The 226,459-nt window shown below is 72.6% G+C and carries 193 protein-coding genes, 1 tRNA gene, 15 pseudogenes and 1 riboswitch (2 of these 210 only partly in view); of the genes and pseudogenes, 111 read left to right on the top strand and 98 right to left on the bottom strand.

The features are described 5' to 3' along the window. Positions 1 to 369, top strand: partial view of a Fur family transcriptional regulator gene (locus AC4IHM_RS18075; RefSeq protein ID WP_490868051.1) — the 3' portion only. The gene continues 69 nt to the left of window position 1, outside the view; the window shows 369 of its 438 coding nt (coding positions 70-438); its start codon lies off the left edge, out of view; it ends in the stop codon at positions 367 to 369. 9 nt (positions 370 to 378) lie between these two features. Next, positions 379 to 1,344: a CAF17-like 4Fe-4S cluster assembly/insertion protein YgfZ gene (ygfZ, locus tag AC4IHM_RS18080; protein WP_490868052.1), complete on the top strand. Its 966-nt coding sequence runs from the start codon at positions 379 to 381 to the stop codon at positions 1,342 to 1,344. A 4-nt stretch (positions 1,345 to 1,348) separates the two neighbouring features. Here the strand turns inward: ygfZ and dtd are convergent, their stop codons facing one another. Next, positions 1,349 to 1,774, bottom strand: a complete 426-nt coding sequence (gene dtd / locus AC4IHM_RS18085; RefSeq protein ID WP_490868053.1) for a D-aminoacyl-tRNA deacylase — start codon at positions 1,772 to 1,774, stop codon at positions 1,349 to 1,351. A gap of 171 nt (positions 1,775 to 1,945) precedes the next feature. Here dtd and AC4IHM_RS18090 point away from each other — a divergent pair, with 171 nt between their 5' ends. From AC4IHM_RS18090 to AC4IHM_RS18105, 4 genes are all read left to right on the top strand, one after another. Further along, positions 1,946 to 2,569 carry an RsiG family protein gene (locus tag AC4IHM_RS18090; protein ID WP_490868054.1) on the top strand — a complete coding sequence of 208 codons (624 nt, stop codon included), beginning with the start codon at positions 1,946 to 1,948 and terminating at the stop codon, positions 2,567 to 2,569. 90 nt (positions 2,570 to 2,659) lie between these two features. Beyond that, positions 2,660 to 3,661: an asparaginase gene (locus AC4IHM_RS18095; RefSeq protein ID WP_490868055.1), complete on the top strand. Its 1,002-nt coding sequence runs from the start codon at positions 2,660 to 2,662 to the stop codon at positions 3,659 to 3,661. A gap of 91 nt (positions 3,662 to 3,752) precedes the next feature. Continuing rightward, positions 3,753 to 5,009, top strand: a complete 1,257-nt coding sequence (locus AC4IHM_RS18100) for a GNAT family N-acetyltransferase (protein ID WP_490868056.1) — start codon at positions 3,753 to 3,755, stop codon at positions 5,007 to 5,009. A 403-nt stretch (positions 5,010 to 5,412) separates the two neighbouring features. Beyond that, positions 5,413 to 6,324 carry a FadR/GntR family transcriptional regulator gene (locus AC4IHM_RS18105; protein ID WP_490868057.1) on the top strand — a complete coding sequence of 304 codons (912 nt, stop codon included), beginning with the start codon at positions 5,413 to 5,415 and terminating at the stop codon, positions 6,322 to 6,324. A gap of 11 nt (positions 6,325 to 6,335) precedes the next feature. Here AC4IHM_RS18105 and AC4IHM_RS18110 read toward each other — a convergent pair whose 3' ends face one another. Then, the gene (locus AC4IHM_RS18110; RefSeq protein ID WP_490868058.1) at positions 6,336 to 6,524 is read right to left on the bottom strand and encodes a hypothetical protein; all 189 of its coding nucleotides are present in this window, start codon (positions 6,522 to 6,524) and stop codon (positions 6,336 to 6,338) included. A gap of 148 nt (positions 6,525 to 6,672) precedes the next feature. Here AC4IHM_RS18110 and AC4IHM_RS18115 point away from each other — a divergent pair, with 148 nt between their 5' ends. After that, positions 6,673 to 7,548, top strand: coding sequence for a GntR family transcriptional regulator (locus AC4IHM_RS18115; protein ID WP_490868059.1), 876 nt, complete (start codon positions 6,673 to 6,675; stop codon positions 7,546 to 7,548). Then, positions 7,497 to 8,288 (top strand): HAD family hydrolase, encoded by a 792-nt coding sequence (locus AC4IHM_RS18120; protein WP_490868060.1) that lies wholly within the window; start codon positions 7,497 to 7,499, stop codon positions 8,286 to 8,288. The genes AC4IHM_RS18115 and AC4IHM_RS18120 overlap by 52 nt, the downstream gene beginning before the upstream one ends. 7 nt (positions 8,289 to 8,295) lie before the next feature. Here AC4IHM_RS18120 and AC4IHM_RS18125 read toward each other — a convergent pair whose 3' ends face one another. Beyond that, positions 8,296 to 8,478, bottom strand: coding sequence for a hypothetical protein (locus tag AC4IHM_RS18125; RefSeq protein WP_490868061.1), 183 nt, complete (start codon positions 8,476 to 8,478; stop codon positions 8,296 to 8,298). A gap of 171 nt (positions 8,479 to 8,649) precedes the next feature. Here AC4IHM_RS18125 and AC4IHM_RS18130 point away from each other — a divergent pair, with 171 nt between their 5' ends. After that, positions 8,650 to 9,525, top strand: coding sequence for a winged helix-turn-helix domain-containing protein (locus tag AC4IHM_RS18130; RefSeq protein ID WP_490868062.1), 876 nt, complete (start codon positions 8,650 to 8,652; stop codon positions 9,523 to 9,525). Here the strand turns inward: AC4IHM_RS18130 and AC4IHM_RS18135 are convergent. Further along, on the bottom strand, positions 9,509 to 10,270 hold the full coding sequence (locus AC4IHM_RS18135) for an HAD family hydrolase (protein WP_490868063.1): 762 nt from the start codon (positions 10,268 to 10,270) through the stop codon (positions 9,509 to 9,511). The two genes, AC4IHM_RS18130 and AC4IHM_RS18135, sit on opposite strands and share 17 nt — an antisense overlap. A 163-nt stretch (positions 10,271 to 10,433) precedes the next feature. On the opposite strand from AC4IHM_RS18135, the gene AC4IHM_RS18140 reads away from it, so the two are divergent. The 4 genes from AC4IHM_RS18140 (at position 10,434) to AC4IHM_RS18155 (ending at position 15,882) form a co-directional block, all read left to right on the top strand. Then, positions 10,434 to 11,477: a phosphotransferase gene (locus AC4IHM_RS18140; RefSeq protein ID WP_490868064.1), complete on the top strand. Its 1,044-nt coding sequence runs from the start codon at positions 10,434 to 10,436 to the stop codon at positions 11,475 to 11,477. 147 nt (positions 11,478 to 11,624) lie between these two features. Then, entirely contained in the window at positions 11,625 to 13,139 is a 1,515-nt protein-coding gene (locus tag AC4IHM_RS18145) for an aminoglycoside phosphotransferase family protein (RefSeq protein ID WP_490868065.1), read from the top strand. Further along, complete coding sequence (locus tag AC4IHM_RS18150; RefSeq protein ID WP_490868066.1) at positions 13,117 to 13,722, top strand: TetR family transcriptional regulator; 606 nt, start codon at positions 13,117 to 13,119, stop codon at positions 13,720 to 13,722. Before AC4IHM_RS18145 ends, AC4IHM_RS18150 begins: the two co-directional genes overlap by 23 nt. A gap of 90 nt (positions 13,723 to 13,812) precedes the next feature. Continuing rightward, on the top strand, positions 13,813 to 15,882 hold the full coding sequence (locus AC4IHM_RS18155) for a HelD family protein (RefSeq protein ID WP_490868067.1): 2,070 nt from the start codon (positions 13,813 to 13,815) through the stop codon (positions 15,880 to 15,882). A gap of 35 nt (positions 15,883 to 15,917) precedes the next feature. Here the strand turns inward: AC4IHM_RS18155 and AC4IHM_RS18160 are convergent, their stop codons facing one another. Next, positions 15,918 to 16,748, bottom strand: a complete 831-nt coding sequence (locus AC4IHM_RS18160) for a class I SAM-dependent methyltransferase (RefSeq protein WP_490868068.1) — start codon at positions 16,746 to 16,748, stop codon at positions 15,918 to 15,920. Positions 16,749 to 16,821: 73 nt separating this feature from the next. Here AC4IHM_RS18160 and AC4IHM_RS18165 point away from each other — a divergent pair, with 73 nt between their 5' ends. The 6 genes from AC4IHM_RS18165 (at position 16,822) to AC4IHM_RS18190 (ending at position 23,887) form a co-directional block, all read left to right on the top strand. Continuing rightward, positions 16,822 to 17,409 carry a TetR family transcriptional regulator gene (locus tag AC4IHM_RS18165; protein ID WP_490868069.1) on the top strand — a complete coding sequence of 196 codons (588 nt, stop codon included), beginning with the start codon at positions 16,822 to 16,824 and terminating at the stop codon, positions 17,407 to 17,409. Between the two features lie 468 nt (positions 17,410 to 17,877). Continuing rightward, positions 17,878 to 18,681, top strand: a complete 804-nt coding sequence (locus AC4IHM_RS18170; protein ID WP_490868070.1) for a class I SAM-dependent methyltransferase — start codon at positions 17,878 to 17,880, stop codon at positions 18,679 to 18,681. Positions 18,682 to 18,982: 301 nt separating this feature from the next. Beyond that, positions 18,983 to 19,741 (top strand): TnsA-like heteromeric transposase endonuclease subunit, encoded by a 759-nt coding sequence (locus tag AC4IHM_RS18175; RefSeq protein ID WP_490868071.1) that lies wholly within the window; start codon positions 18,983 to 18,985, stop codon positions 19,739 to 19,741. Positions 19,742 to 19,956: 215 nt separating this feature from the next. Next, a complete protein-coding gene (locus tag AC4IHM_RS18180) occupies positions 19,957 to 21,978 on the top strand; it encodes a transposase (protein ID WP_490868072.1) in 2,022 nt (673 codons plus the stop codon). After that, the gene (locus AC4IHM_RS18185; protein ID WP_490868073.1) at positions 21,968 to 22,603 is read left to right on the top strand and encodes a hypothetical protein; all 636 of its coding nucleotides are present in this window, start codon (positions 21,968 to 21,970) and stop codon (positions 22,601 to 22,603) included. Before AC4IHM_RS18180 ends, AC4IHM_RS18185 begins: the two co-directional genes overlap by 11 nt. A 105-nt stretch (positions 22,604 to 22,708) precedes the next feature. Further along, positions 22,709 to 23,887, top strand: coding sequence for a tyrosine-type recombinase/integrase (locus tag AC4IHM_RS18190; RefSeq protein ID WP_490868074.1), 1,179 nt, complete (start codon positions 22,709 to 22,711; stop codon positions 23,885 to 23,887). 248 nt (positions 23,888 to 24,135) lie between these two features. Here the strand turns inward: AC4IHM_RS18190 and AC4IHM_RS18195 are convergent, their stop codons facing one another. After that, entirely contained in the window at positions 24,136 to 25,515 is a 1,380-nt protein-coding gene (locus AC4IHM_RS18195) for a hypothetical protein (RefSeq protein WP_490868075.1), read from the bottom strand. On the opposite strand from AC4IHM_RS18195, the gene AC4IHM_RS18200 reads away from it, so the two are divergent. From AC4IHM_RS18200 to AC4IHM_RS18215, 4 genes are all read left to right on the top strand, one after another. Continuing rightward, complete coding sequence (locus AC4IHM_RS18200; protein ID WP_490868076.1) at positions 25,481 to 26,509, top strand: tyrosine-type recombinase/integrase; 1,029 nt, start codon at positions 25,481 to 25,483, stop codon at positions 26,507 to 26,509. The genes AC4IHM_RS18195 and AC4IHM_RS18200 overlap by 35 nt on opposite strands. 108 nt (positions 26,510 to 26,617) lie before the next feature. Then, a complete protein-coding gene (locus tag AC4IHM_RS18205; RefSeq protein ID WP_490868077.1) occupies positions 26,618 to 27,094 on the top strand; it encodes a hypothetical protein in 477 nt (158 codons plus the stop codon). 41 nt (positions 27,095 to 27,135) lie between these two features. After that, positions 27,136 to 27,930, top strand: coding sequence for a hypothetical protein (locus AC4IHM_RS18210; protein ID WP_490868078.1), 795 nt, complete (start codon positions 27,136 to 27,138; stop codon positions 27,928 to 27,930). Positions 27,931 to 27,995: 65 nt separating this feature from the next. Then, positions 27,996 to 29,210, top strand: a complete 1,215-nt coding sequence (locus AC4IHM_RS18215) for a TniQ family protein (protein ID WP_490868079.1) — start codon at positions 27,996 to 27,998, stop codon at positions 29,208 to 29,210. A 76-nt stretch (positions 29,211 to 29,286) separates the two neighbouring features. Here the strand turns inward: AC4IHM_RS18215 and AC4IHM_RS18220 are convergent, their stop codons facing one another. Next, the gene (locus tag AC4IHM_RS18220) at positions 29,287 to 29,910 is read right to left on the bottom strand and encodes a histidine phosphatase family protein (protein ID WP_490868080.1); all 624 of its coding nucleotides are present in this window, start codon (positions 29,908 to 29,910) and stop codon (positions 29,287 to 29,289) included. Between the two features lie 515 nt (positions 29,911 to 30,425). Between AC4IHM_RS18220 and AC4IHM_RS18225 the strand changes: the two genes are divergently transcribed. The 4 genes from AC4IHM_RS18225 to AC4IHM_RS18240 all read left to right on the top strand — a co-directional run bounded on the left by AC4IHM_RS18225 (position 30,426) and on the right by AC4IHM_RS18240 (position 33,013). Continuing rightward, positions 30,426 to 30,974, top strand: coding sequence for a DinB family protein (locus tag AC4IHM_RS18225; protein WP_490868081.1), 549 nt, complete (start codon positions 30,426 to 30,428; stop codon positions 30,972 to 30,974). A 439-nt stretch (positions 30,975 to 31,413) separates the two neighbouring features. Beyond that, entirely contained in the window at positions 31,414 to 31,887 is a 474-nt protein-coding gene (locus tag AC4IHM_RS18230) for a helix-turn-helix domain-containing protein (RefSeq protein ID WP_490868082.1), read from the top strand. Positions 31,888 to 31,967: 80 nt separating this feature from the next. Further along, positions 31,968 to 32,582: a hypothetical protein gene (locus AC4IHM_RS18235; RefSeq protein ID WP_490868083.1), complete on the top strand. Its 615-nt coding sequence runs from the start codon at positions 31,968 to 31,970 to the stop codon at positions 32,580 to 32,582. 95 nt (positions 32,583 to 32,677) lie between these two features. After that, entirely contained in the window at positions 32,678 to 33,013 is a 336-nt protein-coding gene (locus AC4IHM_RS18240; RefSeq protein ID WP_490870858.1) for a DUF2516 family protein, read from the top strand. 33 nt (positions 33,014 to 33,046) lie between these two features. On the opposite strand, the gene AC4IHM_RS18245 is transcribed toward AC4IHM_RS18240, so the two are convergent. From AC4IHM_RS18245 to AC4IHM_RS18255, 3 genes are all read right to left on the bottom strand, one after another. Next, entirely contained in the window at positions 33,047 to 34,585 is a 1,539-nt protein-coding gene (locus AC4IHM_RS18245) for a PP2C family protein-serine/threonine phosphatase (RefSeq protein WP_490868084.1), read from the bottom strand. Positions 34,586 to 34,856: 271 nt separating this feature from the next. Further along, positions 34,857 to 35,990 carry a C40 family peptidase gene (locus tag AC4IHM_RS18250; RefSeq protein ID WP_490868085.1) on the bottom strand — a complete coding sequence of 378 codons (1,134 nt, stop codon included), beginning with the start codon at positions 35,988 to 35,990 and terminating at the stop codon, positions 34,857 to 34,859. A 249-nt stretch (positions 35,991 to 36,239) separates the two neighbouring features. Beyond that, positions 36,240 to 37,043 (bottom strand): class I SAM-dependent methyltransferase, encoded by an 804-nt coding sequence (locus AC4IHM_RS18255; protein WP_490868086.1) that lies wholly within the window; start codon positions 37,041 to 37,043, stop codon positions 36,240 to 36,242. 367 nt (positions 37,044 to 37,410) lie between these two features. Here AC4IHM_RS18255 and mshA point away from each other — a divergent pair, with 367 nt between their 5' ends. Next, positions 37,411 to 38,784 (top strand): D-inositol-3-phosphate glycosyltransferase, encoded by a 1,374-nt coding sequence (mshA, locus tag AC4IHM_RS18260; protein ID WP_490868087.1) that lies wholly within the window; start codon positions 37,411 to 37,413, stop codon positions 38,782 to 38,784. Next, the gene (locus AC4IHM_RS18265) at positions 38,777 to 39,277 is read left to right on the top strand and encodes a type III secretion system chaperone family protein (RefSeq protein WP_490868088.1); all 501 of its coding nucleotides are present in this window, start codon (positions 38,777 to 38,779) and stop codon (positions 39,275 to 39,277) included. Before mshA ends, AC4IHM_RS18265 begins: the two co-directional genes overlap by 8 nt. Before the next feature lie 6 nt (positions 39,278 to 39,283). Here AC4IHM_RS18265 and AC4IHM_RS18270 read toward each other — a convergent pair whose 3' ends face one another. Beyond that, a complete protein-coding gene (locus tag AC4IHM_RS18270) occupies positions 39,284 to 40,099 on the bottom strand; it encodes an AraC family transcriptional regulator (protein WP_490868089.1) in 816 nt (271 codons plus the stop codon). Positions 40,100 to 40,148: 49 nt separating this feature from the next. Between AC4IHM_RS18270 and AC4IHM_RS18275 the strand changes: the two genes are divergently transcribed. Further along, a complete protein-coding gene (locus AC4IHM_RS18275; protein ID WP_490868090.1) occupies positions 40,149 to 40,592 on the top strand; it encodes a DUF2000 family protein in 444 nt (147 codons plus the stop codon). 21 nt (positions 40,593 to 40,613) lie between these two features. Here the strand turns inward: AC4IHM_RS18275 and AC4IHM_RS18280 are convergent, their stop codons facing one another. Beyond that, positions 40,614 to 41,933, bottom strand: a complete 1,320-nt coding sequence (locus tag AC4IHM_RS18280) for an MDR family MFS transporter (protein WP_490868091.1) — start codon at positions 41,931 to 41,933, stop codon at positions 40,614 to 40,616. 169 nt (positions 41,934 to 42,102) lie between these two features. Between AC4IHM_RS18280 and AC4IHM_RS18285 the strand changes: the two genes are divergently transcribed. Then, on the top strand, positions 42,103 to 42,864 hold the full coding sequence (locus AC4IHM_RS18285) for a phosphoglyceromutase (RefSeq protein ID WP_490868092.1): 762 nt from the start codon (positions 42,103 to 42,105) through the stop codon (positions 42,862 to 42,864). Between the two features lie 43 nt (positions 42,865 to 42,907). On the opposite strand, the pseudogene AC4IHM_RS18290 reads toward AC4IHM_RS18285, so the two are convergent. After that, a pseudogene (locus AC4IHM_RS18290) lies at positions 42,908 to 42,994 on the bottom strand (GntR family transcriptional regulator); the annotation flags it as partial. Between the two features lie 96 nt (positions 42,995 to 43,090). On the opposite strand from AC4IHM_RS18290, the gene AC4IHM_RS18295 reads away from it, so the two are divergent. The 3 genes and pseudogenes from AC4IHM_RS18295 (at position 43,091) to AC4IHM_RS18305 (ending at position 46,365) form a co-directional block, all read left to right on the top strand. After that, entirely contained in the window at positions 43,091 to 43,522 is a 432-nt protein-coding gene (locus tag AC4IHM_RS18295; RefSeq protein ID WP_490870859.1) for an NUDIX hydrolase, read from the top strand. A 307-nt stretch (positions 43,523 to 43,829) separates the two neighbouring features. Continuing rightward, positions 43,830 to 44,938: pseudogene (locus AC4IHM_RS18300) on the top strand (DUF1152 domain-containing protein). Between the two features lie 4 nt (positions 44,939 to 44,942). After that, a pseudogene (locus AC4IHM_RS18305) lies at positions 44,943 to 46,365 on the top strand (ATP-binding protein). Positions 46,366 to 46,481: 116 nt separating this feature from the next. Here AC4IHM_RS18305 and AC4IHM_RS18310 read toward each other — a convergent pair. Further along, positions 46,482 to 46,919 (bottom strand): annotated as a pseudogene (locus AC4IHM_RS18310) (ATP-binding protein). 68 nt (positions 46,920 to 46,987) lie between these two features. Here AC4IHM_RS18310 and AC4IHM_RS18315 point away from each other — a divergent pair. Continuing rightward, positions 46,988 to 47,786: pseudogene (locus tag AC4IHM_RS18315) on the top strand (GntR family transcriptional regulator). A 174-nt stretch (positions 47,787 to 47,960) separates the two neighbouring features. After that, complete coding sequence (locus AC4IHM_RS18320; protein ID WP_490868093.1) at positions 47,961 to 48,485, top strand: DUF6083 domain-containing protein; 525 nt, start codon at positions 47,961 to 47,963, stop codon at positions 48,483 to 48,485. A gap of 114 nt (positions 48,486 to 48,599) precedes the next feature. Here AC4IHM_RS18320 and AC4IHM_RS18325 read toward each other — a convergent pair whose 3' ends face one another. The 3 genes from AC4IHM_RS18325 to AC4IHM_RS18335 all read right to left on the bottom strand — a co-directional run bounded on the left by AC4IHM_RS18325 (position 48,600) and on the right by AC4IHM_RS18335 (position 51,569). Continuing rightward, on the bottom strand, positions 48,600 to 50,114 hold the full coding sequence (locus AC4IHM_RS18325; protein ID WP_490868094.1) for an AAA family ATPase: 1,515 nt from the start codon (positions 50,112 to 50,114) through the stop codon (positions 48,600 to 48,602). 62 nt (positions 50,115 to 50,176) lie between these two features. Continuing rightward, positions 50,177 to 50,710 carry a TetR/AcrR family transcriptional regulator gene (locus tag AC4IHM_RS18330; protein WP_490870860.1) on the bottom strand — a complete coding sequence of 178 codons (534 nt, stop codon included), beginning with the start codon at positions 50,708 to 50,710 and terminating at the stop codon, positions 50,177 to 50,179. Positions 50,711 to 50,732: 22 nt separating this feature from the next. Continuing rightward, positions 50,733 to 51,569, bottom strand: a complete 837-nt coding sequence (locus AC4IHM_RS18335; protein WP_490868095.1) for an alpha/beta fold hydrolase — start codon at positions 51,567 to 51,569, stop codon at positions 50,733 to 50,735. A gap of 157 nt (positions 51,570 to 51,726) precedes the next feature. Between AC4IHM_RS18335 and AC4IHM_RS18340 the strand changes: the two genes are divergently transcribed. Further along, complete coding sequence (locus AC4IHM_RS18340; protein ID WP_490870861.1) at positions 51,727 to 52,263, top strand: TIGR03086 family metal-binding protein; 537 nt, start codon at positions 51,727 to 51,729, stop codon at positions 52,261 to 52,263. A 30-nt stretch (positions 52,264 to 52,293) separates the two neighbouring features. Here the strand turns inward: AC4IHM_RS18340 and AC4IHM_RS18345 are convergent, their stop codons facing one another. The 3 genes from AC4IHM_RS18345 to phoU form a co-directional block, all read right to left on the bottom strand. After that, positions 52,294 to 52,638 carry an SCO4225 family membrane protein gene (locus AC4IHM_RS18345; RefSeq protein ID WP_490868096.1) on the bottom strand — a complete coding sequence of 115 codons (345 nt, stop codon included), beginning with the start codon at positions 52,636 to 52,638 and terminating at the stop codon, positions 52,294 to 52,296. 107 nt (positions 52,639 to 52,745) lie between these two features. After that, entirely contained in the window at positions 52,746 to 52,901 is a 156-nt protein-coding gene (locus AC4IHM_RS18350; RefSeq protein ID WP_490868097.1) for a hypothetical protein, read from the bottom strand. 126 nt (positions 52,902 to 53,027) lie between these two features. Then, positions 53,028 to 53,717 (bottom strand): phosphate signaling complex protein PhoU, encoded by a 690-nt coding sequence (phoU, locus tag AC4IHM_RS18355; RefSeq protein ID WP_490868098.1) that lies wholly within the window; start codon positions 53,715 to 53,717, stop codon positions 53,028 to 53,030. Between the two features lie 213 nt (positions 53,718 to 53,930). Between phoU and phoR the strand changes: the two genes are divergently transcribed. Together phoR and phoP are read left to right on the top strand one after the other, a co-directional pair. Continuing rightward, on the top strand, positions 53,931 to 55,202 hold the full coding sequence (gene phoR, locus AC4IHM_RS18360) for a two-component system sensor histidine kinase PhoR (protein ID WP_490868099.1): 1,272 nt from the start codon (positions 53,931 to 53,933) through the stop codon (positions 55,200 to 55,202). 5 nt (positions 55,203 to 55,207) lie between these two features. Further along, entirely contained in the window at positions 55,208 to 55,879 is a 672-nt protein-coding gene (gene phoP, locus AC4IHM_RS18365; RefSeq protein WP_466113876.1) for a two-component system response regulator PhoP, read from the top strand. Positions 55,880 to 55,970: 91 nt separating this feature from the next. Here the strand turns inward: phoP and AC4IHM_RS18370 are convergent, their stop codons facing one another. Beyond that, positions 55,971 to 56,624: a copper chaperone PCu(A)C domain-containing protein gene (locus AC4IHM_RS18370; protein ID WP_490868100.1), complete on the bottom strand. Its 654-nt coding sequence runs from the start codon at positions 56,622 to 56,624 to the stop codon at positions 55,971 to 55,973. A gap of 653 nt (positions 56,625 to 57,277) precedes the next feature. On the opposite strand from AC4IHM_RS18370, the gene AC4IHM_RS18375 reads away from it, so the two are divergent. The 7 genes and pseudogenes from AC4IHM_RS18375 (at position 57,278) to AC4IHM_RS18405 (ending at position 64,773) form a co-directional block, all read left to right on the top strand. Further along, on the top strand, positions 57,278 to 57,760 hold the full coding sequence (locus AC4IHM_RS18375; protein ID WP_490868101.1) for a CarD family transcriptional regulator: 483 nt from the start codon (positions 57,278 to 57,280) through the stop codon (positions 57,758 to 57,760). A gap of 302 nt (positions 57,761 to 58,062) precedes the next feature. After that, on the top strand, positions 58,063 to 58,881 hold the full coding sequence (gene ispD, locus AC4IHM_RS18380) for a 2-C-methyl-D-erythritol 4-phosphate cytidylyltransferase (protein WP_490868102.1): 819 nt from the start codon (positions 58,063 to 58,065) through the stop codon (positions 58,879 to 58,881). Continuing rightward, positions 58,871 to 59,374 carry a 2-C-methyl-D-erythritol 2,4-cyclodiphosphate synthase gene (gene ispF, locus AC4IHM_RS18385; protein WP_490868103.1) on the top strand — a complete coding sequence of 168 codons (504 nt, stop codon included), beginning with the start codon at positions 58,871 to 58,873 and terminating at the stop codon, positions 59,372 to 59,374. The genes ispD and ispF overlap by 11 nt, the downstream gene beginning before the upstream one ends. Positions 59,375 to 59,549: 175 nt before the next feature. Continuing rightward, positions 59,550 to 60,950, top strand: a complete 1,401-nt coding sequence (gene cysS, locus AC4IHM_RS18390) for a cysteine--tRNA ligase (protein WP_490868104.1) — start codon at positions 59,550 to 59,552, stop codon at positions 60,948 to 60,950. Positions 60,951 to 61,081: 131 nt separating this feature from the next. Next, positions 61,082 to 62,024 (top strand): annotated as a pseudogene (gene rlmB / locus AC4IHM_RS18395) (23S rRNA (guanosine(2251)-2'-O)-methyltransferase RlmB). A 139-nt stretch (positions 62,025 to 62,163) separates the two neighbouring features. Next, the gene (locus AC4IHM_RS18400) at positions 62,164 to 63,834 is read left to right on the top strand and encodes a DoxX family protein (protein WP_490868105.1); all 1,671 of its coding nucleotides are present in this window, start codon (positions 62,164 to 62,166) and stop codon (positions 63,832 to 63,834) included. A gap of 492 nt (positions 63,835 to 64,326) precedes the next feature. Then, positions 64,327 to 64,773, top strand: coding sequence for a Pycsar system effector family protein (locus AC4IHM_RS18405; protein WP_490870862.1), 447 nt, complete (start codon positions 64,327 to 64,329; stop codon positions 64,771 to 64,773). A gap of 672 nt (positions 64,774 to 65,445) precedes the next feature. Here AC4IHM_RS18405 and AC4IHM_RS18410 read toward each other — a convergent pair. The 3 genes from AC4IHM_RS18410 to msiK all read right to left on the bottom strand — a co-directional run bounded on the left by AC4IHM_RS18410 (position 65,446) and on the right by msiK (position 68,052). Further along, the gene (locus AC4IHM_RS18410; protein WP_490868106.1) at positions 65,446 to 66,183 is read right to left on the bottom strand and encodes a nucleotidyltransferase family protein; all 738 of its coding nucleotides are present in this window, start codon (positions 66,181 to 66,183) and stop codon (positions 65,446 to 65,448) included. 42 nt (positions 66,184 to 66,225) lie between these two features. Further along, positions 66,226 to 66,681 carry a hypothetical protein gene (locus tag AC4IHM_RS18415; protein WP_490870863.1) on the bottom strand — a complete coding sequence of 152 codons (456 nt, stop codon included), beginning with the start codon at positions 66,679 to 66,681 and terminating at the stop codon, positions 66,226 to 66,228. A gap of 234 nt (positions 66,682 to 66,915) precedes the next feature. Continuing rightward, the gene (gene msiK / locus AC4IHM_RS18420; protein WP_490868107.1) at positions 66,916 to 68,052 is read right to left on the bottom strand and encodes a diacetylchitobiose ABC transporter ATP-binding protein MsiK; all 1,137 of its coding nucleotides are present in this window, start codon (positions 68,050 to 68,052) and stop codon (positions 66,916 to 66,918) included. 219 nt (positions 68,053 to 68,271) lie between these two features. Here msiK and AC4IHM_RS18425 point away from each other — a divergent pair. Continuing rightward, positions 68,272 to 68,345: transfer RNA gene (locus AC4IHM_RS18425), tRNA-Thr, on the top strand. 92 nt (positions 68,346 to 68,437) lie between these two features. On the opposite strand, the gene AC4IHM_RS18430 is transcribed toward AC4IHM_RS18425, so the two are convergent. The 12 genes from AC4IHM_RS18430 to AC4IHM_RS18485 all read right to left on the bottom strand — a co-directional run bounded on the left by AC4IHM_RS18430 (position 68,438) and on the right by AC4IHM_RS18485 (position 83,334). After that, complete coding sequence (locus AC4IHM_RS18430) at positions 68,438 to 69,949, bottom strand: zinc ribbon domain-containing protein (protein ID WP_490868108.1); 1,512 nt, start codon at positions 69,947 to 69,949, stop codon at positions 68,438 to 68,440. Next, the gene (locus tag AC4IHM_RS18435) at positions 69,946 to 70,455 is read right to left on the bottom strand and encodes a phage tail protein (protein ID WP_490870864.1); all 510 of its coding nucleotides are present in this window, start codon (positions 70,453 to 70,455) and stop codon (positions 69,946 to 69,948) included. The genes AC4IHM_RS18430 and AC4IHM_RS18435 overlap by 4 nt, the downstream gene beginning before the upstream one ends. A 59-nt stretch (positions 70,456 to 70,514) precedes the next feature. Then, positions 70,515 to 72,473: a putative baseplate assembly protein gene (locus AC4IHM_RS18440; protein WP_490868109.1), complete on the bottom strand. Its 1,959-nt coding sequence runs from the start codon at positions 72,471 to 72,473 to the stop codon at positions 70,515 to 70,517. Continuing rightward, a complete protein-coding gene (locus AC4IHM_RS18445) occupies positions 72,473 to 72,925 on the bottom strand; it encodes a GPW/gp25 family protein (RefSeq protein WP_490868110.1) in 453 nt (150 codons plus the stop codon). Before AC4IHM_RS18445 ends, AC4IHM_RS18440 begins: the two co-directional genes overlap by 1 nt. Then, positions 72,925 to 74,919 (bottom strand): VgrG-related protein, encoded by a 1,995-nt coding sequence (locus AC4IHM_RS18450; RefSeq protein ID WP_490868111.1) that lies wholly within the window; start codon positions 74,917 to 74,919, stop codon positions 72,925 to 72,927. Before AC4IHM_RS18450 ends, AC4IHM_RS18445 begins: the two co-directional genes overlap by 1 nt. Then, positions 74,919 to 75,638: a CIS tube protein gene (locus tag AC4IHM_RS18455; protein ID WP_490868112.1), complete on the bottom strand. Its 720-nt coding sequence runs from the start codon at positions 75,636 to 75,638 to the stop codon at positions 74,919 to 74,921. Before AC4IHM_RS18455 ends, AC4IHM_RS18450 begins: the two co-directional genes overlap by 1 nt. Positions 75,639 to 75,666: 28 nt before the next feature. After that, positions 75,667 to 76,089: a phage tail protein gene (locus tag AC4IHM_RS18460; protein ID WP_490868113.1), complete on the bottom strand. Its 423-nt coding sequence runs from the start codon at positions 76,087 to 76,089 to the stop codon at positions 75,667 to 75,669. A 47-nt stretch (positions 76,090 to 76,136) separates the two neighbouring features. Beyond that, on the bottom strand, positions 76,137 to 79,832 hold the full coding sequence (locus tag AC4IHM_RS18465; RefSeq protein WP_490868114.1) for a hypothetical protein: 3,696 nt from the start codon (positions 79,830 to 79,832) through the stop codon (positions 76,137 to 76,139). A gap of 669 nt (positions 79,833 to 80,501) precedes the next feature. After that, positions 80,502 to 80,660 carry a DUF6760 family protein gene (locus AC4IHM_RS18470; protein ID WP_007450918.1) on the bottom strand — a complete coding sequence of 53 codons (159 nt, stop codon included), beginning with the start codon at positions 80,658 to 80,660 and terminating at the stop codon, positions 80,502 to 80,504. Beyond that, on the bottom strand, positions 80,657 to 81,178 hold the full coding sequence (locus AC4IHM_RS18475; RefSeq protein WP_490868115.1) for a hypothetical protein: 522 nt from the start codon (positions 81,176 to 81,178) through the stop codon (positions 80,657 to 80,659). Before AC4IHM_RS18475 ends, AC4IHM_RS18470 begins: the two co-directional genes overlap by 4 nt. Beyond that, on the bottom strand, positions 81,178 to 81,624 hold the full coding sequence (locus AC4IHM_RS18480; RefSeq protein ID WP_031038304.1) for a phage tail protein: 447 nt from the start codon (positions 81,622 to 81,624) through the stop codon (positions 81,178 to 81,180). The genes AC4IHM_RS18475 and AC4IHM_RS18480 overlap by 1 nt, the downstream gene beginning before the upstream one ends. 102 nt (positions 81,625 to 81,726) lie before the next feature. Next, entirely contained in the window at positions 81,727 to 83,334 is a 1,608-nt protein-coding gene (locus AC4IHM_RS18485) for a phage tail sheath subtilisin-like domain-containing protein (RefSeq protein WP_490868116.1), read from the bottom strand. A gap of 1,119 nt (positions 83,335 to 84,453) precedes the next feature. Here AC4IHM_RS18485 and AC4IHM_RS18490 point away from each other — a divergent pair. The 5 genes from AC4IHM_RS18490 (at position 84,454) to AC4IHM_RS18510 (ending at position 91,897) form a co-directional block, all read left to right on the top strand. Further along, positions 84,454 to 86,520, top strand: coding sequence for a hypothetical protein (locus tag AC4IHM_RS18490; RefSeq protein ID WP_490868117.1), 2,067 nt, complete (start codon positions 84,454 to 84,456; stop codon positions 86,518 to 86,520). Between the two features lie 194 nt (positions 86,521 to 86,714). Beyond that, positions 86,715 to 87,329: an eCIS core domain-containing protein gene (locus AC4IHM_RS18495; protein ID WP_490868118.1), complete on the top strand. Its 615-nt coding sequence runs from the start codon at positions 86,715 to 86,717 to the stop codon at positions 87,327 to 87,329. Positions 87,330 to 87,422: 93 nt separating this feature from the next. Continuing rightward, positions 87,423 to 88,853, top strand: coding sequence for a hydrolase (locus tag AC4IHM_RS18500; protein ID WP_490868119.1), 1,431 nt, complete (start codon positions 87,423 to 87,425; stop codon positions 88,851 to 88,853). A gap of 74 nt (positions 88,854 to 88,927) precedes the next feature. Next, the gene (locus tag AC4IHM_RS18505; protein WP_490868120.1) at positions 88,928 to 90,355 is read left to right on the top strand and encodes an RICIN domain-containing protein; all 1,428 of its coding nucleotides are present in this window, start codon (positions 88,928 to 88,930) and stop codon (positions 90,353 to 90,355) included. A gap of 99 nt (positions 90,356 to 90,454) precedes the next feature. Beyond that, on the top strand, positions 90,455 to 91,897 hold the full coding sequence (locus AC4IHM_RS18510) for an RICIN domain-containing protein (protein WP_490868121.1): 1,443 nt from the start codon (positions 90,455 to 90,457) through the stop codon (positions 91,895 to 91,897). A 24-nt stretch (positions 91,898 to 91,921) separates the two neighbouring features. Here the strand turns inward: AC4IHM_RS18510 and AC4IHM_RS18515 are convergent, their stop codons facing one another. The 3 genes and pseudogenes from AC4IHM_RS18515 to AC4IHM_RS18525 form a co-directional block, all read right to left on the bottom strand. Then, complete coding sequence (locus AC4IHM_RS18515; RefSeq protein ID WP_490868122.1) at positions 91,922 to 93,964, bottom strand: ATP-binding protein; 2,043 nt, start codon at positions 93,962 to 93,964, stop codon at positions 91,922 to 91,924. Beyond that, positions 93,961 to 94,638, bottom strand: a complete 678-nt coding sequence (locus AC4IHM_RS18520; protein WP_490868123.1) for a Pvc16 family protein — start codon at positions 94,636 to 94,638, stop codon at positions 93,961 to 93,963. Before AC4IHM_RS18520 ends, AC4IHM_RS18515 begins: the two co-directional genes overlap by 4 nt. A 172-nt stretch (positions 94,639 to 94,810) precedes the next feature. Further along, positions 94,811 to 95,495, bottom strand: a pseudogene (locus AC4IHM_RS18525) (helix-turn-helix transcriptional regulator). A 355-nt stretch (positions 95,496 to 95,850) separates the two neighbouring features. Between AC4IHM_RS18525 and AC4IHM_RS18530 the strand changes: the two are divergent. Further along, on the top strand, positions 95,851 to 98,877 hold the full coding sequence (locus tag AC4IHM_RS18530) for a helix-turn-helix transcriptional regulator (RefSeq protein ID WP_490868124.1): 3,027 nt from the start codon (positions 95,851 to 95,853) through the stop codon (positions 98,875 to 98,877). A 25-nt stretch (positions 98,878 to 98,902) separates the two neighbouring features. Here AC4IHM_RS18530 and AC4IHM_RS18535 read toward each other — a convergent pair whose 3' ends face one another. The 4 genes from AC4IHM_RS18535 to AC4IHM_RS18550 form a co-directional block, all read right to left on the bottom strand. Beyond that, the gene (locus tag AC4IHM_RS18535; protein ID WP_490868125.1) at positions 98,903 to 104,029 is read right to left on the bottom strand and encodes a hypothetical protein; all 5,127 of its coding nucleotides are present in this window, start codon (positions 104,027 to 104,029) and stop codon (positions 98,903 to 98,905) included. A gap of 130 nt (positions 104,030 to 104,159) precedes the next feature. Then, a complete protein-coding gene (locus AC4IHM_RS18540; RefSeq protein ID WP_490868126.1) occupies positions 104,160 to 105,062 on the bottom strand; it encodes an aminoglycoside phosphotransferase family protein in 903 nt (300 codons plus the stop codon). A 36-nt stretch (positions 105,063 to 105,098) separates the two neighbouring features. Next, positions 105,099 to 106,601: an MFS transporter gene (locus AC4IHM_RS18545; RefSeq protein ID WP_490868127.1), complete on the bottom strand. Its 1,503-nt coding sequence runs from the start codon at positions 106,599 to 106,601 to the stop codon at positions 105,099 to 105,101. A gap of 103 nt (positions 106,602 to 106,704) precedes the next feature. Then, entirely contained in the window at positions 106,705 to 107,685 is a 981-nt protein-coding gene (locus AC4IHM_RS18550; protein WP_490868128.1) for a zinc-binding dehydrogenase, read from the bottom strand. 129 nt (positions 107,686 to 107,814) lie between these two features. Here AC4IHM_RS18550 and AC4IHM_RS18555 point away from each other — a divergent pair, with 129 nt between their 5' ends. Both AC4IHM_RS18555 and AC4IHM_RS18560 read left to right on the top strand, forming a co-directional pair. Then, complete coding sequence (locus AC4IHM_RS18555) at positions 107,815 to 108,507, top strand: pentapeptide repeat-containing protein (protein ID WP_490868129.1); 693 nt, start codon at positions 107,815 to 107,817, stop codon at positions 108,505 to 108,507. Between the two features lie 68 nt (positions 108,508 to 108,575). Further along, positions 108,576 to 108,704 carry a DUF397 domain-containing protein gene (locus AC4IHM_RS18560; RefSeq protein WP_490868130.1) on the top strand — a complete coding sequence of 43 codons (129 nt, stop codon included), beginning with the start codon at positions 108,576 to 108,578 and terminating at the stop codon, positions 108,702 to 108,704. Between the two features lie 114 nt (positions 108,705 to 108,818). On the opposite strand, the gene AC4IHM_RS18565 is transcribed toward AC4IHM_RS18560, so the two are convergent. Then, complete coding sequence (locus AC4IHM_RS18565) at positions 108,819 to 109,319, bottom strand: hypothetical protein (protein WP_490868131.1); 501 nt, start codon at positions 109,317 to 109,319, stop codon at positions 108,819 to 108,821. Positions 109,320 to 109,487: 168 nt separating this feature from the next. Here AC4IHM_RS18565 and AC4IHM_RS18570 point away from each other — a divergent pair, with 168 nt between their 5' ends. Then, positions 109,488 to 111,230 (top strand): protein kinase domain-containing protein, encoded by a 1,743-nt coding sequence (locus AC4IHM_RS18570; protein WP_490868132.1) that lies wholly within the window; start codon positions 109,488 to 109,490, stop codon positions 111,228 to 111,230. Between the two features lie 14 nt (positions 111,231 to 111,244). On the opposite strand, the gene AC4IHM_RS18575 is transcribed toward AC4IHM_RS18570, so the two are convergent. Next, positions 111,245 to 111,832: a TetR/AcrR family transcriptional regulator gene (locus AC4IHM_RS18575; protein WP_490868133.1), complete on the bottom strand. Its 588-nt coding sequence runs from the start codon at positions 111,830 to 111,832 to the stop codon at positions 111,245 to 111,247. A gap of 92 nt (positions 111,833 to 111,924) precedes the next feature. On the opposite strand from AC4IHM_RS18575, the gene AC4IHM_RS18580 reads away from it, so the two are divergent. Further along, entirely contained in the window at positions 111,925 to 113,007 is a 1,083-nt protein-coding gene (locus AC4IHM_RS18580; protein WP_490868134.1) for an NAD(P)-dependent alcohol dehydrogenase, read from the top strand. Positions 113,008 to 113,041: 34 nt separating this feature from the next. Here AC4IHM_RS18580 and AC4IHM_RS18585 read toward each other — a convergent pair whose 3' ends face one another. Beyond that, the gene (locus AC4IHM_RS18585) at positions 113,042 to 114,454 is read right to left on the bottom strand and encodes a M1 family metallopeptidase (protein ID WP_490868135.1); all 1,413 of its coding nucleotides are present in this window, start codon (positions 114,452 to 114,454) and stop codon (positions 113,042 to 113,044) included. Positions 114,455 to 114,613: 159 nt separating this feature from the next. Continuing rightward, entirely contained in the window at positions 114,614 to 115,189 is a 576-nt protein-coding gene (locus AC4IHM_RS18590; protein WP_490868136.1) for a TerD family protein, read from the bottom strand. A gap of 200 nt (positions 115,190 to 115,389) precedes the next feature. Here AC4IHM_RS18590 and arfB point away from each other — a divergent pair, with 200 nt between their 5' ends. Further along, complete coding sequence (gene arfB / locus AC4IHM_RS18595) at positions 115,390 to 115,827, top strand: alternative ribosome rescue aminoacyl-tRNA hydrolase ArfB (RefSeq protein ID WP_490868137.1); 438 nt, start codon at positions 115,390 to 115,392, stop codon at positions 115,825 to 115,827. An 86-nt stretch (positions 115,828 to 115,913) separates the two neighbouring features. On the opposite strand, the gene AC4IHM_RS18600 is transcribed toward arfB, so the two are convergent. Then, entirely contained in the window at positions 115,914 to 116,405 is a 492-nt protein-coding gene (locus AC4IHM_RS18600; RefSeq protein ID WP_490870865.1) for a flavin reductase family protein, read from the bottom strand. Between the two features lie 429 nt (positions 116,406 to 116,834). On the opposite strand from AC4IHM_RS18600, the gene cdgB reads away from it, so the two are divergent. Beyond that, complete coding sequence (gene cdgB / locus AC4IHM_RS18605; protein WP_490868138.1) at positions 116,835 to 118,496, top strand: diguanylate cyclase CdgB; 1,662 nt, start codon at positions 116,835 to 116,837, stop codon at positions 118,494 to 118,496. A gap of 119 nt (positions 118,497 to 118,615) precedes the next feature. Next, entirely contained in the window at positions 118,616 to 119,578 is a 963-nt protein-coding gene (locus AC4IHM_RS18610; RefSeq protein ID WP_490868139.1) for a carbohydrate-binding protein, read from the top strand. Positions 119,579 to 119,582: 4 nt separating this feature from the next. Here the strand turns inward: AC4IHM_RS18610 and AC4IHM_RS18615 are convergent, their stop codons facing one another. The 3 genes from AC4IHM_RS18615 to AC4IHM_RS18625 form a co-directional block, all read right to left on the bottom strand. Then, positions 119,583 to 120,515, bottom strand: coding sequence for a 1-phosphofructokinase family hexose kinase (locus AC4IHM_RS18615; protein WP_490868140.1), 933 nt, complete (start codon positions 120,513 to 120,515; stop codon positions 119,583 to 119,585). A gap of 131 nt (positions 120,516 to 120,646) precedes the next feature. Next, entirely contained in the window at positions 120,647 to 121,792 is a 1,146-nt protein-coding gene (gene nagA / locus AC4IHM_RS18620; protein ID WP_490868141.1) for an N-acetylglucosamine-6-phosphate deacetylase, read from the bottom strand. Then, the gene (locus AC4IHM_RS18625; RefSeq protein WP_490868142.1) at positions 121,792 to 122,793 is read right to left on the bottom strand and encodes an ROK family protein; all 1,002 of its coding nucleotides are present in this window, start codon (positions 122,791 to 122,793) and stop codon (positions 121,792 to 121,794) included. Before AC4IHM_RS18625 ends, nagA begins: the two co-directional genes overlap by 1 nt. 128 nt (positions 122,794 to 122,921) lie before the next feature. Between AC4IHM_RS18625 and AC4IHM_RS18630 the strand changes: the two genes are divergently transcribed. From AC4IHM_RS18630 to otsB, 3 genes are all read left to right on the top strand, one after another. Beyond that, positions 122,922 to 124,175: an extracellular solute-binding protein gene (locus tag AC4IHM_RS18630; protein ID WP_490868143.1), complete on the top strand. Its 1,254-nt coding sequence runs from the start codon at positions 122,922 to 122,924 to the stop codon at positions 124,173 to 124,175. Positions 124,176 to 124,211: 36 nt separating this feature from the next. Continuing rightward, entirely contained in the window at positions 124,212 to 124,445 is a 234-nt protein-coding gene (locus tag AC4IHM_RS18635) for a DUF3263 domain-containing protein (RefSeq protein ID WP_490868144.1), read from the top strand. Positions 124,446 to 124,507: 62 nt separating this feature from the next. Next, complete coding sequence (gene otsB, locus AC4IHM_RS18640) at positions 124,508 to 125,365, top strand: trehalose-phosphatase (RefSeq protein WP_490868145.1); 858 nt, start codon at positions 124,508 to 124,510, stop codon at positions 125,363 to 125,365. A 12-nt stretch (positions 125,366 to 125,377) separates the two neighbouring features. Here otsB and AC4IHM_RS18645 read toward each other — a convergent pair whose 3' ends face one another. After that, positions 125,378 to 126,766: an alpha,alpha-trehalose-phosphate synthase (UDP-forming) gene (locus AC4IHM_RS18645; RefSeq protein ID WP_490868146.1), complete on the bottom strand. Its 1,389-nt coding sequence runs from the start codon at positions 126,764 to 126,766 to the stop codon at positions 125,378 to 125,380. A 158-nt stretch (positions 126,767 to 126,924) separates the two neighbouring features. Between AC4IHM_RS18645 and AC4IHM_RS18650 the strand changes: the two genes are divergently transcribed. Continuing rightward, positions 126,925 to 127,650 (top strand): hypothetical protein, encoded by a 726-nt coding sequence (locus tag AC4IHM_RS18650; protein ID WP_490868147.1) that lies wholly within the window; start codon positions 126,925 to 126,927, stop codon positions 127,648 to 127,650. Between the two features lie 3 nt (positions 127,651 to 127,653). On the opposite strand, the gene AC4IHM_RS18655 is transcribed toward AC4IHM_RS18650, so the two are convergent. Further along, positions 127,654 to 128,598, bottom strand: a complete 945-nt coding sequence (locus AC4IHM_RS18655) for a glucosyl-3-phosphoglycerate synthase (RefSeq protein ID WP_490868148.1) — start codon at positions 128,596 to 128,598, stop codon at positions 127,654 to 127,656. Positions 128,599 to 128,740: 142 nt separating this feature from the next. Continuing rightward, positions 128,741 to 128,888: riboswitch (SAM riboswitch) on the top strand. 17 nt (positions 128,889 to 128,905) lie between these two features. Between AC4IHM_RS18655 and thrC the strand changes: the two genes are divergently transcribed. The 6 genes from thrC to AC4IHM_RS18685 all read left to right on the top strand — a co-directional run bounded on the left by thrC (position 128,906) and on the right by AC4IHM_RS18685 (position 136,032). Beyond that, a complete protein-coding gene (gene thrC, locus AC4IHM_RS18660; RefSeq protein WP_490868149.1) occupies positions 128,906 to 130,216 on the top strand; it encodes a threonine synthase in 1,311 nt (436 codons plus the stop codon). Beyond that, positions 130,213 to 130,488: a MoaD/ThiS family protein gene (locus AC4IHM_RS18665; protein ID WP_490868150.1), complete on the top strand. Its 276-nt coding sequence runs from the start codon at positions 130,213 to 130,215 to the stop codon at positions 130,486 to 130,488. Before thrC ends, AC4IHM_RS18665 begins: the two co-directional genes overlap by 4 nt. Before the next feature lie 406 nt (positions 130,489 to 130,894). After that, positions 130,895 to 131,098: a cold-shock protein gene (locus tag AC4IHM_RS18670; RefSeq protein WP_004929928.1), complete on the top strand. Its 204-nt coding sequence runs from the start codon at positions 130,895 to 130,897 to the stop codon at positions 131,096 to 131,098. A 323-nt stretch (positions 131,099 to 131,421) separates the two neighbouring features. Then, positions 131,422 to 133,047 carry a chaperonin GroEL gene (groL, locus tag AC4IHM_RS18675; RefSeq protein WP_490868151.1) on the top strand — a complete coding sequence of 542 codons (1,626 nt, stop codon included), beginning with the start codon at positions 131,422 to 131,424 and terminating at the stop codon, positions 133,045 to 133,047. A 173-nt stretch (positions 133,048 to 133,220) separates the two neighbouring features. After that, on the top strand, positions 133,221 to 134,399 hold the full coding sequence (locus AC4IHM_RS18680) for an NADH:flavin oxidoreductase (protein ID WP_490868152.1): 1,179 nt from the start codon (positions 133,221 to 133,223) through the stop codon (positions 134,397 to 134,399). Positions 134,400 to 134,472: 73 nt separating this feature from the next. Further along, positions 134,473 to 136,032 (top strand): carboxylesterase/lipase family protein, encoded by a 1,560-nt coding sequence (locus tag AC4IHM_RS18685; RefSeq protein ID WP_490868153.1) that lies wholly within the window; start codon positions 134,473 to 134,475, stop codon positions 136,030 to 136,032. A gap of 649 nt (positions 136,033 to 136,681) precedes the next feature. Here AC4IHM_RS18685 and AC4IHM_RS18690 read toward each other — a convergent pair. After that, a complete protein-coding gene (locus AC4IHM_RS18690) occupies positions 136,682 to 137,290 on the bottom strand; it encodes a TetR/AcrR family transcriptional regulator (RefSeq protein ID WP_490868154.1) in 609 nt (202 codons plus the stop codon). Positions 137,291 to 137,383: 93 nt separating this feature from the next. Here AC4IHM_RS18690 and AC4IHM_RS18695 point away from each other — a divergent pair, with 93 nt between their 5' ends. Next, positions 137,384 to 138,133, top strand: coding sequence for an SDR family NAD(P)-dependent oxidoreductase (locus tag AC4IHM_RS18695; protein WP_490868155.1), 750 nt, complete (start codon positions 137,384 to 137,386; stop codon positions 138,131 to 138,133). Between the two features lie 67 nt (positions 138,134 to 138,200). On the opposite strand, the gene AC4IHM_RS18700 is transcribed toward AC4IHM_RS18695, so the two are convergent. The 3 genes from AC4IHM_RS18700 to AC4IHM_RS18710 are packed head-to-tail and all read right to left on the bottom strand — an operon-like array spanning position 138,201 to position 140,768. Further along, positions 138,201 to 138,770 (bottom strand): hypothetical protein, encoded by a 570-nt coding sequence (locus AC4IHM_RS18700; protein WP_490868156.1) that lies wholly within the window; start codon positions 138,768 to 138,770, stop codon positions 138,201 to 138,203. 45 nt (positions 138,771 to 138,815) lie between these two features. After that, positions 138,816 to 139,751 carry an N-acetylmuramic acid 6-phosphate etherase gene (gene murQ, locus AC4IHM_RS18705; RefSeq protein WP_490868157.1) on the bottom strand — a complete coding sequence of 312 codons (936 nt, stop codon included), beginning with the start codon at positions 139,749 to 139,751 and terminating at the stop codon, positions 138,816 to 138,818. A gap of 60 nt (positions 139,752 to 139,811) precedes the next feature. Further along, positions 139,812 to 140,768 carry a MurR/RpiR family transcriptional regulator gene (locus tag AC4IHM_RS18710; protein WP_490868158.1) on the bottom strand — a complete coding sequence of 319 codons (957 nt, stop codon included), beginning with the start codon at positions 140,766 to 140,768 and terminating at the stop codon, positions 139,812 to 139,814. A 55-nt stretch (positions 140,769 to 140,823) separates the two neighbouring features. Between AC4IHM_RS18710 and AC4IHM_RS18715 the strand changes: the two genes are divergently transcribed. Next, positions 140,824 to 141,207 (top strand): DUF8819 family protein, encoded by a 384-nt coding sequence (locus tag AC4IHM_RS18715; protein ID WP_490868159.1) that lies wholly within the window; start codon positions 140,824 to 140,826, stop codon positions 141,205 to 141,207. Between the two features lie 10 nt (positions 141,208 to 141,217). Next, on the top strand, positions 141,218 to 141,505 hold the full coding sequence (locus AC4IHM_RS18720; RefSeq protein WP_490868160.1) for a DUF4031 domain-containing protein: 288 nt from the start codon (positions 141,218 to 141,220) through the stop codon (positions 141,503 to 141,505). Here AC4IHM_RS18720 and AC4IHM_RS18725 read toward each other — a convergent pair. Both AC4IHM_RS18725 and AC4IHM_RS18730 read right to left on the bottom strand, forming a co-directional pair. Further along, positions 141,487 to 142,562, bottom strand: a pseudogene (locus AC4IHM_RS18725) (GNAT family N-acetyltransferase). The gene AC4IHM_RS18720 and the pseudogene AC4IHM_RS18725 sit on opposite strands and share 19 nt — an antisense overlap. 10 nt (positions 142,563 to 142,572) lie before the next feature. After that, positions 142,573 to 143,235, bottom strand: a complete 663-nt coding sequence (locus tag AC4IHM_RS18730) for an HD domain-containing protein (RefSeq protein WP_490868161.1) — start codon at positions 143,233 to 143,235, stop codon at positions 142,573 to 142,575. A gap of 91 nt (positions 143,236 to 143,326) precedes the next feature. On the opposite strand from AC4IHM_RS18730, the gene AC4IHM_RS18735 reads away from it, so the two are divergent. Continuing rightward, positions 143,327 to 144,010: a maleylpyruvate isomerase family mycothiol-dependent enzyme gene (locus AC4IHM_RS18735; RefSeq protein ID WP_490868162.1), complete on the top strand. Its 684-nt coding sequence runs from the start codon at positions 143,327 to 143,329 to the stop codon at positions 144,008 to 144,010. A gap of 98 nt (positions 144,011 to 144,108) precedes the next feature. Further along, a complete protein-coding gene (locus AC4IHM_RS18740) occupies positions 144,109 to 144,798 on the top strand; it encodes a copper homeostasis protein CutC (protein WP_490868163.1) in 690 nt (229 codons plus the stop codon). Positions 144,799 to 144,847: 49 nt separating this feature from the next. On the opposite strand, the pseudogene AC4IHM_RS18745 reads toward AC4IHM_RS18740, so the two are convergent. Continuing rightward, positions 144,848 to 146,924 (bottom strand): annotated as a pseudogene (locus tag AC4IHM_RS18745) (HelD family protein). A 274-nt stretch (positions 146,925 to 147,198) separates the two neighbouring features. Between AC4IHM_RS18745 and AC4IHM_RS18750 the strand changes: the two are divergent. Next, positions 147,199 to 147,384, top strand: a complete 186-nt coding sequence (locus AC4IHM_RS18750; RefSeq protein WP_490868164.1) for a hypothetical protein — start codon at positions 147,199 to 147,201, stop codon at positions 147,382 to 147,384. Between the two features lie 72 nt (positions 147,385 to 147,456). Here AC4IHM_RS18750 and AC4IHM_RS18755 read toward each other — a convergent pair whose 3' ends face one another. The 3 genes from AC4IHM_RS18755 to AC4IHM_RS18765 form a co-directional block, all read right to left on the bottom strand. Beyond that, positions 147,457 to 149,100, bottom strand: a complete 1,644-nt coding sequence (locus tag AC4IHM_RS18755) for a DNA repair helicase XPB (RefSeq protein WP_490868165.1) — start codon at positions 149,098 to 149,100, stop codon at positions 147,457 to 147,459. Positions 149,101 to 149,177: 77 nt separating this feature from the next. Next, complete coding sequence (locus AC4IHM_RS18760) at positions 149,178 to 149,345, bottom strand: hypothetical protein (protein WP_490868166.1); 168 nt, start codon at positions 149,343 to 149,345, stop codon at positions 149,178 to 149,180. 235 nt (positions 149,346 to 149,580) lie between these two features. Then, positions 149,581 to 152,130: a helicase C-terminal domain-containing protein gene (locus AC4IHM_RS18765; RefSeq protein WP_490868167.1), complete on the bottom strand. Its 2,550-nt coding sequence runs from the start codon at positions 152,128 to 152,130 to the stop codon at positions 149,581 to 149,583. A gap of 130 nt (positions 152,131 to 152,260) precedes the next feature. Here AC4IHM_RS18765 and AC4IHM_RS18770 point away from each other — a divergent pair, with 130 nt between their 5' ends. Both AC4IHM_RS18770 and AC4IHM_RS18775 read left to right on the top strand, forming a co-directional pair. Continuing rightward, positions 152,261 to 153,262 carry a hypothetical protein gene (locus tag AC4IHM_RS18770; protein ID WP_490868168.1) on the top strand — a complete coding sequence of 334 codons (1,002 nt, stop codon included), beginning with the start codon at positions 152,261 to 152,263 and terminating at the stop codon, positions 153,260 to 153,262. A 574-nt stretch (positions 153,263 to 153,836) separates the two neighbouring features. Beyond that, complete coding sequence (locus tag AC4IHM_RS18775) at positions 153,837 to 154,499, top strand: HAD family hydrolase (RefSeq protein ID WP_490868169.1); 663 nt, start codon at positions 153,837 to 153,839, stop codon at positions 154,497 to 154,499. Here the strand turns inward: AC4IHM_RS18775 and AC4IHM_RS18780 are convergent. Beyond that, positions 154,448 to 154,726: a hypothetical protein gene (locus AC4IHM_RS18780; RefSeq protein WP_490868170.1), complete on the bottom strand. Its 279-nt coding sequence runs from the start codon at positions 154,724 to 154,726 to the stop codon at positions 154,448 to 154,450. The genes AC4IHM_RS18775 and AC4IHM_RS18780 overlap by 52 nt on opposite strands. 172 nt (positions 154,727 to 154,898) lie before the next feature. Between AC4IHM_RS18780 and AC4IHM_RS18785 the strand changes: the two are divergent. Beyond that, positions 154,899 to 155,276, top strand: a pseudogene (locus AC4IHM_RS18785) (cold-shock protein); the annotation flags it as partial. Positions 155,277 to 155,296: 20 nt separating this feature from the next. On the opposite strand, the pseudogene AC4IHM_RS18790 reads toward AC4IHM_RS18785, so the two are convergent. From AC4IHM_RS18790 to AC4IHM_RS18805, 4 genes and pseudogenes are all read right to left on the bottom strand, one after another. After that, positions 155,297 to 156,152 (bottom strand): annotated as a pseudogene (locus AC4IHM_RS18790) (1,4-dihydroxy-6-naphtoate synthase). Continuing rightward, positions 156,142 to 156,837, bottom strand: coding sequence for a futalosine hydrolase (locus tag AC4IHM_RS18795; RefSeq protein WP_490870866.1), 696 nt, complete (start codon positions 156,835 to 156,837; stop codon positions 156,142 to 156,144). Before AC4IHM_RS18795 ends, AC4IHM_RS18790 begins: the two are co-directional and overlap by 11 nt. Before the next feature lie 23 nt (positions 156,838 to 156,860). Next, entirely contained in the window at positions 156,861 to 157,373 is a 513-nt protein-coding gene (locus tag AC4IHM_RS18800) for a DUF2771 domain-containing protein (protein ID WP_490868171.1), read from the bottom strand. A 58-nt stretch (positions 157,374 to 157,431) separates the two neighbouring features. Continuing rightward, positions 157,432 to 158,823 (bottom strand): MFS transporter, encoded by a 1,392-nt coding sequence (locus AC4IHM_RS18805; protein ID WP_490868172.1) that lies wholly within the window; start codon positions 158,821 to 158,823, stop codon positions 157,432 to 157,434. Between the two features lie 333 nt (positions 158,824 to 159,156). On the opposite strand from AC4IHM_RS18805, the gene AC4IHM_RS18810 reads away from it, so the two are divergent. Together AC4IHM_RS18810 and AC4IHM_RS18815 are read left to right on the top strand one after the other, a co-directional pair. Further along, positions 159,157 to 160,044 carry a DUF3027 domain-containing protein gene (locus AC4IHM_RS18810; protein ID WP_490868173.1) on the top strand — a complete coding sequence of 296 codons (888 nt, stop codon included), beginning with the start codon at positions 159,157 to 159,159 and terminating at the stop codon, positions 160,042 to 160,044. A gap of 168 nt (positions 160,045 to 160,212) precedes the next feature. Next, positions 160,213 to 163,335 carry a sacsin N-terminal ATP-binding-like domain-containing protein gene (locus AC4IHM_RS18815; RefSeq protein ID WP_490868174.1) on the top strand — a complete coding sequence of 1,041 codons (3,123 nt, stop codon included), beginning with the start codon at positions 160,213 to 160,215 and terminating at the stop codon, positions 163,333 to 163,335. Positions 163,336 to 163,353: 18 nt separating this feature from the next. Here AC4IHM_RS18815 and AC4IHM_RS18820 read toward each other — a convergent pair whose 3' ends face one another. Next, complete coding sequence (locus tag AC4IHM_RS18820; RefSeq protein ID WP_490868175.1) at positions 163,354 to 165,747, bottom strand: HAD-IC family P-type ATPase; 2,394 nt, start codon at positions 165,745 to 165,747, stop codon at positions 163,354 to 163,356. 99 nt (positions 165,748 to 165,846) lie between these two features. Beyond that, positions 165,847 to 166,125 carry a DUF2530 domain-containing protein gene (locus AC4IHM_RS18825; RefSeq protein ID WP_490868176.1) on the bottom strand — a complete coding sequence of 93 codons (279 nt, stop codon included), beginning with the start codon at positions 166,123 to 166,125 and terminating at the stop codon, positions 165,847 to 165,849. 188 nt (positions 166,126 to 166,313) lie between these two features. Between AC4IHM_RS18825 and AC4IHM_RS18830 the strand changes: the two genes are divergently transcribed. Beyond that, positions 166,314 to 167,771, top strand: a complete 1,458-nt coding sequence (locus tag AC4IHM_RS18830) for an NCS2 family permease (protein WP_490868177.1) — start codon at positions 166,314 to 166,316, stop codon at positions 167,769 to 167,771. Between the two features lie 25 nt (positions 167,772 to 167,796). Here AC4IHM_RS18830 and AC4IHM_RS18835 read toward each other — a convergent pair whose 3' ends face one another. Beyond that, complete coding sequence (locus AC4IHM_RS18835) at positions 167,797 to 167,985, bottom strand: ribbon-helix-helix protein, CopG family (protein WP_490868178.1); 189 nt, start codon at positions 167,983 to 167,985, stop codon at positions 167,797 to 167,799. 150 nt (positions 167,986 to 168,135) lie between these two features. Between AC4IHM_RS18835 and AC4IHM_RS18840 the strand changes: the two genes are divergently transcribed. The 3 genes from AC4IHM_RS18840 to thpR are packed head-to-tail and all read left to right on the top strand — an operon-like array spanning position 168,136 to position 170,575. Next, a complete protein-coding gene (locus tag AC4IHM_RS18840; protein ID WP_490868179.1) occupies positions 168,136 to 168,573 on the top strand; it encodes a MarR family winged helix-turn-helix transcriptional regulator in 438 nt (145 codons plus the stop codon). Between the two features lie 26 nt (positions 168,574 to 168,599). Beyond that, positions 168,600 to 169,961 (top strand): MFS transporter, encoded by a 1,362-nt coding sequence (locus AC4IHM_RS18845; protein ID WP_490868180.1) that lies wholly within the window; start codon positions 168,600 to 168,602, stop codon positions 169,959 to 169,961. A 41-nt stretch (positions 169,962 to 170,002) separates the two neighbouring features. Then, a complete protein-coding gene (gene thpR, locus AC4IHM_RS18850; RefSeq protein WP_490868181.1) occupies positions 170,003 to 170,575 on the top strand; it encodes an RNA 2',3'-cyclic phosphodiesterase in 573 nt (190 codons plus the stop codon). A 130-nt stretch (positions 170,576 to 170,705) separates the two neighbouring features. Here the strand turns inward: thpR and AC4IHM_RS18855 are convergent, their stop codons facing one another. Further along, the gene (locus tag AC4IHM_RS18855) at positions 170,706 to 171,698 is read right to left on the bottom strand and encodes an aldo/keto reductase (RefSeq protein WP_490868182.1); all 993 of its coding nucleotides are present in this window, start codon (positions 171,696 to 171,698) and stop codon (positions 170,706 to 170,708) included. Between the two features lie 67 nt (positions 171,699 to 171,765). Continuing rightward, on the bottom strand, positions 171,766 to 172,446 hold the full coding sequence (locus AC4IHM_RS18860) for a GDSL-type esterase/lipase family protein (RefSeq protein ID WP_490868183.1): 681 nt from the start codon (positions 172,444 to 172,446) through the stop codon (positions 171,766 to 171,768). Positions 172,447 to 172,546: 100 nt separating this feature from the next. Here AC4IHM_RS18860 and AC4IHM_RS18865 point away from each other — a divergent pair, with 100 nt between their 5' ends. Beyond that, a complete protein-coding gene (locus AC4IHM_RS18865; RefSeq protein ID WP_490868184.1) occupies positions 172,547 to 173,527 on the top strand; it encodes a lactonase family protein in 981 nt (326 codons plus the stop codon). Here AC4IHM_RS18865 and AC4IHM_RS18870 read toward each other — a convergent pair. Both AC4IHM_RS18870 and AC4IHM_RS18875 read right to left on the bottom strand, forming a co-directional pair. Continuing rightward, positions 173,501 to 174,013: a hypothetical protein gene (locus tag AC4IHM_RS18870; RefSeq protein WP_490868185.1), complete on the bottom strand. Its 513-nt coding sequence runs from the start codon at positions 174,011 to 174,013 to the stop codon at positions 173,501 to 173,503. The genes AC4IHM_RS18865 and AC4IHM_RS18870 overlap by 27 nt on opposite strands. A 66-nt stretch (positions 174,014 to 174,079) precedes the next feature. Continuing rightward, a complete protein-coding gene (locus tag AC4IHM_RS18875; protein WP_490868186.1) occupies positions 174,080 to 174,304 on the bottom strand; it encodes a DUF397 domain-containing protein in 225 nt (74 codons plus the stop codon). 175 nt (positions 174,305 to 174,479) lie between these two features. Between AC4IHM_RS18875 and AC4IHM_RS18880 the strand changes: the two genes are divergently transcribed. Both AC4IHM_RS18880 and AC4IHM_RS18885 read left to right on the top strand, forming a co-directional pair. Next, positions 174,480 to 175,247: a DUF6879 family protein gene (locus AC4IHM_RS18880; RefSeq protein ID WP_490868187.1), complete on the top strand. Its 768-nt coding sequence runs from the start codon at positions 174,480 to 174,482 to the stop codon at positions 175,245 to 175,247. An 18-nt stretch (positions 175,248 to 175,265) separates the two neighbouring features. After that, on the top strand, positions 175,266 to 176,114 hold the full coding sequence (locus tag AC4IHM_RS18885) for a helix-turn-helix domain-containing protein (protein ID WP_490868188.1): 849 nt from the start codon (positions 175,266 to 175,268) through the stop codon (positions 176,112 to 176,114). Here AC4IHM_RS18885 and AC4IHM_RS18890 read toward each other — a convergent pair. Together AC4IHM_RS18890 and AC4IHM_RS18895 are read right to left on the bottom strand one after the other, a co-directional pair. Continuing rightward, positions 176,104 to 176,382 carry a hypothetical protein gene (locus AC4IHM_RS18890; RefSeq protein ID WP_490868189.1) on the bottom strand — a complete coding sequence of 93 codons (279 nt, stop codon included), beginning with the start codon at positions 176,380 to 176,382 and terminating at the stop codon, positions 176,104 to 176,106. The two genes, AC4IHM_RS18885 and AC4IHM_RS18890, sit on opposite strands and share 11 nt — an antisense overlap. Further along, the gene (locus tag AC4IHM_RS18895) at positions 176,360 to 176,779 is read right to left on the bottom strand and encodes an ATP-binding protein (protein WP_490868190.1); all 420 of its coding nucleotides are present in this window, start codon (positions 176,777 to 176,779) and stop codon (positions 176,360 to 176,362) included. The genes AC4IHM_RS18890 and AC4IHM_RS18895 overlap by 23 nt, the downstream gene beginning before the upstream one ends. Positions 176,780 to 176,956: 177 nt before the next feature. Here AC4IHM_RS18895 and AC4IHM_RS18900 point away from each other — a divergent pair, with 177 nt between their 5' ends. The 3 genes from AC4IHM_RS18900 (at position 176,957) to AC4IHM_RS18910 (ending at position 178,928) form a co-directional block, all read left to right on the top strand. Then, a complete protein-coding gene (locus AC4IHM_RS18900) occupies positions 176,957 to 177,826 on the top strand; it encodes a helix-turn-helix domain-containing protein (protein WP_490870867.1) in 870 nt (289 codons plus the stop codon). Next, the gene (locus AC4IHM_RS18905; protein ID WP_490868191.1) at positions 177,823 to 178,002 is read left to right on the top strand and encodes a DUF397 domain-containing protein; all 180 of its coding nucleotides are present in this window, start codon (positions 177,823 to 177,825) and stop codon (positions 178,000 to 178,002) included. The genes AC4IHM_RS18900 and AC4IHM_RS18905 overlap by 4 nt, the downstream gene beginning before the upstream one ends. 122 nt (positions 178,003 to 178,124) lie before the next feature. After that, a complete protein-coding gene (locus tag AC4IHM_RS18910; RefSeq protein WP_490868192.1) occupies positions 178,125 to 178,928 on the top strand; it encodes an RpnC/YadD family protein in 804 nt (267 codons plus the stop codon). A gap of 70 nt (positions 178,929 to 178,998) precedes the next feature. Here AC4IHM_RS18910 and serC read toward each other — a convergent pair whose 3' ends face one another. Then, entirely contained in the window at positions 178,999 to 180,117 is a 1,119-nt protein-coding gene (gene serC / locus AC4IHM_RS18915) for a phosphoserine transaminase (protein WP_490868193.1), read from the bottom strand. A 110-nt stretch (positions 180,118 to 180,227) separates the two neighbouring features. On the opposite strand from serC, the gene AC4IHM_RS18920 reads away from it, so the two are divergent. Continuing rightward, positions 180,228 to 183,107 carry an FAD-binding and (Fe-S)-binding domain-containing protein gene (locus tag AC4IHM_RS18920; RefSeq protein WP_490868194.1) on the top strand — a complete coding sequence of 960 codons (2,880 nt, stop codon included), beginning with the start codon at positions 180,228 to 180,230 and terminating at the stop codon, positions 183,105 to 183,107. Between the two features lie 103 nt (positions 183,108 to 183,210). Here the strand turns inward: AC4IHM_RS18920 and AC4IHM_RS18925 are convergent, their stop codons facing one another. Further along, positions 183,211 to 183,663 carry an NUDIX hydrolase gene (locus AC4IHM_RS18925; protein ID WP_490868195.1) on the bottom strand — a complete coding sequence of 151 codons (453 nt, stop codon included), beginning with the start codon at positions 183,661 to 183,663 and terminating at the stop codon, positions 183,211 to 183,213. Positions 183,664 to 183,941: 278 nt separating this feature from the next. On the opposite strand from AC4IHM_RS18925, the gene AC4IHM_RS18930 reads away from it, so the two are divergent. Then, positions 183,942 to 184,922: an EamA family transporter gene (locus AC4IHM_RS18930; RefSeq protein ID WP_490868196.1), complete on the top strand. Its 981-nt coding sequence runs from the start codon at positions 183,942 to 183,944 to the stop codon at positions 184,920 to 184,922. 108 nt (positions 184,923 to 185,030) lie between these two features. On the opposite strand, the gene pdxH is transcribed toward AC4IHM_RS18930, so the two are convergent. Then, entirely contained in the window at positions 185,031 to 185,717 is a 687-nt protein-coding gene (pdxH, locus tag AC4IHM_RS18935) for a pyridoxamine 5'-phosphate oxidase (RefSeq protein WP_490868197.1), read from the bottom strand. 271 nt (positions 185,718 to 185,988) lie between these two features. Here pdxH and AC4IHM_RS18940 point away from each other — a divergent pair, with 271 nt between their 5' ends. Further along, complete coding sequence (locus tag AC4IHM_RS18940) at positions 185,989 to 187,089, top strand: citrate synthase 2 (RefSeq protein ID WP_490868198.1); 1,101 nt, start codon at positions 185,989 to 185,991, stop codon at positions 187,087 to 187,089. A gap of 436 nt (positions 187,090 to 187,525) precedes the next feature. Then, positions 187,526 to 188,930 (top strand): annotated as a pseudogene (locus AC4IHM_RS18945) (PAS domain-containing protein). A 54-nt stretch (positions 188,931 to 188,984) separates the two neighbouring features. Here AC4IHM_RS18945 and AC4IHM_RS18950 read toward each other — a convergent pair. Then, on the bottom strand, positions 188,985 to 189,740 hold the full coding sequence (locus AC4IHM_RS18950; RefSeq protein ID WP_490868199.1) for an SIS domain-containing protein: 756 nt from the start codon (positions 189,738 to 189,740) through the stop codon (positions 188,985 to 188,987). A gap of 200 nt (positions 189,741 to 189,940) precedes the next feature. On the opposite strand from AC4IHM_RS18950, the gene AC4IHM_RS18955 reads away from it, so the two are divergent. Continuing rightward, a complete protein-coding gene (locus tag AC4IHM_RS18955) occupies positions 189,941 to 190,633 on the top strand; it encodes an iron-dependent transcriptional repressor DtxR (RefSeq protein ID WP_490868200.1) in 693 nt (230 codons plus the stop codon). A 557-nt stretch (positions 190,634 to 191,190) separates the two neighbouring features. After that, a complete protein-coding gene (locus AC4IHM_RS18960; protein ID WP_490868201.1) occupies positions 191,191 to 192,078 on the top strand; it encodes an alpha/beta fold hydrolase in 888 nt (295 codons plus the stop codon). Between the two features lie 27 nt (positions 192,079 to 192,105). Here AC4IHM_RS18960 and AC4IHM_RS18965 read toward each other — a convergent pair whose 3' ends face one another. From AC4IHM_RS18965 to AC4IHM_RS18975, 3 genes are all read right to left on the bottom strand, one after another. Then, on the bottom strand, positions 192,106 to 193,755 hold the full coding sequence (locus AC4IHM_RS18965) for a transporter (RefSeq protein WP_490868202.1): 1,650 nt from the start codon (positions 193,753 to 193,755) through the stop codon (positions 192,106 to 192,108). Then, entirely contained in the window at positions 193,752 to 194,546 is a 795-nt protein-coding gene (locus AC4IHM_RS18970) for an ABC transporter ATP-binding protein (protein WP_490868203.1), read from the bottom strand. Before AC4IHM_RS18970 ends, AC4IHM_RS18965 begins: the two co-directional genes overlap by 4 nt. Positions 194,547 to 194,634: 88 nt before the next feature. After that, entirely contained in the window at positions 194,635 to 195,288 is a 654-nt protein-coding gene (locus tag AC4IHM_RS18975) for a bifunctional DNA primase/polymerase (protein WP_490868204.1), read from the bottom strand. Positions 195,289 to 195,592: 304 nt separating this feature from the next. Here AC4IHM_RS18975 and AC4IHM_RS18980 point away from each other — a divergent pair, with 304 nt between their 5' ends. Together AC4IHM_RS18980 and AC4IHM_RS18985 are read left to right on the top strand one after the other, a co-directional pair. Then, complete coding sequence (locus AC4IHM_RS18980) at positions 195,593 to 196,978, top strand: NsdA family TPR-like regulatory protein (protein WP_490868205.1); 1,386 nt, start codon at positions 195,593 to 195,595, stop codon at positions 196,976 to 196,978. A gap of 200 nt (positions 196,979 to 197,178) precedes the next feature. Then, positions 197,179 to 198,744 (top strand): hypothetical protein, encoded by a 1,566-nt coding sequence (locus tag AC4IHM_RS18985; RefSeq protein ID WP_490868206.1) that lies wholly within the window; start codon positions 197,179 to 197,181, stop codon positions 198,742 to 198,744. 62 nt (positions 198,745 to 198,806) lie between these two features. On the opposite strand, the gene AC4IHM_RS18990 is transcribed toward AC4IHM_RS18985, so the two are convergent. Further along, positions 198,807 to 200,123 (bottom strand): ABC transporter substrate-binding protein, encoded by a 1,317-nt coding sequence (locus tag AC4IHM_RS18990; RefSeq protein WP_490868207.1) that lies wholly within the window; start codon positions 200,121 to 200,123, stop codon positions 198,807 to 198,809. 171 nt (positions 200,124 to 200,294) lie between these two features. Between AC4IHM_RS18990 and AC4IHM_RS18995 the strand changes: the two genes are divergently transcribed. Continuing rightward, a complete protein-coding gene (locus tag AC4IHM_RS18995) occupies positions 200,295 to 200,741 on the top strand; it encodes an SCO4402 family protein (protein ID WP_490868208.1) in 447 nt (148 codons plus the stop codon). 70 nt (positions 200,742 to 200,811) lie between these two features. Further along, positions 200,812 to 201,693 carry a formyltetrahydrofolate deformylase gene (purU, locus tag AC4IHM_RS19000; protein WP_490868209.1) on the top strand — a complete coding sequence of 294 codons (882 nt, stop codon included), beginning with the start codon at positions 200,812 to 200,814 and terminating at the stop codon, positions 201,691 to 201,693. A 158-nt stretch (positions 201,694 to 201,851) separates the two neighbouring features. Here the strand turns inward: purU and AC4IHM_RS19005 are convergent, their stop codons facing one another. Both AC4IHM_RS19005 and AC4IHM_RS19010 read right to left on the bottom strand, forming a co-directional pair. Then, complete coding sequence (locus AC4IHM_RS19005) at positions 201,852 to 203,138, bottom strand: zf-HC2 domain-containing protein (protein ID WP_490868210.1); 1,287 nt, start codon at positions 203,136 to 203,138, stop codon at positions 201,852 to 201,854. Next, positions 203,135 to 203,728 carry a sigma-70 family RNA polymerase sigma factor gene (locus AC4IHM_RS19010; RefSeq protein ID WP_490868211.1) on the bottom strand — a complete coding sequence of 198 codons (594 nt, stop codon included), beginning with the start codon at positions 203,726 to 203,728 and terminating at the stop codon, positions 203,135 to 203,137. The genes AC4IHM_RS19005 and AC4IHM_RS19010 overlap by 4 nt, the downstream gene beginning before the upstream one ends. 325 nt (positions 203,729 to 204,053) lie before the next feature. Between AC4IHM_RS19010 and AC4IHM_RS19015 the strand changes: the two genes are divergently transcribed. Continuing rightward, positions 204,054 to 204,434, top strand: coding sequence for an STAS domain-containing protein (locus tag AC4IHM_RS19015; RefSeq protein WP_490870868.1), 381 nt, complete (start codon positions 204,054 to 204,056; stop codon positions 204,432 to 204,434). Positions 204,435 to 204,921: 487 nt separating this feature from the next. Beyond that, complete coding sequence (locus AC4IHM_RS19020; RefSeq protein WP_490870869.1) at positions 204,922 to 205,398, top strand: ATP-binding protein; 477 nt, start codon at positions 204,922 to 204,924, stop codon at positions 205,396 to 205,398. A gap of 364 nt (positions 205,399 to 205,762) precedes the next feature. Here the strand turns inward: AC4IHM_RS19020 and AC4IHM_RS19025 are convergent, their stop codons facing one another. Further along, entirely contained in the window at positions 205,763 to 206,806 is a 1,044-nt protein-coding gene (locus AC4IHM_RS19025) for a GlxA family transcriptional regulator (RefSeq protein WP_490868212.1), read from the bottom strand. Positions 206,807 to 206,877: 71 nt separating this feature from the next. On the opposite strand from AC4IHM_RS19025, the pseudogene AC4IHM_RS19030 reads away from it, so the two are divergent. Next, positions 206,878 to 208,186, top strand: a pseudogene (locus tag AC4IHM_RS19030) (MFS transporter). A gap of 13 nt (positions 208,187 to 208,199) precedes the next feature. Here AC4IHM_RS19030 and AC4IHM_RS19035 read toward each other — a convergent pair. Then, positions 208,200 to 209,402, bottom strand: coding sequence for a flavin-containing monooxygenase (locus tag AC4IHM_RS19035; protein ID WP_490868213.1), 1,203 nt, complete (start codon positions 209,400 to 209,402; stop codon positions 208,200 to 208,202). Positions 209,403 to 209,500: 98 nt separating this feature from the next. Here AC4IHM_RS19035 and AC4IHM_RS19040 point away from each other — a divergent pair, with 98 nt between their 5' ends. Then, positions 209,501 to 210,112 (top strand): GNAT family N-acetyltransferase, encoded by a 612-nt coding sequence (locus tag AC4IHM_RS19040; RefSeq protein WP_490868214.1) that lies wholly within the window; start codon positions 209,501 to 209,503, stop codon positions 210,110 to 210,112. Between the two features lie 18 nt (positions 210,113 to 210,130). Here AC4IHM_RS19040 and AC4IHM_RS19045 read toward each other — a convergent pair whose 3' ends face one another. The 3 genes from AC4IHM_RS19045 to AC4IHM_RS19055 form a co-directional block, all read right to left on the bottom strand. After that, positions 210,131 to 210,799 (bottom strand): pyridoxine/pyridoxamine 5'-phosphate oxidase, encoded by a 669-nt coding sequence (locus AC4IHM_RS19045; RefSeq protein WP_490868215.1) that lies wholly within the window; start codon positions 210,797 to 210,799, stop codon positions 210,131 to 210,133. A gap of 33 nt (positions 210,800 to 210,832) precedes the next feature. Next, complete coding sequence (locus tag AC4IHM_RS19050) at positions 210,833 to 211,258, bottom strand: pyridoxamine 5'-phosphate oxidase family protein (RefSeq protein WP_490868216.1); 426 nt, start codon at positions 211,256 to 211,258, stop codon at positions 210,833 to 210,835. A gap of 272 nt (positions 211,259 to 211,530) precedes the next feature. After that, positions 211,531 to 212,166: a TetR family transcriptional regulator gene (locus tag AC4IHM_RS19055; RefSeq protein WP_490870870.1), complete on the bottom strand. Its 636-nt coding sequence runs from the start codon at positions 212,164 to 212,166 to the stop codon at positions 211,531 to 211,533. A 134-nt stretch (positions 212,167 to 212,300) separates the two neighbouring features. On the opposite strand from AC4IHM_RS19055, the gene kbpA reads away from it, so the two are divergent. Both kbpA and afsK read left to right on the top strand, forming a co-directional pair. After that, positions 212,301 to 213,077, top strand: coding sequence for an AfsK-binding protein KbpA (kbpA, locus tag AC4IHM_RS19060; protein ID WP_490868217.1), 777 nt, complete (start codon positions 212,301 to 212,303; stop codon positions 213,075 to 213,077). A 192-nt stretch (positions 213,078 to 213,269) separates the two neighbouring features. Beyond that, positions 213,270 to 215,651, top strand: coding sequence for a protein serine/threonine kinase AfsK (afsK, locus tag AC4IHM_RS19065; RefSeq protein WP_490868218.1), 2,382 nt, complete (start codon positions 213,270 to 213,272; stop codon positions 215,649 to 215,651). A gap of 84 nt (positions 215,652 to 215,735) precedes the next feature. Here afsK and afsS read toward each other — a convergent pair whose 3' ends face one another. The 3 genes from afsS to AC4IHM_RS19080 all read right to left on the bottom strand — a co-directional run bounded on the left by afsS (position 215,736) and on the right by AC4IHM_RS19080 (position 219,684). Beyond that, complete coding sequence (gene afsS, locus AC4IHM_RS19070; protein ID WP_490868219.1) at positions 215,736 to 215,921, bottom strand: regulatory protein AfsS; 186 nt, start codon at positions 215,919 to 215,921, stop codon at positions 215,736 to 215,738. A 217-nt stretch (positions 215,922 to 216,138) separates the two neighbouring features. Beyond that, positions 216,139 to 219,111, bottom strand: a complete 2,973-nt coding sequence (gene afsR / locus AC4IHM_RS19075) for an SARP-family global regulator AfsR (RefSeq protein ID WP_490868220.1) — start codon at positions 219,109 to 219,111, stop codon at positions 216,139 to 216,141. 102 nt (positions 219,112 to 219,213) lie between these two features. After that, a complete protein-coding gene (locus tag AC4IHM_RS19080; protein ID WP_490868221.1) occupies positions 219,214 to 219,684 on the bottom strand; it encodes a nitroreductase family deazaflavin-dependent oxidoreductase in 471 nt (156 codons plus the stop codon). Positions 219,685 to 219,781: 97 nt separating this feature from the next. On the opposite strand from AC4IHM_RS19080, the gene AC4IHM_RS19085 reads away from it, so the two are divergent. After that, positions 219,782 to 220,612, top strand: a complete 831-nt coding sequence (locus AC4IHM_RS19085) for an endonuclease/exonuclease/phosphatase family protein (protein ID WP_490868222.1) — start codon at positions 219,782 to 219,784, stop codon at positions 220,610 to 220,612. On the opposite strand, the gene AC4IHM_RS19090 is transcribed toward AC4IHM_RS19085, so the two are convergent. After that, positions 220,584 to 220,709, bottom strand: a complete 126-nt coding sequence (locus AC4IHM_RS19090) for a hypothetical protein (RefSeq protein ID WP_490868223.1) — start codon at positions 220,707 to 220,709, stop codon at positions 220,584 to 220,586. The two genes, AC4IHM_RS19085 and AC4IHM_RS19090, sit on opposite strands and share 29 nt — an antisense overlap. A gap of 26 nt (positions 220,710 to 220,735) precedes the next feature. Further along, positions 220,736 to 221,374, bottom strand: a pseudogene (locus AC4IHM_RS19095) (CehA/McbA family metallohydrolase); the annotation flags it as partial. 187 nt (positions 221,375 to 221,561) lie between these two features. On the opposite strand from AC4IHM_RS19095, the pseudogene AC4IHM_RS19100 reads away from it, so the two are divergent. Together AC4IHM_RS19100 and AC4IHM_RS19105 are read left to right on the top strand one after the other, a co-directional pair. Continuing rightward, positions 221,562 to 224,157 (top strand): annotated as a pseudogene (locus tag AC4IHM_RS19100) (bifunctional FO biosynthesis protein CofGH). A 131-nt stretch (positions 224,158 to 224,288) separates the two neighbouring features. Further along, positions 224,289 to 224,852: a hypothetical protein gene (locus tag AC4IHM_RS19105; protein WP_490868224.1), complete on the top strand. Its 564-nt coding sequence runs from the start codon at positions 224,289 to 224,291 to the stop codon at positions 224,850 to 224,852. On the opposite strand, the gene AC4IHM_RS19110 is transcribed toward AC4IHM_RS19105, so the two are convergent. Continuing rightward, positions 224,836 to 225,360 (bottom strand): DUF2165 domain-containing protein, encoded by a 525-nt coding sequence (locus AC4IHM_RS19110; RefSeq protein WP_490868225.1) that lies wholly within the window; start codon positions 225,358 to 225,360, stop codon positions 224,836 to 224,838. The two genes, AC4IHM_RS19105 and AC4IHM_RS19110, sit on opposite strands and share 17 nt — an antisense overlap. A gap of 183 nt (positions 225,361 to 225,543) precedes the next feature. On the opposite strand from AC4IHM_RS19110, the gene AC4IHM_RS19115 reads away from it, so the two are divergent. Continuing rightward, positions 225,544 to 226,459: the 5' portion of an ADP-ribosylglycohydrolase family protein gene (locus tag AC4IHM_RS19115; protein WP_490868226.1), read on the top strand. Its footprint extends 200 nt past the window's final position; only the first 916 of its 1,116 coding nucleotides appear in the window; it begins with the start codon at positions 225,544 to 225,546; its stop codon lies off the right edge, out of view.

Genomic DNA, 226,459 nt, shown 5'->3' on the forward strand with positions numbered 1-226,459 from the left:
GTGCTCGAAGCCGTGGACACCCTGGAGCACGCGACCCCCGACGACATCCTCGGCCAAGTGAGGAAGACGGCGTCGGGGGTCAACATTTCCACCGTCTACCGCACGCTGGAGCTTCTGGAGGAACTGGGCCTGGTCTCGCACGCCCACCTCGGGCACGGCGCGCCCACCTACCACCTGGCCGACCGGCACCACCACATCCACCTGGTCTGCCGGGACTGCACCAATGTGATCGAGGCCGATCTGTCGGTGGCCGCCGAGTTCACCGCCAAGCTGCGCGAGCAGTTCGGCTTCGACACCGACATGAAGCACTTCGCGATCTTCGGGCGGTGCCGGGACTGCTCCCTGAAGGGCCCGGCCGCCGAGTCGTAGGCTAGGCGTATGAAGAGCCCTCTGCTGTCCCTGCCCGGCGCGGTCCCCGCCGAGGGCGTGGACGAAGGCGTCGCCGCCCACTACGGCGACCTGTTCCGCGAACAGCGCGCCCTCGCCGAGGGCAACGGCTTCGTCGACCTCTCGCACCGCGGCGTCGTCACCGTCACCGGCGACGACCGGCTGAGCTGGCTGCACCTGCTGCTCACCCAGCACGTCAGCGAGCTGCCCGCAGGCCAGGCCACCGAGGCGCTGATCCTCTCCGCCAACGGACACATCGAGCACGCCCTGTACCTCGTGGACGACGGCACGACCGTCTGGGCCCATGTGGAACCGGGCAGCCAGGAGGCGCTGATCGCCTACCTGGAGTCCATGAAGTTCTTCTACCGGGTCGAGGTCGCCGACCGCACCGCCGACATCGCGGTCCTGCACCTGCCCGCCGGGTCCATCGCCGAGGCCCCCGCGGGCGTCGCCGTGCGCGAGACGCCGTACGGCAGGGATCTGTTCCTGCCGCGCGACGAGCTGGAGGCGTTCGCGGCCGAGGCCGGGCCGCCGGCCGGGATCCTCGCCCACGAGGCGCTGCGCGTCGAGCACCACCGGCCCCGCGTCGGCTTCGAGACCGACCACCGGACCATCCCGCACGAGCTGGGCTGGATCGGTACGGCGGTGCATCTCCAGAAGGGCTGCTACCGCGGGCAGGAGACCGTCGCCCGGGTGCACAACCTCGGCAAGCCGCCGCGCCGCCTGGTCTTCCTGCACCTGGACGGCAGCGAGGTCCGCCTGCCGCCGAGCGGCGCCGAGGTGCGCCTGGCCGACGACGGCCCCGAAGGGCGGAGGATCGGCTTCGTCACCACGTCCGCCCGCCACCACGAGCTGGGACCGGTCGCCCTCGCCCTGGTGAAGCGGAACATCCCGGTGGACGCCCGGCTGATGGCCGAGGACACGGCGGCGGCCCAGGAGACGGTCGTCGAGCCGTAGCGGCCTAGACCTCGATCAGTACGGTGAACGGGCCGTCGTTCGTCAGCGCCACCCGCATCCGCGCGCCGAAGCGGCCCGTCGCCACCGTCGCGCCCAGGGCGCGCAGCCGGGCCACGACCTCCTCGACGAGCGGTTCGGCCACGGCGCCGGGCGCGGCGGCGTTCCAGGTGGGGCGGCGGCCCTTGCGGGCATCGCCGTAGAGGGTGAACTGACTGATCACCAGCAGCGGGGCCGCCGTGTCGCTGCACGACTTCTCGTCGGCCAGGATCCGCAGCGACCACAGCTTGCGGGCCAGCTGCGCCGCCTTCTCCCCGGTGTCGTCGTGGGTGACACCGACCAGGACGCACAGGCCCTCGCCCTCGATCGCGCCCACGGTCTCGCCGTCCACGACGACGCTCGCGCCGTCCACCCTCTGCACCACTGCACGCATGAGGCCCATGATGCCGTGCGGCCCCGGACACCTCGCGGGCGGGCCGTACGGGGCATTCTTTTCGCTCCGTAACCCCCCATCTGGGGCCGATCATGGGCACTCGGTCACATAGCGGGTACCGGGGGTGGCACGATGCTCTCCGGACGCCGGTCGAGGGGACGGTTGAGGTACATGAGCACACCGAGTACGGGGCAGCAGCCGCCTGGCGCTGTCGCGTTGACATGTCCGGACGGCCTGGAGGCGCCCCGGCCGCCCGTGCAGCGCACGGACAGCCCGGAGCTGCCCGTGGCTCCCCCGGCGCGCGACCTGACCGCACTGAGCCTGCCGGAGCTGCGCACCCTGCGCCGGGACGCCCAGCGCGAGGAGGCCGACCTCAGCTATGTACGGCGGCTGTTGCAGGGCCGTATCGACATCCTGCGGGCGGAGCTGGCGCGGCGCGGTCCTGCGGCCGTGCTGACCACCGCGACGACCGGGCCCGTGGTCGAGCGGCTGTCGGAGATCCTGACCGACGCCCCGGCCCGGCAGCGTTCCTCCGCCCGCCATGTGACGCTGGGCACCCCGCGGACCGAGGAGTGCCGGCGGCTGGCCGCGGAGATGCTCGGCGAGGTGGGGCTGTCCGATCTGACGGCCCGCACCGATGTCGAGCTGACCGCCGGGATGGGCCGCCTCGTACGCTACGAGCAGCAGGTCTCCCGGCGCAGGCAGCGGCTCCAGCGCACCGCCGACGGCTGCGGCGCGGAGATCACGCGCCGGTACCGTGAGGGGGAAGCACAAGTCGACGACCTGCTCGTGTGACACGCGGGGCGGCCCAGCGCGCCGCCCCGCGGGGCCCGGTGATCCCGGGCCGTCGCCGTGGCGGGTCACCCGTCCGGAAGGCCATCGCCGATGCCCGCGCCCCAGCCCCCGCAACCGTCCAGGAACGCGCCCACCTCCGCCCTCTCGCCGGTCGTGGCGCCCGTCCTCGCCGAGGTCGTGCGGTCCGGCTTCGTCGAGGGGCGGCACCGGGGGAGCCTGGTCGTGCTGGGTGCCGACGGGGCCGTGGAGCTGGCGCTCGGAGAGGTGACGGAGCCGGTCTTCCCGCGCTCCTGCAACAAGCCGATGCAGGCGGCGGGCGTGCTGCGGGCCGGCCTCGACCTCGCCGGGGAGCGGCTGGCGCTGGCCGCCGCGAGCCACTCGGGAGAGCCCTTCCACCGGGACCTGGTCCGCAGGATGCTGGGCGAGCACGGTCTGGACCCGGGCCTGCTCCAGTGCCCGGCCGACCTGCCGCTGGACCCCGAGGAGCGGACGACGTACCTGGCCTCGGGGGCGGCGCCCGACCGCATCACCATGAACTGCTCGGGCAAGCACACCGCGATGCTGGCCGCCTGCGCCCTGCGGGGCTGGCCGCTGGAGACGTACCTCGACCCGGACCACCCGCTCCAGCGGATCGTCCACAGGGTTGTGGAGGACGCGGCGGGCGAGCCGGTCGCGGCCGTCGGTACGGACGGGTGCGGGGCGCCGCTGATGGCGATCAGCCTGGTCGGGCTGGCCCGCGCCTTCCGCTCCTTCGTCGGCGCCGAGCCCGGCTCGCCGGAGCGCCGGGTCGCCGACGCGATGCGCGCCCACCCCGAGTACGTCGCCGGCACCCGCCGCGCCGACACCTGGCTGATGCGCGAGGTGCCCGGCACGCTGTCCAAGATGGGCGCGGAGGCCGTCCAGGCGGTGGCCCTCCCGGACGGCCGCGCCCTGGCCTTCAAGGTGGAGGACGGCGCGACCCGCGCCCTCGGCCCGGTACTGTCCCGCGCGCTGACCCTGCTGGGCGTGACGTCCCCGGCAGTCACCCGCATCGGCCACGCACCGCTGCTGGGGGGCGGGGGTGTGGTGGGGGAGATCAGGGCGGCGTTCTGAGGGGCGTGGGGCGGCCGGGTGAGGGGCGCGGTCGTCCGGGGGCCCGAAAATCCGCGCGACCACGGTGCGGTCGTCGACCTACGGTGAGGGCATGACCCGCCGTGCCGACATTGACGTACGTCCCATCACCGAGGCCGAGTTCGCCGACTGGAACCGCGCCCTGAACACCGGCTTCCTGAGACCCCCGAACGTGCCCGAGGAACAACTGGAGGGCCGCCGGGCCCAGTTCGTGCCGGGCCGGCTGCTCGGCGCCTTCGACGGAGAGCGCTGCGTGGCGACCTACCGGTCCTTCGACCAGGAGGTCACCGCCGTCGGAGGCGCGCTCGTCAGGGCCGACGCGATCTCCAACGTCACCGTCACCCCGACCCACCGCCGCCGCGGCCTGCTCACCCGCATGATGGCCCAGGACCTCACGGCGGCGAAGGACCGCGGTGACGTGGTCGCCACCCTGATCGCCGCCGAGTACCCGATCTACGGCCGGTACGGCTTCGGCCCCGCCACCACCGCGGCCGAGTGGGCGGTCGACGTGCCCCGCGCCGGTCTCGACCCGCGCCGGGCGGTCCCGGCGGACGGCGGCCGTATCGACCTCGTGGACCCCGGGGACATCCGCAAACTCGGCCCCGAGCTGCACGAGCGGCTGCGCCGGGCCCAGCCGGGCGCGGTCAGCCGCGCGGACCTGTGGTGGCAGACCAGGACCGGAGCCGTCGCCGTGGACGGCACCCCCTGGGTCGAGCCCTTCTTCGCGGTGTACCGCTCGGCGGCCGGCGAGGCCGAGGGCATCGTCTCCTACCGGACCGACGACCACTGGGGCGACGCCAAGCAGCCGCTGAACACGGCGACCGTCGACTGGCTGGAGGCCGTGACCCCGGCCGCCGAGCGCGCGCTGTGGCACTACCTGTGCTCGATCGACTGGATCGTGACGGTGAAGAGCGGCCGGCGGGCCCCCGACGACCTGCTCCCGCACCTCCTGCCCGACCCGCGCGCGGCCAGGATCACCTCCCGGGCGGACTGGCTGTGGGTGCGGATCCTGGACGTTGTACGGGCGCTGGAGGCGCGGACGTACGAGGGGCAGGGGTCGCTGGTGCTGGAGGTCGCCGACCCGGGCGGACTGACCGGCGGGCGGTGGCGGCTGGAGGCCGGAGCGGACGGGGCGTCCTGCACGCCGACCACCGAGAGCGCCCATCTCGTGCTCGACGTGGCCGAGCTGGGGACGCTGTGGCTGGGCGACGAGTCGGCCGTACGGCTGGCCGCGCTCGGCCGGGTCGGGGAAGAACGAGCGGGCGCCGCCCGTGTGGTCGACGCCCTGCTGCGTACGTCCAGGCGGCCTTGGTGCCCGGACATGTTCTGAGCCGACTCCCTTCTGCCGGTGACGGTCGGGTGTGCGCATCCGTAGCGCGTGCTCTTGCTGCTTTTCGGTTGTGGCCGTGCTTTTCGGTTGTGGCTGTGCGATGTGCCGTATGCGGTTGTGGCTGTGCCTGTCGTGGTGCGTGTGTGCTGTTGTGTTGTGTGGTGCCGACTGACTGTCCGGGCTCCCGGCTCCCCTCCGGAAGGGGGCCCGGACAGCAGTACGCCGGTTCAGCCGGACTGGGCGAGCAGCACGGTGGTCCCTGTCACCGCGGTGGCCAACCCCCCGAAAGGTCTGACCACGTTGCTCAAGTTGGCTGCCAACTTTACTCTCCTTATCTCCACTTGGAAGCGGCTCATAACCACCTTCTTGCGAACTGCCTAAAGATGGCGAGAAGTTGTAGTGTTTGGTCGTGGAGCCGGAACATGCCCCCGTCAAGGGACGGAAGAGACCGCAGCGGCCACAGGCGACACATCGCGAGGTGGCCGACGAACTGCGTGCCCGGATCAGGACCGGCCGGCTGCGGCCGGGCCAGCGCATGCCCACCCAGGCCCAGTTGGCCGACGAGTTCGGCGTGGAGCGCGGCGCCGTCCGCCAGGCCCTGCGCATCCTGCAGTCGGAACGTCTGCTCACCAACGTCTCCAGGGGGAGCCCGGCGACCGTCGCACCGGACCCGCGCGGCGCCCTGACCGGGCCGCAGGCGCCGCCGATGCCCACCACGGTCGCCCTCGCGCCCCGGATCACCGAGGCCTTCGCCGTCCCGCACGTCGAGATCGACGCGGTGTGTCTGACCTCGGTCTCCCTCACTCTCGCCATCGGCGAACCGCTGCGCCAGATCCACGCGGGGCGGCTGAAACCGGCCAAGGTCGATGTCCGCGTCCTGCTGCCGAGCCGCGACATCGACCTGGCCTTCCCGGTGGCGGTGACCGGCGGCGCGGCCGGCGGCCCGCTGCACGAGCGGTGGCTGGCGATGCGCAACGCCCAGGGGCAGGTGCTGCGGCACAACCTGCTGAGCCTGCGCGCCACGCACGGCATCGACGTGCGCGTCTCCTTCCGCGCGCTGCCCTTCACCCCGCTCGTGAAGCTGTACGTGCTCAACGGCACGGAGGCCCTGTTCGCGTACTACACCCTCAGCCGGCGTGCGCAGGAGATCGACCACGAGCGACTGGAGCTGTACGACGCGGAGGGCGTCCGCTCGACGCTGTTCGCCTTCGGGCAGGGCGGCGGCCTGCGCGACGCGGGGTTCGTGAAGCAGTCGGGGCTGTGGTTCGACGCGCTGTGGGGGACGATCAGCTCGGATCTGCTGCTCACCGCCTGATCATCCCCGGGTCACAGCGCGGGCCCCGTGACCAGGAGGGCCAGCAGGACGGCTCCGGCGGAGCTGACGGCCGGGCTCTTGGCCTTGACACCCACGGTGAGCAGCAGCAGACCGACGATGCCCAGGGTGCCGTACCTCCACTGGACGGCCTGTTCAAGGGTGACGACGAGGACCGCGGAGACCAGGGCGAGGACGGGCATGGTCTTTCCCCCTTCGGAAGTCCGGAACGGTAAACTTCCGCCAACTAGACCAGGTTGGCAACCAACTCTCCCTAGGTTGTCCCCACTTGGCTGCTATCTATAAACAAGTTTTAAACAACTTCCTGTAGGTAGGTCGAAGTTGTAGCGTTTGGTCGTGACTCAGGAGAACGTGTCCGTGAACGGCAGCAGAAGGCTCTCGTCGCAGGAGATCGCCGACGTCCTGCGTGAACGGATCCGCGGGGGAGACCTCAAGGCGGGCGACCGCCTGCCCACCCAGGCCGAGCTGGCCGACGAGTTCGGGGTGGAGCGCGGCACCGTCCGCCAGGCCCTGCGGGCACTCCAGGAGGACGGACTGCTCACCAACGTCAGCAAGGGCAGTCCGCCGCGCATCGCCGAGCCCGCCACGCCCCGGGGCGAGCCGCAGCCGACGATGGTGGCGCTCGGACCGCGGCTGGCGGAGGCGTTCTCGGCCCGGCGCGTGCGGGTCGACGTGGTGTGCCACACCTCGGAGACGCTGATGCTGGCCCTCAGCGAGCCGCTCCGGCTGATCCACGAGGGCCGCGTCCACCCGGAGTCCATCGACTTCCGCGTCCTGATGCCGTCGCGGGACATCGACCTGGCCTTCCCCGTCCTGGTCGAGGACGAGGAGGACGACCCGGTCCACCAGCGCTGGCTCCAGATGCGCAACGCCCAGGCCCGGGTGCTCCAGCACAATCTGCACGCCGTGCGCTCCACCCACCACGTCGACGTGCACATCGCCTTCCGCGCCCTGCCCTTCACCCCGCTGACCAAGCTCTACCTGCTCAACGGCGAGGAGGCCCTCCTCGGCCACTATCTGCTGACCCGCCGCGAGGAGGAGTACGAGAGCCGCACCCTGGAGATGTACGACGCCCTCGGCTCCCAGTCGCTGCTGTTCTCCTTCCTGAAACGGGCGGGCCACCGGGACGCGGTCTTCGTGGCGGAATCACAGAAGTGGTTCGACGCCCTCTGGGAAACCATCAGCACGGACATGACACTCTCCTAGTGACTTCTGACGCGACACGGACCACAACGGCGGCGGACACGCAACGGCTCGGGCGCCTGGTGGGCGACGCCCGTTTCGTGCTGTGGGACTTCGACGGACCGATCTGCCGCCTCTTCGCCGGCCACACGGCACAAGGGGTCGCGGCGGACCTCGTCGACTGGCTCGGCAGCCGGGGACTGCGCGGCCTGCTCAGCGAGCCGGAACGCGAGTCGCCCGACCCCCACGCGGTACTCCGCGCGGTCGACCGCCGCCACCCACGCAGCGACCTGGTCGAGGAACTGGAGGAACGGCTGACCCAGGAGGAGCTGCGGGCCACCGCCTCCGCCATGCCCACCGCGTACGCCGACCCGCTGATCCGCACCTGGACGGCCGTCGGGGTGCGGCTGGCCGTCGCCACCAACAACTCCCCGCGCGTCGTGCGCGCCTACCTGGCCGGCCGGGGCCTGCTGCCGTGCTTCACCCCGCACATCTACGGCCGCACCCAGGAACTGCGGCTGCTCAAGCCGGACCCGCACACCCTCGTGCGCGCCCTGAGCGCGATGGGTGCCGAACCGTCGGCCTCGCTGTTCATCGGCGACTCCCCCTCCGACTGCGAGGCCGCCAGGCGCGCCCGGGTGCCGTTCCTCGGCTACGCCCGCAACGACCGCAAGGCAAAGCACCTGCGCGAGGCCGGCGCGGACACGGTCGTGGACTCCCTGGAACCGCTCCTGCACCTGCTGCGGGGCCGACCGGTCGGCTGAGCCGCTCTCACGCCTGGGCCATCAGCAGGAGGAAGAGCACGACGCCCACGGACACGCAGGTCGTGTTCCGGGCCCGCATGCCGATCGCGAGCAGGCACAGGCACAGCAGCCCCAGGGCGCCGTACCGCGAGCCGATCACCTGGTCGAGCCCCATCATGAGGACTGCGGACAGGATCTGTGTGAGCACCATGACTCCCCCAGCGTCACTATGCGAGAAGCGCGCAACATGCGGTCCAATTGGACTGGTTGTCGCTGTCTGGATGCTTCCCGGTCGACGAGATCCCTTAACTGGCCTGCAAAATGGACTGGTTGGTTGACCGGAAGTGGTGTGCTGCCGGACGCGGAGAGGTACGGTCGGTGGGTGAAGGGCGGGAACGCCGGGGACGGCGGAGGCAGGGAGTTCGAGCGCGTCGCGGGAGAGCTGCGGGCGCGCATGACCAACGGCACCTACGGCCTCAACGCGTACCTGCCGCCCCAGCGTGAGCTGGCCGGCCTCTTCGGCGTCTCCCGGGACACCGTGCAGCGCGTGCTCAGGGAGCTGGTGAACGAGGGCTGGATCGAGACGCGCCAGGGCAGCGGTTCCCGAGTCGTCAGGACGCAGTACATCCACTCGCCGACCAGCAGCGGGCGGCCCGACCGCACGGTGACGCTGGGCCCCCTCATCAACGAGGCCTTCGAGCAGAGCGAAGTCGTCCTGGACGTTTACACGCTGACGTCGGAGTCGCTGGAAGCGCACATCCGGACGCAGACCGAGCGCCTGCGGGCCGGGCAGATCGCACCCCGGCGCATCGCCCTGCGCATGCTGCTGCCCTCGGAGGACCTGGATCCCCCCTACTGGCGGACCGGGAACCCCGAGGACGACCGGGCCTTGAAGCAGCGACTCCTGGGCATCGCGCACCGGCACACCCTGTCACTGCGCACCGTGCTGAACGACTGGCGGCAGATGCGACTGGTGCCCTCGGTCGACGTCTCGATCCGCTGGGTGCCGCTGATGCCGACCTTCAAGCTCTATCTGATCAACGAGTCCGCGGCACTGCACGGCCTCTACGAGGTCTTCGAGCGCCCCATCGAACTGGACGACGGCCGGGAGGTCGTGGCCACCGACGTCTTCGGCCTGGGCGCGCGGCTCACCCACCACGTCAAGGACGCCGACCCCCATGCGCAGGACACGGTGTTCGTGGAGGGCATGCAGGCCTGGTTCGACTCCGTCTGGGAGCACCTCAGCGCCGCGCGGTGAGCGACGGACGCCCTGCGGCGAGCGCGCGGGCGGCCTCGGCGAGGGGCCGGTGCGAGGAGACCACCGCGTCCGCCCCGTGGTGCCGCATCTCCTTGGCGCGGACCTCGTCCGCGGTGAACCCGAGAAAGCGCGTCCCGGCCCGGCGGGCGGCTGTCAGATCGGTGATCTGGTCCCCGACCACAAGGCACGCCCCGGCGGGCAGCGAGAGGTGCGCGAGGGCGCGGTGCACACAGTCGGGATGCGGTTTCATGCGGCGGGCGTCTGCGGGGTCCCGGCCGCAGACCGCCTCGAAAAGGCCGTGCATCTCCCGGCGTTCGAGATAGTCGCGGATCGGCCCCTCCGCGTTGTTGCTCACGATCACCATGCGTACGCCGAGGGCGTCCAGCGCGCGGACCAGCGTGGTGAAATCCGGAGTCGGCGCGGCGGAACGGACCGCGGCCAGCTCCTGCGCGGCGACGATGTCCTCCGCGATCGCGAGCGGCCTCGGATCGCCTGCCCGCGGTGCCCGGCGTTCGTACATCGCTCTCAGGAGCCGGAGAATTCCGTGGGAGTCGCGGCAGGCACTCACGTCCGGATCGAGGGAATTCCAGTAACGCCGCGCATTCTCCTTGATCCGGTCGGCGACATCCGCGGTGGAGGCCCCTTTGAAGAGGTCGCACACGGGTCCGTCGAAGTCGAACAGAACGGCTCGTACGGGCGGAATCAGGGCCGCGAGGGCGGCCGTGCCGTCGAAGGCGTCTCCCACAGGTCTCCTTTGGAGGGCCGGGTTCTCCGCGTGCGGTCGAGCACCGTGGAGTAACGTGCATCCCTCTTACCCCATTGGCGCCACCGGGATGGGTAGAACGCACGAAATGGCACCCCGATTGCTCTCGCCCGTCAGACAGCGAGCCGAAGCGCTGAACGACGGCATGTCTCTCGTCAGGGGACCTCTCAAGGGGTACCACCACGAGACGTACGTACTGTCGCCGCCGGGCGGGACCGGGCGCGTCAAACTGCGTGAGCCGCGTGCCACGAGCCTGTGGTTCGACCGCAGGTGCTTCCAGTCGGAGGAGGAACTGCTCCGCGGCCTGAAGGGGCGCGTCGACCGGGTCCCCGATGTCGTCGATGTCGAGGGCATGGGGCTCCAGACGTTCATCGAGGGCCGGACCCTCGGCGCGCACCGGTGGTGGGGCCGGGAGGTGCCCGACGCGGTGTTCGAGCAGATCGTGGGCGTATTCCGGCAAATGGTGCCCATCACCGCCGAGACCCTGCGCGTGGAGCGGCGCTGCTCGCCGCAGGACGCCCCGGACGACGGGGACACTGACGCCTTCCTGAAACGCCTCGTCGTCTTCGTCGAGGAACAGGTCTACGCGGCCAACCGGGCGGAATTCGGCGGGCTCTTCGCGGAACTCGGAGTACGGGAGGAGGCACTCGCGCATCTGGAGAAGAATGTCTCCGGACTCACGGAAAGGCCCTTCTGCCTGCTCCACGGAGATCTGCACCGCGAGAATTTCATCATCGACCCGCAGGGCGGTCTCTGGACCATCGACTGGGAGCTGGCGATGGTGGGGGACCCGCTCTACGACCTCGCCACCCACCTGTATCTGATGCGGTATCCCGCCGGCCAGGAAGAGCGCCTGATCGGGGCATGGCGCGAGGTCGTGGAGGAGATCCGTCCCGGCAGTTCCCGGGCGTGGGAGCACGACCTGCCGCTGATCACCGGCTTCAAGAAGGGCCAGTCCGTCTTCACCGACACGGTCCGCGCCGCCAAGTCCCTGCGCGACGAGGCGGGTTTCCGCTGGGCCGCGCTCCCGCGGGTGGCGGGGAGACTGCGGGACACCCTGGCCGCCGCCGCCGTGCCGCTCGGCCTGGAGGACGTACCGAACCGCCGGCAGGTGATGGCGGCGCTGGTGCGCTGGCACTGTGAGACGGCCGGTGCGCGGGCCGGGGAAACCCGCACCGCGAAGCGCTAGCATCCCCAGTGGCGTTCCCTCTTCCCGGCAACGTTCTCCTCCTCACCGGCGTACCGCGGTACGGGCATGTCGCAACTGCCGCTCGCGTGTACATTCCTCCCGCTTGGTTCCCGCTCACCCTCGGCACGACACCCCTCGGGAGCGCCCATGAGCGCACACGCCTCTCCCTGCCCACGCTGCCCCCGTCCGTCCGACGCGCTCGCCCGCGAGTTCCGCGACCGCGCCCTGGCCGAGGGCACGGCGAAGGGCGGCCACCACAACCGGAACCACGTGCGGCCCCTGCCGCGGCGCCTGGCCCTCAGGCTCGGGTGCGAGCCCGGCAGCCGGGCCATAGTCCGGGTGCCGGTGTCCGGGTCGCCGGCCGTGGTGATCCGGACCTGGCCCCTGTGGCAGGAAGGGCATCTCGTCCACGCCGTCCGGGAGGCCGTCCCCTGGGCGCCGGACTGCCTCGCCCAGTACGACGACTTCGCCGTCCACAGCCATGTGGACGGCGTCCCGCTCTCCCATCGGTACGAGGACGGCAAGCCCGTCGACGGGTGGGGGATCGAGTGGCTGGTCGGAATCCTTGTCCTCATCCACGGTGTCAAGTCCCCCGCACTGCCGCCCCTGCCCCGGGGGTGGCCCGCCGACGGGGACGGCCAGGGCTTCCTGCGTACTCAGGCGCACGCCGTCGACCGGCAGATCGTGCGCCGCAACCGGCCGGACTTCCAGGCGCTGTTCGAGGAACTCGGCGTGCCCCCGGACGCCATGGCGCGGATGGCCGCGAGGGTGCCGCGCATGGCCCCCCGGCCGTTCGGCCTGCTCCACACCGACCTGCACCGCGACAACGCGCTCCTGACGGAGGGCGGCGAGCCGCGCGTGGTGCCCCTCGACATGGAACTGGGCACCTACGGCGACCCGTTGCACGACCTCGCGACGCACCTCGAACGCATGCGGTACCCCGACGACCAGCGGGAGGAGGTGATCGCCGTCTGGGCGAGGACGATGAGGGAGGCCTGCCCCGACGCCGCCAGGGACCTGGAACCCGATCTGCCGCACTACGTCGGCTTCGAGCGCGCCCAGTCCGTCTACCCGGACGTTGGTACGGGCCGCTCTCGCCCTGCGGGGGAAGGCCGACGAGGAGGGCATGGCCGCCGCGACGGAGCAGGTGTGCCGGGCCCTGGAGAAGGCCCGGGAGCCGCTCGACCTCGCGAGGGTGCCCGGCCCGAGCGAGGTCGAGGGCGCCCTGGCCGAATGGCTGTCCGGACGGGAGCCGAGCGCGCCCGGCCTCCGGACCGGTCCCCGGCCGTCCCGGGTTCCCGGAAGGCCCCGTCGCGGTCCGGAGCCCCGGACCGAGCACACCGGCGGATCCCGCGCGCCGGGAGTCCGGCGCCGGAAACGCGGCTTCCTCGGCGCGGGCGCCGTGCTGCGTGCGACCGGGACCCTTCGCCAGGTCGTGGACGTGGCCGTCCTGCTGGGCCGACGGGCGCTGAGCCGCGTCGTCGCCGCGGGGACCGCCTGTCGCGACGGACTCGGCCGGCCGGCCGTCGGTGCGCGACCGGCGCCGCGCAGGCTCCGGGAGGCCGTGCGCTCCGTCTGGGCGGCGGTGTCGGAACCCGGCGGGGCGAGTCCGCGCGGCGCCGGTGCGTAGGCTCGCCCCATGAGCGACCCCGGTCTGCGTGAGCGCAAGAGGCAGCGCACGATTCAATCGCTGTCGGACATCGCCGTCGGGCTCTTCGTGGCGCGCGGCTTCGACGCCGTCTCCGTCGCCGAGGTGGCCGCCGCGGCCGAGGTCTCCAAGCCGACGCTCTTCCGGTACTTCCCGGCCAAGGAGGACCTCGTCCTGCACCGCATCGCCGACCACGAGGGCGAGGCGGCCCGGGTCGCCGGGCAGGGGCCGACGCCCCTCGATGCGCTGCGGCGGCACTTCCTCGCGGGGCTGGAGCGCCGCGATCCGGTGACCGGGCTCAACGACACCCCCGATGTCCTCGCCTTCCACCGGCTGCTCTACGGCACCCCCGCCCTCGTCGCCCGTCTCCACGGTCACCTGGAGCGGTCCGAGGCCGCGCTCGCCGAGGCCCTCGGCGGTGACCTGGAGGCCAGGCTGGCCGCCGGTCAGATCATCGCCGTACAGCGGATCCTCGCCCAGGAGAACTGGCGGCGGATCGCGGCCGGGGAGCGGGCGGCGGACGTACGGGGGGACGCGGTGGCGGCGGCGGAGCGGGCGTTCGGGGCGTTGGCGAAGGGGCTGCCGCGGCACGCGTGACCCGGCGGCGGCGGGGACGGCGACAGTGGAGTGTTTCGTGACCGGGATAAGAATGTAACTCAGTCACGCTATTCGGGTACGCTCGGCCCAATGACGCCACCCGACCCCGCCCTCCGGCACGCCCTCGACCGGGAACGTGCCCACCACGAGCGCTGCCGCGCCGTCCTCGCCGCGATGGTCGAGGACGCCCAGGAACACGTCGTCACCGGTGCGGACGCCTCCGCCTCGGGCGCCGACGCCGAGGTTCTCGGGTACCGGCTGCGCAGCCGGGCCAAGGCCATGCGCGAACTTCCCGAGGGGCCGCTGTTCTTCGGGCGGCTGGACTTCACGGAGACGGCGGCGGAGATGGCAGCGGAGTCGGCCGTGGACGGGGGACGGGCCCTGCACATCGGCCGGCTGCGGATCACCGAGGACCCCGCCGCCCCGCCCCTCGTCGTCGACTGGCGCGCCCCCGTCTCCCGCGCCTTCTACCAGGCCACCGCCCGGGACCCGCACGGCGTCGCCGTCCGCCGCCGCTTCGGCTGGGCGCCCGGCGGCAGCGGGGACCCGGCCGACCTCACCGGACTGGAGGACGAACACCTCGGCCGGGGCGAGTCGCGCACGAGCGACATCGTCGCCCGGGAGATCGAACGCCCCCGCGTCGGGCCCATGCGGGACATCGCCGCCACCATCCAGCCCGAGCAGGACGACCTCGTCCGCGCCCAACTCACCGCCACCGTCTGCGTCCAGGGCGCCCCGGGCACCGGCAAGACCGCCGTCGGCCTGCACCGGGCCGCGTACCTGCTCTACACCCACCCGCGGCGCGTCCAGCGCGGCGGACTGCTCATCCTCGGCCCCAACCCCACCTTCCTCGCCTACATCGCCGAGGTGCTCCCCGCCCTCGGCGAGACCGGCGTACGGCAGTCCACGCTCCCCCAGGAGATCGCCCGGCACCCCGTCACCGGCACCGACGACGAACGGGCCGCCGCCGTCAAGCACGACGCCCGGACGGCCGAGGTGCTGCGCCGCGCCCTGTACGCGCGCGTGGACCCCGGCGCCGCAGGCCCCCTCGTCGTACCGGACGGCTCGTACCGCCGGCGCGTCCCGGCCGAGGAACTGGCCCGGATCGTGGCGGACGTACGCGAGGAGCAACCGCCTTACGCCGTCGGGCGCGAGCGGGTACGGGCCCGGATCGTGCGGTACCTCCAGGACCGGGCCGAACGCCGCAGCGGCCCGCGCACCGACGCCTGGGTGCGCCGGATCGAACGGGCCCGCCCGGTCGGCGCCTGCCTCGACGCCGTGTGGCCCCGGGTGCGCGCGGAGGAGGTCGTCGCCGAACTGCTCGGTGATCCGGGCGGGTTGGCGCGCGCCGCCGAGGGGCTGCTGGACGACGAGGAGCAGAAGGCGCTGCTGTGGACGGGCCGGGCGCCGCGGTCGTGGAGGTCGGCGCGCTGGTCGGCCGCCGACCTGGTCCTGCTCGACGAGGTGGCCGGGCTCCTCGAACACCCCGCAGGCTACGGCCACATCGTCGTCGACGAGGCCCAGGACCTCTCCCCGATGGAGTGCCGGGCCATCGCCCGCCGGTCCGCCTTCGGCTCGCTCACCGTCCTCGGGGACCTGGCCCAGGGGACCACGCCGTGGGCCGCGCGGTCCTGGCCGACGCTGCTCGCGCACCTGGGCAGGCCGGAGGCGGCCGTGGTGCCGCTGACCACCGGATTCCGGGTGCCGCAGGCGGTCGTCGGCCTCGCCAACCGGCTCCTCGCACGGCTGGACGTGGACGTGCCGGAGGCCCGTTCCCTGCGCGGGGACGGCGAGTTGAGGCTGCGCGAGGTGGCGCCCGGCGCCGTGGCGGACGCGGTCGTGGACGCCGTACGGGACGCGCTCACCCGGGAGGGCTCGGTGGGTGTCGTCGTCGCCGACCCGGACCTGCCCCGGCTGCGCCGGGCCCTCGCCGCGGCCGGGATCGCGGCGGCGGGACCGGAGTCGCCGGGCGCCCGGGTGGCCGTGGTGCCGGCGGGCGTCGTCAAGGGCCTGGAGTACGACCATGTCGTCGCCGTCGAACCGGCGGCGATCGCGGAGGCGGAGGGCCCGGGAGGGCGGGGCCTGCACCGGCTCTACGTGGTCCTCACCCGCGCGGTGTCCCGGCTGGACGTGGTGCACGCGCGGCCACTGCCGTTCTGACGGACCGGCCCGCCACGTCCCTCTGGTCGCGGCGGTCAGGTCGCGGGGGAGCGGGTGGAGGCGATCACGACGGATGTGTAGGGCATGGTGGCGTGGCCGCCGAGCCTGTCGATCGCGGCCCCGGCGCTGTCCAGGACCTCCGCCATCCTGTCCGCGGGGAGTTGGGTGAGGCCGCCGAAGGTGGGGAGCTGGTCGAGCCACTCCGCTCGGGAGTAGGTGCGCTCCCAGGAGAAGCGCCACTGCTCCGGCTCGCTGAAGCCGCCGGTCCGCCGGATCCCGTCGGCGATCCTCGCGAACAGCGGCTGGTACGCGTCCACGGCCGAGCCTTTCAGCACGCCGGGGTTGAACGGGGAGCCGGGGGCGACCCGTTGGAGTGCCTCGGCGAGGGCGTCGATCACCTCGGCCGGGGGTTGGGGGACGTGGTGGAAGGGGGCGAGCAGGCCGCCGGGACCGAGCACCCGGGCCGCCTTGGCCGCGCCGGCGACGGGGTCCACCCAGTGCCAGGCGGTACCGGCGACGACCGCGTCGAACCGCCGCCCGGCCGGCTGCCAGTCCTCGAACCTGGCGACCTCGACCTCGATACGGTCGCGTCGCGCGAAGGAGGCCATCCGTTCGTCGGGCTCGACAGCGAGCACCGTGCACCCGGCCGCCCGGAACTGCCGGGCCTCGATGCCGGTCCCGGCTCCGACGTCGAGGACGCGCCGACCGGGGCTCGCCGCGACGATCCTGTCCACCAGGGCCTCGGGATACGGCGGTCGGGCGCGGTCGTAGCGCTCGGCGTCCACGCCGAACGACTCGGCCGTCAGCCGGTGGCGGTGGGGCTCGGGTCCGGGGGTGTCCGGCTGTCCCTGCGATAGAGTGGGCATACGCCCACACTAATGGGCGGTTGCCCACTTGTTAAGGCGGGGCGGCGCGGAAAGGGAGACAATGCCGTCAGGGGTGCACATCCACAACGTGCGCGGCCAGTTGTTCGAGGCCGCCGAGCGCGTTCTGCTGCGGGACGGGCCCGACGCGCTGACCAGCCGGGCGGTCACGGAGGAGGCGAGCTGTGCCAAGGGTGTGCTGCACCGGCACTTCACCGACTTCGACGCCTTCCTCGCGGAACTGGTCCTCGACCGCGTCCGCGGCGTCGAGGAACGGACGACGACTCTGCGCGCCGCCGCCGGCGCCGGGAGCGTGGTGGACAACCTCGCCGACGCACTGCGGGACCTGTTCGGGCCGGTCACGGTGGCGATCGTCGCGCTCATCACCTTCCGCGACGGCGCCCGCGCCCGGCTGCGCGAGGCCGGTCTGACCGGCATCCCACTGGTCGCGCAGGGCACCGTCATGCTCGCCGAGTACCTCACCGCCGAGCGGGACTTGGGGCGCCTGGCCGGTGACGCCGACATCGACACCCTCGCCCCCACCCTCGTCGGGGCCGGGCACCTGCTGTTCGCCGACCGGTCGAGCGCCCCGCCGCCGACCGCCGCCGTCCACAGGATGGTGACCACCGTCGTCGCCGGCGCACTGCCACCACCCCGGACGTGACTCCGCCCCTGTCCCCGGGACGGGCAACTCCGGTGCCGCCGCCCTGCTCAAGGAGGGCGAGCCGACCAGGCACGGTCAGGGCCGCGAGGTCCGAAACGCGCGATACCGCCGGAAGGCTTCGCGGCTGTCGGGAGTGAAACGCCACTCCAGCAGGGCCGAGCCAAGCTCCGGCTCGCTCAGCCGGCCGTGCCAGTCGACCTCATCGGGATCGGGGACGACGGCGCCCGGCACCACGGCCTCATGCACACCGAGCCAGTGCGGACTCAGGCCACTGCGGCTGACGTACGCGACACACGAGCCCCCAGCTCTTCGGCCGGCCCGGGGAAGAGGGACACCCGCTCCGACCGCCGGTGGACGAGAATCCGGCGGCTGACCACCCCCAGCATCCGACCTTGATCATCGACACGTTCCACCAGTTCATCCGTAATGAGCAGGCGCTCCAGCTCAGTAGCCCATACGTTCGACCGCATGGCTGACGAGTGTTTCGGGCATCCACGGCTCGCCGCGATCTATGACCCACTCGACCCCGATCGCAGCGATCTCGACGCGTACGTCCGGATGACGGAGGAGTTCGGGGCACGTGACGTGCTGGACATCGGCTGTGGAACAGGCGTGTTCGCGCTTCTGCTGGCTGAACGCGGGATCGAAGTCGTGGGCGTCGATCCCGCTCAAGCGTCCATCGACGTGGCCCGAGCCAAGCCGGGCGGCGAGCGAGTGCGCTGGATCTGCGGCGATGCCACGACACTTCCGCCGATGCGGGTCGACCTGGCAACCATGACGGCGAACGCCGCCCAGGAAATCCCAGATCCGCAGGCATGGCGCGCGACCCTGCGTGGCGCGTACGAAGCACTGCGGCCCGGCGGCCCTCTGGTGTTCGAGACCCGGGATCCAGCCGGACGCGCCTGGGAGGGGTGGAACCGCGAAGCCTCATACCGCGTGACGGAGATCCCGGATGTCGGCGCCGTCGAGAGCTGGGTCCAGGTGATTGAGGTGCGCGAACCGCTGGTGACGTTCCGCTGGACCTACGTGTTCGCTGCCGACGGGGAGGTGATGACGTCGGACTCCACCTTGCGCTTCCGCGAGCGGCAGGAGGTCGAGGCGGAGCTGATCGCGCAGGGATACGTGGTGGACGACGTACGCGACGCGCCCGACAGGCCGGGCAAGGAGTTCGTCTTCGTCGCGCGAACGTCCGTAGCTCGGCTCACGGGAGACTTCGCCGCGCAGATCCAGCGGGAAACCCTCACAAGCGCTGGGAACGGACATACCGCGTGAAGTCACAAGAGGCTGTGACTCGTCACGCTAGATGTCGTTTCGTGTACCGGCGACCTGGTGGCTTGAGATGGGAATGGCACGCTAACTGTCGTCAGATCGGCACGATTCTTGTCGTGTAGAGAGTGTTTGCACGCAAGTTGTCGTCAACTTCGAAGAGGGCGCCCGCGCCGGGGTCCGGACCGGTTTCCCTGGCATGGTGGACGATCCGCGTGGTTCTGGTGCCTCGTACTCGTCGGCTGATCCGCGAAGCAGTTCAGCGGCGGTGTTGTGGTCGCATTCGTGCGGTTGGGAAGACCTGTTGGTGCCTGTGTCGCTCACTCCGGGGCGGCGGTTCCTGGTGCTGACTGAGGGCTGGCAGCGTCGTTGGACGGCAACATGGCGGTACGCCGGGGACAAGGTCACGTGCTCGGTAGATGATCTGGCCGCGGTGCCGCGTTCCGGCCTCGGCCCTGTACGCGGGTTCACGTGGCGGCGGGACCAGCGTCATCGTCCCGGTCTGGAGTATCTGGTCAGCACGCGGCGCCAGCACGGCTTCGAGAGTTTGGAGGAGGACCGACTGCTGCTGGTCCTGGACTTCTGCGGTGAGGTGGTGGAGGTCCTCTCGCAGCCGCTGGAGATGAGGTTCCAGACGGCGGACAAGTGGCGGAAGCACACGCCGGACTTCCTCGCGGTGACTGCGGCGGGGACATGGCTGATCGATGTCCGCCCTGAGCGGTTGATCAAGGCAGGAGACCTGGAGTCGTTCGCGGCGACGCAGGAGATGGTGCTGTCCTGCGGCTGGCGTTACGCGGTCGCGGCCCGTTGGCAACCGCACGCCATGACGACACTCGACACGTTGGCTGCCGGTCGCAGGCCGACGCGCGATCTGCTCCAGCTCCAGCCGACACTGCTGGCCAGAGCTGAGCGAGGGGGCAGATTCGGCGAACTCGCGGCCGGACCCTACTGGCCGGTGGCCCGCGCTCAGTTGCTCCATCTGCTCTGGCACCGCCGCCTCGGGGTGGACCTGTCCCGGCCGCTCACGGACGGCTCCTGGCTGGTCGCGGCGGGAGGCGTGAGGTGACCGCGGAGGCTCTGGACCTCTCGCCCGGGGCGGCAGTCGTCCTGGACAGTGAGGAATGGTTGGTCGAACGGCAGGAACCGCATCTGGGACGAGTACATCTCGTGAGCCACGACGGCACCCGTGAGTGCCTCAGCTACCGCTTCCTGCTGAATCACCCGCACTGCCGTTCCTCATCGCGCACATCCTCACAAGGGGCGAACCGAGGACGCCAGCAGATGACGCTGAGCGATCTGAAGCCGGAGAAGGTCGCCCTGGTGGAACTGCGGTTCGAGCACCTGATGGAGGTCAACTGCGGTTTCCGCAGCGGCGATCCTTTCCGTCCCCGGCCGGGTGAGCCCAGGCCCGAGTACGATCCGGACCGCACCACGCTGACCGAGCGGCGCCGGGCGAAGGCGATGGAGCTGGAGGCGATGGCCCCTACAGAGGCCAGGATGCTGGGCCTGGCCCGGGTGGGGGTCCGGACGCTGGAGCGGTGGGAGAGGAACCGCAGGCGGTTCGGGCTGATCGGCTGTGCCGACAGCCGGTGGCTGCGGGAGAGCGGCGGCCATCCCAGCGTCACCGAGCCGGTCAGGGAAGCGATTCTCGCGGTCCGTCAGGAGACCCTGCACCGGTCCCGGGTGGATGCCCGCACCCGCGAGACCATGATCCACCGCTACATCCGCGAGACCTTCGAGGATCCCGACATCGAGATCCCCAGCTACGAGACGCTGCTGAGGGTCTGGAAGGAATGGTTCGGACCGGGTGGTGCACGGTCCCGCTACGACCGGTCGGCCCAACTGCCCGAGAAGAACGGGCATATGCTCGTTACCCGGCCGGGGCAGGTGGTCGCTCTGGACACCACGGTCTTGCCGGTGATGGTCCGCGAGAGTGTTTTCGGTGATCCGGTGACGGTTCACCTGACCCTGGCCCTGGACGTCTACACGCACTCGATCTGTGCGTTCCGCCTCACCCTCGTGTCGGACACCTCGGTGGACGTGGCGATGGTCCTGCGGGACGTGATGCTCCCGCTGCCGATGAGGGCGGACTGGGACGAGGACATGCAGTGGCCCTACCCCGGGCTTCCCGCCGCCGTGGTGGCGGAGTTCGCCGGGTATCAGGTGGCGGGCCTGCCGTTCTTCGCCCCGGAGACGGTGACGACCGACCATGGGAGCGTCTACCGCAACCATCACCTGGTCGATGTCCAGGAGGTCATCGGCTGCAAAATCCTTCCCGCGAGGGTCCTGCGGCCCACCGACAAATATGCGGTCGAGCGGGTGTTCGGAAGTATCCGTTCGCTGCTGTTCGAGCACCTGCCCGGCTACACCGGTGTCGACGTTGCCGACCGCGGGGCCGATCCGGAGGCCGACAGTGAGCTGACCGTCGAGGCGATGGAGCATCTCATCGCGACCTGGGTTGTCAGGATCTGGCAGGCCCGGAGACTGGGCGAGTACGCCCCGAGCTGGGACCCCGGTGGGGATCACAGCCCGAACTCTCTGTTCGCCGCCTCCTTTGCCCAAGCTGGCTTCGGGATGGAGATCCCCTCACCGGAGCTCTACTACCGGTTCCTGCCCGAACACCAGGTCAGGCGCATCGACAGCCGACGCGGGGTGAAGATCAAGGGGCTGTGGTATTCAGGTGACGCCCTGGAGCCCTACAAGGACCGGGCGTCGAGCCGCGGAGGACGGCACAAGCAGATGTGGATCGTCCACCGCGAGCCCCGGGACCGGCGCGTCGTCTTCTTCCAGGACCCCGTCTCCCACGAGTGGCGCCCTTTGCGCTGGACCGGTCTGCCGCCGGAGGGTGAGGTTCCCGCCTTCGGGGACGTGCGCGTGGAGGAACTGCTCACCCGGGTCCGCCAGGCCGGCCTGAAACCGAAGAGCGATACCGAACTCCTGCCTGTCCTGCTGAGACTGCTCGGCCCGTACGACCCTGTCAGCAACTGGCCGAGTCAGCTGACCAAGGCTCAGCGCACTCAGTACGCCAGGGAGACCATGCAGGCGAAAGCCGCTGCTGCGGACCGCCCCGCTGTGAGCACCGGGGAGCCTCGGGAGCCCGAAGCCGTCGCCGATGTCGTCGCTCTGGAATGGCCCGAGCGGTCCCGGCAGGTGACGGACGCCGTCGACGCGGAACGGCGTCGCCGCCGTGAGCGGGAAACACAGCCCGGTGCGGGTCTCCCACCGCCTCTGGGCGCCAGCTTCCGCACACGCAACCTCTTCGTCCTGCCGGACGAGGGTGAGGACGGTGACGATGACGGCTGAGGAAACACAGAACGCGGACGGGGTGCTGCCGTTCCTGAGGTTCGGCCCGCCGCCGAACCGGCTGACGCATCAGGGCTGGCAGCAGTGGCGCGCGGTCCGTGACACCTTCGTGCCCGCGCCGAGAGTGTCCCTGGACGAATACCGGGCCATGAGCCCGCGCAAGCGTGCCCTCCACGACATCCACCGGGCCGCGACCCACGTGAACCTGCGGATGCAGGAGACCCCGATGAGTGCCCGCGTCACGTCCCTGATGCGCACCCGGATCCAGAACAACGCGCTGAAGTTCGAGCCGGGCACTCTGGACGGACTGATGATCAACGGAGGCGGTTATCAGGGCAAGACGGCGACTGCCTGCGAGACCGCCGCGGCGTTCGAGGACTTCTGGCGCGACCTGCATCACCAGGTCAACCCAAATGCTCTCGCCGGGACCCGCGACCTCTACGCGCCGGTGGCCTACTGCCAGACGCCGGTGAAGGCGACACCGATGGGACTGTGTGAAGCGGTCCTGGACTTCTACGGAGCCCCTTACGGGAAAAACCTCCGGGGCCGCGTCCGCAACCTCCGCGACTCGCTGCACGCCCACTGCACCACCGTTCTCCTGCTGGACTTTACCGACCGCCCGTAGTCCTGCCCGTGATGTCCGTCTGGGACTGTGACCAGCACGTCCTGGACTTGTTTACCGACCGTGTCCGGGACGTTTGTCATGTTCTGGAGTCGGTACGGAGGACAAGTGGTACGGCACGTTGTGGTCGGGGACCTGAGGGTCCAGCGGATCGAGCGGAAGGACGGGCAGCGGTCGTGGACGATCGTCTGGCCCGAGGGCACGCTACACAAGGAGGCGGACCGGTTCCTGCGTGAGCACGAGGGCTCGGGCACGCAGAAGACCTACGCGTACTACCTGGTGGACCACCTGCGGTGGCTGGAGCGCGAGTGCCTGGCCTTCGACACGGTGAAGCTGCGGGACCTGGAACGGTACATGGGCATCGTCGGCGCCGAGGTACGCATACCGCTCGGGGAACCGTGGCGTGTGGGCAAGCGCCCCTACGGCCGCTCGGCGCTGTCGACCGCGGCCGCGTGCCTGAAGGGCTTCTACCTGCAGCAGGCTTCTCGCGGCATCAACGGCGAGCTCGGCAAGAAGCTCGACAAGTCCCGGCTGCCGACGCGGGCGGACAAGCGCCGCTCGTTCCTCGGGCACGTGAAGAACACGCTGCCGACCAACCCGCTGGCACCTAAAGGACCGCACCGCCGGCACCCGAAGATGCTGCCCGAGGGGGCCAGGGAGAGGCTTCTGGAGACGGTGAACGCCGCCCGGGACCGGCTGGTCGTCGATTGGCTCGCCGACGGCGGGCTTCGGATCGGCGAGCTCTGCGGGCTGCACCTGGTCGACCTGCACCTGCGGGAGAACGCGGCCTGCGGCGAGTGCCGAACCCCGCACCTGCACGTCTGCCACCGGCCCGGCAACCCGAACCGGGCCGAGGCCAAGACCAAGCACTCCTGGCGGGTCGAGCGCGGGACGGTGACCGGCGGGCTGATCAAGCGGGTCAGCCCGGCGATGGTGCACTCCTACTTCGAGTACATGACGACCGAGTACCCGCGCGGCGCCGGGCACGGCATGCTCCTGGTCCAGCTGCACGGCGCCGATACCGGCCAGCCGTGGGCACCGGTCGGCGCCCGCCGGATGCTCGGCCGGGCCGGGAAACGCGCCGGGTTGGGACTGGTGAAACCTCATGCCTTCAGGCACACCTTTACCTCGGCGGTCCTCGATGCCGCGGACGGCAACACCCTGATCGCCCGGGACGCCGGCGGCTGGGCCTCGGCCGCGATGGTCGACGAGGTCTACGGGCATGTCAACGTCCACGACCCGGTCTTCGACGCCGCGCTTCGCACGGTCTGGGGTGAGACGAAGTGACCGCGAACTCGCTGCTGCCGCTCTACACCGAACGCCCCGACCGCGAGGGCCGGGACCGGCTGGAGATCCTCACCGCGCTGATCGGTGCCCCGTCCTTCGATCCGATCTTCCGCGGAGTACTCGTACGGGTTCCCCAAGACCACCCCGTCTACCAGTGGGGATGCGTCGTCGGCGCCTGCGAACGCGTCCGGTCCGGAGGGACAGACCTGTGCTCCAACCACCTCCGGCAGTGGGGACAGGTGCGGGAATCAGGCACGACCCGGGCCGAGTTCCTCACCGCGGCACAGCCGCTGCCCCGGGCCGAGTTCGAACGCGAGGGCCCATGCTTGATCTGCCCCGATCGACCGGCGGAGCCGCGAACAGACCTGCGGTTGTGTCGCTACCACTACAGCTCCTGGAAGTACTACGTCGCCCCGCGCGATTCCGCGGCGGACTTCGAGCAGTGGGTCGCCGAGCAGGCGCCCCGCGACGGTTACGGAAACTGCGAGGTCACGGTCTGCCCCGGGCAGGCAGAGTCGCCGCTGGGTTTGTGCAGCTGGCACTGGCACCGCTACAAGCGCGACCGCCGCCCCGGCGGGGCGGCCCTTCCGGGCAGCTGGTGGCAGCGCTACGAGAGCCAGGGCCACCCCGTCCCCGTCTCCTGCACGGACGAGAACGCCTTCCGCGGATGGTGCGCGACGGCCGATCCGGCTCCGCGGCCGGGACTGGTCAACCTGCGCGGTCTGCGGCCGCTGCTGCGAGCCGAGATCCAGTACACCCTGTTCGCCCACACCCAGCAGGACCGGCACAGCATCTGGCGCCTGGACTGGATCCAGAAACTCGTCAACCTCGCGCGTGAACGCGACGCCGGCTCGCTGACCGACCTGGACCTGGACGACTTCCCGCGGTTTCACACCTCGATCGTGAAGAAGATGCTCCACTACCTGCGGCTGGTCTACTTCACCCCCGAGCAGACGCGAGATGCCGGGTTCCTGGAGACCGACCACTTCGGCATCCGCTTCCCCCACCGGGCCAGCCACATCGACCTGACCCGCATCACTCAGCGTTGGCTGCGTGACCTGCTCTGGGACTACACCGCGGAGCTGATCCGCTCGCCCCAGCGCCCGCGCACCGCACAGCCCATCGACGGCATCCGCCGGGCCTGCACCGAGCTGAGCGCGTTCATGGAGGTCGATGCCCCCGGCGGCGGCCATGACCCGAGCTCTTTGCGGGTGGAGATCATGCACCGCTTCATTGCAGATCAGCAGCACCGTGAACGCCATGGGCTGCCCTCGCTGGTGATGAAGGGGCTCTACGGCAAGCTGTCGACGGTCACCTCCGTCACCCGCACCGACGTGTTCAACGGAGTCCGCAAGCTGCTGCGGCACACACTGGAAAACGGCGCCGCCGAACGGCTCGGATTGGACCGCGAGTTCATCATCGCCATGCCGTTCGCCGGCGGTGAGCCACTGCGGGCCCGGCGGCCCTTCCCCGACGAGGTCGCCCGAGCCCTGGCCGACGAGGTAAACCTCGCCCAGCTCGCACAGAACCACGATCCCGACGACCAGGGGATGCGAGACGTTCTGGGAGACCATCGTCGTTACCGGCCGCCGCGTGAACGAGGTCCTCAAAGTGCGCTGGAACTGCATCGGCCGCTACGGCGGCCTGGCGATGTTCTGGCACGACCAGACCAAGGTCGGCAACTACGACACCGCGATACGCATCCCCGACCGGCTCTACGACCTCCTCGCCGAGCGGCAGCGCAAGACGATGGACCGCTTCGTCGCCCGGCATGGACGCCGTCCGACCAGTGCCGAACGCACCCAACTCGCCCTGTTCACCAGCAAGGTCCGCAACCCCGACGGCTCCACCGCCCTGTCCTACCAGTGGTTCCACCGGCGGTTCCGGGAGTGGATCAACGAGCTCGACCTCGGTCAGCTCGTGCCCCATCAGGCTCGCCATACCCTGGCCACCAGCCTGCTTCGGGCGGGAGCCACCCTGACTCACATCCGCCGCTATCTCGGCCAGGTCTCGGACCGAATGGCAGAGCACTACGTACATCTGACCAGCGAAGACCTGGAGAACGTCCTCCAGCACGTCTGGGTCACCGGCCCCGGCACCGCACAACCCGGCGAACTCCTCGCAGGCGAGACCACCCCGCTCACCCGGGAGCGGGCCCAGGCTCTCGCCATCGACCTCGCCCGCCGCAGCACTCCCGCCGAGGGCGGGTTCTGCACCTTCCAGCCGGTCGTCGACGGCGGCGCCTGCCCCTGGAACCTCGACTGCCACAACTGCGACAAGTTCGTGCTGTCCGGCGCCGATCTCCTCTACTGGCGGCGCAAGCGTGAACAATGGCGACTTTTGGCTGAGGGCGCCCCGGACGACGTGACCGCCGACTACCTGCACCGCTACTTCGAGCCCACCGCCCGTGCCATCGACGGCCTGGAGAAGGCCCTGGCCGGCCTCGGCCTCCTCGACGACGCCCTCGCCCTGGACCTGCGCAAACCTCAGGACTACTTCCACCGCGTCTGGTCCACGGCCTTCCGCGCCGCCGACCTCGCCGACGCGGGCGACGAAGAGCAGAGCGAGTACAGCGATACGTACACAACTGACGACAACGACCCCGAGCAGGACATCGCATGAAGACCGCTGCCGTTCCCCAACCCCGCACAGCCGCTGCCCTGGCAGCCCGCCGCCACAAGACCGAGACCGCCCTGCAGCGGGTCCGCGAAGCCATCACCCGGCTCCGGCGTGAGAAAGCCCAGGTCAGCGTCGCCGCCGTCGCCCGCCGCGCGGAACGTCTCCCGCACCTTCCTCTACGACAATCCCGAGGCCAGAGCCGTCATCGCCTCCGCGATGGCCGAGGCCGGAGGCCGCCGGACCCAGTTGCTCGCCGACCAAGACGAGGAACGTGAGGCGACCTGGCGCGAACGCGCCTTGAATGCCGAAGAGGCCCTCAAGACCGCCCGCGGCGAGATCCTCGCCCAGCGCACGCGGATCGGTGAACTCCTCGGTGACATAAGGGACTTGGAAGCCGAATGGACCGAGGAAGCCATCCAGCGGATCACCACCGAGAACACCACCCTCAAACAACGAGTCCGTCAGCTCACGGCCGACAACCGCACCCTGGACGAGCGCCTCAAGGCAGCCCGCTCCAACCTCCGCTTCCAGGACCGCCGCGTCGCCGACCTCGAGGCCCGCATCACCGACCCGGGATCGGCCACCTGATCCCGTCCTCCTGACCAGATCGCGGCCCGTCCACCGTCCCGGTGGACGGGCCGCCCCATGAGACCACCTGGATGAACTTCGGCAACGGCCCCCACTCCCCGACTCCCCGTCGCGGACATGTAGTCTATGAATCGTCGCAGTTCAGAGCCGGTATCCGAGCTCCTGCGGTCGGTAATCTGGACGACATCACCCGGCTGAAGATGCACCGCGAGGACGACCAGGACACCCTCGACCTCATCCGGGACCTGATGAGTCTGAACGTGACCCTCGTACTGATCGGCGTCAACATCCCCGGCTCCGGACTCCTCCGCGAAGGCCGCCACGACCCCCGGACCGGCCAGGTCGTCTTCCCACCGGCCAAACGAGGCAAGAGCCATAACGACGAAGCCGCTACCCAGACCGAGCGCCGCTTCGACCTGATCAACCTCGATCCGTTCAGCTATGACACCCCGCCGGACATCGCGGCCTGGGTCGACCACCTCGCCGGCATCCAAGACCAACTACGCTTGTTCGACACACCGGACGGAATGCTGACCACGGGCACCATGCCCGAGTACCTCTTCAACCGCACCCACGGCATCGTCGGACTGCTCAAGCGGCTCATCGAGGACGGATGCACCCGGGCCATGGAAACCGGACGGGAAGCCCTCACCGAGGATCTGCTCGAAGAGATCACGATCAACCTCGGAAACGTCCCCGGACGTGACGGAGCCGCCGGAGAGATCCCGGACATTCCAACCGAGACGACGGACGGGAAACGCCGAACCGGCCCACGACGCAAGGGACGGGACACCGTCTTCGACGACCGCGGGCAACGGCCCGCCGCAGACGCATGAAAAACCACCGGCCAGCCCCGCAACCGCTGCCTCGGAGTCTCGACCCGCTCCACGACGAATCCCTTGTGGGCTACGTACTCAGACTCGCCTACCGCGCCGGAAGCACCCCGGCCGAGATCACGGTCCGCACCGGCCTGCGCCGAACGGAACTGTCCGGGCTGTCACTACGACCCCTGCACGACCTCGACCCCGGTCAGCTTCAGGCGTTCTCCACCGCCACCAGCCTCACGCCCACCGAAGCCAGGAGCCTTCTTCTCGCCGGCCTCGCCCCTCGCTATGGACCGCTCGACCCATCACTGACCAAGGGGAGGACGGCCCAGTCCCTGATCAGTGGCAACGCGTGGGCTTCCTTCCGCAACACCAGGTACTGCCCCGAGTGCCTGTCCGGCAGCGGCACCGAGATCGAGCAACTCCTCGGGGGAGCCTGGCGAAGGCTCTGGCGCGTCCCGGCAGTCTTCGTCTGTTGTCGCCATCGGCGGATTCTGTCCACCCGCTGCTCCGGCTGCGGGCAACCGGCGCAGGTGTCGAAACCCGGACACGCGATACCCCATCTCACGGTCGAGGGTCTGCATCCCCTCCAATGCAGGAACAACACCGCGCCGAAGGGCACCCGCACCAGCACCCCCTGCGGCGCCCGCTATGACCAGACGGACCCGTCCTCCGGGCACCCGCCCGATGCCCGCACCCTCAACGTCTTACTCCGTCTGCAAGAACGAATCGAGACCCTGCTCACCACAGCTTCTGACGGCGCGACCGCGACGTTCGGCTGGCATGTCCCTGTCGGCATCTACTTCTTCGACCTCTGGGCACTGTCAGCGCTGATCTTCCTGACCTGGCCGGAATGCCGACCACTGGCAGAGACGCCGTCACTGGCGGACATCATGGACGAAGAAGCCAACCAGCGCCGACAGAACCACCCGACCTACCGAGGTCACGGGAAGCAGCCCCGCTCGCGCATCTACACGATCCCGCCGGAGAACCCCCTGGCCTCCGCCGCAGTCCTGGGAATCGCCGAGCGACTACTGGCCGCACCCGACGAAGAGACCGCCAACGAAGCACTCAAAGGCGTGATCGAACGTTCGAACGGTGTCGGTTCGCGTCTGGGCTACCAGTTCCGCAGCACCCGACGAGCCTCCGTGCCGTTCCGCGCGACGCTCCGACACGACCAACGGCCCTGGGCCGCACACCAGCTTCCGAGTCGCGCAGACCTGATTCTCAAGCACCCCGGTATGACCCGCGCTCTCCGGTCTCGGATAAGTCCGGACGAGGCGGGCCCCTGACCTGCGATGCCCGGACTTGAGTGAGACGGGTTTCGCGAGGTCGTCTCACTCAAGTCCGGGCAAGCGGCCTTCTTTGTCAGATGTGGAGTTCGGGCGGGAAGCCACTCCAGCGCAGTTCTGCGGGTAGATGCCGCATGTCGTTGTAGAACAGCACGGAGGACGGCCTGCCGGGTGCGTATCGGATGACCGTCAGAGCCGCGTTGCCGTGGTTGAGGCCCATCCAGCGCCACTCGGGTGCGTCGAGTGCGGCTCGGATCAGCCATCCGATGAGGAAGTTGTGGGTGACGAGCAGTTCGTGGCGGGGGCGATCGCCGTCGACCGGACCTGTGAATTCTGCAAGTGCTTCCCGGGCCAGTGCTGCACCGTGGTGGCGCTCCTCGTCGGAAACCTGGGCGAGGAAGGCGAGCATGGCGTCGGCCGAATCCGGCGGCAGCTCGTCCTTCGTAGGTAAGTAGGGGATGTAGTCGCCGGCCAGTTCCGACTCGTGCAGTGGGACGGTGTCAAGTTGTGCGCTGATCAGCCGGGCCGTCTGCTGCGCCCGGGGCAGCGGACCGTGGTAGATCGCCGAGAGCGGGGTGTTCTGGAGCCGTTCACCGAGCAGAACGGCTTGGCGCCGACCGCTTTCCGTCAGGGTCGTCTCATCTTGTGACGCTTCACCGTGCCGAGCGAGGTAGAGGTATCGAGCAGCTGTGTCCGTCATGTCCCGGGTCTCCGTTGCCATCCGTGATCTTGTATGTCGGGATGGACGCTGAGCTCGTTGTGCATAGTTCCGTCGCGGCTGCGCTGGCTCAGTTGGCGATGAATGTGGGGACGCCTTCGGGGTTGCTGTCCTGTCTCATTAGATCTTGCAGAGGTGGGGCCGCTGACCTGCGGGGTGACATGCTGAGGCGCGACTCACGGAGGGCGAAAGAAGGCGTCCCGGGAGGGCTTCGGCCAGTGTCGGGTGCGCGTCTCATCGATCATGGCGAGGGTGGTGCTTCCTGAGCTGGGCCTCGTCAGGATGGTGAGATGCCTGCTTCCAGGATTCGCAGTGAAGGTGGCAGTTTCCGGTGTCACCGGCGTTCCCGCCTCAGCCGGGCCGACACCCCGCCAGTTGAGTGTTCCCCTCATCGCCGCACTGTTGCCGGTCATCGGCGTCAAGCAACAACCCGCAGGTCAGGTCCGATGTCAGTGGTGCCTGTCAGACTCGGCCCATCCCGGCCCGGAAGGCAGACGATGACCGACACAGCCGCCCCCAAGCACTATGCACCCAGGTGGAACGACGACACCCGCCCGATCCCGCCCGCCGTCGGTGGCGAGAGGGAGACCCTGGGCGCGGTCCTGGACTGGCACCGGGCAACCTTCGAGCTCAAGTGCGCCGGCCTGTCTCCGCAGCAGTTGTCCGAACGGGCGGTGCCGCCCTCCGGCCTGTCCCTGCATGGCATGGTGCGGCATCTGGCCGGCGTCGAGCGCTGGTGGTTCCGCATCCAGTTCGCCGGCGAGGACGTTCCGATGCTCTACTACTCCGACGAGGACCCCGACCAGGACTTCGACAGCCTGGACGGTGATGTCGAGGAAGCGTTCGCCGTCTGGCGGATGGAGTGCGAGCACTCCAGGCAGATCACGGCCGCTGCCGCATCGCTGGATGAAACAGGGATCCGCAAGAGGACCGGCGAGCCGATCTCACTGCGAAGGATCATGGTGGACATGATCGCTGAGTACGCACGGCACAACGGCCACGCCGATCTCCTGCGGGAACGCATCGACGGCTCCACCGGGATGTGACCCGGCAAGGAAAGCCCTCTACTCGTGAGACTTGACGAGCGGTGAGACAAGCCACACGGAACGGGACGCGGGTCACCCCTGTGGGTGACCGCACCCTCGACAACAGCCACCAGACATGAGACGCAAGGCCGCCCCGCACAGATCAGTGAGACTCCTCCAAGCTCAGCGAGACGGGACAGTTGCTGAGGCGGCGTACCGGGAGAAGACCGAGACACCCCACCAAGTGCCCGGAGACGACTGAGACGTCAGGTCACTTGCCCGGAGATCTCCGAGACTGCCCGGACATCACGGAGAACAGGACACACGCGACCCCCACACGACAGATGGCTCGCCAACACGACAGTTAACGTGACGAGTCACAGAGGCGGAGCTGGTAGCGCAGAGGTACTTTTGCAAGCAGGCGCTTGCAATAGTTAGCAGGGTGTTGCATGGTGGAGGCATGGCCTCGCTCAATGTCGGCAATCTCGGGGAGTATCTGCGCGAGCAGCGGCGCAACGCGCAGTTGTCCTTGCGGCAGCTCGCCGATGCCGCGGGGGTGTCCAATCCGTACCTGAGTCAGATCGAGCGCGGGCTGCGCAAGCCGAGCGCCGAGGTGCTCCAGCAGGTCGCCAAGGCGCTGCGCATCTCCGCCGAGACGCTGTACGTCCGCGCCGGGATCCTCGACGCCGAGCGGGACCGGGAGGACGTGGAGACGCGTGCGGTCATCCTCGCCGACCCCTCGCTGCACGAGCGGCAGAAACAGGTGCTGCTCCAGATCTACGAGTCCTTCCGCAAGGAGAACGGATTCGGCGCCGACGGGGACAGACCGGCGGACGACGCCTCCGTGCCCGAGATGCCCGTGCCCGACATACCCGAGCGCCGACCCCGTACCAGCGGCGGCAGTGACGCCGGCCCGCGGCAGACGGCCGGGTGAGCGCGAGGCGGCGGCCGGTCGGCCGGACGCGGGACCACCACAAAACCCTCATACGAAAGCAATTCCGGAGGACCATCACCATGGCCATCACCGACGACCTGCGCAAGACCTTCAGCGACCCCACCCCGCTCTACTTCGCCGCCGGCACCGCCGACCTGGCCTTCCAGCAGGCCAAGAAGGTGCCGGTGCTGGTGGAGCAGCTGCGTGCGGAGGCCCCGGCCCGCATCGAGGCCGTCCGCAACACCGACCCGAAGGCCGTCCAGGAGAAGGCGACCGCCCGCGTCAAGGAGACGCAGGGCACCCTCCAGACCAAGGCCAACGAACTCTTCGGCTCCCTCGACGCCGACTTCAAGAAGCTCGGCGAGACCGCCCAGGACCTCGCGCTGCGCTCGGTCGGCGTGGCCGCCGAGTACGCCGTCAAGGCCCGGGAGACCTACGAGAAGGTCGCCGAGCGCGGCGAGCACGCGGTGCGCACCTGGCGCGGCCAGGCCGCCGACGGCATCGAGGACATCGCCGGGGATGTCGAGGAACTCGCCGTCGCCGTCGAGCCGGCCAAGCCCCGGACCACCGGCCCCGAGCCGGTCGAGGCCACCGAGGAGAAGCCCGCCGCGGCGAAGAAGACCTCCGCCGCGCGCAAGGCTCCGGCCAAGAAGAACGCCACCGCCAAGAAGACCACGCCGCCCACCGCCAAGTAACCGGACGGTCCGGGCACCCTTGGGATGCCCGGACCGTTCTCCGGGTACGGTGACCGCGTAAGGACGACCCGAGTCTGGTGGTGGACGTTGTGCTGATGCAGGGGTTCGCAGGCTTCATGTGGCTGCTGAGCATCGCCCTGATCGTTTTCAGCGGCTTCGCTTTGATCGACGCCGCCACGCGCCGCGAGGACGCTTACCGCGCGGCCGACAAGAAGAGCAAACCGTTCTGGCTGATCGTCCTCGGGCTCGCCTTCGTGGTGAACCTGATCTTCAACATCCTGTCGTTCCTGCCGATCATCGGGCTCATCGCGACGATTGTGTACATGGTCGACGTACGGCCCGCGCTGCGCGGTCTGCCGGGCGGCGGTCGCAGCAGCCGCCGCGGCTCCAGCAGCGACGGCCCCTACGGTCCGTACAACGGCGGACGCTGAGCCGGCCGCCGCGCCGGTGCGCACCGGCGCGGCTCAGGCCGTCCGTCTCGTCGTCGTCCGTCCCGTCGTCGTCGGGCCTGTCGTCGGCAGGTCCGTCCGGTCCAGACGGTCCAGTAGGACCACCGCCACGTCGTCGGCCAGTTCGCCGCCGTTGAGTTCGCGGACCTCGCTGACGGCCGCCCGCAGCAGTTCCTCCCCGCGCAGCCCTTCGGAGAGCTGACGGCGGACCATCTCCACCATGCCGTCCTGGCCGAGCCGTTCCCGGCCCCGGCCGATACGGCCCTCGATCAGGCCGTCGGTGTAGAGCATCAGGCTCCACTCGGCCCCCAGCTCCACCTCCGTGTGCGGCCAGCGGGCGCCCGGCAGCATTCCCAGCGCCGGGCCGTTGTCGTCGTACGGCAGCAGTCGTGCGGGCGTGCCCGGTCCGACCAGCAGGGGAGCCGGGTGCCCGGCCAGGCACAGGCCGGCGTGGCGGCCGTCCGGGGATATGTCCACGGCGCACAGGGTCGCGAAGATCTCGTCGTCCGAGCGCTCGTGCTCCAGCACCTGCTGGAGCGTGCCGAGCAATTCGTCGCCGCAGAGCCCCGCCAGGGTCAGCGCCCGCCAGGCGATCCGCAGTTCCACGCCGAGCGCCGCCTCGTCCGGGCCGTGCCCGCAGACATCGCCGATCATGGCGTGCACGGTGCCGTCCGGGGTGCGCACCACGTCGTAGAAGTCGCCGCCGAGCAGGGCGCGCGAGCGGCCCGGACGGTAGCGGGCGGCGAAGCGCAGCGTGGAGCCCTCCAGGAGCGGGGTCGGCAGCAGGCCGCGCTCCAGGCGCGCGTTCTCCTGTGCCCGCAGCCGGCCCTCGGCCAGCCGCCGCTCCGCCGAGTCGGACCGCTTGCGCTCGACGGCGTAGCGGATGGCCCGGCTCAGCAGGCGGCCGTCCAGCTCGTCGCGGAACAGATAGTCCTGGGCGCCGACCGCCACGGCCTCCGCGCCGCGCTCGGCGTCGCTCGATGAGGTGAGGGCGAGCACGGCGTGCCGGGGCGCCAGTTCCAGTACGTGCCTGAGCACCGCGAGTTCGTCGTCCCGCTCGCCGCCGCTGCCGTTGGACCCGGCGTTCGTGCGGACCGGGGCTGCGGGGGCCGACAGGGCGAGGTCCAGCAGGATGCAGTGGACGTCGTCGGTCAGCAGCCGCTCGGCCTCGGTGAGGTTGCGGGCGGTGCGGACGCGGATCGGCTTGCCGGCCTGGTCGAGCAGGTCGGGCACGATCGGCGAGCCGCCGGGATCGTCCTCGATCAGCAGCAGCGTCAGGTTGGTGGGTACGGCGCTCTCGCGGCGCTCCGCGCCGGGGTCCGGGTGCGTGCCGGTGCCGGTGCCGGTGCCGGTGCCCGTGCTCTTGTCCGTGGTCGGGTCCGTGGGCTTCTCGCGCTTCTCCGTGGTGTTCTCTTGCCGGGCGGCGGGGATTTCGGCCGGGTTCGTCCCGGGCGGGGCCTGCTCCTCGGGAGGGCCGCCGTCCGGGGACGCGGCGGGCGCCTGACCGCACTCGGCGGCCGGGATCGCCCTCTGCCGCGGTACGGGTACGGGCATGGTCCTGGTTTCCTTCCCTCCCCCCGAGGGCACGGCGGGGCGAGGGACCTCGACCCACCGACGGGGACCATAGCGGGTGACGGCGCCGCTGGGGAATGGTCAAGAACACGTCGAGCGGCCATCCGCCACTGTCATATGCCGAGTTATCCACCGCAGTTGGACAGGTCGGCGGGGGGCCGGGGATGACGAACGTCACGCGGGGCGGGGAACCGGGCGTGGACTGGGTCACGTGGCCCGTTTCACGTTCCCGGTGCGGAGAGCGTGCCCCGCGTCACTCCGGCGTCGGCGTCGCCGTGTCCGTCGCAGGCGCCGTGTCCGGCCGGACCACGCCGAGGATCGGCATCGAGCCCGCCCCCGCGATGGTGATCGGGCGCCCCGGGCGCGGGGCGTGCACGACGGAGCCGTCCCCGACGTACATGCCGACATGGCTGGCGTCGTCGAAGTAGATGATCAGGTCGCCGGGGCGCATGTCCTCGATGTCGACGTGCCTGAGCTGCCTCCACTGCTCCTGCGAGGTGCGCGGGATCGGCTGCCCCGCCGACACCCAGGCCTGTGAGGTCAGGCCGGAGCAGTCGTAGGACGCCGGGCCCTCGGCGCCCCACTGGTACGGCTTGCCGATCTGGGCGGTGGCGTACTCGACGGCCTTCCTGCCCCGCTCGGTCGCCTTGGTGTCGAGGTCCTTGACGACGCCGGAGTCGAGCCAGGCGGTCTGGGCCCTGGCCTGAGCCTCCCGCTCCAGTTGGGCGAGGCGCTCCTTCTCCTCCCGCTCCAGCTCGGACTCCAGCTTCTCGGCCGCCGCGATCTGCTTCTCGATCTTCTTCTGGGCGGCGGCCTTGGCCTTGCGGTTCGCCTCCAGCTTCCTGAACCGGGCCGAGGCGTCCGCCGCGTAGGCCTTCAGGTTCTTCTGGGTGCGCGTCATCTCGCCGAGCAGGCCCTTGGTCGCGCGCTGCCCCTGGATCACCCGGCCGGTGCTGTCGAGGAAGCCCTCGGGGTCGTCGCTCAGCATCAGCCTGGCCTCGTCGGGCAGGCCGCCGGTGCGGTACTGGGAGCGGGCCGCGGCGCCCGCGCGGTCCTTCAGCTCGTCCAGCCTCGCCCGGCCCTTGACGATCTTCTTCGCCAGGTCGACGATCTCGGCGGACTGCCGGTCCGCCTTCTCCTCGGCGGCGTTGTACTCGTCGGTGGCCGAGGCCGCCGCGCGGTAGAGCTTGTCGAGCTTCTTGCGTACGGCTTCGAGGTCCTTGCCGGCGGTGGTGTCCGGGGCGGCCGGGGCGGGGGAGGCGCTGGGCGCGCCCGGTGACGGCGTGGGTCCCGGGTCCGCGAACGCCGTGCCGGGTGCCGCGAGCACGGTGACCGCGCAGACCACGGTCACGGCAGCGGTCGTCAGGCCGTGCTTCCGCGTACGCATACCGCCCCCAAGCTGATTAACCGTCAGTAACATGGCTCGTCCGGGGGGATCGTGCCATGTCGGCGCGGAAAGCGACAGAGGTTGCGCTTCCCTGCGCTTCCCTCCGGCTTCCTCCCTTCTGCCGCGCGGCAAGACGATTCCCCCACTGTGTGACGAACGCCGCACCTAGATCGTTCCCGGCGGCACCCGGCCGCCGAGCACCGCCGGGCAGCACCCAGGTGGCGCCAGGTGGCGCCAGGTGGTGCCGCCTCATGTGCGGGGCGCCAACGCCCCCCACCGCACCGTCACTTCGCCCTGGCGCCAGCGTGCCGGACCGTCCGTCACCGGCCAGTCGGCCGTCAGGTCCCGCACGGTCCGCAGCCAGCGCTGGCGTGCGCCGTAGGAGGCGTACGGCGCGGCGGCGGCCCAGGCGCGGTCGAAGTCGCGCAGGAAGGCGTGCACCGGCTCGCCGGGGACATTGCGGTGGATGAGCGCCTTCGGCAGGCGTTCCGCCAGGTCGGAGGGGCGCTCCAGGGAGCCGAGCCGGGTCGCGAAGGTGACCGTGCGCGGTCCCTCGGGCCCGAGCGCCACCCATACGTGCCGGCGCCCGATCTCGTCGCAGGTCCCCTCGACCAGGAGTCCGCCGCGGGAGTGCTCCGACGCCGGCGCGAGCCGCGCGCACAGCCGCTGCCAGACGGCGGCGACCTCCGTCTCGTCGTACTGGCGCAGCACGTTCGCCGCGCGGATCAGCACCGGGGGCCGGGGGACGGGGACCTCGAAGCCGCCGTGCCGGAAGGCGAGCCCCGGGCGCGCGTACGGCTCGGCCGCCGCCACCCGTGCCGGGTCGATCTCGACGCCCACCACGCGCGCGTGCGGCGCGACCGTGCGCAGGCGGTGCAGCAGCTCGACGGCCGTCCAGGGGGCCGCGCCGTAGCCGAGGTCGACGGCGACGGGATCGGCGGCGCGACGCAGTTCGGCCCCGTGCGTGGCCGCGATCCAGCGGTCCATGCGGCGCAGGCGGTTCGGGTTCGTCGTCCCGCGCGTGACCGTGCCGACGGGGCGGGTGGATGGCATGCGTACGAGGGTATGCGGCGCGCCCGCGCCCACCCGCGTCCCGCCGGCCGACGCCGTCGGCCCTACCGCCTGGCGCTCTGCGCCGTGGGCCCGCTGACCTGGGCCCCCGTGCTCGCGGACCCGTGCGGACGGCCCGCTCGGTCTGGGGGCACTGAGCCCCCGGAGCGGGCGCGGGGGAGCCGGCCGGGGCCGGAGTCCCGACCGCAAGCGGCACGCAGCCGGACCTCGAACGGTTGATCGACCTGCGGTAATGATTCGGCAAAGGTCGGGAAACCGGAAATGGAGCAGCCCGTATCCGTGTTCGCACTCCTTGGAGGGCGGGGAAGCGTCCTCGGACCGGCATGCCCGCAGCTAGGAGGGACGGCCCGTGAGCCAGTACGTGAGCAGGCTCGGGCGTCGCTCACCGGCGGCCTCCCAGCGGCTCCGGCTGCTGCGCAGGCCCCGACGCGTCGCCATGCTCTCCGTGCACACCTCGCCGCTCCACCAGCCCGGCACCGGCGACGCAGGCGGCATGAACGTCTACATCGTCGAACTCGCGCAGCGCCTCGCCGCGATCAACATCGAGGTCGAGATCTTCACGCGCGCGACCACCGCGGCGCTCCCGCCCGTCGTCGAGCTGACGCCCGGCGTCCTGGTCCGCCACGTGGACGCCGGCCCCTACGAGGGGCTGGCCAAGGAGGAGCTGCCGGCCCAGCTGTGCGCCTTCACGCACGGCGTCATGCAGGCCTGGGCCGGGCACCGCCCCGGCTACTACGACCTCGTCCACTCCCACTACTGGCTCTCCGGCCACGTCGGCTGGCTCGCTGCCCAGCGCTGGGGCGCCCCCCTCGTGCACGCCATGCACACCATGGCCAAGGTCAAGAACGCCAACCTGGCCGACGGCGACACCCCCGAACCGGCCGCGCGCGTCATCGGCGAGACGCAGATCGTCGCCGCCGCCGACCGGCTGATCGCCAACACCGCCGAGGAGGCCGACGAACTGGTCCGGTACTACGCCGCCGACCCGGCCAAGGTCGCCGTCGTCCATCCCGGCGTGAACCTCGACCGGTTCCGCCCCTTCCCCAAGGGCTCCGAACCGGCCCCCGGGGACAACACGTCCGCCCGCGCCGCCGCGCGGGCCCGCCTCGGCCTGCCGCAGGACGCGCTGATCCCGCTGTTCGCCGGCCGCATACAGCCCCTCAAGGCCCCCGACGTGCTGCTGCGCGCGGTCGCCGTGCTGCTCGACGAACGCCCCGAGCTGCGCTCCCGCATCCTCGTCCCCGTCGTCGGCGGCCCCAGCGGCAGCGGCCTCGCCAAGCCGGAGGGCCTGCAGAAACTCGCCGCGCGGCTCGGCATCGCCGATGTCGTACGCTTCCGCCCGCCCGTCGGGCAGGACCAGCTCGCCGACTGGTTCCGGGCCGCGTCCGTGCTGGTCATGCCGTCCTACAGCGAGTCCTTCGGGCTGGTCGCCATAGAGGCCCAGGCCGCCGGTACGCCGGTACTCGCCGCCGCGGTCGGCGGCCTCCCGGTCGCCGTGCGCGACGGACACACCGGCCGCCTCGTCCAGGGCCACGATCCCGCCGCGTACGCGCGCGTGCTGCGCGATTTCGCCGACAACCCGGAACTGACGCCCCGGATGGGCGACGCCGCCGCCCGGCACGCCCAGTCCTTCGGCTGGGACTGCGCGGCCGCCGCCACGGCCGACGTCTACACGGCCGCGATCCAGGCCCACCGCCGTCGCGTACGCTCCCACCATGGCTGAGGCACACAAGACGGCAGCGGTCCTCGAAGGCGCCCTCAAGGACGCCGGGCTGGAGTGGGAGAGCCCCGAGCCCGGCAACTACGTCGTGAAGCTCCCCGGCACCCGCAAGCTGTCGACGACGGTCTCACTCCTGCTCGGCCGGCACTCCCTCTCCCTCAACGCCTTCGTCGTCCGCCACCCCGACGAGAACGAACCGGCCGTCCACCGCTGGCTCCTTGAGCGCAACCTCAAGCTCTACGGCGTCGGGTACGCCGTCGACCGCCTCGGCGACATCTACGTCACCGCCAAGCTGCCCCTGGCCGCCGTCACCGCCGACGAGATCGACCGCATCCTCGGCCAGGTCTTCGAGGCCACCGACGGAGCCTTCAACACCCTGCTGGAGCTGGGCTTCGCGTCCGCCATCCGCAAGGAGCACGAGTGGCGGACCTCGCGCGGGGAGTCCACGCGGAACCTGGAGGCGTTCCGGCACCTGATCGAACGCTCCGGGGACTGACGCGCCTCAGTCTCCCGCGCCGCCGGACCGGTAGCGGCCGGGCGTGACGCCCACCAGCCGCTTGAAGTGCCGGGTCAGATGGGCCTGGTCGTAGAAGCCGGTGGCGGTCGCCACGTCCGCCGGGGCGCGTCCCGCCAGCAGCAGCCGCCGGGCCCGGTCCACCCGGCGGGACATCAGGTACTGGTGCGGTGCGATGCCGTAGGCGCCGCTGAACGCCCGTACCAGGTGGGCCGGATGGGCGGGCACCAGCGCGGCCGCCTCCTCCAGGCCGATGCCCCGGACCACCCGCTCGTCGAGCAGTTCGCGCAGCCGGCGGGCGAGGACGGGGTCCCGGCGGGTGCCGCCCGTGTCGAGCCTGGGACGCAGATGGGCGTGCAACCGCTCGCCGATCAGGCTCAGCCGGCTCTCCGCCTCCAGCTCGTCGCCGGGCAGCGCGAGCGCGGCGTGCAGCTGCCCGACCCGCCGCCGCAGCACCGGATCGCGCAGGTCGGGGCCGTCGACGGCGGGGCCGATCAGGTCGTCGCCCAGCCGGGAGGCGTCCAGGTACAGGACGCGCTTGCGGAAGCCGTCCGGGGTGGCGGGGGAGCCGTTGTGCGGCACGTGCGGCGGCAGCAGCGACACGGTGTCGTGCGGGGTGCCGTGCTCGTGCCGGTCCAGGTCGTACCGTACGGCGCCGTCGTCGACGATGAGCAGCGTCCACGCGTCATGGACGTGCATCGGATAGGCGTACCGCGTGTAGTGGGCGTGGAAGACCTCGACGACGCCCGGGACGCGGGGTCGCCATGCGGAGACGCTCCGCTCCTGGTTCCGCCGGCCGGCCATGCAAAAAACGTACAAGACCGGGCGGGGTGCGGCTCGGCAGTCTCACCGTATGAGCACGCACGACGCAGCCCCCGACGCCCCTGTCCGCTTCGACACCAAGATCGCCGTCCTGCTGCGCGAGGACCTGGAGACCTGGCAGCGCCTCAATGTCACCGCCTTCCTGGTCAGCGGCCTGGGCACCCAGTTCCCCGAGGTGATCGGGGAGCCGTACGAGGACGCGGACGCGGTCGGCTACCTGTCGATGTTCCGCCAGCCGGTGCTGGTCTTCGAGGGCACGAAGGAGACGCTGGCCAGGGCCCACGGGCGGGCGCTGTCGCGGGCCCTGCCCCGCGCGCTGTTCACGTCCGACCTCTTCGCCACGGGCAACGACCGCGACAACCGGGCGGCGGTACGGGCCGTGTCCACGGCGGACCTGGACCTGGTGGGCCTGGCGGTGTACGGGCCGAGGAACGCGGTGGACAAGGTGTTGAAGGGGGCGCGGATGCATCCGTGAGGGGCCGCGGGCGGCGGTCGTTCAGGGGGTGCCGATCTCGGACTTCGGGGAGGCGGTCCGGGGAGCCTCGGGGTCCTGGGCCTGCGTGGGCTCCCGGGGCTCCCCGGGCTTCTTGGGGAGGACCGTCGTCTCGTCCTCCGGCAGCCCCCGCATCAGCGCCCAGTACCCCACCGCCGCCACCGTGCCGACGACCGCGCAGATGCCCCACAGCCACTCGGAACCGTAGTGATCGATGACGAAGCCGGACATCAGCGGGGCGACGAGGGCGGCGACCGCCCAGGACATGGTGTACATGCCCTGGTAGCGTCCGCGCCCGTGCACGGGGGAGAGGCGTACGACGAGCCCGGTCTGGGTCGGCGCGTTGACGATCTCGGCCAGCGTCCACACGCACACGGTGAGGGCGAAGACGCCGACCGACCCGGCGAGGGCGGTGAGTCCGAAGCCGTACCCGGCCAGCAGGGACGAGGCGACGAGCAGCAGCCGCGGATCGCGGTGCTCGATGAACCGGGTGACGGGGATCTGCAGGACGACGATCAGGAAGCCGTTGACGGCGATCGCCAGACCGAAGTCCGCGGGCGTGAACCCGGCCTCGCCCATGGCCACCGGCAGTCCCAGATACCCCTGTTGGAAGATCACGGCGACGAGGAAGGACAGCCCGACGACGCTCATGTAGCGCCCGTCGCGCAGCACGGTCCCGAGGGAGACGGCCGGGTCCTTGCCGGGGCCGCCGGTGGTGTCCCTGCGCTCCGGCCGGGACTCGGGCAGCTTGACGAAGACGAGGACGGCGCAGATCAGGGTCATGCCGGCCTCCAGCAGGAACCCGGCGAGGTAGCTGTACTCCGCGATGAACCCGGCCGCCATGGAGGAGATCGCGAAACCGAGGTTGATGGCCCAGTAGTTGAGCGAGAAGGCGCGGATACGGTCCTCGGGCCGCACGATGTCCGCCATCATCGCCTGCACGGCCGGCCGGGAGGCGTTGCTCGCCATGCCGACCAGGAACGCGACGGCCGCGATGGCGACCGGGTCCCGCATGAAGCCGAGCAGCGCGACGGACAGCGCGGTGGAGGTCTGCCCGACGAGCAGCGTGGGCCGCCGCCCGAACCGGTCGGTCATCACGCCGGCGCCCAGCGAGGAGATGACGCCGCCGAGCCCGTGCAGGGCGGCGACCAGACCGGCGTACGAGGCGGAGTAGCCGCGGTCGATGGTCAGGTACAGCGCCATGAAGGTGGCGACGAACGCGCCGAGCCGGTTGACCAGCGTGCTGGTCCACAGCCACCAGAACTCGCGAGGGAGCCCGGAGACGGTCTCGCGTGCGGCGCGTCTCAGACCGGCGACAGACATGGGACCCCCGTGCGGATGGATGCGGGCCGCCGATGTAAGCGGCCGGTGCGGCAGGCACAACTTACGAAAGCGCCGAGCGGCGGAGCCAGCCAATTAACACTTCCCGTCAACCGTCCGGCCATCGGGCGCACCGCGCGGGGGATCAAGGGCTTGGATTACGCTCGGAGCCATGGCCGACGCACCGTACAAGCTGATCCTCCTCCGCCACGGCGAGAGCGAGTGGAACGAGAAGAACCTGTTCACCGGCTGGGTGGACGTCAACCTCACCCCGAAGGGCGAGAAGGAGGCGACGCGCGGCGGCGAGCTGCTCAAGGACGCCGGTCTGCTGCCCGACGTGGTGCACACGTCCGTCCAGAAGCGCGCGATCCGCACGGCCCAGCTCGCGCTGGAGGCCGCCGACCGCCACTGGATCCCGGTCCACCGCCACTGGCGCCTGAACGAGCGCCACTACGGCGCCCTCCAGGGCAAGGACAAGGCGCAGACCCTCGCGGAGTTCGGCGAGGAGCAGTTCATGCTGTGGCGCCGCTCCTACGACACCCCGCCGCCGCCGCTGGACCGCGACGCCGAGTACTCCCAGTTCTCCGACGCCCGTTACGCGACGCTCCCGCCGGAGCTGCGCCCGCAGACGGAGTGCCTCAAGGATGTCGTCGCCCGCATGCTGCCGTACTGGTTCGACAGCATCGTCCCCGACCTCCTCACCGGCCGCACGGTCCTGGTCGCCGCCCACGGCAACTCGCTCCGCGCCCTGGTCAAGCACCTCGACGGCATCTCCGACGCCGACATCGCGGGCCTGAACATCCCGACCGGCATCCCGCTCTCCTACGAACTGGACGCCGAGTTCAAGCCTCTGAACCCGCACGGCACATACCTCGACCCGGACGCGGCAGCGGCGGCGATCGAGGCGGTCAAGAACCAGGGCAAGAAGAAGTAGACGGTACTCGTCAAGCCCCCTGCCTGCGGTTTCTCGCAAGTGGGGGGCTTGCACGCATGATCTGTGTACCGCGGGCGGTGTCGAGCGGGAGGTACGACGTGGCGAACTCGACCGGCCGACCGTCGAGCAGCTACCGGCGGACGCCGGGCGAACCGGCCGGAGGCGAGCCGCCGTGCCTGGCCGGCCGGGAGGGCCGAGGAACGTGAGCACAGTACGCCCGCACTCCGTGAGCGTCGCCGGAGTCGTCGTCGATTACCGGGGCAGGGCCCTGCTGATCGAGCGCCGCGACAACGGCCACTGGGAGCCCCCGGGCGGAGTCCTGGAACGCGGGGAGACCATTCCCGAGGCCCTTCAGCGTGAAGTCCTCGAAGAGACCGGCATCGAGATCGTGCTTCCCGCGACCCTGACCGGCGTCTACAAGAACATGACGGGCCTGATCGTCTCGCTGGTCTTCCGCTGTGAAGCCGCCGACGGTGTGCCCACCACTGGTGACGAGACCCGCGCCCTGCGCTGGGCCACCCGCGAAGAAGTCACCGAACTCACCGACGAGGCATACGCGATCCGCGTCCTCGACGCACTCGACACGGCGTCCCCACCGGCCGTCCGCGCCCACGACGGCGTGAAACTCGTCCAGCCCGAACCCGCCGCATATGAATAACGCCCGGGTCCGGGGGCTCAGTTGCCCAGGGTTCCGGAGGAGACCAGCAGGGCCCACCGCTGGACCCGGGACACGGCCAGCGGTCAGACATCCGGCAACTTCCACCTGGCCCTCGCGATCTCGGCGCGATCTGAAGGTACTTCGGCTGAGCCTCCTCGATCTGAGGCACGTCCCCTCCTCCTTGCCCAAGTGGCTATGGCCGTTGGCCACTAGAGGGTGACTGGCCACTCGGCAATCTTCGGAGTCTGGTCGCATGACGCGGTTGATCGTCGCAGCCGGAGGAGGGGGCGACGCAGTCGCCGCCGCAATGCTGCACACCGCCCTCTACGGCGAGAGGGACCGGGCGGTGATCCTCACGTACGCCTGGGACCGCCTCCTGATCGACCCGCTGCCGGGCCCGCGGCGCCCCGCCGACTTCACCGGCCTGGAACACCTCACCCCGACCGTCCGGTCAGTTTCGGCGCGGTCCCGCCCGATCGAACCGGCGGGCTCCACACTCCCCAGACTGGCAGCGGAACTCCCGGAGACCATCGCACTGCTCGACCCCCACCGGGGAGCGACCGGCCTCACCCGCCAGCTCGAATCCCTCGTGGACCACTTGGAGCCCGCGTCGATCGATCTCCTGGACGTGGGCGGTGACATCCTCGCCCGGGGCAACGAGCCGACCCTGAAGAGCCCACTGGCGACGCCCTGGCACTGGCCGCGTGCTGTCGGCTGAGCGTGCCCGTACGGCTGCTCGTGGCGGGTCCGGGTGCGGACGGCGAACTCCCGCCGGGGGACATGGCCACCGTGCTGGGCCCCGTCGTCCACACTTTCACCGCGAAGGACACGGCCACCGTCGGCACGGTCCTGGAGTGGCACCCGTCCGAGGCGACCGGAATCCTCGTGGCGGCGGCCCGAGGCGTACGGGGCACATGCGAGATCCGGGACGCGGGGCTCCCCGTACCGCTCACGGACGAGACCCCGACGGTGCACGAGGTCGCCCTGGACGACGCCCTGCGCCGCAACCGGTTGGCCCAAGCCCTCATGGCAACCACCGACCTGGCCGAGGCCGAGGCACGCAGCCGCGAGATCTGCGGCCACTCGGAGATCGACCACGAGCGCGACAAGGCGCTCTCGCTCAAGGAGCAGCAGCCGAAGAGTCTGGACCCGCCCGCGATCCGTACGCACCTGAACCGGTTCGAGACCGAAGCCCGCACTCGCGGAGTCACCCACACGACGTTCCGCCGCCTCACCGAGGCCCTGCACCTCGGCGGCGTGCAACGCGAGGAGCTGCGGCGACTGCTCATCACTGGACGGCCGGAACGGTACGAGGCGCCTCTGTGGCGCGTTGCACAGGCGGGAAGAATTGCGCTTGCGAAACTTTCATTCATGCAAGTAAACTGTTCACCGAATGGTGAACGATCGGCGAGGTGAGCCCGTGAACGGATTCGTTGGGCGTCGTGCGGAGCTTGGTCTTCTGGACGACCTGCTGGTGCCCGTACGGACCGGTGGACGCGGTGGGCGGCCCGGTCGCGCCGTGCTGATCCGTGGACGGCGGCGCGTCGGGAAATCCCGGCTCGTGGAAGAGTTCCTGGAACGCAGCGGGCTTCCCCATGTCTTCTTCACCGCGGTCGGCGGTTCCAAGGCCGGGGAGCTTGCGGGCTTCGCCGCCGAACTCGCCGCCTCCACGCTCCCGGACGCCGACCGGATCGCGGATTTCGCCACCCCGCAGACCTGGGACGCGGCCTTTGGTCTGCTCGCCGGTGTCCTGCCTCGGGACACGCCCAGCGTCGTCGTGCTCGACGAGATGCCCTATCTCGTACGCGAGGACCCCGCGTTCGAGGGCGCGTTGCAGAAGGCCTTCGACCGGACCTTGTCCAAGCTCCCCGTACTACTCGTCCTCATCGGCTCGGACATCGCGATGATGGAGCGGCTGAACACCTACGGCCGCCCCTTCTACCAGCGCGGCACCGAGATGGTCGTACCTCCGCTCAATCCGGCCGAGGTCGGCGCCATGCTCGGCCTCCCGCCGGCTGAGGCGTTCGACGCTTTCCTGGTCTCCGGCGGCCTCCCGCTCATCCTCGAAGAATGGCCTCCGGGTGCCACCCCCGGGGACTACCTGGAACAGGCACTGGCTCGTCCGACATCCGCTCTCCTCGTCAGCGGCGAGCGCACCCTGGCCGCCGAGTTCCCCGCCGAGGCACAGGCCCGCACCGTGCTGAGCGCCATCGGACACGGGGAACGCACCTTCACCCTCATCGGCCGGGCAGCGGGCGACCTCAACCCGGGCTCCGTGAAACGGTCCCTGCAACTCCTCACCGGCCGACGCATGGTGGCGGCCGATCTTCCGCTGTCCACCAGGCCGAGCCGTGAGAGCCGCTACCGCGTCGCCGACCCGTACCTGCGCTTCTGGCTCTCCTTCATCGGGCCAGGCATCCCCATGATCGAGCGGGGGCGTGGAGACCGTGTACTCGAATCGATCCGCGCCAGTTGGACGTTCCTGGCGGGGCCGCGCTGTCGAACCCGTGATCCGCGAGGCCCTGTGGCGCCTGACCGACGACCGGCTGCCCGAGGGCACCAATGCGATCGGCGGCTACTGGACCCGTACCAACGACCCGGAAATCGACCTCGTCGGCGCTGACCGCTCCCCCATCGCCAAGAAGATCACCCTTGTCGGATCGATCAAGTGGCTGGAGAACAAGCCCTTCGACAACCGCGACCTCGCCCGCCTCGTCACCCATCGCTCACAACTGCCCGGCGCCGATGACTCCACCCCCCTGCTCGCCGTCGCCCGCAGCGGGAGCACGGCCGACGGCGGCCTCACTCTCACACCCGACGACCTCATCACCGCCTGGCCGTGACGCACCTCGCGGTTCCCGCGGTGACCGCGTTCGTGTCTCATCTGTGTCCTGGCCGGCGCACGGGTAAGCGGTCCGGCGCGCGGCCGAACCGGGGTGGCCGACCCTGCTCAGGTCTCTCAGGAGGGCCAGGCGTCAGACATGACGAATGTGACGACGGTGCCGCCGAGGTGGCTGGGGCCGGAGTGTCAGGAGGCGGCGATGGAGTCGACGAGGAGCAGGCCGCGTCCGTGGGCGTCGTCGGCGTCGGGGTGTCGTAGTCGTACGTTCGCGGGGAAGCCGGGGTTGTGCACGTCGACGCGGAGTGAGGTTTCCTCGCGGAACCACTCGACCCGAACGAGCCACGGTTCCTCCGACTTGCCGTAGCGGATGGCGTTCGTGATCAGCACGGAGATCATCAGTACGCAGTCGTCGATCGAGCAGGCCGGGTCGTACGGGGCGATGAACTTCCGGAACCAGCGCCGGGCTCGGGGGACGGACTCGGGGGTCGGCTGTAAGGCCATCGCCCCGAGCCTCGGCGAGTCCTCACAGGGGTGTCGGTCGATTACGAAGGTCATCCGCGCTCCCTCCCCGCTGCTGCTACCGCGTGGCCTAAGGTGTCTAGAGATGCGAGGAGGGTTCCGGAATGGCTACTACCGGCGACGACCGTCGGCCCAAGTACCAGCGGATCGCGGACTTCCTGCGTGAGGCGATCCAGTCGGGCGCATACGGTCCCGGTGATCGGCTTCCGGGAGAGAACGACCTCATGGCCACGCACGGTGTGGCCCGTATGACAGCCCGCCAGGCCCTGGGCGTCCTCCGGGACGAAGGTGTTGCCGAGGCCCGCAAGGGGGCCGGAGTGTTCGTTCGGGCGTTCCGGCCGATTCGGCGTCGGGGTATCGACCGGCTGGCCCGCGACCAGTGGGGCAACGGCCGTTCCATCTGGTCGGCGGACGTCGGGAACCGCGCACTCGAGGTCGACCGGGTCACCGTGTCCGAGGAGGCGGTGCCCGACCGCGTCCGCGCGGTCCTGGACCTGCCCGGCGACGGGACGGCATGCGTCAGGCGTCGGCGTTTCGTCCTGGACGGCAAGCCGGTTCTTCTCGCGACGAGTTATCTCCCCCCTGCCCCTGGTGGCCGGATCCGCGGTCACCAGGGAGGACACCGGACCGGGCGGTGTGTACGCCAGACTCGCCGAACTCGGCCACGAGCCGGTGCACTTCCGCGAGGAGGTCCGTTCACGCATGCCATCGAAGGACGAGGCGGCGCAGTTGAGCATGTCCGCGGGCACTCCGGTCATCCTCGTCTGCCGCACCGCCTTCACGGACGGCGGACGCCCGGTCGAGGTCAACGAGATGACACTGGACGCCGCCTCGTACGTCCTGGAGTACGACTTCGACGCGGGCCCGAGGACTTCCGCGGGCGATGCGCCGAGTCCCGACTGACGCCCTCGGCGGGGGGCGGCCGGCACCGAAATGGGAGTTGGGGTGAGTGGTGGGAAAGGTCGCGGTTCACCGGCGGGCAGTGAAGGGCAAAGGCTTGTGATGCGGGATTGACCTGCTATTAAGGCCGATTTGCGACCTACTGCCGTTTGCTCGGATTCGCTCACACTCATATGTATGGGGGCGACGGATGACCGTGTCGAGCGCTCGTGTCAGCGCTGTGGAAAACCCGGCTCGACTGTCCGCAGTCGAGGGCGCATCGATCTCATAGCCGAACTCTGCGATCCGTGCTGGAACGAACTCGCCAACGAGATGGCACAGGACGAGGGCGCCACAGCGTCACCCCGGCCGGAGCCGGATCCCGACGACGTGGCGTTCATCGGGCCGCGGACCTGTGCCCTGTGCGACGCCGACATCCGTGTCTATCCAACGGTTTACGACCGTTGGGTCAGCCTGGCGACGGCAGAAATGCCGGCCAAGGCCGTGCCCGAGCGCTTCCGGTGGCGACTTGTCAAGGTTCGGACACCTCGGTCGCCTGTGGTCGTCGATGTCGTGGCCGTGCGAGTCCGCGGCATCGATCCGCTGCCCGGAGACTTCGTGATACCGGCTCACCAGATGCTCTGTGCGGGGAAGCGGGCGGAGGGGCCGCCCGGCAAGGGGCACTTGCTGCCCGACATCGGCGGCCGGCACCAACAGCCGTGAGTTCGAGTCTCCGGGTCGCCCCCCCCGGACAGGCAAGGCGGAGCTTCGCAGGCTCACGGACACGACATCTTCGGCTACGTGGCGGAAGCCGTCGCTCACCGGAACTCCCGGTTGTCAGAAGCGTGAAGCAGGTGCCGCCCGGCCGTAGAGTTCGTCGAGGCCGATGAGCAGCACGCGGTCGTCACCGCGTTCCGCCTCGGCGCGCAGCGCGTCGCTGAAGCCCGCGGCGCTGAAGCAGGCGAGCGCGCACCGGGTGGTGTCCATGGCGCGTCCGGCGAGGAGTTCTCGCGCCCGGACGAGCCGCTCCAGGTGGCTCATCCCCATGACCGTGCCCCACTTCGCCTCGCCGAGCAGGTGCACCGTCGGCCTCCTGCCACCGGACCCGGGTTCGGCCACGGCGACATCGATCTCGATCTGCCTCCGTGCGGCCTGGTCGGTCACCACGCCGCCGCCGACCTGGCCCAAAGCGGGGCCGAGCAGCGACCGCCCCGGCCCGAGGACGTACTCCCGGCACATCGTCTCGAAGTGCGGCCCCGCGACCTGGGCCGCGAAGCGCTCCGCCGACTGTGCCCACACGTCCGGGGCCTGGCCGGCCTCCAGTCGGGCCCAGGAAGGCCGCATCACGGACTCGTAGAAATTGATCAGGGGCTCGGTGATGCGGTACCGCGACTTCCCGGCCCGGAAGATGTCCGCTTCCCGCACCAACAGGTGGCTGTCCTCCAGCACGTTGAGGGGGTGCGAGATGTCCACCGACTTACGGCCGATGTACCCCGCGATCCCACCCCTCGTGGTGTTGCCCTGAGCCACCGCGGCGAGGACCGAGTGATACAGCGCGGTGTCCCGGATGTCCGCCTCCTCGGCGAGGAGGTACCTGGCCTCCCGGAACAGAGGGCTGAAGGGGGACAGGACCGTACGACAGAGCCAGTCGTCGAACTCCTCCGGGCTGCCCGGAACGTCGTCGGCCAGGAACTGCCGCCGGTACGCCGGTGTGCCGCCGACCACGGAGTGGAGCCGCGCGGCGAGGGCAGGACTGTCGGCCACCCCCCAGAAGTCGGCGGCCGCCCGGTATCCGAAGGGGCGCACGACGAGTTCGAGCTGGGCACGCCCCCGCAACGGCGCGGTGCTCGCGAGGAGTCCGCCCATCACGGACATCGCCGACCCGCACAGGAGCAGCCGCATCCGGCTCTCCTCGACCTGGAATCGGTCGATCTCCCGCTGGATCAGCGAAGGCAGCTCAGGTGCGGTCTTCGCCAGGTACGGAAACTCGTCGACGACCACGAGCAGCGGTGCTTCCCCGCGCTCGGGCGCGGCGAGCCCGAACAGGTACGAGATCGCGTCGTCCCAGGTGGCGAACGAGAACGGCACCGGGGATCCGACGTGCTCGGCGAGGGCCGCGGCGAACTGGCGCAGCGACTCCGTCCGCGTCCCCGCCGTGGCCCCGAAGTAGAAGCCCCCGTGTCGCTCGACCAGAGCCCGCAGCAGGTACGTCTTTCCCATGCGCCGCCTGCCGCTGACGATGCCGAGCATGGCATGCGGCACGGGCCGGTCCACGAAGGCCGAAAGGCCCTGCCACTCGGCACCGCGATCGAAGACGTGGGACGGCTTGTCCGGACGTTCGCTACGTGGCATCTACCTGTCCTTAGGAGTACATCCCTAAGGAGTGTATTCCTAAGGAGGCCTCAAGGGCATCCTCAACCCGCCCGCAACCCCCGGTCCACGAAGTCGATCAGCCACTCGAAGCTCTCGTCGATGTCGGCGCTCCACTGGAAGGCGTTGGCCGCCTGGAGGGTGGCGAAGCCGTGCCAGAGGCTGCGCAGGAGGCGTAGGGCGTGGTCGAGGTCGGGTTCCTCGACGGCGTAGCCGTGCAGGACCGTGGTGAGGGAGTCGAGGAGCCGTTGGCCCGCCGTGGCCAGCGGGTCGTCCGGGCCGGTCGGTTCCAGGCCGATCGTCGCGGCGTACCGGCCGGGGTGCTCCAGGACGTAGCCGCGGAAGGCGCGGGCCGCGGCGGCGAGGGCGTCGCGGCCGGCGTAGCCGCGGACCGCGTCGCCCACGGCGTCGGCCGCCTCCGCCAGTGCCAGGGCGGCGATGCGCCGGTTCAGGTCCTCCTGGCCGGCCACGTGCTTGTACAGGGACGGGGTGCGTACGCCCACCCGCGCGGCCAGTGCGCCCATCGTCAGGTTGGCGAGGCCCACCTCGTCGGCGAGGGCGGCACCGGCCGCGACCACGGCGGCCCGGTCCAGGCCGGCCCTAGGCACGTACGGCGTCCGAGCGGAGGAAGTCGAGCACGAGCGAGACCACCCGGTCGGGGAACTGGTCGTGCGGGTAGTGGCCCGCGCCCTCGATCGTCTCGAGGCGGCCGAGGCCGGGCGCGAGCGCGTCCACGACCGCGGACCCCTCGGCGTGCGGGTCGGCCCAGTCGGGGTCGAGCGTGCCCATCACGACCAGGACCGGGCGGCGGACGTTGCCGAGCTGCGCGCCCGCGTCGGTCGGGGCGCTGCGGCCCATGGCCCGCATGGCCTTCATCCGGCCCGGCTCGCGCAGCCGGGAGTCGATGAGGTCGAGCCGCTCGGTCCAGTCGGCCGGTCTGACGCCGGGGTAGGCCAGGCCGAGGTAGGAGCGCCACAGGCGCCGGCTGCCGAACACGCCCGCGCCGAGCAGTCGCAGCATGCCCTGCCGGAACCGCTTCACCCGCAGGTCGCCGAGCCGTACCGACTGCTTGCGGGTGAACGGCGCCAGCTCCACGACCGCGCTGATCAACGACGGTTCCCGGGCCGCGGCGATGGTGGCGGCGCCGCCCGAGACCGAGTGGCCGACCAGGACGGCCGGGCCGCCCAGGTGGCGGATCAGGGCGAGCAGGTCGCCGGCGACGGCGGTGCGGTCCCAGGCCGGCCAGTCGGTGCTGGACTCGCCGCAGCCGCGCAGGTCGACCGCGGCGACCCGGTGGCCGGCCGCCACGAGCCGCGGGATCACGGCACGGTACGCGGCGCGGCTGTCGCCCATGCCGTGCGCGAGCACGATGAGCGGACCGGACCCGGACACCTCGTAGGCGAGTGTGCCGCCGTCCACGGACAGGTACTCGGGCATGACGGCCTCCGGTTTCCCCAACTTCGGCTAACTGTGTTAGCTACAAGCTAGGGTCATTAGCCTGGGCTGTCAATGCGGATCCTTCCGGTGTTCGGCGGATCCTTCTGGTGTTCGGCGGAAGCCGGGACGGAACGCCACATTCCTGGTTGGCCTCGCGATACGGACCGTCGTCGCGTCGGTCCCCGCGGACGGCTGGCACCTGCCGACCCCCTGCGGGAAGTGGGACGTGACCCAGGTGCTCCGGCACGCCCTCGCGGACCAGGCCGCCTATTCCTCGAAGATCACCGGGGGGCCTGGGCCGTCGATCGACCCGTTCTCACCGCCCGCGGCGCTCGACGGCGCACCCGGCGACCTGGTGGAAGCCGCGCCGGCCGACTCCACCGCCGCCTTCGGGACCGTCGCCGCCGCCGACGCGGTGCCGGTGCCGATCCCGCCGTTCCAGCTGAAGGCCGAGCCGGCGGTGGGCGTCGCCGCGCTCGACCTCGCGATCCACGCCTGGGACATCGCCGTCGCCACGGGACAGCCCTCGCCCCTGACGCCCTCGCTGGCCCGGAAGCTGCGCCCGGTGGCGGAGGCCGTGGTGGAGCCGGTGCGCGGATTCGCCTTCGGCCCGGCGGTCGAGTCGGAGCCCGGCGCGGACGAACCCGCCGCCCTGCTCCACTACCTGGGCCGCCGGGCGGACCGGAAGGCGTGAGCACCGGGCCCGTGCCGGCGCCACCGCGGCTCAGCCCGCCGTCGTCAGCCGCCGCCCGCGCTGCCCGCGCAGGGTCCGCCACGCCGCCCCCAGCGCCGCGGACTGGACCAGGGCCGCGAGCACGATGCCGCCGATGAAGAACCACGCCGGGGCGTCGCCGCCCCACGTCGCCTCACCGAGCCAGGCCACGAAGCCGAAGGCCGGGAAGGTGAACAGGGCCGGCCAGACCCAGATCAGGGACGCGTCCGGGTTGGTCGCGAAGAGCGGTTCCAGCGCGGCGACGGTCATCGCGCCGCCTACCACGGCGAGGTAGACCGCCGAGGCGCGGTTGGCGAAGGTCACTCGGGCGAAGGTGCGTATCGTGCCGGTCTTCATCGGATCTCCCCGTGGGTCGTCGTCCTGTCTCCAGGGTCGGACGGGGCACGCCGTCCCGGCCTGAGTACCCGTACTCAGGCCGGGACGGCGTCCTACGGAGATGTGTGTCAGCCGCACTGGCAGGGGTTGCCCGACTGACAGCCGCAGCCGCAGCCGGAGCCGCAGCCGCACGCTGCGATCAGCGGCAGGCTGCGGATCTCGACGGGCTGCTCGGTGGGGCGTTCCTGCGCGGGATCGGGCGTGGTACCGGGGGAATCGGCCATGGTTCCTCCTGATGGCTGGGGTGCCTGTGCCCATTGGACGCCCGGCGCCGTGGTCGCATCAACGGCGCACTGAGGCGCCCGCGCGCGCCCCCGCTCTGCCGGTTCCGCGGGCCCGCCCCGCCGGGGTCAGGCCCCCTCGACCTGCGTCGCCGGCTGGATGTCCGCCTGGAGGGCGTCCGCGTGCTCGCCGGTGACCAGGTAGACCACCCGCTTGGCGACCGCGACGGCGTGGTCGGCGTAGCGCTCGTAGTAGCGGCCGAGGAGGGTGACGTCCACGGCCGTCTCGATGCCGTGCTTCCAGCGGTCGTCCATCAGGTGCTGGAAGAGCGTGCGGTGGAGCAGGTCCATGTCGTCGTCGTCCTGCTCCAGCTGGAGCGCCAGGTCAACGTCCTTGGTGATGATCACCTCGGCCGCCTTCGCCATCAGGCGCTGCGCGAGCTGGCCCATCTCCAGGATGGTCGCGTGCAGGTCGTGCGGCACCGCGCGCTCCGGGTAGCGCAGCCGGGCCAGCTTGGCCACGTGCTGGGCCAGGTCGCCCGAGCGCTCCAGGTCGGCGGACATCCGCAGCGAGGTGACGACGATCCGCAGGTCCGTCGCCACCGGCTGCTGCCGGGCCAGCAGGGCTATCGCCCGTGCCTCCAGGTCGTGCTGGAGTTCGTCGACCTTCTGGTCGGCCTCGATGACCGCCTCGGCCAGCTTCAGGTCGGAGTCGAGGATCGCGGTCGTGGCGCGCCCGATCGCCGACCCGACCAGCCGGGCCATCTCGACCAGACCGTCACCGATCGAATCCAGTTCCTCGTGGTACGCGTCCCGCATCAGGATTCCCTCTCATACGTCCGTAGTAGGGGGCTCGCACCGGCACGCACCCCTCGCCGTGCCCCCACGCTTACACGTTCCGGCCTGTACGCGTCCGTTTCCGGCACCACAAGTGAACCGTCACTGGCTCCAAGGTGAACTCTGGGCGACGAGTGTTCGAGGTCGCACCCCGATGGCTGGGGTGGGACCGTTCGGCATGCCTAACCTGGACGCATGGACGTGAACGCGGCGATCGCCGCAGTGGCTGCGATCGCCGGAGTGCTCACCGGCGTCATCGCCATGCTGGCGTTCCGCTGGAGCGAGCGCGACCAGAAGCGCCCCACCCGCACCTCCCTGCACACCGACCCGGTGCTCCCGCCCGGCGTGGACACGGTCCTGTCGGTGCTCCGGTCCTCCGCGGTCGTCCTCGACGAGGGCGACGCGGTGGTCAAGGCCAGCTCGGCGGCGTACGCCCTCGGCCTGGTCCGGGGCGGCAGGCTCGCCGTCGACCCCATGCTCCAGATGGCCCGGGACACCCGCAGGGACGGCGAGATAAGGCAGGTCGAACTGGATCTGCCGCGGCGCGGCACCGGGCGGGGCGAGGCCCTCGCGGTCTCCGCGCGCGTCGCGCCCCTCGGGTCGCGGCTGGTGCTGCTGCTGGTCGAGGACCTCACCGAGGCCCGCCGCATCGAGGCCGTACGGCGCGACTTCGTCGCCAATGTGAGCCATGAGCTGAAGACCCCGGTCGGCGCGCTCTCCCTGCTCTCCGAGGCCGTCATGGACGCCGCGGACGACCCGGAGGCCGTGGAGCGGTTCGCCGGGCGGATGCAGATCGAGGCGACCCGGCTCACCAATCTCGTACAGGAACTCATCGACCTGTCCCGGGTCCAGAACGACGACCCGCTCGACGACGCCGAGCCCGTCCGCGTGGACGAGCTGGTCGCCGAGGCCATCGACCGCTGCCGGCACGCCGCCGGCACCAAGCAGATCACCATGGCCGCCGGAGGCACGGCGGATCTGTACGTACGAGGCAACCGGGGCCAGCTCGCCGCCGCCCTCGGCAACCTCGTCGAGAACGCCGTCAACTACTCGCCCGCCCGCACCCGCGTCGGCATAGCGGCCCGCCGGGTCGGCGCCCCCGGCGGCGACCTGGTCGAGGTCGCCGTGACCGACCAGGGCATCGGCATCTCGGAGAAGGACAAGGAGCGCGTCTTCGAGCGCTTCTACCGCGTGGACCCGGCCCGCTCACGGGCCACCGGAGGCACCGGTCTGGGTCTCGCGATCGTCAAGCACGTGGTCGCCTCGCACGGCGGGGAGGTCACGGTGTGGAGTGCCGAAGGCCAGGGCTCCACATTCACCCTGCGACTGCCGGAGTCGGGCCCGTCCCGCGACCGCGCACCGCGGCGCTCCGACCGCGCCGGGCTCACTGTCGAGACCGGGCGGCCCCCCATGTCCCCCCAGACATCCCCGTATGAATCGCTTCCCGCCCCGGAGGTCCTTCCGTGACCCGTGTGCTCGTCGTCGAGGACGAGGAGTCCTTCTCCGACGCCCTGTCGTACATGCTCCGCAAGGAGGGCTTCGAGGTCGCCGTCGCGACCACCGGCCCCGACGGACTCGACGAGTTCGAGCGCAACGGCGCCGACCTCGTGCTTCTCGACCTGATGCTGCCCGGCCTGCCGGGCACCGAGGTGTGCCGCCAGTTGCGCGGCCGCTCGAACGTCCCCGTGATCATGGTGACCGCGAAGGACAGCGAGATCGACAAGGTCGTCGGACTGGAGATAGGAGCCGACGACTACGTCACCAAGCCCTTCTCCTCCCGCGAGCTGGTCGCCCGCATCCGCGCCGTACTGCGCCGCCGCGGCGAGCCGGAGGAGGTCGCCCCCGCCGCGCTGGAGGCCGGCCCCGTCCGCATGGACGTCGACCGGCACGTCGTGACCGTGGGCGGCACCAAGGTCGACCTGCCGCTGAAGGAGTTCGACCTCCTGGAGATGCTGCTGCGCAACGCCGGCCGTGTGCTGACCCGCATGCAGCTGATCGACCGGGTGTGGGGCGCCGACTACGTCGGTGACACCAAGACCCTCGACGTCCACGTCAAGCGGCTGCGCGCCAAGATCGAGCCCGACCCGGGCGCGCCGCGGTACCTGGTGACGGTGCGGGGGCTCGGCTACAAGTTCGAGCCGTAGGCCGGCGCGAGCCGCGACGAAGGGCGGGGCCTCTCTCCAGCAGAGAGGCCCCGCCCTTCGTCGCGGCTGCGGGACGCGCCCCGTACGCGGCTCAGTGGCCGGTTCCGGCGCCCTCCGTGTCCGCGGAGGCCGACGCGTCGTCCGACGGGAGGCCCGAGGACTCGCCGTCGGACGGCTCCCCGGAGGTCTCGGGCGAGGGCTGTGCCGACGCGTCGGACGCCGACGGCACCGCGCTCGGGCCCCACTCGGAGAAGAAGCTCTCGGCGGGCACGACGAGCGCGCGCAGGCTCACGTCGCCGGTCTTGCTGAAGGAGAAGGTGATCTTCTGCGCGTTGCCGTCCTGGACGGCCTCGCGGCTGCTGGGCAGGACGGCGGCGGCATTGTCCGTGCCGCCGATGACCAGGGATCCGCCGGCCGGGACGACCAGGCCGCCCGTCTCGCCCTTGGCGGGCTTCAGCTCGGCGGACTTGCCGGTGCCCGACACGGTGACGGATTCGAGCGTCTGGTCCGTCCTGCCGCTGTTGAACAGGGTGGCGGTGACCGCGGCCGGGCCGGTCGACTCCAGGTCGGGCTGCGTGATGACCAGCGCGTTCTGGACCTTGATGTCGCCGACGGCCGTCGCAGCGTTGTCCGGCTTGATCTCCAGCGTCTGGGCGTTGTGACCGGCACCGCACGCGGCGAGCGAGGCGATCGAGAACGCGATGGCGGCGGCGGCGAGGACACCGCGTCGAAGGCTGCTGCTCACGGCGGCGGCAACTCCTTGGACTCGAACGAGGTGGCGGCACGGATAAAGCCGCCCTAAGTGACTGTCAGCGGCTTCAGGCTACCGAGCCGTTCCCGGGCCGCCGCACCCGACCCTCCCCGAAGACGCCCGGCTTCGCCCGGCAGGAGGCAGACGGGGGACGCGCGCGGGATACCGCGGCGCGCCGCGTCCCGGGCCGCGCCGGGTCGCTTTGCGGCCCGTACTCGTCGGTCATTCACATAAGAAGCCCTCCGTCATACCGGTAGTCCGGCGGTGCGCGAGATTTCCGTGAAGGAATGCGCGGACGGCCGGGAAATTGATCACCGGTGGGGCGGCCGGGGCGCCATGTGATCAATTTCGGATTCGTCCGGAACCCCACACCGGTCACCGAACGGAGTAGCGGAAGTCGCACGCATGGAACCAGACATATCGGGATCTTCAGGGAGGTGGGCAAGGCTCCGGATGTGTGTGACGTGCGTGTTTCACTCGGCCTGAAGAGCCGCTCCGACCTGCGAATACTTTCTTCCGCTCGCCCGGCGCAGCACGTTCCTGTTGCTGTTGTCAAGCCCCGAGATATGCCCTGACCTGCGAAAACGCCATTCAGAAGACGCCGTATCCGTGTTACTCTGGATAGCCACGGAAGGGGTACCTGTCACATGACGTTCAAGGTTGGCGACACCGTGGTCTATCCCCATCACGGGGCCGCGCTGATCGAGGCTATCGAAACTCGCCAGATCAAAGGCGTGGACAAGACCTACTTGGTGCTGAAGGTCGCCCAGGGCGACCTGACGGTACGTGTGCCAGCGGACAATGCGGAGTTCGTCGGCGTGCGTGATGTGGTCGGTCAGGACGGACTGGACCGGGTCTTCGAGGTGCTGCGCGCGCCGTACGCCGAGGAGCCCACGAACTGGTCGCGTCGTTACAAGGCAAACCTGGAGAAGCTCGCCTCCGGCAACGTCATCAAGGTCGCGGAAGTCGTACGCGACCTGTGGCGCCGTGAGCGCGAGCGCGGACTCTCCGCCGGTGAGAAGCGCATGCTCGCCAAGGCCCGCCAGATCCTGGTGAGTGAGCTGGCTCTCGCGGAGAACACCAACGAGGACAAGGCGGAAGCCCTGCTCGACGAGGTGCTCGCCTCCTGACGAGGTAAAGAACGGACCGCTGCGGCCGCCCGCTCGGTTCAGCGCACTGATAATGCCGTGGTGCCCGATGACAGCTGCTGTCGCCGGGCGCTGCGGCATGTCCGTACCCGGATGCGTTCCATACGTGCGGATGCCGTGATCCTCGTACGCTCATCTCCGGGGGAGGCCTCCCCCGGGTCCTGGCGTGCCGGGCCCGCGCTGCTGGCTCGACCAGGGTCACGGAAGGGTCCGGTCGAGGCGTCACGCCCGGCACGGTGAGGCCATACCCAACTAGGTCGAGCACACAAACCTGACAGGAACCGATGTCTGACGAATCGCGTCCCTCGCCCGCGCAGACGCCCGCGAGGCCGGCTGCCGAGACCTCCGCCGAACCCCCGCCCTCCGCCGGGGGCCGGGCCGGCGCCAGGACGGCCGCCGTGATTCCGGCCGCCGGGCGGGGCGTACGGCTCGGCCCGGGTGCCCCGAAGGCCCTGCGCGCGCTCGGCGGCACGCCCATGCTCATCCACGCGGTCCGGGCGATGGCCGCCTCCCGCGGGGTCTCCCTCGTCGTGATCGTCGCCCCGCCCGACGGCGCGGCCGAGGTCAAGAGCCTGCTCGACATGCACGCCCTGCCCGAACGGACGGACTTCCTCGTCGTACCGGGCGGCGAGTCCCGGCAGGAGTCCGTACGGCTCGGTCTGGACGCGCTCCCGCCGGAGTACGGCGTCGTCCTCGTGCACGACGCGGCCCGGCCGCTGGTGCCGGTGGACACGGTGGACGCCGTGATCGAGGCCGTACGGGAGGGCGCGCCCGCCGTGGTGCCGGCGCTGCCGCTCGCCGACACCGTCAAGCGGGTGGAGCCCGCCGCGGTGCCGGGGGAGCCGGAGCCGGTGGTGGCGACGCCGGAGCGGGCGAGGCTGCGGGCGGTGCAGACGCCGCAGGGGTTCGAACGGGCGACGCTGGTACGGGCCCACGAGACGGTGACCGAGAACGTCACGGACGACGCGAGCATGGTCGAGCAGCTCGGGCTGACGGTGATGGTCGTGCCGGGGCACGAGGAGGCGTTCAAGGTGACGCGCCCTCTCGACCTGGTGCTCGCGGAGGCGGTACTGGCGCGCAGGAGGCTCAACGATGGGTTCTGAGACGGCCGGGCTTCCCCCGCTGCCGCGGGTCGGGATCGGCACGGACATCCACGCGTTCGAGGACGGGCGCGAGCTGTGGTGCGCCGGGCTGAAGTGGGAGGGCGAGGGTGCGGGTCTCGCCGGGCACTCCGACGCGGATGTCGTCGCGCACGCGGCGTGCAACGCGTTGTTCTCCGCGGCCGGGATGGGCGACCTCGGGCAGCACTTCGGCACCGGGCGGCCGGAGTGGTCCGGGGCGTCCGGGGTGACGCTGCTGGGGGAGGCGGCGCGGATCGTGCGGGCGGCGGGGTTCCGGATCGGGAACGTGGCGGTGCAGGTCGTCGGGCCGCGGCCGAAGATCGGCAAGCGGCGCGAGGAGGCGCAGGGGGTGCTGTCCGAGGTGGTGGGGGCGCCGGTGTCCGTGTCGGGGGCGACGACGGACGGGCTGGGGTTTCCCGGGCGGGGGGAGGGGCTGATGGCGGTGGCCACGGCGTTGGTGGTGCGGGTGGATTAGCTGCCGGGCCGGTCCGGGCCGGTCCGGGACGCGGGGTGCGGCGTGCCGTGCGGGGCGGAGCCCACCCGGCACCCGACTCGCTCGGGGGAGGGCGAGGGGCCCGGCGGGGCGGGTTGGGCGGGGGAAGTGGGCAGCGGCGCCTGTGGCACTGGCCGAGGCCTACTACCCTGGACCCGTGACTATTCGTCTGTACGACACCAGCACCCGGCAGATCCGTGACTTCGCCCCCCTGCAGCCCGGGTGTGTCTCGATCTACCTGTGCGGCGCCACCGTGCAGGCCGCCCCGCACATCGGGCACATCCGGTCGGGGCTGAACTTCGACATCATGCGCCGCTGGTTCGCCTACCGCGGCTACAACGTCACGTTCATCCGCAATGTCACCGACATCGACGACAAGATCATCAAGAAGGCGGCCGAGCAGAACCGCCCCTGGTGGTCCATCGGGTACGAGAACGAGCGGGCGTTCAACGACGCCTACGACGCCCTCGGCTGCCTGCCGCCCACGTACGAGCCCCGCGCCACCGGGCACATCACCGAGATGGTCGAGATGATGCGCGGGCTCATCGAGCGCGGCCACGCCTACGAGGCCGACGGCAACGTCTACTTCGACGTACGGTCCCTGCCGGGGTACCTGTCGCTGTCCAACCAGGACCTCGACGACCTGCGGCAGCCCTCCGAGGACGGCGAGACCGGCAAGCGGGACCCGCGGGACTTCGCCATGTGGAAGGCGGCCAAGCCCGGCGAGCCCAGCTGGGAGACGCCGTGGGGGCGGGGGCGGCCCGGCTGGCACCTGGAGTGCTCCGCCATGGCGCACAAGTACCTGGGCGAGGAGTTCGACATCCACGGCGGCGGGATCGACCTGATCTTCCCGCACCACGAGAACGAGATCGCCCAGGCCCGCGGCTTCGGCGACGCCTTCGCCCGGTACTGGGTGCACAACGCCTGGGTCACCATGAGCGGCGAGAAGATGTCCAAGTCGCTCGGCAACAGCGTGCTCGTGAGCGAGATGGTCAAGCAGTGGCCGCCGGTCGTGCTGCGGTACTACCTCGGCACCCCGCACTACCGCTCCACCATCGAGTACAGCGAGGAGTCCCTGCGCGAGGCCGAGTCGGCGTACGCGCGGATCGAGGGCTTCGTGCAGCGCGTCACCGAGCTGGCCGGCGGCACCGTCGAGCCCGCCGCCGAGGTGCCGCCCGCCTTCGCCGAGGCGATGGACGACGACCTGGGCGTCCCGCAGGCCCTCGCGGTCGTGCACACCACCGTCCGGCAGGGCAACAGCGCGCTGGCCGCCGACGACAAGGAGGCCGCGGTCGCCCGGCTCACCGAGGTGCGGGCCATGCTCGGCGTGCTCGGGCTCGACCCGCTGGCCCCGCACTGGGCCGGGGAGCGGGAGCAGGGCGAGGATCTGCGGCACGTCGTCGACAGCCTCGTACACCTCGTGCTCGAACAGCGGGAGGCGGCGCGGGCGCGCAAGGACTGGGCCACCGCCGACGCCATCCGCGACCGGCTCGGGCAGTCCGGTCTGGTCATCGAGGACAGCCCGCAGGGGCCCCGCTGGAGCCTCGGCTCCCGCTGACCCGGACGGGCGGCGAGGCCCGGTCCCGTAGATCGATTGTGCCGCCCGGCCCTCCGGGCGGCACACTGCACAAGACGCAAGACATCGCGCACCACCCGCGCACAGACGCAGAGAGCGGAGACAGGTAACTCATGGCCGCGAACAACCGCCGCATGTCCGGCAAGAAGGGCGCGCAGGTCGGCAGCGGCGGCAAGCGACGCCGGGGCCTGGAAGGCAAGGGGCCGACGCCCCCCGCCGAGATGCGCAAGGGGCACGTCAAGCAGCGGGCCGCCAACGCGAAGGCCCGCCGCGCCACGGGACGCACGCCGCAGCGGCGCGGGGGCGGCCGGTCGAACGTCCGAACTCGTCGTCGGCCGCAACCCCGTCTACGAGGCGCTGCGCGAGGGCGTGCCCGCCTCGACGCTCTACGTCCAGCAGTTCATCGACAACGACGAGCGGGTGCGCGAGGCGCTCCAGCTCGCGGCCGAGCGCGGCGGGATCAACCTCATGGAGGCCCCCCGCCCCGAGCTGGACCGGATGACCAACGGGCTCAACCACCAGGGGCTCGTCCTCCAGGTCCCGCCGTACGAGTACGCGCACCCCGAGGACCTGGTCGCCGCCGCCCACGACGAGGGCGCGGACCCGCTGATCGTCGCCCTCGACGGCGTGACCGACCCGCGCAACCTCGGTGCCGTCGTCCGCTCCGTCTCCGCCTTCGGCGGCCACGGCGTCGTCGTGCCCGAGCGGCGCGCGGCCGGTATGACGGCGGGCGCGTGGAAAACGTCCGCCGGCACGGCCGCCCGTACGCCGGTGGCCCGCGCCACCAACCTCACCCGGGCCCTGGAGACGTACCAGAAGGCCGGGATCACGGTCGTCGGCCTGGCCGCCGACGGCGAGATGGCACTCGGTGACCTGGAGGCCCTGGACGGGCCCGTGGTCGTCGTGGTCGGCAGCGAGGGCAAGGGGCTCTCGCGCCTGGTCGGCGAGACCTGCGACCACCGGGTGCGCATCCCCATGCCGGGCGGGGCCGAGTCCCTCAACGCCGGTGTGGCCGCGGGGATCGTGCTGTACGAGGCGGCGCGCCGGCGGGGCTGACCGGACCGGTTGACGCGGGAACGCGCGTTCGGGTTCGTCCCTCGACGGGGGCGTTCCGGGCGATTCGGGTGGGCTTGACGCGGTCCGGACAGATCGGGGGCGGTCAAGGCAGTGTCCTAACGACACATCACTCGGTTAGATGAGTGTGGACACCAGAACACCCCGCACACCCACGGGGGACCGCTCGTCGGGAATCGACGACGCTCCCGCGCTGAGCATGGTGAAGGTGCCGAGCGATCCGGCCCAGGTCATCGTCAACCACGCGAGTTTCCGCGTGCAGTTCGGTGCCTCCGCGCGGCGGACCCAGTCCCCGCGGATCGCGCGGCACCTGAGCGCCACCCAGGACACCGCCCGCATGCCCGGCGCCGCCGGCCGCCGCCGTGCCGTCGTGTGGAGCGGGCGGTCCGACCCGGACGACACCGGTGCCCACCGGCTGCTCCAGGCGGTGCGGGCCGGGGCCGGCCACCACGTCGAGAGCCCCGCCGACGCCGGGGCCACGCAGGTCATCCCCCGGGTCGGCCTCGACGACGACCCCGCGGCCCAGACGCTCGAGACGCCCCTCGTCGGCGCCCAGCGCGGCCCCGTGCCGCACGGCACCAGGCTGCTGCCCGCCATGCGCACCGTCGGCAGCGCCTACGACGAACCCGCCTACGCCGGCGAGGACTTCGGCCCCGGCCAGGACGGCGAGGGCCCCGACGGCCACGGCGACGACGACCCGGACCGGTCCGAGCCGCGCAGCAGGCACCGCGCCGACGACCCGTCCCGGCACGCCTACTTCCCCGGCCGCCGGATGAACCTCGGCGTCGTCCTGCTGCCGCTGCGGGTCTTCCTCGGCTTCATCTCCATCTACGCCGGCATGGGCAAGCTCTGCGACCCCGTCTACTTCGACGGCGGCGAACGCGGCTCCATGGTGAAGTGGCTCAACAGCCTGCACCCCTGGGACGTCGCCGAGCCGCTGCGCCAGTTCGCCCTCGACCACCCCGTGGGCGCCGGGCTCGTCATCGCCTTCCTCCAGGTGCTCGTGGGCGTCCTGACCGTCCTGGGCTGCTGGCAGCGGGTGGCCGCCGCCATCGGCGCGACCCTGTCCGCCGCGCTCCTGGTCACCGTCAGCTGGAAGAGCGTCCCGGTCTACGACGCGCCCGACATCATCTACCTCGCCGCCTGGTCCCCGCTGATCATCGCCGGCGCGCCCGTGTACTCCGTGGACGGCAGGCTCGCCGGCAGCGCCTGGCGCCGGCTCGGTCCCCGCGCCGCCATCTGGGACCTGCGCCGCTACGTCCTGCGCCGCGGCGCCGTCGTCACCTTCCTCGTCGCCGGTGTCACCCTCCTGGTCGGCTCGCTGCTGGGCGGTGCCGTCCGGGACGCCGACCGTGTGGTCGTCCCCGGCCCCGGCGAGGGCCCGCGCAACGAACTGCCCGGCTCCCCGCTCCCGCAGGAGCCCGGCACGCGCGAGCCGAGGAGCCCGGAGGCCTCCACCTCGCCCACCCAGGGCGCCACCGGCGACGCGGCCACGCCCTCCTCGGAGGCCGCGACCACCCCGGGAGCGACCCGCGACAGCGGCACCGTCACCGGCGGCACCCCCAGCCAGACCCAGGGCACCACGGGCCAGGTCCCGCCGCAGCAGTCCGTCCCGCAGAACCAGGCGCCGAGCACCACGACGGGACCGACCGCCGGCGGCGCCACCACCGGGAGCAGCGGCTCGACCGGCGGCGCCGGCAGCGACGGCGGTGACGACGACGGAGGCGGCGACGACTCCTCCACCACCACGGGCGAGCCGGGCGGCCGCCTGGTGGGCGGCCTGCTGGGCTAGCCCGTCGTGTCCGCGCTCCGCGCCCGGTGACAACCGGGCGCGGAGCAGGTGCCGTTGACGCGTTACTGTTCCGACGTGTATGTCAGGAAATCTTCCCACGCGTACCGACCGGCCGCTCCACCTCGTCCTGGGAGTACGCAGGCCGACGCATCTCGATCGAACAGGGCGCGCATGCGGTCCGCTGTCCGCAGCAGGCCGTGAAGGTTGTGAGTGCCGTATGCAGTCAGCTCGACGGCCTGCGCTTCCAGACGGGTCAAGTCTCGGATCTTCCTTGAGTACCGGACCTTCCTGACGTCCTCCCAGGCTGCCGAGATGAGCCCACCGGCCCCCAACACCTCGTCGGGGGTGTGCGGTGACGGGTGTCGCATGACCTGTGCCTGTTGCTGGGCAGCCGCGCCCGCCCGCGCCCGGCACAGTGGGTGCCCTCGCGGCGGTGTCGACCAAGGGAGCGCGGACATGGGGTGCAGTGAGGGAACCGGCCGACGCTTGGACGTGTTCACGCGCGAGCGGGCCGGACAGGCGTTCGTCGAGGTACAGCGGGCAGACACGAAAGCGGCGACTTTGTGCGGCCTCACCGGTGGGTTGCTGGCGCTCTCCGTGGCTGAGCTGACACGGGAAGGCGGGCTCTCCCGAATGCTGGGCAGCCTGCTGCTCGGCGTCTGTCTGCTGCTCGGCGTCTCGGTCGCCGCATCGCTGCTGGCGCTGCGTCCGGCGATGCCGCCAGCCGGGCTGTGCACCGAACTGGCCGACGTGGGCGGCACGGGAGAGGGTGCGTCGGACGGTACGGCCGGACAGCGACGGTGGGAGGAGCGTCGACTGCGGGTCTTTTCGCGGCTGGCCGACCGGAAGCTCAGGCTGGTGCGCCTCTTAGGAGATCTCCTTCTGGCCGCGCTGTTAATGGCTGGAATGGCCTTGTTGAGTCATTACACCCTCAATTGAGGGTATTCCCCGTGTGGGTGAGGAGCCGCACTCGGCAAGGGGTGGCTCCCCAGCGCGTCAGACCGACACGCAGTGTACGGCGCTGCTCGCCCCACTTACCAGCCTCCGAGCCGCCCTCGAACGACAACGCGGTCGGCCGGGCATGACATACGACCACGCCTGGCGCCGCAGACGAGGGGGGCTTGGCCGGAGGCTGAACGGCAGGCCGGACAGGTTGGGACATTCGACTCGGCCGCGCCGGTTCACGAAGGGCCGGTGGATCCGGGTGAGCCTGCTGCGGTAAGGGTGCCGGTCGGTGAGAACTCCCGGTGGATCAGTCGGGCTTCGCGTGCCCCGGGCTCAGTCGATCCGGTTGGACGTGGCGTTCGACGATGCCGGAGTCCCAGGGCAGCATCCTGTCCCCAGTCTCATACCGACCAAGTGCGTGAGCACTTCCTTGAGAAGTGCTCACGAACCGCGCATCTGAGCGTCACCCTAACAATATCGGCCCAGATGCTCACGCAATCCGAGTCCTGTCCGAGTCATTGCAGCCCGCCCGAGACGGGTCTCGCGGCCAGCCTGGGATGTGCTGCGCAATCTGACCACTCGCCTGCTGGATTACGTCACCCCGTACGGGCTCGTCCACATCGAAAGAGTCAGTGGCGAGCTGTCGTCGTCCACGGGCCGAGCCGCTCAGCGGCCTGCCAGGGCCGCCAGTTCCCGGGCTGCCTCTGTCAGGTCCTTCGCGGTGTCGATCGCTCGCCAGTAGGAGCCCTGCGGGATCGGGAAGCCGGCCAGCCGGCGCTCGCGGGCCAGCCTCGGGAACGTCGTCCGCTCGTGGTCGCCGCGCTCCGGGAGCATCGCCGCGAAGGCGGGCGAGAAGACGTACACACCGGCGTTGATCTCGAAGGTCGACGGCGGTGCCTCGAAGAAGTCGGTGATGTGGCCGAAGCCGTCCGTCTGCACGGCGCCCCACGGCAGTCGCGGCCGGGCCAGGGCGAGGGTCGCCACGGCGTCCCGCTCGGCGTGGAAGTCGGCCAGGTCGCGCAGCGAGAAACGGGTCCAGATGTCACCGTTCGTGGCGTACCAGGGCTGATCCGGGTGGGGGAGGCGGGCGGCGGCGTACTTGAGGCCGCCGCCGCGGCCGAGGGGCTCGGTCTCGACGACGGTGGTGACGGAGAGCGGCAGGTCGGCGCTCTCCAGCCACTGTTGCAGCACCTCGGCCAGATGACCGCAGGAGACCACGACGTCCGTCACGCCCTCCTCGGCGAGCCAGGCGAGCTGATGGCCGATGATCGGAGTCCCGGTGCCCGGGATCTCGACCATGGGCTTGGGCCGGTCGTCGGTGTAGGGGCGCAGCCGGGAACCCTGTCCGCCGGCCAGGACGACGGCTTGAACGGGGCGGCGGGACGCGGCGTTCGGATCGGTCATGCCCGAACTGTACGCGGCGCCCCACCGGCTTCCGAAGGGTCCTCAGCCGTGCGCGGCCAGGACGCCCGAGGCGAAGGCGGTGTCGCAGACGGGGCGCGCGTACGACTGGGCGCGGTTCGGGCCGTAGACCTTGACCGCGGCGCGGCCGAGGGCGCGGGCGATGGACGCGCAGTGGCCGGCCAGCGACGGGCGCTCGTTCACGGCCTGCTGGAGGTGGGTGAGGGCGACGCCCGGGTCCTCCTCGCGCAGTTCGGTCAGCAGCCGGTCGCGCAGCACCTCGTGCGGTGCGCGGGCGGCGGCCTGGGAGGACGCCTTGGACGAGGACGCCTCCGACGCGGCGAGCACCGAGTCCGAGGGGTCCCCGGACCAGTTGACCCGGGTGACCGCGAGGGTCCCGGAGAGCACCAGGACGACGGGCAGGACGAGGGCGAGAGAGCGGCCGATCCGGTGGGCGGGGCCCCGGCCGCGTCGCGTCTGTCGGGTGGTGGAGTGCTTCACGGAGTGCTTCACGCGAGTGAGGGTAGCGCCCGGTAATGATTTGGCGACATTTAGTCACCTGTTCGGGGGATAAGAAGTGGTTCCGAAATGGGTAGGGCGTTGACGCACATGGGTCGAAACGTCCCTTGCATCGGGGTATTTGTCGACAGCGGAAAGAGCCCCGCAGCAGGCCGCGGGGCTCTTTCCGCTGTCCGGGGTGAGATTCACCCGGTCGCGCTACCGACGCGAGGGTTATCAGTCGGTGAGACGCTCGCCCGTGGAGGACGAGAAGACGTGGCTCTCGCCCGGCTGCGGTACGACGTGGACGGTCGCGCCCTTCTCCGGCACCGCGCGGCTGCTGACCCGGACCACGAGGTCCCGCGACTCGCCGCCGACCTCGGCCGTGCCGTAGACGTAGCCGTCGGCGCCGGTCTCCTCCACGACGTTCACCGAGACCGCGAGGCCCGCCGGGGCGTCGTCGGCCTCCTTCGAGAGGGTCTTGGCCGTGCCGCCGTTCAGCTCCACCACGTCGAAGTGCTCGGGGCGGACGCCGACGGTGACCGTGCGGTCGCCCTTGTCGGAGGCGGCCTTCAGGGCGTCGCGGTTGACCGGGACGACGCTGTTGCCGAACTTCACGCCGCCGTCGGTGATCGGGACCTCGACCAGGTTCATGGCCGGGGAGCCGATGAAGCCGGCGACGAAGAGGTTGGCGGGCCTGTCGTACATGTTGCGCGGGGTGTCGACCTGCTGGAGCAGACCGTCCTTGAGGACCGCCACCCGGTCGCCCATCGTCATGGCCTCGACCTGGTCGTGGGTGACGTAGACGGTGGTGATGCCGAGGCGGCGCTGGAGCGAGGCGATCTGCGTACGGGTGGAGACGCGGAGCTTGGCGTCCAGGTTGGACAGCGGCTCGTCCATGAGGAACACCTGCGGCTCGCGCACGATCGCGCGGCCCATCGCGACACGCTGGCGCTGACCGCCGGAGAGCGCCTTCGGCTTGCGGTCCAGGTACTCGGTGAGGTCGAGGATCTTCGCGGCCTCCTCGACCTTCTGCCGGATCTCCGCCTTGTTGACGCCGGCGATCTTGAGTGCGAAGCCCATGTTGTCGGCGACCGTCATGTGCGGGTACAGCGCGTAGTTCTGGAACACCATGGCGATGTCCCGGTCCTTCGGCGGCAGGTGCGTGACATCGCGGTCGCCGATGCGGATGGCACCGCCGTTCACGTCCTCAAGCCCCGCGAGCATGCGGAGCGAGGTGGACTTGCCGCAACCGGACGGGCCGACCAGGACGAGGAACTCGCCGTCCTCGATGGCGATGTCGAGACCGTCGACGGCGGGCTTGGTGGAACCCGGGTACACACGGGTCGCCTTGTCGAACGTAACTGTGGCCATGGTGAAAGGCCCCCTTCTACCGGCAGGAACGTGCCGGACGATCCGTTGTAGGAAGGTGGTGGTGTACTCCACACGGGTGAAGCTGGGCAGGACGGTACCTGGCGTTCACCTGGTCTGTCAGTAGCTGGGGGACTGTGAACTTCGCCGAAATCCTCGAACCCCATCGTTCACCGGCTCTGTGTACAGTGGAGCAGCCTCCGCGCGCGCCGCCGCGCGAGTGCCTCCTTAGCTCAGATGGCCAGAGCAACGCACTTGTAATGCGTAGGTCGTCGGTTCGAATCCGACAGGGGGCTCTGGGAGTGCAGGCCGGTGCCCCCGCGATCCTGGGTCGTGGGGGCACCGGTGTTTTGTCGGGTTGCTTGCCTGGCTGTGGCCCGGGGCCGGGTCAGGAGCGGTTGGCGCTGGACGGGCCGAAGAACTCGATCTCCGCTATGGCCACCTGCTTGTCCGCGGACGCCGCGTGGGCCGACTCGATGGTGAACCGGACCTTGGTGACCTCGCCGACGCGGAACGCGCGTCGCTGGCCGCCCGCGCCCTGGTCCAGGGTGAGGGCGCGGGTCTTGGTCTTCCCGTCCTTCGTGGTGATCGTCGCCTTGATGCGGTGCGGCAGGGCCGACTCGTTGAGCTGGTTGGCACGGGTGGAGACGCCGGGCGTGATGATCACGTCCAGCAGGCGCGTCGGCTCGGTGAAGGTGGCCTCGATCCACTCGCCCTGGCCGGACTGCGAGATCCCCGGGCCCCACCAGGTGTTGCTGAGCTTGTCGATGACGAGGGCGGGCTTGTGGCCGGTGTAGGAGTGCGAGGCCTTGATCCCGTCCGGGGAGACCGGGGCGCGCTTGGCGAAGTGGTCGCGGGTGTTCTGGATGCCGTCGGGGATGTAGACGAAGCCGAGGACGACCAGGGTGATCACGACGACGGCGGTGATCCAGGTGCCGATGCGGTCGAAGACGCGGCGCAGACGGGGGCGGTCGCCCGCCCACGGGGTCTCGCGGCGCCGGCCGCCGAAGAGCCGGCGCCACCACGGGGCGCGCCGCGCGCCCTGGTCGCCGCCGGCGGCCAGCGGCATCGCGCAGCGGGCGCAGTAGTGGCGGTCGGGGCGGTTGGGGGTGGAACACCACGGGCAGGGCGGGCCGTTGGCGATGTCCGGCTGGTGGCTGAGGGGGCGGACCTGCGGCCGGTCCGCGTCGGGGCGGCCGGGCAGGACGGGGGCGACGGCGGGCGGCGGCGCGGGGGCCGGGGCCTCGGGGTCGGCGACCGGGACGAGGAGGGAGCGGGCGCGGTCGGACATGGTGTCGGTGAGCGCGTTCGGGGCGGTGGCCACCGGGGTGGTGGGGGCGGTCCCGTCCACGTCGGGGGCGGTGGCGGGCGTAGCAACGGTTGCGGCAGTTGCGGTGGTGGCGGGCGCGCTGTCGGTGGCGGTGGTGCCGGTGGTCCCAGCAGTGCCCGTGGTGCCCGTGGTGCCAGCGGTCCCCGCAGCCCCCGCAGCACCCGCAGCCCCCGCGGTCCCGGCCGCCGCGCCTCCCGGTCCGCCCGTCCCCCCGCTTCCCGCCGTCCGGCCCGCGTCCCGTGCCCCGTTGGCGCCGGCGTCGGCGTTGTGCGGCGCGGTGGCGGGGGCGGCCGGGGTGGTCGGGGCGTGCGTCGGGTGGGGTGGCTGGCGCAGGGTCGGGTTGTCCTCCGTGCCGTCGGCCAGGTCGTCCGTGCCGCCGTTCCCGGTGGGGGCGGGGCGTTTGGCGGGGGCCGGGGGCTTGCCCCCGGAGCCGCGTTCGGCCGCTGCGGCCGCCGGCTGCGCGGTGCGGGCGCCGACCTGTTCCCAGCTGAGTACGGCGCCGCACGCGTCGCAGAAGGACTGGCCCGGTTCCGCGGGGGTGCCGCACTCGGCGCAGTTCTGCGTGGTCATCTCTCCGGGGTCCTTTCGGAGGCGGTCACTTCGACCGTGTAGGGCATGTGGGCGGGGCGGGCGGCCGAGACGAGGGAGTCCAGGCGGTGGGTGTCGCCGGGCCTGGGGTCGGGCAGCCGGAGGGCGACGTGCAGATGCGGGCGGGGCGTGCCGGGGAACGGGCCGAGGGGGCGGGCGTTCCAGTCGGCGCCGCCGCTCTCGGTGATGTCGGGCTCGACGCCGAACGCGAGCCGTACGGCCTCGGACAGGCCCTGCCGGGTGCCCCGTACCCGGTGCAGCCGGGCGGCGGCGGCGACGGCCGCGCGCAGCATGGGCTCGGGTTCGGTGCCGTCGGTCTCCGCGCCGACCCAGGTGCCGAGCCACTGCGCGAAGTCGGCCGGGGTGAGGGCGGGGTCGAAGTAGGTGTCGAGGCAGTCCAGGACGTTCAGGATGGGGGCGAGCACGTCGTCGAGCCCGCTGACGAAGCGCAGGGCGAGGTCGTCGTCGGCGAAGACGGCCGGCAGCATCGAGCTGATGGGCAGCGAGGAGCCGAGTCCGTCGACGGAGCCCCGGTACGAGGTGGCCGTCACGTGCCGTCCCCGATCACTCGGACCCGGTGGTCGAAGGAGAAGACCAGCGAGGGCGGTTCGAGGTCGATGCGGTCGGTGGGGTCGCCGCGCTTGCCGGTGAGCGGGTCGGCGGGGTGCAGGACGACCTCGTCGACCAGTTCGACGCCGGGGACGCGTTGCAGCACCGCGAAGACCTCGCCGGTCTGCACGGGGCGTCCGAAGGGCCAGCCCTTGCCGTCGGAGCCGCCGGTGAGCGGGTCGAGGTGGCGGTAGAGGGCGTCGTGGGCCTGGCGGCGTACCCGGTCGGCGTCGACGCCGCGGAAGGCGTGGATGGTGGCGACGACGGTGACGCCCTGGTAGTAGGGCGGTCCGACGGCGAGGCGGGTGCCGATGAGGCGGCGTTCGTCGAGGTGGCGGGTGATGCGGCCCAGGAGGGCGTCGCCGGGGACGAGTTGCTCGAAGCGGAGCCGTCCGCCGGGGTCGGGGACGGCCTGGGGGACGACGAGGACGCGGACGGCGTGGGCGCCGTACTCGTTCTCCTCGCCCTCCAGGCAGGTGATGCGGGCGGTCTCGGGGGCGGCGCGGCGGGCGAGTTCCTCGTAGTCGCGCAGCGTCACGGCGCGTTCCTGGGCGCGCAGGGTGATCGGGGCCCGCAGCTTCGCCTCCTCGACGCTCTCGCCGTCGACGCCGCCGCGGGCGGCCTCGCGATTGACGACCTCGGAGACGTACGGGATGGAGGTGCGCAGCACTTGTACCGCGCCGCGGGCCACGTTGCCGGACCGGCCGCCGCCGGTGCGGTAGCGGCGGGCGCGGATGACGGCGCCCTTGGGGGCGACGGTGCCGTACTGGCGCAGGGTGCCGTCGGCCTCGCGGACGGCGGGGCCGAAGGCGATGACGCCGGTGGCGGCGTCGAGGGTGATGTGGTGGTCGTCGGGGTGGGAGGCCGCGAAGTGCGGGACGACCTGCCAGTCCTGCCAGCCCTCGTCGGCGGCGGTCTGGAGGAGGACGGGCGGGTCGTCGGCGACGACGGGGGCGTGTTCGAGCTTCAGCCGCTGGCCGGGCAGGCCGGTGGACTCGCCGAGGGCCTCGTCGTAGACGGTCTCGGCGTGGACGCTGCCGGTGGTGCCGCCGATGGTGTAGGCCTCGGCGGAGCGGATGGTCGGCGAGGTCGTGTAGAAGGGCTGGCCGGGCAGGGGTTCGGTGACCCGGCAGCGGATCCAGCCGGCCTCGTGGCCGCCATTGCGGGACAGGACGTGGCCGCCGGGCACGTGGAGCACGATGTCGCCGGGGCGGTTGAGACCGCCGGTGCCGTCCCGGTCGACCTCGCAGGGCTGCCAGCCGTCCTCGGTCCAGGCCTCCCAGACCAGGGGCGGCTGGCGGGGGTCGACGCCGACGCCGTCGACGCGGCTGTCGAGTTCCAGGGCGAGCGCGCAGTGCGGGGTGGCGGCGGTGAGGCCGATGAGCATGCAGTCGCCGGGGGCCGGCGACTCGGAGAAGCACATCAGGTCCTTGCCCTCGGCGAGGTCCGCGGTGCGGTCGGCGACGGGTTCGCCCCGGCGCTGCACCACGAGGCGGCCGAGCCCGCACGGTACGACGGTCAGGTCGCGTTCGGTGGCGAACACGACGGCCTCGTCGCGTTCGGTGCGCAGGGTGGCGACCTCGGTGCCCAGCGGGACCAGGATCGGCTCCTCCTGGGGTGCGGAGAGCCAGAAGGTGACGTCCGTGCGGGCGGCGGACGGCGGGAAGAGGGTGATGCCGACCAGGTCGAGGAAGGCGAGGTGGTTCTTCTCCGGGACCCGGTTGAGGCGGTAGACGATCTGGTCGGCCATGTGGGCGAGCGTCTCGATGAGGGTGACGCCGGGGTCGGAGACGTTGTGGTCGGTCCACTCCGGGGCGCGCTGCTGGACGTAGCGCTTGGCGTCGTCGACGAACTGCTGGAAGCGCCGGTCGTCGAGGTTGGGGGAGGGCAGGGACATCAGCGGTCGCTTTCGGGAGGGCCCGGGTGGCCGGCGGGACCGTCGGGGAGGTCCGGCTCGTCGTGGGAGGGGATGACGTAGAACGGGAAGACGAGGCTGCGCGGGTTGTTGGTGCCGCGGATCGAGTAGCGCACGTCGATGTAGAGGACGCTCTGGTCGCCCCCCGTGCTGACGTCAACGTCATGGACCTCGATGCGCGGCTCCCAGCGGTCCAGGCTGACGTGCACCTCGTGCTGGATGCGGCCGGCGGTCTGCTCGTTGACCGGCGCGAAGACGAGGTCGTGGATGGCGCAGCCGAACTCGGGCCGCATCGGCCGCTCGCCCGGGGCGGTGGCGAGGACCAGCCGGATGGCCTCCTCCACCTCCTGCTCGCCGCTGACGAGGGCGATGCCGCCGGTGGGCCCGATGCGCATGGGGAATGCCCAGCCGGAGCCGACGAACTGTTCGGCCATCAGAGGGCCACCTGCCTTCTTCTTCCTGTGCTTCCCGCGAACCCGGCGCGTGCGCACGGCGGTTGTCCGGTCATGCCGGGAGGGGGTACTTCATGGTGTTGACGAACACGGCGCCGAAGAGATCGACCTTGATGCCCTTGATGTTGACGTTGGCCACGGCGTTGACCGACACCATGCCGGTGGCGTTGATCGAACGTCATGCCGGTCGACGACAGATTCATGGCGCCGCCCATCGCGTTCACGTTGACCGCGCCGCCCAGGGAGGTGAGGCTGACCAGGCCCTTGCCCTTCAGGGTGAGCGGGCCGCCGCTGTCGATCATGACGGACTGGCGGCCGTGCAGCCGGAGGCTGGTGCCCGCCTCCACCGACACCGAACGGCTGCCGGTGATGCTGACGCTGCCCTTGCTGTCGACGGTGATCTCGGTCTTGGTGCGGTCGAGATTGATGATCAGCTTGTTGTTGCCGCTGGCGATCCGGACGCCCTGCTTGCGCCCCCCGGTCTGCTGGCTGAGCAGGTCGACGCGGTTGCCCTGGCGGTCGGACAGGGTGTGCCGTACGGCCTTCTTCTTCAGGCCGTCGTGCAGGGGGACGTCGGTGACCTTGGTGGGCAGGTCCCGGCCGTTGTAGAGGCCGCCGATGACGAACGGGTGGTCCAGGGCGCCCCGGTCGAAGGCGACGAGCACCTCGTCGCCGACATCCATCGGGAAGACGCCGCCGCCGTCCTTGCCGCCCATCTGCACGCTGCGCGCCCAGTCGCTGACGTAGGCGTCGTCGAGCCACGGGAACTGGAGCTTGACCCTGCCCTGTTTGAGGGGGTCCTGCACGTCGGTGACGATGGCGTTGGCGACGCTGGGCAGCCGGGCGGCGCTCGCCGGGTCCACGCCGCCGCTGCCGCCCGAGGCCAGCCCGTACAGGGAACGCCACTGGCGTCCGCTGACCGTGATCCAGGACTCGTAGTGCTTGCCGTCGCCGAAGACGTGGCGCACCGAGGTGACGGTGTACTTGCCCTCGAAGGGCTTGCCGACGTCGGAGAGGGCCACCGGGACGCCGGGCCGCAGGTCGGGGTGGCCGTAGACGGCGACCTCCAACTCGGCGAAGGAGGAGGTCACGTCGGCGGCGAGGGCCTTGGCGGCGTACTGGACCTCGTCCTGCTTGTCGTAGGGGTTGGCGGTCTCGACGAGCTTGGCGGACTTGAATTTGCCGGAGGCCTCGCCGGGCGTCGAACCGATGCTGATGCCCGGGTCGGTGGTGGCGGGCGCGAGTTCGGTGATCTTCTTCTTGGTGGTGACGTTCCAGCCGCGCGACTCGACCTTGCCGACCTGGTCGGCGGCGGTGACGGCGGCCCGCAGCCGCAGGATGTCGTGGCCGGCCTGGAGGACGAAGGTGCTCTTGTCGCCGTCCGTCTTCGGGGAGGGCGCGCCGGCCGACGGTTTCGGCGTGACGAACCGGAACTTCCCCTTGGCGTCGAGGGACATGACCATGTTGCTCTCGTCGGCGAGCCGCGAGAGGAAGTCCCAGTCGGTGACGTTGGACTGGCTGATGAAGGTGTACGTGCCCTTGGTCGGCTGGATGCGGCCGATGGACACGCCGTCCATGGCGGCCAGCTTGCGGGCGATGTCGGACGCCTTCTGGTTGCGGTACGCGGCCACCCGGCGCTGGCGCATCATGCGGTGCCCGTAGTCGTAGCCGCGGATGACGGTGAAGCTGCCGGTGCCGTCGTAGTCGGCCTCAAGACCTGTGACCTCGCCCGTCAGCAGGGGGTTGCCGATGCCCTGCCCGTCGGCGATCGGAGTGATGACGACCTTCGTGCCGAACTGCACGTTCAGCTTGCCGAGGACCAGGCGGTAGGGGTCGCGGAAGGTGAGGCGGAAGGCCGCGGGCACGCCGACGCCCTGGTCGACCCAGCCCTCCACGAGCATCGGGGCGATGTCGGTGGGCAGTTTCGCCCCGCCGATCTTGACCTCGACGATGCTGGAAAACGCGTGCCGCACCATCAGTGAGGCACCTCCTCTGCGGCGGGCAGCATGAGTTCGGTGCCGGTCGGCAGGCGGGAGGGGTCGTCGATGCCGTTGGCCTCGGCGATCGCCCGCCACGCGTTGGCACTGCCGTACTCGCTCCAGGCCAGCGACTGGAGCGAGTCCCCCGCGACGACCCGGTGCACGCGCTGCGCGGTGAGGGCGCCCGAGGTCGGGTTCTGGCCCTGGGTCGGGCCGGGGATCTCCACCAGCGACACCTGGCAGGTGGCGCGGATCGGGACACCGGTGGTGCCGAAGAGGCTGTACTGCGCCTCGATGGACGAGACGTACGCGGTGAACCGCGCCGTGGAGAAGGAACCCCACTCGAAGACCACCCAGGGCGGCGACGGCTGCTTGGCGAGGATGCTCTTGGCGGTCACTTCGCAGCACAGCAGCAGGGACTCGACCTTCTTCATCACGGTGTTGCCGTTGGGCTTCATCGAGGAGTCCAGGAAGATCTCCAGGGTCATCTCCCGCGGGTCCGCGCCCATGAACTCCGGCTTCGAGCCGTCCCGCACGGCCATGGTCGGCGTCGTCTTCCACTGGGCGCGCTGGGTCATGGACAGCTGGGCCGGGTTGAACTCGAAGCCGAACGTCCGCATCAGCGCGCCGGGCGTGGTGGTCGTGCCGGTGGGCGGCTCGTGGATGGCGAGGCTGGCGCGTACGAGGCTCTTGCCGGCGCCCGTGCTGGTGGCCATGGGTCTTCCTCTCTGCTCTGTGGCGCCGTCAGTCCGTGAACCCGTGGTGGGCGATCTCCAGGACCTCCGTGGCCACGGACATGTTGCCGGGGTCGAGGCTGGGGCCCTGCCAGCTGACGGGCAGTACGTCGATCAGCCCCCAGCGGGCGACCAGCGACCCGTCCGCGCGCAGCGCCGAGATCTGCGCGGTGGGCCGCTTGATGCCGGTCTGCACGGAGGAGATCCACTTGGCGACCTTCGCCGTGTCCGGGGTGAGGGGGCGGGTCAGCCGGATGTTCGTGAAGGTGACGCGGGTGGGCAGTTGCCAGACGAACCCGTTGTTGCCGCCCTCCTGGCGCTGTTCGACCTCCACCTGGGTCGACAGGCCCTCGCACCCGTTGAAGTAACCGAGGCTCTCGCCGTCGATGGCGAGGCTGAACCATATGGAGGAGCCCGGGTCCTGGCGGGTCATCGGGGGCGACCTTTCTGTCGGGTGATCGGTGGTGCGCGGGCGGGCGGTCAGCGGGGGTCGCGCAGCCTGCCGATCCGTTCGCGGTCCATGCGCAGTTCGGTGCGGACGAGTCGGGTGACGCGGCCGATGATCCGGTGCACCAGTTCGTCGAGCTGGAAGTCCGTGAGTTCGCGGGGGTCGAACCCGCCCTGCGGGATCGCCGCGTACCCGGGCGGCCGGTCGCCGTCTCCCGGAGGGAGCATCGCGGAACCGGCCGAGTACGGGGGCGGGTCGTCGGGCGGGGGCGGGCTCTGCGGCGACAGGGGTCTGGCCGGGGTGGGCCGGGACGAGGGGGCCCGGAAGCGGGTGAGGGTGGAGGCCACGGTGGAGGCCGCCGCGGCGGCCAGCGCACCGGTGGTACGGCCGAACGCGCGCTGCACCGGGGCGGCGGCCGTGGCCGTGGTGGTGGAGGAGGCGGCGGCGGTGGCGGTCTCCGTGGGGGACTGCGCCGGTGCCGCCTGCGTGCCGACCGGAAGCACCGGGTGGGGCGCCGACGGCGGGGGCGGTGTGAGGGGGGCCACCGGGAGCGGGGCCCCGGTCCCGACGGCACCGGGGGACGCCGGGCGGCGCAGGGGGACGGCTTTGGTAGTGGCGCGCTGGACGGTCGGGGCGGTGGTCCTGGTGGTGGCGCGCTGGACGGTGGCGCCGCCGGACGGGGGGAGCGGCGGCGCGAGGGCCGGCGCGACGGAGGTCCCGGGGACCGGCGAGGCCGGCGGGAGGGGAGAGGGCGCGGCCGAGGCGGAAGTGGCGGTCGTGACGGCCGGTGCCGCGGAGTGGGCCGCGGGCGGGTGGGCCGGCGCGGTGGCCCGCTGGACCGGCGGGGGCGTACGGCCGTCGGTGGCCGCGGTGTTGGAGGCCGGGCGCGTGGCGTCGGGGGACACGGGGAGCGGGGCGCCGAGCGGGAGCCGGGCCGACGACGCCGGGGCGGCGGGCGTCATGGCTGGGCGTACGGCGTCGGAGGGCGCGGACGAGGTGGGGGCGCCGAGACCCGCACGGGGCGCCGCCGCGCTGCGCTGCACGGGGCGCGCCGGGGTGGCCGGACCGCCGGTTCCCGGCCGGGAGAGCGGTACGGCGGCGGCCGGGCCGGGGCTCGGGCTCTGGGCCGACCGCTGGACGGCGGGGGACGACGGGGCGGGGGCGGCGCGGTTCGGTGCGGGTGCGGGGCCGGTGGAGGGCGCGCTGGGTGCGCCGGTCGGCGGGTCCGTGGTGCGCTGGACGGGGGGCTGCGGTGTGGCGACTGGGAGTGTCGGGGCGGGGGCGTGGCGGTCCGGTGCGGCGGGGCCGGTGGAGGGTGCGCCGGTCGACGGGTCCGTGGTGCGCTGGACGGGAGGCTGCGGTGCGGTGACCGGGGGCGTCGGGGCGGGGCCGGTGGAGGGCGCGTTGGATGCGCCGGTCGACGGGTTCGCGGCGCGCTGTACGGGGGGCTGCGGTGCGAGGGCGTGGCGGTCGGGCGTGGGGGCGGTGGAGGGTGCGCCCGGTGTGCCGGCCGGCGGGTTCGCGGCGCGCTGTACCGGGGGCTGCGGTGTCGTGGCCGGGAGCGTCGGGGCCTGGCGGGACGACGGGGTGTGCGTGGACGGGGAAGCCTGCGAAGGCTGTGCGGCCTGGGTCGGCCTCGGCCGGCCGGGGGCTGCTGCCTGCCGCTGGACGGAGGGCCGCGCGCCGGTCGGGGTACCGGGACGGACGGGGGCGGCGGAGGGCCGGTTCGCCGACGGGGAGGGCGTCGCCGACCCCGGCGCTCCGGTGCCGGCCGTCGGTCGGGAGGCGGCGGGCACCGGGTTGATGTGGGCCACGGCGCGCTGCACCGACGGGGGCGGGGCGCCCGTGTCGCGCTGCTCGGAGGCCGGGGCGGAACCGTCGGACCGGCCGACCGCTCGCTGCGCCGGGGCACCGCTCGACGTACCGGCGCCGGGTGCTGCCGCCGATCGGTTGGCGGCGGGGCCGTCGTACGAGGCCCGTTGGACGGGGGCCCCTGCCGGGGTGCCTCCAGCCGACGGCGACGGTGCCGCCGCAGGGCCGGTGGACGGGGCGTCGGCTCCGGACGCGGGCCGGAACGCCGCTCGCTGTACCGGTGTTCCGCCGGGGGGCGAGGGGGGTGTGGGGGTGGTGCGGGGCTGCTGGGTGGAGGCGGGCGTGGATCCGGACGTTGCTCGCTGCACCGGGAGGTCGGTTGCGGTGCTCTCGGCCGGGGTGGGCGTTGCGCCGGGGGCCGAGGGGGGTGTCGGAGTGCTGCGGGGCTGCTGGGTGGAGGCGGGCGTGGATCCGAACGCGGCCCGCTGCACCGGGAGTTCGCCTGCCGCGCCGCTCGGCGTGGGGCCGGGCTGCGGTACGGCTCGCTGTACGGGCGTACCGGACGCGGTGTCGTTGCCGGGTGCGGGCGTCGTCCGGTTGGCGTTGCCGTTGCCGGGTCGGGAGGAAATGGCCGGCCCGAGACCGGGCTTGGGCCGCGACACCGCCCGCTGCACCGGAGGACCGGACGACGTGGCGCCCGGTGAGGCGGACCCGCGCTCACCGGAGGGAGCGGCCCCTGGGACGGGGCGGGGCGTCGGCGCGGGGCCGGGGTGTGCGGTGGCGCGTTGGGCCGGGGTGCCGGGGGTGGCGCTGTCGCCCGGTGCGGGCGTGGCGCTGTCGCCGGGACCGCGCGTGGCTTGCTGCACGGGCGTGTCGGAGGACGAGGCGCTGTGTCGCATGGGCGCGGTGTCGCCGCCGGAGGTCGCGGCGGAGCGCTGTACCGGGCCGGTGGGCGTGGTGCTGTTGCCCGGTGCGGGCGTGCCGCTGTCGCCGGGCTGTGTGGTGGCGCGTTGCGTGGGCGTCGTGCCGCTGCCGGGTGTGGCTCGCTGTACCGGCGTGCCGGAGGCCGGGGCGCGGTGCTGTGCGGGTGCGGCGTTGTCACCGGGCTGTGTGGTGGCGCGTTGCGCCGGCGTGGTGGGTATCGTGCCGCTGCCGCTGCCGCTGCCGCTGCCGCTGCCGCTGCCGCTGCCGCTGCCGCTGCCGCTGCCGCTGCCGCTGCCGCTGCCGGGTGTGGCTCGCTGTACCGGCGTGCCGGAGGCCGGGGCGCGGTGCTGTGCGGGTGCGGCGCTGTCGCCGGGCTGTGTGGCGGCGCGTTGGACCGGGGTGCCGGAGGCCGGGCTGTTGCCGGAGGCGGGCGTCGTGCCGCCGCCGGACCGCGCGGTGGCGCGCTGTACCGGGCCGCCGGACGCGCCGCCGCCACCCGTCGTCCCGCTCGGTGCTGCGGCGGAGCGCTGCGTCGGCGTACCGGATGCCGGACCGCCACCTGGCTGTTCCGCGGCCCGGCGCACCGGGGCGCCGGGTGCCGTGAGGCCGGTGGGACCGTAACCGGTGTTCGCTGCCGGGGTGTTGCCCCGGGCGCCTGCTACCGGTGTCGCCCCGGGCCGGGATGCCGCTCGCTGTACGGGGGCGTCGGCGGCGGCCCGCCGCACCGGCGCGGCGCCGGAACCGTGGGGCAGGGAGGCGTCCCCCGCCGGTGCCGAGCCGGGGTCCGCTCGGTCGCCGTCCGCCGACGAGGATGCCGTTCCGGAGGTTTCCGGGAGGGAGTCGGTCGTCCGGCGGCTCGCGGGCAGCATCCGGCGCTGCACGGCCGACGCCCCGGACGGGGCCCTGGTCAGGGCGGCCTGCCGGGGACGGGGCGCGGCGGGCGGCACCGGTGTCACCCGTACCCCGCGGGCGGCCTGGGCCGGTGTGCTCACGGGCGCCGCGGACGACGCCGCCGACCCGACGGAACGCGCCCGCTGGACCGGGGCACCCCCGGACGCGGACGCCGAAGAAGCCGGAGGAGCCGAAGAAGCCGGAGGAGCCGACGCCGCCGACGCCGCCGTACCGGACGAACCGCCCCGCGCCCCCGGCATGGAGGAAGAAGCCGTCCGCGCCCCCGGCGTGGCAGCCGGACCGCCCCGCCCACCCGGCGCCGACCGCGGCGCGGTGGCCGGAGCCGATGTGTCCGCCGGTATCGCCCGCAGCGGAGCGACCGGCATCCGCTGGACCGGTGGCGTGCCGGGCCGGGACACCGGTGAGACGGGCGGGGTCTGCCGGGCCGACGGGGCGAAGGCGCCGGACAGGAGGCTGTCGCCCGCGGCCGGGTTCAGCACCGCGGGGGACGGCGCCCCCGTGAACGACGGGTTCTGCCACGTCGGAAGGCGACCGCCGAACCCGGCGTCCGCCACGCCCGTACCCGCCCCGCCCGTCGCCCGCTGGATCGGCGGCAGGCCCGTCCAGGCGGCGACGGCCACGGGCGCGGGGCCGGACGTGTCCGCCGTACTCCCGCCCGCGCCCGTGTCGGGGGGCGAGCCCGCGGACGCGGTCTCGCCCTCGCCGACGCCGTCTCGACGACCCCGCAGCCGGTCCAGGAATCCCACCGATCAGCCCTCCGCCGTGCCACGCGTCACGAGGGACGCGATCTGGTCCGTGTACCGGCGGCGATCCTGGTGTTCCAGGTCCAGGATCGCCTCCAGGCTCCAGTGGAAGTGGTAGGCGACGTACGCGATCTCCTCGTGCAGCCGGTCGGTCGCGTACGTCACGATTCCCCCAGGCGGCTCCCGCCGAGTTCCACCTCGAAGGGCTCCGAGCAGTGCGGGCACTCGACGGCCGCGCGGGTGTGCCCCTCCGCGTTGATCTGGCGGTAGAAGTCCTGGAGGAACGCCAGGTCGGAGGCGAACATGTTCTCCACGATCCCGTCGTGCACCATCGCCAGCGTGCCCAGCCGGGTGATGACCCGGCCGAGCAGCACCACCGACAGATACGCCGGGTTCTCCTGCACCCGCACGTCGCGCAGCGGGATCAGCTCGTCCCGTGCCGTCGACAGGCGCATCACACCGTCCCGGTGCACCGTGCCCGACTCGTCGACGTACCCGCGCGGCAGCTCGAAGGGGAACTCGGTCCGCAACTGCTGCCGCGGCGCCGCGTCGACGGGAGGACCGGCCGGAGGCGCGGCCAGTGTCTCCGCCGGCGCGGCGGCGGGAGCGGAACGGGGGAAGTCCGCTCCCGCCGCCGCGGTCCGGGGTGCCGCGGCGGGTGCCTTGGCAGGCGTACGCCGCATTACTCGATGACCAGTTCTTCGAACACGATGGTGACGGTCTCGGTCAGCGCGGAGGCCTCGCCGGCCTTCACCGTGCTCGTGTCGATCTTGCTGCACCAGGCGTTGCGCAGGTTGTACCGCTTCACCGGGTTGTCCTCGAAGTCCATCATGATGATCGAGGCGTTCTTGCGGGCGGTGGCCATGCGCCCGTTGATGGAGTCGTTGATCCACTGGGTGAACGACGCCGACTGGGTCATACCGCGGATGACGGTGCACTGACCGTCCTTCTGGGTGCCCGGCAGCAGCGCGATCTCGTTCTTGCCGGTCGCGCCGTTGTTCTGCGGGTACTTGATGACGTCCTGCTCAAGGGTGAGGCCGCTGACCTCGGCGAGGTACTCGACCATCACACCGTCGATCTGGAGACCGAAATTGTGTGAAGTAAGGGAGTCACCCGGGTTGAGACTCATGTGTTCGCTGTCCTTCTGAGGCTGCTTGACGATGGCGTACGACGACGGCGTACGGGGCGACGCCGGGTCGGCGCGCGGGGGTTACCGAAACGGGCGGAGCGCCTACTCCTCCAACTCCCCGCTGCCGCTGGAGAACTGGGCCAGCCGGAAGATCACGAATTCGGCGGGCTTGACCGGCGCGATGCCGATCTCGCACACGACCCGGCCGAGGTCGACCGACTCCGGCGGGTTGGTCTCCTCGTCGCACTTGACGTAGTAGGCCTCGGTCGGGCTCTGGCCGAACAGGGCGCCGCTGCGCCACTCGTTGACCAGGAACGCGGAGACGTTGCGGCGGATGCGGGCCCAGAGGTTGTGGTCGTTCGGCTCGAACACCACCCACTGGGTGCCGATCAGGATCGACTCCTCCAGGTAGTTGAAGTACCTGCGGATGTTCAGGTAGCGCCACGCCGGGTCGGAGGAGAGGGTGCGGGCACCCCAGACGCGGATGCCGCGGCCGGGGAAGGAGCGGATGCAGTTGACGCCGATCGGGTTGAGCAGGTCCTGCTCGCCGCGGGTGATCTGCAGTTCGAGGTCGACGGCGCCGCGCACGACCTCGTTGGCCGGGGCCTTGTGCACGCCGCGCTCGGAGTCGTTGCGGGCCCAGATGCCGGCGACGTGGCCGCTCGGCGGGACCAGGCGGGACTGGCCGGTCGCCGGGTCGAAGGACTTGATCCAGGGGTAGTACAGGGCCGCGTACTTGGAGTCGTAGCCGGCCGTCTCCTGGCGCCAGACCCGGATCTGACGGGCGTTCTGGCTGGGCGGCGGGTCGATGATGGCGACGCGGTCGCCCATCAGCTCGCAGTGGGCTATGAGACCGAGCTGGACGGCCTTGACGGCCTCCAGGTCGATCGCGCCCCGCTGGTAGGCGGCCATCAGGTCGGGCACGGCGACCATGGAGATCTCGTCGATCGCCTCCAGACCGCCGAAGCCGGTACGGTCCGAGGAGTCGCCGAGGTACTGGGCCGGGCCGGGGTGCGCGCTCTCGCCCTGACCGGCCGGAACGGCGGGCGCGGCGGACGGCGGCGCGGGCAGCGTCAGGGTCTGGTTCTCCGGACGGGCCAGCTGCGCGGACGGCGCGGCCTCGGTCACGGTGATGAGCTTGGAGCGCTCCTTGACCTGGGTGACGACGTAGGAGCGGTTGCCCTTCTTGGCGCTCACGTCGAAGGTCTCGACCGGCTTGCCGCCGTCCTTGACGATCAGCTTGAAGCGCTCGGCGGGGCCCTCGCCCTCGGGGTCCGCGACCTCGACGGTCAGCGGGCCGCTCTGGCCGGCGGCGTTGGCCGTCACGGCGAAGGTGCCGAGCTGCTTGGGCTCGGCGGCGGGCAGTGCGGCCTTGGCGGCGCTGCCGGTGACGGCGGCGGGCGCGGCGGCGCCGTCCGCGGCGTCGTGGGCGGCCGCGTCCTCGGCGGAGCCGCCGACCCGGACGACGTAGGCGGCGGAGCCGCCGTTGTTGAAGAACCCGTAGACGGAGTGCGCGAGGTAGTACCCGCCGGTGAAGTCACCGAAGGCCGCGACGTACTGCGTCCAGTTGGTCACCAGCGTGGGCTCGTTCAGCGGGCCGGTCGGGGCGAGACCGACGAAGGCCGCCACCGAGGTGCCCACTCCCTCGATCGGGCGCGAGCCGCTGGCCACCTCCTCGACGTAGACGCCGGGCGACAGGTAGGACGGCATGCTCTGCTCTCCTCGGGGTACGAGACAGGACGCCCCTCAGCCTCGCGCGCGCGTTGCCGCCGCCGAAACGTCCTCCGGGGCCGGGCCCGGGGCACGTCGGTTGCCCCGTCCGACCTCCGCCGTGCCCGTTGGGGCAGAGTCCGCGGTCGGCACTGGGAGTGGGCGCCCCTTCTGCCGCACCATCGTGTGTTGAGCGTCAGTTCGCCAGGATGTCATCTTGTGGCTATGCCCCGGTCCGGGGTGCGCCGGCCCGCCGTGGCCGAGCACGCCTCGTCGGGGCTTCCGCGTTGGTGCAGCCCGATCCTCCAGAAGGAGTTGCCCGTGTCGGACCGCTTGCACGAGACGCAGAGACGTGCCACGGACGCCGCCGCTCCGGCCCGGCCCCGCCCTCGGGGACCGCGGCCCGCCATGGCCGCTCTGCAGGCCGCGGCGGGGAACAGGGCCGTCGCCGAAGTGGTCCAGCGTGCGGCGGGCGGTTCTCGTCGGAACTCCTGGACGGAACAGCAGGGCATCGTCTCCCCGGAACCGGCGGCCCCGGCGACCGGCCGTGCCCGATCGGGCTCCGCCCCCGCCAAGTTGGCCTCGGCCGCTCCGCAGCCCGACCGGGAACGGCATCGCGCGGTGGCGGAGGATGCGGCTGCGGCGGGGCGTCGGCGTGAGGAGGTGGCGCAGGAGCGGCGGGTGGCTGCTGTGGGTGGTGAGGCGGCTGAGGCGGGGCGTCAGCGGATGGATGGGGTGGCGGAGCGTAGGCGTCAGGTGGGTGCGTTGGCGGGGGAGGCGGTTGCGGAGGTGCGTCGGCGTGAGGAGGTGGCGCAGGAGCGGCGGGTGGCTGCTGTGGGTGGTGAGGCGGCTGAGGCGGGGCGTCGGCGGATGGATGGGGTGGCGGAGCGTAGGCGTCAGGTGGGTGCGTTGGCGGGGGAGGCGGTTGCGGAGGTGCGTCGGCGTGAGGAGGTGGCGCAGGAGCGGCGGGTGGCTGCTGTGAGTGGTGAGGCGGCTGAGGCGGGGCTCCGGCGGATGGGTGCGGTGGCGGAGCGTAGGCGGCAGAAGGCTACTTTGGGTGCGCATGCGGCCGCGGAGGTGCGTCGGTTTGAGGAGCAGGAGCGGCGTCGCCAGGAGCCAGTGACACCGCCGGAGGGCCAGCGTCGCCGCGCAGAGGCCGGGGCGGTCCGGGGCCCGGATGGGCGGGCGCCGGGCGTGGAGCGGGTGCCGCCGGTCCAGGGCGTGGAGGTGGCGCCGGCGGTCCAGGGCGTGGAGGTGCCGCCGGTCCGGGACCAGCAGCGTGCCCCGGTTGAGCAGGTCCAGGTGGGGGTGCCGCCGGTCCGGGAGGTGGAGGTGCCGCCGGTCCGGGGCGTGGAGGTGGCGCCGCCGGTCCAGGGCCAGGAGGGGCGCGCTCCGGTTGAGCAGGTCCAAGAGGGGGTGTCGCCGGTCCAGGATCCGGGTGGGCGGGCGAGTGTTGGGGGCGGGAGAGTGCCGGTCTGGGATCAGGAGGTGGTGCCGCCGGTCCAGGTCCCGGGTGGGCGGGCGAGTGTCGAGAGCGGGAGAGCGCCGGTCCAGGACCAGCAGCGTGCCTCGGGTGAGCAGGTCCAGGACCAGGTGGGGGTGCCGCCGGTCCGGGTTGAGGGTGAGCGGGCCCGGGACGAGGTGGCGGTGCCGCCGGACCAGGATCAGGATCAGGAGCAGCGTCCCTCGGGTGAGCGGGCCCGGGTCCAGGAGGGGGTGCCGCCGGTCGAGGTCCAGGACCAGGACCAAAACCAGGACCGGCGTGCCTCGGGTGAGCAGGCCCGGGACGAGGAGGCTCTGGAGCAGCGGCGCGGAAGTGGGCTGCGGCGGCGGCTGGTCGGTCTGGGGGCGAACCTCAAGAAGGTCAACGAGGCGATCGACCGGATACTCGGTACCGAGTCCAAGGCCGACAAGGGCAAGAAGATCCTCGACACGCCCGACACGATGGCCACCCGCCTCAACGCGCCGACGGAGGGCGGCATACGGACGCACGCGAAGGCCACGTCGGACAACGGCGAGATGCAGGCCACCGCGATCATGGGACAGGTCGGCAGCGGCATCAACTCCGTGACCGACGCCCTGGGCGTGCTCAACGACCTGCGCACCCTGAACACCGCCCGCAAGACCCGCAACGACACCGGACCGGCGTCCCACAAGTCCAGGAAGGACATGAGGGGAAAGCCTCTCGGCGTGGCCTCCGGCTCCAGCATGGTCGTCGGCGATATCAGCAGCATGGCCAACGCCGCGGTGAAGAACGCCGGGAACCTGAGCGGCGTGACCGCGCTCGGGGAGGTGACCGGCGGTGCCACCATCGTCTTCTCCATGATCGCGGTCCTCCGGGAGATCCCCGTCATCTGGAAGACCTACAACAAGAACCGCGCGCTCAAGGCCGTGGACCTGGAAGCCCCCGACGGGGCACAGCGGGCCGCGGAGATGCTCCAGGACGTACTCGACCAGCTGGGGCGGGCCCAGGCGCGACTGGACCAGGCCGGGCCCGCCGCCGCGGCCGAGCGGGAAATCGCGGACTTCACGGCCGAAGTCGCCCGCCTCAACGGCCTGTTGCAGGCCGAACTGGTCCACCTGACCGAGTACGCACGGCACAAGCAGCACACCAAACTCGGCAAGCGCGTCGCCAACCTGGGCGGCAACTCGGTGCGTACCGCCGCCGGCGGCCTGGCGATCGCTGCCGCGGCCGGCGCCGTCAGCGGCCCGGCCGCACCCGCCGTGGCCGGTGTGGCGGCGGGCCTCCTGCTCTCCGGCGCCGTCTACAAGGCGGTCAGGGCGGGCTCCAACCGGTATGTCGCCGCGCGGCATCCGGACCGGTGGGCCCGGCCCACGCTCGCCCAGGACGAGAACGAGGGCGAAAGGGCCGAGGGATCCGAGGCCGCGGGCGCCCGGCGCGGCGACGCCCTCAAGGATTTCTTCAAGGTGACGAAGTCCGTCTCGCAGGGCGAACGCCACTTCATGGCCCAGGAGTTGTACGCACTCGCCGCCGGACCGGATGTCCGGGTGGGCCGGGACGTCCCCGACGACATCCGCGCCTCGGCACGCGCGCTGCTCGTCGTCCTCAAGGCGGGCCCGGAGCAGCACAGGCGGTCGCAGGAGGAGTGGGAGAACTCGCTCAACGACCCCGCGCAGCAGAGCGCCTGGGAGAAGGAGATCACCAGCCAGCTCTCCTCGGGCTGACCGGACCCTGAGAGGACCGCGAGAGGGCAGGGCGGCCGGGGAAGGAGCGAACCGACGGTGTCACTCCGTGTCCTCCTCGGCCCGCCTTGCCCCCAAGCCTGCCCGTGCGGCCGTTGCGCCGCGCGGCCGGTCCGGGTAGACCTGCGAGGAGCCCCATCACCACGTGCCGAACGAGCGTCTGCCGAGGGAGCGTTGTGCACGCACACGAAACACAGGCCGCCCAGCGGGCCGGTGCGCGGAGCCCGGCCAGGCGCTCCACGACGCCGGGCACCACGGCCGGCCGGATGCTCGCACTCCAGAGCCAGGCCGGCAACGCGGCGGTGAGCCGTGCCGTCCAGCGCGCCCGGCACGAGCACGGCCCCGGATGCGGCCACGGTGAGCCGGAGACGGCCGACGTGCAGCGGCGGGTGTCGGCGGACAACGGCTTCCTGGAGGAGCCGCGGGTCTCGGTGAACGACGCGATCAGCTCGCCCGGCAAACCGCTCCCGTCCCGCATCCGCGAACCGGCCGAGCGGGCGTACGGGATGAGCTTCGGGCATGTGACGATGCACGACAACCCGGTGGCGCAGCGCTCGGCCATGGACCTCAACGCGATCGCCTACACCAGCGGTTCCCACATCGTCGCCCAGCGGTCCCTGGACGACGCGACGCTCTTCCACGAGGCCCACCACGTCTACCAGCAGTCCCAGGGCCAGGTGGCGGGCAGCAACAACGGGTTCGGGGAGTCCGTCTCCGACCCGGGCCACTCCGAAGAGGTCGAGGCCGCGGAGGCCGGCGCGCGGATGGCCCGGGGCCAGTCCCCGCTGTGAGCGGACGGGCCGCCCGCCGGGCGTGCCCTTTCGGGCAGTCGACTCTGCCCCCGGTCCTGAGACAGGCCCCGGGGGCATCTCTATGGTCGTCGCGTGAGCCTGTGGACTTCGCTGGAGCCCGCGTCCGCGACTGTGGACCCCGGCAGTAGTACGCGTGTGCGCCTGCGGGTGCGTAATACCGGTGACGTCGTCGACGAGTACCGGTTCGAGGCGTTCGGGGATGTGGCGCCCTGGACGACGGTCGAGCCGCAGACGTTGCGTCTGTATCCGGGGACGACGGGGACGGTGGAGTTGACGTTTGCTCCGCCGCGTACGTCGGATGCGGTGGCGGGTCCGAATCCGTATGCGGTGCGGATCACGCCGACGGAGCATCCGGACGCGGTGACGGTGCCGGAGGGGAATCTGACGATCACTCCGTTCACCGAGGTGCGGGCGGAGTTGGTGCCGCCGACGGTGAAGGGGCGGTTCCGGGGGCGTCCTCGGCTGGCGGTGGACAATCTCGGCAATACGAAGGTGACGGCCTCGGTCGCGGGCAGTGACACCGGGGATCATCTGTCGTACGACATCCGTCCTGGGAACGTGCAGATCGAGCCGGGTCGTGCCGCGTTCGTGGAGACGACGTTGAAGCCGCGGCGGATCATCTGGTTCGGGGCGAAGGAGGAGCGGCCGTACAAGCTGGCGGTGCGGCGTTCCGGGGTCGATCCGACGGAGGTCGAGGGGACGTATGTCCAGCGCGGCTTCCTGCCCCGCTGGCTCGCCACCGTCTTCGGGATCGCCCTGGCCCTGACGATCGCGTTCGTCATGATCTGGATCGCCTACAAGCCCCAGGTCCGCACCAGTGCCACCGAGCAGACGCAGCAGGCGGGCATCGCGCTCGCCCCCAGCCCGAGCGCCACCCCCGAACTTCTGCCCAGCGTGGCTCCGTCGGTCCCCGCCGAGCAGCCCCAGCCCCAGCAGCCGGTCACGCAGGAACCGGAGAACGCCGGCGGGGGCGGCGACAAGGACGACGACAAGGACAAGGGCGGCGGCGAGTCGAAGAAGGCCGAGCCGCCGCCGGTGCGCACCGCGGCCACGGCGGTGAAGGAGATCGCCGCCCGCAGCGAGGGCCGGCACGTCTGCTACCGCGCCTATGTGGCGGACCAGGGCTGGCAGGAGCCGGTGTGCGACGGCGCCGAGGCAGGCACGGTCGGCAAGAGCCTCCCGGTCAAGGCCCTGAACATCGCCGTGGCCAGGACCAAGGGCGTCAACGGCAACGGAGCCCACGTCGTCGAGGGCTGGCTGACCGGCGCCAAGTGGTCGAGCGCGGGCGACGAGATCGACATGTACCTAGGCAGCACCAAGGAGGCGGTCTCGCCGATGGAGGGCTTCACCCTCGCGACCGGGGAAGGCACCGTCTGCGTGAACGCCCACGTCCAGAACAAGGGTTGGCTCGACCAGGGCTGCACCACGCCGAAGTGGCGTTACTTCGGCAGCAACATGGAGAAGGACAAGCTTCAGCTGGAGGCGGTCCGGATCACCGTCTGACGGTGTTGGCGAGGGCAAGCGGGTTTGCCCTCGCGACTCCTGACGCACTCTCACGGATGGCGTAGCGTCGCGGCGTGAGCCTTTGGACTTCCCTGGAGCCCGCGTCCGCGACCGTCGACCCCGGCAGCACCACCCGTGTGCGCCTGCGGGTGCGTAATACCGGTGATGTGGTGGACGAGTACCGGTTCGAGCCGTTCGGGGATGTGGCGCCCTGGACGACGGTCGAGCCGCAGACGTTGCGTCTGTATCCGGGGACGACGGGGACGGTGGAGTTGACGTTTGCTCCGCCGCGTACGTCGGATGCGGTGGCGGGTCCGAATCCGTATGCGGTGCGGATCACGCCGACGGAGCATCCGGACGCGGTGACGGTTCCCGAGGGGAATCTGACGATCACTCCCTTTACCGAGGTGCGGGCGGAGTTGGTGCCGCCGACGGTGAAGGGGCGGTTCCGGGGGCGTCCTAGGCTGGCGGTGGACAATCTCGGCAATACGAAGGTGACGGCCTCGGTCGCGGGGAGCGACACCGGGGACCACCTGTCGTACGACATCCGTCCGGGGAACGTGCAGATCGAGCCGGGTCGTGCCGCGTTCGTGGAGACGACGTTGAAGCCGCGGCGGATCATCTGGTTCGGGGCGAAGGAGGAGCGGCCGTACAAGCTGGCGGTGCGGCGTTCCGGGGTCGATCCGACGGAGGTCGAGGGGACGTATGTCCAGCGGGGGTTTCTTCCTCGCTGGCTCGCCACGTTCTTCGGGGTCGCGCTGGCGCTGTCCCTCGCCTTCGTCATGATCTGGATCGCCTACAAGCCCCAGGTCACCTCCAAGGCCACCGAGCAGACGCAGCAGGCCGGCGTCGCGCTCGCGCCCAGTCCCAGCGCCACCCCGGAAGACCTCCCCAGCGCCCCCGAATCCGCTCCGGCCGAGCAACCGCCGCCGGAGCCCTCCCAGCCACCCCAGACCGACGGCGCCGGTGACGGCGGTGACGGTGACGGCGGTGGGGAGTCCAAGGAGCCCGAGGAGCCGTCCGTGGTGCCCGCCAAGAACGTGATGCTGTTCAACACCACCACCAAGATGTGCGCGGACATCCCCGGACGGGAGAAGGGGCAGATCAACGGCACCGTCCAGCAGGCCAACTGCCACGAGACCGGCGACAACCAGTACTGGGACCTGGAGGTGAGGTACAAGGACGGCGGCCCCGGCGGTACCGCGCTGTTCCAGATCCGGAACGTCACCGACAAGTTCTGCATGGACCTGGGCTACTACGGCGCCCGTCCCGTGGGGACGCCCATCACCGAGTACCACTGCGACGGCACCACCGCCGACAACCAGCTCTGGTGGGTCGACAAGCAGGAGAGCGGCGACTACTGGATCCGCAACTTCGCCAGCAACAACAAGTGCCTGAACGTGAAGGGCCAGAACGGCCCGACCGAGACCCCGCTGAACATCTCCGACTGCACCAACATCGACGACCAGGAGTGGCGGATCGTTCACCCGACGAGGGAGTGACGGCCCGGTCCGGGAAGCCGCGCCGTCAGGCACCTCGGGGCACGCACCAGTGCCCCGAGGACCGCTGACGGTCCGGGAGGCCGACCGTAGCCTCGCCGGGTGAGCCTGTGGACTTCGCTGGAGCCCGCGTCCGCGACTGTGGACCCCGGCAGTAGTACGCGTGTGCGCCTACGGGTGCGTAATACCGGTGATGTGGTGGACGAGTACCGGTTCGAGCCGTTCGGGGATGTGGCGCCCTGGACGACGGTCGAGCCGCAGACGTTGCGTCTGTATCCGGGGACGACGGGGACGGTGGAGTTGACGTTTGCTCCGCCGCGTACGTCGGATGCGGTGGCGGGTCCGAATCCGTATGCGGTGCGGATCACGCCGACGGAGCATCCGGACGCGGTGACGGTTCCCGAGGGGAATCTGACGATCACTCCGTTCGCCGAGGTGCGGGCGGAGTTGGTGCCGCCGACGGTGAAGGGGCGGTTCCGGGGGCGTCCTCGGCTGGCGGTGGACAATCTCGGCAATACGAAGGTGACGGCCTCAATCTCCGGCAGTGACACTGGGGATCATCTGTCGTACGACATCCGTCCGGGCAATGTGCAGATCGAGCCGGGTCGTGCCGCGTTCGTCGGGGCGACGTTGAAGCCTCGGCGGATCATCTGGTTCGGGGCGAAGGAGGAGCGGCCGTACAAGCTGGCGGTGCGGCGTTCCGGGGTCGATCCGACGGAGGTCGAGGGGACGTATGTCCAGCGGGGGTTTCTTCCTCGCTGGCTCGCCACGTTCTTCGGGATCGCGCTGGCGCTGTCCCTCGCCTTCGTCATGATCTGGATCGCCTACAAGCCCCAGGTGGTCACCAGCGCGACCGAGCAGACGCAGCAGGCGGGCATCGCGCTCGCCCCCAGCCCGAGCGCCACCCCCGAGCCCCCGCCCAGCGTGGCTCCGTCGGCCCCCGCCGAGCAGCCCCAGCCCCAGCCGCCGGTCACGCAGGAACCTGAGAACGCCGGCGGGGACGGCGACAAGGACGACGACAAGGGCGGCGGCGAGTCCAAGGAGCCCGAGGAGCCGTCCGTGGTGCCTGCCAAGAACATCATGCTGCGCAACACCACCACCAAGATGTGCGCCGAACTCGTGGGACGCGAGAAGGGGAAGATCAACGACCGCGTCCAGCAGTCCATGTGCATCCCGGGCGACGAGGACAACCAGATGTGGGACCTCGAAGTCAGGTACGAGGACGGCGGCCCCGGCGGTGCCCCACTGTTCCAGATCCGCAACGTCAAGGACAGGCTGTGCATGGACCTCGGCGAGTACGGCGCCCGTCCGGTGGGGACGGGCATCATCGAGTACTACTGCGACGGCACCATGGCCGACAACCAGCTCTGGTGGGCCGACAAGCAGGAGAGCGGCGACTACTGGATCCGCAACTTCGCCAGCAACAACAAGTGCCTGAACGTGGAGGGCAACGGGACCGGCGGTCTCGACGCCAAGCTGAACATCTCCGACTGCACCAACATCGACGACCAGGAGTGGCAGATCATCCACCCCAAGCAGGGCTGAGCGGGAGGGCGGCCGGGCCCCGGCTCACCAGCCGCCTTCGCCGGGCACCAGCCGCCCGGCCTTGCGGTACTCACGGCGGGCGCCCTCCAGGAGGTCGTCCGCCGTCACCACGTCGTCGCGTCCGGCGGCGAGATAGGCGGCGGTGACCACCGCGCTGCGGATCGAACCGCCGGCCAGCTCGAAGTCCCGTGCCAGCGGGTCCGGGTCGATGCCGTCGGCGGACGGGACGTGCGAGAGGCCGTGCCGCCACAGCGCGAGCCGCTGCCCGGGGTCCGGGAAGGGGAAGTCGACCACCAGGTCGAGGCGCCGGGTGAACGCCTCGTCGATGTTGGCGCGCAGATTGGTGGTCAGCAGGGCGATGCCGTCGAAGGACTCCAGCCGCTGGAGCAGGTAGGCGCTCTCCATGTTGGCGTACCGGTCGTGCGAGTCCTTGACCTCGGAGCGCTTGCCGAAGACGGCGTCGGCCTCGTCGAAGAGGAGCACGGCGTCGGTGCGGTCGGCCTCCGTGAAGATCCGTTCGAGGTTCTTCTCCGTCTCGCCGACGTACTTGTCGACGACCGACGACAGCTGGACGACGTAGAGGTCGAGACCGAGGTCGGCCGCCACCACCTCCGCCGACAGGGTCTTGCCGGTGCCGGACTCGCCCGCGAACAGACCGAGGACGCCCCGGCCGCGTCCGCCGCCCGCGCTGAGCCGCCAGTCGCCGAGGACCCGGTCGCGGTGGCGGGCGCGCAGGGCCAGTTCGCGCAGTTGGACGAGGGGCTTGTCGGGCAGCACCAGGTCCCGCCAGTCCACGGCCGGCCGGATCCGCCGGGCATGGCGTTCCAGACCCGAGGCCGACTGCCGGCGGGCCGCGAGCCGCACGTGGTCGGCGGTGACCGGGGTGCCGTCGAAGGCGGCGAGGGCTCGGGCGGTGTGCGCGGCGCGCTGGATGCGGTCGCCGCCGAGCCGGTAGTGGGCGACGGCGGTCGCCAGGTCGAACCCGACGGCCTCCGGACCCAGCGCCGCCTGCCAGACGGCCACGCCGCCGGCCCGGCGGCCCGGCGCGTCCAGGACCAGCGGGTCGGTCGGGGACCAGTGCGGGTCGTACGGGCGGGGGTCCGTCAGCAGCACGGTCACGTCCGTCGCCGCGGCCAGCGCCCGCACCAGCGGGCCCGGCTTCTCCGGCAGGCCCGACACCACCACCGCCCGGCCGCTGAGCCGGGCCTCGCGCAGCAGCTCGGGGACGTGGTCGTCGGGCTCCGAGCAGCGCAGCGCCCGGATGCCCGCGGCGTCCAGGACCGAGGCCAGGGCCGCCAGGCCGTCGCCCTCGCGCGGTTCGCGCAGATAGGCGGTGAGCGGGCCTTCGGCCAGCAGCGCGGCCATGCGCCGTACGAAGTCGTCGGCACCGGGCGCGGGCAGCGCGTCCGGCATCGGCAGCAGCCGGCCGAGGAGCGCGGCGTCCGGGGTGTCGTCGCCGAGCAGATGGCCCAGCAGCCGGTCCGGGACCCGCAGCGAACGGGTGAGGAAGGGACGCTCCGGCTCCTCCACCTCCAGCAGGCCGAGGGAGACCAGCGGCGCCGAGGCGTGAAGCCGGGTGCGGGCCGCCGCCAGATGTGCGGGCACCCCGCACAGGTCCAGGGCGAGGCCCACGGTGGCGCGGCGCCGGCTCACATCGTTGTTGAGGTAGCCGTAGAGCGACTCGAAGGTGCGGTCGATGTCGGGGGCGAGGGCGATGAGCAGGAGGGAGGTGTCCAGCTCGGTCAGCCCCGTGCGCCCGGCCAGCCACGCCAGCCGGTCCCCGCCGCCGGCCGGGCCGTCGGCGAACGGGTGCGCGGCCACCTCGGCGACCTCGGCGACTTCGCCGTCCGCGGCGCGGGCGGTGGTGGACGGCCAGGTGTGCAGCAGGTGGTGGACGGCCTCGTCGGACAGGTACAGGCCGCGCAGCGGGTCGTCGGCCGTGGGATCGGTGGCGGCGCGGTGCTCGACGAGCGCGGTCACCCGGTCCCGCAGGACCGCGAGGCGGGCGAGCAGCACAGGGGCGGGATCGTCGTACGAGCCGGACACCGGGATGCCGGAGGCGTTCACCGTTGGCCCGTGCGGCGGTCCGGCGCGTCCTTGCGGGCGGCGCGGGCCGCCGCCACCTGGTGCGGCCGGTGGGAGCGTCCCGTGGACATCGGCGGGTCGCCCTCGATGCCGCCCACCCGGACCGTCGCGCCCTCGGTGACCGGGGGACCGGCGTCGTACTCGGGGAAGGCCGGGAAGGGCGCGGTCACCACCAGGTCGAGGGACGGCTTCAGTTCGCCGCCCAGCGCGGACCAGATCTCGGCGAGGGAACGGGACTCGGTCTGGATGCCGGCCACCGTCAGCGGCACCGACAGGCCAAGTGCGCGCAGCGAGCCGGGGAGTTCGGAGGGGGTCAGGATCTCGCGGGGCAGCAGGGTCGCCAGTACGGCCGACAGCAGCCGGTGTTCGTCCTGCGGGGTCTTCGTCCAGGCCGTCACGAGATACGACAGCCGGAACCAGCGCGGCGGTTGGCGGCGCTTGACGACGATGTCGTCCTCGTCGCGCACGGCCATCTGACCGCGCTGGCGCCGGCCGATGTCCTCGCGGATGTCGTACAGGTACGTGTTGACGACGGGGGCGTTGCGCCGGGCCGCCCAGTCACGGGTGGGTGCCTCGAAGGCCACGTCGATGCCGGAGCCCGTCAACGCACCACTTTTGAGGAGGGTCTTGAGGACCTCGTCCACCTCGTGGATCACGCTCGCGCTCCCGCCCTGCCCGCACTTGAGTCCGGCCGGCCCGCCCGTGGCCGCCGCCTGTCACCGATCGTGCCCCGGGTGCCGTCCCGCCCGCAGGCGCGTCGGGGACGACGCGGGGGCAGGACACGCTGCCCCCGCGGTCCCGGGGGTCCGCTTTCGATTGCCCGTTCGGTCAGATGTAGCCTTCCCGCAGGGCATAGGCCACGGCGTGCGCGCGGTTGCGCAGATGGAGCCGTGTCGTGAGTCCGTGCATGACGTTCTTGACGGTCCGTTCGGAGTAGGACAACTTGCCTGCGATCTCCCCGGTGTCGAGACCTTCGGCGACCAGCCGCAGGAACGTCCACCTCCCGGGGTGCGAGACCCAGCGAGGGGGCGCCCGCCCGGCCCGCGGCGCCTCTGTGCAGGGTGCCCACCTGGCTGATGAGCCTGCCGAGCAGGTCGGCGGGCAGGTCGCCGTCGCCGCGGGAGGCGGCCAGTACCGCCTGCACCAGCCGGTGTGCGGTGGCTTCGTGCCGCCAGACGATGGCACCGACGCCGCACTCGACGACATCGAGCAGTTCGCTCTCGCGGATCGCGCCGGTCACGAGCACGGCCCGCGCGCCCTCGCTGCGCACCACCCGGCGCAGCCGGGTGAGCGCCGCGTCGTCGAGCGCGTCCTCGATGAGCAGGGCCACCGTGCCGGGGCCGGTCTCCTCGCGCAGGTCGATCTCCGGGTGCCGGCGCAACTGGCTGACCGCGCCCTCGCGGCTGATCGGGTCCGGAGCGGACACCGCCACCGGGACGCGCCGGTCGGGGAGGCCGCCGGATCCGCCGGTGCCGAAGGTGGAAGTGGTGGTGTTCCGGGGTGAGTTGAGCAACCGTTTCCCCCCTTTTCACGAGGCCGTTACCTGGCACAAGCCGGTAGCGGATGTGCGTGTTCCACACTTCTGTGGCGGCTGGGACTTCGCAATCGTGGACCACCACGAGGCACACCACGAGACCAGCGCGACAGCCGCGAAGAACGGCTCGACGGTGGGTGTTTCAGCAGGCCAGGAGGGTGCGTGCGGGAAGGCGCGGGCCCGTGGAGAGGGCCGCGCACCACCGTGAGCCCCGCCACACCCGCCGCCGGTCCCGTGAGAAGCGCTTCCCACGGGCGCCCGACTTCATGCGACCCGGCGGAGTATTCACACGTCTCACAGACCGGGGGAGCAACATCCACCACAGGAGGCACCGATGACCGGACCGCTGCGCGAACGCGACGACGCCCACGCGCTCCTCGCGGCCGAGATCGAGCGCGCACGGGCCGGCACCGGCCGCCTCGTCCTGCTGCGCGGCGCCAGCGGCACCGGCCGCACCGCCGTACTGGAGACCGCCGCCCGGCACGCCGAGGACCGCGGGCTGCGGGTGCTGCGCGTGTGCTGCTCCCCCGAGGACACGGCGGTCCCCTTCGCCACGATCCTCCAACTCCTCGGCCCGGTGCCGGACTTCACGGACGTGGCGCCCGGTGACGACGACCGGGTCAGCGCGGCCCGGCTGTGGCGGCTGCTGCGCTCCTACGCGGCCGAGAGCCCGCTGCTGGTGGCCGTCGACGACGTCCACCTCGCCGACGAGTCCTCCCGTCGCTGGCTGGCGGAGGCGGCCCGGCGCGTCGACCGATTACCGCTACTGCTGGTCGCCACCGAGCGCAGCCAGTACGACATCGACCCGCGGCCCGCCGGACTCACCCAGGCGCTCTCGCCGTCCCTCGTGCGCACCCACACCCTCGCCCCGCTCAGCGACGCGGCGGCGGCCGGGCTGGTCCGCGCCGCCTTCCCCGAGGCGTGCGCGCAGTGGACCGCCGAGTGCGTACGGGCAGGCGCGGGCAGTCCGCTGCTCCTGCACGCCCTGCTGGACGACCTCGGCGGCACCCCGCACCCCGACGGCGTCCCGCCGGTGCCGGACACCTGCGCCGCGCTGTACCCCGGGTCCTATCCGGCCGCCGTCTCCTGGTGGCTGAACAGCGCGGGCCCCGCCACGGCCGACGTGGCCCGCAGCCTCGCCGCCCTGGAGGAGGCCTGGCCCCCGGGCCCGCCGCCGCACCAGGGGCGGCTTCGCCATGCCCTCGCGCCGACGCCGCCCCCCGGCGCCGCGGACCGCCGGGAGCCCCCGGCGCCGCAGGGCACGTCGGGGCAGGGCGGGGCGGGGCAGGGGCCGGAGCATCCTTCCCACGTCCGCTACGACGGCCCTCCGCACGCCGCCGAGCCCGCCGCCTACGGCCGTACCGATCCGCCGCCGCACGCGCCGGACCGTACGACGCAGTGGCGCACCCCTTCCCCTCCCTGCGCGGCGGGGGCCGGCGACCCCGTCGACGTGCTCGCCGAGGCGGTCGGGGCCGACCCCGCCCGGATCGCCGGCTGGCTCGCCGCCATGACGCGGCTCGGTCTGCTGCGCCCCGACGCCGGCGGCCGGCCCCGCTACGCCCACCCGCTGCTGCGCGACGCCGTGCTCACCGGCTGGCCCCGGCCGCGCCGGGAGGCCGTGCACCGGGCGGCGGCCGAGGCGATGCTGCGCCGCGGCGACCGGGTCGAGGCGGTCGCCCGGCACCTGATGCGCACCCCGGCCGTCCGCCTTCCCTGGGCGCTGCGCGTCCTGCGGGACGCCGTGACCGTCGCCGTGCACGACGCCCGGCCCGCCGACGCCGTCGGCTATCTGCGCCGGGCACTGGACGAGCCGCTCCCCGACGGCCTGCGCCAACGGCTGCTGACCGAACTCGGCTCGCTGCAGTACGCGTCGGCGGACGCCCCCGCCGCCATCGCCCGCCTCGCCGAGGCCCAGCACCTGCCGGCCGACCCCCGCAACCAGGTGCGTACGGCCGTCGCCCTCGGCACCGCCCTGGCCGGCCGCGGTGAGATCCGTACGGCGATGGAGGTACTGCGCCGCACGGAGGGCCGGCTGTCCGGCCACCCGGGCCTCGCCCGCACCGTGCAGACCGCCATCGCGCTGCTCTCCGACGAGGACCTGGCCACCCGGCAGGAGGTGTACCGGTGGCTGTCCGAGACCGGCCGGCACTCCCCGGAACTGGTCGGCACCGCCGGGCAGGCGCTGCTGGTGCGGTACGCGGCGACGGCCGCGCTGATCTCCGCAGACGAGGCGATGGCCCGGGTGCGGGACCTGCTCGCGCAGCCCACCGACCCGCTCGCCGAACCCTTCTTGCTGGGCACGGCCGCCGCGGTCGCCCAGTGGGCCGACGAACTCGACGAGGCGGACCGGCTCGTGGAGCGCGGCCTGGCCGGACAGCACCCCGCCCTGCTGCACCCGATGCAGCAGGCGCTCCTGAACACCCGCGCCGACATCGCCGCCGCCCGCGGCGACCACGCACGGCTGCTCGAAGCCGCCGATCCCGGCCCCGGCACCGGGCCCACCAACCGGGACGCCCACGCCCTGATGGCCCTCGTCCACACCGGCCGCACCGACGAGGCACTGCGCTTCGCCGACCGGTTCGACCTGCGCGAGGCGCCGGAGAACTGGGAGCTGAACCGCTACCTGTACGCGCGGGGTGTGCTGCGCGCCGCCACCGGCGACCCGGCGGGGGCGCTCCACGACTTCCTGGAGTGCGGCCGGCGCCAGAGCGCCCGCGAGGTGGTCAGCCCGGTCGTCACCCCGTGGCGCACAGCGGTCGCGGAGTGCCGGCTGACGCTGGGCGCGGGCCCCGAGGCGCTGGTTCTGGCGACGGAGGAACTGCGGCTGGCCCGGGTGTGGAACACCCCGCGCACCGTGGGCCGCGCGCTGCGTGTGCTCGGCACCGCGACGGGCGGGCGCCACGGCCTCGAACTGGCCGAGGAGGCGGTGGAGATCCTGCGCGAGGCGCCCACCGACACCGACATGGAGCTGATACCGGCACTGCTCGCCCAGGGCCGTCAGCTCCTCGCGGCCGGCGACCGGGGCCGCGCCCGCGCCCGTCTGCGCGAGGCGGCGGAACTGGCCGAACGCAAGGGCGCCCTGCGGTGGCTCGTCCAGGCAGGCCAGGCCCTGCGCGCGGGCGGTGCCCGCCGCCCGGTGGTCTCCCGTACCGGCGCCGGTGCGCTGACCGGCAGCGAGCGCCGGATCGCCGAACTGGCCGCCGACGGACGCACCAACACCGAGATCGCCGAACTGCTGCACCTGGCCCGGCGCACCGTCGAGACCCATCTGACCAGCACCTACCGCAAGTTGCGGATACGCCGCAGGACCGAACTCCCGGGCGCCCTGAACCGCGACGCCCACCCCGAACCGCAGAACTGACGAAGGACGCCGGCCCGCGCCCTGCTCAGCCCTGTGGATCGTCGGCCGCCAACCGCCCCTCCGGTACCCGGAGTCTGTCGTCGTCCGACACGGTGTCCAGCAGGCGTCGCAGGACCGGCTCGGGCATGCGGACCACCACCGGTGCGGGCAGGGTCAGTTCCCGTACCGCCGTCCCGGTGCGGTGCGTGCCCCGGTCGGTGACCTCGGCCACCACCCTGATGTCCGCCGTGAACTGGACGAGGACCGACCGCTGCTTGGGCTTGTGCACCGGCATCGAACCGGAGCCGCCCGCCCCGAGTCCGGCCGTGCCGCCCGCGCCGTCCGCGTTGGCCAGCGCCTGGTTGAGGCGGAACTCGGTGGCGTTGAGCACGCCCGCGCCGAACACGCCGCGGCCCGAGCGCCCGTGGTTGGCCGCGGACTGGCTGTCCTCCTGAGTGGTCCGGAATCCGTCCGGGCCACTCGGCGCGATCGCCTCGAAGGACATCTTCGCGCCGGCCCCGAGCACCTTCCCGGCGCGCAGCCGGGCGTGGACGGAGGCCCGTAGATCCTGGCCCTGGGCCGCACTGGCGTGCACCGGCGGCAACTGCGCCCCCGCGTTGGTCAGCAGCGGCAGCGCCGAGATCAGCCACTCCGTGGAAACCGCCTCCTGGAGGGTGTAGGCGGCGGACTGCCCCTTCTCCCGGTACCGGCGCCCGCCGCCCGCCTCGCGCACCGCGTCGTCGATCAGGCGCCGTACCCTCGGCGCCCCCTGGAACCCGTTGACCTGCGCCTCCAACGGCAGTCGCACCCCTCCCGCACGCCAGGCGTCCAGCCGGTCCGGGGCCGCGTCCGGGGCGCCCGGCGGACGCTCGCCCACCGGCTGCCGGGTGACCGGCTCCAGCCGGGCCAGCGCGGTCAGGTCGTCCTTCGGCACCCGGTGGGTCATCTGCTTGCGACCCAGATCGACGAGCGCCACCCGGCCCTTGGCGGAGACCAGTTCGAGCTGGGCGTCGATCGGCACCCGCATCTTCGCCGGTTTCGACGAGGAGTCGGCGACCAGCTTCATGCCCGTCTGGCCGCGGCTCGCCGAGCCCTTGCGCCGCGACTGACCGGAGGCCGCGCCCAGGCCGGCCACCCCGCCGGTGCTCTTGAGCGCCCCGGCGCCCCCGTCCGGTTTGGCGGAGGCCGCGGCCACCGCCTCGGCGCCGAGGGAGACGCCCTCCTCCCGCGCGGAGCCCTGCTGGACGGTGGCCGAGGTGATGTACTCCATGTCCCGCTTGTCGGCGGCCATTTCCTCGAACCTGCCGGGTCCCGCCCGCCGGACCCGGAACACCGCCCAGTGCGGTGTCCTGCGGTCGTCGAACAACTCCACGCTCACTCCGCCGTCCATGGCGCTGGACAGAAGCCCCTCGGCGCCGTCCCGGTCCAGGACGCGCAGCAGCCGCTGCACGTTGTCGTGGGGGTCGTCCAGTTGCCGCTGCGGCAGCAGGGCCCGCGCGAGGTTCTTGTCCTTCAGGGCGATCCGCCGGCGCAGCGCGGCGAGCAGCGGGACGAAGTTCGGCAGCTGCTCGATCATGCCCAGGCCGAGCGGCAGGTCCGCGGCGAGGTCGGGGACCGGGTTCTGCGGGGCACGGGCGGGATCGGCGGGCGGCAGCAGCGGCGCGAGCGGCAACCGCGCCTCGCTCCCGCTGCCGGCCGGCCGCTCGCCGGCCCGCCTCGACCCCTCGGCCGCCGTGTCCGACCGCTCCTGACGAGGCGTCAGGACGCTGTCGAGACCCAGTGCCTCGGCCGCCGACCTCGGCAGCTTCAACCCCTGCCGCTGCAACTGCTCGGCCGTCAGCCACACCCCCGCCTCGGCCGGCAGCGACCGCGCCGCCCTGGTCACGTACGGGCCGCCGCCGGTCACCTTGACCTCGGCGATCATGGTGACCAGCAGATCGCACTGGACCAGGTACAGCGGCGCCTTGCGCGGGGTGTGGGCGTTGCGCTCCACCGTGCCGGACACGGCGAGGGCCTCGGAACCGCTCTCCCCGCTGGTGCGGTTCACCGACGCGCCCTGCCCGGTGCGCCACTCGGCGCCGTTCTCCAGGCCCATCAGACCGCCCTGGTACGTGGTGGTGGTGCCCCTGCCCTGCTGGCCGCCCGACTGGTGGCCGCCGAGCAGGAAGGTCTCCGTGCCGGGGCCCGAACCCTCGTGCACGACCCGCGGGTTGGTCAGCGTCAGCCGGGTCCCCACCGCGCCGTCCAGGGCGGCCAGCCGGCGCGGGTAGCGCAGATCCTTCACCACCCAGCCCGCCGACACCGCCTGCCGCAGCGCCCCGGTGAGGGCACCGGGGCCGAACCGCTCCTCGATGGCCTGCCGGGGGGCGAGCCCCTCGGTCTGCAGTGCCCGGTCCTCGCGCACCCCGTCGTCCCGCGCCGCCGCCCTGGCCAGCAGGTCGAAGGCGAGGCCGCGAATCTCCGCGCCGGAGCCGACGGTCTCCACCAGCGTCCAGTCGCGCAGCGCCCGGCCACTGGCCGGGCGGGGCGAAAGACCGGCCAGTTCGCCGATGCCGGAGGCCTCCACCTGCCACTCGGGCCTGCCGGCGCGCCGGCCGCGCGCCTGTGTCGCCGCGTCGAGCCGCTCCTTCTGCTCGCCGTCCATCGTGAAGGCCGTCGGGGTGAGCAGCCGCACGTCCTGCTGCTCCATGTGCAGCCCGCCGACGAGCTGGGCCTCGGGAACGTCGCGCCCTCGGGAGCCGGGCAGGACCGAGCGCCTGGCCTTGCGCTGGCGGTGGGTCATGGTCACCTGCACGTCGAGGTCCAGCGGTGCGGTGAAGGCGCTCGCGTCCTCGGAGCCGTTGGTGAGGATGTCGCTGCGGGTGGTGGGGCCCGCCTGGTTGCGGCGGCTGCCGACCCGGTTGCGGTCACGGCGGGCCGAGGCGGTCAGGACACCGGGGACGATCCGCACCTGGCCGATCGCCGACCAGCCCACACTGCGCGAACTCGCCCGACCGCTCTGCGCGTTGCTGGTGACGCCGGAGTGGCTGCGCACCAGCCACTTGTCGATGTCGCCCTCGTAGCGGGTCTGCCCGAGCCGGCCGGTGACCCGGATCGTCACGTCGTGGGAGTGCATACGGCTCTTGCGCCGCAGCCGCACCGGAACGCCGTCGGACAGCAACTGGTCCTTGTTGGCTTTGAGGTTGGTCTCCGAGAGCCGGGTGACCAGCTCCCGGTAGTTGTGCCGCTGGGCCTCGGCCTCCCCCGGAGGGACGACCGGCTTCCCGCGCCGGTCGCCGAAGGACGGCAGATAGCCCTCCAGCCGGGGATCGGTGGCGAACATCGCCTCGATGGACGCGAGCATCCCCGAGGTGTCCAGCCGGTCCAGCGCGACGCTCGCACCCGTGGCACCGAAGGGCAGATGACGCTCCACGTCCTCCTCCTCTCCTTCGGCGTTCGTCCTCCTCGGCCTGGTGACCATGGGCCCGGCCGCCACCCCCGGGGGCAGCGGCAGGCCCATGTCCTGGGCCTCGTCCGCGCGCAGCGTCATCCACATCCGCATCGGATGGTGCGCCACCCGTGCACCCCGGCCCAGCAGCGAGGCCTCCGAGGCGGTGCCCGTCGCCTCCACGGTGAGGTCCACGGTGGCCAGGTAGAGCACCTTGTCGCCGCGGACCTCCGCGCCGATACGCCGGGTCGTCGTCTGGTCGTACTGGGTGAAGCGGGCCTTGCGCGCCGAGGCGGTGCCCATGACGCCGCCCCGGGCAACGGCGGCGTTCGCGGCCACGCCCACCCCGATCGCCGGTCCCGCGCCGACCGCGCCGGAGCGCCCCTTGCCCGTGGCGCCGGCCGCCGTGTGCTGGGACTGGGCGCCGGTGCGCAGTTGGGTCGTGCCGGTGGACCAGCCGGGGGCCAGATCGGTGACGTCGGCCCGCATCCGGTAGGCGCCGTGGACGTGCGGGGTGGGCCCGGTCAGGTCCTCGCTGACGACGCCGCCCGCCAGCAGTCGGGGCATGTCCTCCAGGACGGCCGAGGTCGTGGTGTCGCGGTAGATCCGGTCCCGCCCGGGACTGCCGGGGGCGGTGAGCGCGGACGGCAGCACGGAGGCGACCGCGTCGAACAGGCCCCCGCCGCCCGCGTGCGGTGCCGTGCCGTCGTCGGTGACCGCCACGGGGGCCAGCGAGCCCGCCTGCCGCAGCCGCTTCGCCTCGGCGGGGCCGGCGAGGGGCCGCGCCGCCTGCGGGCCCGAGTGCCCGAACGGCACCAGGGTCTCGGTCGGCACCCGCAGGGTCAGGGTGCCCGAGCCGTACACCGGGGCGGGGCCCGCGGCGGTGCCCGCGTCCTGCCGCCGCACCCGGACCCCGTACCGCACTCGTCTCGGCACCTCGACCGAGCCCGAGTCGCCGCGCAGCACCCGGGGTTCGGCGACACTCTTCTGGCCGCGGCTCTCCCGGGACGACTGCCAGGGCTGGGCCTGGGCCATGCCGACGCCGCCCGCGTAGAAGCCGGGTACGACGGGCGCCAGGGCGAAGACGCCGCCGCCCACGCCGTGACCGGCCGACCCGCCGGCCGTCGAGGCCGCCGTCGCGGCGGTGTTGTGGTGGACGTCGACCTTGGTGGCCTCGCCCTTGGAGCGGGCGAGCGCGGGGCCCTCGATCTGCGGGGGCTGCTCGCCCTGTTCGGGGGAGATGGTGACGGTGACGTTGTACCAGCCCCGGCCCCCGGCCCCCTCGACGGAGAACGCGCGGCCCTGGCCGTAGAACGTCTCCGGCCTCCCGGACAGCTCCGCCGCGATCTCGGCGACCGCGCCGTCCCGGCGCCCGACCGCGGCGGCCACGGTGTTGCGTACGAAGTCCTGCCCGGTCAGCCCGCTCGTCGAGGACAGCCCGGCGGCCTGGAGGTGCAGCAGGTACGGGGGCAGTTGCATGATCCGGTCGTCGACCTCGGACACGGCGCCCAGCGGATGTCCGGACGGCCCGGCCCCGGCCGCCCCGCGCCGTGCCAGCGCCCTCGTGGTGGCCCGGTTGCCGGCGCTCTGCTGAAGTCCGAGCAGGGAACGCGCCCCGCCACCGCCGTCCGTGGCCGCCCACGGGGCGCGCTCCGTGCGCGGCGCCTGCTGCTGTCCCCGGGGGCCGACCGGGGGCTCCTTGGCCTGCCGCTGTTCCTGCTGTTGTCCCTGCCGCTGTCCTGCCACGCGCGTCAGCGTATGGACGCGACGAGGCCCTCACGAGGCTCGCGACGGCTCCCGGGAAGATCGTCGCCAAGACCACTTCGGACGTTCAACTACGGTGCATCCAGTCCCTCTTGACATGCGTTTCGGTCCCTCAGCCGGCGCGCAGCAGCCGCCCGATCTCCCACTGCACGGCCGGCGGCGGATCGCCGTTCTCGACGCTCCACAGGCAGTTCTGCAGGACGCGGCCGAGGGTCCAGGCGCGGGCCCGGTGCCGGTCCAGCGCGAGTACGCCGGTCATGGCGTCGAAACGCCACCGGGTCTCGCCCGGGTCGTAGCGGTTGTGCAGGGCGGGCAGCAGGTCGAAGCCGGGGTCGCCGGCCAGCGGTTTGGGGTCGATGGCGAGCCAGGGGGCGCGGTCGGCGCCCAGGACGTTCTCGTAGTGCAGGTCCCAGTGCAGCAGCCGGTCGCCGCTCTCGCCCGCGACCTCGCGCACGGCGGCGGCGCAGTCGGCGACCAGGCGCCGGTCCGCCGGGTCCGGGACGCGGGCCAGGACCCGTGGCGTCCGCTCCAGCATGCCGTGCGCGAGATCGCCGAGCCGGCGCAGGCCGGGCGGCGCGGGGGTCCCGGTGAGCCGGGCGAGCAGCCGGGCGACGACGAGGACGGCCGCGCGGGAGTCCTCGACCCGGCTGAGCATGCGGTCCGGGTCGAGGCGCTCCAGGAGCATGGTGCCGGTGGCCGCGTCGTGGTCGAGCAGCCGTACCGCCCCGTCGCCGTCCCACAGCCGCAGGGCGAGCGGCTCCCCCTCGGTCTCCGCGTCGGGGAGTTGCAGTTTGAGCGCGGCGGGAGTGCCGTCCCGGCGCAGGACGGGCAGTACGAGCGCCACCCGGCCGTGCATCGGCGCACCGTCCGGACGCAGTTCCCACCGGTCGAGGAAACCGTCGGCCAGCGCGGGCAGCGCGGCGACGAAGGCGCGGCCCGCCTCCCCGTTGTACCTGACCTGCGCGACGGCGAGCCCGTCCGGAACGTCCACCACACCGCCCGACGCTACCGGCACGCCCCGTGCGGCACCCGCCGGCCGGGTCAGGCCGGGTCAGGTCGCCGGTTCGGGTACCTGCCGGTCGCCCGGGGTGCCGCTCCCGGGGGCCTTGGCCGTCACCATCACACCCGCGACCACGCCCGCCAGCAGCATGATGCCGGCCGCCACCCAGATGGCGACCGTGTAGCCGTGCACGATGCCCTCCCGCACGATCAGCTCCCGCCGGGAGGGGTCGGTGAGATGCGAGGCGATGTACGAGGCGCTGGTGCTGGTGGCGATGGTGTTGAGCAGCGCCGTGCCGATCGAACCGCCCACCTGCTGCGAGGTGTTGACCGTCGCGGAGGTCACCCCGGAGTCGTGCGGGGCGACCCCGGCGGTGGCGGTGGAGAAGACCGGCATGAAGGTCAGGCCCATGCCGAGGCCCATCAGGATCAGTGCGGGCAGGATCTCGCCGACGTACTCGGACTGCACGGTCATCTGCGTCAGGATCACCATGCCGCCGGAGGCGAGCAGCATGCCGGGCACCATCAGCGTGCGCGGGCTCACATAGCGCAGCAGCCGCGCCGAGATCTGGGTGGAGCCGATCACGATGGCCACCGTCATCGGCAGGAACGCAAGACCCGTCCGTACGGGGGAGTATCCGAGGATGACCTGGAGGTAGTAGGTCATGAACAGGAACAGCCCGAACATCCCGATGACGGCCAGCATCATCGTCAGGAAGCAGCCGGCGCGGTTGCGCTCGCGGATGACGTGCAGCGGCAGCAGCGGCATCGGCGCCCGGGTCTGCCACCACACGAAGACGGCGAGGAGTACGACGCCCACGGCGAACAGCGCCAGCACCAACGGGTCGCTCCAGCCGCGCGGCTGGGCCTCGCTGAAGCCGTAGACGAGGGCGACCAGACCGCCGCAGCCGAGGACCACGCCCGGCACGTCGAGGCGGGCCTCGGAGTTGCCGGGGCGGTCGTGCAGCAGGGCGTACGCGCCGATCACGGCGGCGACGGCGATGGGGACGTTGACGTACAGGCACCAGCGCCAGTTCAGGTACTCGGTGAGGACGCCGCCGACGATGAAGCCGATCGCGGAGCCGCTGCCGGCCAGCGCGCCGTAGATGCCGAAGGCCTTCCCGCGCTCCAGCGGGTCGGTGAAGGTGGTCGTCAGCAGGGACAGCGCGGACGGCGCGAGGAGGGCGGCGAACAGGCCCTGGAGGGCGCGGGCGCCGAACAGCATCGCCGAGGTCGTCGCGGCGCCGCCGAACGCGGAGGCGGCGGCGAAGCCGATCAGCCCGATGACGAAGGTGCGTTTGCGTCCCATCAGGTCCGCGACCCGGCCGCCGAGCAGCAGCAGACCGCCGAACGCGAGGGTGTAGGCGGTGATCACCCACTGGCGGTTGCCGTCCGACATGTGCAGGTCGCGCTGTGCCGAGGGCAGCGCGATGTTCACGATGGTCGCGTCGAGGACGACCATCAGCTGGGCCAGGGCGATCACCACCAGCGCCCACCAGCGGTGCGGGTCGACCGGTGCGGGGGCGGGCGGTTCACCTGTCCGGGTGCCACTCATCTGGACAGAAGACCATGAATCGGGGCGTATCGCATCCCGTTGTGCTCCCGTCGCGTGTCCCGTCGCCGAACCGGTCGCGCGGGTCCCTTCCGCCCGGCGCCGGTCATGGTTCCAGGACCACTTTCCCGGTCGTCCGCCGGTTCTCCAGCGCGCGGTGCGCGGCGGCGGCCTCGGCGAGCGGGAAGCGCTGCACGGCCGGGACGAGCCGGCCCTCGGCGGCCTCGGTGAGGGCGCGCAGTTCGAGGGTGCGCAGCGGGTCGGGGCCGCCGGCCCGCGCCGTCATCGCCGGGCCGAGCACCTGCTGGGAGACGCCGTCGACGAGGTGGGGGGCGCCGTCGCGCAGGCCCCTGCCCGACCAGCCGAAGACCAGGTGGCTGCCGCCGGGCCCGAGCAGGGCGACGGCCTCGCGGGCGACCTCGCCGCCGACGCCGTCGAAGACCACGGTGGCGGAACTGCCGCCCAGATGGGCGCGGACCTCGGCCGGCCAGGCGGGGTCCGTGTAGTCGACGGCGAGATCGGCGCCGTTCGCGGCGACCCGGGCCACCTTCTCCGGGCCGCCGGCGAGGCCGATCACGGTGGCGCCGGCGTTCTTGGCGTACTGCACCAGCAGGGTGCCGATGCCTCCGGCGGCGGCCGGGACCACGGCCACGCGGCCGGGGCCGAGGTCGGCGAACTGCAGGATCCCCATCGCCGTACGCCCCGTGCCGATCATGGCGACGGCCCCGGCGAAGTCCAGGCCGCCGGGGATCTCGTGCAGGCGGGCGGCGTCGGCGACGGCGAGTTCGGCGTAGCCGCCGGGGGCGAAGCCGAGGTGGACGACGACATGCCGGCCCAGCAGGCTCGCGGGCGTGCCCTCGCCGAGGGCGTCGACGACACCGGCGACCTCCCGGCCGGGGACCGTGGGCAGGTCGGGAAGCGCGGGCGCCGGGCCCCGGAAGCCCTCGCGCAGGGCGGTGTCCAGGAGATGGACACCCGCCGCGCGGACGGCGACGCGGACCTGTCCCGGGCCCGGCCGCGGATCCGCCACCTCCTCCAGGGCGAGGTTCCCGGCCGGGCCGAAGGCGTGCAGACGGATGGCGTGCATGACGGTCCCCCAACGGAAGAGCTGCGCGTACGGACCCCACCAAACGACCTCGACCATACTTGAGGTCAAGCCCGGCCGGGGAAGCCCTGCCCGGCGCGGGATGTCAGTGGTGGGGTGCAGCATGGGGGCATGGCGAGCAGAGCGGCGAACGGGCGGGGTACGACGACGGTGCGGGCGGCACGGCGGCCGCGGCTGCGGCTGCCGCCGCTGGAGCCGTACGAGGGCGGGGGACTGGAGCGGGACGGGGACTACGACGCGCTGGAGTTCCGGGGGACGGACCTCACCGGCCAGGACGGCGCGGGCGCCCGCTTCATGGACTGCGCGCTGACGGGGTGCGCGCTGGACGAGGCGTCGCTGCGGCGGGCCCGGCTGCTCGACTCGGTCCTCACCGGCGTACGCGGCGTGGGGACCGACCTGGCCGAGGCGACCCTGCGCGACATCGAGCTGGTCGACGCCCGCCTGGGCGGCACCCAGCTGCACGGTGCCGTGCTGGAACGGGTCCTGGTGCGCGGCGGAAAGATCGACTACCTGAACCTGCGCCGGGCCCGCCTCAAGGACGTCGTCTTCGAGAGCTGCGTCCTGGTCGAACCGGACTTCGGCGGCGCCCGCCTGGAACGGGTCGAGTTCGTGGACTGCGCCCTCAAGGAGGCCGACCTCGGCGCGGCAACCCTCACCGACGTGGACCTGCGCGGCGCCGCCCCCCTGGAACTGACCCGGGGCGTCGACCGACTGTCGGGCGCGGTGATCAGCCCCGCCCAACTGCTCGACCTGGCACCGGCACTGGCGGCGGAGTTGGGGGTGCGGGTGGTGGGGGTGGAGTAGCGGGGGCGCTGCGAACCGGCGCGGAGGCCCGCGGGGCGGTGTGGATCCCCCGCCCGAGACCCGCAGGCGTGATCGGCGACCTGATCGCCGTGCGTGACTCCAAGCGGCCCGAGCAGACCCCGCTCGTCTGCACACGGGGCGAGATCGCGGCGATGCTGGCCGGTGCGAAGGCGGGAGCGTTCGACCACCTGGCCTGAACCCGCGGGCGCCGTGAGGTGAGGCGGCCGTGGGCGAGAGACGGCGGCCCGACCCCGGCGTCAGTGGGGTCGGGCCGCCGTCGTCGTCCTCGCAGACCAGGGCGGCCACGGTGTTCAGGAGACCCGGGGGAAGCGGGCCTGGAGGGTCCACAGGGCCGGGTTGTCCGCCAGGGACTCGTGGAGGTCGGTGAGGTCGGCGAGCAGGTCGTGCAGGAAGTCCCGGGACTCCCGGCGCAGTTCGGCGTGGGAGAAGGAGAGCGGGGGCTCGTCCGCGGGCAGCCACTCCGCCTCGATGTCGACCCAGCCGAAGCGGCGCTCGAAGAGCAGCCGGTCGGTGGACTCGGTGAAGTCCAGCTCCGCCCGCTGCGGCCGGGCGGCGCGGGAGCCCGCCGGGTCCCGGTCGACGCGTTCCACGATGTCGCACAGCGCCCAGGCGAAGTCGAGCACCGGCACCCATCCCCAGGCTGTGGAAAGCTCCCGGTCCGCCCTGGTGTCGGCGAGATACACGTCCCCGCAGAACAGGTCGTGCCGCAGGGCGTGGACGTCCACGCGGCGGTAGTCCGTCTGCGGCGGATCCGGGAAGCGGGTGGAGAGGGCGTAACCGATGTCGAGCACGCGGGTGATGGTGTCACGACGCGCGGCCGGACACCCGCCGCAGGGCCGGGCGGCGCCGTGAGACGGGCCGGGGAGCGCGTCAACTGTCCCTGGAGTACCGGGTTTTCCCAGGATGCTTCCTGTCTCTATCCTCGTGCGCACGGTGTCGCCAGGGAAGAGGGAGCACACATGGACGGGCTGGAGCCGGGCGATCCCGAACGGATCGGCAGATACCGGCTGCTCGGCAGGCTCGGCGAGGGCGGCATGGGCCGGGTCTACCTCGCCCGCTCCGACCGGGGCCGCACGGTGGCGGTGAAGACCGTCCGGGAGGAGCTGGCCCGCCAACCCGACTTCCGGCGGCGCTTCGCGCAGGAGGTGAAGGCGGCGCAGCGCGTCGGCGGCGAGTGGACCGCGCCCGTGCTGGACGCCGACACGGACGCGTCGACACCCTGGGTCGCCACCGGATACGTCGCCGGGCCCTCGCTCGCCGAGGTCGTGGAGCGGCAGTACGGACCCCTGCCCCCCGCCTCGCTGCGGGTGCTGGCGGCCGGACTCGTACGGGCGTTGCAGGCCATCCACGGCGCCGGTCTCGTGCACCGCGACCTCAAGCCCTCCAACGTCCTGGTGACCATCGACGGCCCCCGTGTCATCGACTTCGGCATCGCACGCGCCCTGGACGCGTCCACGCAGTCCGCCGACGGGCTCACCAAGCCGGGCGCCCTCGTGGGGTCGCCGGGATTCATGTCCCCCGAGCAGGTGCGCGGCGAGAAGGTCTCGTACGCGAGCGACGTCTTCTGCCTCGGCGCCGTGCTGGCCTACGCCGCGCGGGGCCGGATGCCCTTCGGCACCGACGAGGGCGGGATGCACGCGCTGCTCTTCCGCATCGCGACCGAGGAGGCGGACCTCACCGGGATACCCGATCCCTGGCACGGCCTGATCGCGGCCTGCCTGGTCAAGGACGCCGCCAAGCGCCCCACCCCGGCCGAACTGCTGACGTTGATCGAGGACATGGAGGGCGCGGACGCCACCTCCGGCGGTGCGTGGCTGCCCGGCGAGGTGCTGGCGGAGCTGGGCCGGCACGCCGTACAGCTCCTGGACAGCGAGGACCCGGAGGACCGCACACCCGTCGGGGCGCCCGTCGCGGGCTTCGGGCCGCCGCCCACCGCGTACCGCCCGGCGCCGCAGTGGCAGAGCACCCCGCCGTTCGACGCCCGCCAGGGTGTCCCCGAGCCCTCGCCGTACTCCACGCCCGCCCCCGGGCGCGGCGCCGCGCCCCTGGCCTCCCCCTTCGGCGCGCAGCCCGCGCGTTCGGTGCGCGGGTTCGCCATCGCCCTGAACGTCCTGCTCGTCCTGTACGCCGTGCCGCTGCTGCTGCGCACCGTGCTCCTCACCGAGACCTACGTCCGGCTCGCCGGGCGGCCCGCCGACTCCCGCACCAGCCTCGTCAACGGCTTCGACGAGCTGCGCTTCGGGGACCTCGCGGCGGCCGGCGTCTCGCTGGTGATGAGCATGGTCGTGGCGCTCGTGTGGGTGTGCTGGTTCCACCGACTGCGGCTGAACGCCGAGTGGTTCGCGCCGGGACGCATCCGCTACGGCGCCGGACTGGCGGTGGGGGCCTGGTTCATCCCCGTCGTCAACGTCTTCATGCCCAAGCAGATCGCCAACGACATCTGGACGGCGACGACCGGCCGTCCGAGCGGCGCCGGCCGCTGGCTGCTGCATCTGTGGTGGTGGTGCTGGCTCGCCCACTTCGCGTCGATGCTGAGCGACTACAGGAGCTGGGACGAGGACCTGCTCGCCGGGGACGCCATGGGGACCATCCTCAACGCGCAGGCCACGAATGTCGTCGGCATCCTGAGCACGGTGGTGGCCGTGTTCTTCGTCTCCCGGATCAGCTCGCTGCAAAAGGCCCGCATCACCGGGAACGTCTGAGCGGCACGGGCCGGTCAGCCGGGCGCCGTGGCGCGGCGCACCGTGTCGCGCAGCAGCGCGCGACGGCGTTCGTGCACTTCCGCGGGTTCGTCGGCGGTCGCCGCGTAGACGTTGCTGACCGGTGACCAGGCCATGGACATGGCGATGACGAGGGCCAGCACGTCGAACGGGTCGCCCTGCCGCACCCGCCCCGCCGCCTGGGCCTCGGCGATGGCGCGCAGCTTGGCGTCGTCGAGCCGGTGGGCGTCGTCGACCAGGCGCCCCGCCGGGCGGCGCTCCAGACGGGCCCAGGTGGCCAGCCGGATGAGGTCGGGGCGGCGCAGATACTCGTCGTAGAGGCGCACGGCCCAGTCCGCGAGGTCGTCGGCGTCGATCGGGACGACGTTCACGATCCGCTCCAGCGAGCCGAAGAAGATGGCGTCGAAGAGCCCCTCCTTGCTGCCGAAGTAGGCGTAGAGCTGCGCCTTGTTGGTGCGCGCTGCGGACACGATCCGCTCGATCCGCGCCCCGGCGATCCCGTGCTCGGCGAATTCCCGGGTTGCGACGTCGAGGATGCGCCGATGGGTGGCGGCTCCGCGCGAGGTCAGGGGCTGGTCGGGCATGCGGCCAGATTACCGAACAGAACAGTTGGTTTGCCTTGTCCCGCAGAGGCGCTACGCTCAAATAGACAGAACAGTCTGTTTGAGGAGACGCCATGAGGACCACCGAGGGCTGGCAGGCACACAGCACCGACGCCACAAGCGCCACGGACGGCGGTGTGACGACGACGCTGCGGCGGACCCGGCTGCACCGGCGCGACCTGCGTCCTGACGACATCGCCGTACGGGTGGACTACTGCGGCGTCTGCCACACGGACCTGCACGCCGTCCGCGCCCGCAACCCCGAAACGGACCGGAGCCCGCTGGTCCCCGGGCACGAGTTCACCGGCGTGGTGACCGAGACCGGACCCGGGGCCACCGGCTTCCGCGCGGGCGACCCGGTCGCCGTGGGCAACATCGTCGACTCCTGCGGCGAGTGCGCCATGTGCCGGGCCGGCCAGGAGAACTTCTGCCACGCCTTCCCCACCCTGACCTACGGCGGCACCGACCGCGTCGACGGCTCGACCACGCTCGGGGGCTACTCCCGCGAGTACGTGGTCCGCGAGCGGTTCGCCCACGCCCTCCCCGCCGGCCTGGACCCGGCCGCCGCCGCGCCGCTGCTGTGCGCCGGGATCACCGTCTGGGAGCCCCTGCGCGCCCTCGGCGCCGGGCCGGACACACGCGTCGCCGTCGCGGGACTGGGCGGGCTGGGCCATCTCGCGGTCAAGTTCGCCGTCGCCCTCGGCGCCGACACCTCGGTGATCACCCGGTCACCGGACAAGGCCGACGACGCGCGCCGCCTCGGCGCCCGGGGACTCGTCGTCTCCACGGATCCGGAGCAGATGGCCGCCGCCCGCGACCGGTTCGACATCGTCATCGACACCATCTCCGCCCCGCACGACCTCGCCCCCTACCTCCGCCTGGTCGCCATGGACGGCACGCTCAGCCACCTCGGGCACCTCGGAACGGTCACCGTGGAGATGCTCGACCTGCTGATCGGCCGCAAGAAACTCAGCTCCGCGGGCAGCGGCGGCAGCACGGCCACCGCCGACATGCTGGCCTTCTGCGCCGCGCACGACATCACGGCCGACATCGAACTGCTCCCCTCCGCCCACGTGAACGAGGCCCTCGACCGCCTCGGCCGCAACGACGTACGCCACCGCTTCGTACTGGACCTCTCCGACCTGTCGGACCTGTAAGGCCTGCCGGGCCAGGCCTCCTGACTCCCGGTGCCTACGGGCTCTTCGGGCGGTTCTCGCCGTGCAGCCAGGCCGACCAGACGGCCGTGAAGTCCTTGTCCGGCGCCGACTTCTCCACATAGGCCGTGAAGTCCTCGGTGTCCGCGTTGCCGTGGCGGTGGGCGGCGGACCAGCCGCGCAGCAGGGCGAGGAAGGCCTTGTCGCCGACCGTTTCGCGGATCTTGTGCAGGACCATCGCGCCGCGCTGGTAGACGGGGCTCGCGGAGATGTGCTCCGCGTCGGGCGGGTCCGCGGGCGGGAACGCCCAGACGGAGTCGTTCGCACCCCGGTCCGGATAGTAGGTCCCGTTGTAGAGCGCGTCGAACGTCTGCTGCGCGCTGTCGCCCCCGTGGTCCTCCGCCCACAGCCACTCGGCGTAGGTGGCGAAGCCCTCGTTGAGCCACATGTCCCGCCAGGTCTTCGGGCTGACGGAGTTCCCGTACCACTGGTGGGCGAGTTCGTGGACGAGCAGGACGGTGTCGGGTGCGCCGGGGAAATAGGGCCGGTTCTGGGTCTCCAGGGCGTAGCCGGCGTCCTCGACGCGGTCGACGATCGCGCCGGTGGAGGAGAAGGGGTAGGGACCGAATTTCTCCTGGCCCCACTTCATGATCTCGGGAATCCGTCCCAGGGTCTTCCGGCTCGCATCGGCCTGCTGCGGGTCGACGGCCGTGTACACCGGCAGGCCGTCGTCCGTGGTGGAGCGCTCGATCTCCCAGTCGCCGACGGCGACCGTGACGACGTGGCTCGACATCGGCTCGGCGGTGTGCCAGGTGAACGTCGTCCTGCCGGCACGGGTCCGTTCACCCGTCAACTCGCCGTTGGACACCGCGCCGAGGCCCTCCGGCACGGTCACCACGAGGTCGTACGTCGCCTTGTCGGAGGGGTGGTGGTTGCCGGGGAACCAGGCCATCGAGCCGGTCGGCTCACCCAGTCCGACCGCGCCGTCCGCGGTGGGCAGCCAGCCCTCCTCGGAGCCGTCGGGGTCGGTCACCGTCACCGGTTGGCCCGAGTAGCGGACGGCCACGCGGAACGTCTCCCCCTCGTCCACCCCGTCGGGCGGACTCACCGTCAGCTCCTGGCCGGAGCGCTGGAAGCGGGCGCCACGGCCGCCGACGGTGACCTTCTCGACGTCCAGGCCCTTGAGGTCGAGGTTGAAGGCGGACAGATCCCGGGTGGCGCGGGCGGTGATCGTCGCGGTGCCGGTGAGGTGCCCCGTGTCGGGCTCATAGGCCAGGACCAGGTCGTAGTGGCCGACGTCGTAACCGCCGTTGCCCGCCTTCGGGAAGTACGGGTCGTGCACACCGGAGCCGCCGGGAGCGCCGCCCGCGCCGCTGCCGCCACAGGCGCCGAGGGAGAAGACCGTGGCGGCGGCGAGGGTGACCGCGAGCGGGCGGGGCGTGATGCGCACGGGGGTGATCCTATGGGGCGTTTCACGTGAAACGCCCCATGCCGACCGTTGCGGGAGCGCCCCGGAGCCACTGTGCGAGCGCGTGCCCCGGACGCCCACGACGGAGGCCCCCGGCGCACGACCGGGGGCCTCCGTGCGGAACGAACGAGCGGATGGACCTCAGACGCTCACGCCGAAGTCCTGGGCGATGCCCACCAGGCCCGAGGCGTAGCCCTGGCCGACGGCGCGGAACTTCCACTCGGCGCCGTTGCGGTACAGCTCGCCGAAGACCATGGCGGTCTCGGTGGCGGCGTCCTCGGAGAGGTCGTAGCGGGCGATCTCGTCGCCGCCGGCCTTGTTGAGGATGCGGATGTAGGCGTTGCGCACCTGGCCGAAGTTCTGCGAGCGGTTCTCGGCGTCGTAGATCGAGACCGGGAAGACGATCTTGTCGACGTCGGCCGGCAGGCCGGCGAGGTTGACGTTGATCGCCTCGTCGTCGCCGTCGCCCTCGCCGGTGCGGTTGTCACCGGTGTGGACGATGGTGTTGTCCGGCGTCTGCTTGTTGTTGAAGAACACGAAGTGTCCGTCGGAGTAGACCCTGCCCTCCGCGTTGACCGCGATCGCCGAGGCGTCGAGGTCGAAGTCGGTGCCGGTGGTGGTGCGGACGTCCCAGCCGAGCCCCACGGTGACTTCGGTCAGGCCCGGAGCCTCCTTGGTGAGCGAGACGTTGCCACCCTTGGACAGGCTTACAGCCATTGTTGGGAGTCCCTTCCCTCGTTTACGTACGGCAAGAAAGCTACAGCTACCACCATGAACGACGAGAGGGGTACGCAAGGTTCCAGCCCTCTTTACTTTCTTTACCGAAACCGTGACCGAGGTCGAGACCGAGGCCGTGACCACGTCCGTGACCGGGACGGCGCATATTCGGGTGACGCGGGCCGCTCCGGGGCGGGACCATGGAAGGCATGTCCGGTCCCCATGTCATCCGCGGCTCCGTCTCCCTGCCCGAGGCCGAGCTGGTCTGGCGTTTCTCACGCTCCTCGGGACCCGGCGGACAACACGTCAACACCACGGACACGGCGGTGGAGCTGCGCTTCGACCTGGCGAGGACCGAGGCCCTGCCCGAGGTGTGGAAGCGGCGGGCGCTGGAGCGGCTGGCCGGGCGCCTGACCGACGGCGTCGTCACCGTCCGCGCCGCCGAGCACCGCTCCCAGTGGCGCAACCGCGAGACCGCCGCCGTACGCCTCGCGGCCCTCCTCGCCGAGGCCACCGCGCCCCCGCCCAAGCCCCGCCGGGCGACCCGCGTCCCACGCGGCATCAACGAACGCCGGCTGCGGGAGAAGAAGCAGCGCTCGCAGACCAAGCGGGGCCGCTCCCCGAAGAACTGGGACTGACCCCCGAGCCAGTCGCGGCCCCCGAGTTCGCGGAAGCGACCGTCGTGGGCGCGGCGTCGGAGCGTTCGCCCCGAGCGCATGGCCGCTCACCCCAACTGCCGGTACTTCCCCCGGAAGTACGCCAGCGGCCCCCCGTCCGCGCTCGGCAGCCCGGCGGTCAGCACCCGGCCGATCACCAGCGTGTGGTCGCCGGCCGGCACCCGCTGCTCGGTACGGCACTCCAGGGTGGCCAGGGCCCCGCCCACCAGGGGCGCCCCGGTCGCCTCGCCCCGCGTGGAGGGGATGTCGGCGAAGAGCAGGCGGTCGCTGATGCGGCCCTTCATCGAGAAGCGGCCCGCGATGTGCCGCTGGCTCTCGGACAGGACGGACACCCCCCACAGGGGCTGCTCGTCGAGCAGGTCGTCCATGCGGGAGCCCTCGCGCAGGCTGACCAGGACCAACGGCGGGTCCAGCGACACGGACAGGAACGCCGTGGCCGTCATCCCCACGTCCTCGCCGCCCGGCGCCAGCGGGTCGTCGGGGTCGAGCGGCGGCTCCTGCGCGGTCATCAGGACCACGCCCGAGGCCAGCCGGGACATGGCGGCACGGAACTCCTCGTTGCTCACCCCCTCAGCATGCCCGCGGGCGGGCGACTGCGACGGGAGCGCGGGGGAGGCGTGGGTCGTGGAAGACAGGGTTCTCGGCGTTTTCGGCACTCCGTCACGCTAATCTGCGTCCGTCGGCCGGGCATCGGCCCCAGGTCCGAACCGGGACCTAGGACCACAGAAGGAGGCGTGCGCGTACTGACGGACTTTGCGTTCGGCAAACGTACGGGGAAACCGCGGAAACGCCGCCCAATTGTTCATGTTTCGCTGTGACTTGAGTCACAAGGGGCGGTAATTGTTGACCCTGTGTACCGAGTGCGGAGCGCGCTGTGATTCAGTGGCGGGGAACCTGCAAGGGCACCATCAGTAAAGGCGCCGAAGAGAACCCTTGATTCGCTGCGAGGTCTCGGGGGGAGGGCGAGCATGGAGACCGAGTCGGAGCCCTATGTCCGTCTTGCGTCCCTGCGGCAACTGCACCAGGCCATGGCCGACATGAACAAGGCCCGCAGCCTGGCCGACACCCTGCAAGCCGTCGCCGACGGCGTCGTCCAGGCCCTCGGGTACGAGCTGGCGTGCGTCAATCTGGTCCGCCCCGACGGCGATCTCGTCGTCGCCGCCCTCGCCGGCAACCAGGCCGCCGAGGCGCTGATCACCGGCCGCGCGGGCTCCCGCGAGTCCTGGGACCGACGCCTGAACATGGGCGAGCAGTGGGGCGACCTGATCTTCATACCCCACACCGAGGGCTGGGTCCTCGACGACGACAACGTCCCCCAGTGGTACACCGACGGGCCCGCACCCCGCTTCGAGGACGAGTGGCACCCCTCGGACCGGCTCTTCGCCCCGATGTACGCGCCGGGACCGCAGGGCGGCGGCGCCAGCGGCGAGCTGATCGGCGTCCTGTCCGTGGACCGGCCGCGCAACGGCCGCCGCCCCGGCGCCTGGGGCCGCGAGGCCCTGCAGATGTACGCGTTCCAGGCCGCCATAGCGATCAGCAACGCCCGGCTGCGCTCCAACATGCAGCGCGCCCTGGTCCGCCTGGAGCGCGACCAGCAGGCCCTCAGAGCCAGCGAGGAGAGCTTCCGCCAGGCCTTCGAGTACGCCCCCTCCGGCATGGCCATCGCCGAGATGGGCGGCGACCAGCACGGCCGGATCCTGCGCACCAACGACGCCCTGTGCCGGCTGCTGGGCCGCCCCGCCTCCGCCATGCGCCGCTACGCCTTCTCCGACCTCGTCCACCCCGAGGACATCGGCACCCTGCTGCGGACCTCCGCCGAGGGCGGCCGGGTAGAACTGCGCCTGGGCCGCCGCGACGGCACCTACGTCTGGGTCTCGCTGCGCAACAGCGTCGTCGCCGACGCCGCCGACGGGCCGCGCTTCCTGCTCACCCACGTCGAGGACATAGAGGAACGCAAGCGCCGCGAACTCCAGCTCGCCCACCGCGCCTCCCACGACTCCCTGACCGGACTGCCGAACTCCGCCGAGCTGCGCTCCCGCCTCGCCGCCCGGCTGTGCCGGCGCCCGCAGTCCCCGCACGCGGCCGTGGTCGACGCCGTGGACGCCGCCTACGGCCCGTCCGCCGTCTTCGACTCCGGCGGCCACACCTTCGACTTCACCGCTCCCGAGCCGTACGACGCCTACGACCACCATGTGCACGCCGTCGCCCCCGAGGACGGCCGCGACGACGGCACCAAGGGGCTCGCGGTGCTCTTCTGCGACCTCGACGGCTTCAAGTCGATCAACGACCGGTTCGGGCACAACGCCGGCGACGCCGTGCTCATCGAGGTCGCCCGTCGGCTCAGCGGCGGCGTCCGCGACGGCGACACGGTGGCCCGGCTCGGCGGCGACGAGTTCGTGATCCTCGCCAACGGGCTCGGCCGGGCCGACGCCGAGGACCTCGCCGTACGGCTGCGCAACGAGATCATCCAGCCGATCAGGGCCGAGGGCCGGGCCGTCCGGGTCGGAGCCAGCTTCGGCATCGGATGGGCCCACTGCGGCATGACCGCGGACGAAGTCCTGAAGTCCGCCGACGAACGGATGTACGTCGAGAAACGATCTCGTCCCAAACAGCACCGCCGCGCGGGATGATCAGCAGGTCAGTGCGCTGATGCGGCCCGAGTCACCCGCTCGGGTCAGTTCGACCGGGTAGGCTCGCCCTCTCACCACCCGTACCGCACACGCACCGCATCTGGTTAGGAGACCTAGGGATGACGCCCGGCAACAACGGCGCGAGCACGCCCGAGGACGACGACCCGTTCGGCTACCTCTACGCCGACGGGCAGGCCAACGGGGCCCAGCCGCCGTCCGGTGGCTACGGCTACCCGAACTCCGTCAACCGGGTGCGTCCCGTAGGGACACGGCAGTACGGGGCACCGCAGCAGCAGGGCACCCAGACCGCCGCGTACGGGCAGGCAGCCCCGCCGCAGCAGGGCTCCTACGGGCAGCCGAACGCGCACTACGCCGCGCCGGAGTCGTTCCCCGGCGGCGGTGCGCCCACGAGCCCGCAGCGCTCGGGGCACGGCGGGGGCGGCGGGCGCCGCGGCCCCAACACCAAGGGCCTGCTCATCGGCGCGGTCGCGGTCGTCGCCGCCGTGGTCATCGGCATCGCCGTGGCCATGACGAGCAGTGGCTCGGAGGACGACAAGAACGGCGACGAGGCCGGCGCCGGCCCCACCCCGACCCAGTCCGAGAGCACCGACCCGAGCCCCTCGGCCGGCGACGACGCCGAGCAGGAGGTGGAGCTGCCGGCCAGCGACGCGACGGGACTGCAGCTGTCCGGCGGCGCGGCGACGGCCTCGGACGTCGAGGGCGCGCAGTCGGAGGGCGGCGCCTATGTGGCCAACCTCAACCAGCCCGGCGCCTCGGTCACCTGGACCGTGGACGGCATCCCCGAGGCCGGCGCCTACACCCTCTTCGCCCGCTACAGCGCGGCCGGCGAGGACCAGTCGATGACGCTGACGATCAACGGCAAGCCCTTCGGCAACAAGCTGAACCTGAGCAACTTCGCCGGTGCCAAGGACGGCGACTTCGCCAAGGGCTGGACCCAGACCTACGCCTGGCCCACCCTCAACAAGGGCACCAACACCATCTCGCTCTCCTGCGACGACGGCGACAAGTGCGACGTTCTGCTGGACCAGTTCTCCCTGAAGCAGGGCCAGGTCAAGCAGTAGCGCGTCAGGCCGCGCCCGCCTGAGCCGTCACCGCGACCCCGCGCGCGAGCAGCTCCTCGTACGCCGCCCGGTCGAACTCGCCCGCCACCGGTGCCAGGACCGTCGCCGCGGACAGGGCGACCGCGCGGGCCAGGCGGTCCGGCCAGGGCAGGTTCTCCACCAGTCCGGACAGCAGGCCCGCGACCACCGAGTCGCCCGCGCCGGTCGGATTGCCGTGGACGTGGGCGGGCGGTGCGGCCCGCCAGCGGCCCTCCGGGACCACCGCGAGCAGCCCCTCGGCGCCCAGCGAGGCGACCACCGCGCGGGCACCGCGGCGCCGGGCGGACTGCGTGGCCCGCAGCGGCTCGTGCGAGCCGGTCAGCTCGGCCAGTTCCTCGGCGTTCGGCTTGATGAGATCCGGACGGGCGGCGACGCCCCGCCGCAACGGCTCCCCGCCGGTGTCGAGCAGCACCGGCACACCCGCCGTCCGCGCGGTGCGCACCAGCCCGGCGTAGGCGCCCACCGGGACGCCCGGCGGCAGGCTGCCGCACAGGGCCACCGCGGCGGCACCGGCGAGCAGATCCGCGTACGCCTCCTGGAAGTCGTCCCACTCGGCGGGCGCCACGACCGGGCCGGGTTCGTTGAGCTGGGTGGTGTCGCCGGTGCGTTCGTCGACGACGGCGATGGTGCGCCGGGTCGCGCCCACGACCGGCACGAGCGCGTCGGCCACCCCGCGCACGCCGACGAGTCTCTCGCGCACGACGGCCCCGGTGGTGCCGCCCGCGAAGCCGGTGACGGTCACCTCGTGCCCGAGGGCCGCCAGCACGCGGGCCACGTTCAGCCCCTTGCCGCCGGGCCGCTCGGTCACCTCGGTGACCCGGTGGGAGGCGTGGGGCATGAGGGCCGGGACACGGTAGGTGATGTCGAGAGCGGTGTTCAGCGTGACTGTGAGGATCATCGTGCCGGCCTCCCCCCGATCGCTCGCGACTGCCGCCGTGTGCCCCGGAACCCGTGTTGTCCCGGGGACACGATCATGCCAAAAGGACGGCGGTCGGCCCAGTCCCCGGTTCGGCCACCCTCGGCAGCGGATCAGCCCAGCCCGGGATCGACCACCCATTCGCCCCGGCGCATCACGCCCACCAGGTCGAAGGCGTTGTCCAGGACCACCAGGTCGGCGTCCCTGCCCGGCTCAAGCGAGCCGATCCGGTCGGACAGGCCGAGCAGCCGCGCCGGGTTGGCGGAGATCGCCGCGACGACATCCTCCACGGGCAGCCCGTCCACCGTCACCGCCCGCTTGAAGGCCCGGTCAAGGGTGAGCGTGGAGCCCGCGATCGAGCCGCCCTCAACCAGCCGGGCCACCCCGCCCGCGACCTCGACCTCCAGCGGGCCGAGCAGGTAGCGGCCGTCGCCGAAGCCGGCCGCGTCCATCGCGTCGGTGATGAAGGCGACCCGGGCGGCGCCCGCGTGGTGGAAGGCCAGCTGGAGCGCGGCCGGGTGCAGATGCGTGCCGTCGTCGATCAGCTCGACGGTGATCCGCTCGTCCTCCAGCAGTGCCGCGATCGGACCGGGGGAGCGGTGGCCGAGCGGCGGCATCGCGTTGAACAGGTGCGTGGCGACACTCGCGCCCGCGTCGATGGCCTGAAGCGTCTGCTCGTAGGTGGCGTCGGTGTGCCCGACCGCCGCGATCACGCCGTGCTCGGCGAGCAGCCGTACGGAGTCCAGGCCGCCCGGCAGCTCGGTCGCCAGCGTCATCATCTTCGCGTGGCCGTGCGCCGCGTCGATCAGCTTGCGGACCTCGGCCGGATCGGGCTCGCGCAGCAGTTGTTCGTCGTGCGCGCCCTTGCGGCACGGGGAGATGAACGGCCCCTCGAAGTGGATGCCGGCGATGTCGCCCTGCTGGGCCAGCTCGGCGAGCACCCCGGCGTGCCGGGCGAGGAAGTCCAGCTCACCGGTGACGGCGGAGGCGACCACCGTGGTGGTGCCGTGCCGCCGGTGGGTGCGGACGCCCTGGAGGATGTCCTCGGCGTCGCCCGTGGCGAACGAGGCTCCGCCGCCGCCGTGGTTGTGCATGTCGACGAAGCCGGGGACCACCCAGTGGCCCGACACGTCGAGGACCTCCGCCCCCGGGGACGCCGTGTCCGCGATCCGCGCGCCCTCGACGATCACGCGGCCGTCGTCCACGGTCCCGGTGGGCAGTACCACCCGGGCACCGGCGAGAACCTTGCTTGGGGCCATCAGGTGGTTACCTCCGGGGGAGTCGCGGTCGTGGCAGCGGTGCCGGGCGCGGCGGTGCCGGGCGCGGCGGTGTCCTGCGGGCCGGTGCCGAGCAGGTCCCAGGCCAGCAGCCCGGCACCCCGGCAGCCGGCGGTGTCCCCCAGGGCCGCGGGGACGATGTCCGGGAGCTTCTGGAAGGTGACCCGCCGGCGTACGGCCTCCCGCAGCGGTGTGAACAAGGTTTCCCCCGCCTCGGCGAGGCCGCCACCGATGATCAGTACGCGCGGGTCCAGCAGAGTGAGCGCGGTGACCAGCCCGTCGGCGAGCGCGTCCACGGCGTCCTGCCACACGGCGAGCGCGCGGGCGTCCCCCGACTCGACCGCCCCGGCGCAGCCCGCGGCGTCCGCGGCCGGGTCGCCGCAGGCCTCGGCCCACGCCCGGCCGACCGCCGACGCGGACGCGAACCGCTCCAGACAGCCGCGCTGCCCGCACGGACACGGGGCGGTGCCGGGGCGTACGACGATGTGGCCGATCTCGCCCGCGAAGCCGTGGGCGCCGGACTCCACCCGCCCGTCGATGCCGATGGCGCCGGCGATGCCGGTGCCCAGCGGCACGAACAGGAACCGGTCGGCGCCCTTTCCGGCCCCGATCCGCCCCTCCGCGAGCCCGCCGGTGCGCACGTCGTGGCCGACGGCGACCGGGATGCCGCCCAGCCGGTCGGCGAGCAGCGCCCGCAGGGGTACGTCGCGCCAGCCGAGGTTGGCCGCGTACACGGCGGTGCCGTGCTCGTCGTCGACGATGCCGGGGACGGCGACGCCCGCGGCGCGGGCGGGCTCGCCGAAGCGGTCGGCGCCGAGGGCCCGCAGTTCGGCGGCGAAGTCCAGGATGCCCGCGACGACCGCCTCGGGTCCCTGCTCGCGGCCGGTGGCCCGGCGGGCCCGGTGCAGCAGCTCGCCCCCAGGTCCCGCGAGGGCGGCCTTCATCCCGGTGCCGCCCACATCGAGGGCGATGACATGTCTCACAGGGACAGTGTGGCCCGTCGACCCGGGAGAGGTCTAGTCCACTCGCGTGGTGTAGACCTTAATCCGGTAAGCGAACACATGAACGTGCGGTGGACGACGCGGTCGTCGGCAGGGTTGGGGAAGTCACGGTGCAGCGGCGAAGGACAGGAACGATCGCGGTGGTGTCCGCGCTGGGCATGACGGCGGTCCTCGGCGGCTGCGGGCTCACCGGCGACTCCGGCGAGGTGACGTTGCGGCTGGTCGCCGCCGACTACGGCGACGGCGGGCACAGCTCCCAGAACTACTGGGACGGGCTGGTCCGGTCCTACGAGGCCGAGCACCCCGGCGTGCACGTGGAGGTCACCGTCCACTCCTGGAACGACGTCGACCGCAAGGTCCGCGAGATGGTCGAGGCCGGCCGGGCGCCCGACATGGCGCAGATCGGCGCGTACTCCGACTACGCGGACCAGGGGCTGCTCTACCGGGCCGACGACGTGCTCTCCATCCCGGTCCAGGCCGACTTCGTCTCCCAGCTCGCCGGCGCCGGCCAGGTCGGCGGGGTGCAGTACGGGCTGCCCTTCGCGGCCTCCACCCGCGTGCTCTTCTACAACAAGACCCTCTTCGACGAGGCCGGCATCACGCCGCCGGGGTCCTGGGACGACCTCGCCGAGGCCGCCGAGGCGCTCCGGGACAAGGGCGTGAAGTACCCGTACGCCCTGCCGCTGGGCGCGGAGGAGGCGCAGGCCGAGACCATGCAGTGGATGCTCAGCGGCGGGGGCGGCTACACCGACGAGGTCGGCACCTACTCCGTCGACTCGCCCCAGAACGTCACCACCTTCACGTGGCTCAAGGACGAACTGGTCGGCAAGGGCCTCACCGGTCCGGTCGCCCCCGGCGGGCTCAACCGGGCCGACGCCTTCGCCGCCTTCGCCGACGGTGACGTTGGCATGCTCAACGGGCATCCCTCGCTGATGAAGACGGCGTCCGACAAGGGCGTGAAGTACGGCATGGTGCCCACCCCGGGCATCGACGGCGAGAGCAGGAGCACGCTCGGCGTGTCCGACTGGATGACGGCCTTCAAGGAGAACGGTCACCAGGAGGAGATCGGCGACTTCCTCGACTTCGTCTACAGCGACGAGAACGTTCTCGGCTTCTCCCGCGAGTACGACCTGCTGCCGGTGACCACCTCCGCGTCCCAGGTCATGAGCACGGCGGCCGAGGACAAGAACCTCCAGCCCTTCCTGGACCAACTGCTGCTCTCCGAGCTGTACCCGGTCGGCAAGGCCTCCTGGGCCTCGGTCAGCGCCGAGGTCAAGAAGCGCATCGGCCAGGCCGTCGCGCCCGGCGGCAGCCCCGAGGCGGTGCTCGACCGGATCCAGGCGACGGCGATGCGGACGCGGTAGCGTCCGCTGTCGGCGGCGGGCGTTACGGTGCCGTACATGGACCTGGGTGAGCTGGCCGAGCGGGAGCGGAGCATCCTCGCGCTGGAGCGCCGGGGCTTTCCCGGCCCCGGCGCGAAGGAACGCGCGATCCGCGAGGAACTGGGCCTGGCCCCCGTCCGCTACTACCAGCTCCTCAACGCCCTCCTGGACGACCCCCGGGCCCTGGCGACCGACCCCGTGACGGTCAACCGCCTGCGCCGCGTCCGCGCATCCCGCCGCACGGACCGCTGAGCCGACGACCCCGGGGGCCTGCGTGGGGCGTGGGTTTCGTGGCGGCGGGATAGGTTCGTCGTATGGGCAGCCATCAAGACTTCAGCCGGGACGACTTGCCGACGCCCGTGACGCGGGCCGGAAGGGAAGGGCTCGACGCGCTTCTCGCGCGGCCCGAGCGGGCGGTGGTCGCGCTCGACTTCGACGGTACGCTCGCCCCGATCGTGCCCGACCCCGACCGGGCGCGGGCCCACCCGGACGCGGTGCCCGCCCTCGCCGTGCTCGCCCCGAAGGTCGCCTCCGTCGCGGTGATCACCGGCCGCCCGGCCGAGGTCGCCGTACGCCACGGAGGCTTCGCGGACGCCCCCGGCCTCGAACACCTCGTCGTCCTCGGCCACTACGGCGCCGAGCGCTGGGACGCCGCCACCGGCACCCTCACCACCCCTGCACCGCACCCCGGCGTCGCCGCCGTCCGCGCCGAGCTGCCGGCGCTGATCGAGCGGGCCGGCGCGCGGCAGGGCGCCTGGATCGAGGAGAAGGGCCACGCGGTCGCCGTCCACACCCGCCGCGCCCCCGACCCGCAGGCCGCCTTCGACGCCCTGCGCGCCCCCCTCACCGACCTGGCCGAACGCCACGGCCTGATCGTCGAACCGGGCCGCATGGTCCTCGAACTGCGCCCGCCCGGCATGGACAAGGGCGCCGCGCTGAGGGAGCACGTGCGCTCCCTCGACGCCGGATCCGTCCTCTACGCGGGCGACGACCTCGGCGACCTGCCCGCCTTCACGGCCGTCGACACCCTCCGCGCACAGGGCACCCCGGGCCTCCTGGTGTGCAGCGGCAGCGACGAGGTCCCCGAACTCCGCGAGAGGGCCGACCTCGTGGTCGACGGCCCGACGGGAGTGGTGGCGCTGCTGCGCACCCTGGCGGCCCACCTCGCGTAGGAGTAACCCGCGTCAGGCCCTCAGCGCGTCCAGCTGATCCAGGAACCAGCGCGCCGGAGGCAACGCCGTCCCCGCCGCGGCCAGCCGCTTCGAGCGCTCCGCGCGCTCCCCGGCCCCCACCGACAGCGCCTCGTGCAGTGCCCGCGCCGTCCCCGACACGTCGTACGGGTTCACCACCACCGCGTCCTCGCCCAGCTCCTCGTACGCCCCCGCCTCCCGCGACAGCACCAGCACGCACCCCGCGTCGGAGACGACCGGCACCTCCTTCGCCACGAGGTTCATCCCGTCCCGGATGGGATTGACGAGCGCCACGTCGGCCAGCCGGTACGCCGCGAGCGACCGCGCGAAGTCGTCCTTCACATGCAGCACGACCGGCGTCCACCCCGCCGTCCCGAACTCCGCGTTGACCGAGTCCGCCACCCGCCGCACCTCGGCGGTGTAGTCCCGGTACACGGCGAGATCCTGCCGCGAGGGGTAGGCGAACGCGACGTGCACCACCCGCTCGCGCCACTGCGGACGCTCCGCCAGCAGCTCCCGGTACGCCAGCAGCCCCCGCACGATGTTCTTCGACAGCTCGGTCCTGTCCACCCGGACGATCGTCCGGCGCCCCTCGCCGATCTCCTCCCGCAGCGCCGCCATCCGCTCGTCGACATCGGCCTCGTGCGACCGCTTGCGCAGGAAGTCCGCGTCCGCGCCGAGCCCGTGCACGCCGATCTCCGTGCCGCCGAGACCGCCCACCAGCGCGTCGCAGCACGCGGTGAACGCGTCGGCCCAGCGCCGGGTGAGGAAGCCGAGCCGGTCGGCGCCGAGCATGCCGCGCAGCACCTGCTCGGCGATGTCGTCCGGCAGCAGCCGGAAGTAGTCGACCGGCGCCCACGGCGTGTGCGAGAAGTGGCCGATGCGCAGGTCGGGGCGCAGCTCGCGCAGCATCCCCGGCACCAGCACCAGGTGGTAGTCCTGCACGAGCGCGACCACGCCCTCGGCCGCCTCCTCGGCCAGCGCCTCGGCGAAGGCCCGGTTGTACGCCTCGTAGGAGGCCCACTGCCGACGGAACTCCGCGTCGAAGACCGGTTCGAGGGGCGTCTGGTAGAGCATGTGGTGCACGAACCACAGCACGGAGTTGGCGATCCCGTTGTACGCGTCCGCGTGCATGTCGGCCGGCACGTCCAGCATCCGTACGCCGTCCTCGCCGACCCCGCGCCGCACCGCCTCGCGGTCGCCGTCGCCCAGCGCCGAGCACACCCACAGCGCCCCGGCGTCCGGCCCGATGGCGGAAAGCCCGGAGACCAGCCCGCCACCGCCCCGTTTGGCGTGCAGCGAACCGTCCTCCCGCACCTCGTACGAGACCGGCCCCCGGTTGGAGGCGACCACCACCTGAGCAGCACCGAAGCTTGAAGCCATACGCCTCAATCTAGCCCGGCCCCCAAAACCTCAAACGTTCCTCCATGTCACGTCGCGGCCGATTCGGTCAAGCGACTTGTGCGGAAGATGTGAAGAGGTCGAGGATGCGCGGTGAACATTTCAACTTTCTGGGGGGTGGGCGTTCTATGCCCAGTTCTATGCCCATGCATACGCGCATGCGCAGATTCGCCGGCGCCGCGGCGCTGGTCGCGGCCTCCGCGCTGGCACTGGCCGGCTGCGGCGAAGGCGACGGGGACGCCGGTACGAAGGCGGAGGGGCGGCCCGCGGCGGCCACCGCCACGCCGAGCGACAGCGCCAGTCCCACACCGGAGGCGTCCCCGACCACCGACGCCCCGACCCCCACCCCGACCCCGACCCCCACGCCGACCGTGGCCGTCGCGCTGCCGGACTTCACCGGCCGCAGCGTCGGGTCGGCCGTCAGCGCCGCGAAGCAGGCCAGGACCGACTTCGCCGTCCACCTCCAGGGCACCGGACAGCGGGCCTCCTCCTGGGGCAGCGGCGAGAAGGTCTGCGAGCAGAGCGGCGGATCCGGCCCGGTGACCTTCACCGTCCCCCGCGACGGCCGCGACTGCGCCGGGCGCCTCCTGCACACCCCGAAGCCGGCCCCGGAACCGGCGAAGACTCAGGACAACGGCACGGGCGGGGGCGGCACGAGCGGAGGTGGCACGAGCGGAGGTGGCACAGGCGGGGGCGGCACCGGCGCCTGCGAACTCATGAGCCCCGCGGGCAACTGCTACGCCGACGGCCAGTTCTGCGCCAACAAGCACCACGGCCTGAGCACCCACGGCCGCGGCGGCGAGTACCTGACCTGCGCACAGGACTCCGGCGGCATCTGGCGCTGGTCGGACGGCGTACCCGGCTGACGCTCAGGCCACCCGCCGGGCCGCGTACTCCGCGATCTCCGTCATCGGAGGCCGTTCCTCCACGTCCACGGCGTACGTGCGCGGCTCGAAGCCGTCGGCGCCCCGCTCGAACTGGGTGAGGGCCGGCCGCAGCAGATGGCCGCGGGCCAGCCGGAGCTGGGCGGTGCGGTAGATCGACGCGGACATGCGGCCCAGCGCCCGCTCGTCCTGGTGCCGGTGCCTGCGGACCCCCACGTCGACCTGCGCGAGGGCGTCCAGGCCCACCAGGTGCAGGGAGTCGACCAGGATGCCCAGCTCCACCCCGTAACCGACGGGGAAGGGCAGCCGTTCCAGCAGGGAGCGGCGGGCCGCGTACTCGCCGCCGAGCGGCTGGACGAAGCCCGCCAGCCGCGGCCAGTGCAGATTGAGCAGCGGGCGGGCCATCAGCTCGGTGACCCGCCCGCCCTGCCCGGCGGCCGCGCCGAGCGGACGGTCGTACATGGCCTTGACGAGGTGCACGTCCGGGTCGGTGAGCAGCGGGCCCACGATCCCGGAGACGAAGTCCGCGGAGAACTCGCGCAGATCGGCGTCGACGAAGCAGACGATGTCGCCGCCGGTCACCAGCAGCGAACGCCACAGCACCTCGCCCTTGCCGGGCACCGCCGGGACGCGGGGCAGGATCGCGTCGCGGTGCACGACCCGCGCGCCCGCCGCCGCGGCCACCTGCGACGTACGGTCGCTCGACCCGGAGTCCACGACCACGACCTCGTCGACGAGCGGCACCCGCCCCATCAGCTCCCGGCGGATCACCGTGACGATCTCGCCGACCGTGGCCTCCTCGTCGAGGGCGGGGAGCACCACGCTCACCGTCTGCCCGGTGGCGCGCTTGGCGGAAAGGATCCGCTGGAGCGGCCGGTCCGCCACGGACCAGGAGCGCGCGCTCAGCCAGCGCTCGACTTCTTCCAGCACGTCCCGTCGCTCCCTTTGTGATCCATCTCGCGGTTCGGACGACTGTCTCGACCGCCTTGGCCTTCGGTTACAGTCTTGAACAACACGGTCGGCCACCGCATGCCGGGGCCGCCGCGCGCACCACGGAAAAACAACTACATACCGCTCATCCAGAGGGGCAGAGGGATACGGCCCGATGAAGCCCCGGCAACCCTCCAGTCGGTTCCTGTCACACGGACGTGGCGAGGCTCCCGGCTAGGGAAGGTGCCAAATCCGTCTCACGGCGAGATGCGTCGTGAGGAAGATGAGGAGAAAGGGCCTCGCCTCCATGGCTGTGCAGACCGTCACCAGCGCCACCGACCACGCCGACGCCTCCGCGTCCACCGCCTCCCCCGTCGATCTGGGCCCCGCCGCCGCGCTCTCCTGCCGCGAATGCGGGCACCGCGTGCCGCTCGGCCCCGTCTTCGCCTGCGAGGAGTGTTTCGGCCCGCTGGAGATCGCCTACGACTTCTCGGCCCACGACACCGAGGAACTCCGCGCGCGCATCGAGGCGGGCCCCGCGAACATCTGGCGCTACGCCCCGCTGCTGCCCGTCCCCGCCGACGTGGCCGACAAGCCGAACATCAACCCCGGCTGGACCAAGCTGGTCAAGGCCGACAACCTGGCCCGCGAACTCGGCGTCACCGGCGGTCTGTACGTCAAGGACGACTCCGGCAACCCGACGCACTCCTTCAAGGACCGCGTCGTCGCCCAGGCCATCGAGGCCGCCCGCGCCTTCGGCTTCACCACCCTGTCCTGCTCCTCCACCGGCAACCTCGCCGGCGCCGTCGGCGCCGCCGCCGCCCGCGCCGGCTTCCGCTCCTGCGTGTTCATCCCGCACGACCTGGAGCAGGGCAAGGTCGTCATGGCCGCCGTCTACGGCGGCGAGCTGGTCGGCATCGAGGGCAACTACGACGACGTGAACCGCTTCTGCTCCGAGCTGATCGGCGACCCGGCCGGCGAGGGCTGGGGCTTCGTCAACGTCAACCTGCGGCCGTACTACGCGGAGGGCTCCAAGACCCTCGCGTACGAGATCTGCGAGCAGCTCGGCTGGAAGCTGCCCGACCAGCTCGTCGTGCCGATCGCGTCCGGCTCCCAGCTGACGAAGATCGACAAGGGGCTGAAGGAGCTGATCGACCTCGGCCTGGTCGAGGACAAGCCGTACAAGATCTTCGGCGCGCAGGCCAAGGGCTGCTCGCCGGTCTCCACCGCGTACAAGGCCGGCCACGACGTGGTCCGTCCGCAGAAGCCGGACACCATCGCCAAGTCGCTGGCCATCGGCAACCCGGCCGACGGCCCTTACGTCCTCGACATCGCCCGGCGCACCGGCGGCGCCGTGGAGGACGTGACCGACGAGCAGGTCGTGGACGCCATCAAGCTGCTCGCCCGCACCGAGGGCATCTTCGCGGAGACGGCGGGCGGTGTGACGGTCGGCGTGACGAAGAAGCTGATCGACGACGGCGTACTGGACCCAAGGCTCACCACCGTCGTCCTGAACACCGGCGACGGCCTGAAGACCCTCGACGCGGTGGCCGGCACCGGCCTGACCGCGACCATCCGCCCGAACCTGGACTCCTTCCGAGAGGCTGGCCTCGCATGAGCGTGACCGTTCGCATCCCGACCATCCTGCGCACCTACACCGGCGGCAGGTCCGAGGTCGGCGCCGAAGGCGCCACTTTGGGCGAGGTCATCTCCGACCTGGAGAAGAACCACACCGGCATCGCCGCCCGCGTCCTGGACGACGAGGGCAGGCTGCGCCGCTTCGTCAACGTCTACGTCAATGACGACAACGTCCGATTCGAGCAGGGCCTGGAGACCGCGACCCCGGACGGCGCGGGCATTTCGATCATTCCCGCGGTCGCCGGCGGCTGATACCCCTCGTAGTGCGAATTGCCCTCTCCGTAAGAGAAGCGGAGGGGGCAATTCCATGTGGTTGAGCACGGTAGAGTTGGGGAACGCGCTCCCGATCGCAAGGTCGGGAACCTTTAATTCCTGCCGCACGTCCGACAAGAAGCAGCCAAAGTGTGGACGTATTTCGCGGCTTTTGTTCCCTTTGTGTGCCCCGAATTGACCTGAATTCGGACGAATTCTCGCCACATTCCGGACCGGGCGCGTCCAGATTTCTCGTCCGACTGACCTGTTGCAGACGGCAGTTGGGCAGATACATTCGGCCGCGGTCGACGCGTTCCGGCGCACGCCCCCAGTCGTGGGGGGTGAGGTCTGACCCGGGTCCGCGAAGTGCGGATCTGTGCAAGGGCCAGTAATAGGGGAGTTAGGCATGGCTCAGGGCACCGTCAAGTGGTTCAACGCGGAGAAGGGGTACGGCTTCATCGCGGTCGACGGTGGTGCGGATGTTTTCGTCCACTACAGTGCGATTCAGATGGACGGTTACCGCACCCTCGAAGAAGGCCAGCGGGTCGAGTTCGAGATCTCGCAGGGTCAGAAGGGCCCGCAGGCCGACATGGTTCGCCTCAGCGCCTGAGACGTTCGGCCACCGCAAGCGAACGGTTCTTCATCGAAGGGCCCGCACCCCCGCACGGGGGTGCGGGCCCTTCGTGTTCCCGGGGTCAGGAGGTGGTGGAGGCGGGGCGGCGGGCCGCCGATCCCGGTATGGCGCTTGCACTCGACCATGCCGAGTGCTAATCATTGGCGTTAGCACTCTGAAGGTGAGAGTGACAACGAAGGACCGGGTCGGTGAGGCCCGCAGGCCGGGTGGGGAAGGAACCACGAGGCCGGCGAGCCGTCCGTCGCGGGCGCGGGCGCGGTCCGAAGGAATCACCCCCAGTCCTGGAGGGACCACTTCACATGGCCAAGATCATCGCGTTCGACGAGGAGGCGCGGCGCGGCCTCGAGCGCGGCATGAACCAGCTCGCGGACGCCGTCAAGGTGACGCTCGGCCCCAAGGGCCGCAACGTCGTCCTCGAGAAGAAGTGGGGCGCCCCCACGATCACCAACGACGGCGTGTCCATCGCCAAGGAGATCGAGCTCGAGGACCCGTACGAGAAGATCGGCGCCGAGCTGGTCAAGGAAGTCGCCAAGAAGACGGACAACGTCGCCGGTGACGGTACGACCACCGCGACCGTTCTCGCCCAGGCCCTGGTCAAGGAAGGCCTGCGCAATGTCGCGGCCGGCGCCAACCCGATGGCCCTGAAGCGCGGTATCGAGAAGGCCGTCGAGGCCGTCTCCGCCGCCCTGCTCGAACAGGCGAAGGACGTCGAGACCAAGGAGCAGATCGCCTCCACGGCCTCCATCTCCGCCGCCGACACCCAGATCGGCGAGCTGATCGCCGAGGCCATGGACAAGGTCGGCAAGGAAGGCGTCATCACCGTCGAGGAGTCCCAGACCTTCGGTCTGGAGCTGGAACTCACCGAGGGCATGCGCTTCGACAAGGGCTACATCTCGGCGTACTTCGCCACCGACATGGAGCGGATGGAGGCGTCGCTCGACGACCCCTACATCCTGATCGCCAACTCCAAGATCGGCAACGTCAAGGACCTGCTGCCGCTCCTGGAGAAGGTCATGCAGTCGGGCAAGCCGCTGCTGATCATCGCCGAGGACGTCGAGGGCGAGGCCCTGTCGACCCTGGTCGTCAACAAGATCCGCGGCACCTTCAAGTCCGTCGCCGTCAAGGCCCCGGGCTTCGGCGACCGCCGCAAGGCCATGCTCGGCGACATCGCCATCCTCACGGGCGGCGAGGTCATCTCCGAGGAGGTCGGGCTCAAGCTGGAGAACGCCACGCTCGACCTGCTGGGCAAGGCGCGCAAGGTCGTCATCACCAAGGACGAGACCACGATCGTGGACGGCGGCGGCTCGGCCGACCAGGTCCAGGGCCGGGTCAACCAGATCCGCGCCGAGATCGAGAACAGCGACTCGGACTACGACCGCGAGAAGCTCCAGGAGCGCCTGGCGAAGCTGGCCGGCGGCGTGGCCGTCATCAAGGCCGGTGCCGCCACCGAGGTCGAGCTCAAGGAGCGCAAGCACCGCATCGAGGACGCCGTTCGCAACGCGAAGGCGGCCGTCGAGGAGGGCATCGTCGCCGGTGGTGGCGTGGCCCTGCTCCAGGCCTCCCAGGTCTTCGAGAAGCTGGAGCTCGAGGGTGACGAGGCGACCGGCGCCAACGCCGTGAAGCTCGCCCTGGAGGCCCCGCTGAAGCAGATCGCCGTCAACGGCGGTCTCGAGGGCGGCGTCGTCGTGGAGAAGGTCCGCAACCTGACCGTCGGCCACGGCCTGAACGCCGCGTCCGGTGAGTACGTCGACATGATCGCCGAGGGCATCATCGACCCGGCGAAGGTGACCCGTTCCGCTCTACAGAACGCCGCCTCCATCGCCGCGCTGTTCCTCACCACCGAGGCCGTCATCGCCGACAAGCCGGAGAAGGCCGCCCCGGCCGGTGCTCCGGGCGGCATGCCGGGCGGTGACATGGACTTCTGATCGACCTCCGGTTGATCGACCGTCCTTCACGTACCGAGGGCGGCATCCTGGCCACGGCCGGGATGCCGCCCTCGGGCGTTTCCGGGCCCGCCAAGCTGTGGCGCGGATCACAGCAGACCGTGGGTGGTGGGCGGAATTGCCGTGCGGGGTACGCCCGTTGTCGCTGAAGCGTGATGAATGCACGCGCACATACCACCCGGTCCCTCCCAAGGAGCCCCCACGTGACCGCCACCACCCCCGAGACCGCCTCACGCGCCGCGCAGCTCCTCGCCCGCCCGGCCACCATCAACGGCCTGACCGTGCCCAACCGCATCGCCATGGCGCCGATGACCCGGATGTTCTCGCCCGGCGGCGTCCCCGGCGAGGATGTCGTGTCGTACTACGCGCGCCGCGCCGCCGCCGGTGTCGGACTGATCGTCACCGAGGGCACGTACGTCGGCCACGACTCCGCCGGACAGAGCGACCGGGTGCCCCGCTTCCACGGTGAGGAGCAGCTCGCCGGCTGGGCCAAGGTCGCCGAGGCGGTGCACGCGGCGGGCGGCACGATCGTCCCGCAGCTGTGGCACATCGGCATGGTGCGCAAGCAGGGCGAGCCGCCCTTCGCGGACGCCCCAGCCGTCGGCCCCTCCGGGTTGCGGATCGGCGAGGACGAGGCCACCGGCAAGGTGATGACCCAGCGCGACCTGGACGACGTGATCGGCGCCTTCGCCGAGTCCGCCGGGGCCGCCGAGCGCATCGGCTTCGACGGCGTGGAGATCCACGGCGCCCACGGCTACCTCGTCGACCAGTTCCTGTGGTCCGGCACCAACCGCCGCACCGACGCCTACGGCGGCGACCCCGTCTCCCGCACCAGGTTCGCCGCCGAGATCGTGGCCGCCGTGCGGGACGCCGTCTCGGACGGGTTCCCCGTGATCTTCCGCTACTCCCAGTGGAAGCAGGAGGCCTACGACGCCCGCCTCGCCGAGACCCCCGAGCAGCTGGAGGCCGTCCTCGCCCCGCTCGCCTCGGCCGGTGTCGACGCCTTCCACGCCTCCACCCGCCGCTACTGGCACCCCGAGTTCGACGGCTCCGACCTCAACCTCGCCGGCTGGACCAGGAAGCTGACCGGCAAGACCGCCATCACCGTCGGCTCGGTCGGCCTCGACGGCGAGTTCGGCAAGGTCTTCCAGGGCGAGGGCGCCCCGCTCGGCAGCCTCGACAACCTCCTGGACCGCATGGAGCGCGACGAGTTCGACCTTGTCGCCGTCGGCCGCGCGCTGCTCCAGGACCCGCACTGGGCCCAGAAGGTCCTCTCCGGCCGCTTCGAGGAGCTGGCCCCGTTCGAGGCGGCGTCGCTCAAGACCCTGAGCTGACCCGACCGGCTGCGGACGCGCACCGCGGCGTAGGGTCCGTGAGATCACCCGGCGTCCAGTGAGGGAGTGATCGATGACGAACCCCGAGGCCCCCGAGGCCGTGGTGCGCACCGTCGCCGGTGCGGTGCGCGGGCGGCGGGAGGACGGTCTGACCGTCTTCCGCGGCATCCCGTTCGCCGAACCCCCGGTGGGGGAGGCCCGGTTCGCCGCCCCCCGCCCCGCCCGCGCCTGGGACGGCGTACGCGAGGCCCACGCCTTCGGGCCGCCGCCCCCGCAGGATCTCGGCATCCAGGGCAGCGGCGGTACCCTCGACGCCCCCGAGGGCGACGACTGGCTGACGGCCAACGTCTGGACCCCCGCCCCGGACCCGGCCGCCCGCCGCCCGGTCATGGTCTGGATCTACGGCGGCGCCTACCGGCTCGGCCACTCCGGCAGCCCCGGCTACGACGCCCGCCGTATCGCCGCCGACGGCGACCTTGTCGTCGTCACCTTCAACTACCGGGTCGGCATGGAGGGTTTCGCCCACATCGAGGGCGCCCCCGCCAACCGGGGCCTGCTCGACCAGGTGGCCGCGCTGGAATGGGTACGGGACAACATCGCCGCGTTCGGCGGCGACCCGGACCGGGTCACCGTCTTCGGCGAGTCGGCCGGCGCCGGTTCCGTCGCCTCCCTGCTGGCCATGCCGCGCGCGGCCGGGCTGTTCCGGCGGGCCATCGCCCAGAGCGTGCCGGGCACGTACTTCTCCGCCGAACTCGCCCGCGACATCGGTGCCGCCCTGGCCGCCGAGATCGGCCTGCGGCCCACCGTCGCCGACCTGTCGGCCGTGCCCCCGGGCCAGTTGGTGAAGGCGGGGCAGGCACTCTCCCCGAAGATGCCCGGACAGGTCGCCCGCTGGGGCCAGGCCGCGCCCACGGTCACCCCGTACTCGCCGGTCGTCGACGGCGACGTGCTGCCGCTCGTGCCGTGGCGGGCGCTGGCGTCCGGCGCGTCCCGGGACGTCGACCTGGTCGTCGGCCACAACCGGGACGAGAACCGGCTGTTCAGCGCCATGGCGGGCAGGCTCGGCCGGATCACCGGCGAACGCGCGAGCGAGGCCCTGAGTCTGTACGCGCCGGGCGGCGAGGCGGCCTACCGGGCCGCGTTCCCCGACGCCTGCGCCAACGACCTGTACGAACGCGTCCAGACGGACTGGCTGTTCGCCATGCCCTCGCTGCATCTGGCCGAGGCCCACCTCGCGGGCGGCGGGCGTTCGTACGCCTACGAGCTGACCTGGCCGGCCCCGGCCGACGGCGGCGCCTTCGGCGCGTGCCACGGCCTGGACATCCCGCTCCTGTTCGGCACCTTCCAGGCCGATCTGGCGCTGCTGCTGTTCGCCGGGGCGGAACCGTCGCCGGAGGCGCTGGCCCTGTCCGCGCGTTTCCGGTCCTCGTGGACGGCGTTCGCGCGCACGGGCGATCCCGGGTGGCCGGCGTACGACCTCGAAGGGCGGCTTGTGCAGGTGCTGTCCGGCGGTGAGCCGGTTGTCGTGCCCTATCCGGAGGAGGTGTCTCGGCGGCTTTGGGAGGGGTACGAGTTTGCTGCGCTGCCTCTGTCTCTGCCGCCGGGGGTGTTGAGGGAGCCGCCCGCTGGATGAGTGGCCGTGGGGCCGCCCGCTTCCTTGTCAGTGTCGTGCTTCCGCGATCCGCGTCAAGGGCGCTCCCTGCGGTCGCGTCGCCTTCGGCGATCGGCCTGCGGCCGACCCTTGACCCGGCTCGCTCCAGCACGGGGAAGAAGCGAGCGGGCGGCCCGGAGGAACGGGTGGCCAACCTGCAACACCCCTTCCGCCAGCTACCCAGCCACCCGGCATACGGGGACGCGTCAGCACCTCGCAAGCACGCCGGGCCGTCTCGGCGGCCAACCGTGGGGGGGGTGGTCTTGAAAAGCGTGAACACTTCGGCCCGAAGTGTTCACGCTTTTCAAGGGGTATGTCCCCCCCACGCGCCGCAAGCCGCTTAGCCCGCGTGGCGTGCTTGCGAGGTGCTGGTGCGCACCGCCCGCGCCGAGGGCGATGCAACGGACGGCTGATCGCGAACCCGGGTCGGCCACCCGTTCCCCCCGGGCCGCCCGCACGCTTCTCACCCGTGCTGGAGTGAGCCGGGTCAAGGGTCGGCCGCAGGCCGATCGCCGAAGGCGACGCGACCGCAGGGAGCGCCCTTGACGCGGATCGCGGAAGCACGACACTGACAAAGAAGCGGGCGGCCCCACGGCCACTTGACAACTGGGGCTGCCCCTGGCGGAGTTCGTCAGGCGGGCGGCCAGTTGCGCAGGGCCATGTCGGCGACCCGCTGGAGTTCTTCCCGGGTGGCACCGCCGGCCGCCTGGACGGAGATGCCGTTGGTGACGGTCATGAGATAGCGGGCGAGGTCCAGGGGGTCGGCTCCGGGCGGCAGGTCGCCGGCGTCGGCGGCCTCGCGGAACCGGTCCCGCAGGCGGAAGACGCCCTCGTTGCGCCAGGCGGCGAGCAGGTCGCGGGCCGAGCGCCCGGTGTCGCCGGCGGCGATGGCGCCCTGGACGCCCAGGCAGCCGGAGGGGCAGTCGGGGCGCGTGTTGGTGCGGACGGCGCCGTTCAGGAACGCGGTGGCCACCTCGCGGGCGGTCGGCTCCCGCAGGGCGCGGGCCACATAGGCGGCGGGGCCTTCCTCGTAGCGCTCCAGGGCCTTGCGGAACAGCTCCTCCTTGTTGCCGAAGGCCGCGTACATGCTGGTGCGGGTGATGCCCATGGCGTTGGTCAGATCGGTGAGGCCGGCGCCCTCGTAGCCCTGCTCCCAGAAGACCCGCATGGCCTGTTCGAGGGCCTCGTCGGCGTCGAAGCCCCTCGGCCGGCCGACCGGTCCCTTCCGTCGTGTCGTCATGCCCCCAGTCTACGACTTCGGTACCGGTCGGTGCAGATGTGCTACGGTCCAGTTCAGTATCGATCGGTACTGAATTTCGTGGAGGTCATTCGCATGGGACAGCTGGAAGGCAAGACCGCCGTCGTCACCGGCGGCGGCACCGGAATCGGCCTGGCGACCGCGGCGCGGCTGGCGGACGAGGGCGCGCACGTGTTCGTCACCGGCCGGCGCAGGGCCGAGCTGGACGCGGCGGTGGAGACCATCGGGTCGGCGAAGGCCACGGCGGTGGCCGGTGACATCACCGACCTCGCCGACCTGGACCGGCTCTACGACGCGGTCCGCGCCCGGGGCCGGGGACTGGACGTCGTCTTCGCCAACGCGGCGGCCGCCTCGCTCGTGCCGCTTGAGCAGATCACCGAGGAGCAGTTCGACCAGATCTTCGGCGTCAACGTGCGGGCCACGCTCTTCACCGTGCAGAAGGCGCTGCCGCTGCTCAACGACGGCGCCTCGGTGATTCTCAACGCCTCCACCGCCGGTGACAACGGCGCGGAGGCGTTCAGTCTGTACGCCGCCTCCAAGGCCGCCGTCCGGTCCTTCGCGCGGGGCTGGGCCAATGAACTCAAGGGCCGCGGCATCCGGGTCAACGCCGTTTCCCCGGGCCCCGTGGACACCCCCGGGATAACGAACCTCTTCGGTGCGGAGAAGGCGTCCGCCGTCCGGACGAAGCTCGCCGGGGACACCGCGATCGGGCGGATGGGGCGACCCGATGAGGTCGCCGCGGTGGTGGCCTTCCTCGCCTCGGGGCAGAGCAGCTTCGTCCTCGGGGCCAACTGGTACGTCGACGGCGGTGAGAATCAGATCTGACCCCGGCGGGCGGTCTGGCGGTCGACCAGTTCGCGCAGCAGCACGACGTACGGTATTCCGGCGTCGCTCAGAGACCGCCCATCGGTTCGATCTCCACCCGTACCGGCGTCCCCCACACCCGCAGTACCTCGTAGTCCGTGAACTCGTGGACGAGCCGGTACGCCATGGCCGCGCGCGGTGCGCGCAGTTGGGCCGCGATGTACAGCTCGGCCTCGCGGCGGTCGCGGCGCGGGGTGCCGCACAACTGCCAGGCCTGCCCGTTCCACAGCTCGGGCAGCCAGCGCTGCTGGGGCTGCGGCCGGTCGCCCCGCACCCCGTACCGGGACTGGACCGGCTCGGCGGGCGGGGCGGGGACGGGGCCGCCGTTGTACTCGGCGCGGCGGGCGCTGCGGCGCCGGGTCTCGCACAGGAGGCACAGGTCGGGCGCGGCCTTGTCGACCGGACCGTTGGGGTGCTCGGGGCAGCGGGTGCTGGGGGCCGCCGTCGTGACGCTCTCCTCCAGTTGGTCCAGCGCGCGCTTCAGGTCCGCGCGGACCTCGTGCAGCTTGGTGTCCGGGGTGTCGGCGGTCAGGGCCTCGCCGTGCTCACCGAGGAGACGCAGGGCGCGGCCCAGGGCGGTCAGCTGGGCGTGGTTCATGTCCTTCAGAATCGCACACGGCGCCGACGGCCCCGGGCGGCGCGGTCAGTGGGCCGCCGACGCCAGCGCGGCGCGCAGGTGGCCGTCGCAGTCCGCCAGGAGGCGGGCGGCCGTCGGGCCGTCCACGCCGGCCAGCAGGACCAGGATCGCGGGCTTGACCTCGCCGTCGGTGGCGGCCAGCGCGCGCTCGATGTCGGAGTCGGCGGCGCCGGTGGCGAGCGAGACGATGCGGTGCGAGCGGGCGCGCAGCTTCTCGTTGGAGGCGCGGACGTCCACCATCAGGTTCCCGTAGGTCTTGCCGAGGCGGACCATGGTGATCGTCGACAGCATGTTCAGGACCAGCTTCTGCGCGGTGCCGGCCTTCAGACGGGTGGAGCCGGCGATCAGCTCGGGTCCGGTGACGACCTCGATGCCGTGGTCGGCCGCGGCGGCCAGGGCGCTGCCCCGGTTGCAGGCGAGGCCGACGGTCAGGGCGCCCAGCGCGCGGGCGTGTTCGACGGCGCCGACGGCGTACGGGGTGCGCCCGGAGGCGGAGACGCCGACCACCGTGTCGTCGGCGGTGAGACCGAGGGCGTCCAGGTCGGCGCGGGCCAGTTCGGGCGAGTCCTCGGCGCCCTCGACGGAGGTGACCACGGCGTCGGGGCCGCCCGCGATCAGGCCGACGACCTGCCCGGGTGCGGTGTTGAAGGTGGGCGGGCACTCCGAGGCGTCCAGCACGCCGAGCCGGCCGGCCGTGCCGGCGCCCGCGTAGACCAGCCGTCCGCCGCGCGCCATACGGGCGGCCACCGCGTCCACGGCGGCGGCGATCTCGGGCAGCCGCTCGGTGACGGCGGCGGGCACGGTGGTGTCCTCGCCGTTCATCAGCCGGGCGATGTCGACGGTGGCCAGCCGGTCGATCTCGGCCAGCTCGGGCCGGAACGCCTCGGTGGTCAGGGTCTCCAGCTGGGAACGGAGGTCGGGGCGATGAGGGGTGGCAGTCATGAGGATGCGGCTCTTTTCGACTTCGGTGTCTGTACTTGCCCAGGGGCGGGTGGATCACCCCTACGGTCTCCCGCGAAGCGCCCCGTGCCGGTGTGCCAACGCCTCGTAGGAGGCCGCAAGAGCCGGTGCGGCCGACTCGTACGTCCGCTGCGCCACCCCCACGAACAGGCAGTCCACGACGAGTAGTTGGCTGGTCCGGGACGACATCGCCGCCGGCCGCAGCTCGCTCTCGCGCGACGTGGACGTGGTCAGCACGTGGTCGGCGTACTGCGTGACGGGGCTGTCGGGCCTGCCGGTGATCGCGACGGTCGTCGCGCCGCGCTCGAAGGCGACCCGCAGCGGTTCGATCACGTCCCCCGTCGACCCGGAGTGGGTGATCGCGAGGGCCACGTCCCCGGTGCGCAGTTGCACCGCGTTGGTGACGGCCAGGTGCGGATCGCTCGGGGCGTGGGCTATGAGCCCTATGCGCAGGAGTTTCTGGGTGAGATCCTGGGCGACGAGACCGGAGGCGCCGATGCCGTACACATCGGTGCGGCGGGCGGCGGCGAGCGCGGTGACGGCCGCGCCGAGCTGGACGGTGTCCAGCCCGGCCGCGGTGTCGGCGAGGGTCTGCTGCTCGTCGTAGGCGAGTTTGGCGACCACGTCGGCGATCGGGTCGTCGACCGCGATGTCGGTCGTGATGGCGGGCGCGCGGCCGGACTGCTGCTGGGCGGCGAGTCCGGCGAGCGCGAGGCGCAGATCGCGGTAGCCGGGATAGCCGAGCAGCCGGGCGGTGCGTACGACGGTCGCCTCGCTGGTGCCGGTCAGTCCGGCCAGGCCGGTGACCGTGAGGGCGGCGCAGCCGGCCGGGTCGCCCGCGACGGCCTCGGCGACCCGCTGCATGGAACGGGTCATCGTCGGCGCCAGCGTGCGCACCTTGGCCGCGAGGGCGGCGGGCGCGGGCGGCGCGCTCCCGCTTCCGGCGGCGCGGCGGCCCCCGGAGGCGTTCGCGAAAGTTTCCTTCACTTCATCGGTCACTCTTGAAAGATATTTTCGTTTCGGTCCGCGGGTCAAGAGTGCGCACAATGGGGGCATGGACCCCATCAGCCCCCTGGAGCAGACGCTGCACGCCGCGCGCGCCCGGGTGCTCGCCGACCTGGTCGCGGGCCGGGTCGCCGAGCCGGACGTCGTGTCGCTGGTCGAGGAGTCCGTCGTACAGCGGCGCTGGTGGGTCGAGCAGTGGCCCGAGGGCGCGGAGTTCGTGGCCGGTCTGGTCGCCCAGGACGTGCAGGACGCCCTGCTGGAGCGGTACGGCCGCTGGCCGCTGTGCCCGGTGTGCGGTTCCGGCGACCCGCACGCGCTGGACGTCGAGCCGGAGCTTGGGCCCGACCCGCACTGGGTGTGCGGCAGAGCGGGCGTGAAGGTCGCGCCGGTGGGCTCGCTGGGCGGGTCCGCCGACGGCCCCGGGGCCTCGTGAGGCGGGCCCGTTGACCCTCTACATCGACCCGCCGACCTGGCCGGGCCACGGCCGCCTCTGGTCCCACCTGGTCAGTGACGACTCCTACGCCGAACTGCACGCGTTCGCCGCGGCCCTGGGCGTGCCGCGCCGCGCCTTCGAACGCGACCACTACGACCTGCCCGCCCAGCGGTACGCCGACGCCGTGTCCGCCGGCGCGCTGGAGGTCAGCAGCCGCGAGGTGGTGCGCCTGCTGCACGGGGCGGGGCTGCGCCGCCGCAAGGGCTCCGGCACCGGCGCTCAGCCGCGCAGCTCGTAGGCGAACTGCTCGGAGCCCTGCGTGTCGTGGCCGGCGACCCGGGTGAAACCGGCGCGCGCGATGACGGCCTGGGAGGCGGTGTTGTCCGGCTCGGTCGTCGCGAACACGGACGTCACCTCCTCGCGGGCCAGCGCCCACGCGGACAGCGCGCGCAGCGCCTCGGTGGCGTAGCCGTTGCCGCGGGCGGCCTCGGTGAGGTCGTAGCCGACCTCCACCCGGCCGTCCTCGTCCGGCGGCCCGTGGAAGCCGATGCCGCCGACCGCGCGCCCGTCCTCGCTCCGCACCAGGGCGAACACCCCCCACTCCGGCCGGTGCACCCCCTCCTCGTACGCCTTCAGCAGCATCCCGGCGGCGGACCGGGTGCCCTCGAAGGGGCCGTCCCCGGCCCAGGCGAAGCCGCCGTCGCCGCCGGCGGCGAGGTCGTGGGCGGCGGCGGGCGTGACGCCCTGGAGGGTGAGCCGTCCGGCCGGGACCACCAGGTTGTTGCGCAGGCGCCACTCGGTGACCGGGGCGCGTCCGGGCAGGTCGCCGCGGCCGGTGGCCCACAGCAGGGTGCGCCGGGGGTCGGCGCCCGGCTGGACGTGCGGGAATATCCGGGCCAGGACGCCCGCGCACAGCTCGGCGGGCGGCTCGTAGGCCAGGCCGAGACCCTCGGCGATGTCGTGCGTGTGCGCGAGCACCTCGGTGATCCCCATGGCGGCGAAGCCCTCGCGGTGCGCGCTGCGGTGGGGGTGGCGGTGGAAGGCGCGGACCTCGCGCGGGGTGGTGCGGACGGTGGCGGCGAGCAGTGCGCCGGTCGTCTCGATCACCTGGAGGACGTCCTCGTTGCCGGTGCCCTCGTCGAGGGCGATCTCGAAGGGGACGTACGCCTCGGTGGCGCGTGCGGCGAGCCGGCCGGCGTAGGCGATGAGGCCGCCGGCGACGTGCTCGGCCGTGTACCGGCAGCTCCACTCCAGCCGGCCGGCGTCGCCCGCCAGTCCCGGTCCGTGGCCGTCCGCAGCAGCGCGACGGCGCCCGTGACGGCCTCCTCCACCTGGTCCCCGCCCATGCTCCGCATGCCGGGCAGGCTAGAGGGCCGGGTCGGCTCGGGGCGACAGCATTTCCAGCTCGCCGGTGAGGTTGTAGCGGGCGGTGGCCTCCCACTCCCGCCGCCCGTGCGGGGTGTGGAAGAGGCGGGGCAGACCGAGGAGCCGGCGCAGGATCGCCGACCTGCCCTCGCGGAAGGCCTCGTTCGGCACGAAGTGGTACTCCTCGCGGACGGCCGCCGTGTACGCCGCGTACGCCGACGGCGGCGAGGCGAGGACCGCCAGATCCGCGTCGCACAGCACCTGCCCGTCGCGGTCGTCGTCGGCCGGGGCGTGGGTGACGGTGAGCCGGACCAGCCGGGCCACCTCGGCGGCCCTGTCCGCCGGGACCCCGGCCTCGGACAGCGCACGCTCGGCGAGCCGGGCCGAGCGTTCCTCGTTCTCGGAGCGGTCGGGCAGGTAGACCGCGTCGTGGAACCACGCGGCCAGGCGTACGGCGTCGGCGTCGGCGGCGTACTCGGCCAGCACGTCGACGTGGTCCAGGACCGAGGTGAGATGCGTGAGCGTGTGGTAGTGCCGCTGCGGCTCCCGCCAGCGGGCGAGCAGGTTGTCGGCGTACGGCGCGGGGTCCGGCCCGGGGACGGGGCCTCGGGCACCGTCGAGGGCGCGGGCGAAACGGGAACGCAGGGCGTCTGGGTCGGCCATGCGCGCATTCTTCCAGCGGGGCGGCACGACAGGGGCGAGGCGCCCGCCGGGACGCCGACCGCGGGCCGTGCCCGGCCCTAACGTGGAGTCCATGACGACTCCCGCTGATGTGCACGACGTACGCGACCCCGAACTGCCCGGACGGCTGCTGGCCGTCGAACGGGACGAACTCGTCCCCCTGCTGCGCTCCACGGCCGACGTGGACTTCACGCTGCCGGTGGCCGCCTGTCCGGGCTGGACCGTGCGCGATGTGCTGGCGCACTGCTCCTCGGCGCTGCTGCGGGTGCTGGAGGACCGCTTCGAGGAGGGCGTCTTCTCACCCGAGTCCAACGAGCGCGACATCGCCGAACGCGCCGACTGGACGCACGCCCGCGTCGTCGACGAGCTGGAGCACGGCATGACCGAGGCCGGTCCGGTGATCGGCCGCGCGGACGGCGCGCTGGACGGGCTCGCGCTGGGCGAGTGGGTGCACGCGGGTGATGTGCGGGCGGCCCTCGGCGAGCCGGGGGCGTACGCGGGGCGCGGACTGCCGGACGCGCTCACGCTGCTCGGCGCGCTCACCCGCAGGCGCCGGCATGTGCCGCTCCACGCCGACCTCGACGACCTGGACGAGCCCCTGAAACTGGGCGAGGTGAGCGGGGAACGGCCGCCGGGCCGCTACATCGGCGACGCCGCCACCCTCGTACGGCTGTACACGGGCCGCCCGCTGGACGGTGCGGCCGGATACGAGCTGGCCGGGGTGGAGGCGGCGGAGCTGAAGTTCTTCGGCGGCTGAGCGGCGACCCGTCCGGGCGTGAGAGGGGGCCCCGGCCGGCCGTCTGGGCGTAGTCTTGGATTGGACTAGACCTGTAACAGGCCGACGAATGGGGTCCCATGAGCAAGCGTGCAGTCCTGGAGGTGATCGCCCTCGACGTGGAGGACGCGGTCGCCGCCCAGGCCGGAGGCGCGGATCGCCTCGAACTGGTCACCGACATGGCGGCCGACGGACTCACCCCGCCGGCCGCGACCGTCGCCGCGATCCGGGCGGCCGTCGACATCGACGTACGGGTGATGCTGCGGCTCGCGGACGGGTTCGCCGCCGGGGACGTCGAGCGGCTGACGCGGGTCGCCGGCGGGCTGCGGGAGGCGGGGGCCACGCAGTTCGTGCTCGGGTTCCTCGACGCGGACGGCGAGGTGGACCTCGGGGCGGTGGAGCGGGTCGCCGGGGTGCTGGACGGGTGCCCGTGGACGTTCCACCGCGCGATCGACCGCGCCGCGGACCGGGACGGTCTGCGCAAGCGGCTCGCGGACTTTCCTGGGCTGGACACGTATCTGACGGCCGGGGCGGCCGGCGGGGTGGACGAGGGCCTTGCGGTGCTGGTCGCCGAGGCCGGGCGGCGGGGGGAGCCGGGGTACGGGCAGCAGCTGCTGGTGGGGGGCGGGCTGCGGCTGGAGCATGTGCCGGGGCTGTTGGACGCGGGGATCGACGCGTTTCACATCGGCGGGGCGGCGCGGCCCTGCGGCTGGGGCGGGCCGGTCTCCGCGGACGCGGTGGGGCAGTGGCGGCGGGTGCTGGGGGGCTGAAAGGCCGCCCCGGGCGTTCGTGCCGCCGGGACGGGACGGCTCTTCGCGGCTACCGGTCGGTGAGCTGCGGCGGCAGCCCCGTCCCGTGGGTCACGATCAGGCCCGACACCGCTCGGGTCAGCGCCACGTACAGGCGGCGCAGCCCCGTCCGCTCGTCGGGTTCGGCGGCCACCACGGCGCGTGGTTCGTCCAGGACCACGTAGTCGTACTCCAGGCCCTTGGCCAGCGAGGCCGGAACCAGGGTGAGGCGGGTGGCGCGGGTCGTCTCCTCGCCCGGGGAGACATGGCCGATCCCCGCCGCCGCGAGGGCCCGCGCCAGCTCCGGCACCCGGGCGTCGGCGGCGATCAGACCGACCGAGCCCTCGCGTTCCAGCAGCTCACGGCAGGCCGCCACGACCTCCGCCGCCCCCGCCTCGGTCTCCCGGACCTCGAAGAGGCCCGGGTTCTCACGGATCGACGCCACCGGGGTCAGACCCGGCGCGATGTACGGCAGCAGCCGGGAGGCGTACGCGATGACGTCCGTCGGCACGCGGAAACCGGCCGTCAGCTCCTCGACCACCGCCTCGCCCTTGCCCAGGTGCCCCAGCGCCTCGGACCAGCTGCGCGTCGCCCACGGCGTGGTGCCCTGCGCCAGGTCGCCGAGGACGGTCGCCGAGCCGGTGGTGCAGCGCCGGCCCACCGCGCGGTACTGCATCGGGGAGAGGTCCTGCGCCTCGTCCAGGACCACGTGCCCAAGCGAGTGCGTGCGCTCGACCAGGTCGGTGGCCTCGTCGATCAGCACCGCGTCGGCCGCCGACCACTTGGCGGACTTCACCGAGCGGGCCGGCCTGACCCACAGGACGGCCCTCTGCTCGTCCTCGGTGAGGACGCCCGCGGCGTGCTCGGCGAGGAAGTCCGCGTCGGAGAGCAGACGCAGGACCAGCTTCGCGGGCTCGACCTGCGGCCAGAGGGTCTTCACCACCGCCTTCACGGCTCCGTCGCGCGCCACCGCGTTCTGCACCCGGTCGTCCGGCGCCTCGCCCGCCCGCTCCATCCGCACCAGCACGGCGTGCGCGATGCGCTGCGGAAGCGCCTCGCGGGCGGCGCCGTAGCGGATGTCCCGGGCGAGCAGCTCGCGGACGATCTCCTCCAGCTCGTACGCCGCCACCCGCCAGCGGCGCGAGCCGCGCACCACGACGACCCCCTCGGTGGGCAGCGTGACGTGCGAGTACAGGGCCCGCCGCAGCACCTCGGCCATCCGCGCGTCGCCCTTGACCACCGCCGCCGTCGCCTCGTCCGCGCCGCGCACCTCGACATGCCCGACCAGGTCGTCCACGGTGGCCTGGCGGACCGTCAGTTCGCCGAGGGCCGGCAGCACCTGCTCGATGTAGTGCAGGAAGGACCGGTTCGGCCCGATCACCAGGGTGCCGGTCCGGGCGAGGCGCTCGCGGTGGGCGTACAGGAGGTAGGCGACCCGGTGCAGGCCGACGGCGGTCTTCCCGGTACCGGGGCCGCCCTGCACGCAGACGGAGCCGGACAGTCCGGCGCGCACGATCTCGTCCTGCTCGGGCTGGATGGTCGCCACGATGTCGCGCATCGGACCCACACGGGGCCGCTCGATCTCCCGCTGGAGCAGCCTGCTGGTGACCGCGGCCTCGGCCGGGTCGCTCAGGTGCTCGTCCTCGTAGGCCGTGAGGTCGCCGCCCGTGTAGCCGAAGCGGCGGCGCAGCGCGATGTCCATCGGGGCCTTCTTGGACGCCCGGTAGAACGGCTGCGAGACCGGCGCCCGCCAGTCGACCACCATCGGGTCGCCGGCCGCGTCGTGCACGTGCCGGCGCCCGACGTAGAAGCTCTCGCCCTGCCCGCCCTCCGCCAGCTCCACGCCCGGAGCGTGCAGATAGTCGAGCCGGCCGAAGAACAGCGGGGTCTCGCTGAGGTCGGCCAGGGCCTTGACGCGCTGGTCGATCTGGTTCTGCAGGACCGCGGCGTTGACCCAGTTCGCCGGTGACGTCGCTGATGTCGAGGGACTCGGCGTCCTCACGCATGGCGCGCAGCGCGGAACGCGAGGCGGCCAGATGGGAGCGCTCTCGCTCCAGCGGGTCGCAGAGGGGGCCGGACAGAGGATCGTCGTGGACGGGCGTGGACAAGGGGGTGCCTCCGGATGACCTGCGGTGTGGTGGGCGCGGATGCCGCGCGGTGCCGACCGGTTTCCGTCCGGACGACGGCGCTCCGTGGGGAGGCGGGCAAGAGCGGAGAGTCTAGGGGAGCGGGGGCCGCGCGGGCCAACGGGTTTTCCGACCCCTAGGGGGCGGGGCCCTCCCGCCCGGGGGGAGGGGGTCCCCCCGGAGGCGTACGCGGCGGGGGCAGGATTAGGTCCGCCGACCGATGCCGTTCGGGTGTCCGCGGTCGCACCATGGAGACATGAGCGCAGCAACCATCTCCCCCGCCCCGGCACCGGGCCGCGCGTCCGGTGCCACGCCCGTGGCCGGCAGCCACCGGCACCGGTTCGGTGACGCCCTGCGCGCCGTCAAGGTGTTCGCGGGTGCCGCCTTCGACGTGGTCGTGCTCGGCGAGTACGGCGAGGAGGCCGGCGTCCGCCGCCGGTGACCCGGGCCCGCCCCGGCTCCTCGCGCCGCCGCTGTCCGTCCTGCTGCCGGTGTGCCCGCTGCCGGCGCCCGCTCAGCTCTCCGTGAGCAGCTCGTCGGCGTCCATGATCCGGTAGGCGTATCCCTGCTCCGCGAGGAAGCGCTGACGGTGGGCGGCGAAGTCCTGGTCGAGGGTGTCGCGGGCGACGACCGAGTAGAAGTGCGCCTGATGCCCGTCGGCCTTCGGACGCAGCACCCGGCCCAGGCGCTGGGCCTCCTCCTGCCGGGACCCGAAGGTGCCCGACACCTGGACGGCGACCGTCGCCTCCGGCAGGTCGATGGAGAAGTTCGCGACCTTCGACACGACCAGGACGCTGATCTCGCCCTGGCGGAAGGACTCGAAGAGCTTCTCCCGCTGCGCGTTGAACGTCTCGCCCTTGATGACCGGTGCGCCCAGATGCTCGCCCAGTTCGTCGAGCTGGTCGATGTACTGGCCGATGACGAGGATCTGCTGCCCGGCGAAGCGCCGCACGATCGCCTCCGTGACCTTCCGCTTGGTCGCGGTCGTCGCGCAGAAGCGGTACTTCTCCTCCGTCTCCGCGGTGGCGTAGGCGAGCCGCTCGGAGTCGGTGAGGTTGACCCGGACCTCCACGCAGTCGGCGGGCGCGATGTAGCCCTGCGCCTCGATCTCCTTCCACGGCGCGTCGAAGCGCTTCGGGCCGATGAGGGAGAACACGTCCGACTCGCGGCCGTCCTCACGGACGAGGGTCGCGGTCAGGCCGAGCCGCCGCCGTGCCTGGAGGTCGGCGGTGAACTTGAAGACCGGCGCCGGCAGCAGATGCACCTCGTCGTAGACGATCAGTCCCCAGTCCCGGGAGTCGAACAGCTCCAGGTGCGGGTAGACGCCCTTGCGCCGCGTCGTCAGCACCTGGTACGTGGCGATGGTGACGGGCCGGATCTCCTTCTTGGTGCCGCTGTACTCGCCGATCTCGTCCTCGGTCAGGCTCGTCCGCCTCACCAGCTCGTGCTTCCACTGCCGGGCGGAGACGGTGTTCGTCACCAGGATCAGCGTCGTCGACCTGGCCTGCGCCATCGCACCGGCCCCGACCAGCGTCTTGCCCGCGCCGCAGGGCAGTACGACGACGCCGCTGCCGCCGTGCCAGAAGTTCTCCACGGCCTGCTTCTGGTACGGCCTGAGCGCCCAGCCCTCCTCGGCCAGCTCGATCGGGTGCGCCTCGCCGTCGACGTATCCGGCGAGGTCCTCGGCGGGCCAGCCCAGCTTCAGCAGCGTCTGCTTGATCTGCCCGCGCTCGGAGGGGTGCACGGCCACCGTGTCGGGGTCGATGCGATGGCCGACCAGCGGTGCGATCCGCTTCGACTTCAGGACCTCTTCAAGCACCGGCCGGTCGGTGGTGGTCAGCACCAGCCCGTGCGCCGGATGCTTGGAGAGGGTGAGGCGGCCGTAGCGGTCCATCGTCTCGGCGATGTCGACGAGCAGCGCGTGCGGCACCGGATAGCGGCTGTACTCGACCAGCGCGTCCACGACCTGCTCGGCGTCGTGCCCGGCCGCCCGCGCGTTCCACAGCCCCAGCGGGGTCACCCGGTAGGTGTGGATGTGCTCCGGTGCCCGCTCCAGCTCGGCGAACGGCGCGATGGCCCGACGGCACTCGCCGGCCCGCTCGTGGTCGACTTCGAGGAGCAGGGTCTTGTCGGACTGGACGATTAGCGGACCATTCACGGGCGGCACCCTTTCGCACACATGCGGCCGACTGACGACTCGGCCAAACGTCCAGTGTGCCTGATCGCGGGGCCGGGCTACCGGAGAGTGCTGGTGGCCGTGGTCGGGTGGGGGAGTGGGTGGGCGGTGGCCTTGGGGGTGAGTGCGCCGAACAGGGCCGCGGCGGTGATCAGGGCGGCGACGGAGACGGCGACGGCGGAGCGGGTGGTGGAGCGGTCGGGATCTTCGGGGAGTTCGGAGCGCATGGGGAAGCCGGCCTTTCGGAAAGCTCGGGGGCGGGGGACTGTTCCCTTACGGGAAGCACCCCGTGGCTGCCCGACCCTGACCGATCTGATGCGGAATCCGAAAGAAGCTCCCTCTCAGGTGGTAAAGACCCGGCGTGGCGTGCATGAAAGGGCCCGTACGCCCGAAAGTGCGGCAGGACACGGAATGCGGCCCGCGCGGGTGTGAAGCCCGGAGATCACGTCACCGCAGGCCATGTCACGTGGTGCCGTCGGCGAGTTCGGCCACACCGGTGATCCGGTGCAGCGGATAGGTGCGCACCTCGTCGGCCGTGTGGTCGTACGCCGTGACGAAGCCGCCCTCGACCCGGATCGGGGCGACGACGCGCTGGCTGGCCGCGCCCTCGGCGTTCACGTAGCCGATCCACAGCGCCTCGCCGGTCAGGACGGCCGCCTGCATGGTGGCGAGGGTCTCGGCGGCACCCGTGCGGGGCAGCTCGCCGCTGCCGGGGACCTGCCTGCGCGGGGCGGTGGAGGCCCGGTCGCCGGCCCGTACCGCGCGGATCGCCGCCGCCAGAAGCGTGTCGTCGGGGACCGGCGGACCCTCCGGGACCGGCTCGGGCGCCGTGCGCGGCGGGGTGCGGTGGGCGTCGGCGCGGGCGATCAGCACGTCGCCCGCGGCGGACTCGGCGGCCGGCGCGAACCCCATCGCGCGCAGCCCCTCCAGCAGCCCCGCCGGGTCGGCCTGCGCGGCCAGCACGGTCGGTGCCAGGCGGCGCAGCCCGAGGCCCGCCGCCCGCTTGTCGGCGAGGATCTCGTCCAGCGTCGCTTCGTCGTCGCAGCGCACGTACGCCGAGGCGGCGCCCACCCGCAGTCGCCCGTGCCGGCGGGCCACGTCGTCGATCAGGTAGGTGAGCGGCTGCGGCACCGGCGTGCGGGAGTGCCGGGCCAGGAACGCGTGCAGGTCGGCCGCGGTCCGCCCGGCGTCCAGCGCCCGGCGCACCGAGCCCGGCGTGAACCGGTACACGGTCGCCCCGCCCCTGGACTCCACGTCCGCGAGCACCCCCAGCACGTCGGCCAGCGCACGCTCCAGCGGGCCCGGCGCCACCGCCGTCAGGTCGGCCTGGAGCAGGACGTGGTCCAGCGGTTCGGGCAGGAGCGGCGCCAGCAGCCGGGCGGCGCGCGCCGCGGCGGCGGCCTGTTCCGCCGGGGTCGGGGGGACGGGCGGGGACGGCGTGCGGTGGTGCACGGGAAGCCTGTCGCCGGGACCCTCGGGCGCCGGGGCCGCGGGCCGCGGCTCGGGCACGCCGATCAGGGCCCGCCCCGGCGCCGCCAGCGCACCGCGCCCGGTGACGCCGAGCAGCTCGGCCTCGGACAGCGTCCACCGGGCGAGCCGGGTGCGCAGGTCCTCCTCCGGCTGCTGCCGCTGCTCCCGCTGGGGCGCGCGCAGCGGACGCTCCCAGCGCAGCCGGGCCAGCACCGACTCCTCGGTGGGCGAGGCGCCCTCGGACAGCCCCGCCAGCAGGGCCAGCACCCGGTGCCGCACCTCCGGCGCCGCCGAACGGTCCAGGTTGGGGCCGAGCGCCGAGAGCGTACGGTCCTTCGTGTCCCGCCCGCCGACCACACCCGGCGTCCGGGTGGCCGTCAGCCACGCCCCGGCCAGCCGCGCCCAGCGCTCGGCGGTGGGCAGCTCGCGCCACTCGTCGTACGCCGGGGTCGCCGCGTACCGTTCGTCGGCCTCGCCGTCGGAGGCGACCAGGCCGGCCGCGTGGGCCAGCTCGACCCAGAAGGCGGCGACCGGCTCGGGCACGTCCAGGGCGACGGCCGTGCGCTTCAGGTCGCGCACGCTCAGCCCGCCGGCCCGCAGCACCGCGGGGCCGCCCTCGTGCCACTCCTTCAGCAGTTCGTCGACGGTCGCGAGCGCCGTCAGCGCCTGCCCGGCGGCGGTGGCGTCCACCACCTGCGGACGGTGCGTGCCGGCGGCCTCCACCGGCGGCGGCACCGGCTCCGGCGTGCGGTGCGCCCGGCCCGCGCGCAGGTGCAGGGCGACCTCGCGGGGCAGCACCACCGTGCCGGGCGCGGTCGGCAGCAGCAGGCCGCGGTCCAGCAGCGCGCGCAGATGCGGGGCGGGGTCGTGGGTGACCTGTCCGTAGGGCGGCCCCCACATCAGCCGGGCCAGCACCTGCCGGGACTCCTCGGGCAGGCCGGCGAGGAGCGCCGCCATCCGGGGCCGGTCGGTGAACAGGGCGCCGAGCGCGGACACCGCGGAGACGGAGTCGTGGGTGGAGGGCAGACCGGCGGTGGTGAGGATCTCCTGGATCCGGCCCGGCGACATCCCCGCCGTCGCCTCCCGCACGGTCGGGCCGAGCCCCGTCGGGGACGGGTGCTGCGGGGAGGGCGCGAGCAGTTCACGGGCGGTGCGCACCAGCCGCAGCCGGTCGTCCGCGCCCCACACCAGGGCCTGCTCGCGCAGCAGCGCCACGGCCCGGGGCAGCGCCGCCGGGACCGCCGGGTCCTGTGTGTCGCCGGGGTCCCCGGCCATCAGGGCGAGCAGTTCGCCGTACGGCGCCGGGTCCGCCGCCACCGCCAGCGCCTCCGCCGTCTGCAGCGCGAACCGGTCCAGCCGCTCCAGCGCCCGGACGACCGAGGCACGGGTGCCGGCCCGGGTGGCGAGTTGCGTGAGGTCCGTGGGCACGGGAGTGACGAGGTCGGGGCGGCTGCGCAGGAGGGCGGCCAGCGAGACGTCGTCCCTGACGCGGAGCGCCTCCGCGAGGGATCGGGGGGCCGCGGACTTCTCCTCGGTGCTCATCCGGCCCACGTTAGCGGGTGGGTAGGGCGCTGGGCAGCGCGTGTGCGGCGCGGTGCGGGTCCGCCGCACACCGCGGGATTCGGTACCTTCGTCCGGCGAGGTACCACAACACACCGCCCCGGAGGGGTTCGTGGGCATCGAGAGCGACCAGGTCGTCTTCGAGTATCTGAGCCGCGTCGGCGACGTGGCCCAGCAGCGGCAGCTGCCGTCGGCCACCCGCATGCGGCTGGTCTCCGAGCTGCGCAACGAGATCGACCGGCACCGGGCCAGAACCGCCGTGGACAGTCCCGCCGCCGTCCGGCGCATCCTGGACCGGCTGGGCAGCCCTGACGACATCGTCGACGCGGCGGGGGGCGGCGGCTCGAAGGGCGCGGCGCGGCCGGAGCCGCCCCCCGCCGCGGTGCCCGTGCAGCGGGACCGCGAGGCCGCGCCGCGCAAGGGCCTGCGGCGCGGACCGCGGCCCGCCGCGCCCGAGGCGGCGCCGGAGCCGGCCGCGTCCCCGCCGCATCTGGCGAGCGCGCAGGAGCTGGGGGACGGCGTCGGGGTGCGGCCCGACTGGTGGCGGCTGGAGGCGGGGCTGTTCGGGGGCGTCGGCGACAGCGTGCCCGGGTTCGTCGGCGGGGTGGAGATCCCGGAGCTGCTCAGGCCTCCGCCGCGCAAGCAGGACGAGGCGGAGAAGAGCACCGGTACGGACGGGAAGCCGGCCGTGGAGGCGGTGGAGGAGGTCGCGGAGCCGGACGCCGAGAAGACGGGCCGGAGGTGGCGCCGCCTGCCCCGGCTGTGGCCCCGGGGCGGCTGGAACAACCCGCTGCTGCTGTTCGCCGCCGCCCTCCTGGTCGCCGGCGCGGTCCTCGGCAGCCTGGTCCCGCTGGGCCTGGGCTGGCTGATCGCCTACCTCTCCCGCCGTCTGACCCCGGCCCAGTCGAAGTGGGCGGTGCTGGGCCTGCCCGGCACGGTGGCCGCCGCCGGCGTGGTCTGGCTGTGGGGCCGCACGGAGGGCCGCTGGGGCGAGGCGATCCCCGAGGGCCACATGAACGACGCCGTCACCGAGACCTGGCCCTGGGTCCTGCGCGCCGCCGCCGTCGCAACGGCCCTGTACCTCCTGTGGCACACCCGCCGCCCCCGAGGCTGACCGGGACGCCATCGACACTCCCGGCACCACCCGGCCCGGCCCCGCCCGCCGACCGCCCTGGGGCGTCGCCGTCCGCGGCGGGCGGGGATCATCGGGTTCCCACCCCGCCGGGGCGTGGCCGGGGCACGGGCCCGGCGCCGGAGGCGTGGACAGGAGCCTGGCGGTGGGGTGTGGTCCCGGTGTCGGGGCGCGGGCCTGGCACAGGGGTGTGGTTCGGGTGTCGGGGCACGGTCCCGGTGCCGGGGGCGTGGACAGGGGCCCGGCGGTGGGGTGTGGTCCCGGTGTCGGGGTGTGGTTCGGGTGTCGGGGCACGGTCCCGGTGCCGGGGGCGTGGACAGGGGCCCGGCGGTGGGGTGTGCTCCCGGTGTCGGGGAGTGGCTCGGGTGTCGGGACACGGGCCCGGTACCGGCGGCGCAGACAGGGGCCCGGCACCCGGGCACGGCCCTGCACCGGGGCCAGTGGGCAAGGGCCCCGCGCCGGGGCCGGAGTCGGGGCGAGGGTGGGCCCTCGTCGGACGCGGGCCCACGTCCAGTCGTCCCGGCCGCTCCCGGCAGGGACCGGCACAATGGGAGCCATGGCCATCGCGACCCGCCCCGCGCCCACCGTCGGTTTCGATCTCGACATGACGCTGATCGACTCGCGGCCCGGCATCCGCGCCTGCTACCTGGCGCTGAGCGAGCGGACCGGGACGTACGTCGACGCCGATCTGGCCGTCACGCGGCTCGGGCCGCCGCTGGAGGAGGAGCTGGCCCGCTGGTTCCCGGCCGAGGAGGTCGGGGCCACCGCCGATCTGTACCGGGCGATGTACCCGGCGTACGCCGTCGCCGCCACGCCCGCGCTGCCCGGCGCCCGCGAGGCCGTCGCCGCGGCGCGCGAGGCCGGCGGGCGGGCGATCGTCGTGACCGCGAAGTACGAGCCGAACGCCGTACTGCACCTGGCGCACCTCGGCATCGAACCGGACGCCGTGATCGGCGACCTGTGGGCCGAGCAGAAGGCCGTCGCGCTGCGCGAGCACGGCGCGCGTGTGTACGTCGGCGACCACGTCGGCGACGTACGCGGGGCGCGCGCCGCGGGCGCCCACTCCGTGGCCGTGGCCAGCGGCCCGTGCGACGCCGAGGAACTGCGCGCGGCCGGCGCCGACGTGGTCCTCGCCGACCTGACCCGGTTCCCGCGGTGGCTCGCGGGCTACCGGGACGGCGAGGGCGACGCCGAGGGGCTCGACGCGGCACGCGCCTGACGCCGCCCGGCCGCGATGGACCGGAACACCCCCGCCGCGGCGACGAGGAAGCCCACTCCCATCAGCATGCTCAAGCCGAACATGTAGGTGGGAAAGGGCGTCGTCCCCAGAAACAGCGGGGCCACCGTGACCAGTGTGGCCACGGTGCCGACGAAGAAGACGATCGCACCGGCGCGGATCAGTCGGTCACCGGCCGCGGCGGAATTCGTTTGGGTTTTGTCACGCACCCGACCAGGGTAGTTCCCAGCCCGAGGGAACAGCCGGGTGACGTTTGTCACCGGACTGAAGACCATTAGCCTTGGTACCGGCGGGTCCGGACGACCCGCCCAAGTGCTATCAAAAGCCGTTCCGAGCACATTTCCGAGCAGTTTTCCGACGAGTACGAGGACGAGGACAGACGTGCCTACCGGCAAGGTCAAGTGGTTCAACAGTGAGAAGGGCTTCGGCTTTCTCTCCCGTGACGACGGCGGTGACGTCTTCGTCCATTCCTCGGTCCTCCCCGCCGGAGTCGAGACACTGAAGCCGGGACAGCGCGTCGAGTTCGGTGTCGTCGCCGGACAGCGCGGTGACCAGGCCCTCTCCCTCGCCCTGCTGGACCCGGCCCCGTCGGTCGCGGCCGCGCAGCGCAAGAAGCCCGACGAACTGGCCTCCATCGTCCAGGACCTGACGACCCTCCTGGAGAACATCACCCCGATGCTGGAGCGGGGCCGCTACCCCGAGAAGACCGCGGGCAAGAAGATCGCCGGCCTGCTCCGCGCGGTCGCCGACCAGCTCGAACGTTTGACCCCGGGGGCCCGTCAGGGGAAGGCCAGCGCGTCCGGGCCGAGGGCCGGCACCAGACCCTCGGCCGCCGCGCGGGTCAGCAGGCCCCGGACCGCCGCGTAGCCGTCCTCGCCGAGGTCGGCCGTGAACTCGTTGACGTACAGCCCGATGTGCTGGTCGGCGACGGCCGGGTCCATCTCCTGGGCGTGCGCCATGACGTACGGCCGGGACGCCTCCGGGTCGTCCCAGGCCGCGCGCACCGAGGCGCGGATCGCGTCGGCGAGCCGGGTCAGCCGCTCCCCGCCCAGCGACCGCCTGGCGATGATCGCGCCGAGCGGGATCGGCAGCCCGGTGGTCCGCTCCCAGTGCTCGCCCATGTCGGCGAGCCTGTGCAGCCCGTAGTTCCGGTACGTGAAGCGCGCCTCGTGGATCACCAGGCCCGCGTCGACCTTCCCGTCCCGCACGGCCGGCATGATCTCGTGGAACGGCATGACGACGATCTCCCCGACCCCGCCGGGCACGGTGTCCGCCGCCCAGAGCCGGAAGAGCAGGTACGCCGTGGACGTTCTCGCTCGGCACCGCGACCGTGCGGCCCCGCAGCCCCGCGTCCGCGTCCGCCTCCCGGGACAGCACCAGCGGCCCGCAGCCCCGGCCCAGCGCGCCCCCGCAGGGCAGCAGGGCGTAGTCGTCGAGGACGTACGGCAGCACGGCGTACGACACCTTCAGCACGTCGCGCTCGCCGCGCTCGGCCATGCCGTTGGTGAGGTCGATGTCCGCGAACCTCACGTCGAGGGCGGGCGCCCCCGGTACGCGGCCGTGGGCGAGGGCGTCGAAGACGAAGGTGTCGTTGGGGCAGGGCGAGTACGCGATCTGCAGGGTCTCAGCGCTCATGTGGGTTCCAACTCGTGAGGACGGGTGCGAGCTTCCCGAAGGCGTCCGTCAGGGCCGTGAGCGCCTCGTCGACGCGCCAGGCGGCGCGGTCGCGCGGGCCCACGGGGTTGGAGACCGCGCGCAGCTCCAGCACGGGCACCGCGTGCGCGGCGGCGGCCTCGGCGACGCCGAAGCCCTCCATGGCCTCGGCCAGGGCACCCGGGTGGCGGGCGCGCAGCAGGGCGGCGCGTTCGGCGGTGCCGGTGACGGTGGACCCGGTCAGGACGGTGCCGGGACGGGCCCCGCTCGCGGCGGCGACGGCGCGGACGAGGCCGGCGGGCGGCCGGTGGGTGACGGTGCCGAAGCCGAGTTCGGTGACCGGCAGGAAGCCGTCGGCGGTCTCGGCGCCCAGGTCGGCCGCGGTGATCGCGTCGGCGACGACGAGCGAGCCGACGGGCGCCCGCGGTACGAAGCCGCCGCCGATGCCGGCCGAGACGACCAGTCCGTAGGGGGCGCCGTCGAGGGCCGCGGCGGTCAGGGCGGCGGCGGTGGAGGCGGCGGCGAGGGCGGGGCCGACCCCGGCGGCCAGCAGGTCCCAGCCGCCCGGGAGCCGGTGCAGGGCGACCCCGGGGCGGGGCACCCGCGTGCCCGGCTCCGGGAACGCCCGAGCCACCGCGTCCCGTTCGACGGGGACCGCGGTGGCCACGAGGACGCGTGCGGGGGACGTGGTCAGTCGTCCTTCTTCAGCTCGAAGACCCACACTCCGGTGATCTTCTCGCTGCCGTCCTTGCCGTCCCGGGCCGCGACGGCGACGTTCGTCGAGTTGCCCTGGGCGCCGTACTGGGCGTTGAAGAACACGCTGCCCGGGACGGTGCGGTAGGTCTTGGAACTGTCCTCGACCAACTGCTGACCGTTCATCAGGATCGTCCAGTGCTTGTCGGCGATCTCCGGGTCGACCCCGAAGCGCACGGTCTCGTCCTGGTCGACGGTGATGGACTCCGCGTCCTTGTCCTGGAGGCACTTGGTGATCTCGGCCTCGGAGAGGGTCTCGCCCTTTCCGCCGCAGGTGGCCTCGGAACTGATCGAGTCGCTGCCGACCGTGATCGTCGAGATGGCGGTCGGCTCGTCACAGGCGGACAGCAGCAGGAGTCCGGCGGATACGGTGCCGACGGCGGCGACGGCACGGCGGCGTCGCACAGCGCGGTGTCCGAGAGCGGCGGTGCCGCGGGGCAACGTGGTCATGTCCGAAGGCTATATGGCGCTCCGTGCCGTCTCCCCACCTGGGTGCGGCGTGGCGTGGTCACGCCACCCTCGGTCGGGCAGGTCCGCCGTGCCGGGCCGAATCGAGCAACCCCCGTACGGTCGTCAGCCACCCGGCGGCGATGATCGCGGCGGCCACCGACAGACCCAGCGTGCCGTTGAGCGGCAGCACGATGCCGACCGCCCCGCCGAGCACCCAGGCGACCTGGAGCAGCGTCTCCGAGCGCGCGAACGCCGAGGTGCGGACCAGTTCGGGCACGTCCCGCTGGATCAGCGCGTCCAGGGACAGCTTGGCCAGCGCCTGCGCGAACCCCGCGACCGCGGCCAGACACGCCACCAGGGCGGCGCTGAAGAACACCGCGGCCGTCGCCGCCGCGCCCGCCACGATCGCCACGACCGTCACGATGATGATCTCCGGCGCCCGCGATCGCAGCCACGAGCCGACCGCCGTGCCCAGCGCGTTGCCCGCGCCGGCCGCGACGCCCACGATCCCCAGGGACACGGCCGCGCTCTGGCCCGTCATCGGGTGCACGCGCAGCAGGAAGGCAAGGAAGAAGATCAGGAAGCCGGTCAGGCAGCGGATGGCGGCGTTGGCGGCCAGCGCGTGCGTCACCGCCGGGCCCACCGTGCGCAGGCCGGGGCGCTTGCCCGGCTTGCGGAGCGGGCCGGGCAGATGGCGCTCGTCCGCGGCCAGCAGCGCCCGGTCCTCGCCGCGTGCCGAGTCCACCTTCCGCGGCAGCGTGAACGACAGGACGGTGCCCGCCACGAAGATCACGAAGGCGCCGTACAGCGGCCAGCGCGGGCCCACCTGCTGGAGCCCGGCCCCGATCGGCGCGGCGACACCGGTGGCCAGCAGCCCGCACAGGGTGACCCGCGAGTTCGCCTTCACCAGGGAGAAGCGGGGCGGCAGCAGCCGCGGCACCACCGCGCTTCTGACCACGCCGTACGCCTTCGAGGCGACCAGTACGCCGAGCGCGGCCGGGTACAGCTCCAGGCCGCCGCCGATGACCGCCGCGGACAGCACCAGCGCGAGCAGCGCCCGTGCGGCCATCGCGGCCGCCATCGCCGCCCGGCGGCCGTGCGGCAGACGGTCCAGGAGCGGGCCGATCACCGGCGCGAGGAGTGTGAAAGGCGCCATGGTGATCGCGAGGTAGAGCGCGACCCGGCCGCGCGCCTCGTCGGTGGGCACGGAGAAGAAGACGGTGGAGGCGAGCGCGACGGTGATCATGACGTCGCCCGCGCCGTTCACCCCGTGCAGTTCGATCAGCTTGCCGAGGCCGGACTCGCCGGCGCCGTGCGCGTGTGTCGCCCGGCGGATGCCGCGCACGGTCCCGGTCACCGGCAGGCGCAGCACCCGGCCGAGCGCGCGGAACCGGGAGCCGGGGCCCCGCCTCCGGCTCCCGCCCCTGAACTCCGTCCGTGCGGCTGCCACCCCGTCATAGTGCCCCGACAGCGCGGGCTATAGCGTCGATACGGTCCGGATGGCGGTGATCGAGTCGGATGACACACCCGCGGATCGCGGTACCGTACCCCGCCGAAACTCCCGTCGGTGTAGGCCCAGCGCACGTGAGCAGGTAGCGTGCCTAGCGCGCCGTGGCGAACGTTCTCGGCCGCGCGCCTTACGGCCATCCCGCAGAATGGATGACGTAGGTGTGCCCGAGCGCGATCGGGCGCGGACGTCGACGCGGTCCACAGGTCCGCTCCGTCCGCCCCCTCGCAGGAAGCGGCGCACTCGTGAGACGGCGTATGGAGAGAAGCGATACCTGTGAGCGCAGCGACAACGCGAAGCCGCACCCCTGACCGTCTGTGCGCCGAGGCCGTCGACCTCGCCCGCGCCGCAGCCGAGGAGGCCGCCGCACCAGGCGTCGTCGGCGAGCACGAGGGCCTGGTGTCGGAGGGTGACCGTGTCGTCACCCACTTCTTCGCCTGCAAGGAGCTGGGATACCGCGGCTGGCGCTGGGCGGTGACCGTGGCCCGCGCCTCCCGCGCCAAGATCGTCACGGTGGACGAGGCGGTGCTGCTGCCCGGCCAGGACGCGCTCCTCGCACCCGAGTGGGTGCCGTGGAGCGAGCGGCTGCGCCCCGGCGACATGGGGCCCGGCGATCTGCTGCCCACCGACGCGGAGGATCTGCGGCTGGAGCCCGGCTGGACCGGCGAGGACGAGCCGCCGCCCAACTCCGCCGTCTCGCACGAGATGGCCGAGCTGGTGGAGGCCGAGGACGCCGAGGTCACGGCGGGCCCGCCGGCCGAGCTGACGACCGTACCGGCGCGCGGCACGATCTCGGCGGTCGCCGAGGAGCTGGGCCTGCACCGTACGCGGGTGCTCTCCCGGTACGGCCTGCACATCGCCGCGGACCGCTGGGAGGAGGGCTTCGGCCCGAAGACCGCGATGGCCCAGGCCGCCCCCGCGCCCTGCGTCAGCTGCGGCTTCCTGGCCCGGATCGGCGGCTCGCTCGGGCAGGCCTTCGGGGTGTGCGCCAACGAGTTCTCCCCCGCGGACGGGCACGTGGTGTCGCTGGCCTACGGGTGCGGCGGGCACTCCGAGGCGGCGGTCATGCCGACGCCGCCGCGGGTGGCTCCGCCGGTGATCGACGAGACGCGGGTGGATCCGTTTCCGCTGCGGCCCGCGTCGGCGGAGCCGGGGCGTTCTTAGGCGCGGCGCCGTTCGCGGGTGCGGGTGCGTGGGGGCGGGGGTTCCTGGGGGCTGCGCCCCCAGACCCCCATCGGCCTGACGGCCTCGTCCTCAAACGCCGGACGGGCTGACAGTGGTCGGTGTTCCGATCGGCGGTACCTTCATGGTCCGTCGATGAGGAGAGTCACCGTGAGCATGTTCGTACGGCCTGCCGCCGAAGGTGCGGACCCGTTCGGTACGGCACGTCTGCGGCGCGGGGTGCTGGACGCCTGGGCGACGAGCCCGGCCCGGTTCCGTGAGGACGCCAACGCGGAGGAGGACCTCGTCCTCGGCGGCTACCGCGACCGGCTGGTCGTCGAACTCGCGCAGAACGCCGCCGACGCCGCCGCACGGGCCGGCGTGCCCGGCCGGCTCCGGCTCACCCTGCGCGACGGCGTCCTCGTCGCCGCCAACACCGGCGCCCCGCTGGACGCGGTCGGCGTCGAGTCGCTGTCCACGCTGCGGGCCTCCGCCAAGCGGGACGCCCAGGACGGCTCGGTCGGCCGGTTCGGGGTCGGCTTCGCCGCCGTCCTGGCCGTCACCGACGAGCCCGCCGTCGTCGGCCGGCACGGCGGCGTGCGCTGGTCCCTGGCCGAGGCCCGCGACCTGGCCGCCGGCACCGTCCGGCACAGCCCCGGCCTCGGGGACGAGATCCGGCGGCGCGACGGACACGTCCCGCTGCTGCGGCTGCCGTTCTCCGCCGAGGGCAGCGCACCGGGCCCCTACGACACCGCCGTCATCCTCCCGCTGCGCGACCCGGCCGCCGCCGACCTCGCCGAACGGCTCCTGCACGCCGTGGACGACGCCCTGCTCCTGGCCCTGCCGGGCCTGGAGGAGGTGGTGCTGGAGGTGGCCGACGACGTACGCACCCTGTCCCGCCGCACCGAGGACTCGCTGACCGTCGTCGAGGACTCCCGCGAGGGCGTCACCCGCTGGCGCACCCGCGCCGCGCACGGGCCCCTCACCCCGGACCTGCTCGCCGACCGCCCGGTGGAGGAGCGGCTGCGCCCCCACTGGTCGGTGACCTGGGCGGTGCCCGTCGACACCGACGGCAGCCCCGCGCGGCCCCGCACCAGCCCCGTCGTGCACGCGCCCACCCCCAGCGACGAGCCGCTCGGTGTGCCCGCGCTGCTCATCGCCTCCTTCCCGCTGGACTCCACCCGGCGGCACGCCGCGCCCGGCCCGCTGACCGACTTCCTGACCGAGCGGGCGGCCGACGCCTACGCGGCGCTGCTCGCCGACTGGCGGCCGGTCACCGCCGGGATCATCGACCTGGTGCCCGGCCCGCTGGGCAGGGGAGAGCTGGACGGCACGCTGCGGCAGGCGATCCTCGCGCGGCTGCCGCGCACCTCCTTCCTGCCGCCGGCCGTCCGGCCGCGCGAGGACGACCCCGACCTGCCCGAGTCCCTGCGGCCCCGCGACGCCGAGGTGGTCGAGGGCGCGGGCGCCGACACCGTGGGCGTCCTCGCCGAGGTGCTGCCCACCCTGCTGCCCGCGGGGCTTGAGCGCCGCGCCGAGCTGCGCACCCTGGGCGTGGCCCGGGTGCCGCTGACCGACGCCGTCGACCGGCTGGCGGGTCTTGAGAAGGCCCCCACCTGGTGGCGGCGGCTCTACGACAGCCTCGCCGGCGTCGACCCCGACCGGCTGTCCGGGCTGCCGGTGCCGCTCGCGGACGGCCGTACGACCATCGGGCCCCGGCAGGTGCTGCTGCCCTCCCCGGACACCGCCTCCCCGGCCCCGGAGGCCCTCACCCGCCTCGGCCTGAAGGTCGCCCACCCGGACGCCGCCCACCCGCTCCTGGAGAAGCTCGGCGCGCTGCCCGCCACCCCGCGTGCCGTGCTCACCACCCCGCAGGTCAGGGCCGCCGTCGCCGCCTCCCTCGACGACGAGGGCGCCGCGAACTGGGAGGAGGAGGGACCCGACGCCGAGGAACTGGCCGACACCGTCCTCGGCCTGGTGCGCGACGCCGGGCTCGACGCCGGGGACGAGCCCTGGCTCGGCGCGCTCGCCCTGCCCGACGAGGACGGCGAACTCTCCCCCGCGGGCGAACTCGTCTTCCCCGGCGGCCCCTTCGCCCAGGTCATGCGCGAGGACGAACTCGCCGCCGTGGACGGCGAACTCGCCGAGAAGTGGGGCCCCGAGCCGCTGGCCGCCTGCGGCGTGCTCGTCACCTTCGCGCTGGTCCGCGCCACCGACGTCGTCCTCGACCCGGACGAACTGGAGCCCCGCGAGGGAGACTTCGCCGAGCCGGACGACGCGGGACTGCTGGACGCCGTGGACGTGTGGAGCGAGGACGTCCTCGACCGCTTCCCGGACACCCCCGTCCCCCCGGTCGCCACCGAGATCACCGCCGTGCGCGACCTGGACCTCGTGGACGACGACCGCTGGCCCCAGGCCCTCGCCCTGCTCTCCCGGCCCCCGCTGCGCGACGCGCTCGTCGAGCCCGTACGGGTCCTGCTGCCCGACGGCACCCACGAGGTCGTACGGCCGTACACCGCGTGGTGGCTGCGCGGGCACCCGGTGCTCGGCGGGCGCCGCCCGGCCGGACTGCGCGCCGCGGGCGGCGACCCGCTGCTGCGGGGCCTGTACGACGAGGCCGACGCCACCGGCTTCGAGGACGAGCAGGTGCTGCGCGCGCTCGGCGTACGCACCTCGGTGGCCGCCCTCCTGGACGAGCCCGGCGGCGCGGCCGAACTCCTCGACCGCCTCGCCGACCCCGGCCGCCCGGTCACGGCCGCCCAACTGCACGCCCTGTACGGCGCGCTGGCCGAACTGGACCCGGACCGGGTCACCCTGCCCGACGAGCTGCGGGCCGTGACCGACGGCCGGGTGGAGGTGGTGGACGCCGCCGACGCCGTGGTCGTCGACTCGCCCGACCTGCTGCCCTTCACGTCGGGCGTGCCGCTGCTGCCGGTGCGGCCGGCCAGGGCCGCCGAGCTGGCGGAGCTGTTCCAGGTGCGGCGGCTGAGCGAGTCCGTCACCGGCCGGGTGGACTCCGAGGGCACCGAGCACGAGGTGCCGGAGCCGGTGCGGGTGCTGCTCGGGGCGCGGACCCCGGCGTCGTACGTGGAGCACGGGGAACTGGTCGTCGACGGCGTGGCGATCGACTGGCGGCTGACCGACGACGGCGTGCCGCACGCCGCGACCCTGGAGGGGGTGGCCGCCGGGCTCGCGTGGGCGGCCGGTCAGTGGCCGCGCCGCTTCGAGGTCGCGGCGCTGCTGGAGGACCCCTCACGCACCCAGGAGCTGGCCCGGGACCGCTGGTTCGACTGAGCCACCGGCCCCGGCCGCCTAGGCGGGAAAGCGGCGGTCGGTCCACTTCCACACCAGTTCCAGGACGGCCGCCGCGAGCACCGCGACGGCGACGGCCGTCCACGGCATCGTCACGCCCACCAGCCGCAGCGCGAAGAAGTCCTGGAGCCAGGGCACCACGAGCACCAGCAGGAACGCCGCGCCCATCGACACCACCAGCACCACCCGCCACCAGGTGTAGGGCCGGGCGATGATCGCCAGCACCCACATCGAGACCAGGAACAGCGTCAGCGTCGCCGCGCTGGTCTCCGCCTCCAGCGCCCCCGGGCCGGAGTAGTGGTGCCGGGCGAGGAGATACGTGGCGAAGGTCGCCGCCCCCGCCACCACCCCGCCCGGGATCGAGTACCGCATCACCCGCCGTACGAAGTGCGGCCGGGCCCGTTCCCGGTTCGGGGCGAGGGCCAGGAAGAAGGCGGGGATGCCGATGGTGAGCGTGGAGAGCAGGGTGAGGTGGCGGGGCAGGAAGGGGTACTCGACCTGCGAGCAGACCACCAGGATCGCCAGCAGCACCGAGTACACGGTCTTCACCAGGAACAGGGTCGCGACCCGGGTGATGTTGCCGATGACCCGCCGGCCCTCGGCCACCACCGACGGCAGCGTGGCGAAGCTGTTGTTGAGCAGCACGATCTGCGCGACCGCCCGGGTGGCCTCCGAGCCCGAGCCCATCGCCACGCCGATGTCGGCGTCCTTGAGCGCCAGGACGTCGTTCACGCCGTCGCCGGTCATCGCGACGGTGTGGCCGCGCGACTGGAGGGCGCCCACCATGTCCCGCTTCTGCTGCGGGCTGACCCGCCCGAACACCGTGCCCCGGTCGAGGACCTCCGCCATCTCCTCCCGCCCGGCGGGCAGCCGGCGCGCGTCGACGACGGTGCCGGACAGCCCGAGCCCGGCGGCCACCGCGCCCACCGACACCGCGTTGTCCCCGGAGATGACCTTGACGCGGACGTCCTGGTCGGCGAAGTAGCGCAGGGTGTCGGCCGCGTCCGGCCGCAGCCGCTGCTCCAGGACGACCAGGGCGGCGGGCGTGGCGCCCTCGCCCACCGCGGGGGCGTCCAGGGCGTGGGCGGCGCGCGCGAGCAGCAGCACCCGCAGGCCCTGTTCGTTGAGCCGCCCGGTCTCGGCGAGCGCCGGGTGGTCCTCGGCCAGCAGCACGTCCGGCGCGCCGAGCAGCCAGGTGCGGGACGTGCCGTCGCCCTCGGTGAAGGTGGCGCCGCTGTACTTGCGGGCGGAGGAGAAGGGCAGCGTGTCTGTGTGCTGCCAGCCGGCGTCCGCCGGGCAGGCCTCGATGACGGCCTTCAGGGAGGCGTTCGGGCGCGGGTCGGCCGCGCCGAGGGCGCCGAGCACCGTGCGGACGTAGACCTCGTCGGCGCCGTCGAGCACGCGCAGTTCGGTGACGTCCATGCCGCCCTCGGTGAGGGTGCCGGTCTTGTCCAGGCAGACGGTGTCGACGCGGGCCAGGCCCTCGATCGCGGGCAGTTCCTGCACGAGGCACTGCTTGCGGCCGAGCCGGACCACGCCGATCGCGAAGGCGACGGAGGTGAGCAGGACCAGGCCCTCCGGGACCATCGGCACGATGCCGCCGACCGTCCGCGCGATCGAGTCGTCCAGGTTGCTCTCCTTGGCGAGCAACTGGCTGAGCACCAGGCCGATCGCGGTCGGCACCATCATCCACGTGATGTATTTCAGGATCGTGGAGATGCCGGAGCGCAGCTCGGACTGGACCAGCGTGAAGCGGGAGGCCTCCTCGGCGAGCTGGACGGCGTAGGCCTCGCGCCCCACCTTGGTGGCGCGGAAGGCGCCGCCGCCCGCGACCACGAAGCTGCCGGACATGACCGGGTCCCCCGGCTGCTTGACGACCGGGTCGGCCTCGCCGGTCAGCAGCGACTCGTCGATCTCCAGCCCGTCCGCCTCGACGCACTCCCCGTCGACGACGGCCTTGTCCCCGGGCCCGATCTCGATGATGTCGTCCAGCACGATCCGCGAGGTGGCGACCTCGGCGGCCTTCCCGTCCCTGCGCACCGTGGGCCGGACCTCACCGATCAGGGCCAGCGAGTCGAGCGTCTTCTTCGCCCGCCACTCCTGCACGATGCCGATGCCGGTGTTGGCGAGGATCACGAAGCCGAACAGGCCGTCCTGGATGGGCGCGACGAACAGCATGATCACCCACAGGACGCCGATGATCGCGTTGAACCGGGTGAACACGTTGGCGCGGACGATGCCGGTCAGCGAGCGGCTGCTGCGCACCGGCACGTCGTTGACCTGGCCGCGGGCGGTCCGTTCGGCGACCTCGGCCGCGGTGAGACCGGTCGCCGGGGAAGAGGCGGAAACGGGGTCCGCCGGATCGAGCCGACCGCCCGCGTCGAGATGCGTCATGCCCTCGACGGTACGTGCGGTTTTCCGCCTTCACTCGCCGAATACGGCGAAGATCCGACCTGGGGACGAGACGGCCCCGCGCGCCGTGCTGCCCTGGTACTACGCGGAGGGCGAGTCCGCGCCCGTCCGCCCCGCGGCGGCGTCGCGCCTGATCGCGGCCTCGCGCCTGCGGACGTACCAGATGCCGATCAGGCCGAGCCCCGCGCCGGCCAGGCAGGTCCACACCCACCAGGCGTGCCCGCGGTCGTCGTACCAGCCGTAGAAGGGCAGTTGCGCCAGGAAGAGGACGAACCAGAGGATGGTGCCGCCGACGATGGTCGGGACCACGGGGCCCTCCAAGGGCTCCGGTGCCTCGTGTGTGGGTGTCCACTTCTTCATGCGTACAGCTTACGAGGAGGACGAGGAGGACGAGGCCGCGCGGTCGGCGCGGCCCCGCCCGCATCTACGCGCGGAGATGGCCATCCATGGCTCATACGTTCATACTGAATCCGTTTGTCTCTGACCGCTTTCATTCGTAGGAAACGCCAATCAGGCCGTGGGGGAACCTGTTGGTGACGAGGTTCAGCATGCCCACCTCGGCGTCTGCCAAGGTCCCCCCGTCCCCCGACCCGTCCGAAGACCGGCACCCCCCGAAGAACGGTCTCGACCGCTACTTCAAGATCTCCGAGCGCGGCAGCACCCTGCCCCGCGAGATCCGCGGCGGCTTCGCCACCTTCTTCGCGATGGCCTACATCATCGTGCTGAACCCGATCATCCTGGGCAGCGCGAAGGACATGTACGGCCACCAGCTCGACAACGGCCAGCTGGTCACCGCGACCGCCCTGACGGCGGCGTTCACCACGCTCCTGATGGGCGTCGTCGGCAACGTCCCCATCGCGCTGGCCGCCGGGCTCGGCGTGAACTCCGTCGTCGCCCTCCAGCTCGCCCCGCGGATGTCCTGGCCGGACGCGATGGGCATGGTGGTGCTCGCCGGCCTCGTCGTCATGCTGCTGGTCGCCACCGGTCTGCGCGAGCGCGTGATGAACGCCGTGCCCTACGGCCTGCGCAAGGCGATCGCCATCGGTATCGGCCTGTTCATCATGCTGATCGGGCTCGTCGACTCCGGGTTCGTCACCCGGATGCCGGACGCCGCGCAGACCACCGTCCCGCTCCAGTTGGGCACCGGCGGTCACCTGGTGGGCTGGCCGGTGCTGGTCTTCGTGCTCGGCGTGCTGCTGACCCTCGCGCTGATCGTCCGCAGGACGCCCGGCGCCATCCTGATCTCGATCGTCGTGATGACCGTCGTCGCGGTGGTCCTCAACGCCGTCACCGACATCGCCTCGTGGGGCCTGACCACTCCCGAATGGCCCGGCAACCCGGTCGCCACCCCCGACTTCGGCCTGATCGGCGAGGTCAGCCTGTTCGGCGGGTTCGGGAAGGTCGGCGTCCTGACCGGCGTGCTGTTCGTCTTCTCCGTGCTGCTGTCGTGCTTCTTCGACGCGATGGGCACGATCATGGGCGTCGGCGACGAGGCGAAGCTGACCGACGGCGAGGGCCAGATGCCCGGCATCAACAAAGTCCTGTTCGTCGACGGCATCGCGGTCGCCGCGGGCGGTGCCAGCTCCTCCTCGGCCACGACCTGCTTCGTGGAGTCCACGGCCGGCGTCGGCGAGGGCGCCCGCACCGGCTTCGCCAACATCGTCACCGGCGCGCTGTTCGCCGTGGCGCTCTTCCTCACGCCGGTCGCCACGATGGTCCCGTCCCAGGCGGCCACCCCGGCGCTGATCGCGGTCGGCTTCCTGATCCTGGCCGGCTCGATCACGGAGATCGACTGGTCCGACTTCACGATCGCCATGCCGGCCTTCGTGACGATGCTGATGATGCCGTTCACCTACTCGATCACCAACGGCATCGGCATGGGCTTCCTCACCTTCGCGCTGCTGCGCCTGGCGGCCGGGCGGGGCCGGGAGGTCCCGGTGGCGATGTACGTGGTGTCGGCGGTGTTCGCCTTCTACTACCTGATGCCGGCCCTGGGCCTGACCTGATCCCCGCGGCGGTGCGGCGGCACGCTCACGTGACCCCGTAGAAGCGCTCCGTCTCCTCGACGGCGGTCTTGAACCGCTCGTCGAAGTCATCGCGAATGAGCGTCCGGACGACATAGTCCTGGACGCTCATTCCTCTTTTCGCCGCATGGTCCCGGAGCCGGTCGAGCAGCTCCCCGTCCATCCGCAGGCTGAGCACGCTGGTCCCCATACGCACGAGAGTCGCCCCCGTCGGCCGGGTGTTGCTCGCATTTCCGGAATCAGCTCACTCGTACGGGTGAACTCTGGGTTTCAGTGGCCCGTGTCACGGGTGTGCGGGCGGGCAAGCGGTGGTATTTCGCGAGCCTAATGAGTTACGCTAAGGAACATGCCGGACCTCAAGCATGGCGACGACGCCGCCGCCGTGAACTCCCTGCGCTCCGCCGTGATGCGGCTGTCCCGTCGGCTCAAGCACCAGCGGGTCGACGAGTCGCTCAGCCCCACCGAGATGTCGGTGCTTGGCACCCTGTCGGTCTGCGGCAGCGCGACCCCGGGCGAGCTGGCCCGCAAGGAACACGTCCAGCCGCCCTCCATGACCCGCATCGTGGCCCTCCTGGAGGCCAAGGGACTGGTGCGGCTGGACCCCCATCCCGAGGACCGGCGCCAGAAGGTCGTGACGCAGACCGAGCAGGCCGTGGTCATGCTTGAGGAGAGCCGCCGCAGGCGGAACGCGTTCCTGGCCACGCTGATCGAGGGACTCGACGAGGACGAGTGGGCGAAACTGCGCGCCGCCGCCCCCGTGCTGGAGAAGCTCGCACACCGGTAAGCAGCATTCACGAGGAGGCGAACCTTTTGAGTACGGGATCCGGAGCAGCTTCCGCCCCCGCACCGGACGGCCAGGACGATCCGACCAACCCCGGCGCCCCGCGCAGGACGTCGATGTTCGCCTCCCTTCGGGTGAGGAACTACCGCCTGTTCTTCATGGGGCAGGTCGTCTCCAACATCGGCACCTGGATGCAGCGCATCGCCCAGGACTGGCTGGTGCTCAGCCTCACCGGCTCCTCGGCCGCCGTCGGCATCACCACCGCCCTGCAGTTCCTGCCGATGCTCTTCCTCGGTCTCTACGGCGGTGTCCTCGTCGACCGGCTGCGCAAGCGGCCCACGCTGCTCGCCACCCAGTCGTCGATGGCCGTCACCGCGCTCGCGCTCGCCGTCCTCACCCTGACCGGCCACGTCCAGGTCTGGCACGTCTACGTCGCCGCCTTCACGATGGGCCTGGCCACCGTCATGGACAACCCCGCCCGCCAGTCCTTCGTCTCCGAACTGGTCGGCCGGGACCAGCTGCAGAACGCGGTCAGCCTCAACTCGGCCAACTTCCAGTCCGCCCGCCTGGTCGGCCCCGCCGTCGCCGGCCTGATGATCACCGGCGTGGGCACCGGCTGGGCGTTCCTCGCCAACGGCCTGTCCTTCGTCGCGCCGCTCAGCTGCCTGCTGCTCATGCGCGCCCGCGAACTGCACGTCGTCCAGCGCACCCCGCGCGGCAAGGGCCAGCTGCGCGAGGGCCTGCGCTATGTCGCCGGACGCCCCGAGCTGATCTGGACCATCACCCTGGTCGGCTTCATCGGCACCTTCGGCTTCAACTTCCCGGTCTTCCTGTCCGCCTTCGCCGACGACATCTTCGACGCGGGCGCCGGCGCCTACAGCCTCTTCAACACCCTCATGGCCGTCGGCTCGCTGGCCGGCGCCCTGCTCGCCGCCCGGCGCGGCACGGCCCGGCTGCGCGTCCTGATCGCGGCCGCGCTGGCCTTCGGCACCCTGGAGATCGTGTCCGCGACGGCCCCCGCGCTGTGGCTCTTCGCGCTGCTCATGGTCCCGATCGGCGTCTTCAGCATGACGGTCAACGTCACCGCCAACACCACCATCCAGATGTCCACCGACCCGGCCATGCGGGGCCGCGTCATGGCCCTGTACATGATGGTCTTCCTCGGCGGCTCCCCGGTCGGCGCGCCCATCGTCGGCTGGGTCACGGACACCTACGGCGCCCGGGTCGGCCTCGCCGCGGGCGGCGCCGTCGCGGCCGGCGCCGCGCTCGTGATCGGCCTGGTGCTGGCCCGGGTGGGCAACCTGCGCCTGTCGGTCTGCTGGCGCCGCGGCCACCCGCAGGTGCGCTTCGTGCCGCGCGAGCGCCACGAGGAACTGGCGTCGGCGGCCTAGCCGCCCGGTCCGGGGAGGGGGAGCCCTGGGAGGGTGACGGCATGAGACTGTTCGCCGCCGTGCTGCCGCCCGAGGACATCGCCGCCGCGCTCGCCGCCGAGGTGGCCGCGCTGCGCGGGCTGCCCGGCGCGGACGGGCTGCGCTGGACCGGCCGCGCGGGCCGGCATCTCACACTCGCCTTCTACGGCGAGGTCGACGACGGCCTCGTACCCGCCCTGTCGGCCCGCCTGGAGCGGGCCGCCCGGCGCACCGCGCCCTTCCCGCCGGCCCTGCGCGGCGGCGGCCACTTCGGGCACGGGCGGGTGCTGTGGGTGGGCGTGCGGGGCGACCTGCCCGCCCTGCGCATACTGGCCGGCCGCGCGGAGGCGGGGGCGCGCGGGGCGGGCGTCCCGATGGGGGAGCACCGGCAGCACCGGGCCCACCTGACGCCGGCCCGCGGCCGGGAGGCCCACGACGTGCGGCGCTGTGTCGAGGCGCTGGACGGCTTCACGAGCCGCGCCTGGACGGTGACGGACCTGGCCCTGGTGCGCAGCCGCCTGCCGAGGTCCGGGGTGCCGGGGGAGCGGCCCCGTTACGAGGCGGTCGCCCACCACCGGCTCGGCGCGTCCGGCTAGGCTCGGGGACGTGGACCCGAAGACCCGTAACCGGATCATGGCCGGTGTGCTCGTGCTGATGCTCGTCGTGGTGGCACTGGCGGCGGCGCTCGGGTAACAGCCCCCGGACGCCGCCGCCCCGCCCCGCCGGCTACCAGGCGAACGCCTCCGGAGAGGGCCCGGGGCCCGGGAAGATCTCGTCGAGTCCGGACAGCAGCTCCTGCGACAGCTCCAGCTCCACCGCCCGCAGCGCCGACGCCAACTGCTCGGCGGTACGCGGGCCCACGATCGGGCCGGTCACGCCGGGCCGGGTCAGCAGCCACGCCAGCGCGGCCTCGCCGGGTTCGAGACCGTGCTTGTCGAGCAGGTCCTCGTAGGCCTGGAACCGGGCCCGGCCCGCGGGGTCCGCGAGGGTCTCGGCCGCCCGCCCGGAGGCGCGCCGCCCCTTCGTGGCCTCCTTCTTGAGGATCCCGCCGAGCAGCCCGCCCTGCAGCGGCGACCAGGGGATGACCCCGAGGCCGTACTCCTGCGCGGCCGGGATGATCTCCATCTCGGCCCGGCGCTCGGCCAGGTTGTACAGGCACTGCTCGCTGACCAGGCCGATGGTGCCGCCGCGCCGGGCGGCGGTCTCGTTGGCCTGGGCGATCTTGTACCCGGGGAAGTTGCTGGATCCGGCGTAGAGCACCTTGCCCTGCTGGACCAGTACGTCGATCGCCTGCCAGATCTCGTCGAATCCGGTGGCGCGGTCGATGTGGTGGAACTGGTACAGGTCGATGTGGTCCGTTTGGAGCCGCTTCAGGCTGGCGTCGACCGCGCGCCGGATGTTCACGGCGGACAGCTTGTCGTGGTTGGGCCACGCCTCGCCGTCGGCGCCCATGCTGCCGTACACCTTGGTGGCGAGGACGACCTTGTCGCGCCGGTCGCCGCCCTTGGCGAACCAGTTGCCGATGATCTCCTCGGTACGGCCCTTGTTCTCGCCCCAGCCGTACACATTGGCGGTGTCGAAGAAGTTGATACCGGCGTCCAGCGCCGCGTCCATGATCGCGTGACTGTCGGCCTCGTCGGTCTGCGGACCGAAGTTCATGGTCCCGAGGACGAGCCGGCTGACCTTGAGTCCCGTGCGTCCGAGCTGCGTGTACTTCATGCTCCCAGCCAACGGCTTGGAGTGCGCTCCAGGCAAGCGGAGTGTCCGCAGGACCGGCCGATCCGGCCTACGGGGCGGCGCGGTACGGCCCGCCCAGGCCCCACTCCTCGTGCATCGCCTCCGCGAAGGCCTCCGCGATGCGGTGTTCGCCGCTCTCGTTGGGGTGGGTGCCGTCGTAGGTGTCGGTGTGGAAGTCGTACGACTGCGGCGGCGGGACGAGCAGCAGCGCGGAGGCCGGTTCGTCGAGGTCGGCGGTGGTCTTGGCGAGGAGTTCGTTGAAGTGGGCGACCTGCTCGGCGAAGGACGCGTCGGCCTCCACGCGGATGTTCGGGAGCACCGGCATCACGGCCATGCGCATGCGCGGGTTGGCCGAGCGCGCCCCGGCGACGAAGGCCCGGACGTTGTCGGCGGTCTGCTCCGCGTTCGTGTAGAAGCCGAGGTCGATCAGGCCGAGCGAGACCAGGAGCGCGTCCGCCCGGTGGGCGCGTACCGTCTCGCCGATCACCGGGGCCATGTGGTGCCAGCCCTCGCCCCAGCCGGCCAGGTGGGCGCGGGGGAAGCCGGGATCGGCGTAGGCGTACGAGGTGGCGGCGTCCGTCGTGCGGTCGTGCAGTGTCTCGCGCGGGCCGACGAGGGTGAAGGGGCGGCCGTACTCGGCGCACAGATGCTGCCACAGCCGGTAGCGCCACGTGTGTTCGCCGGCGCTCCCTATCGTCATGGAGTCACCGACGAACATGAACCTGAGCATCCGCTCATCATGGACGATCGGCCTGGTCGGCGCGATGTGAGCCCGGCCACCCGGGGTGACCTCGTGCGTGAACAACCGTGCGGGATGGCAGGCTTGGCGCATGCGCCGACCCTTCGCCCTCCTCGCCTCGGCCCTTCTTGTGGGCGCGTTCGCCGTGCCCGCCTCGGCGGCCGACGGGGACGAGGGGCCCGCCGGGAGCGGCGGGTTCACGATCAAGGACCCGCGCATCACCGAGTCCAGCGGCCTCGCCGCCTCCCGTCTGCATCCCGGCGTCTACTGGACGCACAACGACCAGGACACCGGCCCCTACCTCTACGCCGTGGACGGCGCCACCGGCGAGACCGTGGCCCGGGTCGCCATGTCCGGCGTCGGCGCACCGCGCGATGTCGAGGCGATCTCCATCGGGCCCGGCAACAGGATCTTCGTCGGGGACATCGGGGACAACCTCGGCGGCACCTGGCCGTACGTGTGGATCTACGAGCTGCCCGAGCCGACGGAGCTGAAGGACCAGACGGTGCGGGCGACGCAGTACGTCGTGAAGTACTCCGACGGCCCCCGGGACGCGGAGTCGATGGTCGTCCACCCGAAGACCGGGCGGGTCTACATCATCGACAAGAACGAGGAGGGCGGGCACCTGTACGAGGGCCCGGCGAAACTCTCCCCGTCCGGCACCAACGTCTTCCGGCCCACCGTCCCCGTCGACCTGTGGGCCACCGACGTGGCGTTCTCCCCGGACGGCGGGCAACTCACCGTGCGCGGCTACCTCGGGGGCATCTGGTACGACTGGAACGACGGCGAGATCAAGCGCCGGGGGCGGATCAGCGTGCCCCTCGGGCAGGGCGAGTCCGCCACCTACACCATCGACGGCAAGAAACTGCTGCTCGGCATGGAGGGCGTCAACAGCCCCGTCAAGGCCCAGGACGCACCCGGGGCGGACGGCGGCCCGTCCTCGGGCCCGGGGAAGGACTCCGAGGGGTCCGCGGGCCCCGGTGGGGACAGGCTCAAGGTCGGGACGGTCGGCCTGCTCGTCGCGTGCGCCGCGGTGTTCTTCGGGCTACGACGGCTGTTCCGACGCAGCTGAGCGCTGCGCGGACGTGGGGGTGTCCTCGGGGCAGGGCAGGGTGCGGGGCTCGTCGCCGGGGGAGCAGTTCACCAGGGCGAGGGAGAGGTACGCGGGGCGTTCGAGGTAGTAGCCCAGCGACACGTCCCCGCCCCACCTCAGCCGGGCCTCCGCCGAGGCGACGAGGGCGGTCAGGCGGTGGGCGTCACGCTGGGCGTCGGACGTGAAGCGGGGTGCGTACTCGGCGAGTCGGTCGCGGAGCCAGGCCGCCGCGTCCGCCGGGTCCGGCCAGGTGCCGCGTACCTGTGCGCGGGGTTTGCGCAGCCAGTCGCGTGTTTCCAGCGGGGGCAGGTCGCAGGAGGGGAACTCGGCGGCGACCTCGCGATAGCGCTGGATCAGTTCAGGCCGGCTTCCGGCGGGCGGCGGCTCGGGATGCGGGGGGCGCCGCAGGGCCTCCTGATCGAAGCGGGGCTTGGGGCCGACCCAGAGGTAGCCGTGGTGATGCACCGGGGGTCCTTCGGTGTGCCCCTTCCCGACCGGGCGGCCGGGAAGGGGGGGGCGAGAGGCGGTGGTTCAGAGGGGCAGTCCGAACCGGGTGGGGTCGATCCCGGCCACGCTCAGCTCCTCCGAGGTGAACCGCAGCGGCTCGGCGTCCGGCCGCTTGCTGTCTCCGAGGGCCCAGGCGTTCGGGCCGATGCGGGCGAGAGTGACGCATCCCTCGCTGCAGGGGCCTCCGCAGGCCTTCGTGAACGAGGCGTTGGAGAGGTCGAGTCGGTACAGGTCGTCTCGGTACGGCATGTCGTCCCCTTCTGCTTGGTGTGGCTTCGGGGAGACCGTAGGGAGGGGGAGGGGAGCGGGAGGAAGAATATTCTCGATTATTCTCACCCGGTGACTCTGCATGCATGGACATGCACACAGAGTCACCCGCATCCTGGGTGCGCAACATCGTCGAGAGCCAAGGGAGTTGTCGCACATGACGCGCAGGCTGCGTTTCAACGGGAACGGAAGTCTGGGGGGCGGATGCCCGTCGGTGCATGAGGATCTGGACAGTGGTGAGGTGATCGTGCACGGTCCGCCGCTGACCGACCCCGGGGACCTCGCACGGCTCCAGGACCGCTCGGAGGGCGAGGTGGCGGTGGTCGTGCCCCGAGACCTGCTGGTGGACTGGTCGCCGAAGGAGCGGACGCGCGAGGTGAAGACCATCGGGCTCAAGGAGTTCTCCGGGCTGTTCGACAAGTTCGAGCACACTGCGTGGCGGCTGGAGACGCGGCAGCGGTACGCGAGCGACGAGGCAGGCGACCGCTGGGCGCAGTTCGTCGAGACCGGTTCGGTGGGCGAGACCTGGGTTGAGAGTGAGGGGGTGAAGAGGTGGGGCGACATGGTGCGCGCCCAGGTCGCCCAGGGAAAGCGGATCGAGCGGGTACGCCTTGTGGACCGGCCCGCCACCACCGGACAGCGCTACCTTTTCGACTCCGCCAAGTGGAACATCGGCAACGGCGAGGACATTCGCAACATGTGGCGAGCCGACGCGGACCGACTCCGGCTCCCCGCCGAGGACTTCTGGCTGTTCGACAGCCGCCTCGTCGCGCTCCTGCGGTTCGATGACGACGATCAGCTCACGCATGTGGATCTGATCACCGAACCGGCAGAGGTGGTGCGTTGCTCCAGGGTGCGCGATGCTGCTTGGCATCACGCCGTGTCGCGGGAGCGGTTCGCGGTGGAAATGGGCGGCGACACGTAAGGGCAAGAGCGGGTACCGGTGAGCACGGATTATCAAAGGGCGCGCGAGGAACTGGGGCGCAGGCTCCGCGAACTCCGGGTCGAAAGCCCTCTGGGCCGTCTCACCGGCACGCAGTTGTCTCAGCGTCTTGGCTGGCAGCAGTCGAAGGTCAGCAAGCTGGAGAACGGCCGCCAGACCCCCACGGACGGTGACCTGCTGGCGTGGGCCGAGGCGACCGGCCAGGCCGCTGTCTACGACGAACTTCGCGGCAGGCTCAGGGGTTTCGAGAGCCACATCCGCTCTTGGCGGCGCCAGTTGGCGGCGGGGCATCGCCCGGTTCAGGAGAGGTGGAACACCCTCGTCTCCGGCTCGCGAACCCTGCGTGTGTGGGAGCACGGCACCATCTGCGGTCTGCTCCAGACGGCCGACTATGCCCGGCACGTGTTCGAGCGCCATGCCGAACTCCAGAGGTCCCCGCGGGACGCGGAGGAAGCGGTCAGGGTTCGTATGAAACGGCAGGAGTGGCTGTACCGGCCGGGTAAGCGGTTGGACCTGATCATGTGCGAGGGTGCGCTGCACTCGCGCGTGTGCCCTGCGGACGTACTGACCGCCCAACTCGACCGACTGCACGGGGTGGTGGGCATGAGTACCGTCAACATGGGCATCGTGCCCCTGGATGCCGCGCTGCGTCTGCCGCCGGGCAATCCGTTCTGGATTCTGGACGACCGGCTGGTCGTCGCGGAGGACTGGCATGCCGAACTCTGGCTCGACGACGCCGAAACGATTGCCCTCTACCGGCGGGTGTGGGAGACCTTCGCCGAGGCCGCCGTCTACGGTGCCGAGGCGCAGCAGGTGATCGCGCGGGTGCGCCGGAGTGTCAAGGTCTGAGGACGTACGGCCGCACCACGTCGTCCTCGGCCGGCCGGGGCGGGGGCGGTGGGGGATCCGGCTGCGTCCAGCAGGGCTCGTCGGTCGGCCACGGAAGGTAACGGCCCGCCGCGCGGCAGCGCTTGTGCCAGCGGCGCCAGCGGGCGTCGTACGGGCTGGGGAGCGGCCACACGTACGGGTCCGGTTCGCGTACCTCGCGGAGGAGGGCCGCCGCCGCTCTGTCGCCGCGCCGCCGGGTGAGGGCCTCACGGAGCCGCCGGAGCCGCATCGCGCCTCCCCGCGAGCGTGAGGCGCGCCCAGACGCACTTCGTGTACGGGTCCTGCCGGCAGCCCCAGTCGTCCGACAGCGCCGATACGAGGGCCAGGCCGCGTCCGCCCTCCTCGTCCAACGCCGGTGTGTGCGGACGGGGTTGCCGGTCCCGGTCAGGGTCGGACACCTCAAGCGTCAGCTCGGTGCCATTCATGGTGAGGGTCACCCTGACCTGGGCGTGCGAGACCTGGCAGTGCAGCACGGCGTTGGTGACCAGCTCGCTCACCAGCAGCACCACGGGGTCGGCCAGGTCGTCGGCGACGCCCCAGTCCGCGAGCGTTTTGCGGGCGCGTTGTCGTGCGCCGGGGACGTGACGACGGTGCTTGGGGATGCGGAAGGTCTCGGTTGCGGGCATGGGTGTGCCGACCTCCTGACGGAGTGACAAGTTGCGAAGCGGCAAGCTGCGTTGGTTCATGAGGCTATTGCTGCCTGTGGCGTATTCGCAACCTATCGAGGTGCATACATGCTGTTGGATGTATGTTCGGCTTCGGCTTGCTCTAGAGTCTGGTTGCGATGGAGAGAGGTGGCTGGGATGCCCGTTGGGGGACGACCGACCGTGCGCAGCAGGCGACTTGGCACCGCGCTGCGGACATACCGACTGGCCGCGAAAATGGACCAGTTGCAGGCGGCCGAGGTGATCGCGGCGCATCAGACCAGGGTCAGTCGTATAGAGACCGGGCATGTGTCCGCGCGTCCGCTGGAGATTCGCGCCCTACTGGATGCGTATGCGGTACACGATCCCAACGTCCGGGCCAAGCTTGAGGAACTGGCGCGCAAGTCGAAACGCCGTGGCTGGTGGCTTGAGCATGCGGCGCATCTGCGGCCGGACTACGTGGATCAAATCGCTCTGGAGGATGACGCGACGTACATCCGTGAGTGGCAGCCCGTATTGGTGCCGGGGCTGCTGCAAACGCCTGCCTACGCAAAAGAGGTCGTCGCGGCAACGCCTCACTACATCGCTCCTGAACGGATCGCTCAGCTAGTGAGTGTGCGCGAGGCTCGGCAGGCCAAGATCGAGGAAGGTGGCGCCACATACACGGCCATCCTCTGGGAGGCAATCATCACGCAGCCGATTGTGAGCACCGGGATTCACGAGGAACAGCTGTCCAAGATTCTTGAGGTCGGCAGGCGGAAGAACATCACCATTCAGGTGCTGCCATTCAGCGCCGGGGCGGTGGCCGGTTCGACCTACGCATTTTCTTCCTTCAGCTTCGAGTCGGAGCCCACCGTCGAAGCCGTAACCATGGAGAACCTGCGAGGTACCTCAGTCTTGGAAGCTCCCGAGGATCTTGCCGCTTACGCCAATGCGTTCGACCAACTACGATCGGCAGCGCTGGCACCGGAGACCAGTGCGCGCCTCATTAGGAGCGTGCTGAGTAGTAGCAAGGAGAACGCATCGTGACCGAGGTCGTAAGCATCTTCCGGAAGTCGTCGTACTCCGCAGGAGAGGGCAACTGCGTCGAGGTCGCCGACACAGCACCCGGCGGTCGGGCTGTCCGTGACAGCAAGCGGCAGGATGGCCCCTTGCTCACCGTCTCCCGCGAGGGCTGGCAGGCCTTCCTGCGTCAGTTCGTGTAGGGCTTCGCACACACGGAGGGCGCCCTTCGTCGTCGTACCGGTGGCGTCTGCGCCTTCTGGCGTAGGCCGCAATCGAGCCCCTGGACACGGATCTCACCGAGATCAGGCCACTTGAGCGCCGAGTGGACAGCGTGTTCCGGGTGCATGTGGCCGGCGAGGAGGGCGGCTTCGTGCTCGCCGTCGAGTCGCAGGGCAAGCCCGATCCGGACAAGCACAACAGCTGGACGTACTACTTGGCCCACATGTATGCCAAGTACCGGGTGCCGCCGTTCCTTCTGGTGGTGTGCAAGGACAAGGCAACCGCGTCGTGGGCGGCGGAACCGATCCGTGTCGGGCGCGGGTTCCACACGAGCATGGTCGTCTTCCCGCTGGTGCTGGGCCCTGGAGTTCTCCCCGTGATCACTGACGCGGACGAGGCGGCCCGGGACCTTGGAGTCGCCGTCTTCTCCGCGCTCGCCTACGCCAAGGATCCGGGGCTGACTGCGATACTGGACGCGCTGGCGTCAGGAGTGGCGGAAGACGCCGAGAAGTCCGGGTCCAGGGGCAACCGCGAGATGGACGAGCGCGGGGACGTGGACCGTGTGGACTGGGCGGAGATCGTCGAAATCGGTCTGGGCGAGGGCCCGGGTCGTGAGTACTGGAGGCATCTGATGGCCACTTACACCCCGAACTTTCCGGGCAGCAACACGATCGTCGAGGAGTCCTGGCTCGAAGGCCGCGCCAAGGGCCAGAGCGAGGGCAAGGCGGAAGGCAAGGCGGAAGGCAAGGCGGAGGCCATTCTGCACATCCTTGAGGCGCGGGGTATCGAGGTCTCCGACTCCGTCCGGGAGCGGGTCACCGACTGCACCGATCTCGACGTGCTGGGGACCTGGCTCGACCGCTCCCTCGGCGTGACGCGCGCTGAGGAACTGTTCGTCGAGGAGTAGAGCGTACGGATGCGCGAAGGGCGCCCGGTGATTCGATCGCCGGGCGCCCTTTGGCTGTTGTTGCCGGAGGCTACAGCTTCTCGATCACGTAGTCGACGCACTTCGTGAGGGCCTCGACGTCCGTCGGGGCGATCGCCGGGAACATCGCGACGCGGAGTTGGTTGCGGCCGAGCTTGCGATAGGGCTCGGTGTCGACGATGCCGTTGGCGCGCAGGACCTTGGCGACGGCGGCGGCGTCGATGTCGTCGGCGAAGTCGATGGTGCCGATGACCTGGGAGCGCTTGGCCGGGTCGGAGACGAACGGGGTGGCGTACTTGGACTCGTCCGCCCAGGTGTACAGGCGGGTCGAGGAGTCCTTGGTGCGGCCGGTGGTGAAGTCCAGGCCGCCCTGGCCGTTCATCCAGTCCAACTGCTCGCCCAGGAGGAAGAGCGTGGCCAGCGCCGGGGTGTTGTACGTCTGGTTCTTGCGGGAGTTGTCGATCGCCGTGGGCAGGGAGAAGAACTCCGGGACATGGCGGCCGGAGGCGTGGACGCGCTCGGCACGCTCGATCGCGGCCGGGGAGAAGAGGCCGATCCACAGGCCGCCGTCGGAGGCGAAGGACTTCTGCGGGGCGAAGTAGTAGACGTCGGTCTCCGCGATGTCGACCGGAAGGCCACCGGCGCCGGAGGTCGCGTCGACCAGGACGAGGGCGCCCTCGTCGGCACCGGCCACGCGCTCGATGGGCATGGCGACACCGGTCGAGGTCTCGTTGTGCGTGAGGCCGTACACGTCGACGCCGGCCTCGGCACGTGCCTCGGGGTGCGAGCCCGGGTCGGCGGAGACGACGGTCGGCTCGGCCAGCCACGGGGCGAGCTTGGCCGCCTTGGCGAACTTGGAGCTGAACTCGCCGAAGCTCAGGTGCTGCGACTTGTTCTCGATCAGACCGTGGGTCGCGATGTCCCAGAACGCCGTGGAGCCGCCGTTGCCGAGGATCACCTCGTAGCCGTCGGGGAGCCGGAACAGCTCCCGGATGCCCTCGCGGACCTTCCCGACCAGGTTCTTGACGGGGGCCTGGCGGTGGGAGGTGCCGAGCAGGGACGTACCGGTGGCGGCCAGGGCGTCCAGCGCCTCCACCCGCACCTTGGAGGGACCCGCGCCGAATCGACCGTCCGCGGGCTTGATGTCAGCAGGAATCTGGATCTCAGCCACGAGCCGGAGCGTATCCCCTCGGCGAAACCGGACGAAGTCATGTCCGTCCGATGAGACGGGATATCCGCCGTGCGGACCTGTGCCGGGCCGTGAGCGCTCATGCTGGAGGCATGACCGATCTGGAGGCAGCACTGCGCAGGGCCGTCCGCGGCGAGGTCGGGTTCGACATCACGTCCCGGGCGCTGACCACCATGGACGCGTCGAACTACCGGAGGGTCCCGCTCGGTGTCGTGGCACCGGCGGACGCCGACGACGTGGCGGCCGTACTGGAGGTGTGCCGGACGCACGGGGTGCCGGTCGTGCCGCGGGGCGGCGGTACGTCGATCGCCGGGCAGGCGACGGGTACGGGTGTGGTGCTGGACTTCACCCGGCACATGAACCGGCTGGTCTCGCTCGACCCGGAGGCGCGCACGGCCGTCGTCCAGCCGGGGCTGGTCCTCGACCGGCTCCAGCGGTCCGCCGCCCCGCACGGGCTGCGCTTCGGTCCCGACCCCTCCACCCACAGCCGGTGCACGCTCGGCGGGATGATCGGCAACAACTCGTGCGGCTCCCACTCGGTGGCCTGGGGCACGACGGCGGACAGTGTGCGCGAGCTGACGGTGCGCACCGCGCGCGGGCGGCGGCTGCGGCTCGGGCCGGACTGGGCCGGGGCGCCGGAGGGCCTGCGGGAGCTGGTGGACGGCGACCTGGCGCGGCTGCGCACCGGCTTCCCCGACCTGCCCCGCCGCATCTCCGGCTACGCGCTGGACGCCCTGCTGCCGGAGCGGGGCGCGGACGTGGCCCGCTCCTTCTGCGGCTCGGAGGGCACGCTGGGCGTGCTGACGGAGGCCGTCGTACGCCTGGTCGAGGCGCCCCGCGCGCGGGCGCTGGCGGTGCTGGGCTACGCCGACGAGGCCGGCGCGGCGGAGGCGGCGGCCGGGCTGCTGCCGCTCGGACCGCTGACGGTGGAGGGCATGGCGGTGGACCTGGTGCCCTCCACGCGGGGCCTGCCGAGGGGCGGGGCCTGGCTGTTCGTGGAGACGGGCGGCGACACGGAGACGGAGGCACGCGCGCGTGCCGGGGCGGTGGTGCGGGCGGCGGACGTCGTGGACGCGCTGGTGGTCACCGACCCGGCCGGGCAGCGGACGCTGTGGCGGATCAGGGAGGACGCGAGCGGTACGGCGACGCGGATGCCGGACGGCTCGGAGGCGTGGCCGGGCTGGGAGGACTGCGCGGTGCCGCCGGCCAGGCTGGGCGCCTACCTGCGGGACTTCCGGGGCCTGCTGTCCGCCCACGGACTGCGCGGCACGCCGTACGGGCACTTCGGCGACGGCTGCATCCACGTGCGTATCGACTTCGACCTGCTGAGCGAGGCGGGCGTCGCCCGGTTCCGCCGCTTCTCGCAGGAGCTGGCGGACGTGGTGGTGGCGCACGGGGGCTCGCTGTCGGGGGAGCACGGGGACGGGCAGGCGCGGGCGGAGCTGCTGCCGAGGATGTACGGCGAGGAGACGGTGGCCCTCTTCGAGCGGGCGAAGGCCGTCTGGGACCCGGACGACCTCCTCAACCCCGGCATGCTGGTCCGCCCGGCCCCGCTCGACGCGAACCTCCGCTTCTCCGTCCTGCCGCGGGAACCGGTGGCCGTGGAGTTCGGCTACCCGTCCGACGGCGGCGACTTCTCGGCGGCGGTCCGCCGCTGCGTGGGGGTCGCCAAGTGCCGTACGACATCGGCGGCGGGGGCGTCGGTCATGTGCCCGTCGTTCCGGGCGACCGGCGAGGAGGAGCACTCGACGCGCGGGCGGGCCCGCCTGCTGCACGAGATGCTCGCCGGGGAGCTGGTGACGGACGGCTGGCGGTCGACGGAGGTCCGGGACGCCCTGGACCTCTGCCTGTCCTGCAAGGGCTGCCGCTCCGACTGCCCGGTCGAGGTGGACATGGCCACGTACAAGGCGGAGTTCCTGCACCACCACTACGCGGGGCGCCGCCGCCCGGCCGCCCACTACGCGATGGGCTGGCTGCCGGTGTGGCTGCGCTGGGCGGCACGGGCGCGGGTGGCGCCGCTGGTCAACGCGCTCGCGTCCGTGGGCCCGTTGGCCGCCGTGGCGAAACGGCTGGGCGGGATCGCGGGGGAGCGGGAGGTGCCGCGTCTTGCGGGGGAGACGTTCAGCCGGTGGTGGCGCAGGCGGCGTCCGGCCGCCGGGCCGAGGGGCGACCTGGTGGTCCTGTGGCCCGACACCTTCACCGAGCACCTCTCGCCCTCCGTCGGCCGGGCGGCCGTACGGGTCCTTGAGGCGGCGGGGCTGCGGGTGGCGCTGCCGCCGACGCTGCGGGGACGTGCCGCGGTCGGCGACGGTACGTCGAGATCGGCGGCCTCTCTCCTGCCGCTCCCGAGCGCCCGCCGGGGCCGGGTCTGCTGCGGGCTGACGTATGTGTCGACGGGCCAACTGGACCGCGCCCGCGCGGTGCTGCGGCGCACGCTCGATCTGATGGCCCCGGTGCTCGAGACGGCCGCGCCGGTCGTCGTCCTGGAGCCGAGCTGCGCCGCCGCGCTGCGCACCGACCTCCCCGAGCTGCTGCACGACGACCCGCGGGCGGCGCGGCTCGCGGCCCGGGTCCTCACCTTCGCGGAGGCCCTGGAGCGCCACGCCCCCGACTGGACGCCGCCCGTCCTGGACCGCCCGGTCACCGGCCAGACCCACTGCCACCAGCACGCGGTCCTGGGCGACACGGCCGACCGCCGTCTGCGCGAGGCGGCGGGCCTGACCGGTGAGCTGGCCGGCGGCTGCTGCGGTCTCGCGGGCAACTTCGGCTTCGAGGACGGCCACTACGAGGTCTCCGCCGCCTGCGCGGAGGACCAGTTGCTCCCGGCGGTGCGCGAGGCACCGGACGAAGCGGTGGTCCTGGCGGACGGCTTCTCGTGCCGCACTCAGCTGGAGCAACTGGCCGGGGTGCGGGGGCGGCACCTGGCAGAGATCCTCGCCGAAGGACTCGACCCCTCCCCGAAAAACCAGTGACAAAACCACCCCCTCTGTCCTCCACCCGCTCAATCGAGCAGAACCGCGGCTCCCCGGACAGCACAACCGGCGCGCACCCCGAGGCCGTACCCGGACACGCCCCTCAGAGCGCCGTCTCGCCCCGGGCCAGCGGGCGGCACACCGGCTGGACCTCCTCGGGGAGGTCGTCCGGGCGGCACCAGCGGGCCTCCAGGATCTCCGACGGGTCCAGGCGCAGCTCGCCGCCGAGCAGCCGGGCCTCGTACGCCACCTCCAGGCGGGTGCGCAGGCCGCTGTTGAGCATGACCAGGCGGCCCACCTCGACATCGAGGTCCGTCTCCTCCTTGACCTCGCGGACCACGGTCTTGCGGAAGTCCTCGCCCCTGCGCGCGAAGCCGCTCGGCAGACCCCACTGGCGGCCCGGCGGCCACATCCGGTGCTTCAGCAGCAGGACCCGTCCCTCGTCGTCGCGCACGACGCCGGTCACGCCGACCACGTACTTGGTGTGCAGCAGCCACATGACGCGGCTCTGAAAGGGGCGCAGCAGCCGCCAGAGGCGGACAAGGAGTCGTCGCACGGGACCTCGGGGTGTGGGGTGGAGCGCGATGGGGTGACGGGTTCGCCAGGGGGACGGTACCCGCCGCGCGCGTCCCCTCCCGCTGTTCCCCCTCCTTCCTTGCCGTTCGGTCCGTATGACGGACGGGCTTGACCCGGGTGGGGCGAGGGACTCATCGTCAGGCACATGGGCGTTGTACGGTCCTGTCCGCAGGTCACTATCCTGGACCGGCCGGTGCAGTGCGGTGCGCGATGCCCGGCAGGGTTCCGTCAGCCGCGCCAAGCCCCCAGGAAGGCCCCGTGACCACCCCCAGTGCCGCCATCCCGCCCACCCGGCCCGCCGCGTCCGTGGCGGACGGGGGCTCCACGCCGGCCCCGGCGGGCGCCCCGCGCGGGCGGGGCTCCCTGGGGCCGGTCGGTTTGGTCCTCGCCGGCGGGCTCTCCGTGCAGTTCGGCGCCGCGCTGGCGGTGAGCCTGATGCCCCGGGCGGGGGCGCTCGGCGTGGTGACCCTGCGGCTCGTGGTGGCCGCCGTCGTCCTGCTCCTGGTCTGCCGCCCCCGGCTGCGCGGCCACTCCCGGGCCGACTGGCGCACGGTCGTCGTCTTCGGCGTCGCCATGGCCGGCATGAACGGCCTCTTCTACCAGGCCGTCGACCGCATCCCGCTCGGCCCCGCCGTCACCCTGGAGGTGCTCGGCCCGCTCGCCCTGTCCGTCTTCGCCTCCCGCCGCGCGGTCAACCTGCTCTGGGCCGCGCTCGCCCTGGCCGGCGTCGTCCTGCTCAGCGGCGGGGGCTTCGACGGCCTCGACCCGGCCGGTGCCGCCTTCGCGCTGGCGGCGGGCGCGATGTGGGCGGCGTACATCGTCTTCAGCGCGCGCACCGGCCGCCGCTTCCCGCAGGCCGACGGGCTGGCCCTCGCGATGGCCGTCGGGGCGCTGCTCTTCCTGCCGCTGGGCATCGCGGAGTCGGGCGCCAAGCTCGTCGACCCGGTGACCCTCGCACTGGGGGCAGGGGTCGCCCTCCTGTCCTCCGTCCTCCCCTACACCCTCGAACTCCTCGCCCTGCGCCGCCTGCCCGCCCCCACCTTCGCCGTACTGATGAGCCTGGAGCCCGCCATCGCCGCCACGGCCGGGTTCCTCGTCCTGGACCAGGCCATGTCCGCCACCCAGTCCGCCGCCATCGCCCTGGTCGTCGCGGCGAGCATGGGGGCGGTGCGTACCCAGGTGGGCCGGGGGAGCCGGGGGAGGCGCCGGCTGCCGGGGCCGGAGGCCGACGTGGGGTGACCCTGGCCCCGCCCACCGCTCAGCCGAGCGGAGCGTGAACACTTTCCTCGAAAGTGTTCACGCTTTTTTACGAACCATGGCCACCCGGCGCGCGCCTCGCCGACCTCCTCACGGGCTGAGCCGCTCCACCCGCCAGCCGCCGTCCGCCCGGGACACGTACCGCAGCCGGTCGTGCAGCCGGTTCTCGCGGCCCTGCCAGAACTCCACCGCCCGCGGCGCCACCCGGAACCCGCCCCAGTGCGGCGGCACCGGCACCTGCTCGTCCTCCGGGTAGCGCGCCGCCAGCTCCGCGTACGCGGAGTCCAGGGCGTCCCGGCCGGCCACCACCGAGGACTGCGCGCTGGCCCAGGCACCCAGCTGGGAGCCGTGCGGCCGGGTCCGGAAGTACGCCGCGGTCTCGTCCCGGCCGGTGCGCCGCGCCACGCCCGTGACCACGACCTGCCGGGCCATCGGATGCCAGGGGAACAGCAGCGAGACATGCGGGTTCTCGCCCAGCTCGTGCGCCTTGCGGGAGTCGTAGTTGGTGTAGAAGACGAACCCCTGCTCGTCGAAGTGCTTCAGCAGCACCGTGCGGGAGCCGGGCCGGCCCCGCGCGTCGGCCGTGGAGACGACCATGGCGTTCGGCTCGAACAGCCCGCCCTCCGTCGCGGCCTGCTTGAACCAGCGCGCGAACTGCTCGACGGGGGTCGCGGCCAGCTCGGCCTCGGACAGCCCCTCGGCGCGGTACTGCTTGCGCATCGAGGCGAGATCGAACGGCACGGCGGAGGCGGCTTCGCGGTCGGTCACGGCGCCCATCCTGCCGTATGCGCACCGCGGCCCGCCCGGCCCCCCGGCACCCGCGGTGTCCTTCGTCACGCCGTGGCACCGAGTGCCGCGACCCCTCCCCAACCGGGGCACTCGGGGATATGGTGCTTGGTCCCGCTCCGGCCGTACGACCGACGGCCGTACGGGGCATCCCAGAGGTGACCGCCGGGACCGCGAGTCGAGGACGAGACCGTGGATCCCTGGAGGCGCCGCACCGCCTTCGCCCAGGTCGCCGAAGATCACGATCACGAGGAGCCGCCTGATGTCCGACTTCGTACCCGGGCTAGAGGGAGTCGTCGCCTTCGAGACGGAGATCGCCGAACCCGACAAGGAGGGCGGCGCCCTTCGCTACCGCGGCGTCGACATCGAGGACCTGGTCGGGCACGTCTCCTTCGGCAACGTGTGGGGCCTGCTCGTCGACGGGGCCTTCAACCCCGGCCTGCCGCCCGCCGAGCCGTTCCCGATCCCCGTGCACTCCGGTGACATCCGCGTCGACGTGCAGTCGGCGCTGGCCATGCTGGCGCCGGTCTGGGGCCTCAAACCCCTCCTGGACATCGACGCGGGGCAGGCCCGCGCGGACCTCGCCCGAGCCGCCGTCATGGCCCTGTCCTACGTCGCCCAGTCCGCCCGCGGCCAGGGCCGGCCCATGGTCCCGCAGCGCGAGATCGACAAGGCCCGGTCGGTCGTCGAACGCTTCATGGTCCGCTGGCGCGGGGAGCCCGACCCCAAGCACGTCGCCGCGGTCGACGCCTACTGGACCTCCGCCGCCGAGCACGGCATGAACGCCTCCACCTTCACCGCCCGCGTCATCGCCTCCACCGGCGCCGACGTGGCGGCGGCCCTCTCCGGGGCGGTGGGAGCCATGTCGGGACCGCTGCACGGCGGCGCCCCCTCCCGCGTCCTGCACATGATCGAGGAGATCGAGCGCACCGGGGACGCCGAGGCCTACGTCAAGAAGACCCTCGACGCCGGCGAACGCCTCATGGGCTTCGGCCACCGCGTCTACCGCGCCGAGGACCCCCGCGCCCGCGTCCTGCGCCGCACCGCCCGCGAACTGGGCGCCCCGCGCTACGAGGTCGCCGAAGCCCTGGAGAAGGCCGCCCTGGCCGAGCTGCACGCCCGCCGCCCCGACCGGGTCCTGGCCACCAACGTCGAGTTCTGGGCGGCGATCGTGCTGGACTTCGCCGAGGTCCCGGCCCCCATGTTCACCGCGATGTTCACCTGCGCCCGCACCGCGGGCTGGTCCGCCCACATCCTTGAGCAGAAGCGCACCGGCCGCCTGGTCCGCCCCTCCGCCCGCTACACCGGCCCCGGCTCCCGCGACCCCCGCGAGATCGAGGGCCACACCGGCATCACGGCCTGACCCCGCCCGCGAACGCAGACGACCCGCGAGTCTGGTTCCTCCACTGGAGGAGCCGGCCGGACGTACCGGCGACTCGCGGGTCGGGTGACTGCTCGGGATTGGGCCGGCCGCACGCCATCTTCCACGCGCTGGTCCGGCACCGCACAGAGTGGATGCCGGGCCGCTAGCCCGCAGCCACCTCACGCGTCCGGTTCTCATACATCTGCCGAACCACCTCCCTTCTCGTGTACGGCCCACCATAAGAAGCGGCCGGGCACCGATCAATCGGTTTTCCGATCCGATTCGCCCCCGCTGTCCCGTGGGCCGGGTTTCCGCAGTACAACGATTTCCGCGAACTTGCGGGAACTCGGTGTGTGCTGCATCACGTTCGAGTTGAATGAAGGCCAGTGAGCGAACCGACGTACGGTACGGCGGACACAGCGCGCAGGGGGTCCAGGTGAGTGCTTCCCGGCATAGTGGGGCCACCGACGAGCTGGGGCCGGACGAGCCGGAACAGCCCGAGCGGGACGGCGCGGACCTGCTGGCCGCGCTGCTCGACGGGATGGACGCGGCCCTGTGCGCCTTCGACGCGGACGGCGTCGTCACCCACTGGAACCGCGAGGCCGAGCGGATCCTCGGCTGGAGCGCGGAGGAGGCCGTGGGCCGGCAGGGCTTCGCGGGGTGGGCCGTGCGCAGGGCGGACGCCGGTGAGGTCGAGGACCGGCTGCTGTCCGCGATGCGGGCCCCGGGGCGCCAGGTGAACGAGTTCGCGCTGCTGACCAAGGACGGCGGGCGGGTCCTGGTGCGCACCCAGTCCGCGGCGGTGCGCGGTCCCGACGGGAAGCCCGCGGGGGTGTACTGCGCGTTCAGCGAGGTGCACGCGCAGATCGACCTGGAGCGCTCCATCGCGCTGAGCGAGGCCCTGCTGGAGGACGCGAGCTGGGGGGTCGTCCTGGTCGACGCGGACCTGCGCCCGGCCGTGGTCAACGCGCACGCGGCGCGGGCACTGGGGGCCGGGCGCGCCTCCGTGCTGGGGCGGCCGCTCGGCGACCTGCTCGTCCAGGGCGTCGAGGAGGTGGAGAACGCGCTGACGCACGTCCTGGCCGAGGGGACGCCGCCCGCGCCCGCCGAGGTCTGGGTGAGCGTGCGCACCCCGGAGGGGGAGCGCCGCCGCTGCTGGCGCAGCGGGTTCGTGCGGCTGGCCTCGCCGCTCGCGGAGGAGCCGGTGCCGTTGGGCGTCGGCTGGCTGTTCCAGGAACGTCACGGAGTGGAAGCAGGGCGAGCAGGAGGCGGCTCTGCTGCGGTTCCGGGCCAATCAGCTGCACCGGGCGGCGCGGGCCGCGGCCGAGTGCGAGGACCCGGCGGAGGCGGCGGTCGTCCATCTCGACTTCGCGCTCGCCGGGTTCGCCGACCACGCGCTGATCGACCGGGTCGTGGGCGGCTCGGTGGTGGACACCGACGAGGCGGAGCCGGTCCGGCTGGTCCGGGTCGTGGCCACGCCGTCCGGCGCGCCGGGTCCGAGCGTGCCGTCCGGTACGTCCGGGATGCCGGTGCGCTACGGGGAGTCGCATCCGGCGGTGCAGTGCGTGGAGCGGGTGGGCTCGGTGCGGGCCAGCGCCGGGGTCCGGCCGGTGCCTGCCGAGAAGGCGCGGGCGTGGGCCGAGGCCCGCCAGTGGCCGTCGGACACGGTGCACGGCCTGTGCGCGGTGCTGCGCAGCCGGGGGCGGACGCTCGGCGTCGTGACGTTCCTGCGCAGCGGGGGGCGGAGCGCGTTCGAGCGGTCCGACGCGATGTACGCCGAGGACGTGGCGGTCCGGATCGCGACGGCGCTGGACCTGGCCGGCGCGGTGGACAAGCGGTAGCGGGGCGGCGGCGTGGTGCCGGGCAGGGGGCGCGCGGTGCCGTCCGCGGGCCGCTCAGCGCCGGTAGAAGATGCGGTCCCGGTACTCGTCCAGCACGCGCCCGTTCCATTCGTGGCCGCCGTCGACGTTGCCCGAGCGCAGCAGCGGCGGTTCGACGCCGCGCTCGGCGAGGGTGCCGGCCGCCGTCGCCATCACGGCCTGGAGCAGGGCGCTGGTGACGACCGTGGAGGCGGGCGCGAAGGGCGCCGGGACGGTGTCGAGGGTGAGTTCCGCGTCCCCGACGGCGATCTTGGAGTCCAGCACGATGTCGCAGTGGTCCTTGAGGAAGGTGCCGGAGACGTGCCGGGAGTCCGTCTCGGACGCGTAGGCCACCGAGGTCACGCCGATGACCCGGACGCCGAGGGCGCGGGCGTTCACGGCCATCTCCACGGGCAGGGCGTTGCGCCCGGACAGGGAGACGATCACCAGGGCGTCGCCCTCGCGCAGCGGGGAGGAGGCCAGTACGGCACTGGCGAGACCGTCGACGCGTTCGAGCGCGGAGCCGAGCGTGGCGGGCATCACGTCGACGCCGACGACGCCGGGCACGGTGAGCAGGTTCATCAGGGCGAGTCCGCCGGCGCGGTAGACCACGTCCTGGGCGGCGAGCGAGGAGTGACCGGCGCCGAAGGCGAAGAGCCGCCCGCCGTTCTGTACGGTGTCGGCGAGCAGCGTGCCGGCCGCCCCGATGGTCTCGGCCTCCTCGTCGCGGACGCGTCGCAGCAGGTCGATCGCCGCGTCGAGGTACTGGCCGGCCGGCTTGCGGTCGCTCATGCGGGGCCCCTTCGGTGTGGCTGCGTCGCGGATCACGGTGCGGTCTGGACCAGTGCGGTGTCAATACGGCGGGACGGGGGCCGCGGGCCCGGCTTTCGGCGGCGAGGCACGCTTGTCGGTGGTATGCGTCAGAATTGGGTTCAGGGCCAGCGCACGAGCCGGTGGGCCGTAGCCCTCGGCAATCTCATCAAGGGGCACGTATGTCCGGACTGATCGACACCACGGAGATGTATCTCCGCACCATCCTCGAGCTGGAGGAGGAAGGTGTGGTCCCGATGCGCGCCCGGATCGCCGAGCGGCTCGACCAGAGCGGCCCGACGGTGAGCCAGACGGTGGCGCGCATGGAGCGCGACGGTCTGGTGTCCGTGGCGGCCGACCGCCACCTGGAGCTGACCGAGGAGGGCCGGCGGCTGGCGACGCGGGTGATGCGCAAGCACCGGCTCGCCGAGTGCCTGCTCGTCGACGTGATCGGGCTGGAGTGGGAGCAGGTGCACGCCGAGGCGTGCCGCTGGGAGCACGTGATGAGCGAGGCCGTCGAGCGCCGCGTTCTGGAGCTGCTGCGGCACCCGACCGAGTCGCCGTACGGGAACCCGATCCCGGGCCTGGAGGAGCTGGGCGAGACGGACGCCGCCGATCCGTTCCTGGACGTGGGCATGGTCTCGCTGGCCGATCTCGACCCGGGGATCGAGGGCAAGACGGTCGTCGTGCGCCGGATCGGCGAGCCCATCCAGACGGACGCGCAGCTGATGTACACGCTGCGCCGGGCGGGTGTGCAGCCCGGTTCGGTGGTGAGCGTGACCGAGTCGGCGGGCGGGGTGCTGGTGGGCAGCGGCGGCGAGGCGGCCGAGCTGGAGGCGGACACCGCCTCCCACGTGTTCGTCGCCAAGCGCTGAGCGGACCGGCTCCCGGGCCGTCCCGCCCCGGCCTTCGGACGGGAGGGGCGTACCGCGTGGATCCCGTCGATTCCGGGTCTCAGTACGCCGAATCGCAGCGCTCGGGCGCTTCCCGTGCGAGGCTGTGGCGTGAGGCGTATGAGGGAGGGGCTCTTGGCCGTGGCCTGACAGGGATGTCGCCCGGTCGGAGAGGGGGAGAACGTGCCGGAGAGACGGAGAGGGCCCCGGCGCCTTGCGGCGCCGGGGCCTGTCCTCCCCTGTGCTGACCCGGAGCCCCGAGCTCTCAGGGTCAATCCCGTCGGACCGTTTTCCCCGAGCGGTCCGCCTCCCGTTGGAGATCTCCCCCGGGCGGCGGCGATCAATCCCCGAGGGGTGTCACTCGATTGAGGGTTGTTACCCACTGGGACGGATTTTTCGAATAGGCATTCGATACTCTGCGAGCGGCCGTCGGCAGGGCGGCGGGAACGGCAAGGCACGGCAGGCAGGACACGGTTCACAGGACCGGCCGGCCCGGCAGGGGCGGACGGTCCGAGCGGAGCTTGGGGGTGCCAGGATCCATGGCGCGGCGCATCGACGTGACCGGCGCGGGCGGGGTACGCCTCGCGGCCTGGGAGTTCGGGGACCCTCCCAAGACCGACCGGACGCGGAGCACGCCCCCCGCGGACGGCCCCGGAGGGCTTCCGGGCGTGCTGTTACTGCACGGTCTGATGGGGCGGGCCTCGCACTGGGCGCCCACGGCCCGCTGGCTCTCCGCCCGCCACCGGGCGGTCGCCCTCGACCAGCGCGGTCACGGCCGCAGCGACAAGCCCCCGCGGGCGTCCTACACCCGGGAGGCCTACGTCGAGGACGTCGAGGCCGCCCTGGAGCAGCTCGGCCTCGGCCCGGCCGTCCTGATCGGCCACGCCATGGGCGCGCTGACCGCCTGGCAGCTCGCCGCCAAACGCCCCGACCTGGTCCGCGGTCTGATCATCTGCGACATGCGGGCCTCGGCGCTCGGTGCCGCCTCGCAGCACACCTGGACCGAGTGGTTCCGCGCCTGGCCGGTTCCGTTCGCCACGCTCGCCGACGTACGCAAGTGGTTCGGCGAGGACGATCCGTGGGTGGAGCGTCCCAATCCGGCCAGGGGCGAGTTCTACGCCGAGGTGATGTCCGAGTCGCCGGACGGCTGGCGGCCGGTGTTCGAGCCGGAGCAGATGCTCAGGTCCCGCGAGACCTGGGTGTACGACGCCCACTGGGAGGAGCTGGCGCAGGTGCGCTGCCCGACCCTGGTCGTCCGCGGCCTCGACGGCGAGCTGGGCCGCGCCGAGGCGCAGGAGATGGTCCGGGTGCTGCCGCGCGGCCAGTACGCGGAGGTCGCCGACGCCGGCCACCTCGTCCACTACGACCAGCCGGAGGCCTGGCGGGCGGCCATCGAACCGTTCCTGGACACGCTCAGGGACGCCTGAGCGCCGCCGGGCCCCGCACGGGCCGCCTCACCCCTTGCTGACCGCCGAGAGGATCTCCGGCAGCCGTTGCGACGTGCGCGGCGCGGCCAGCCGCAGGCCGAGCAGCGTCAGCGCGGCGCCGTACACCGCGCCCACCGGCAGCAGCAGCCAGCCACGGCCGGCGCCCGCGCTCACGTTCAGCCAGATGGTCAGCGCGATCACGGGAGCGCACAGCAGGGCCGCGCCCGCCATCCCGCCGAAGATCGAGATCCAGGCCAGCCCGGCCTGCCCGGGGGCGATGTTCTTGTACCCCTCCTGCGGGATCGAGTACGGGAAGCGCGCCGAGGTCCACGCGCCGGCCGCCAGCAGCGCGCCGAGCAGTGCGTAGGACAGGCCGAGCGCCTCGGGCAGGGTCCGCCAGTCGTCGAGCATCGCGGTGGTCAGGACGGTCACGAGGGTGGCGTACGGCAGGGTGATCAGCAGCAGCGCCAGCGCGCGGGCGCGCAGCTCGACGTAGGCGTCCCGCGGCGACGAGATCGTCATCGCGACCATCCAGAACGCGGACGTGTCCTGCCCGAACTGGTTGAACATCTGGATGCCGAGCATTCCGGCGGCGAAGCAGGCGAAGTACACCGAGCCGGTGCCCTGCCAGGCGTTGAACACCGGCACGATCAGGCCGATGGCCAGCGAGGTCACCCAGGCGGCCTTGGTCTTGGGGTCGCGCCACCCATAGCGCAGGGTGCGCTCCATGGTGGTGCCGGTGCGGCCGGGCGGCAGCAGCCGGGCCAGGCCGGACGAGCCGCGCTCGCGGACCGGCCGGGCGTCGCTCTGCAGCGTGGAGCCGTCGGGCGTGGTCATCAGCCGCGTCAGATGGCGCGACCACACCCGCAGCAGCAGCACCAGGGCCGCCGCGGTCAGCGCGAGCTGGGCCAGCGCGACGCCGTACGACCCGTCGCTCGCCGCGTCCGTCGCGCCGATCGCGGCGGCCGGCGGGATCCAGCGCAGCACGTCGGCCGGTGTGTCCAGCTGCCCGAGACCGGACGAACCGAGCCGCTGGGCGCCGAAGTTGACGAGCTGTGCGCCGACCGCGACGAACAGTCCGCTCAGCACCGCCAGGTCGCGCCCCTTGCGGCTGGTCAGCAGCCGCACATTGGCGGCGGCCACCGTCCGCGCGAGGGTCACGCACACCAGCAGCGCGAGGACGGCCCCGACGGCGCCGACGGCGTACGCCGCCCCGCCGTGCGCGACCGCGACCACGGAGCCGGCGAACACGCACAGCGTGAACAGCGGTCCGAGGCCCACGAGCGAGGCCGTGAGCAGGGCCCGGACCAGCGGGCGGGGCCGCAGCGGCAGCATCACCAGGCGGGTGGGGTCCAGGGTCTCGTCGCCGCTCGGGAAGAACAGCGGCAGCACCGCCCAGCCGAGGCCCAGCACCGCCGCCAGCAGGATCACCAGCGCGTCCGCGTGCGCGTGGCCGCGCAGCGCGACCAGGCCGACCAGCAGGAGCGCGGCGAAGAACAGGGAGACGACGGCCGAGGCGATGTAGGCGGCCCGCCGGCCGCCGGACTGCCGCAGTCCGTTGCGCAGCAGGGACAGTTTCAGCCGTACGAAGACGGAGGTGACGGAGGCGGTGCCGGCGGCGGACGGGCCGGGCGGACCGGACGCGGCGGACATGAGGGGCGTGGCCGGCGCGCTCATCGCGACCCCCCGCCCAGCCAGTCCAGGTCGGGCCCGGCGTCCCGGCTGCCGGCGCCGACGAGTTCGAGGAAGGCCTGCTGCAACGTGGGCGCCTCGCCGCGCACTTCGGCGAGCGGGCCGGTGGCGCGGATGCGGCCGGCGGCCATGACGGCCACCCAGTCGCACAGCGACTCCACCAGCTCCATGACGTGGGAGGAGAAGACGACGGTGGCGCCGGAGGCGGTGTAGCGCTCCAGGACGCCCCGGATGGTCTGCGCGGAGACCGGGTCGACGCCCTCGAACGGCTCGTCCAGGAAGAGCACTTCCGGATTGTGCAGCAGCGCGGAGGCGAGCCCGATCTTCTTGCGCATGCCGGTCGAGTAGTCGACGACCAGCTTGTGCTGGGCCCCGGCCAGGTCCAGCACGTCCAGCAACTGCGTGGCCCGCCGGTCGACCTCGGCGCCGGGCAGCCCGCGCAACCGGCCCGTGTAGCCGAGCAGTTCCCGCCCCGACAGCCGCTCGAACAGCCGCAGCCCCTCGGGCAGCACCCCGATCCTGGCCTTCACCTCGGCCGGATCGCGCCACACGTCGTGCCCGACCACCTCGACGGATCCCTGGTCCGGCCGCAGCAGCCCGGTCACCATGGACAAGGTGGTGGTCTTCCCCGCCCCGTTCGGCCCGACGAGCCCGATGAACCTGCCCGCGGGCAGCTCCAGGTCGATCCCGCCCACGGCGACCTGCTGACCGAACCGCTTCCAGAGCCCCCGCACCCGCACCGCACTCGCACTCACCACGTCTCCCTCCGTTCCCATGCACCCTACGGGGGAGCGGCGCCGCCGAAGGAGCGCGGGGAACGGCGGCGGAAGGACAGGGCAGGGCAGGGCAGTCGAAGAGGCGCGCCTAGCGGTCCCTGCCGCACGCGTACGCCAGCGGCGAGATCAACTCCTCCACGTCCGGCAGCCACCGGTTCGCCGCGGTGGGCCGGCGGACCCACTGCACGGCCCCCCACAGCCCGTACCGCGTGGGCGGCGCGGCCACGTACGCGCCCTCCCCGAGCACGGCCAGATCCAGAGCCCGGGGCGACCACCCGAGCCGCCGCACAAGATCGGGCACCTTCACCGCGGCCCCCGGCAGGACGAAGAACCGCATCCGCCGGTCCGGCGCGAGGGTCACAGGGCCGAGCGCAAGCTCCATCCGCTCCATGCGGGCGAGCGCCAGGAACCCCGCGCTCTCGGGCACGTCGATCGCGTCGAACGTGCGTCCCGTGGGCAGCAGGATCGACGCGGACGGCTGCTGCTGCCACATCCGGCGGGCGACGGTCGCGCTGCCCGTCGCCCGGACCGCCCAGTCCTCGCGCGGCGGGTGCGCCCCGGGGGCGGGGCAGTCGGGGTTCCCGCAGGAGCACTGCCGCACTCCGTCGGCGGCCTCCACCCAGGTGCCGGGGAGCACGTCCCAGTGGCGCTCCTCGGCATAGCGTACGGCGGTCTCCAGTAGGGATGTTCCGCGCTGCCGCGGGATCTGGGCGGCTTCGGTGCCCGGGATGGTCTCTTCCACGTGGGACTCAACTCCCGCGCCCACCGGGGGTTACGGGGCCCGCGCCTTCCGTTGCGCGCGGGGGAGGGGCACCGATGCCGCATTCGGGGCGCATGGGTGCATACGTGGGGGCGCGCAGGAGGATTCGCCGTGGGAGCTGGGTAGCCAGGTCTGGGGCCGGCGGCGACCGTCACCCCGGCAATACAGGCAAGCTTCGCAAGTCTCGCATTGTCGGCACATCGACGGGGCATTGATCTTCCCAGCCGGATCTTCTCGTCCGCCGGGACAGCATCGGGACCGCATGAGACCGCATGGGGGTTACGCCATGGCCGCAAGGCCTCTCGTCGCGCGGCAGCCGAACGAACGACTGCAGGCGCTCATTCAGGAAGCGGGTTGCTCGAACGCGGGCCTGGCCCGCCGGGTCAACATGTGCGGGGTCGAGCACGGTCTCGATCTGCGGTACGACAAGACCTCCGTGGCCCGCTGGCTGCGCGGGCAGCAACCGCGGGGCCGGGCACCGGCGATCATCGCCGAGGCGCTCGGACGCAAGCTCGGCCGCACGGTCACGATCGACGAGATCGGCATGGCCAACGGCAAGAACCTCGCCTCGGGCGTCGGTCTCCAGTTCTCGCCGACGGTACTGGGGGCCATCGAGCAGGTCTGCGAGCTGTGGCGCAGCGACGTGGGGCGCCGGGACTTCCTGTCCGGCTCCTCCGTCGCCGCCTCCGCGCTCGTCGAACCCAGCCGGGACTGGCTGATTTCCGCCCCCGACTCGCAGGTGTCGCGCTCGGCCGGGCCGCGGGTGGGCCGGTCCGACGTGGCGGCCGTGCGGGCGATGACGCAGGCGCTGGTGGACCTGGACCACCAGTACGGCAGCGGGCATGTCCGCCCGGTGCTCGTGCACTATCTGAACAGCGTCGTCTCCGGACTGCTGGCGGGCTCCTACCGGGAGGCGGTCGGGCGGGAACTGTTCGCCACGGTCGCCCGGTTGACCGAGCTGGCCGGGTACATGGCCGTCGACACCGGCCAGCCCGGCCTCGCCCAGCGGTACTACATCCAGTCGCTGCGGCTCGCGCAGGCGGCCGGCGACCGCGGATACGGCGGGTATGTGCTCGCCGCGTCCATGAGCCACCTGGCCGCGCAGCTCGGAAACCCGCGGGAGATCGCGCAGTTGGCGCGGGCGGCGCAGGAGGGCGCGCGGGGGCGGGTCACACCGCGCGCGGAGGCGATGTTCCACGCCGCCGAGGCCCGCGGCCACGCGCTCCTCGGCGACGTACGGGCGGCCCACGAGGCGGCCGGGCGGGCGGTCGGCGCGATGGAGGCGGCCGATCCCGCCTCGGGGGACGACCCGGTGTGGATCGCCCACTTCGACCAGGCCTACCTCGCCGACGAGTTGGCGCACTGTCACCGTGACCTCGGGCAGGCCGACGCGGCGGCGCGGTACGCGCGGCAGTCCCTGGACGGGCATCCCGAGTCGCGGGCCCGCCGACGGGCCATCGGACATGTGCTGTTGGCCACTGCGCAGGTGCAGCAGCGCGAGATCGAACAGGCCTGTTCCACCGCGACGAAGGCGGTGGAACTCCTCGCGACGCTGCGCTCGAACCGGGGCGCCGAGTACCTGGAGGACTTCCAGGCGCGGTTGGAGCCGTACCGGGAGGAAGCGGTGGTCAGGGAGTTCGGGGCGCGGCTCGATCTGCGGGCCGCGGCGTGAGCCGACGCCCCTCGCGCACCTGAACGGGCCCCGGCCGGCGGCACGGTGGGCGGGCAGGGAGACGAACACCGTGCCGCCGCCCGGTTTTGTTACCGCCGTCACAGGGAAGGAGTGCACGCCCCTGCGGCGTGGCAGTGGGCTCCGGGGACCCGGTAGCGTGAGCCGACGATTCCGAAGGTCCCCCATTCGTAGGAGTCCCGGTGACGCAGAGTGGACAGGGCGAGGAGCCCTCGGCGCGGTTCGCGCACGAAGGCATCGTGCTGCCCTCGGACGGTGGCGAGCCCTTGCTGCCGGGTCCGCCCGGCGGGCCCGCCGCCCCGCAGGCCGGCCGGCCCGTACCCGCCTCGGCGCCGCCCGACGGCCAGGCCTGGGACCGGCCGTGGGGCCCCGAGCAGCAGAGCCCGCCCCCGGAGCAGGGGTGGGCCGCGCCGTCCACCGCCCAGCCCTGGGGGTCTTCGGAGCCCGCCGCGCAGGCCTGGCAGCCCGCGCAGGACGGCCCGCAGCCGCACGGCGCCCCGCCGCCCCAGGCGGGCCCCGGCCCGCTGCCCCCGGAGGACGCGCAGCCCCCGGCGTACGGCGGCCAGTCCTACGGCTCCCGGCCGCCCTACGAGCAGCAGCAGTACGGCCAGGCGTCCCCGCCGCCGCCCGGCGACGAGGGCGCCACGCAGTACCTGCCGCCGGTCGGGATACCCGCCGACGAGGGCGCGACGCAGTACATACCCCCCGTGGGACCGGGGGCGCTGCCTCCGGAGAGCCCCGCCGAGCCGCACGCCGAGTCGACGCGGTTCCTCGGCCGGGCACCGCAGTACCCCGCGCAGCCGGCGCCCGACCCGGACGCCGAGCCCACCCAGTTCATCGCGCCCGTGCCCGGCGGCCCGGCCGGCGCCCCGTACGGTGCCGCGCCCGGCGGTGACGAGGGGCGGCAGCCGCCCGCCGAGTTCGACAGCCTCTTCCGCGGCGCGCCGGGCGCCGACGGCCCGGCCGCGGCCACCCAGCAGATGCCCCGCTTCGACGAGCCGCAGCGCCCCGCCGACCCCTCCGGGTACGCCCCGCAGGGCCCGGGAGGCGGCGGTGGCGGCAGCAGGAGGCGCGGGAACGACGGCGGCGGCCGGGGAGGCCGGGGCGGGCGCACCGGTTCGCGTGTGCCGCTTCTGGCGGCCGTGGGCGTGGGCATCGCCGTCGTCGGTGTCGGAGCCGGCGCGATGATGGCCGGCGGGGGCGGCGAGGACGACAAGGACGCCAACCAGACGGTGTCCGCCACGGCCCCGGTCTCCGAGTCCGCTTCGGCCCCGCAGACGCCGTCCGCCGATCCGGTCCGGGAGCAGGCCGTCGAGCTGGACAAGCTGCTGGCCGAGAGCGGCACCGGCCGGAGCACGGTGATCAACGCCGTGGGGAACGTGAAGTCCTGCGACAACCTGCCCCAGGCGGCCAAGGACCTGCGCGAGGCCGCCAAGCAGCGCACGGGGCTCGTCAACAGCCTCTCCCAGCTGTCCGTGGACCAGCTGCCCCGGCACACCGAGCTGACCACCGCCCTCACCAAGGCGTGGCAGGCCTCGGCGTCGGCCGACAACCACTACGCGGCCTGGGCCGACCAGACGGCCGGCCGCAAGGGCTGCCGCAAGGGCCAGGCCCGCACCACCGACCAGACCCTGGCCGGCAACCGGGAGAGCGGCACGGCCAGCCAGGAGAAGGCCAAGGCCGCCGAACTCTGGAACGCCATAGCCAAGCAGTACGGCCTCACGGAACGCCAGCCGACCCAGCTCTGACACACGGGGCGGGGCGGGGAGGGCCGGGGCGAGCGGCCCGTGTGCCCGCCGTCGCGGCTCGGTCAGAGCACGTCGGCGTTCCGGAGGATGCGGACGGTGTCCACGGTGCCCTTGCGGGCCGAGACCAGGCGGCCGTCACGGACGACCTGGAGGGTGACCTCGGTGTTGACCAGGCGGGGGAAGCCGACCGAGGCCAGTTTGTCCGCGAAGGTCCACTGGAGGGTCGGCGTGAGTCCGCCCGTGTCGGCCCTCAGCCCGCCGTCGAGGGCCCGCCTGACCGTGCCGGAGTCGACCGCGCCGTCGCCGAGCGACTCGACGACCTCCTTGAGGACGGTGTACGCGATCCAGGTCGTCTGCACCCCGGCGTCCGCCTCGTCGATGTCGTTGTCGCCGAACGCCTCCTCCTTGATCACCTTCTTCATCCCGTCCCAGGCCGGGTCGTTCACCGGCGGGTACCAGCCGGTGACGTACGCCCCCTCGTAGGGGCCGGACGCCCCGCCGCTCGCGTTGACCGTGCTCTGGTCGACGCTGCCGAGCACGGTCGCCGTCCGTATGCCGGAACGGTCCGCGCGGGCCCGCCGGAAGGAGTCCATGAAGGTGCCGGTGCGGTCCCCGAGGACGGGCACGACGCACCCCGGCTCGTCCGCGTCGCCGGCCGAGCGCCCCAGCGCCTGCTCGGACTGGCCGTCGTACTCGGTGGCGTCCTCCGCCGCCCGCTGGTCGTGGGAGCGCTCGTGCCCGCCCGAGGTCAGCCCCGAGTCGAGCAGCACGGACAGCTGGTCGCCCGTGATGGTGTCGGGCCGGACGAGGGTGACGGGCCCGCACGGGCCGGCCAGCGCGCTGCCGAGGCCGGCGAGCAGCGCCGGCTGTCCGCCGTTGACCGGGTACGACAGCGGACTGGTGAACTCCTTGTTGGTGATGCCGTAGCCGCCGACGTACGGGATGCCGGCGCCCTCGAGGACGGTGAAGAAGGAGTCGGCGTGCTGGCTGTAGGAGCCGACGACGGCGACCGCGTTCTCCTTGACGGCCCGGCGGGCGCACTTCGCGGCGTCCACGCCGTTGTTGTGGTCGTTGCAGGTCAGGACGTTGAGCTTGCGGCCGCCGATGCCGCCCCGGTCGTTGATCCAGCGGGCGTAGGCCTGCGCGAAGGCGGGCATGCCGGGCTTGTCGGTCGCGCCGGTGTCCTGCGGCGCCCAGGTCATGACGGTGATCGTGTCGTCCCCGGAGTCCGCGCTGGTGCCGGGGACCACCCCGCAGCCGGCGACGAGCGACGCACACGCCACCAGGGCGCCCGCGGACAGCGCGGTGGTGCGAAGGGCCCGGGTACGGTCGCGGAGGCCGTCGGGGAACGTGCTGCGGATGGGTCGCCTGCCGGTCATGCACCCGCACGATTCCCCCACCCGGCCAACCCGGAAGTGACTTGGGGTCAACACGTGGTGACGCGGAGGTGAATTGCGGGGGCCGATGAGGTGCGCGCAGAGCGGAACGTACGATCGACGACCGTGCAAGGTTCGGAGAACTCTTCCCGTCGCGGCCGTCGCTCCTCCACCATGGGCGGCATGCCACTCAACGACATGCCGTGGTGGCGCTGGCGCAGCCAGGTGCGCTCCGCGCTCCACATGCTCTCCGCCCCCGCCTTCCAGCGGGACGTCTGGCTGGCCGGTGTGGACGGCTACGGGGACGTCACCGACGCGGTGTACCGGCTGGTCGAGGACACCTGGCTGGATCACTGGTCCGCCGAGAAGTACGTGGGCACGGTCTTCCGCGACTCGCAGGAGGCGGCGCTTGTCGACACCGCCGTGCTGCGGGTCCTGCGGATCATGCACCACGTGGGTCCGGACGCGCCGGTGCACGCCTACCTCGACCACCCCGACTGGCCGGAGGCGGTGCGGGCGGCGCGCGACGCGCACGTACGGCTGGCCACGAGCGACGGCGAGGACCCGGAGACGGAGCCGCGCACGCTGGAGGTGCTGCAGATCCTGACCCGGTCGGCCTGAGCGGGCGGCCGGGGTCCGACTGCCGGGACGGCGCTCGGTCACCGGGCCCCGGTGTGGGACCCTGTCCCGCATGAACGAGCAGTCCTCCGCGCCCGCCGCCCCGGCCGACCAGTACGTCCTCACCCTGTCCTGCCCCGACAAGCAGGGCATCGTGCACGCCGTGTCGAGCTACCTGTTCATGACCGGCTGCAACATCGAGGACAGCCAGCAGTTCGGCGACCACGACACGGGACTGTTCTTCATGCGCGTCCACTTCTCGGCGGAGGCGCCGGTGACCGTGGACAAGCTGCGCGCCAGTTTCGCGGCGATCGGCGACTCCTTCCACATGGACTGGCAGATCAACCGGGCCGACGAGAAGACCCGCGTGGTGCTCATGGTCAGCAGGTTCGGGCACTGCCTGAACGACCTGCTCTTCCGGGCCAGGACCGGCGCGCTGCGGGTGGAGATCGCCGCGGTGGTCTCCAACCACACCGACTTCGCCGAGCTGGTGGGGTCGTACGACGTCCCCTTCCACCACATTCCCGTGACCAGGGACACCAAGGCGGAGGCCGAGGCGCGGCTCCTGGAGATCGTGCGCGAGGAGAACGTCGAACTCGTCGTGCTGGCCCGCTACATGCAGGTCCTCTCCGACGACCTGTGCAAGCAGCTCAGCGGGCGGATCATCAACATCCACCACTCCTTCCTGCCGAGCTTCAAGGGCGCCAAGCCGTACCACCAGGCGCACGCGCGGGGCGTGAAGCTGATCGGCGCGACCGCGCACTATGTGACGGCCGACCTCGACGAGGGGCCGATCATCGAGCAGGAGGTCGAGCGGGTCGGCCACGACGTCACGCCGGACCAGCTGGTCGCGATCGGGCGGGACGTGGAGTGCCAGGCGCTGGCGCGGGCCGTGAAGTGGCACGCGGAGCGCAGGATTCTGCTGAACGGGCGTCGTACGGTCGTTTTCGCCTAGCAGCCCGGGGGTTCCGTCCCGTCGGCGGCCGGGGCAGTCGGTGGCTTGTCGCGCAGTTCCCCGCGCCCCTTCGGGGCACGTACCTCAAGGGGCGCGGGGAACTGCGCGAACGGCCCCCCCCACGCACCCGCGGTCGCCGACGAATCCGGGCCCACCCCCTACATCCGGCTCAGGCTCGCCGCCGCGAACAGCACGTCCCGGATCGCCTCCCGGTCCCCGACCTGCCCCGCCACGGCCTCCGCCGGAGGCACCCGGCCCGCGGCCAGCCGGCAGAACTCCACCCCGTCCAGCGCGACATGGGCCACCTCGTGGTCGGCGGAGCCCACCGCCGCGGGGGAGTCGAGCGGGATGAGCCACTCGCCGCCGCCCGAACCCTCGATCTCCAGCCGCAGACTGCGCCCCGGCGCACCGGCGGCGACCAGGTGCCGGCGCTCGCCGGGCGCGCTCAGCCCGGCCCGGCGGCGGGCCGCCAGGACGCCCGGCAGCATCCGGGCCGCGAGGTCGATCATGCGGTTCAGATGGCGCGCGGAGGGCGGCTCGTACGGGTAGTCCACCGCGTCCGCGATGTCCTCCGCGTGCACCCAGCACTCGAACGCCCGGTCCAGCATCGCGTCGTGCAGGGGCAGCTCGAAGTCGCCGTACGAGACCGGCATCCCGCCCGCGTCGTCGGTGAACGACACCGTCCGGACGATGCCGTGGCTCTGCTCGCGCCAGGGGACCCGCACCGCGCGGCTGGGCGGACGGTGCGAGGCCTTCCAGTACGCCTCGGTGCGGCCGGCCGGTGCCGCGGTGGGCGCGCTGATGTCGCCCAGCGGGTCGGCCAGGCCCAGGGAGACCGCGACCATCCCGTCGACCGTCAGCAGATGCGCGATGACCCCGGCGACGGTGGTACGGCGGTTCGCGGCGCCGTCGGCCTCGAACCAGCGCAGCCGGACCGGCGCGTGCCACTCGGCGTCCCCGATGTCCTGGAGCAGCGCGTCCAGCCGCGCCGCCTCGGCGTCGTAGGGCGTGGCCCACTCGGGCACCGGGATGACCGGCGCCCGCCGCTCCAGGCAGCCGTCCAGGACGCGGGTGCGCAGGGTGGGGTCCAGATCGAGGTTCTCCGGGCGCTGGAGCAGCCCGACGGCCTCGCGCAGGCGCTGCGCCTCCTCGGCACAGGCCTCGCACTCCCCGAGGTGCGCCTCGACGGCCGCCGCCTCCTGCGGCGAGCAGGCGGCCAGCGCCCACGCCCCGAGCAGCGAGGTGAGCACCTGGTGCTCCAGCACGGCAGGCACCACCTCGGGCGGTGTCCGGGCGTCGTCCTCGACGGGCGCCCGCGGCAGCGGTACGCGCGCCGCGGAGCCGCCGTGGTCGTACGGGGCCCCGGCGGCCCCGGCGGCACCGAAGCCGTCGCAGAGCCGGCCGCGGCCGTCCTTGTCCTCGTGCTCCTCGTACGGGCCATTCACGCCGCACCCCCGTACTCCGGCGGAGTCCCGGGCGGGTCCGGGGCGGTGCCGGCGTCGCGGGCGGTGGCGAGGAGCTGGAGGCCCAGCCGGAGGCGGCGCCGGGCCTCGTCCTCCGTGACGCCGAGGTCGGCGGCGGTCTGGCGGTAGTCGCGGCGCTGGAAGTAGGCCAGCTCCAGGGCGTCCCGCAGCGGGGCCGGCATGGACTGCACGATGTAGTCGGCGCGGGCGGCGACCGAGGCGTGGCGCACCTTGCTCTCCAGCTCCTCGGCGGTGCCGGGACCGCCGAGGGCGAGGGCGGCCGTCTCCGTGGCGCGCAGCCGCCGCACGGCGAAACGGTGGGTCAGCGTCGCCACCCAGGTGCGCAGCGGGCCCTGCCGGGGGTCGTAGGTGTCCGGATACTCCCAGACGTACGCGAACACGTCGCGTGTGATGCGGTCGGCGGCCCGCTCGTCATTGAGCACACGGTGCGCCAGACCGTGCACGAGCGAGGCGAACCGGTCGTACAGCTCGCCCAGGGCGGCGGCCTCGCCGCGCGCGAGTCGCTGCTGCATCTTGCGGTCCCAGCGCGGTGGTACGTCCCTTTTCGCCATGCGGCCCCGCCACCTCCCGTCCGTCCCGGTTCACCAGCCTGCGGCCACCGCTTCCCAGAATGTAGTCGGCATGTCCGGCGCCGCACGCCCCTTTGTGCCAACGCGCGCCCCCGAGGGGGCGCAGGTGATAAACGCCTCGCCCACCCCCTATGGTGCGATCAGATCCGACCGAACAGGATCGAAACCGTCTGAAACAAGCCTCTTCTGATCGAACCCCGTTTTCGACCGGGCGTTTGCGGGAACGGCCGCTGGGCAGGCGCGCGCCCAGGAAGCGTAAGTATGTCTTCCGTTTCGGGTGAATCCAGACGTACGGCGAATGAAGGGCATGGTGGTGGCGTTCAATGTGACCGGCGGCGAGCGGGGCCGGTGGGCCGTGCTCCAGGTGTCGGGCGAACTGGACCTGGTGACGTCGCCGGTGCTGCGGCAGCGCGTGCACGACGAAGTGGCCGAGGGGCGGCACAGCCTCGTCCTGGATCTCTCCGAGGTCCTGTTCTGCGACTCCAGCGGCGTCGGCGTGCTCATCGCCTCCCGGCGGCTCATCCGCTCCTGCCAGGGCCGGCTGCGCCTGATACTGCCGGCCCAGGGAGCCGCCGACGGCTCCCACGTCAACCGCGTCCTCGGCGCGCTGGGAGTGCGCCGGCTCTTCGACTGCCACCCCGACCTCGCCTCGGCGACCGGGGACGAGCCGCGGTCCCTGTCCGCGTAGCTCCGGACCTCCCGCGCGGATGTCGCGGATCGTGGCGCAGGAGCGTCACAGAGCGTTGATACCGGGTTGTGTCCGCCATGTGACCCGTCACGGACCGGAGTCGGTGCCACGCTCCGGTACCTTGTGGTGGATGCGAGTGCCTCCGAGCGCCGACCGTGCCGCCGTCGCCCCCGGGGCGGCCCCGGAACCGACGGCGCGCGCCTTGCCCCGCAGGGCGGAGGGGCCGTTGGCCGCCGTCCGTTCGACTTCCCGGATCGGGCGTCGCACAGTATGCCGCACGGGTACTCCTTCGCGCTGGAATATGCCTGAAGCGCTTGTTGCGGTGACGGAACGTCAACCATGCTGTCTCGCAAGGGATTCACGTTCCGTGATCCCTTCCCCGGCCGTTGTTCTGGTCATGTTGGCTATGGCTACGATCGTGGCCCTCATGAGGCGCGAGCCTTTGTGTCCGCCGGTTCGGATGGTGTGAGCGGTGCAGGTGCTTCAAGTGCAGCTGGAGGTACGACCCGACCCCTCGGAAGTGGGGCGTGCCCGGCGGTGGGCGCGCTCGCGGCTCGCCGGTTCGGGGATACGGTCCGACGAGCCCATTGCCGAGACGCTGGTCCTCATCGTCTCCGAACTGGTCACCAACGCCGTGGTGCACACCGGCTGTTCGGCCGTGCTGCGGCTGGTGCTGCCGGGCGCGGTGAGCGAGGGGACCGGGGAGGCCACCGTCCGCCTCGAAGTGGACGACGCCAGTGACCGGGCCCCGGTGCCCCGCTGTGTGGACGGCCAGGCGACGGGCGGCCGGGGCCTCGCCCTCGTCGACGGTCTCGCCGACCGCTGGGGCTGGAGCCGGGAGGGCACCGGCAAGCGCATCTGGTGCGAACTGGACCGCTGCGCCGAGCGCGAGGACGCCGTGCCGGTCCGCGGCGGCGACGGTGGCGCGGTGGCGTACGGGGGGTTCACGTACGAAGTCGTGTAGCGGGCCCGGCGACGTGTGCCGCGCGGGGTGCACGAGGCTCTGTACTCACCCGGGGCGATGCGGCAGTGCGCCGGGTGTGCTTCCGTGCGCGTCCTTCGCGAACCCGGACATAAGGGATGAACAACCCCGGGCCGGTTGACGGATCGTGACCGCTTCCTCACGCTTGTAGGCAACGATTCGCCGCGAGGGGACGACGAGGGTTCGGTGACGGAGCCCTTGGCGAGTGTGGGTCGTATGTCGGCGGCGGTTCCCTCGGGGGCGACGGGAGCCGGGCGGGAGCGCCGGAGTCGGGCGGCGGCGCGCGATGCCGTGCTCGGGGCGGACAGCGCCGCGCCGCCGACCGGCAAGTCCCGGGGGCGGCCTCCTACTGTCCACAGGCTGTGGAAAACTCCGCCCGGAACGTCCGCCGGTACCCGGTCGGCGTGACCCCGAGCGCCGCCTGGAGATGCTGCCGCATCGACTGGGCCGTGCCGAAACCCGCGTCGCGGGCCACCTGGTCGACGGACAGGGCGGTGGACTCCAGCAGATGCCGGGCCCGTTCGACCCGCTGCCGGGTGAGCCACTGGCCCGGACTGACGCCGACCTCCTCGCGGAAGCGGCGGGTGAAGGTGCGTACCGACATCGCCTCCTGGGCGGCCATGTCCCGCAGCTGGATCGGGTCCTGGAGGCGGCCGAGCGCCCAGGCGCGGGCGCTGGTCGTGGAGGACTGCTGCGGATCGGGCACCGGCCGCTCGATGTACTGCGCCTGCCCGCCGTCCCGATGGGGCGGTACGACGGTGCGGCGGGCCACGTCGTTGGCGACGGCCGTGCCGTGGTCCCGGCGCACGATGTGGACGCACAGGTCGATCCCGGCCGCGACCCCGGCCGAGGTGAGCACGTCGCCGTCGTCGACGAACAGCACGTCGGCGTCCACCCGCACCTTCGGGAACAGCCGCTGGAAGTGCTCGGCGGAGGCCCAGTGCGTGGTCGCCGGGCGGCCGTCCAGATGCCCGGCGGCGGCCAGCACGAACCCGCCCGTGCAGATCGCGACCAGCCGGGCGCCGGGCCGGACGAGGGTCAGCGCGGCGGCCAACTCCTCGGTCAGCAGGCCCTCTTCGTAGACCGGGCCCAGCTCGTAGGAGGCCGGGACGACGACCGTGTCGGCGGTGGCCAGCGCCTCCGGGCCGTGCCCGACCACGATCGCGAAGTCGGCGTCGGTGTCGACCGGCCCCGGCGCCCGGACCGAGCAGGTGACCACCTCGTACAGGGGACGCCTGCGCTCGTCCCTGGCGAGACCGAAGATGCGCTGGGGGATGCCCAGCTCGAAGGGCAGGATGCCGTCGAGGGCGAGCACGACGACGCGGTGCGGGCGGTCGGCGCGGTGCGGCTGGTCCGTGTCGGCGGCCGGGAGCGGGCGATCGGGTGTCATGGCCCGATCCTAGCTAACCCTGTCTTTCGGGCCACTCGATCGGGCGGCTCCCGCGGCGGATGCTCGACGGCGTGACCGAGACAACCGAAGCCGCAGCACCCCTGCACCAGCCGGAACCCGCCCGACCGCGCCGCCGGACGCACCGCGCCTGGTGGGTCGCCGCCGTCACCTTCGTGACGATCATCGGGGCCGCCGCCTTCCGCTCGCTGCCCGGCATCCTCATCGACCCGCTCCACCAGGAGTTCGGCTGGTCGCGCGGCACGATCGGCGCCGCCGTCTCCGTCAACCTCGCGCTCTACGGGCTGACCGCGCCCTTCGCCGCCGCGCTGATGGACCGCTTCGGCATCCGGCGGGTGGTCGCCGTCGCCCTGGCCGTGATCGCGCTCGGCTCCGGACTGACCGTGTGGATGGACTCCGCCTGGCAGCTCATCCTGTGCTGGGGCCTGCTGGTCGGCCTCGGTTCCGGCTCGATGGCCCTGGCCTTCGCCGCCACCGTCACCAACCGCTGGTTCACCGAGCGGCGCGGCCTGGTCACCGGGGTCCTCACCGCCGCCTCCGCCTCCGGGCAGCTGATCTTCCTGCCGCTGCTGTCCTGGATCGTCGAGACGTACGACTGGCGGCCGGCGGCCGTCACCGTCGCCCTGGCCGCGCTCGCCGTCATCCCCTTCGTCTGGCTCCTGCTGCACGACCACCCGGCCGAACGTCGGCCAGAAGCCGTACGGCGCCGAGGAGTTCGTGCCCAAGCCCGCCCCCGTGCCCGGCGCCGCCCGGCGCACCCTCGCGGTCCTGTTCTCCGCCGTGCGCACCGGACCGTTCTGGCTGCTGGCGGGCACCTTCGCGATCTGCGGCGCCTCCACCAACGGCCTGATCCAGACCCACTTCGTGCCCGCCGCCCACGACCACGGCATGCCGCTGACGGCCGCCGCCTCGCTGCTGGCCGTCATCGGCGTGTTCGACGTGGTCGGCACCGTCGCCTCCGGCTGGTTCACCGACCGCTTCGAACCGCGCCGCCTGCTCGCCGTGTACTACGCCCTGCGCGGCGTCTCGCTCCTCTTCCTGCCCATGCTGCTCGCGCCCGAGGTCCGTCCGCCGATGATCTTCTTCATCGTCTTCTACGGCCTCGACTGGGTCGCCACCGTCCCGCCCACCCTCGCCCTGTGCCGCGAGCACTACGGCGAGGACAGCGCGATCGTCTTCGGCTGGGTCCTCGCCTCCCACCAGGTCGGCGCCGCCCTCGTCGCCTTCCTCGGCGGCGCCGCCCGCGACGCCTTCGGCTCCTACAACGTCGTCTGGTACGCCTCCGGCGCACTGTGCGCGGCGGCGGCCCTGCTGGCCCTGGTGATCCGCCGCCGCCCGACGCCGCCGCTCGGGGCCGCCTGAGTGCCGGGCCCCCTCAGCGCGGCAGCCGTGCGACCCGGTCGCCCCCGCGTTTCGTGATCGCCCCGGCGATGCGTACCGCGTCGAGCGCCAGTTCGCGGAGCATGCCGCTGATGGGGTTGGTGAAGCCGGTGAAGTAGAGGCCGGGGGCGTCGGCCGGGGTGCGGGCGCCGTGGGTGAGCGGCCTGCCCGAGGCGTCCAGCACGCCGAGGTGGCCGACCAGACCCTCCAGGCCCCGCCGGTAGCCGGTGGCCGCGATCACCGCGTCCGGGGCGGCGCGGGTGCCGTCGGCGAGGAGCACCTTGCCGTCCTCGAAGCCCTCCATGGCGGCCACGATCTCCACCCGCCCCTCGCGCACCGCGTCGATCAGACCAACGTCCTGCACCGGGATGGCGCCCTGCCTCGCCCGGCTGTAGAGCCCGGCGCCGGGACGCGGCAGCCCGTGGGCCGACAGGTCGGGCACGCTGATTCTGGCCAGCGGCCGGGCCATCCGGTCGACCAGGCCGACCGGCAGCCGCCGGATGAGGACGCCGTTGTACTGGGCGGCCCACCCGGCGGTCGAGCGGCGCACGATGTGGGGCGGGGTGCGCACCGACAGCCGCACCCGCGCGGCCCCGCCCTCCACCAGGTCCACGGCGATCTCCGCGCCGGTGTTGCCGACACCGACGACCAGGACGTCACGGCCCGCATAGGGGCCCGCGTCGCGGTACTCGGCGGCGTGCCGGAACTCCCCGGTGTACGTGTCCCGGCCGGGCCAGTCCGGCACGCGCGGGGTGTGGTTGTGGCCGGTGGCGACCACGACCGCGGCGCCGGTCAGCTCACGGCCCCCGGAGGCGTGCAGCAGCCAGCCGGCGCCGTCGGGCGCGCGCTCGACGCGGAAGACCTCGACACCGGTGACGATCTCCAGCTGGTGGTGCTCGGCGTACTTCTCCAGATACCGCACCACGTCGTCCCTGGCCACCCACCGCCCGAAGCGGCGCGGCATCGGCAGGCCGGGCAGCGCCGAGAGACGGCGGGTGGTGTGCAGGCGGAGCCGGTCGTAGTGGCGCCGCCAGGAGGCGCCGACGTGGTCGGCCCGTTCCAGCACGACGGCCCGCAGGCCCCGCGCGCGCAGCGCGTGGGCGACGGCGAGGCCGCCGGGCCCGGCGCCTATGACGTACACGGGGTGGTCCGTTGCGGGTGCGGACGGCGGTTCAGCGGACGCGGTGGAGTCGACCATGCGGCGAGCGTAATCTCACTCACGCTTGATGGGTCTCGGTCAAGGCCGAAATCGGTTGCGGATCGGTCACGACTGCCGACGTCGGGTTGAATGGCCGGATGGCCCATACACCTGTGCGCACCCTCGACCCCGCCCTCACCGAGCCCCGCGGCGACGGCCTGCGCCTTCGCGCCTGGGACGCCGGTTCCGACGCCGACGTGGCGACCTGGCTGCGGGGCTGTCTGGACCCCGAGTTCCAGCGCTGGAACACGCCGCTCAGGCGGTGGACCGACCTCGTCGGGGCCCGCGAGTCGCTGCGCGCACGGGCCCGGGACGCGGCGGCCGGCAAGTCGGTGTCCCTCCGGATCACGGACGACGAGAGCGGTACGACGCTCGGGCACATCGGCGTCAACGAGATCAGCCGGGAGATGAAGGTCGCGCGGGTCGGCTACTGGGTGCTCCCCGACGCCCGGGGCCGCGGCGTCGCCACCCGCGCCCTGCGGCTCGCCTCGCGCTGGGCCTTCGCGGAACTCGGGCTGCACCGACTGGAACTGGGCCACGCGGTGACGCACCAGGTCTCCTGCCGGGTCGCCGAGCGCTCCGGCTACCTGGCCGAGGGCACCCTGCGCGAGGCGATGTTCGAGGCCGGCCGGCACGACGCGTTCCGCGACGTACACCTGCACGCGCGACTGGCGACGGACGCGGAACCGGCGGCGCCGGACGGGCGGTGAGCGCGGGGCGAGCGCCGCTCACGGCCACAGCAGGCCCGTCCGCCAGGCGTCGTCCCCGGCGCGCCGGTAGGCAAGGCGTACGTGGCGGCGGTCGGGGTCGCCCTGGAAGAACTCCACCTCCTGCGGGCGCAGTCGGTACAGCGTCCAGGACGGGACGGGCGCGTCCGGCTCCCGGCGGGCCCGGGTCCAGGCGGCCTCGGAGGCGCGGGTCAGCTCGTCCGACGACGCCAGCTCCGCGCTCTGCCGGCCGGTGAGGGCGGCGGCCAGGGCGCCGGTGGAGTGCGCGCGCAGGTCGGCCCGGGACTCCTCGGCCGGGGCGGCGGCGACCGGGCCGCGCAGGCGCACCTGGCGGCCCAGCACCGGCCAGTAGAAGACGAGCGCGGCGTAGGGGCGGGCGGCGAGTTGGCCGCCCTTGCGGCTGTCGGCGTGCGTGGCGAAGGCCCAGCCGTCCGTGTCCGCGCCGTGCAGCATCACGACACGCGCGTCCGGCAGGCCCCGCGCGTCCGTCGTCGCCAGTGACATCGTGTGCGGCTCGCTCTGCCCGGCGGCCACCGCGTCGGCGAACCAGCGGGTGAACAGCTCCAGCGGGTCGGCGGGCGCCGTGGCCGGGTCGAGGGGCGGCAGTTCGGTGACCGCGGGGTCCCACACCCGCAGCGACCTCAGCAGTTCGTGGAGATCGGTTCCCATGCCCCGATTGTCACGGGCGACGGGGCCCGGCGCTCACAGCGAGCCGAGGTCGGAGGAGACCCAGTGCTCGGGGCGCATGCGGACGACGACCTGATCGCCGTGGTTCGCCGAGGCGAAGGCGATGTATCCCTCGACCTTCTCGGCGGGGAGGTAGCGGGCGGAGATCTCCCGCAGATGCGCCTCGGTGGCGGCGGTCGTCCCGACGACCGGCCCCTCCACGGACACGTACCGGATGGTGGGCTCCAGCCGGTCGACCAGCAGGGTGAACCGGCCGGCCTCGGTGATCAGCCGGTTCTTGCGGCTGTCGAGCCCGGTCATGATCCATACGTCGCCGCCGGCTTCGTACTGGTACCAGATCGGCACGGACAGCGGGGCGCGGCCGGCTCCCGCGTCGACCGCGAGCGCGGCGACGTGGGGCTCGGCCAGGAATTTCTCACGCTCTTCACGGTTCAGGGCCATCGCGGTCTCCTCCAGCGGGTGCGGGCACAGGTGCGGAACACAACATCGGCCGGGCGGGCGGGTGTTCCCGGCGGCGGGCCGCCGCGGGGCTGAACTTCGAGGCGCTGGTCGTCGTGTCGGTGCGGCCGGGGGCCGGGGGCCGGGACACGGGCGCCGAGTTCGAGCGGGCGGCCGGCGGGTGGCTGAGGGGCTGGAGGGGGGTGGCTGTGGACACGGCGGCGCGAGCGGCGATGACAGGCTGTCGCGGGGGAGTGCCGCTGCTGCTCGGGGAGTTACCTGGTGGGCTTCTTGCCGGTGATGCCCAGATATGTCAACAGGGCCAGATGGGGCTTGAGTTCGGCCTGCTTGACGCCCCACGAGGAGAACCCCTTCTGGTGCGAGGCGGCGGCCGCGAGCATGACGACCAGGGAACCGGCGATCGCCGCGGGGTTCACGTCCTTGTCGACCCTGCCCTTGGCCTGCAGTTCGGCGACGGCGTCCGTGAGCGGGGAGTTCACCGAGTTCAGGACCTTCATCCGGATCTTGGAGAACCGTTTGTCGCCCTCGGCCGCGCCCAGGTCGACGACGCGCAGGATCGCGTCGTTGCGCCGCCAGAACTCCAGGAATCCGTCGACGAGTTCCTGCGCCGTCTGCCAGCCGGCCTTGCCGACCCACGAACGGCCCGCCGTCAGCTCGGCCAGCCCGGAACTCTCGGCGGCCATGTGCTCGGCGAGTTCCAGGACGGCACCCTCGACGTCCGGAAAGTACTGGTAGAAGGTCGCGGGCGAGGTGCCCGCCCGGCGGGCGACATCGATGACTTTGACATCGCGATAGGGAGAGGAGCTGAGCATTTCGCTGAGGCAGTCGAGCAGTTTCTGCCGGGTCGCCTGCCCACGTCGACCGGCCACGCGGCCGTCAACGGTACGCACTTGTCCTGTCATGCCGTCAGCTTACCGACGGGTGATCTGAGCGCGATTCGGCCGACTGCAAATGGGGTGCGGGGGCGGAGCGGGGCCGGTGTGCCTGGTCTGCGCGGTGCGGGCGGCGCGGTTACGTTGGCGGCATGGCCGAAAACGGGGCATCCGAGAAGAGGGCGTCCGCCCGCCCGGAGGGCGTCCCCTGCTGGGTGGACGCGCAGCTTCCCGACCTGGAGGCGGGCAAGCGCTTCTACGGCGGGCTGTTCGGCTGGACCTTCGAGCCGGCCGGCGAGGGGACGGCGGCGGAGACCGTACGGGCGTGCCTGGACGGTGAGCCCGTCGCCGCGCTGGTCCGCAAGAGGGACGGACGGATGCCGACGGTGTGGTCCGTGTACTTCCACACCCCGGACGCCGGCGCGCTGGCCGAGCGGATCCGGGCGGGCGGCGGCCAGGTCGTCACCCCGCCGCACCCGGTCGGCGCCCTCGGCACGGCCGCCCTCGTCGCCGATCCCCAGGGCGCCGTCCTCGCCCTGTGGCAGCCGGGCGCCGCAGCGGACCCGGACGAACCCGCCGGCTTCACCGGCTTCGGACGCCGGCCCGCGCCGGGCACCTTCGCCTGGGCCGAGCTGTACACCCGGGACACCGAGGCCGCCAACGCCTTCTACGGCGACCTCTTCCACGACGCCCTCTTCGGCCCGGACGCCGCGCCCGACTTCGGCCGCGCCGCGGTCCGCGACGTCTTCCCCGCCGAGATGCCGCCGCACTTCCTCGTCCACTTCCTGGTCGAGGACCGCGAGGCCGCGCTCGGGGCGGTGGCCCGGCTCGGCGGACGGGTGCGGGTACCGCCGTTCGAGACGTCGTACGGGCGGGTGGCCGTGGTCTCGGACGGCCAGGGAGCGTCGTTCGCGCTGCTCCAACGCTGAACAGAGCGGCGTGCACAGGACTGAAGCGCCCGGGATGAGGGGAGACACCCTGATTGTCCCCAGGTTCGCCACCGGCGCCTCGGACAGGAAGAATCGGGGTGCGTGGCGCCACGGACGGGCGGTGGTGAGACGCTGCACTTCGGTCGCGTACATATGTGGGTGGCGCGGCTCGTACGGGGAGGTGGCAGGCAAGTGGTGGATCAGCTGACGCAGCACGATCCGCGGCGGATCGGGCCGTTCGAGGTGCTGGGCCGGCTCGGGGCCGGCGGCATGGGGCTGGTCTATCTCGCGCGCTCGGCGTCCGGGCGGCGCGTGGCGATCAAGACGGTGCGCACGGAACTGGCCGAGGACCAGTTGTTCCGCGTGCGGTTCACGCGCGAGGTGGAGGCGGCCCGCGCGGTCTCGGGCTTCTACACGGCCGCGGTGGTCGACGCCGACCCGCGCGCCGCGGTGCCGTGGCTGGCCACGGCCTATGTGCCCGCGCCCTCCCTCGAGGAGATAGTGAACGAGTGCGGGCCGCTGCCGGCCCAGGCGGTGCGCTGGCTGGCCGCGGGCGTCGCGGAGGCGCTCCAGTCGATCCACGGCGCCGGCCTGGTCCACCGCGACCTGAAACCCTCCAACGTCCTCGTCGTCGAGGACGGCCCCCGGGTGATCGACTTCGGCATCGCCTCCGGTGTCTCGAACACCCGCCTGACGATGACCAACGTCGCCGTCGGCACCCCCGCCTACATGTCGCCGGAGCAGGCGAAGGACTCCCGCAGCGTCACCGGCGCGAGCGACGTGTTCTCGCTCGGCTCCATGCTGGTCTTCGCCGCCACCGGGCACCCGCCCTTCCACGGGGCCAACCCGGTCGAGACGGTCTTCATGCTGCTGCGCGAGGGCCCCGACCTCGAAGGCCTCCCTGACGAGCTGCGCCCGCTCATCGAGTCCTGCATGCAGATGGAGGCCACCGGCCGCCCCAACCCCGCCGACCTCCAGTCCCAGCTCGCCCCGCACCTCTTCGGCTCGGGCTCCGACGACAGCGGTACGGCGTCGGCGTGGCTGCCCGAGAGCGCGGTGGGCCTGATCGAGGGACGCCGCAACGGCCGCCCGCCGGCCAGACCCGCCACGACGGCCGGCGGCCGCGGGGCGGGCCCGGCCGGGGCCCGCCACGCGCCCCCGCTGCCGCCCCCGCCCGCACACGACCCCGTCGTACCGGCGCCGCCCGCGCACGGACCGGCCGTGCCCGCGCCCGTCGGGCCCGACGCCGGCCCGGTCCGGCTGGCCGGCGCGGCGGTGCCCATCGGCCCCGGCCCGCGCGTCGCCGACATGCGCTCGGCCGCCGTCGCCGCGCCCCCGCCGGAGTCCGCCCTCGCCGCGTCCTGGTCCCGGCCGCGCACCGGCGTCAACGGCGCCGACCCCGCCCTACCGGCCGCCGCGCCCGCGCCCCCGGAGGCCTCGCCGGCCGGCTGGCGCCCCTGGCGCTTTCGCATGTCCAACGATGTCTGGGGCACGCCCCGGGTCGCCGGCGACCTCGTCTACGTCACCTCCTTCGAGGTGCACGCCCTGGACGTGGGCACCGGACGCCGCCGCTTCAAGACCCGGGACGTGGCCTGGTCGATGGCGGTCGCGGACGGCCGTATCCACGCCTCCGACGGACCCACCCTCTTCGCCCTGGACGCCCGCGAGGGCGCCGACCTCTGGCGGCTGCAGACGGACGCCTGGGTGTACTCGCTCCAGGCCGACCGGGGCACGGTCGTCACCGCCACCCGCGGCGGCGGCGTACAGGCCTGGGAGGCCTCGGGCGGCCAGAAGCTGTGGGAGATCACCGGCGCCCAGACCGACTTCGAGTCCGCGGAGGCGGGCGCCGCGGTCCACGACGGCACCGTGTACGTCTGGCAGGACGCCCGGCTGCGCGCCCTGGACGCCCGTACCGGCGACGAGAGATGGTCGTACCCGATCGGCGACGCCGCCTCCTGCGGCGGGGTCCCGGTCCGCGTCACCCAGGCACCCGACGGCTACGTGTACGTCGCCGCCGGCACCCGGGTCCTCGCCCTTGAGGTCGCCTCCGGGCACGTCCGCTGGCACTTCGAGGCCCCAGCAGTCTTCCTCGCCGCGCCCACCTTCGTGCCCGGCCCCGCGGTGACCGGCGGCGGCGTCTACCTGGCCGACTACCTCGGCACGGTCTACGCCCTCGACGCCACCGACGGCCGCGACCGCTGGCGCATCGCGACCGAGGCCCGCTCCTCCACCGACCCCGTCCTGGTGGCCGCCGGCCACGTCCACGTGGGCAGCGGCAAGGGCCTGTACACCCTGGACGCGGTCACCGGCACGCCCAAGTGGCGCTTCCAGGCGGGCGGCGACATCGTGGGCGCGCCCGCGGTCGCCGAGGGCCGCATCCACTTCGGCTCCACGGACCACCTCCTGTACACCCTCAAGGCCGACGACGGCCGGCTGCGCTGGAAGCTGGCGACCGGCGGCGAGATCACCGGCGCCCCGGTCGTGCGCGACGGCATCGTGTACGCGTGCAGCAAGGACCGCTGCGTGTACGCGCTGGACGCGGAGAAGGGCACGGGGACGTCCCGCACGACGTGAGAGCGGGCCGGGCGCGCGGACACACGTCGGCCGCGGCGGCTCCCCTCCGCGCCGCCGCGGCCGATCCCCGTGTGGGAAAAGGGTCTACTCGCCGTCCCGGTCCGGGGCCGGCGGGGTGGGCATCTGGTTGTCCCTCGTGGTGACGGCCCCGTCCTTGGCCGGCGGGGCGGGCATCTGGTTGTCCTGCGCGGTGACGGCCCCGTCCCCGGCCGGCGGCGCCGGCATCTGGTTGTCCTGCGGCTTGACGGGCGTCGCCTTCTGCTCGCTCATCGGTTCGTGCTCCTCTGCAACTACGAGGTCGGATGCGGAACGCCCGCCCGGAAACTCCCCCGAGGGCCGCCGGACGGGCGTTCGGAGCCGGACACTGACTCGGCCGGCTCCCCAGGTGACCGTCTGCCCCCCGACGCGACGGCCTGGCGATGGGAAGCATTGCGGAGGGAGATAAACGAACGCTGAACGCCGCCGCCCCCGCGCGGCGCCGGCCCGCTCAGGCCGCGCCCGCGGGCGTCAGCAGGGCGCGTACGTCGTCGGCCTCGGGCGCGCAGGTCTCCTCGTAGAGCTTGAGCGCCTCGCGCCAGCAGGCCCGCGCCCGGTCCGCCTGCCCCAGTGTGGCGAGCGAGCGTCCGAGCAGGGTGAGGACGGTGCCGCGCATGCGGTCGCCGCCGATGCACCCGATGGCGAGGGCCTGTTCGGCGTGCTGGGCCGCTCGGGCCGGGCGCCCGGCCGCCGCATGCGCCCCGGCGATCCGGAAGTGGGTGGTCCCCTCCCACAGCCGCTGGCGATGGTCCACGAAGACGGTCAGCGCGTCGTTGAACTGGCCGAGGGCCTCGGTGTGCCGTCCGGCCTCGGTGAGCGCCACGCCGAGGGCGTAGTGGCCGTTGGCCAGGCGCATCGTCCGGCCCAGCTCCGCGAGCAGGGTGAGCCCGTCGCGCGCGATGTCGACCGCCTTGCCGATGTTGCCCATGGCCAGGTGGGCACGCGACAGGTTGAAGGACGTCGTCGCCTCGCCCGCCCGGTTGCCCGCCTCGCTGAAGCCCCGGATGGCCTGGTCGAAGAAGACCTTGCCGTCCGCGTACCGGTGCTGGTGCAGCGAGATGAGCCCGCGGTCGTTGGCGGCCCAACTGCCCGCGGCGACATCCCGCGCGGCGGCGGCCCGGTCCATGGCGAGCCTCGCCTCCTGCTCCGCCCGGTGGATGCGGCCGGACACGAGAAGGACGTTGGTGAGGGTCGCCCGCGCCCGGCCCTCCGTACGGGTGTCCCCCGCGGCCCGGGCCGCCTCGCACACCGCGCTCGCGGTGGCCTCGTACTGACGCGCGTTGGCGCCCGACTCGGCCAGGTCCTTGGCGGCCCACAGGAGATCCACTCCGCGCCGCAGCCGGTCCGTGCCCACGGACTGCCGCACCGAGGCCAGCAGGGACTCTCCCTCGGTGTAGAGCCAGTCCAGGGCCGCGGTCCCCTCGGTGAACCGCAGACCCTCGTGCCGGGTCGGTTCGAGGTGGTCCACCAGCCGGTCCCCGGGGCGCTCCATCGCGTAGATGCCCGCCGCCGTGGCCAGATGGAAGTCCAGCAGCCGCGACAGCGCGGCCCCCCGCTCGCTCGGCGGATGCTCGTCCCGTTCCGCGCAGGCACGCGCGTAGAGGCGGACGAGGTCGTGGAAGCGGTAGCGGCCGGGCGCCGCCGATTCGAGCAGCGAGGTGTCCACCAGGGACTCCAGCAGGTCCTCCGTGTCCCGCGCCGGCAGGTCCAGCACCGCCGCCGCGGCGGCCAGCGAGATGTCCGGGCCGTCGGCCAGTCCCAGCAGCCGGAACGCCCGTGCCTGCGCCCTCTCCAACTGCCCGTAGCCCAGCTCGAAGGTGGCCTCGACCGCCAGGTCGCCGGCCTGCAGCTCGTCCAGGCGGCGGCGCTCGTCGGCCAGCTTGGCGGCGAGGACCGAGACCGTCCAGGTGCGGCGGGCCGCGAGCCGGGACGCCGCGATGCGGATCGCCAGCGGCAGGAAGCCGCACGCCGCCACCACGTCCAGTGCGGCCTGCCGCTCCGAGGCCACCCGCTCCTCGCCCACGATCCTCGTGAACAGGACCAGCGCCTCCTCGGGCGACATCACGTCCAGGTCGACCAGATGCGCCCCGGCGAGGTCCACCATCCTGACCCGTGCCGTCACCAGCGCGGCGCAGCCCTCCGTGCCGGGCAGCAGCGGGCGCACCTGCGCGGCGTCGCGGGCGTTGTCGAGGAGGACCAGGACGCGGCGGCCGTCCAGCACGGAGCGGTACAGGGCGGCCCGCTCCTCCAGGGAGTCCGGGACGGCCGACTCCGCCGTGCCCAGCGCGCGCAGGAAGGCGCCCAGTACCGTCTCCGGCTCCGCCGCCCGCGCCCCCGCGCCCTGGAGGTCGACGTAGAGCTGCCCGTCCGGGAAGGCGGCCCGCGCCCGGTGGGCGACGTGCACCGCGAGGGTGGTCTTGCCGACGCCGCCGATGCCCGCGAGGGCGGAGACCGCCATCACGCGGCCCGCGTCCTCCTGCCCGGCGGCCGAGGCCAGGATGCCGCTCAGCTCGCGCACGAGGGAGGCGCGTCCCGTGAAGTCCGGGACCGTCGCCGGAAGCTGGGCCGGGCGGACCGGGGCGGGCGCCGCCCCCGTGGCCGGCTCCGTCGGCTCGGCGAGGCCCGGGTCGGCCCGCAGGATGCGCTGCTGGAGTTCCTGGAGGCCGGGGCGCGGGTCGACGCCCAGCTCGTCGGCCAGCAGGCGCCGGGTGTCCGCGTAGACCGCGAGGGCCTCCGCCTGGCGCCCGCTGCGGTACAGCGCCAGCATCAGCAGCTCGCGCAACCGCTCCCGCAGCGGGTGCGCCGCCGTGAGCGCGGTGAGTTCCGAGACGGCCTCCGCGTGGCAGCCCTGCTCCAGGTCCATGTCCAGGCAGGTCTCCAGGAGTTGGAGCCGCCACTCCTCCAGCCGGACCCGCTGCGCCTCGGCGTACGGCCCCGGGACCCCGGCCAGTGCCTCGCCGTCCCACCGCGCCAGCGCCCGCCGCAGCAGGTCACGGGCGTGGCACAGGTCCCCGGCGTTGCGCGCCCGCTCGGCCTGGGCGGCCAGCTCCCTGGCCGTCGCGAGGTCCGACGCCCCGTCGGCGAGGCCGCGCAGGGCGTACCCGCCCGACTCGCTCACCAGGACCCCGGGGTCCAGGATCTTCCGCAGCCGTGACGCGTACGTCCGCAGCGCCGCCAGCGCCTGCGACGGCGGTTTCTCGCCCCACAGGGCGTCGATCAGTTCGGCCGCCGTGGCCGTACGGCCCTCGCGCAGCAGCAGGGCGGCCAGCAGCGCGCGCTGCTGTGGGGAGCCGGTGGCCAGTGGCTCGTCCCCGCGCCAGGCACGCACCGGCCCCAGTACGCCGAAGCGCAGCGCGGCCGACCTCTCCGGTTCTGCCGGGGATCCGGGATGCCGCTGCTCCGGAACCCGCGGTACACCGTCCATGCCGTCCCCCTAGACATCCTGAGCAACCACGCCAGTTTGCCTTGCTCATGCCGACCACGTCAGCCGTGGGAGACGCCGATCACAGGTTCCTCACCTGCTCCCTTACCCCTCCAGGTCCACCCGTACCGTCAGCAGCCCCGTCCCCGCGCCCATCGTCCGTACCGCCAGGCTGTTGAACCGGGGCAGGCTGCGCAGGCGCGCGGCCGGGTCGTCGTCGGGCAGGAGATGGGCCGTTCCCGGGTGCCAGCGGCCCCGCAGGCGCACCCGTACGCGCGGGTCGGTCCGGATGTTGCGGACGTACTGCGAGCGTTCGCCGAATTCGGACACCAGCCAGAAGGAGTCCCCCTCCCGGCGCCCGCCCACCGGAGTGCGGCGGGGGAGTCCGGAGACGCGGCCGGTGGTCTCCAGGAGCGTCTGGCCGGGCAGGCGGCGCATGACCGCGTTGAGACGGCGCTGGAAGGCGGTGACGGTCCGGTACTTCCTCTCGTACGGCTTCTCGGGCGCCTTCTCGGGCGGCGTCCCGGGCGTCTCCTCGGGCGGTGTCCGCTTCTCGGGGTGGGGCGACTGCGACATTGTTCGTTCACTCTCCCGTCGTGTGTGTCTCCCATGTTCCCCGGAAAACCTCTGGAGGGCGGGGTGCAAGTGCGGTCGGGAGACGGGTGGTGCGGGCGTGCGGGTCGTGACCTGGAATCTGTGGTGGCGGTTCGGCCCGTGGCCCGGCCGGCGTGGAGCCATCCTCGACGTGCTGCGGGAGCTGCGGCCCGATGCCGTCGGCCTCCAGGAGGTGTGGGCCGTCGACGACGGGGAGAACCTGGCCGAGTGGCTGGCCGGTGAACTCGGCCTGCACTGGGCCTGGGCGCCCTCTCCCGCGCCCGAGCGCTGGCAGCGGCGGATCGGCGACGACAGCGTCGGCATCGGCGTCGCGGTGCTCAGCCGCTGGCCGGTCGTGGAGCGGGCGGTGCTGCGGCTGCCGGTGCCGGGCGAACTGGACGACGGGCGGCTGGCCTTCCACGCCCTGCTGGACGCGCCCGGCCACCGGGTGCCCTTCTTCACCACCCATCTGACCTCGGGCGCCCGCGCCTGCGCGGTACGCCGCGGGCAGTCGGCCGCCCTGGCGCACTTCGTCGCCGTGCAGCGGCACGCCACCGGCTTCCCGCCCGTCGTCACCGGCGACTTCAACGCCCGCCCCGACTCGCCGGAGGTCCGCCTGCTGCGCGCGGCGCCGCTCCACGACGCCTGGGACCACGCGGAACCGGGACTGCCGTCCGGCACCTGGGACACCGCCAACCCGTACGTGGCGCACGCGGACGGCGAGCACAGCGCGCGGATCGACTACATCCACGTGGGCCCGCCGGGACCCGGCGGACTCGGCCGGGTCCTGGCGGTGCGGCGGGCCGGTGACGGCCCCGTCCACGGGGTCTGGCCCTCCGACCACGCGGCGGTCGTCGCCGACCTGGACGACGGCCGGCCGGCTACCGCCCCAGGAAGACCGGGTTGGTGAACGCCGCCGGCGCCCCCGGCAGCGGACCCGCCGCCGCCTCGTGCCGCAACTCCGCCCGTACGTACGCCGCGTACGAGGCGGTCGTCCGCCACTCCACGACGCCCGCGCCGGACCCCGGCAGCGGCCCGCCGCGCGGGCGAGCGCCGCGATCTCGGCGAGGGTGCAGCGGCCGTCGGCGTACTCGGAGTGCGGAGGGCAGTCCCCCCGGTACCAGGAACGCCCCCGCCCCCGGGCCCGGGAGGGCGGATACACCGGCCGTACCGTCTCGCCCTGCTCGCCGTGGGTCAGCGTGATCGTGATCTCGTACGACGGCCCCTGCGGGGCCACCGTGTACGGGCCGAGCGCGAGATGCCAGGTGCCCGCCCGCGCCGGGCCGGGGAGACAGCCGGGGCTCGCGTCGTCCGCCCGAAGGAAGAACTCCGTGCGCGCCCCGCCCGACCAGCCCCGGAAACCCCGGCCGCCCAGGCCGGTGCCGCGCTCGTCGAAGAGGCCGATGTCGAGGGCGTTGCCCTGAGCGCCGGCCGGGACGGCGGGACGGTCGTAGGCGTAGGCGACGTGGATCTCCCGGACGCCGGCCGGGACTTCGACGGGGACGTACACGAAGTCGGGCGAGCCGGCCGGCAGGGTGCCGCGCACCGCCTCGGTCCGCCGCTCCCGGGGCGCCGCCGGGGCGAAGCCCACGCCGCCCAGGGTGAGCGCGGCGGCGGCTCCCGTCACGAACACCGCGCGCCTGCCGATCCCGGTGTGGTCGTCCTCGCACATGCTGCCGCTCCCAAGGTGGCGTGAGTGATCTGACACGGGTGGCGCCGGATGGTGCGTGCAACCCTCGTACCGAGTCGTGAACTCCCGTGCAAGGAAAGGGGTTCGGGGGATTGAGAGCGGGCCGACCGCGCGCTCGCGTCCGCGGACGGGCGCCGCGCCCCGATCATGGCGCTCGTATGCTCGAAGGATGACGACTTCCGCGACCTCCGGAACCGGCCCGACGGGCCCCACCGAGAACTCCCTGCGTCGCGCCCTCAAACGCGCGCGGGACGGCGTCGCCCTCGACGTGTCCGAGGCCGCGGTGCTGCTCCAGGCGCGCGGCGAGCACCTCGACGCGCTCACCGCGTCCGCCGCCCGGGTCCGGGACGCGGGCCTTCGGGCGGCCGGGCGCCCCGGTGTCATCACGTACTCGAAGAGCGTCTTCATCCCGCTGACCCGGCTGTGCCGGGACAAGTGCCACTACTGCACCTTCGTCACCGTCCCCGGCAAGCTGCGCCGGGCGGGCCACGGGATGTTCATGTCGCCCGACGAGGTCCTCGACATCGCCCGGCGCGGCGCCGCCCTCGGCTGCAAGGAGGCGCTGATCACCCTCGGCGACAAGCCCGAGGACCGCTGGCCCGAGGCGCGCGAGTGGCTCGACGCGCACGGCTACGACGACACGATCGCCTACGTGCGTGCCATCTCGATCCGCGTCCTGGAGGAGACGGGCCTGCTCCCGCACCTCAACCCGGGCGTGCTGAGCTGGACCGACTTCCAGCGCCTCAAGCCGGTCGCGCCGTCGATGGGCATGATGCTGGAGACCACCGCGACCCGCCTGTGGTCCGAGCCCGGCGGCCCGCACCACGGCTCCCCGGACAAGGAACCGGCCGTACGGCTGCGCGTCCTGGAGGACGCCGGCCGCTCCTCGGTCCCCTTCACCTCCGGCATCCTCATCGGCATCGGCGAGAACCACGAGGAGCGCGCGGAGTCCCTCTTCGCCCTGCGCAAGGTCTCCCGCGCCTACCACGGCGTCCAGGAACTGATCATCCAGAACTTCCGCGCCAAGCCGGACACGGCGATGCGCGGCATGCCCGACGCGGAACTGGACGAACTGGTCGCCACGGTGGCCGTCGCGCGGCACATCATGGGCCCCGCCGCCTGCATCCAGGCCCCGCCGAACCTGGTGGACGCGGAGTACGAGCGGCTGATCGGCGCCGGCGTCGACGACTGGGGCGGGGTCTCGCCGCTCACCATCGACCACGTCAACCCCGAGCGGCCCTGGCCGCAGATCGACGAACTCGCCGAGAAGTCCCGGGCGGCCGGCTTCGAGCTGCGGGAACGTCTGTGCGTGTACCCGGAGTTCGTCCGGCGCGGCGAACCCTGGCTCGACCCGCGCCTGCGCCCGCACGTGGCGGCCCTCGCCGACCCGGCCACGGGCCTGGCCCGCGAGGACGCCGTGGTCGAGGGGCACCCGTGGCAGGAGCCGGACGAGGCGTTCACCGCCACCGGCCGCACCGACCTGCACACGGCCATCGACACCGAGGGCCGTACCTCGGACCGGCGCGAGGACTTCGACGAGGTGTACGGCGACTGGGGCGCCCTGCGCGAGGCAGCCGCCCCCGGCATGGCACCGGAGCGCATCGACACCGACGTACGCCAGGCCCTCGCCACGGCAGCCGACGACCCCACGAAGCTGACGGACGGCGAGGCGCTGGCGCTGCTGCACGCCGAGGGACCGGCGCTGGACGCGCTGTGCCAGGTGGCCGACGACGTTCCGCAAGTCGGTGAACGGCGACGACGTGACGTACATCGTCACCCGGAACATCAACTTCACCAACGTCTGCTACACCGGCTGCCGCTTCTGCGCCTTCGCCCAGCGCCGCACGGACGCCGACGCCTACACCCTCTCCCTGGACCAGGTCGCCGACCGCGCCCAACAGGCCTGGGACGTGGGCGCGGTCGAGGTCTGCATGCAGGGCGGCATCCACCCGGACCTGCCGGGCACGGCGTACTTCGACATCGCGAGGGCGGTCAAGGAACGCGTCCCCGGCATGCACGTGCACGCCTTCTCCCCGATGGAGGTCGTCAACGGCGCGACCCGCACCGGGATGTCGATCCGCGAGTGGCTGGGCGCGGCGAAGGAGGCGGGCCTGGACTCCGTCCCCGGCACGGCGGCGGAGATCCTCGACGACGAGGTCCGCTGGATCCTGACCAAGGGCAAGCTGCCGACGGCGACCTGGATCGAGGTGATCGAGACCGCCCACGAACTGGGCATCCGCTCCTCGTCCACGATGATGTACGGCCACGTCGACCAGCCCCGCCACTGGCTGGGCCATCTGCGCACCCTGGCCGGCATCCAGCAGCGCACGGGCGGCTTCACGGAGTTCGTGACGCTGCCCTTCATCCACACCAACGCGCCGGTCTACCTGGCCGGCATCGCGCGCCCCGGACCCTCCATGCGGGACAACCGCGCGGTCACGGCGATGGCCCGCCTGCTGCTGCACCCGCACATCCCCAACATCCAGACGAGCTGGGTGAAGCTGGGCACGGAGGGCGCGGCGGAGATGCTCCGCTCCGGCGCGAACGACCTCGGCGGCACCCTCATGGAGGAGACGATCTCCCGCATGGCGGGCTCGTCCTACGGGTCGTACAAGTCGGTCAAGGACCTGATCGCGGTCGCGGAGGCGGCGGGCCGCCCGGCGAAGCCCCGCACCACGCTGTACGGGCCGGTGCCGGACGAGCGCAGGCGGGCGGCGCGGGAGTCGGACGGGCACCTGCCGGAGCTGCTGCCGGTGCTGGACTGACTCGCGGGCCGGACCGGGCGGGGCCGGACCGGGACAGGGAGCAGGACCGGGACAGGGGCACGGGCCGCTCGCAGTACGATGATCGGGCCCCCGGTGCATCGGGGTTCCTGTAGCTGAGGAGATGCGTGCCCGTGCCAGCCCTGCTTCCCTCATGGGCCTGGGTCTCCGGACTGACCGTGGGGGCGATCGCGGCGGTGACCGTCCTGGCCGTGCAGGCGGACCGGGGCCCCCACCCCACCGCGGTGGCCGCCGACCCGAGCCCCTCCGTGTCGGCGGACGCGCACCCGACGCCCAAGGAGACCGGTCCTGCCCCGGTGCCGGCGGATTCCGGCACCGGGCGGCGCATCGTGTACTCGCTGGGGCAGAAGCGGGTCTGGCTGGTCGACGCCAGCGACGCCGCGCGGCGGACGTTCACGGTGTGGCCGGGCACGGTCAGTCCCGCCCCGGGCAGCTACACGGTCGGCACCCGCACCGAGGGGGCCACGACCGGGTCCGACGGCGTGCGGATCGAGCGGATCGTCTACTTCGCCCTGGAGGACGGCGTCTCGGTGGCCTTCTCCAACGCCGTCGACGGCTCCTCGCCCCCGCCGCCCGCCTCCGGTGTGAAGACGGGCGGCATACGGCTGCACAAGGCCGACGGCACGGCGGTCTGGGCGTTCGCGACGGCCGGCACCAAGGTCACGGTCGTCGGCTGACCCCGCCCTCTGCGACGGGCAGGTGCGCGACGATCAGCACGACCGCGCTGAGCAGGAAGACCCGGGTGGCCGCGTCCAGCCCGTTCCAGTCGCCGGACTGCCACATCGCGAACCACTCTCCGCCGATCGCGATGAACCCGGCGCCGAAGAGCAGCATGAGCATGAGCGTGCCGTAGGTGGTCATGCGCCGGGCGGCTTCGTGGTCCCGCCGTATCCAGAGCCAGGTCGCGTAGATCAGCACGAGTGCGGAGACCGTCTCCCAGACGATGATCGCGACGTACGCGGCGTCCTGAAGGCCCTTGCTCGTGATCGCCCGCCACATCAGGTCGTCGTCCTTGAACGTCGTGTCCATCGCGAGGACATGACGCACGAAGTCCTGGTTGGTGCCGAAATCGGTGATGTTCCCGAAGGCGACGAGCGCGATGTAGAGGGCGAGGGTGGCGGTCAGCACGGTGGCCGCGAGGGGGAAGGTGCGAGGGATGCGAGGGGTGCGAGGGGTGTTGGACATGACAGGGATGTTCCCAGGACCGGAGCCCCGGGGTGGCCCGGTTCGCGGATCGTGATCACGCCGTTCCGCCCGGCCGTGAACCTTTCCACACCGCTCCGGCCCGATTCGGCCCTGAACCGACCACCTGCGTTCGAATAAAGTGCTGGACGTCGTATGTACGGACGGTGCCGAGGGGAGGTCCAGGTGGGCGCGACAGCCGGTGCCGTCTGGGGGCGGGCCGAGCAGCAGGACTTCCGCAGCCGGGTGCGCGGGACGCTGCTCGGCGTGGCCGTCGGGGACGCGCTCGGCGCCCCCGTCGACGGGCTGGACCTGGACGGCATCCGGGAGGCGCACGGCGCGGAGGGCCTGACCGACCTGGCCGCCGCCCACGGCCGGCGCGGTGCCGTCACCCACCTCACCCAGCTCACGCTGTTCTCCGTGGACGGGCTGATCCGCGCGCAGGTACGGCGGGACACCGGCGCCTGGCACCCACCGACCGACCTGCACCGGGCGTACCGGCGCTGGGCCGCAACCCAGCGCGACTGGGGGCCCGACCTGCGGCGCAAGGACGACGGCTGGCTGGCCCGCGAGGAGTGGCTGTACGCCCGCCGCGACGCCCCGCGCGGGCTGCTGGTCGGGCTCGGCGACGAGACGATGGGTACGCCGGAGGTGCCCAAGAACCCCGGTGAGCGCGGTCCCGAGGCCGCCGCCCGCTCGGCGCCGTTCGGGCTCCTGGTCGGCTGGGAGCCGCAACTGGTCGCCCAGCTCGCCGTGGAGTGCGCGGCGCAGACCCACGGCCACCCCGGCGGATACCTGGCGGCGAGCGCGTACGCGGTGATCGTGCACGGGCTGGCGCGCGGCGAGAATCTGGACGCCGCCGTGCGGCGGGCACTGGCGCTGCTGGCGGCCCGCCAGGGGCACGAGCCCGTGACCGACGCCCTGGGCCACGCGCTGGACGCGGTGCGCCAAGGGCTGCCGGGCCCGGCGCGGGTGAGCGAGCTGATCGGCGAGGGGACGGCGGGGTCACTGGTCGCCGCCGCCGTGTACTGCGCGCTCGTCGGCGAGGACGTACGGCACGGGCTGCGGCTCGCCGTCAACCACGGCGGCCCCTCCGCCGCGA

This window comes from Streptomyces sp. SL06 (assembly GCF_058244745.1).

Bases quoted from the DNA above. Each gene is read 5' to 3' on its own strand.
- ygfZ (WP_490868052.1), top strand. From the start codon at position 379: ATGAAGAGCCCTCTGCTGTCCCTGCCCGGCGCGGTCCCCGCCGAGGGC.
- dtd (WP_490868053.1), bottom strand. From the start codon at position 1,774: ATGCGTGCAGTGGTGCAGAGGGTGGACGGCGCGAGCGTCGTCGTGGAC.
- AC4IHM_RS18090 (WP_490868054.1), top strand. From the start codon at position 1,946: ATGAGCACACCGAGTACGGGGCAGCAGCCGCCTGGCGCTGTCGCGTTG.
- AC4IHM_RS18095 (WP_490868055.1), top strand. From the start codon at position 2,660: ATGCCCGCGCCCCAGCCCCCGCAACCGTCCAGGAACGCGCCCACCTCC.
- AC4IHM_RS18100 (WP_490868056.1), top strand. From the start codon at position 3,753: ATGACCCGCCGTGCCGACATTGACGTACGTCCCATCACCGAGGCCGAG.
- AC4IHM_RS18110 (WP_490868058.1), bottom strand. From the start codon at position 6,524: ATGCCCGTCCTCGCCCTGGTCTCCGCGGTCCTCGTCGTCACCCTTGAA.
- AC4IHM_RS18125 (WP_490868061.1), bottom strand. From the start codon at position 8,478: ATGGTGCTCACACAGATCCTGTCCGCAGTCCTCATGATGGGGCTCGAC.
- AC4IHM_RS18140 (WP_490868064.1), top strand. From the start codon at position 10,434: ATGTCTCTCGTCAGGGGACCTCTCAAGGGGTACCACCACGAGACGTAC.
- AC4IHM_RS18145 (WP_490868065.1), top strand. From the start codon at position 11,625: ATGAGCGCACACGCCTCTCCCTGCCCACGCTGCCCCCGTCCGTCCGAC.
- AC4IHM_RS18150 (WP_490868066.1), top strand. From the start codon at position 13,117: ATGAGCGACCCCGGTCTGCGTGAGCGCAAGAGGCAGCGCACGATTCAA.
- AC4IHM_RS18155 (WP_490868067.1), top strand. From the start codon at position 13,813: ATGACGCCACCCGACCCCGCCCTCCGGCACGCCCTCGACCGGGAACGT.
- AC4IHM_RS18160 (WP_490868068.1), bottom strand. From the start codon at position 16,748: ATGCCCACTCTATCGCAGGGACAGCCGGACACCCCCGGACCCGAGCCC.
- AC4IHM_RS18170 (WP_490868070.1), top strand. From the start codon at position 17,878: ATGGCTGACGAGTGTTTCGGGCATCCACGGCTCGCCGCGATCTATGAC.
- AC4IHM_RS18180 (WP_490868072.1), top strand. From the start codon at position 19,957: ATGACGCTGAGCGATCTGAAGCCGGAGAAGGTCGCCCTGGTGGAACTG.
- AC4IHM_RS18185 (WP_490868073.1), top strand. From the start codon at position 21,968: ATGACGGCTGAGGAAACACAGAACGCGGACGGGGTGCTGCCGTTCCTG.
- AC4IHM_RS18195 (WP_490868075.1), bottom strand. From the start codon at position 25,515: ATGCAGTTCCAGCGCACTTTGAGGACCTCGTTCACGCGGCGGCCGGTA.
- AC4IHM_RS18220 (WP_490868080.1), bottom strand. From the start codon at position 29,910: ATGACGGACACAGCTGCTCGATACCTCTACCTCGCTCGGCACGGTGAA.
- AC4IHM_RS18225 (WP_490868081.1), top strand. From the start codon at position 30,426: ATGACCGACACAGCCGCCCCCAAGCACTATGCACCCAGGTGGAACGAC.
- AC4IHM_RS18230 (WP_490868082.1), top strand. From the start codon at position 31,414: ATGGCCTCGCTCAATGTCGGCAATCTCGGGGAGTATCTGCGCGAGCAG.
- AC4IHM_RS18235 (WP_490868083.1), top strand. From the start codon at position 31,968: ATGGCCATCACCGACGACCTGCGCAAGACCTTCAGCGACCCCACCCCG.
- AC4IHM_RS18240 (WP_490870858.1), top strand. From the start codon at position 32,678: ATGCAGGGGTTCGCAGGCTTCATGTGGCTGCTGAGCATCGCCCTGATC.
- AC4IHM_RS18245 (WP_490868084.1), bottom strand. From the start codon at position 34,585: ATGCCCGTACCCGTACCGCGGCAGAGGGCGATCCCGGCCGCCGAGTGC.
- AC4IHM_RS18250 (WP_490868085.1), bottom strand. From the start codon at position 35,990: ATGCGTACGCGGAAGCACGGCCTGACGACCGCTGCCGTGACCGTGGTC.
- AC4IHM_RS18255 (WP_490868086.1), bottom strand. From the start codon at position 37,043: ATGCCATCCACCCGCCCCGTCGGCACGGTCACGCGCGGGACGACGAAC.
- AC4IHM_RS18265 (WP_490868088.1), top strand. From the start codon at position 38,777: ATGGCTGAGGCACACAAGACGGCAGCGGTCCTCGAAGGCGCCCTCAAG.
- AC4IHM_RS18270 (WP_490868089.1), bottom strand. From the start codon at position 40,099: ATGGCCGGCCGGCGGAACCAGGAGCGGAGCGTCTCCGCATGGCGACCC.
- AC4IHM_RS18275 (WP_490868090.1), top strand. From the start codon at position 40,149: ATGAGCACGCACGACGCAGCCCCCGACGCCCCTGTCCGCTTCGACACC.
- AC4IHM_RS18280 (WP_490868091.1), bottom strand. From the start codon at position 41,933: ATGTCTGTCGCCGGTCTGAGACGCGCCGCACGCGAGACCGTCTCCGGG.
- AC4IHM_RS18285 (WP_490868092.1), top strand. From the start codon at position 42,103: ATGGCCGACGCACCGTACAAGCTGATCCTCCTCCGCCACGGCGAGAGC.
- AC4IHM_RS18320 (WP_490868093.1), top strand. From the start codon at position 47,961: ATGGGGGCGACGGATGACCGTGTCGAGCGCTCGTGTCAGCGCTGTGGA.
- AC4IHM_RS18325 (WP_490868094.1), bottom strand. From the start codon at position 50,114: ATGCCACGTAGCGAACGTCCGGACAAGCCGTCCCACGTCTTCGATCGC.
- AC4IHM_RS18335 (WP_490868095.1), bottom strand. From the start codon at position 51,569: ATGCCCGAGTACCTGTCCGTGGACGGCGGCACACTCGCCTACGAGGTG.
- AC4IHM_RS18345 (WP_490868096.1), bottom strand. From the start codon at position 52,638: ATGAAGACCGGCACGATACGCACCTTCGCCCGAGTGACCTTCGCCAAC.
- AC4IHM_RS18350 (WP_490868097.1), bottom strand. From the start codon at position 52,901: ATGGCCGATTCCCCCGGTACCACGCCCGATCCCGCGCAGGAACGCCCC.
- phoU (WP_490868098.1), bottom strand. From the start codon at position 53,717: ATGCGGGACGCGTACCACGAGGAACTGGATTCGATCGGTGACGGTCTG.
- phoR (WP_490868099.1), top strand. From the start codon at position 53,931: ATGGACGTGAACGCGGCGATCGCCGCAGTGGCTGCGATCGCCGGAGTG.
- AC4IHM_RS18375 (WP_490868101.1), top strand. From the start codon at position 57,278: ATGACGTTCAAGGTTGGCGACACCGTGGTCTATCCCCATCACGGGGCC.
- ispD (WP_490868102.1), top strand. From the start codon at position 58,063: ATGTCTGACGAATCGCGTCCCTCGCCCGCGCAGACGCCCGCGAGGCCG.
- ispF (WP_490868103.1), top strand. From the start codon at position 58,871: ATGGGTTCTGAGACGGCCGGGCTTCCCCCGCTGCCGCGGGTCGGGATC.
- AC4IHM_RS18400 (WP_490868105.1), top strand. From the start codon at position 62,164: ATGAGTGTGGACACCAGAACACCCCGCACACCCACGGGGGACCGCTCG.
- AC4IHM_RS18410 (WP_490868106.1), bottom strand. From the start codon at position 66,183: ATGACCGATCCGAACGCCGCGTCCCGCCGCCCCGTTCAAGCCGTCGTC.
- msiK (WP_490868107.1), bottom strand. From the start codon at position 68,052: ATGGCCACAGTTACGTTCGACAAGGCGACCCGTGTGTACCCGGGTTCC.
- AC4IHM_RS18430 (WP_490868108.1), bottom strand. From the start codon at position 69,949: ATGACCACGCAGAACTGCGCCGAGTGCGGCACCCCCGCGGAACCGGGC.
- AC4IHM_RS18435 (WP_490870864.1), bottom strand. From the start codon at position 70,455: ATGCTGCCGGCCGTCTTCGCCGACGACGACCTCGCCCTGCGCTTCGTC.
- AC4IHM_RS18440 (WP_490868109.1), bottom strand. From the start codon at position 72,473: ATGTCCCTGCCCTCCCCCAACCTCGACGACCGGCGCTTCCAGCAGTTC.
- AC4IHM_RS18445 (WP_490868110.1), bottom strand. From the start codon at position 72,925: ATGGCCGAACAGTTCGTCGGCTCCGGCTGGGCATTCCCCATGCGCATC.
- AC4IHM_RS18450 (WP_490868111.1), bottom strand. From the start codon at position 74,919: ATGGTGCGGCACGCGTTTTCCAGCATCGTCGAGGTCAAGATCGGCGGG.
- AC4IHM_RS18455 (WP_490868112.1), bottom strand. From the start codon at position 75,638: ATGGCCACCAGCACGGGCGCCGGCAAGAGCCTCGTACGCGCCAGCCTC.
- AC4IHM_RS18460 (WP_490868113.1), bottom strand. From the start codon at position 76,089: ATGACCCGCCAGGACCCGGGCTCCTCCATATGGTTCAGCCTCGCCATC.
- AC4IHM_RS18475 (WP_490868115.1), bottom strand. From the start codon at position 81,178: ATGCGGCGTACGCCTGCCAAGGCACCCGCCGCGGCACCCCGGACCGCG.
- AC4IHM_RS18480 (WP_031038304.1), bottom strand. From the start codon at position 81,624: ATGAGTCTCAACCCGGGTGACTCCCTTACTTCACACAATTTCGGTCTC.
- AC4IHM_RS18485 (WP_490868116.1), bottom strand. From the start codon at position 83,334: ATGCCGTCCTACCTGTCGCCCGGCGTCTACGTCGAGGAGGTGGCCAGC.
- AC4IHM_RS18530 (WP_490868124.1), top strand. From the start codon at position 95,851: ATGACCGGACCGCTGCGCGAACGCGACGACGCCCACGCGCTCCTCGCG.
- AC4IHM_RS18545 (WP_490868127.1), bottom strand. From the start codon at position 106,601: ATGAGTGGCACCCGGACAGGTGAACCGCCCGCCCCCGCACCGGTCGAC.
- AC4IHM_RS18550 (WP_490868128.1), bottom strand. From the start codon at position 107,685: ATGCACGCCATCCGTCTGCACGCCTTCGGCCCGGCCGGGAACCTCGCC.
- AC4IHM_RS18555 (WP_490868129.1), top strand. From the start codon at position 107,815: ATGGCGAGCAGAGCGGCGAACGGGCGGGGTACGACGACGGTGCGGGCG.
- AC4IHM_RS18570 (WP_490868132.1), top strand. From the start codon at position 109,488: ATGGACGGGCTGGAGCCGGGCGATCCCGAACGGATCGGCAGATACCGG.
- AC4IHM_RS18575 (WP_490868133.1), bottom strand. From the start codon at position 111,832: ATGCCCGACCAGCCCCTGACCTCGCGCGGAGCCGCCACCCATCGGCGC.
- AC4IHM_RS18580 (WP_490868134.1), top strand. From the start codon at position 111,925: ATGAGGACCACCGAGGGCTGGCAGGCACACAGCACCGACGCCACAAGC.
- AC4IHM_RS18590 (WP_490868136.1), bottom strand. From the start codon at position 115,189: ATGGCTGTAAGCCTGTCCAAGGGTGGCAACGTCTCGCTCACCAAGGAG.
- arfB (WP_490868137.1), top strand. From the start codon at position 115,390: ATGGAAGGCATGTCCGGTCCCCATGTCATCCGCGGCTCCGTCTCCCTG.
- AC4IHM_RS18600 (WP_490870865.1), bottom strand. From the start codon at position 116,405: ATGTCCCGGCTGGCCTCGGGCGTGGTCCTGATGACCGCGCAGGAGCCG.
- cdgB (WP_490868138.1), top strand. From the start codon at position 116,835: ATGGAGACCGAGTCGGAGCCCTATGTCCGTCTTGCGTCCCTGCGGCAA.
- AC4IHM_RS18610 (WP_490868139.1), top strand. From the start codon at position 118,616: ATGACGCCCGGCAACAACGGCGCGAGCACGCCCGAGGACGACGACCCG.
- AC4IHM_RS18615 (WP_490868140.1), bottom strand. From the start codon at position 120,515: ATGATCCTCACAGTCACGCTGAACACCGCTCTCGACATCACCTACCGT.
- nagA (WP_490868141.1), bottom strand. From the start codon at position 121,792: ATGGCCCCAAGCAAGGTTCTCGCCGGTGCCCGGGTGGTACTGCCCACC.
- AC4IHM_RS18635 (WP_490868144.1), top strand. From the start codon at position 124,212: ATGGACCTGGGTGAGCTGGCCGAGCGGGAGCGGAGCATCCTCGCGCTG.
- otsB (WP_490868145.1), top strand. From the start codon at position 124,508: ATGGGCAGCCATCAAGACTTCAGCCGGGACGACTTGCCGACGCCCGTG.
- AC4IHM_RS18645 (WP_490868146.1), bottom strand. From the start codon at position 126,766: ATGGCTTCAAGCTTCGGTGCTGCTCAGGTGGTGGTCGCCTCCAACCGG.
- AC4IHM_RS18650 (WP_490868147.1), top strand. From the start codon at position 126,925: ATGCCCATGCATACGCGCATGCGCAGATTCGCCGGCGCCGCGGCGCTG.
- thrC (WP_490868149.1), top strand. From the start codon at position 128,906: ATGGCTGTGCAGACCGTCACCAGCGCCACCGACCACGCCGACGCCTCC.
- AC4IHM_RS18665 (WP_490868150.1), top strand. From the start codon at position 130,213: ATGAGCGTGACCGTTCGCATCCCGACCATCCTGCGCACCTACACCGGC.
- AC4IHM_RS18670 (WP_004929928.1), top strand. From the start codon at position 130,895: ATGGCTCAGGGCACCGTCAAGTGGTTCAACGCGGAGAAGGGGTACGGC.
- groL (WP_490868151.1), top strand. From the start codon at position 131,422: ATGGCCAAGATCATCGCGTTCGACGAGGAGGCGCGGCGCGGCCTCGAG.
- AC4IHM_RS18680 (WP_490868152.1), top strand. From the start codon at position 133,221: ATGAATGCACGCGCACATACCACCCGGTCCCTCCCAAGGAGCCCCCAC.
- AC4IHM_RS18685 (WP_490868153.1), top strand. From the start codon at position 134,473: ATGACGAACCCCGAGGCCCCCGAGGCCGTGGTGCGCACCGTCGCCGGT.
- AC4IHM_RS18690 (WP_490868154.1), bottom strand. From the start codon at position 137,290: ATGACGACACGACGGAAGGGACCGGTCGGCCGGCCGAGGGGCTTCGAC.
- AC4IHM_RS18695 (WP_490868155.1), top strand. From the start codon at position 137,384: ATGGGACAGCTGGAAGGCAAGACCGCCGTCGTCACCGGCGGCGGCACC.
- AC4IHM_RS18700 (WP_490868156.1), bottom strand. From the start codon at position 138,770: ATGAACCACGCCCAGCTGACCGCCCTGGGCCGCGCCCTGCGTCTCCTC.
- murQ (WP_490868157.1), bottom strand. From the start codon at position 139,751: ATGACTGCCACCCCTCATCGCCCCGACCTCCGTTCCCAGCTGGAGACC.
- AC4IHM_RS18715 (WP_490868159.1), top strand. From the start codon at position 140,824: ATGGACCCCATCAGCCCCCTGGAGCAGACGCTGCACGCCGCGCGCGCC.
- AC4IHM_RS18730 (WP_490868161.1), bottom strand. From the start codon at position 143,235: ATGGCCGACCCAGACGCCCTGCGTTCCCGTTTCGCCCGCGCCCTCGAC.
- AC4IHM_RS18735 (WP_490868162.1), top strand. From the start codon at position 143,327: ATGACGACTCCCGCTGATGTGCACGACGTACGCGACCCCGAACTGCCC.
- AC4IHM_RS18740 (WP_490868163.1), top strand. From the start codon at position 144,109: ATGAGCAAGCGTGCAGTCCTGGAGGTGATCGCCCTCGACGTGGAGGAC.
- AC4IHM_RS18750 (WP_490868164.1), top strand. From the start codon at position 147,199: ATGAGCGCAGCAACCATCTCCCCCGCCCCGGCACCGGGCCGCGCGTCC.
- AC4IHM_RS18760 (WP_490868166.1), bottom strand. From the start codon at position 149,345: ATGCGCTCCGAACTCCCCGAAGATCCCGACCGCTCCACCACCCGCTCC.
- AC4IHM_RS18765 (WP_490868167.1), bottom strand. From the start codon at position 152,130: ATGAGCACCGAGGAGAAGTCCGCGGCCCCCCGATCCCTCGCGGAGGCG.
- AC4IHM_RS18775 (WP_490868169.1), top strand. From the start codon at position 153,837: ATGGCCATCGCGACCCGCCCCGCGCCCACCGTCGGTTTCGATCTCGAC.
- AC4IHM_RS18800 (WP_490868171.1), bottom strand. From the start codon at position 157,373: ATGACCACGTTGCCCCGCGGCACCGCCGCTCTCGGACACCGCGCTGTG.
- AC4IHM_RS18820 (WP_490868175.1), bottom strand. From the start codon at position 165,747: ATGACGCATCTCGACGCGGGCGGTCGGCTCGATCCGGCGGACCCCGTT.
- AC4IHM_RS18825 (WP_490868176.1), bottom strand. From the start codon at position 166,125: ATGAAGAAGTGGACACCCACACACGAGGCACCGGAGCCCTTGGAGGGC.
- AC4IHM_RS18830 (WP_490868177.1), top strand. From the start codon at position 166,314: ATGCCCACCTCGGCGTCTGCCAAGGTCCCCCCGTCCCCCGACCCGTCC.
- AC4IHM_RS18840 (WP_490868179.1), top strand. From the start codon at position 168,136: ATGCCGGACCTCAAGCATGGCGACGACGCCGCCGCCGTGAACTCCCTG.
- thpR (WP_490868181.1), top strand. From the start codon at position 170,003: ATGAGACTGTTCGCCGCCGTGCTGCCGCCCGAGGACATCGCCGCCGCG.
- AC4IHM_RS18855 (WP_490868182.1), bottom strand. From the start codon at position 171,698: ATGAAGTACACGCAGCTCGGACGCACGGGACTCAAGGTCAGCCGGCTC.
- AC4IHM_RS18860 (WP_490868183.1), bottom strand. From the start codon at position 172,446: ATGCTCAGGTTCATGTTCGTCGGTGACTCCATGACGATAGGGAGCGCC.
- AC4IHM_RS18865 (WP_490868184.1), top strand. From the start codon at position 172,547: ATGCGCCGACCCTTCGCCCTCCTCGCCTCGGCCCTTCTTGTGGGCGCG.
- AC4IHM_RS18875 (WP_490868186.1), bottom strand. From the start codon at position 174,304: ATGCCGTACCGAGACGACCTGTACCGACTCGACCTCTCCAACGCCTCG.
- AC4IHM_RS18880 (WP_490868187.1), top strand. From the start codon at position 174,480: ATGACGCGCAGGCTGCGTTTCAACGGGAACGGAAGTCTGGGGGGCGGA.
- AC4IHM_RS18890 (WP_490868189.1), bottom strand. From the start codon at position 176,382: ATGCGGCTCCGGCGGCTCCGTGAGGCCCTCACCCGGCGGCGCGGCGAC.
- AC4IHM_RS18895 (WP_490868190.1), bottom strand. From the start codon at position 176,779: ATGCCCGCAACCGAGACCTTCCGCATCCCCAAGCACCGTCGTCACGTC.
- AC4IHM_RS18900 (WP_490870867.1), top strand. From the start codon at position 176,957: ATGCCCGTTGGGGGACGACCGACCGTGCGCAGCAGGCGACTTGGCACC.
- AC4IHM_RS18920 (WP_490868194.1), top strand. From the start codon at position 180,228: ATGACCGATCTGGAGGCAGCACTGCGCAGGGCCGTCCGCGGCGAGGTC.
- pdxH (WP_490868197.1), bottom strand. From the start codon at position 185,717: ATGGGCGCCGTGACCGACCGCGAAGCCGCCTCCGCCGTGCCGTTCGAT.
- AC4IHM_RS18940 (WP_490868198.1), top strand. From the start codon at position 185,989: ATGTCCGACTTCGTACCCGGGCTAGAGGGAGTCGTCGCCTTCGAGACG.
- AC4IHM_RS18950 (WP_490868199.1), bottom strand. From the start codon at position 189,740: ATGAGCGACCGCAAGCCGGCCGGCCAGTACCTCGACGCGGCGATCGAC.
- AC4IHM_RS18955 (WP_490868200.1), top strand. From the start codon at position 189,941: ATGTCCGGACTGATCGACACCACGGAGATGTATCTCCGCACCATCCTC.
- AC4IHM_RS18960 (WP_490868201.1), top strand. From the start codon at position 191,191: ATGGCGCGGCGCATCGACGTGACCGGCGCGGGCGGGGTACGCCTCGCG.
- AC4IHM_RS18965 (WP_490868202.1), bottom strand. From the start codon at position 193,755: ATGAGCGCGCCGGCCACGCCCCTCATGTCCGCCGCGTCCGGTCCGCCC.
- AC4IHM_RS18970 (WP_490868203.1), bottom strand. From the start codon at position 194,546: ATGGGAACGGAGGGAGACGTGGTGAGTGCGAGTGCGGTGCGGGTGCGG.
- AC4IHM_RS18980 (WP_490868205.1), top strand. From the start codon at position 195,593: ATGGCCGCAAGGCCTCTCGTCGCGCGGCAGCCGAACGAACGACTGCAG.
- AC4IHM_RS18990 (WP_490868207.1), bottom strand. From the start codon at position 200,123: ATGACCGGCAGGCGACCCATCCGCAGCACGTTCCCCGACGGCCTCCGC.
- AC4IHM_RS18995 (WP_490868208.1), top strand. From the start codon at position 200,295: ATGGGCGGCATGCCACTCAACGACATGCCGTGGTGGCGCTGGCGCAGC.
- purU (WP_490868209.1), top strand. From the start codon at position 200,812: ATGAACGAGCAGTCCTCCGCGCCCGCCGCCCCGGCCGACCAGTACGTC.
- AC4IHM_RS19010 (WP_490868211.1), bottom strand. From the start codon at position 203,728: ATGGCGAAAAGGGACGTACCACCGCGCTGGGACCGCAAGATGCAGCAG.
- AC4IHM_RS19015 (WP_490870868.1), top strand. From the start codon at position 204,054: ATGGTGGTGGCGTTCAATGTGACCGGCGGCGAGCGGGGCCGGTGGGCC.
- AC4IHM_RS19025 (WP_490868212.1), bottom strand. From the start codon at position 206,806: ATGACACCCGATCGCCCGCTCCCGGCCGCCGACACGGACCAGCCGCAC.
- AC4IHM_RS19035 (WP_490868213.1), bottom strand. From the start codon at position 209,402: ATGGTCGACTCCACCGCGTCCGCTGAACCGCCGTCCGCACCCGCAACG.
- AC4IHM_RS19040 (WP_490868214.1), top strand. From the start codon at position 209,501: ATGGCCCATACACCTGTGCGCACCCTCGACCCCGCCCTCACCGAGCCC.
- AC4IHM_RS19045 (WP_490868215.1), bottom strand. From the start codon at position 210,799: ATGGGAACCGATCTCCACGAACTGCTGAGGTCGCTGCGGGTGTGGGAC.
- AC4IHM_RS19050 (WP_490868216.1), bottom strand. From the start codon at position 211,258: ATGGCCCTGAACCGTGAAGAGCGTGAGAAATTCCTGGCCGAGCCCCAC.
- kbpA (WP_490868217.1), top strand. From the start codon at position 212,301: ATGGCCGAAAACGGGGCATCCGAGAAGAGGGCGTCCGCCCGCCCGGAG.
- afsS (WP_490868219.1), bottom strand. From the start codon at position 215,921: ATGAGCGAGCAGAAGGCGACGCCCGTCAAGCCGCAGGACAACCAGATG.
- afsR (WP_490868220.1), bottom strand. From the start codon at position 219,111: ATGGACGGTGTACCGCGGGTTCCGGAGCAGCGGCATCCCGGATCCCCG.
- AC4IHM_RS19080 (WP_490868221.1), bottom strand. From the start codon at position 219,684: ATGTCGCAGTCGCCCCACCCCGAGAAGCGGACACCGCCCGAGGAGACG.
- AC4IHM_RS19110 (WP_490868225.1), bottom strand. From the start codon at position 225,360: ATGTCCAACACCCCTCGCACCCCTCGCATCCCTCGCACCTTCCCCCTC.